This window comes from Acidobacteriota bacterium, from assembly GCA_026707545.1.
Taxonomy (GTDB): Bacteria; Acidobacteriota; Thermoanaerobaculia; order Multivoradales; family Multivoraceae; genus Multivorans.
On record JAPOWR010000001.1, the window covers coordinates 2,421,104 to 2,651,789 of the forward strand.

Sequence of the window (230,686 nt, forward strand, 5' to 3'; positions counted from 1 at the left end):
CTCCTCACCCACCACACAATCGAGCCACTCCAGGGCGTGCGCGATCGTCTCCGGACCCGCCCGCTGGACCGAGCCCAGGTTGGCGCCGGCCATCGCGTCGAGGTCGAAGTCGTCGACGTAGGTGTCGAAGCCGCGGGCGATCCCCCAGCGCGCGTCGAGCACGAAGGCGCTGACGAAACCGCCCGTCCGGTAGCCGGCGTCCCGGAAGCGCTCGGCGATCGTCACGAGTTCGGGCGCCAGCACGTAGCCGACGTTCTCCCGGACCCCGTGGGACGGCGGGTAGAGCCCGGTCATGATCGAGCTGTGGGCCGGCAGGGTGAAAGGCACCGTCGACGACGCGTTGGCGAAGCGGACTCCCTCCGCCGCCAGCCGGTCGATGTGCGGCGTCGCGACGCGGTCCGAGCCGTAGCTCGACAGCCGGTCGGCCCGCAGCGTGTCGATCGTGATCAGGAGGACCGCTGGCTGCCCGGTCGATGCTCCGCTCCGCGGGTGCTCGACGTCCGCCGGCACCGGCGACGGCGCCGCGGCTTCCGGCTCGGGTCCACAGGCGACGAGGCCCAACCCCAGCACGGTCGCCGGCACGAGGACGTGAAGCGCAGCGCTAGAACCAGCGCCGGACGCGCTTCGCATAGTCCCGGTACTCGTCGCCGAACTTCCGCTCCAGGTAGGCCTCCTCCCGCAGGATCACGCCCCAGCGCAGCAGGAGGGCCACCGCCACGGCGAGGGCCACGAACCACCAACTGCTCAGAGCGAGTCCGATGCCCAGGAACGCCAGCACCATGCTCGCATAGATCGGATTGCGGGACCACCGGTAGGGTCCTCTGATCACGAGCTTCGCGGTCGGATGATGCACCGGCAGGGAGGAGCCGCCGCGGACCATCGTCCGAGCCGACCAGGTCAACCAGGCGAAGCTGGCGCCCACGATCACCGCGCCGGCGACCACCAGGGGCCCATTGGTCCCCACCGGCCAGATCCGGAGCGGCAGCAGCCAGGACAGCCCGAAGCCGAGGACCAGGCAGGCCAGCACGAGCACCGGCGGCGTGAAGGCCGTCTGGGCCCGATCCGCTTCGCTGCTCGCTGTCACGGTCGTTCCGGCCTCATCAACCGGTCTCGCGAAGAGCTCCGAGGGCCCGAATGTGCTCCGGCCCCAGGCCGCAGCAGCCGCCGACGATCTGAACGCCCGCGGCCACCCAGCCGCGCGCCTCTTCCAGCAGATCAGCCGGATCGATCACATCGACGAAGTTCCAGTTCGGCATCGTGAAGTAGCCCGACTCCGGGTACACGCCGACAGGTCCGTCCCAGCGCTCCTGAACCATCGCCACCGCCTCGGGAACAGCGGCGATCTCCGAGTGCATCACGTGCACTACGTGTGGCCCGAGCGGAATCAGCGTGTCGAGCAACTCCTCGAAGGACTCGTCCGGCCAGTTGAACGGAGTGATCGCGCCCGTGTCCGGGTCCTTCCGCGCGCTAACCCCCAGCCAGACCGGCAGGCCTGTCTCCTTCGCTGCCTTGAAGGCCAGCGCCGCCCGCTCGCGGTCCTGCATCATCTCGAGCGCGATCACGTCGACCCCCGCCTCGGCCAGCAGTCCGCACTGCTCCCGGTAGGCCGCCATCTGCTCGTCCAGCGGCGCGTAGCCGCCCCGGATGTTGCTCGCCGGCATCGTCGACATCGAGCCGGCCACGAGCACGCCGGGACACCCGGCCCGCTCCCGCGCCTCGAGCGCGGCCTCCACCGCCCGCCGCACGATCACAGCAACCTGGTCGCCAAGGCCCGCCGCCTCGAGCAGGGGCCGGTGTGTCGCGAAGGTGTTCGTGATGATCGCGTCGGCCCCAGTCCGGATGTAGTCCTCATGTAGGTCCCGGATCGCGTCCTGGTGCTCGAGCGCCGCCGTCCCGCACCAGGCAGCCGAGTCCATCGGCACACCCCGGCGCTCCAGTTCTGTCCCGGTACCGCCGTCGAGCAGCAGGATCTCCCCGCGGTCCAGGCACTCGTGCCACTCTTCGACGATCCCCATCTTCTTCCCTTTCGAGGCGCCACTCTGCCACACCACGAAGGCGTCGCGGGCTACACTCGCGGTCCGCCTCGCGCCGAGGTCAACCTGGGAGGCAACGCGATGAGCAGCGACTGGTTCTACAAGTTCGACACCCTTTCCCTGCACGCCGGCCAGCGACCCGATCCGACTACCGGAGCGCGCGCCGTACCGGTGGTCAACTCGACGTCCTACGTGTTCCGCGACACGGACCACGCCGCCGGGCTGTTCAACCTCGAGGAGGCCGGTCACATCTACTCGCGGATCTCGAATCCGACGGTGGCGGTGTTCGAAGAACGGATCGCCGCGCTCGAGGGCGGAGTCGGCGCGGTGGCCACCGCTTCCGGACAGTCGGCCTTCCACTTGGCCGCGGCGACGATCCTCTCCGCCGGGGACCACGTCGTCTCTTCGGCGGCCATCTACGGCGGCACCCACAACCTGCTGAACCACACCCTGCGCCGGTTTGGCGTCGAGACGACCTTCGTCGAACCGACCGATCCGGGGAACTTCCGGCGCGCCGCCCGTCCGAACACAAAGCTGTTCTTCGGCGAGACGATCGGGAACCCGCGGATCGACGTGCTGGACATTTCCGCCGTCGCCGAGCATGCGCACGGGATCGGCGTACCGCTCCTGATCGACAACACGTTCGCCACGCCGTTCCTGTCGAGGCCCATCGACCTCGGCGCGGACATCGTGATGCATTCGGCGACCAAGTTCATCGGCGGCCACGGCGTCACCCTGGGCGGCGTCCTGGTCGACAGCGGCAAGTTCGACTGGGCCGCTTCCGGGCGTTTCCCGATCATGACCGAGCCCTGCCCGGGCTACCACGGCATCGCATTCGCCGAACACTACGGGCCGCCCGCCTTCATTCTGAAGGCACGGCTCGAAGGGCTCCGCGACTTCGGCGCCTGTTTGAATCCCCAGGCTGCCTTCTACCTGCTACAGGGACTCGAAACGCTGCCGCTGCGCGTCGCCCGGCACACGGAGAACGCCGGGGTCGTGGCGAAGTTTCTCGAAGGTCAGGAGGCGGTGGACTGGGTCAGCTACCCCGATCTCCCGAGCCATCCCCAACACGACCTGGCGCGGAAACTGCTCCCGAACGGGAGCGGCGCTCTGCTCACGTTCGGTATCCGCGGCGGCCTCGAGGCCGGCGTCGCCTTCATCGAGGGCCTGCAGCTCTGGTCGCATCTGGCCAACGTCGGCGACGCGAAGAGCCTTGTCATCCACCCCGCGAGCACGACCCACCAGCAGATGACCGCCGAGGAGCTGGCCGAATCGGGCGTCACCCAGGAGATGGTGAGGCTGTCCGTCGGCCTCGAGGATCCGGACGATCTCGTGGCCGATCTCGACCGGGCGCTCAAGCGTTCCCAGAAGCGGTTGCAGCGGCCGCGCGCCGTTGCTTCCTGAGCCGGAGATCCCGGAATGCCGAACTTCGAGATCGACGGCCGCAAGGTCTACTGCGGCGCCGGCGGTGCCCCCTGGGAGCCGGGGCGACCGATGGCGGTGTTGCTCCACGGCGCCGGCTGCGACCACACGGTCTGGGCCCTGCAGGCGCGATCGCTCGCACAGCACGGCTGGAACGTCGCCGCACCCGACCTGCCGGGTCACGGTTCGTCTGATGACGTCGCCGGCATCTCGACGATCGGCGACTACGCAGCCTGGACCGCCGAGTTCGCTACCGCCGCAGCCGAGGAAGCAGACAGCGAGGAACTCGCACTGGTGGGCCACTCGATGGGGGCCTGCATCGCCGTCGACGCCGCCGCCCGGCTGAACGGACCCACCAACCGGGTAGCCCTGTTCGGCGCCGGCGAGACGCTGCGCGTGAACCCCGGCCTGCTCGCCGATACGTTGAAGAGGCCGCTAAACGCCCACCGCTTCATCGCCGCCTTCGGCCACGGCACCGGCGCCCACTTCGGCGGCGCCGAGTCACCGGGACTGTGGATGCTCGGCGCGACCATGGCCCTGCTCGACCGCTGCAAGCCGCAGGTCCTCCACCGCGACTTCGCCGCCTGCAACGAGTGGGAGGGCAAGGCCAGCGCCCCGGGAGTGAACTGCCCCACGCTCGTCGTCTCCGGAGCGAAGGACCGGATGACGCCGCCACGTGCAGGCCGCGCGCTCGCCGACCGAATCGGCGACGGCAACGGCCGCGCCGATTTCGTCACGGTCACCGACGCGGGCCACATGCTGATGGCCGAAGCTCCTGGTGCCGTGACCCGCTGCCTGCGCAAGTTCCTGGGCGCGAACTAACGGACCAGGCTCTCGGCGAGACGCATCAGGGTCACCGCCTCGCGGCGGTAGCCGAAGCGATCGTCGCCTGTGTTCGCATCGGCGAGCGCAATCGCGTCGGCGAAGGTCCAACTGCCGGTGTAGACGCTGCCCCGCAATAGCTGGCCGAATCCGGCGATCGCGGCGGCGAAACCCTGTTCGGAACCGCCGCTCCCTGCGTCGCGGACAATCGGCAGTTCGATCAGGCGGCTCGTCTCCTCTCCCGGCCCCTTGTAGCGCAGGCGAAGGAAGCCGAGTTCCCCGGCGTGCCCCTCACCGGCCGCCGTGGGCGTCTCCGCGACCCGACTGACATAGCGCAGGGCATCGTGAAGTACGGCAGGCGACCCGACCGGCGTCACCTCGTAGATCGCGGTCACCGAGTGCCCGGCCCCGATCTCGCCAGCGTCCACCCGGTCGTTGTTGAAGTCCTCGCGCCGGAGGCCTCTGGTCTCGTAACCGATCAGGCGGTACTCGGCGACCGCGGCGGGGTTGAACTCCACCTGGATCTTCACGTCGTCGGCGATCGGGAACAGCGTGCCGGTGAGCTGGTCGACGAGCACCTTCTGCGCCTCGGAGAGCGTGTCGATATAGGCCGCCTGGCCGTTGCCGTTCTGGGCCAGGGCTTGCATCGTCGCATCGTCGAGGTTGCCCCGACCGAAGCCGAGGACGGACAGGTAGATGCCGCTGTCGCGCTGGCGGGCGATGAAAGCCTCGAGCTGCTCCGGGTTCGAGATGCCGACGTTGAAGTCGCCGTCCGTGGCCAGGATGACGCGCGTGACTTCACCTTCGGCGGCCATTTCTCCGGCGATCCGGTAAGCCAACTGGACTCCCGCCGCCCCAGCCGTTGATCCGCTCGCACGGAGACGGTCGAGTGCCGCCAGGATCGTCCCGCGATCGCTCGACGCCGTGGCGTCCAGCGCCAGGCCGGCGCTACCCGCGTAGGTGACGATCGCCACCTCGTCCGCCGGATCCAACTGGCCGAGCATCAGACGGAAGGACTGCACGAGAAGCGGCAGCTTGTTCGGCTGATCCATCGAGCCCGACGTGTCGATCAGGAAGACCAGGTTGAGCGGCGGTCGATCGACCGTCGCCGGCAGCCGTCCCTGGATGCCGATCTGCATCAGCAGCGTGTCCGGGTTCCACGGCGTCTCCGACACGGTCACCGTCGGCCGGAACGGCGCGCCGCGTTCTTCAGGCGCCGGATACGCGTACGGGAAGTAGTTCACCATCTCCTCGATCCGCACCGACTCCGGAGACGGCAGGTACCCGTTCATCAACGAGGAGCGGACGACCGAGTAACTCGCCGTGTCAACGTCGATCGAGAAGGTCGAGACGGGTTCTTCGCTGGCCACCTTGACGGGGCTGGCCGGCTCGTTGGCGAAGGCCTCCGTACTCGTGGGCCGGGCAATCCTCACGTCCACCGGCGGTAGAACGGCCGCCGGCAGAGGTAGCTCCGCGGCACTGAAGGCGGCTACCCTCATCCGGCTCTCCCTCGCCGCAGATTCGGCGACCACCGGAGGTTCGGCGGCCGCCGGCGGTGCGGCGATCCCCGGTCTGCTGGATAGGGCACTCCACTCGTCTTCAGCCCGCGCCTCGGCCGTGACAGTCACGGGCGACATCCCCGTAACGGTCCCCTCCCTGATCGCTGCCTGCAGGGTGAAGTCGACCGATTCGAGGTCTCCGGCGGCGGCGCGGACCGCGGCATCGGCTTCTCCCATTCCCTCCAGCGCCACTTTCACCGAGTAGTCCCCCGGAGCGACGTCGGGGAAGCGATAGCTACCGCTATTGTCCGTCAGCCCGAATCTCTCGCCGCTGGCACCTGAGAGCGTTACGCTGACACCCGGCACAGGCTCGCCCCCGTCGTCAACCACTCTTCCGCCAACCGTCGATCGCCCGGCCTCGTCTGAGGACTCCGGGGCGGGAGATGTCGCCTCGCGCTCCCCTTCCGGAACGCCTGGAGGCGACGCTACTGGCGCGGGCGCGACGCCAGCATCCGCGACAACCACGCTGGATCGCGGCGTCTCATCCCGCGTGGCGGTTACCAGGAGAACGGTCAGTCCAACCGCGGCCACAACGCCGGCGGTAGCCAGGACAGGTCGGGAAGTCAGTGCGTTCAGCATGTGTCGTACTCCATGTTCGATGCCCGCCCAGGTGATGGTGCGGCCATCGGTACGACGCTGCTCAACCTCAGAGTCTTGGACGCGATCAAAGAGCTCCTGGGCGCGAGCCAGGTTCATCTTCCGCCTTTCGGCGTCCGGCTCAGGCGTAGCGTCCTCGAATGCGCGTTTCAGATCGTCGAGTGGATCGGTCATCGCTCTGTTTCCTCTTGCCACATGGCACGCAGCCGTTTGCGGACCTCCGAGAGCCGCCAGCTCACGGTGCCTTCGGAGATTCCGAGTACCTCGGCGGCTTGCGCGTGAGTCATTTCGCCGTCGATCGTGAGCGCCACCGTCTCGCGAAGGTCGCTCGGCAGCGCACCCATCGACTGCTGAAGCCAATCGAGTCCCGCGGCCGTGTCTCTCACCGTCGCCCGGCGGTTCACTTCCCAGTCCCCCCAACCCTCCGCCGCCTTGGTCCGGCTGGAGTCCCGCCGTCGCCGATCGTGCGCCGCGTTCACCACAATCCGGTACAGCCAGGTCGTCACACGAGCCTGGCCCCGAAAGCTCTTCAGCTTCGCCGGAAGGGCAAGACAGATGTCCTGCGTCAGGTCCTCCGCCTCCTCCCGACTCCCGGTCAGCCGAAAGCTGAACCGGAAGATCCGGTCGTAGTGGAGTTCCAGCAACTCGCTGAAGGCCCGCCGATCACCTGCGGCCGCCGCCTGAAGCAGATCTTCGTCGCCCATGGCCACGCCCGTCACACTAGAGCACCGCCCGACGGACGCCCATCTGGCCTCGACGACATGCTGGACCGCCTCTGCCATCTCAACTCACCGGTATGACGCGTGAGAACGCCGAATCCTTGGCGAAGCTTCCGCCCGCTCGGCACCACCTTCCAGCCCAGTCGGGGCCCGAGGGGTCGGCTGGGCGGGTGCGTCCGACATCGCTCCGCTCCGCTTCGACTCGACCCTGCTATCTTCCCGCGGCAACCCGGAGGTCGATGACGATGCACCTGTCGATGCACAACTGGATGCGCGCGGAACCGCTCGAGAAGACGCTCGCGCGGCTCAGGGAGTTCGGCTACGAGTCGCTTGAGATCAGCGGCGAGCCGGAACTCTACGACACGGCCGAAGTGCGCGAGCTGCTCCGGCGCTACGGCATTCGCTGCTGGGGCTCCGTCACCCTGATGATGGACGGCCGCAGCCTGATCGCGAAGGACGAGGCCGAGCGTGCGAGTTCCATCCAGTACGTCAAGGACTGCATCACGATGGTCAAGGAACTCGACGGCCACGAGATCTCGATCGTGCCGGGCACCGTCGGCAAGGTCGACCCCGACTCGACGCCGGAGAACGAGTGGAACTGGGCGGTCGAGAGCATGCGGGAGATCTACGATCACGGTCAGACCGCGGGCGTTCTGCTCGCGATCGAACCGATCAACCGCTTCGAGACCTACTTCATCAACCGCGGGGCCCAGGCCCTGGCGCTCGCCGAAGCGACCGGGCCGGAGTGCGGCGTCTGCCTCGACGCCTTCCACATGAACATGGAGGACCGCGACCTGCTCGGCTCGATACGCCAGGCCGCGGGTCGCCTCGTCGACTTCCACGTCGCCGACAGCAACCGGATGGCGGCCGGCATGGGCGCCCTCGACTGGGCCGCGATCGTGCGGACGCTACGGGAAGTCGGTTACGACGGCGCGCTGACCGTCGAGTTCGTGGCCTCGATCGACCGTACTCCCGCCAACCGGCACCCCAACGCGGTGGAAACCGAGCCGACCGACATCACGCCGGAGCAGAAGAAGTTCATCGAGGACCACGGCAGCAATCTGCTGAGCGACGAGTTCTACACGATGCTCACGCGGCGCTCGGCAGAGGAGTTGCTGCCGCTAATCCGCTGAGGCTTCCGCCGTCAGGCGGCGACGGGCAATCGTCAGCCGTCCGTTCTGCCGGGACGTGTACGTTTTTCCAGGGAGCGACGACCGCGCAGTACGAATCGCGCAGCTCTCACAGCATTGGCAAAGCGCTCTTGCGGCGAAAGCCGGAGATTCCGCTCGAGCAGCGCGGCGGTCTCGGGATCCGGCTCCCCCAGACCGACGCGAATCTCGTACCCCGTTGCCCGCACGAGCCGCTCGACAAGGTCCGTTGAAGGCGTCCTGGCGCCCGATTCGACTCGGGAAACCGTGGACTGCGCAACCCCGGCGCGCTCTGCCAAGGCTGCCTGAGTCAGCCCTGCGCGCTCTCGGGCCTCGCGCACCAGACTTCGGAGGATCATTGCCTGCAAACGACGTCAGCGGATCACTTCGAGCTCTACGTCAAGACTCAACCGCTGCCAGACCCGGTCGGCTGTCAAGACAGGCTCGCTCCTCACGAGTGCCAAGGCAAGACAGGCACGATCGCCAAGCGAGAGGCCGAACTCCCTCGTCGAGCGGCGGAGTTCGCCCGCCAGGTCGGCCTGCTCCGCCGAAAACTCCTCGAGGCGGAGGCCAAGGGCGCAGAGCTCAAAGCGAAGATCCGAAGGGCCTCCACCGCCGCCATTCGTCGCGTCACCTCGAACCCGTGAGACCACCTCCGCCCAGTTGACCGTGGACATGACCGCATCGCCGAGAGCATCGGCCACAAACTCGGCTCCAGGCTCGGAATGCACAAAGGCCAGGACTGCGGAGGAGTCCAGTACAACGCTCAGGACGTCTCATCCTCCAAGCGAGCTTCCCGACGGCGATCCGCGATGAGCTCGTCCACCACGTTGCGGCCTGGCAGGCCGAACCGTTCCCGTATGCGCCGAACCACCGACTCTCTGCTCTCCACCACCAGCCGACCTTCCTGCACGCGGACGACCAGCGGGTCGCCAGGCTTGAAGCCCAGGGCCTCGCGTAGCGGCGAAGGTACGACCAGTCGGCCCTGTGCACCAAAGCGGACACTGACAGGTGTGGTTCCGTCGGACATGAGGGCTAAAGTATGCCACATGCGCCCATGACTGGCACACCCTGTTCATCGCACCATCTCCAGATCGGTTGTTTCGTCGGCCCGGTCGGCTTCGATAGCCTCGGCCGAAATGGCCAAGGTACTCCAGATCCAACACGCGACGGTCGTCGTTGACGACCTGGAGAAGGCCTGCACCTTCTACGAGCACGAACTCGGACTCGAACCGCTGCCGACGTTCAACCTCGACTTCCCGGCCCAGTTCTTCAAGATCAACGAGGAACAGCAGCTTCACGTCACGGAGTGGGAGGATCAGGCGTCGTTCCGCGGCCACCTTTGCCTGCAGGTGGACGACTTCGACTCGATCTTCTTCCGGATGCGCGAGCTCGGCGCGATCGACACGTCACCCTGGGGCAAGGTGCGGCGCCTGCCGGACGGCGCGATGCAGATGTTCATCCGCGACCCGGCGGGCAACCTGATCGAGATCTCCTGCCCGAGCGAGGTCGCCGTCGACGAGACGATCTTCAGGGACGATCTGGTCGACGCGGAGGGCCGGCTCTACGAGTCGAAGCGGGACGACCCGCGCGGGCTGCACACCGAGGACGCGACGCTCTACCACGGGCGGTAGCGGCGCCGATCGGTCGCTGGGATGGACCAGCGGACTCCTGATGAGCGAATCCGCTAGCTAGAACTCGAGTCCGAAGCGGATCATGACCCGCCGCGGGAAGAGGTAACCACTCGGCACGAACTCTTCGTCCGCGGGTACCTGGAGAGTCTCCCACCAGTCGTAGGTGTCTTCGTTGAAGACGTTCAGCAGCTGGAGATCCAGCTTGAGCTGGACCTGGCCGACGTCGAAGCGGCGGCCGAAGGAAAGATCGAAGTTGTTCTGGTCCGGCAACCGAGTGTCGTCACTGGCCGGCACGGCGATGATCCTCTGGCCACCCTGAGCAAGCGGCGCAGCCGAACCCCGGCCACCGATCACCAGTTGGCGACTGTACGGCTTGCCCGTCATGAAGCTGTAGGTCGCGCTGCCCTGGATCTTCCACGGAAGCTCGAAGCTGCCCTGGAATTGGGCCACGTGCTCTCGGTCGTTCTGCAGGGCCTGGTCGGCATTGATCCAGTTGTTCGGGTCGCGGCCGTCGGTCGAGGTGTAGAAGGGGTTTCCCTGGGATTGCAGCAAGGGGCGCGGAATGAAACCGCTCGAGTCGGACCAGGTGTACGAGGATTGGAAGCTCCAACCGTCGCTGTAGCGCCTGTTGAAGGAGAGGACCACGCCCTCGTACTGCTGGTTGTAGCTCCTTCCTGGCGCCTTGGAGCCAGGGCCCGGCCCATTACCCTTGCGCGTGGTGGGCTGCTCGATGACGCTGAACAACTGCTCCGTTTCGCCACTGAACGGGTTCGTCCACGGCACATTCTCGTAGACACCGTCGTCCAGGATCTCCCAGCCGATCAGGTTCTTCGCTTCCTTGTAGACGCCCTGAATCCCGAAGGTGTAGTTGTCGCCAAAGCGCCGCTCCCAGCCCAGCGTGAACTGATCGGTTTCGGGCGCCTTGATATCGGGATGGAACAGGTTTCCGTGGTACTCGAAGCTGGACGAGTACGACCATGGGCCGTCCAGCGACGGCCCGAACTCGGTGACGTAGACCGGCGGATTCGGTGGCGGTGCGTACCAGTTTCCGGTCACGTCGGCGTCGAAGAACTTGCCGTAGAAGGCGCGGAAGACTTGCCGGTCGCCGATCTGGTACGCCATGCCGATGCGAGGCGAAATCAGTGACCAGTCGATCACGTCCTGGACCCCGGGGATGATCTCGGAGGTGGGGCTCCAGTCCTGGTTCAGGATCGGGTAGTCCGGAATCTCGCCGTTGTGCTGGTCGTACCGCACTCCGACGTTGAGCGTCAGATTCGAGTTCACCTGCCAGGAGTCGTCGACGAAGGCCGAGACCACCGCCGTCTCGGCGCCGTAGTAGAACGGCCGGGCGGTAACCCGGTAGTAGTACGGGTAGCCCGGGTAGTACTCGTAGCGGTAGAAGTAGACGCCATTCGGCCCGCCGCCCGTCCGCGTATCGCCGTGGCCGGTACCGTAGGAGATGCCGAACTTGAAGTCGTGGTCGCCGCCCAGGAGGTCGTCGGCGTGGTGCGAGAGCTTGACGTCCAACTGGTCCCGGCCGAGCAGCCAAATGTAGGTGTAACCGGGACTGCCGCTGGACTGAGGCGGACCGCCGTCGGCCGGCGAGTAGTCCGTATAGGGATCGGCGGTGCTCCCCGTTGCCGAGAGCAGGTTGTCGTCGCTGCTGTAGCCGGTGTACATGACCTCGAGGTAGTCGTTCGGAGTCAGGACCGACTGGAACTGAAGGCCCCACGCCGGATTGTTGCCGTACTCGGTCGCGATCGCGTCCGGCGTCGTATTGGGTGCCGCGAAGACGAAGTCGTAGTCCTCGAAGTGGTACTTCGCCTCCATCAGGTTGCTGTCGTTGAACGCCGCGTTGATCTTGATGTCGGAGCGCACCGTCGGATAGGCAGTCGGGAAGGACGGGTCGACGCCCGGATCGGCGTACGCGTCATCCGTGGTCTGAATGGAGGCAAAGAACCACGCCTTGTCCCGGGCCAACGGACCGCCGAGAGTGCCCGTCAGGTCATCGAACTCCTCCCGATGGAACGGGAGGCCGTCGATCTCGGCGTTCTCTTCCGTGAGACCGTCGTTCATGTGGAACCAGTCGACCGTGCCGGCGAACTCGTTCGTACCGGACTTGGTCACGATGTTGATCGCCGCCCCCGACATGCTGCCGTACTCCGCCGGAGCGCCGATCCCCAGCACCTGCACCTCCTCGATGATCGCCGGGTTCGTCCACCAGAAGGCGCGGCCGGTGTCCGAGGAAGTCGTGTCCAGGCCGTCGATACGCCAGGAGTTCGAGGCCACGCTCGAACCGAAGGCGCTCAACGACGTGCTGCCCTCGGAGGCCTGGCTGATCCCGGGCGACACCGCGACCAGATCCCAGAAGTTCCGGTCGGTCGGCAGATCGTCGATGAAGTCCGCGGTGAAGCTGGTGCCGACGCTGGAGCTCGTCACGTCGAGGATAGGCGACGCGGTGACCGTCACCTCCTCCTCCACGGCCTCCAGTGACAGCGGGATCTCCAGGTTGACCGTCGCGGCGATGCTGACCCGAACGTCCTCGACCCGGTGGTTCCGGAAACCGTCGAGGGCCGCGGTCACAACATAGTCGTCGACCTGGAGCGACGAGATGACGAAGTTCCCGCCGACGCCGGTGATCGTGGTTCGCGACACGCCGCGATCCTCGATCGTCGCCGTCACCATAACGCCCGGCAGGCCGTCGCCGTTGGCGTCGCGGACCTGGCCGCGGATGTCGCCCGTGGTCTGCGCGGCGGCGGAGGCCGCGACGGTCAGGGCGAAGGCAGAGGTCGCAAGGATGCGGAGGGCTCGTTCGTTCGGTGATGCCATGGGATCTCCCGCCGTTCGGTCGAGTTGAAGGGGGCGAAACCGGGATGATAGCCGAGCGCCGCCCGTGCAAGGCCTAGAACGGGAAGATGAGCGGCACCATCCAGACGATCACCGCGAGAAGAACCACCGTTAGCGGCGTGCCGACCCGCAGATAGTCCATGCTGCGATAGCCGCCGGCGCCCATGACCAGCAGGTTCGCCTTGTGGCTGAACGGCGTCATAAACGCCGCCGACGCCGCCAAGGCCACGCCCATCATCAGCGGGTAGGGCGACAGACCGAGGCCCGAGGCAGCCTCCAGGACAACCGGCGTCAGCAACACCACCGCCGGCGCACCATCGAGGCACTGGCTGAGCAGACTCGAAAGAAGGACCAGCGCCGCCAGCACCGCGTACGGCCCGGCCGGACCCGCCAGTTCCATCACACTGCTCGCCAACAGGGCCGCCGTCCCGCTGCTCTCCATCGCCGATCCGACCGGCAGGATCGCCGCCACCAGGAAGATCGCCCGCCACTCGACCGCCCGGTAGGCCTCCTCCATCGTCAGCGCGCCGCAGAGGACGATCAGGCTCGCCGACGCGAACGCGGCGACCTGAATGGGTGCAAGGCCCGTCACCACCAGCCCCACCATCAAGGCGAGGCATCCGACGGCAAACGGCGCTTTGTTCATGCGGCGCGGCTCCTCCGCGACATCCGAGAGAAGGACCAAATCCCGCTCCCGGGACAGCAGACCGAGCCGGCCCCGGCGCCCCTGCAGTAGCAACGCGTCGCCCACCCGTAGCGCGAGCTCCGCCAAGCCGCTGCGGATCGGCCGCCCCTCGCGCCAGATCGCTAGCACCTGAACCCCATAGCGATCGCGGAATTCAATCTCCTCGAGACTCCGCCCCGCGAGACGGGACCGGGGCGCCAGCGTGGCCTCGGCCATGCCCACCTCCTCGGACTCGAACGTGGGCGCCGAAACGCCGGCGGTCAACTCGACGCCGCCCATGCGCAGCAGGGCGCGCAGGCGCCGTTCCCTGCCCTTGACGAACAGCTGGTCTCCGGCCTCGAACCGGATCTGGGGGCCCGGTCCCCAGATCACTTCGCGACCCCGCTCGACCGCCACCACGGTGAGTTCCATCAGCCGGCCCATCCACTCGACACCCGCGCCGCTGGCCAGAAGCGCCGAGTTCTCCGGTACCCGAATGACCAGCAGCGGTTGATCGTCGAGGCGGTGAAGGACGGCGGGGCCGGTCTCCTCGATCTCGAGCACATCGGAGGCGAGCTCAGGCGCGTCGCCGCCAAACAGCCCGTAGAGAAGATCTCCTTTCTCTAGCGGCAGATCGCCAAGCCGGTCGACATGGACCTCGCCGTCGCGTTCCACCGCGATCACGAACACCCGCCAGTGCTCGCGGAACCGAGTCTCGGCCAGCGTGCTCCCGGCCAGCGGAGACACGGCCGGCACCCGCGCCCTGAGCGCGGTCACGCCCGCCTCCGGCGCGCCGATCTCGCCCGTCGTGGCCGTGCCGAGGGTCGTGGCCGTGCCGACATCGACGCCCTGGAGGCGCAGCATCTGCTGCACCTCCTCGGCATCGCCCTGCACAACCAGTTCGTCGCCGGCCAGCAGGCGCATGTCGTCCTTCGGCGCCAGCCGCCAGTCCTCGCCGCGCGCGATGCCGAGAAGCTGCACGCCAAGCGTCGTCCCCAACCGCGTCTCGCGCAGGGTCGCCCCGTCGAGCTGCGAAGCCGCCGGAATCCGGATCGAGAACAGGCCCTCATGGAGGCCGTAGAGATCCGCGAGTTCCGATTCACGCCGACCCACCGCTCCGGTTCTGCGACCCGGCAGCAGCCGGCGCCCCAGGGTCAGCATGAAGGCCACGCCGCCCAACAGCAACACGAGGCCGAACGGCGTGAAGTCGAAGAGGCCGAACGGCTCGAGTCCCCGGTCCCGCAGCATCGAGGCCGCCAGGATGTTCGGCGGCGTCCCGACCATCGTCGCGGTACCACCCAGAATGGCTCCGAACGCCAACGGCAGGAACAGCCGGGACGGCGACAGGTGCGCTCGCCGGCCGAGACTCGCCACCGCCGGCATCAAGACGGCGGTGGCCGCGATGTTGTTCATGAACATCGAAAGCACGCCCGCGACCAGCATCACGGCGACGATCAGGGGCACCTCGCGGCTGCCGACGAACCGATGAATCGCACCGCCCACCAGGTCTGCCACCCCCGTCTGCATCAGCCCGGCGCTGACGATGAAGATCGACAGCATCGTGATGACCGCCGAAGATGCGAAGCCGGTGAACGCCTGGTCAACGGCGACGTAGCCCATGAAGACCAGCAGGGTCAGACCGAGGAACGCGGTCAGGTCGATCGGCAGCTTCTCGGTCAGGAACAGGACGACCATGGCCGCCAGGACGACCAGCAGGAAGGCGATCTCGTAGGTCATCGCGACTGCGATCCGGCGGCGCTAGATAACCGTCCAGCCGCCGTCGACGAGCAACGTCTGGCCGGTGACGTAGCTCGACGCGTCGGAGGCCAGGAACACGACCGGGCCGGCCAGTTCCTCGCCGCGGCCGGGCCGGCCCATCGGCGTCTTGCGTCGGATCCAGCGCAGGGCCTGATCCGACGCGAACATTTCCTCGGTCATCTCGGACTCGAACCAGGCGGGGCCGATCGCGTTCACCCGCACCCCTCGCCGCGCCCACTGGGCCGCGAGTTCGCGCGTCATGTTGACGACGCCGCCCTTGGACGCGGTGTAGGAGGCCTGCGGGATCTGGCCGGCACCCACGACGCCGAGCACCGAGGCGACGTTGACGATCGAGCCCGATCCCTGCTCCAGCATCAGGGCGCCGAAGCGGCGGTTGCTGAGGAAGACGCCGGTCAGGTTCACAGCCACGATCCGTTGCCACACGTCGAGCGGTTCCTGCTCGGCCGGGCGGGGATCGGAGATGCCGGCGTTGGCGACCAGCACGTCCACCCGGCCGAAGTGGTCCAGCGCACTCGTCGCGAGCGCGTCGACCTCCTCCTCCCGAGATACGTCGCACGGCACGGCGAGGGCCTTTGCACCGCTGTCCTCGATCTCCGCGGCGAGTTGCTCCAGCCGATCCAGGCGCCGGGCGGAAACGACGACCGAGGCGCCGGCCGAGGCCAGCGCCTCAGCGAAGACGACACCGAGGCCGGACGACGCGCCGGTAACCACCGCCGTCTTGCCGTCGAGTCGAAACAGGTCGTCGGTGGCAGCCATGGACGGCGCCGAGTCTACTCAGGGCGATGAAGAGGCGCGGGGCTTCAGGCGGGGGGATCGAAGCGACCGTCGATCGCGGTCCAGCCGCCGTCGACGAAGAGCACCGCACCCGTCATGTAGCTCGACGCGTCCGAGACCAGGAACGCCGCCGCGTTGCCGATCTCGTCCGCCCTTCCCCACCGGCCCAGCGCCGTCTTCCCGGCGTAGGCCCGGTTCCAGGCCTCGTTCTGCTGAATCGGCTTCGTCAGGGGCGTGTCGACGACCCCCGGCGCCAGGGCGTTGACCCGCACGCCGGCGTGCCCGAGTTCGGCGGCCGCCGTGCGCGCGAGCTGGACGATGCCCGCCTTGGTCGCCGCGTAGACGCCCTGACCCGGCTCGACGACCTGGGAGCGGATCGACGACAGCAGCACGATGCTGCCGCCGCCGTTCGCGGACAGGAGGCCGCCCGCGACCTGGAGCACCGACATCGCGCCCCGGAGATTGAGCGTCACCACGCGATCGAACTCGTCCGGCTGATAGTCGAGCAGGCGCTTGCGGACGTTGACGCCTGGCGTCGCAACGACGCCGCGCAGGTCGGCCAGAGCGCCGAGCGCAGACGTCATCGCTTCGGCATCGAGGACGTCCAGTTCGGCCGCTTCGGCCCGAGCCCCCGCGGCCACGATCCGTTCAGCGGTCGCCCGCGCGGCGACCAAATTCACGTCGAAGCAGGCGACCCGGGCTCCCTGGCGGGCGCAGGCCTCGGCCGCGCCCTCGCCAATGCCGGAGCCGGCGCCGATCACGGCGACCGTGCGGTCCTCCAGACGGAACGGGTTCGTTGACGCCATCACGAGGAACTCAGGGCAGGTCGCGGACGGCGAGAATGCCGGGAAGCGACTCCGCATTCCGCACACTGTTGAGCACCGCGTCGGCGAGCGCCTCGGCCGCGAGCGCGCCGATGCGGCTGACATCCGCCGGCCCTTCAAGGACGCCGGTGGCGATCGCGAACACCGTGTCGCCGTCGCCCGGCGTATGCGAGGGAACGATCGAGCGGGCGAGACCATCGTGGGCCATCTGCGCCATGCGGGTCGCCTCGGCCTGGTTCAGGGTCGCGTTCGTCGCGACCACGGCGATCGTCGTGTTCTCCCGGTTCTCCGCCTCCCGCCGGCTGGCGCGGCGGTCGCGGCCGAGACCGCTCCGCAGCAGCTTGCGGGCGTCGAGCAACTCATCGTTCGGACCGCGCACCCCCGCCACCACCTGACCGGTAGCCGGGTCGATCACGTCGCCCACCGCGTTGACCGCGACGAGAGCCGCGACCACCAGGCCCGCCAACGGTCCCTGCTCCAGCTTGATCGACGCACTGCCGAGGCCGCCCTTCATCCGCGATCCCCGTCCACCCATCTTGCCCACCGTGGCGCCGGCGCCGGCGCCGACGTTGCCCTGGGCCACCGGACCCGTGCTGGCCGCCGCCGCGGCCGTGTAGCCGCATTCGGCGTCCGGCCGCGGCTTGCTGGCGCCGCCCATGCCGAGATCCATGAGCGACGCGGCGACGACGATCGGCACCACGCCGGCCCCGACCCGGTAGCCGACGTCCTGCTCCTCGAGGTAGCGCATCACCCCTCCCGACGCGTCGAGACCGTAGGCGCTGCCGCCGCTCAGGACCACCGCGTGGAGCTCCTGGATCATGTTGTGGGGACTCAGCAGGGCCGTCTCGCGAGTGGCCGGCGCCCCACCCCGGACGTCGACCGCGCCGATCGCGCCATCCAACGCGAGCACGACGGTGCAGCCGGTGGGCCGCTCCTCGTAGGTGAACTGGCCGACTCGCAGCCCCTCGACCGCGGTCAGGCCGGGGTCTTCAGCCAAGCCCGGAGTCCAGGCGCCGAGGGCCAGCGCTCCGAGAGCCGCGATCCGCAATCCACATCGCGCGAACATAGTAGTCTGGCAAGCGTACTACCGGCCCGTAGAACGCAGCCACTGGCGCAGAACCCCGGTCACCGGAAGGCACCGTCCATGACGTCCGTACAGAGCGATTGCGCCCGAGTGGCGTCGGGTCTCGTCGACCGGGTCCTGTCCGAGGCCGCTGTCTGCGGCGAGGAGGCGGCCCACTTCGCGTCGGAGTTGATCCGCGTGCCGTCGGTCAACCCGCCCGGCGATTGCTACCGGGAGTGCGCGGAACTGCTCGGCGTCCGGCTCGAGGCGGGTGGCTTCGAAACGGAGTACATCCGGGGCCCGGGAAACGACCCGAAACGCCCGAAGATCAACGTGCTTGGTCTGCGCCGCGGCCGGCGCACGCGGCCGGCCCTTCACCTCAACGGGCACCTCGATGTCGTGCCGCCGGGAGACGGCTGGACCGTCGACCCGTTCGGCGGCGAGATCAGGGACGGCTGGCTCTACGGCCGCGGCTCGGCGGACATGAAGGCCGGCATCGCCGCGGCCGTGTTCGCCGCGGAAGCGGTCCGCCGCAGCGGCGTCAATCTGCGCGGAACGATCGAGATCAGCGGCACGGTGGACGAGGAGAGCGGCGGGCTGGCGGGCGTCGCTCACCTCGCGGCGATCGGTCGGGTCACCAGCCGAACGACCGACTACGTCATCATCCCCGAACCCTTCAGTCCGACCCGGATCTGCATAGGCCATCGCGGCGTGCTCTGGTTCCGTATCACAGCACGCGGGCGCATCGCCCACGGCTCGATGCCCTTCCTCGGCGTCTCGGCGATCGACGCGGCAGCCGAGGCGGCCCTTGGCCTCAAGGAGGCGATCGGCGACCTCGTCACTGAACTACCCGTGGTGCCGGAAGGAGCTCGCCGGCCGACGATCAACATGAACTCGATCGCCGGCGGCCAAGTCATCGAGGGGCTCGATGCCTCCGCCGCCCTGGACGGTCACGGCCAGGGCCTGCCGTCTCCCTGCGTCGCCGACCAGTGCGAGCTCGTCGTCGACCGGCGCTACCTGATCGAGGAGGGACCTGACGCCGTGCGCGCCGAGGTCCGGGGAGTCCTCGACGCGGTGGAAGCGCGCCGGCCCGGCATTCAGTTCGAAGTCGAGGAGCTGTTGAGCGTCCTTCCGACACACACGCCGAACGACTGCGCCCTGGTCGAATCGCTCGGTCGCGCCATAGAGACTGCGACCGGCGACGCCGCCGATCTGGTGGCGAGCCCCGGCACCTACGATCACAAGCACTTCCAGCGCATCGGCGGCATCGGCCAGTGCGTCGCCTACGGACCGGGCGAACTGGAACAGGCCCACCAGCCGGACGAACGCTGCCTGCTCTCCGACATCACCCGATCGACCCAGGTGATGGCGCTCACGATCGTCGATCTCTTGAGTTAGGGTTACCTACCACGCCGCCGCGATCACTGCGCGGCCGCAACAGCGAACCACACAGCCGGCCCCAAGAGACGGGCCGCCGAGGAACTGCAACCATGACCGTGGCACTCGACGTCGCGACCCCTTCCCGATCCCGTTCCCTGGAGTTGCCTCCGTGCGATCACCGGCCGAGACCCTACGCGGGCGCCACCCGCGAGGAGATCCTCGCCCTGCGCCGGCAGCACGTGAACCCGGCCCTGTTCACCCTCTACAGCGACCCCGTGATGCTGGTGGAGGGTCACCGGCAGTACGTCTGGGACGAAACCGGCCGTCGCTATCTCGATCTGTTCGCCGGCATCTGCACCGTTGCCTGCGGTCATTCGCACCCCAGGATCGTCGCCGCGGTCCAGGAGCAGATGGCGTTGCTGGCGCACGGATCGACCGCCTTCCTCCACCCGAACATGCCGCGCTTCGCCGAGGCATTGCTGGCCAAGCTGCCTCCGAGTCTGGACCGGATCTACTTCGTGAACAGCGGCAGCGAGGCGAACGATCTGGCGATCCAGATGGCCCGGCTTCACACCGGCCACGCCGACGTCATCGGCATCCGCAACGCCTACCACGGCGGCAGCGCGCCGACCGGGGCGCTGACCGGCATTCACACGTGGAAGTCCGGCGTGCAGCGCGGCGGGCCGGTGCACCACGCGCTCAACCCCGACCCCTACCGCAATCCGTTCTCCGGAACGCCCGAACAGATCGCCAGCCGCTCCGCCGAGGACGTGGCCGAACTCATCCGCTACTCCACCCCGGGCCAGGTCGCCGCCTTCATCTCCGAGCCGATCCAGGGAGCCGGAGGCGTGACGATGGGCGCACCGAACTACCTCCCGGAGGTCTACGACATCGTCCGGGCGCACGGCGGCGTCTGCATCGCCGACGAGGTGCAGACCGGCTTCGGCCGGACCGGCGACAACTTCTGGGGCTTCGAGCGCTCCGGCGTCGTCCCCGAGATCGTCACGATGGCGAAGGGCATCGGCAACGGCCTTCCGCTCGCGGCCGTGGCCACCACGTCGGAGATCGCCGCCGCCCTGGCGCAGAGACTCCACATCAACACGTTCGGCGGCAATCCGCTGGTGTCGGCGGCCGGACTCGCGGTCCTTGAAGTGATCGAGGAGGAGGGCCTCCAGCGGAACGCGCTGGCCCTCGGCAGCCGACTGCTCGCCGGACTGCGGGCGCTGGCGCACGACCACGAAGCGATCGGCGATGTCCGCGGCCAGGGCCTGATGATCGGCGTCGAACTGGTCGCCGACCGGAAAGCCAGGACGCCGGGCACCGCCCTGACCGGCCGTGTCCTCGACGAACTCAAGGACCTCGGCGCCCTCGTCGGCAAGGGCGGCCTCTACGGCAATGTGCTCCGGATCAAGCCGCCTCTGGTGCTGACCGACGCCGATGTCGAGTTCGCGCTGGCGGCGATGGATGAGGCGCTGACGCGGGCTGCGAAGTAGAAACAAACGACCCCGCCGGTTTCCCGGCGGGGTCGTAATGCACTAGCGCTTCGGTCAGGACCTACAGCCCGACGACCGAGACGAAGCTGACGCAGCGGCCAGGGGCGCCGCCGAGGTTGTGGGTCAGCCCCACCTTGGGATCGGCGATCTGCCGCTCACCGGCCTCGCCGCGGAGCTGCAGCCACATCTCGTACATCATCCGCAGGCCGGAGGCGCCGATCGGATGGCCGAAGCTCTTCAGGCCGCCGTCCGGGTTGACCGGCTGGTCGCCGTGGAGGTCGAAGCGGCCGTCCATCGTGTCCTTCCAGGCCTGACCGCGCGGTGAGAACCCGAGGTCCTCCATGAGGACGAGCTCCGTCGGCGTGAAGCAGTCGTGGACCTCGGCCATGCTGATCTGCTCCCGCGGATCCTCGATGCCCGCCTGCTCGTACGCGTCCCTGGCGCTCTCGACGACCTCGGGGAACGTGGTGAAGTCGTAGTCCTGCCGCTTCGCGCCCTCGGCCGGACCGGCCACGAACGACAGCGCCTTGATGAAGATCGGGTTGTCGTTGTACTTGTGCGCGTCCTCGGCGCGGCAGATCACCGCGGCGGCAGCGCCGTCGGAGACACCCGAGCAGTCCATGATGCCGAGCATTCCGGCGATCTTGGGCGAGGAGTTGATCTTCTCGACCGGCACCTCTCGCTGGAACTGCGCCTTCTCGTTGCGGGCGCCGTTGTAGTGGTTCTTGTACGCGATCTTGGTGAGCACGTCGCGCATCGTCTCCAGGTCAACGCCGTACTTCTCGGCGTACGCGGGCGCCAGGAGCGAGAAGTTGGCCGGAGCGGTCATGCCGGACTCGGTGCCGTCGCCCGGAGGGGCGCTGCCCGTGAGGCCGGAGAACCCGGAGTCCTTCAGCTTCTCGACGCCGACGGCCATGACCAGGTCGTAGGCGCCGGACGCGACCGCGTAGGCGGCGTTGCGCATCGCCTCGCTGCCGGTGGCGCACATGTTCTCGAGCCGGGTGACCGGCTTGTACTGGATCTTGAGCGGCTCGGAGAGCGTAAGGCCCGAGATGCCGCTGCCCGTCGTGCCCAGCCAGTACGCGTCGACATTGTCCGGCTCGATCCCGGCGGAGCCGTAGGCCTCCTGCACGGCATCGACCAGCAGGTCGCTGGCGCTGCGGTCCCAGTGTTCGCCGAACTTGGTGCAGCCCATGCCGACGATAGCTACGCGATCACAGATTCCCTTACTGGCCATTCGTGCTCCTTGGTCGTTCTTCGGATGGATCCGTGTTTCCTATCGATGTTCAGCGCCTCGGGCGCGCCTTCCAGAAGTAGTTGTGCACGCCTCCCGCAGTGTACAGGCGGCGAAACGTCATTTCCAACTCGTCGCCGATCGCCACCTTGTCCGGGTCGACGTCGGTGAGCTGGCAGAGCATCCTGCCGCCCTTGTCGAAGTCGACCACCGCGCCGATCACGGGAGGTTGCAGCGAGTAGGCGAGACGATCCAGGGTATAGGTGCTGATCCGGCATTCGCTGTCGGCGTACGGCTCGACCGTCGAGTCGTCGGAGGCCTGGCAGACGACGCACACGCGCTGCGGCGGCAGGTTCGTGTTGCCGCAGCGGTTGCAGCGGGAACCCAGGAATCCGAACTTCCAGCGTTCGGCGCGCTGCATCGGCGGCGCCGCGGGCCGGTCGGGATCGGGGCGTCGCGGCGGCTCGAACGGCAGCACGTCGCGCCACTTCAGGTAGGTCGTGTAGGCGAGATCGTCGCGCTTCGACTCCACCCACGAGGCCACGCTGTGTTTCGGACGGCCATCGTCGATCGCCTCGGTGACCTCGAAGACGGCCACGTCGACGCCATCGGCAACGCAGGCGACGGCAATCCTGTCGCCGGCGGAAGCACCATCGAGCGCGCTCGCCAGCGTCAGGCCGGCGTGGGCGGCTCCCGCACGGCCGACCGTGCCCGCCAGACCGTCGGCGAGCTGGGCGGGAGCGAGGCCCGAGGGGCGCATGAAGCCCCGGAAGACGCGGGCGTTCGTGCCGTCGAGCACGACCTTGGCGAGGTCCGAGGCCGCCACGCCGGCGTCGGCCAGGGCGCGGCCGAAGGTCTCGACGAGCAGCGGCGTGAAGATACTGGCGCCGAAGCGCTCCTCCCACTGCTTGGCGAAGGGCATGCCGGGGCTCTGCCAGACGTCGAGCACTTCCTCGGTGCAGGAAGCGCGGCCGATCAGGCGGGCGATCGGTTCGGCGCCGTTGCCGCTCAGGACGAAGGCTGCCGCCGCGTCGCCGCCGCCCGACTCCCGTGGACCGCTCGGGGCACCGACGACCACGTCGCTGGCGGCCACGAGCACCGTTCGGCCGCCCGAGGCCATGTCGAGGCCCGCAAGAAGGGCCGACAGCCCGGCGCGGCTCGAGCCACCGAAGTCGAGCGCCGTGACCGACTTGGACAGGTTCGTCGCGGCCTGCAGGGTCGCCGCGTTCAGCTTCTCGGTGTACGGGGCGCTGGTCGAAGCGAACACCACGGTGTCCACCGCGGCGCCGTCGGGCAGATCACGAAGCGCCTCACGCGAGGCTTCGACCGCCATCGAAGCCGAGTCTTCATCGTAGCTGGCGGCAGCACGCTCTCCGCGGCCGAAGCCCATGGCCGACCTCTGGATGCGGTTGAAGGGTACGTAGCTGCCGTAGCGGACGATTCCGGACATGGAAGCGGGTCTCCTGGTTTACGGGACGAGTGTCTGCCGACCGGTCGGTAGGTGCAACGGCCGCAGTCTAGCAGCGATCGGGATGGAGGCCGCCTGAAGTGCTAGTTCCGATTGGCCTGCTCGATCTGCCGCATGGTCTCCTGCATCTGCCTCAGGAGCTCCTCCCGGCGCTCCTTCTGGTACTTCTCGAAGTCGACCAGCTTGCCGTCGACCACCTGGTAGATGCGGGTGAACTTCTGCACGTCTCCGGTCTCCCGGAACTGGATGTTGCCGGTCACGCCCTGGAGTTCGCGTACCGCTCTCATGCCCTTCAGGAAGTCGCTGGGCACGGCGATCGCGTCGACCTCGGACAGGGCTTCGATGTAGACCCACAGCGCGTCGTAGCCGAGAGCCGCGTAGTAGCTCGGGACGGTGCCATGCTTCTCCTGATAAGCCGCGACGAAGGACGCGACCGGCTCGTCGAGACTCTCCGTGTCGTAAGGCGGCGCCGTCAGGACGCTGTTGTTCGCGGCGGGGCCTGCCTCCGTCAGCACGGATTCGATGGCGAGCGAGGAACTCGCGGCCAGGTAGTCGTGCGGCTCGTTGAAGCCCCCCAGCCGCAACGCCTGCATTGCCTCGGCCAGGGCGGATCCGGAGGCGGCAACATAGATCGCATCCGCGTCGTAGCCCAGGGCCTCGTCGACCATCGCGTTCTGATCGCTGGCCGCTGTAAACACGACACGGCCGGCGAGCTGGCTTCCCCAAACCGATTCGATCGCGTCGGCGAGCGAGGTACCGAAGGCCGTGTCGTGGGCCACCACGACGAGCCGCGCGACCTGCAGCCGGTCGCGCAGGAAGGTCGCCATCGTCGAGGCTTCGATTTCCGCGCTCGGGTAGAGGCGGTAGAAGAACTCGGAGACGCCGCTCAACGCGGGGCTCGATGCGGACGGCGACAGCAGGACCCGATCCGCTTCGTTGACGACCGGAATCATGGCCAGGGCCTCGTCACTCGTGACCCCGCCGATCGCCGCGAGCGACGACGTAAATGCCGTTTCCAGCAGCGTCGCGGCCTGTGCCGGATCGCCTTCGGAGTCCACGACTTCGAGAACCACGTTGTAACCGATCTCTTCGTCGCCCGCCAACAGCCGCTCATGCCGCAACTGCATGCCGTTCGCGATTTCCTGCCCGTAGACCTGGGCCTCGCCGGTCAACGGCGCGATCGCGGTGATGGTGACGGTAGGAACTTCGGGGCCACAGCCGACGGCCGGCAGCAGACACAAGGCTCCGAGCAGTGCAAGGGTTCGTGTACGCAAGCTCATCACTCCAGGTTCTCCATCAGCCGGCGACGTCTCCAGTGCTCGAATCGCATAGCAGGACCGTCCATTTTAGGAGGCTGCGCCGTAGAACGCAACGAAGTCACGTTGCGTCAAAGAGCGGCTGCGGAGGACGCCACCCGGCGCCGTCTCGCTCAAGGCGGAAGCCGTCCGCGTTCATCGTGTGTGTTGGCCGGTTCTTCCACGTGCCTGCGATCCAGGCCCGCAGCGCCGCCATCACGCCGCCGTGGGAGACCACGATCACCTGCTTCCCAGGGTGACGCTCCGCCAACTCGGACACCACCGGCGCGGCCCGTCTTGCGACGTCGACGAGCGACTCGCCGCCCGGTGCCGGGTGGCGCCAGAGTTCCTCGATCTCGAGAGGGGCCACGACCTCCCGGTACACGGCCCAGGGCTTGCCCCGGAGGTCGCCGAAGTAGCGCTCCTGGATGCCGTCGATCTCCATCACCGGGAGACCGACCTCGGCGGCGATGCCGTCCGCGGTCTGGCGGGCGCGGCGGAAGCGACTGCAGTAAAGGTGCGCGGGCCGGTAATGCTCCGCCAGCCGGCGGCCGGCATCGCGGGCCTGCCGGCGACCGAGTTCGGTCAGCGGCTCATCGTCGTGCCAGGTATAGCGGGCCGCCACGTTGGCCGTGCTCTCGCCATGCCGAACCATCAGCAGGGTGGACATCGGTGGAATCGGACGGGATCAATCACCAACGGCGCGCGTGACGGGCTGGCTACCGACCGGACCGCTCACCCAACCGCCGATCACCGCGGAGAACAGGCCCGCGTTGCCGCCGGCGTGAACGAGTTGCAGCCCGCCGGGACGGAACTTCGGCACCTGGGCGCCGGCCATCCTCTCGGGCAGTCCCTCGTCGCAGGCGCCCGCGCCGCGCACTAGATCGGCGCCCGATCGCACCAGAAGACCATCGAGCTCCCGGCGCAACCGGGCCTTGTCCCAGCCCGCCCGCCGGAACACGTTCCCGTGCTCGTATCCGACGACCAGCATGGCGTCGAAGCCGACGACCAGCTTCTGGTTGGCGACGCTCAACAGCGCCGCGGCCAGCGACCGGCACAGCGATCCCGGATTCCGGGACAACTGGTCCACCACGCCGCGCGGCCCTTCGCCGGCAAACAGGGTGACGGCAGAGCTGCCTTCGGGGGTGCCGCGTTCCACCGCCAGTGACTCCCAGGGCGAGTCGTCCTCACGCTCGGCGAAGCAGAAGCTGAGCTTGCCGGGGTTGCCGAGCGTGGCCCGATCCACTTCCCCGGGCCGGGCGCCGCCGACGTTGCGCAGCACGAGCTGAAGAGCGCGGCCAATGGTCGTGTTCGCCCTGTTGCCCTGTCCCAGGACGTTCATCTTCGAGTTCATGCCGATGGCGGAAGTCACTGGCCCATTCACGACGATGATCGGGCCGGCGAAGTAGGTCGTGGCCGCCAGGCCGTGCCAGTTGAACTCCTCGGTCAGCGCCGCCTCGACCGCGGCCAGCACCACCGGCAGGTACTCGGGCCGGCAACCGGCCATCACCGCGTTGACCGCAACCTTCTCGACCGTGCATTCGCCGTAGTCGGGCGCCACCAGGCCGAGGACCTCGGCGCGGTCGCGGCGGGTGCCCGCGAGCATCCGCTCGACCCGTTCGGGAGTCGGCGGCACGACCGGCAGCCCGTCTGTCCAGCCGCGCGCGAAGCAGGCTTCGATGTCGTCCTCCTGGTCGCCCAGCTCGACCCGACGGGCGCCTCCGGAGGCGAACCGGGCCGCCAGCCGCTCGGCGTGCGGCGGCTCGACGTTCAGGGCGCCGCAGCCAGGCCGGCTCGGTGGCAGCTCCGTCCCCAGTCCATCCAGGCCACTGACCTCCTGCCACTGGTCCCGGTTCCAGCCGATCGCGGTCGCGGTCGTCGAGCCACCGTCCCGGTCCAGCAGGGTGGGCACGATCTCGATCCCCAGCCGGTGCGACAACACGAGATCCGCGTCGTGCACGGGATCTCCCGACGCCGGAAAGGCGGGATCGTCCTGCGTCAGAACGAGCACCGGCCGGTGGCGTCGCACCTCCTCCAGCACGGGTTCCACCAACTGGCAGGTCGGACAGTCCTTCTTGACCACCGCCACCAGGCCCTGATCGAAGCCCGGAGGCGCCGGAGCGGCGACGCTGGAGGATGCGGTCATGGCCGGCGACCCTAGCAGGGAAGAGGCAGCCACGACCGCCTCCGCGGCAGCGTCTCGCTCGTGTATGGTTCGGGACCTACCGAGGAGACAACCCATGGTCCAGACCCTGCTCGATCCGACGAACGAGGCCGCGCCGCCGGCACGCACCGCGGCGCCTCGACTCGAGGCCATCGGCGGCAAGACGATCGCCCTGCTCGACATCTCCAAGGCGCGCGGCGACATCTTCCTCGACCGCGTCGAACAGCGAATCGAAAGCCGCGGCGCGTCCGTGCTGCGCTTCACCAAGCCCACCTTCTCCAAGGTGGCGCCGGCCGACCTGCGCGCCGAGATCGCCCAGCGTTGCGACGCGGTGATCGAAGCGCTGGCCGACTGAGGGTCCTGCACGTCGTGCAGTGTGCACGACACGACCCAGTTGGAAGAGATGGGGCTGCCGTCCGTGTTCGTCGCCTCGTGCGAGTTCCAGGACGCCGCCGAGTCGCAGTCCAAGTCGCTCGGCTCCTCGCCGGAGGTCGTCTACGTGCGGCATCCGATCCAGGACCGCAACGACGAGGAAATGGGAGAGATCGCGGACCAGGCGGTCGACGCGCTCGTCTCCGCGCTGACCAACTGATCCGCCCCGCCTGCGGAGGAGGCCGGGGAGCGGTCTCCTGACCGGGACAATGCGAGCAGGCACCTCGAACGCGAAGAAGCAGCTCGAGTCGCCGCGGCGATTCGTGAGTTCCGCGGGGCGGGTGGTGTACGCCCTGAACCTGGAGGTGTTCCCGAACTTCTTCGGCAACGTCTACGTGATCGACGACGGCGCCCGGCGCGTCCTGGTCGACTGCGGCTCGGGCATGGACTTCTCAAACGACAATCTGGTCCGCGGCATGGCCTCGATCGAGGACCGCTTCGGCGCCCGCATGAGCCTCGCCGACATCGACGTCATCCTGATCACCCACGGCCACATGGATCACTTCGGCGGCCTCCAGTTCGTACGCGGCCACACGGACGCGCCGGTCGGCATCCATGTCCTCGACCGCCGCGTGCTGACCCACTACGAGGAACGGGTCGTGGTCGCCTCGCAGCAGCTCCGCGTGTTCCTCAACCGCGCCGGACTCTCCGCCGGCAAGCGCGACCAGTTGATGATGATGTACACGGCGCCCAAGGCGCGCTACGGCTCGGTGCCGGTCCAGTTCCTGCTGGAGGAGGGGCGGCCGGTCCGGGACGGGAATGGGGAGGACCTCGACCTCGATGTCCTGCACGTGCCCGGCCACTGCCCCGGCCAGGTCTGCCTCCGGGTCGACGACATCCTGCTGACCGCCGATCACGTCCTGGCGCGGATCACGCCCCACCAGTCGCCCGAGTCGCTGACCCTGAACATGGGCCTCGGCCACTACCTCGATGCGCTGGGGAAAGTCGAGACGCTGGACGGCGTCCGCATAGGCCTCGGCGGTCACGAGGAACCGATCGAGGACGTGACCGTGCGAGTCCGGGAGATTCGCGAGTCCCACGACAGACGGCTGGACGTGATCATGGACACCTGCCAGGCGCCTCAGACCACTGCCGACATCAGCCGGCGGCTGTTCGGCGCCGTGCGTGGCTACACCGTGCTGTTGGCCCTGGAAGAGGCCGGAGCACACGTGGAGTACCTCTACCAGCGCGGCGAACTCGTGGCCGAGAACGTCGGCGACCTGGAGTCCGAGAAGGACCCGGTCGTCCGCTACGTACGAGCGTGAGCGTAAATGCACCCAGAACAGCCCTCGCTATGGCTATAGTAGAAACTTCCTGGTAGCCGTCGTGTTGACCATCGCGCCCACCGTCCATCGCGGTTCGCCCCCAGGCCGTCCGCACGGCTGCCGACCTTGAAGATCACAGGGAGCCACACCTTCGCGGTGCCGCGGAGCATCGTTTGGGAGGCGATCCTCGATCCCGAGGTTCTGTCGCGCACGCTGCCCGGCTGCGAGGACATGGCGCCCGTCGGCGAGAACCAGTTCCGCGGCAAGCTGAAGATGAAGGTCGGCCCGGTGCAGGGCGTGTTCGAAGGAGGCGTCGAGCTCCTCGACCTCGACCCGCCGAACGGTTACAACCTCAAGATGGACGGCAAGGGAGCGCCCGGCTTCGTCAACGGCACCGGTGCCCTCCGACTCGAGGACGCCGAGGACGGCGGCACGCTGCTGCACTACGACATCGACGCCCGCGTCGGCGGCCGCATCGCGGCGGTGGGTCAACGGCTCCTGGACAGCTCCGCCAAGGTCTTGACCCGCCAGGGGATCCAGGGTCTCGCGACGCAGCTCGAAGCGCGGGCCGCCGCGGAAGCCGCGGCGGAAGCGCCTGCTGTGGCCGCGTCCAGTGACGACGCGGAGCCCCCGTCCCAAGCCGCCTTTGCCGGTCGCTTCGCAGCCGGTCTGGCCAGGGAACTGTGGCCCTACTTTGCCGGCGGCGCGCTCGTCGTTCTTGCCCTCATCGCCATTTCGCTTCGCACCTGCTCGTAGCTATCCCGCAAAGGAAAGGAGACACTCCAGAAATGACCGTGTCCATACAACTCGAAGTCAACGGCAAGCCGGTCCAGGCCGAGGTCGAGCCGCGGCGCCTGCTGGTTCACTTCCTACGGGAAGATCTGGGCCTGACCGGCGCGAACATCGGCTGCGAAACGAGTCTCTGCGGGGCCTGCACGGTGCTGGTCGACGGCAACGCCGTCAAGTCGTGCACGATGCTCGCGGCGCAGGCGGACGGTTCGGCCGTGACCACGATCGAAGGGCTGGCCCAGAACGGCGAGCTGCACCCGCTCCAGGAGGGCTTCTGGGAGAAGCACGGCCTGCAATGCGGCTACTGCACGCCGGGCATGATCCTGTCGGCGAACTATCTGCTGGCCCAGAATCCGAGCCCGAGCGACGAGGAGATCCGCGAGGGGCTGAAGGGCAACATCTGCCGCTGCACCGGCTACCACAACATCGTGGAGGCCGTGAAGTACGCCGCCGAAAGGATGAGCTGAGATGGCGGGCGTACTCGGCACCTCGATCAAGCGCCGGGAAGACCCGGCCCTCATCACCGGCCGCGGCAAGTACACCGACGACCTGAAGGTCGAAGGCATGGCGCACGCGGCGATCGTGCGCAGTCCCTACGCCCATGCCCGCATCCGCGGCATCGACGCCTCCGCCGCCGAAGCCCTGCCCGGCGTTCTGGCCGTGCTCACGGCGCGCGACGTCGCGGCCGCCGGCATTCCGGGCGTGGTGCCCGTCGGCTGGCTGCTGCCCGACCTCAAGACGCCGGCCCACCCGATGATCGCCGCCGACACGGTGCGCCACGTGGGCGACGCCGTGGCCGTCGTCGTGGCGGAGGACCGCTACATCGCCCGCGACGCCGCCGACCGCGTGGCCGTCGACTACGAACCGCTCGATGCGGTGGCCGACGTCGTCGCCGCACTCGAGGACGGGGCGCCGGCGGTCCACGAGGACGCGCCCGGCAACGTCGCCTTCGACTGGGAGATCGGCGACCGGGAGGCGGTCGACGCGGCCTTCGCACAGGCCGCCCACACGGTCGAGCTCGATCTGCGCAACAACCGCCTGATCCCGCACGCGATCGAACCGCGCGCGGTACTCGCTTCGTACGACTCGTCCACCGGCGAGATGACGATCCACATGACGAGCCAGAATCCCCACGTTCATCGGCTGCTGATGACGCTCGCGTCGCTGGGCATGCCGGAGCACAAGGTGCGGATCGTCGCCCCCGAAGTGGGGGGTGGCTTCGGCAGCAAGATCCACCACTACGCCGACGAGGCGATCGTCGGCCTCTGCTCGTTGAAGCTCGACCGGCCGGTCAAGTGGACAGCCACGCGCACCGAAACGAACCTCACCGACGCACACGGCCGCGACCACTCGACGCACTGCGCGATGGCTTTCGACGCTGACGGCCGCATCACGGGCCTGAAGGTAGACACGGCGGCCGCGATGGGCGCATATCTCTCGACCTTCGCGCCGGCCGTCCCGACCTACCTCTACGGCACGCTGATGTCCGGCCAGTACGACATCCCGGCGATCCACTGCCACGTGACCGGCGTCTTCACCCACACCGCGCCCGTCGACGCCTACCGTGGCGCCGGACGGCCCGAAGCCACCTTCGTCATCGAGCGGCTGATGCACCTCGCCGGCGAGGCAACCGGGCTTGGCCCGATCGAAGTCCGCAAGCGGAACTTCGTGCCTGCGGACGCCTTCCCGTACCAGACCCAGGTCGCCCTCGCGTACGACTCGGGCAACTACGGCCCCGCGATGGACCGGGCGCTCGAGATGATCGGTTACGACGATCTCCGCGGCGAGCAGGCCTCTAGACGCGGCAACGGCGGCCGGCAGATCGGCATCGGCTTCTCGTCCTACATCGAGGCCTGCGGTCTCGCGCCGTCGGCGGTCGTCGGCTCCCTCGGCGCCCAGGCCGGCCAGTGGGAAAGCGCCGACGTCCGCGTCCACCCGACCGCTTCGGTGACGGTCTACACCGGTTCCTCGTCCCACGGACAGGGCCACGAAACGACCTTCTCCCAGATCGTCGCCGACCGGCTTGGCGTCGCCCCGGAGGCGGTCGAGGTGATCCACGGCGACACGGACCTGGTCCAATTCGGCATGGGCACCTACGGCAGCCGCAGCGCCGCCGTCGGCGGTTCGGCGATCGCCAAAAGCGTCGACAAGATCATCGAGAAGGGCAAGAAGATCGCCGCCCACCTGCTCGAAGCCTCGGCCGAGGACATCGAGTTCGAGGACGGCAACTTCCGGGTGGCCGGCTCGCCGGACCGCGCGCTCGGTCTCGGCGACGTGGCGCTCCAGGCCTACCTGGCCCACAACTACCCCGATGACCTGGAGCCGGGGCTCTCCGCCACCAGCTTCTACGATCCGTCGAACTTCACGTACCCGTTCGGCACCCACGTCTGCGTCGTCGAGGTGGACACGGAGACCGGCGACATCGAACTGCTGCGCTACGCGGCGGTCGACGATGTCGGCAACGTGATCAACCCGATGATCGTCGACGGCCAGCTCCACGGCGGTCTGGCCCAGGGCATCGGCCAGGCGCTCTGGGAGAACGCCGTCTACGACGACAGCGGACAGCTCGTGACGGGTTCGTTGATGGACTACGCGCTACCCAAGATCCACAACTTGATCCAATTCGAACTCGACCGTACGACGACGCCCTGCCCGCACAACCCGCTGGGCGTCAAAGGCGTCGGCGAAGCCGGCGCGATCGCCTCACCGCCAGCCGTTGTCAACGCGGTCGTCGACGCACTTGCGCCATTCGGCGTCACGCACATCGACATGCCGCTCACGCCCGAGAAGGTGTGGCGGGCCGTCAACGCCTGAGAGCCTTCATCCGACTAGAATCCCGCAGCCGAACAAAGCTGCCGAATCAGGAGCACCGATATGTACCCAGCCCAATTCGATTACCGCCGTGCCGGATCGGTCGATGAAGCCCTCGGCCTGCTGCAGGAGCACGAAGACGCGAAGCTGATGGCCGGCGGCCACAGCCTGATCCCGATGATGAAGCTGCGCCTCGCCCAGCCCCCGGTCGTCATCGACATCGGCCGGCTCGACGAACTCAAGGGAATCTCCGAGGCGGGCGGCTCGGTCCGCGTCGGCTCCCTGACAACCCACGCCGAGATCGCCGCCTCCGACGTGCTCGCTGCCAACTGCCCGGTGCTCGCCGAAGCCGCCGGCCACATCGGCGACGCGCAGGTCCGCAACCGCGGCACGATCGGCGGCAACATCGCCCACGCCGACCCGGGCTCCGACATACCGCCGGTGCTCGTCCTCCTCGGCGCCTCGGTCCACCTGCAGTCCCCCTCCGGCACCCGCTCCGTCGCCGCGGGCGACTTCTTCCAGGACCTGCTGATGACCGACGTCGGCGAGGACGAGATCCTCACCCACGTCGACGCCCCGGCCCTGGGCGCCGACACAGGCTCCGCCTACCTCAAGTTCGAGCACCCGGCGTCCGGCTACGCCGTCGTCGGCGCCGCGGCTTCCGTCACCGTACAAGACGGCCGCTGCACCGCCGCCGGCCTGGTCGTCGGCGGCGTCGACGCCACTCCAACCGCCGTCGACGTCTCGAGCCTCATCGGCACCGACCTCTCCGACGACGCCATCGCCGCAGCAGCCTCCGGCCTCTCCGCCGAAGACCCCATCGGCGACATCTTCGCCAGCGGCGACTACCGCGTCCACGTCGGCAAGGTCTACGGCAAGCGAGCGCTGGCGGCGGCCCGCGACCGAGCGTAGCTGCTCGGGGCTCAGCCGCCTGCGGAGGGGCCGGGGGAGGGGTCCCAGGTGCCGCTCGCGCTTGTTCGGAAGATGGGAGGGGGTGCGCTCACTGCACTCCGCTCGCTCCGGTAGGCCGTTGTCCTGCGTAGGGTCGTCAACCGTCGCTCGCTCCGAGCCATCTGGTACCCCTCCCCCGGCCCCTCCGCAGGCTGGACGGCGTCGGCATTCCCTCCGGTCACGGCATGAGTGGGTGTTGAATGGCCGCTATCCTCACGGCAGTAATGGGTAACTCCGCCGGACGTGCCCGGGTGGACCGGGCCCGCGATCTCTCGAACATGGCTTGGAGGCTTCGGAGCGAGACACTTACGTCGTTGACCGCAACCCCTGCCGAAGCCGAGGAGACCGCCCGTTTCGTTCGCCGGCAACTCAAGGAGGCTGTGGACCTGTGCCGTGAAGCTGGAGCCGACCGCCAGTTAGCGAACACCCTCCGGAGGCTCGGGCATGCGGAACAGGATGCCGGCCGCGGCGACATCGCGGTCGCCCGGTACAAGGAAGCGGTCGCCGCCGCCCGCCGGACCGGCGATCCGCTTCTGCTGGCTCATACGATCCGTCATCTCGGCGACTCCCATCGCGCCGCACAGCGACTGGCCGCGGCCGAGGCCTGCTACAACGAGGCCCTGGGCCTCTACGCCGAGCACCCCGATCCCCCGGCGCTCGACTACGCGAACGCGATCCGACCGATGGCGATCCTCAAGGAGAAGCTCGGCGAGGCGGATGAAGCCCGGCACCTGTGGCAGCAGGCGAAGGCGCTCTACGCCGCGGTTCCCATCGCCGCCGGCGTAGCGGAATGCGAGGAGAACCTGACGCGACTCCCTCGGTCTCACAGCCGAGGACGCTCCGAAACGGAGCCGGCCTAACGGCCGGCGCTTCTCTGGCCGCCTACGGCGGCAGCGGACCAGAAGGTCCGCGCACCCAGAGAACGGTCGCCGTTGCTCTGAGTTGCTCTACGCAACTGGAGGGGGATCGGCCGGCGTCCGACACCCTCCAGCCTGCGCAGGGCCCGAAGGGGAGGGTCCCAGCGAGGCTGTCGGCAAGCGACGGCCCACGCCCTTCCACTAACCGACACCCAACCGGAGCGCAGCCGACCGCAGCGAGCGCCGACCTTCCATTCATCCGGTCAGCGCGAGCGTCCGCTGGGACCCTCCCCTTCGGGCCCGGAGAAGGCGGGTGCCGCCGACGCCATCGCGCCAGCCGCCGCCGCGGCGGCCCGGCAGCAGGCGAGCCGTCAGTAGCTGCGCGGTAGCCCCAGCACGTGCTGGGCCAGGTACGTGAGCACGAGGTTCGTCGAGATCGGCGCCGTCTGGAAGAGGCGGCACTCGCGCCACTTGCGTTCGATGTCGTACTCGGTGGCGAAGGCGAAGCCGCCGAAGGTCTGGAAGCAGGTGTCGCCGGCCTTCCAGGCGGCTTCGGAGGCGAGGAGCTTGGCGCTGTTGGCTTCGGCGCCGCATTCGCGGCCGGCGTCGTAGAGGGCGGCGGCCTTGCGGACGATCATCTCGGCGGCGTCGGTTTCGGCGTGGGCGCGGGCGATCGGGAACTGGATGCCCTGGTTCTGGCCGATGGGTCTGCCGAAGACCTCGCGGTCGTTGGCGTACTCGACCGCGCGGCGGATGAAGTAGCGGGCGTCGCCGATCGCCTCGGAGGCGAGCAGGATGCGCTCGGCGTTCATGCCGCTCAGGATGTAGCGGAAGCCGTGGCCCTCCTCGCCGATCCGGCTGGAAACCGGGATGCGCAGGTTGTCGAAGAAGACCTGGGTCGTGCCGTGGTTGATCATCGTGTCGATCGGCTGGATCTCCAGACCGTTGCCGCGCGCCTCGCGGAGGTCGACGAGGAACACGGAGAGTCCCCGTGAGCGCTTCTCGACCTGGTCGGCCGGGGTCGTGCGGGCGAGCAGGATCATCAGGTCCGAGTGGAGCGCGCGGCTCGTCCAGATCTTCTGGCCGTTCACAACGTAGGTGTCGCCGTCGCGGACGGCCGTCGTGCGCAACTGCGTCGTATCGGAACCCGTCACCGGCTCGGTGACGCCGAACGCTTGCAGCCGCAGTTCACCGCTGGCGATCTTCGGCAGGTACTGCTGCTTCTGCTCGTCGCTGCCGTGGCGCAGCACCGTGCCCATCGTGTACATCTGGGCATGGCAGGCCGCGGCGTTACAGCCGCTCGAGTGGATCGTCTCGAGCACCACGCTGGCGGCGCGCAGCGGCAGGCCCGAACCGCCGTACTCCTCGGGGATCAGGCAGCCGAGGTACTCGTGCTCCGTCAGTGCCTGGACGAACTCCGTCGGATACTCGGCGGCGGCATCGAGACGTCGCCAGTACTCGCCGGGGAACTGCTCGCAGATGCGGCGGACCGGGTCACGCAGGAAGGCGTAGTCGTTCTCGATCGAGACCTGGAGTTCGCTGTCGATCATGGCGGCCGATCGTAGCGCTACGCCCGTACCCGGTGGATCCGCATCAGGTTCGTCGGCGGCCGGTCCTGGATCGGATCACCCATCAACAGGACGATCGTGTCCCCGGGTAGCGCCAGATTGCCGACCAGGAGTTGCCGGTCGACCATCGCCACGACCTCGTCGTGGTGGTGGACCTCCTGGTCCATCCGCACGGAGTGGACGCCCCAGACGAGTTGCAGCTCGCGCATCGACCGCGGTTCGCGCGTGAACGCGAACACCGGCGTCGACGGCCGGCGGCAGGCAACCTGGCGGGCCGTGAACCCGCCCTGACTGAGGACCACGATGCCCTGCGCGGTCAGGTGGCGCGCCGAGAGGATCGCCGCAGCGGAGACCGTCTCCGGAATCTCCAGAGTGCCCGGGCGGTGCGGCGGTTCGATGTCGTAGGGGCCGACCTCCATCGTATGGAAGCCAACCGGCTGGGACGTGTGCTTGGAGAGGTTGTAACGCTCCGACTCGGTGATGATGCGGTGCATCGTCTGCACCGCCTCCAGGGGATACCGACCGGCAGCGCTCTCGCCGGAGAGCATCATCGCGTCGGCGCCGTCGAACACGGCATTTGCGACGTCCGAGGACTCCGCTCGGGTTGGCCGCGGGTGCTCGATCATCGATTCGAGCATCTGGGTCGCCACGATCACCGGTCGCGCGAGACGCCACCCGGTCTCGATGATCCGCTTCTGCTCCACCGGCACCTGGTGCAGCGGGATCTCGACCCCGAGGTCGCCACGCGCCACCATCACGCCGTCCGACTCGAGCACGATCTCGTCCAGGTTCTCGAGCGCCCGGCGACGTTCCAGCTTGGCGATCACCTGCAGGGAGCGGCCGGCCTCCCGCGCCGCTTCGCGCACGCGCACCACGTCCGTCGAACTGCCGACATAGCTGGCCGCCAGGAAGTCGGCATCCTCCTCCACCGCCATGCGGATATCGCCCAGGTCCTTGTCCGAGATCCGGAAAGGCAGATGGCTGTCCGGCAGGTTGACGCCCTTGCGGCTCGAGACGGCGCCGCCGACGATGACCTCCGCCTCGATCTCCTCCTCACCCTTCGACCGGACCTCCAACTGGACCCGGCCGTCGTCGATCAGGATCTGTTCACCCGGCTGGACGTGGCGGACCATGTCTCGGTCAAGAGCCAGATCCGCGTCGACGCCCGCGCCCAGGGAAACGACGTCACCCTCCTTCAGGACGCGCGCGCCCTCGAAGTGATCGAGCCGGTGACGGGGTCCCATCAGGTCGACCATCACGCCGACCGACCGGCCGACCTCCTCGCTGACTTCCCGCACCAGCCGGATCAGCCGGCGATGCTCATCACGGGTGCCGTGGGACTGGTTCAGCCGAACGACGTTGACGCCGGCGCGGATCAACCGCGCGAGGGTCTTCGGATTCGAACTCGCAGGGCCGATCGTGGCGACGATCTTGGCGCGGCGTTGCACGGCTGCCTCAGATCTCCGGACTCACGATCCAGCCGCCACCGCGGGGACGGTGCCGGGCGCGCCCTGGACTTCCTCGACCGTCGCCCGGGCCAGCTCGGCGACGCGGCCCCAGGCCCGGGCGGCAATGGCTTCAGCCGGCGTAATCCAGGAGACTCCGACCGAAACGACGTTCGGCTCCGCGAGGTAACGCCGGTAGTTGGCCCGGTCGAGGCCGCCCGTCGGGCAGAAGGCGACATCGGGGAACGGACCGCGCACGGCCCGCAGGAAGGTCAGACCGCCGCTGGCCGGCGCCGGGAAGAACTTGCAGGTCAGGAAGCCAAGGTCGACCGCACCCTGGATCTCGGACGGCGTCGCCACTCCGGGAAGGAAGGGCATCTCTACATCGTCCACCGCGAGCGCGATCTCGGGAGTGATCCCCGGACTGACGCCGAAGCGGGCGCCGGCGTCGCGTGCCGCGTAGACGCCATCCGCGTTGCGCAGGGTCCCCGCGCCGACGATGACCTCGGGCAGTTCGTTTGCGATCCGCGCGATCGCCGGCAGCGCGGCCGGCGTGCGAAGCGCCACCTCCTGGAGCACGATGCCGCCGTCGAGCAGGGCGCCGGCCAGGGGCACCGCATCCTCCTCCCGCTCGATCTGAAGCAGCGGCAGGACGGGCGCCGATTCAAGTAGGAAACGTATGTCCATCGCGCGGAACCGTGGCGGGGCGGCCGGACACCCGGACGGGGAGTCCGGGCTCGGGTCAGGACCCGAACTGGGCCAGCCGCTCGATCAGATCCGCGACCCGGTTCGAGTAACCCCACTCGTTGTCATACCACGACACGACGCGGGCGTACACGCCGCCACCCTTCGCCGGGGCAGCCCGGGTCAGGGGCGCGTCGAAGATCGACGAGTGCGGATTGCCGAGAATGTCGCTCGAAACCAGCGGGTCCTCGGAGTACTGGAGGACGCCGGCAAGGTTCGTCGCCGCCGCCGCGGAAGCCGCCGCGTTGACGTCCTCCGCGGCCGGATCGTCGCGCAACCGGCACGTCAGGTCGACGATCGAACCGTCCGCTACGGGCACCCGCATCGCCATGCCGTCGAGCTTGCCGTTCAGGTGCGGAAGCACCTTGCCGACGGCACGCGCAGCGCCGGTCGTCGTCGGGATGATGTTGGCGGTCGCGGAGCGGCTGCGGCGCGGGTCGCTGTGCGGCGAGTCGACAAGGCGCTGGCCGTTGGTGTAGGCGTGGACGGTCGTGATGAACCCTTCTTCGAAACCGAAGGCGTCGTCCAGGGTCTTGGCCAGCGGCGCCAGACAATTCGTGGTGCAGGAGGCGTTCGAGACGACGCGATGTTCGGCACCCAGATCGTCGTCGTTCACGCCGAGCACGATCGTGGCGTCGATCTCGTCCTTGGCCGGCACCGTGAGCACGACGCGCGAGGCGCCGGCTTCGAGGTGCTGTGCAACCTGATCGCGGGTGCGGAACACGCCCGTCGACTCCACCGCGATGTCGACGCCCAGGTCCCGCCACGGAAGCCGGGACGGATTCCGTTCCGCGCTGAGCTGGATGTCCCGGCCACCGACCCGCAGGCCGCTCGCGGTCACCTCGACCTCCTGGCCGAAGACGCCCTGCACCGTGTCGTAGCGCAGCAGGTAGGCCAGACGGTCCGCGTCGAACAGGTCGTTGATGCCGACGACCTCGACGTCCGGACGATCCGCGAGGATGCGGAAGACGCTGCGGCCGATCCGTCCGAAGCCATTGATGCCGACGCGGATCATAAGTCGCCTCCTTGGGAAGCGGTCGCTTGTTCAAGCACAGCCAGCAGCTCCACGAGCCGGTGCAGGTAGCCCCAGCCGTTGTCGAACCAGGCGATCGTCTTCGACACGTGATCGCCCAGCGCCATCGTTGCCTGCGAGTCGAAGATGCAGGTCGCCCTGCTGCCTACGGTGTCGGCGGAGACGATCGCCTCGCGCTCGAAACGCAGCCGACCGTTCCATTCGCCGCCGGCGGCAGCCGCCACCGTCTCGTTGACCGAGGCGACACTCACCGCGTCGCGATGCCAGCAGACCAGATCGACCACCGAACCGTTCGACACCGGCACGTCCATCGCCGAGGCCGAGAGCTTTCCGCCCAACTCGGGCAGTACCGTCGCGAGTTCTTCGGCCGCTCCCGTCGCGGCGGGGATGATGTTCTCGCCCGCGGCGCGGCCCTTTCGCGGCTCCGGCGCCGGCACGTCCGCCAGTCTCGAACCGGCCCCATAGGCGCGGACGGAGCTGATGAACGCCTGCTCGACGCCGAAGGCCCCATCGAGGATGCGGAGCAACGGCCCCACGCAGTGCGCGGTGAAGGAACCGGCGGAAACGATCCGGTCGGACGGCTCGATCCGGTCCTCGTTCAGACCGACCACAACCGTCCGGTCCAGGTCCCCGCCCGGCGGGGCGCAGAGCACGACCCGCTCGGCGCCGGCCTCGAGATGCCCCTCGAGTTCGCTCCGCGTCGGCTGATTGTCCCGGAAGTCGACAACCGTCGTCACGCCAAGATCGCCCCAGGGCGCCTCTCCGGCGCCACTGGCGCGAACCACCGGAGCGCTGAAGCCGTTGACGCTCAGGCTGCCGTCGTCCAGCGCGACCTCGCCGTCGTATCGCCACGGCAGGGACGAGAACTGCAGGAGATAGCGCAGCATCTCCGGGTCGGCGGTCTCGGCTACGGCCCCGATCTCGATCTCGGGCCGGTCCAGGGAAAGGCGAAACAGGCTCCGGCCGAGCAAGCCGAAGCCCATGATGCCGATGCGGCTAGGTGTCGTCATCTAGTGCGCTCCACCGGAGGGGAGCAAGCTCGGCCGGCCGAGCAAGCCACGAGTTGCCCCAGAGCCTGGATTCCAATACGAGTCGTTGTCGTCATCCGGGTCCGAAGGTAGTGGGAGGATAAGAAGAGGCGGTCAACAGGCGGGCGCAGGATAACCGACCCGAAGAGCTCTCAGTTCGCCCCATGTGCGGAGGCCACGATCTCCATCGTGTGGCGCACGGGGACCGCGCTGCCCAGGCGCCGGAGGTGGCTCTCGATCTGGGTGAGACAGCCGATGTTGCCGGTTGCGATCACGTCCGGTTCGCCCTCGAGCAGCGCCTCCGCCTTCTTCTGTCCCAGGCGGGCCGCGAGTGCGGGTTCCTCCAGGTTGTAGATCCCCGCAGAACCGCAGCAGATCTGCCAGTCGCGGGGTTCGACCAGGGTCACACCCCGGACCTGGGCCAGCAATCGACGGGGCGCGGTCCGTTCCCTCTGGGCGTGCGCGAGGTGGCAGGCGTCGTGGTAGACGACTCGCAGCGGTTGCGCCAGCGGGGGCGGCGCCGGCGCATCGAGCGCGGCGAGGAATGTGGACACGTCCTGTACCTTCCCGGCCAAGTCCCGAGCCGCCTCTTCTTCGGGCAGTCCCGCGAACAGCAGGCCGTACTCCTTGAGGCCGGAGCCGCAGCCAGCGGCGTTGGTGAGCACCGCGTCGACGTCCGGAAGTAGTCCCGCGGGCCTCAGTACGCGGAGAAGGGAGCCGGCCGCCGCCCTGGCGCGCGACGCGTCGCCGGCGTGAAAGGCCAGCGAACCGCAGCAACTTTCCTCCTTCGGAACGACGACTTCGACTCCACTGCGGGTCAACACCTCGATCGTCGCCCGATGGATGCGGGGCGCCAGCACCTGCTGAGCGCAGCCGGCGAGGAGAACTACCCGCGCGCGCCGCTCGCCGACGGCCGGAAACGTGCCGGACCCGACTTCGGCGCGGTCCGCCGACCGGGGCAACAGGTCGAGCGGCGCCGCGAACCGCGCCGGAAGCAGTCCGCGCAGCAACCCGCGGAAAGGCGCCGCCAACCGACCAAGCCGCAGCATGCGGCGCAACCGACGCGGACTCGCCAGCGTGTCGAGCATCAGTCCGCGCCAGAAGCGGTCGAGCCAGGAACGGTTGCGGCCGCCCTCGGCGAGTTCGCGGAAGGGCATCAGCAACTCGCCGTACTCGACGCCCGACGGGCACGCGGTCACGCAGGACATGCAACCGAGGCATGGATCGATGTGGTCCAGCGCCTCTTCCAGGTCGAGGCCGCCCTCGAGGACCTCCTTCATCAGCACGATGCGCCCGCGCGGCGAGTCCATCTCCTCGCCGAGCTCGATGTAGGTCGGGCACGCCGGCAGGCAGAAGCCGCAGTGGACGCAGGCCGAAACCGCGTTCGCCATCGGCCCGGCCGCAGCGCCGACTTCCGTTCGCAGCGCGTCCAGCTCGATCGCGTGCTGCATTGCCGCGAGCGTAGCGCAGCGATGGAGCCGGCCTGACGGCCGGCGCGCTTCCTAGCCGCCTTCGGCGGCAGCCGGCGAGGACGCCGGCGCACCCAGTGTGCAGCGATCAGATGTGCTGGTAGGCCTGCAGGGTCAGGAACTCCTGGAACTCGGGGCCGAGCACCAGGTCGTCCAGCAGGGAAGCGGCGAGTCCGAAGCGGCTCACTTCGCGGCCGCCGAGCTGGCGGAGCTCCTCGTCCCGCACCTGCTCGTAGAGCTCCGGCGTGACCAGCGACCCGTTGTCCATCTGCGCGTTGCGGTGGACCCACTGCCAGAGCTGGGCCCGGGCGATCTCGGCGGTCGCCGCGTCCTCCATCAGGTTGTTGATCGCGGCCGCTCCGTTGCCGTTGAGCCAGGAGTTCAGGTACTGGAGACCCACCGACACGTTGTTGCGCAGGCCCTGTTCGGTCAACGTGCCACCCGGGACCGCAAGGTCGATCAGGCTGCCCGGCTCGACGGAGACATCCTCACGCAGGCGCTCCTTCTGGTTCGGGCGGCCCTCCATCTTCGTGCTGAAGACCTCCAGGGCGATCGGCACGAGATCCGGGTGGGCGACCCAACTGCCGTCGAAGCCGTCGCCAGCCTCCCGCTCCTTGTCGGCACGGACCGCGCTGAGCGCCGTCGCGTTGACCTCCGGGTCGCGCCGGCTGGGGATGAAGGCCGCCATGCCGCCGATGGCATGGGCGCCGCGGCTGTGGCAGGTGCGGACCAGGAGCTCGGTGTACGAGCGCATGAACGGGACGGTCATCGTGATCTGGCCGCGATCCGGCAGCACCAGGTCCTCCCGGAACGCGAACTTCTTGATCGCGCTGAAGATGTAGTCCCAGCGCCCGGCGTTCAGCCCGGCCGAGTGGTCGCGCAGCTCGTAGAGGATCTCCTCCATCTCGAAGGCGGCGAGGATCGTTTCGATCAACACCGTGGCGCGGACGCTGCCCTGGGGCACCCCCAGCGCGTCCTGCGCGGCGACGAAGATGTCGTTCCAGAGCCGCGCCTCGTGGCGGTTCTCCAGCTTCGGCAGGTAGAAGTACGGCCCGCTGCCTCGTCCGAGCGCTTCGCTGGCGCTGTGGAAGAAGTACAGGCCGAAGTCGAAGATGCCGGCAGAGACCGGGCTGCCGTCGATCAGCGCGTTCTTCTCGATCAGGTGCCAGCCGCGCGGACGCACCAGCAGGGTGGCGATCTCGTCCTTCAGCCGGTACTCCTTGCCGTTCACCGGATTCGTGAACTCGAGTTGCTTGCGCACCGCGTCGTACAGGTTCTGCTGGCCCTCGATCACGTTGCGCCAGCTCGGGCTGAGCGCGTCCTCGATGTCGGCCATGAACACCTTGGCGCCGGAGTTCAGCGCGTTGATCATCATCTTGCGGTCGACGGGGCCGGTGATCTCGGCCCAGCGACAGTTCAGGTCCGCCGGCGTCGGTGCGACCTTCCAGTCACTGTCCCGCACCTCCTGCGTCTCGGGCGGGAACGTCGGATCGTCACCAGCCTGAATGCGCGCGTGGCGGTCGAGCCGGTCCTGAAGCAGCTCCAGGCGGCGCTCTTCGAACTGCCGGCACAGGTCGCCTGTGAACTCCAGCGCCTCGGGCGTCAGGATGTGTTCTGCCGCTTCGAAATCGCGCGGTCCGGTGATCTCGATCCCACTCATGCTGCCATCTCCCGAAGCCGGTCCGTGACCGGAGTCTCGCCTCGTCGCCTGTTGTCGCCTGGCCTGCCGAAGGTGACTGCCCACCCGGCGAAGCGGCGGCAGCTTACCGGATGCGGCGGCGCGGCCACGAAACCGTGAACGAGCCCGCACGTACATCGATTCGGCGCCGCGGCGAACGTGAGACAATGCCGCGGCGCCGCTCGCCTGCAAGCGCCACCCTTGCGACCGGAGATTGCCCATGATCGTGCACCGTCAAGCCTCGCCCGCCAACCTGCTCGCCGCCGCGCTGAGCGCCGTTCTCTGCACGGCGCCGGCGCTCTCCCAGACCGGCGAACCGACCAGGCTGCTTCGCTTCCCGGACCTCTCCGGCGACCGGATCGCGTTCACATACGCCGGCGACATCTGGCTGGCTTCAACCGATGGCGGGACGGCGACCCGGCTCACGTCCCATCCTGGCCTCGAGCTGTTCGCCAAGTTCTCGCCGGACGGCCAGTGGATCGCCTTCACCGGCCAGTACGACGGCGACGAACAGGTGTACGTCGTACCGACCACCGGCGGCGCGCCGCGACAACTGACCTTCTACCCAGCCGCCGGGCCGCTGGCGCCGCGCTGGGGCTACGACTACCAGGTCTATGGCTGGTCTCCGGACGGCAAGTCCGTGCTGTTCCGGTCACTCCGCGACGGCTGGGATCTGGGCGATACCAAGCTCTTCCTGGTCGACACCGACGGCGGACTGCCCCGGGCCCTGCCGATGCCCGAGTCGGGCGGCGGCGATCTCTCGCCGGACGGAAAGCGCGTCGTCTACTCACCGGTGACCCGGGACTTCCGGCACTGGAAGCGCTACGAGGGCGGCTGGGCGCAGGACCTCTGGATCCTCGACATCGACAGCCTGGAGTCGATCCAGGTCACGGACCACAAGCGCTCCGACCGCGACCCGATGTGGATCGGCGACACGATCTACTTCTCGTCGGACCGCGACGGCACCCTGAACCTCTACGCCTACGACACGGCCTCGGGCGACATCGAGCAACTCACGAACGAAGACCAGTGGGACGTGCGCTGGCCCAGCGCCGACAAGGCGAACCGGCGGATCGTCTACGAGAAGGCCGGTTCGCTGGAGGTTTTCGACGTGGCGTCGGGCAGCGCTCGGCCGGTCCCGGTCCACGTGCCGACGGACCAGCTCGCCCGCCGGCCGAGCCGCGTGTCCGCAGCGAACCGGGTCTCCGGCTACTCGCTCAGCCCGAAGGCGAACCGGGCGGCCTTCTCCGCCCGCGGCGACATCTTCAGCGTGCCCATCGAGCACGGACCGACCCGCAATCTGACCCACTCTTCAGGGGCCAACGACGGCGACCCTGCCTGGTCTCCGGACGGGCGGCGGATCGCCTTCACGTCCGACCGCACGGGGGAGACGGAGATCTGGGTCGTCAGCCAGGACGGCAGCGGCGAACCGGTGCAGCTAACGGAAGGCAGCGTCGGACGCCACTACAACAATCTGCTCTGGTCGCCCGGCAGCGACCGGATCGCCTTCATCGATCAGCAGGGCCGGCTCGGCATCGTCGACGCAACGGACCGCAGCGGCGGGGACGCGGCGACCGGATCGCCGGAGATCATCGAGGTCGCCGACGATTCCCGCCCCTTCGGAACCAGCTACGACTGGTCCCCCAACGGCGACTACCTGGCCGTCGGACTCGGCGATCCGAACGAGTTCGGCTCGATCCACCTGTTCGAGGTCGAGAGCCGGACGCTCACCCGCGTCACGTCGGAGCTCTGGAACGACTTCTTTCCCGTCTTCGATCCCGGCGGCGACTACCTCTACTTCCTCTCCGACCGCCAGTTCCAGCCCCAGATCGGCAGCTTCGAGTACAACTACGCCGCCGATCGCGAGACGTACATCTACGCGCTCGCCCTGCGCGAGGACACGCTTCACCCCTTCCCGCCCCGCAGCGACGAGGTGGAGATCGAGGACGAGGAGGAAGACAGCGACGCGGACGGCACATCCGAAGACGACACGGACGGCGAGGAGCACGAGACGGACGGCGACGGCGAGAGCCACGACGGCAAGGACGAAGACGACGAGGAGCGCGACCGCATCGATCTCGACGGTCTGGCAGGGCGCGTCGCCCGCGTCCCGGTCGACGCGGACAACTACTTCGGCCTGGGCGCGACCGAAGGCAAGCTGCTCTACGTCCGCGGCGGCGCCGGCTACCTGGGCCGGTCCTCCGACGTCCAGACCGAGGTCTTCTCGTACGACCTGAAGGGGCGCGAGAGCAAGAGTCTGGCCAAAGGCATCGGCGGCCTGGTCTTGTCGTCTGACCGCAAGAAGCTGCTGGTCAGCGAGCGCGGCAGCTTCCGGCTCCTCGACGTAGGCGGCGGCGAGGCGAAGACCCTGTCCCTCACCGGCCTGACTGTCGACCGCGTGCCGGAAGAGGAGTGGGCCCAGATCTTCGACGAGGTGTGGCGGCGGTTCCGGGACTTCTTCTACGCCCCGAACATGCACGGCTACGACTGGGAGGCGCTGCGCGAGCAGTACCGCCCACTGCTCGCCCACATCGGCCATCGCAGCGACCTGAACTACCTGATGAGCGAGATGGTCGCCGAACTGAACGTCTCCCACGCCTATGTCAGTGGCGGCGACTACGAGGTCCCCGATCGGCCTCGCGCGGCACTGCTCGGCGCCCGCTTCGAACTCGACCAGGACGCCGGCCGCTACCAGATCGCTCGTATCTTCGAAGGCCAGAACGAGGAGCCCCGTTACCGCTCGCCGCTCACCGAGATCGGCGTCGGCATCGACGAGGGCGACTACGTCTTCGCGATCCAGGGCCGCGAGCTGACGCCGGCGACGAACCCGTTCCAGCTCCTACGCGAGGCCGGGCGCGGACCGCTCGAGCTGACCGTCGGGTCCAGCCCCGACCGAAGTGAGGCGCGCCAAGTCCTCGTCGATCCGATCGCGAGTGAGGATGCGCTGATCTACCTCGCCTGGACCGAACGGAGCCGCCGGATCGTCGAGGAACTCGGCGGTGGCCGGATCGGCTATCTCCACATCCCCGACATGTCGGCTAGCGGCATCCGGGAGTGGATCAAGTGGTACTACGGCCAGGTCCGCAAGGACGCGATGGTCGTCGATGTCCGCTCGAACGGCGGCGGCAACGTGTCGCCGATGATCATCGAGCGGTTGCGGCGCGAGACGCTGATGCTCGACTTCGAGCGCAACCGGGACTCCGTCGACACGTCGCCCGGCGGCGTCTTCCACGGTCACCTCGTGTGCGTGATCGACGAGGACACCGCCTCAGACGGCGACCAGTTCGCGTACCAGTTCCGCCGCGCGGGCTTAGGGCCGATCGTCGGCAAGCGGAGCTGGGGCGGCGTGGTCGGTATCTACGGCCGGGCGCCGCTCATCGACGGTGGCTCCGTCAACGTGCCCGAGGCCGGCTCCGCCGATCCCGAGGGCAACTGGGTGATCGAAGGGTACGGCGTCGACCCGGACATCGAGGTCACGAACCTGCCCCGGGACATTCTCGAAGGCCGGGACCCGCAACTCGCGAAAGCCGTCGAGCTTCTGCTCGAGAAGCTGGCGGAGGATCCGCGGACGCTGCCCGGCCGTCCAGCCGACCCGATCAAGACGCCATAGCGTCAGGAGAATCCCGTGTCGAAGAATCTCTACTATCTCCTCGCCGCAACCCTGGCAGCAGCGCCCGCGATTGCGGCGGAAGCCAACGACTGGCCCGGCTTCCGCGGCGCCGACGGCAGCGGCATCGCCCGCTCTGGCCCCGGCCCGGCGGCCGACCTCGACCTTGACCGTCACCTGCTCTGGAAGGCGAAGATCGAGGGCCGCGGCCACTCGTCGCCCGTGGTCTCGGACGGCAAGGTGTTCCTGACAACGGCGATCGTGGGCGACGTGATCCCCGGGGCCGGCCCGCCCGACCACACGTTCGACGGACGGCCCTTCCGCCATCCACAGTCGGTCGACGGCAATCGCCACCACACGATGAAGGTGATCGCCCTGGACGCCGACCACGGCGACCTGCTCTGGTCTCACACGGCCTACGCCGGCCGCGTCTACGACGACCGCCACTCCTCGTCGTCCTACGCCTCGCCCACGCCGGTCACCGACGGTGAACGGGTCTACGCCTACTTCGGTTCCGAGGGCGTCTACGCGTACACGGTAGGCGGCGAGCCGGTGTGGGAGCGCGACATCGGCGACATCAAGACGGTCGGACTCGGAGTCGGCACCTCGCCGGTGCTCCACGACGGCCTGCTCATCATCCTGGCCGACGAGGACAGCGGCGACGACTCCTTCATCGTCGCACTCGATGCCGCCACAGGCGAGGAGGTCTGGAAACACGACCGGCCGGTGCAGGCGAGCTGGGCCACCCCAGTCCTGGTCGAGCACGAGGGGCAGAAGCAGTTGCTGACCAGCGGCTACGAGTTCGTCATCGCCTACGACCCGGCGGACGGCAGCGAACTCTGGCGGGCCACCGGCCTTCAGAACAACGCGATCCACATCCCGATGACGGTGGACGACCTGGCCGTGTTCACCTCCGGATATCCGGGCAAGATCGCTTTTGCGATCCGGCTCGACAGCCGCGGCGATCTGACGTCGCCTCAAGCTCCTCCGGTAGAGGACCAGGGAAGCGGCGAAGCACTTCTCGACCGTACGGCTGATCGAGACGATGACTCCGGTAGCTTCGACCCGCGAATCTGGACCTACCGCAAGGGCACCGGCTACGTACCCTCGAACCTGCTGTACGACGGCCTCCTCTACCTGACCAACGACGGCGGCGTGATTACCTGCCTCGACGCGCGCACCGGCGAAGTCGTCTACGAGGGCGGACGGCTGCCGATCCGCGGCCGCTACTCGGCCTCCATGGTCGGCGGCGGCGGTCGCATCCTGATGGTCAACACGGACGGCGACGCGGCGCTCTTCCGGGCCGGACGGGAGCACGAGGTGCTCGGCAGCTTCTCGCTCGGCGAGTCGGTCTGGGCGACGCCGGCGATCGTCGGTGACCGGCTCTACATCCGGGGCCGCGAGCACCTGTTCGCGCTCGGTCCGGCCGGCAGCGAGGCCGACTCGACCGGCGGCGGCAACGCACACTGACCCTCCACTGGGTGCGCCGGCCCTCTGGCCGGCATCCGCCGAAGGCGGCTTCCGGCGTAGGGCACGAGCCGCAGTAGCCTGACGCCTCATGAACTCCGCCCGTATCGCCGTCCTTCTCCCCTGCCTCAATGAGGAGGCGACGATCGCCGCTGTCGTGGCAGCGTTCCAGCGCGCACTGCCGGACGCTCACATCCACGTCTGCGACAACGGTTCCGACGACGGCACCGCCGAAGCCGCCAGGGCGGCTGGCGCCACCGTCGTCGCCGAGCCCCGGCGCGGCAAGGGCCGGGCCATCCGGCGCCTGTTCCGCGAGGTGGACGCCGACATCTATCTGATGGCCGACGGCGACGGCACCTACGACGCCAGAAGCGCCGGCCACCTCGTTTCGACTCTCCAGGAACACGATCTCGACATGCTCGTCGCGGCCCGCGAGCGGGCCGACGCGCATGCGTACACGCCGCTGCGCCGTCTCGGCAACCGCCTGTTCACGGCCCTTGCCCGCTGGCGCTGCGGCCCCGGCGTCCACGACCTCCTGTCCGGCTACAGGGCCTTCTCCCGTCGATTCGTCGAACGCTTCCCCGCGCACTCGGACGGTTTCGAGATCGAGACCGAACTGACCCTCTTCGCCGCTTCGTCGGATCTCGCCTGGGACGAGATCGAGTGCCCCTACTTCGCAAGGCCGGAGGGGTCGGCGAGCAAGCTCAAGGCGTTCCGCGACGGGTTTCGGATCCTGCACACGCTCCTGTTCTCGCCTCCGCCCGGCAGCCTGGAAACGTCGACTGTCGGCTCGCACTCCGTACCCGCCACAGCGGGGGCCGCCCGGCCCACCCGGCCGCGCCTCGGCGCCCTCCGCGGCGCCGCCCTCATCGGCGCCGTGACACTCGCCGCCACCATCGTCTTCCTGGCCCTCAACGGGTTGGCCGTTCGCGCCGACCCGGAGCCCGTCGTCGAGGCGTTGCGCGTGTCCTACGAGCACCCGGAGCGCACTCTCGAAGACTCGGCCGAGCGCTTCAACGACTGCCTGCTCAGCCTGATGGCGCTCGACCGCGGCGCTTCGACCTGGGAGCGGACCGTCTCACCGCGGCGCGTGTACCGCTACACGAGACCGCAGCGACCGTGCGACGCGCTTGAGCAGCGGCTCGACCAGGGCGCCGTCGACGACTCGGACTTCCTGACCGTCTTCTACCACCAGTACTGGGCCGGCCAGCGGGTCATGCTGCAGTGGCTTCTGCCGTGGACCGGCGTCAACGGGCTCCGAAGTCTCCTGGAGGCGCTCACATTCGTCCTGCTGGGCATCGGTCTTGCCGGAGCCCTGGTACTGGCGGGAGCGGTGGTCACCGCACCCCATCCCTGGGACCGCGAACCCCGGGACCGGAAACTTCCAGCTCGCGTCCGGCGAGCGCTAGGCCTGCCGACCGCTGAAGACGAAGCGACGAGCCGGCTGCTGAAGCGCCAGACCCTGTTCCAGCCCACCGCCTACGCCGTACTCTTCGTCTGCCTGCTCCTCTTCCTGGACCTCGGCGACCGCGCCGGCAGTTTCACCACCGGGGCGTCGAACGTACTGACCCTGTCTCTGCTCCTCGCGGTGCCGGTCCTGCGGATCGCTTCCTGGAAGCCGGAGCACCAGGTCCTGCTCTTCGGCGGGTTCGGCGCCCTGATCGCCTACCACGAACTGCTCTTCGGCAGCGCCCTGATCGGGCTTGTCGTTCTCTTGCTCGCACTCGCGACCGCTCCGCTACCGTCCACGGTCCACGACGTCCAGCGGAGTCAGCATCTCGGCGATCCCCGGACCTGGCGCCGACGCCTGCTGATCCGCGGCGGCGCCGCCTACGTCGGCTGCCTCTCCGCCGTCTTCCTGCTGCGGGTCGTACTCGCCGAACTCGTCTTCAGCGAACCCGTCCTCTTCAAGTTCTGGGACCAGCTCACCCACCGGCTCTACGGCGCCGCGCGGAGCTCGATCCACCCGGAGATCGACCCCTTCTACGCGGGCCGGCCGACTGTGGAACGGTTCCTCGACCGGCTCGAAAACAACCTCGGCACCGTCGGCCTCGGCTCACAGGTTCTGGCTCTTGTCCTGATCGGCCTCACGGCGGTCACGCTGATCGCAGCCACCCTCTACGTCCTCCGCCACTGGTGGACGCTTGAAGACCCCTGGCGCTGGGCCGGCATCCTCGCCGCCGGCTGGTCCGTCCCGGCGTGGTACGCCATCTTCTTCGCCCACACGATGGCCCACGTCCCGGTGATGATCCGCCTGCTGGCGCTGCCATACGCGGCGGCGACCATCCTGATCGCCGGCACCGCGGTGTTCGGCCGGCGGTCCGTGGCTGCTTGAGATCCCGGAGTGGGGCGGCTGGTTTCTCGGAGTCGACAAAGGAGAAAGCAACCATGAGGGCATATCTCGACTTCGTCAGCGGAACTCTCGTTCTCGGCCTCACGCTGGCAACGACCCTCGTTCTCTTGTTCGCGGTGTTCCCGGCGCTGCCCATCGGAGGCGAAATGCTCGATGTAAAGGCGGGCTACACCCACCCGGAGGTCATCGCCGAGATGGAAAGCTACGGCGACCAGGGGCGGCGAGTGTACGCATGGTCCGCAGCGACGTTGGACTCGTTGCTGCCGCTCGTCTATGCCAGCTTCCTGGCCGGAATCATCTTCCGCTTCCGGCCAACGGAACGGGCCTGGAGGCTGGCCTATCTGCCCCTGGCGGCGGGAGCGCTCGATCTTCTCGAGAACCTCCAGATCATCGTCATGCTGACTCGTTACCCGGACCTGTCCGCGGGGCAGGTGGCAATCGCGTCGCTGTTCACCCGGTCGAAGGGGTCCGCGCTACTGCTTTGCCTCGCGTTGGCCGTGGTGCTGGCGATTGCCGCGGCCGTCCGGCGCGGGCGCCGGGCGGCTGACCGGGCTCCATAGCCGCAGACCAGCGCTGGGCGGCTGCTAACTTGACGTCCATGCACACCAAGACCCGTCTCGCGATCGTCCTGCTGGTCGGCTTGGCCCTGGTCTCGACGACCGGCGCGGTCTTCGCCCAAACACCCGCCCAACCCAACATCATCGTCATCCTCGCCGACGATCTCGGCGTCGAGACGCTGGGCACCTACGGCGGCACGTCCTACGAGACGCCCGAGCTAGACCGCATCGCCGCAGAGGGCGTGCGGTTCGAGAACGGCCACTCGCAGCCGCTGTGCACGCCGACCCGGGTCAAGCTGATGACCGGGCTGCACAACTACCGGAACTACCGGGAGTTCATGTACCTCGACCCGGCCGACGTCACGTTCGCCCATGTGCTGGCGCAGGCGGGCTACCGGACGGTGATCTCGGGCAAGTGGCAGTTGACGAACAACCTCTACGTGGTTCACGAGGGCGCCTCGCCGCAGCAGGCGGGCTTCGACGAGCACCGGCTGTGGCAGCTCCGGCGGGAGGGCCGCGGCTCACGCTACTGGGGGCCGACCCTGGTGACGAACGACCGCAAGGAGACCTGGGGCGACGACGTCTTCGGGCCGGACCTGACGAACGACTTCGTGCTCGACGCGATCGACGAGCACGCGGCGGCGGATCCCGCGACCCGCAAACCGCTCTTCATCTACTACCCGATGGCCTTGCCCCACGACCCGTTCGTGACGACGCCGCACCACCCGGACGCGGGGTCGAACCAGGAACGGTTCGCGGCGATGGTGGCCTACATGGACCACCTGGTGGGCCGGGTACGGGCGAAGCTCGTCGAGCACGAACTGGAACAAGACACACTGCTGCTGTTCATCGGCGACAACGGCACGTCGACCCGGATCACGTCGGTCCGCAAGGGCCAGGAGGTCCCCGGCGGCAAGGGGCGGTCGCTCCAGACCGGAAGCCACGTGCCCTACCTGGCCTGGTGGCCGGGCACGATCCCCGGCGGGCAGGTGAACGAGACCCTGGTCGACGTCGGCGACGTCTTCCCGACCCTGGTCGAAGCGGCCGGCGCCGGTCTGCCGCCGGGCCTCGACGTCGACGGCGAGAGCCTGCTGCCGATGCTCAAGGGCGGCGCGGCGCTTGAACGGGATGCCCTGTTCATCCACTACGAATCCCGCTGGTACGCGGGCCCTCCGGCGCGCTACGCCTTTGACGAACGCTACAAGCGCTATAGCGACGGCCGCCTGTTCGACCTCGTCGCCGACCCGAACGAGCAGTCGCCGCTCGATCCGGCGAACCTCGCGCAGGAGGACACCGCCCGCGTCGAGGCGATTGACTCCCTGCTCGCCTCCAAACCGGGAGCGATCCGCACCGCCGGCGCCTGGCGGCCGCCGACGGCCGGCGTGAACCGCTGGACGCCGCCCGCCCACCGGCCGAACATCCTGCTGTTCATCGCCGACGACATGACGTTCAGCGACGCCGGCGCCCTGGGCAACCCCCAGGTGCACACCCCGAACCTCGATCGTCTGGCCGAGCAGGGGACGACCTTCACCCACATGTACACCGCCACCGCCATGTGCTCACCCACCCGGCACATGCTCTATACCGGCCAGTACCCGGTGCGAAGCGGCGCCTACCCGAACCACGCCAGGGCGAACCCCGGCACGAAGAGCGTCGTCCACTACCTGACCGGCCTCGGCTACCGCGTCGGTCTGGCCGGCAAGTCGCACGTGGCGCCGGAAGAGGTCTATCCGTTCGAGAAGGTCGCGGGGCGCGACCTCGACCCCGGACGGATCGGCGATTTCATCGGCCGCGACGGGGAGCAGCCGTTCGCCCTGATCGTCGCCTCGACCGAGCCCCACCAGCCCTGGAACAAGGGCGACCGGTCCCGCTACGACGCGGCGTCGCTCGAGCTGCCGCCCTACTTCGTCGACACGCCGGAGACCCGCGAGGCGCTCACCCGCTACTACGCCGAGATCACGTTCATGGACGGCCAGCTCGGCCGGGTCCTCGACCTGCTCCGGGAGCACGCCGCGCACGAGAACACGCTGACCATGTTCTACAGCGAGCAGGGCATCAGCGGCCCCCTGGCCAAGTGGACGCTGTACGAAGCCGGTATCCGCACCTCGCTCGTCGCCCGCTGGTCCCGCAGGATTCCGGCCGGCGAGACCTCAGCCGCGCTGCTCCAGATCAACGACCTGTTGCCGACCTGGATCGAGGCCGCCGGCGGCGCCGTACCGACCGAAATCGAAGGCCGGAGCATGCTCGGCCTGCTGCTGGAGCCGGGCCCGAAGCACCGCGACGTCGTCTACGGCATTCAGACCACGACCGGCATCATCGCCAACCTGGAGCCCTACCCCATCCGCTCCATCCGCGACGAGCGCTACAAGCTGATCTGGAACATCGCGCACGAGAACCGCTTCACCAACCTGGTCACGGAGGAGAACCGCGACGGTTTCTACTTCTCGTGGCGGGAGGCCGGTGAAACGGACGCTGCCGCCCGGGCGTTGTACGAGCGCTACCAGCACCGCCCGGAGTTCGAGTTCTTCGATCTCGCCGAGGATCCGCACGAACTGACGAACCAGGCAGAGGCGCCGGAGCACAGGGAGCGGCTCGAGGCGCTGCACACGAAGTTGCAGGCGTGGATGAAGGATCAGGGGGATCTCGGGCTACAGACCGAGATCGAGGCGCCGGACCATCAGTCGCGGCCGCGATAGCGCCACGCTGAACTCATCGCGCCTGCGTTGCCGTCACCCGAACCGTGACCACGTCGGTGTCGTGGTACTGGTGGTGCCGCACGGACGACGCGTAGTGGCGCAGCAGTCGCAGGGAAACCTCTTCCTCCACTGGTCCGCCCGCCGCCGGCTCGCCGAGGACCGCTAGCTGGTCTTCGAGGTTCGTCGCATTGGTCGCGGCGACGAACTCCAGCACTGCCTCCTCCCTGTCCCCGTGACCGATCAGCAGCAGGTCCCGTTCGTCGTCGTCGGTTCGCTGGTCGTCCTGCTGGATCAGCAAGAGAAGCGTCTCCTCGCCGACCGCCCGGACCCGCTCGACCATCTCCTCGGACCATCGACCGCGCTTGCCGACTGTGGTCAGAAAGGCGTCGACCTTCCGATAGGCGTCGGCGTTCAGCGAGACCCTGAGGCGTCGGCGGCGCGGCCCGGTCAGTTCCTCGAAGAGGGTCAGGGCGATCACGATCGCTCCGCCGACCGTCATGCCGTTGCCGAGCAGTTCGCTCCACGACCCCTGGAAGTACTCGGGGAAGATCCAGTCGAGCTGAAACGCGACGCCGAGCCAGAACGCCACGCCCACGATGAGACCCCTGCGGTAGTCGAGGCCTTCGTGCATGAGGATCTTGACGCCAAAGATGAAGAGAAGCGCGACAAGCACCAGGTAGTAGGCGGCCACCACTGGCCCCGGTATCGCGATGAGAGCGGCCATGAACTTCGGGACGAAGGCGAGCCCGACGAAGATGACCCCGACGAAGACGCCGACGGCACGGGCCGCCACGCCCGTGAGCTCGACGATCGCGATGCCCGTCGCGTACGTCGTGTTCGGCACCGTGCCCGCCAGGCCCGACAGCAGGTTGCCGACGCCGTCGGCCGACATCGCGCCCTGAATCGAGCGGAAGTCGATCGCCCGCGGCTTGCGCCAAGACGCCCGTTGAATGGCGATGCTGTCGCCGAGCGTGTCCATGGCCCCGACCAGGGTCAACATCACGAACGCCGGCAGGAGGGCCCAGAACTCGGGTCCGAAACCGAAATCGAACCCGGGATAGGCGAACTGCGGCAAGCCGATCCAGGCCGCTTCGCGCACGCCCGCCGTGTCGTAGATTCCGAAGGCCAGCCCCCCGATCGCGCAGCCGGTCACGATCCCGATGGCAGGCGCCCACAACCGCAACGCACCGGACGAACGGAGCACCATCAGCGTGATGACGAGCAGCGTGCCGCCCGCGACCACCGGCGCGGCCGCCGGCACCGCGCCTTCGGGCACGTCGGCCAGCTTGCGCAGGATGACCGGAGCCAGCGTCACCGGAATCAACATGAGCACGGTGCCGGCCACCGTGGGCGTGAAGATCTTGCGCAACAGGGACAGCTTGGCGGCGAGGACGAACTGGAACAGGGACGAGACGACGACCAGCGTCGCCAGCAGGCTCGGCCCACCCTGCTCCAGAGCCGCGATGCAGATGGCGATGAACGCGCTGCTGCTACCCATGAGCAGCACGTAGCGGGCACCGATGCGCCCAACGCCGACGGCCTGGACGACGGTGGTGATTCCGCTGATGCCCAGCGCCGCTCCAACCGCCCAGGAGAGATAGGCGTCGCTGCCGCCCGCGAGGGTGATCATGATCGTCGGACCCAGCACGATGCTCGGGACGGCCAGCATCGCGAGCTGCAGCCCAAGCCCCAGGCCGAGCGCCCCCGGAGGCTTCTCGTCGGGTTCGAACCGAACGTGCCGCCGCTCTTCCGTCTGTTGGGTGGACGCCATGGGAGGGCTACGCCGCCGTCTCCTGCTGCGCGTACTGCAACTGGTAGAGGCGCCAGTAGACGCCGCGGCGGTCCAGGAGTTCGTCGTGGGTGCCGTGCTCGCAGATGGCGCCGTGGTGGAAGACGTAGATGCGATCGACGTCCTTGATCGTCGACAGGCGGTGGGCAACGACGATCGAGGTCTTGCCCGCCATCAGATGGTGGAGGGCGTCCTGGATCAGCGCCTCGGTCTCGGTGTCGACACTGGAGGTGGCTTCGTCGAGGAGCAGGAGTTGCGGCTCCCGGGCCAGGGCGCGGGCGAAGGAGAGCAACTGCCGCTGGCCGGTCGAGAAGTTGACGCCGCGCTCGCTGACCTTGTGCGCCCAGCCGTTCGGCAGCCGCTCGATCAGGTCGTCGACGTGGGTGGCGCGCGCCGCCTCGTCCACCACGTCGTCGGCGACGTCGCGGCCGAGGACGATGTTGTAGCGCAGGTCGCCGTCGAAGAGGAAGACGTCCTGGAGCACGAAGGCCATCCGCCGCCGCAGTTCGGGCTTCGGGATGTCCCGGATGTCCGTGCCGTCGACCCGGATCGATCCCTCCTGCAGCTCGTAGAGGCGCGCAAGCAGCTTCAGCGTCGTCGTCTTGCCGGATCCGGTATGACCGACGATCGCCACTCTCTCGCCGGCGCCGACGCGGAACGAGACGTCGCGAAGCACCGTCTCGGAACCGTAAGCGAACGTCACGCCGTCGAACTCGACCTCGGAGCCGGCCGGCTCCGCCCCCATCGCGGCCGCCTCGCCCCGCGCGGGCAACTCCACCTTGCCCTCGGGCTCCCGCGGCTCGTCCAGGAGCTGGAACACGCGCTCGGCGCTCGCCATCGACGACTGCATGACCGAGTACTTCGCCGACAGGTCCATCAGCGGCCGGAAGAACCGGCTCATGTAGTCCGAGAACACGTAGATCGTGCCGAGCGTGACGTCGCCCAGGCCCACCAGCTGCGCGCCGTACCAGAAGATGAGCGCCCGGGTCAGGTTCGTCGCCAGGTCGACGGTCGAGAACAGCAGGGCGTCGTACCGGATCGAGCGCAGCCAGGAATCCCGGTGGGAGGCGTTTTCGCGCCTGAAGTCCTCGAAGTTCCGCCGTTCGCGGGCGAACAACTGGACCACCTTCATGCCGGAGATCGTCTCCTGCAGGTGGGCGTTGAGGCGCGCGATCTTGACCCGCACCTCCCGGTAGGCCTGCCGCACCTTGTAGCGGAAGATCACCGCCGCAATTCCCAGGACCGGCACCAGGGCCAGCGCCGCCAGCGCCAGCCGCGGGTCGATTGCGAACAGCATCGCGAGGATGACGACCATGACGAACACGTCGGCCACCATCGCGATGACGCCAGCCGAGAACATCTCCGCCAGGTGCTCCAGGTCGTTCGTGAGCCGCGTCACCAGGCGGCCGACCGGGTAGCGGTCGAAGAAGCGCATCGGCAACCGCTGGACGTGATCGAACAGCGTCCTGCGGACGTCGCGCACCGTGCGCTGGCCGAGCGAAATCATGGTGAAGGCGCGCAGCCAGTCGACGCTCAACGTGACGATCGAGATGAGGAACACCAGCCCGAACATCCAGGCCAGGGGCCCCAGTCCCAGGCGCGGCACGACGAAGGGCGCCATCCACCCGACTTCCGTCGTCGCCACTCCCTCGGTCAGGTAGTTCAACGCCGCACCGACGACCAGCGCCGGCATCAACTCGAGGAGGGCGCGCGGCGGAATCATCGCGAAGTTGAACGCGATCCAGCCGCGGTAGGGCCGCATGAACGGCCACAGCCGCTTGATCAGTTCCGTGTCGTAGACCTTGCCCAGGTCCCGCTCGCGGCCGAGTTCGGCAGCCTCGCTCCGCTCCTCGCTCATGACGGCTTCTCCAGAGGCAACCGCTGCTGCACGGAAGCGGCCGCGGCCCGGACACGGGCGGCGGGTTCCGGCACCGCCGCACCGCCATCGCCGAGCTGAAGCTCTGACAGGAGCTGCTGGCGATGGTGCAGGCGGGCATAGAAGCCGCCCAGCTCGACGAGCTCGCGGTGGGTCCCGCGCTCGGTGATCCGGCCGTTCTCGAGCACGACGATCTGATCGGCGTGCCTCACGGCCGAGATCCGGTGCGCCACGATGAAGCAGGTGCGGCCGCGGCGCCGACCCTCGAGGTCGCCGAGGATCGCCTCCTCGGTGCCGTGGTCGACGCTCGAGAGGGAGTCGTCAAGAATGAGGATGGACGGACGCAGGATCATCGCGCGCGCCAGGGCGACGCGTTGGCGCTGACCGCCCGACAGGGTGACCCCGCGTTCGCCGACGACTGTGTCGAAGCCGTCCTCGAACTCCTCGATCTCCCGTTCGACCTGGGCCCGGGCAGCCGCCCTCCTCACCTCCGCGAGGTGAGCGTCGGGTACGCCGTAGCGGATGTTCTCGGCGACGGAGATGGAGAACAGGAAGCTGTCCTGCGGCACCATGGCGATGCTCGAACGGAGCAGATGAACCGGCATCAGGTTGAGATCCACGCCGTCGATCAGGATCGCGCCGTCGTCGACCTCGAGCAGCCTCGGCACGAGGCTGACCAGGGTCGTCTTGCCGGAACCGACGGGGCCCACGATGCCCACCGTAGTGCCGGCCTCGGCGACGAGATCGACGTCCTTGAGCGCCGGCACGTAGCTCCCCGGATAGGTGAACGTGAGGTTCCTGAACTCGACCCGGCCGGCGATCTCCGCGATGTCAGCCACGTCTTCGTGGTCGCGAATCGACGGCACGATGTCGAGGACGGAGCCCAGCCGCTCCAGCGCCGCGAGGCCGCGCTGGGTGATCGACACGACGAAGCCCAGCATCATCATCGGGAACGTCAGCATCGCGATGAGGCCCCAGAACAGCCACAGGTCCTCGGCGCCGAGTTGCCCGGTCTGTACCCGCTGGCCACCCAGCCACAGGACGACGGCAGCCGAGAGGGACGGCACCAGGCCGACGCTGGCGAACATCGTCGTCTGCATGACCCCGACCTTCATCATCCGCCGGAACAGCTCCTGGTTCTGGTCCTCGAAGCGGTCGCGCTCCAGGTCGGACAGGTCGTAGGCCTTGACCACCAGCGCGCCCGACGCGTTCTCCTGCACGACCGTCGAGACCTTGCCAAGCTGCTCCTGGCCGGCCAGGTTGGCCTGGAACATGTAGCGGCTGTAGTGGCGCGTGATCAGGACGAAGAGCGGGAAGGGCGCCAGCGCCCAAAGCGTCAGCGTGGCGTCCACCGGCAGCAGCACGATCAGGGCGCCCGCGAACAGCACCGGCGTCTGCAGCAGGTTCAGCAGACCCATTCCTAAGAACATCCGGATGCTGTTGATGTCGTTCACGGCCCGCGACATGAGATCGCCCGTGCGGTGAGCGAGGTAGAAAGACTGCGGCAGGCTCTGGAGGTGCGTGAAGTAGTCGTTACGGATGCGGAACTCGATCTGCCGGCCGATGTTGAACATGACGGTGCGTGAGTACAGCCGCGCCAGAGCCAGACACACCGAAGCGACGACCAGCCAGAGGATCGCTCGCCCGACCTCCTCGGGGGCATTTTCGAACGCGGCGACGATGCTCCGGATCGACAGCGGAATGAGCTGAAAGAAGAACGCGTAGAGGAGGGTGAGAACCCCGCCCAGACCGTAGGCGCCGGGCGCCAGGCGCATGTACGCCAGCAGGCGGCGGAGCGGCTTGTCTGCCAGTGCCGAAGCACCCTCCATGGCGCCGGACCATAGCAACGCGGCCACGCTGGTTTCCTCTCTCTTGCGGTAGGCTGCCGCGGCTTTCTCCGCTCCAGGCGCCTATCCCATGAAGCTCCACTGGTTCGTCTTCCTGACCCTGATCGGCATGTGCCTCGCCGTCGGCGCGGCCTTCGTCGCGCCAACGGAAGTGGTCGTGCAGGACGGCGCGACCGAGCAGGTGGTGAGCAGCAGCGGCTTCCAGCATGACCGCTTCGCCACGATGCGCCAGGGCGGCCCGGGCGCCGAACGTCACGCCACGACGCTCTGGATCGGCTGGACCTTCGTGCTCTTCCAGGTCCTGTTCTTCGGCGGCTGCCTGGCGATGGGGATGCAGCGGCGCAAGGACGACGGCGCCTCCCTGGGGCCGGCGAAGCAGCCCCTGATCTTCGGCACTCTGGTCCTGGCGGCGATCTTCACCGCGCTCGTCTTCTCCTACCAGCGCTACGCCACCGAAGAGACCCACACCCTGTTCCTGGGCTTTCCCAGGCCCACGGCCTGGGTGTTCTACGCGGTGTGGCCGTTCCCGGTGTTCTTCATGGTGATCTACATGCGGATCTTCGACCGCTGGTTCTTCACCGAGGAAGACGAGCAGAAGGTCGCGGAACTCGCGGCGGCCCAGCGCCAGAAGGAGCTTGAAGCGGCCAGTGGCGACCCGGCGGAGGCAGTGGCCGACTGATGGAGGAGAGTCGCAACGCGGTCGTCCTGACCTGCCTGGTCATCTACTTCGCGCTATGCATCGGCGTCGGTATCTGGGCGCTCAAGCGCACGAAGTCGACCCAGGACTTCTTCATGGCCGGGCGCGAACTCGGGATCATCGTCACCGCCTTCGCCCTCTTCTCGAGCACGCTCTCCGGTTTCGGCTTCGTCGGCGGCCCTGGTCTCGTCTACAGCCAGGGCATGACGTCCGTGTGGATGATCGTCTGCGGCACGGTCGCGAGCTGCTTCACGTTCTTCCTGGTCGCCAAGCGGCTCCGGATCTTCTCCGAGGTGTACCAGACGGTGTCGCTGCCGGATACGGTGGCGCTTCGCTACCAGAGCGAAACGAGCCGCTTCCTGACCGCCGTGGCGATCATCCTCGGCGTTGTCGGCTACCTGGCGGCACAGATCATGGCGATGGCGGTCGTGCTGCAGGAGATCCTGAACAGCGTCGACTGGGTCCCCCACGTCAGCCTCGGCGTGGCGATGGCGATCTCCGTCGCGGTCCTCGTCTTCTACTGCGTGACCGGCGGCATCATCGCCGGCGTCTACACCGACGTCGTCCAGGGCGCGGTGATGGCGATCGCCGGGGTCCTGGTGCTGATCGCCGCCATCCACGCGGTCGACGGAGGCGTTGCCGGCGGCGCGATGACGGTCGTGAACGACGACCCGGAGGCGATCGGCCCCTGGGGCACCCTCGGCATCATGGGGGCGCTGTCCTACTACCTGCTGTTCGTGGTCGGCGCCTGCGGGCAACCCCACATCGTCACCAAGCTGATGATGAACAAACGGATCCGCCAGTTCAAGCAGATCTTCCTGGTCAGCGCGATCGCCGGCACGCTGGCCGCGCTGCTCTGGATCGCGATCGGCTTCGCGATGCGCGCGCTCGTCGTCGGCGGCGACCACGCCGAGCTCGGCCAGCCCGACGACGCGGCCTACGCGTTCCTCCAGTCCTACGCTCACCCGATCCTCGCCGGCGTCGTCTTCGCCGGGCTATTCGCCGCGATCATGTCGACCGCGGACGGCTTCCTGAACATCGGCGCCGCCGCGATCATCCACGACATTCCCAAGGCGCTCACCGGCAAGCCCATCAAGAGGGAGCTGTTCTGGGCGCGGGTGGCGACGCTCGTCCTGGCCGTCGGCGCGGCACTCTTCGTGAGCCTTTCGAAGGAGGACCTGGTCGCCCTGCTCGGCACCTTCGGCTGGGGCACGTTCGCGGCGGCGCTCGTGCCGACCGTGGCGATCGGCTTCAACTGGAAGCGGGCGACGCCGCTGGCGGCGAACGTGGCGATCGTCTCGGGCCTGCTGGTCAACTTCGTCATCGAGATCGCGAAGATCCAGGTACCCCACGGCATTCACGGCGGCGCCATCTCGCTCCTGCTGTCGCTGACCCTGTTCTTCGGCATCTCCCTGCTGTCGAAACCCAGGCCGCTGCCAGCCGAGATCGACGCGATCATCGACCTGTGACGTCGTCATGACGGTTTCACCCGACTTTCAGCGTTCCGGAGCCGGCACGGACCGGGGCTTCCCCGACGTCGACGCGGTGATCGCGGCACTCCGCGCCGAGGACTACATCGCCGAACGCGACCTCGCAACCGCGATCTACCTGTCGCTTCGCATGGGCAAGCCGATCTTCCTGGAAGGTGAGCCCGGCGTCGGCAAGACGGAGGTCGCCAAGGTCCTCGCCCGCTGCCTGGACTCCGAGTTGATCCGGCTCCAGTGCTACGAAGGGCTCGACGTCTCGACCGCCGTCTACGAGTGGAACTACCGCCGCCAGCTACTTCACCTGCGCGGCCTCGAGGCGGCCGGCGTTGCCGACGCCCGCACCGCCGTCGACGACGTCTTCTCGACCGACTTCCTGCTCGAACGCCCCCTCCTGCGGGCCGTCCGGCAGAGTCGCCAAGGCGAGGCTCCGCCGGTGCTGCTGATCGACGAGCTGGACCGGGCCGACGAGGAGTTCGAGGCCTACCTGCTCGAGATCCTGGCCGACTTCCAGATCACGATCCCGGAGATCGGCACGGTCGCCGCCGAGACGCCGCCGGTCGCGGTCGTCACCTCGAACCGCACCCGCGAGGTCCACGACGCGCTGAAGCGCCGCTGCCTGTACCACTGGATCGACTTCCCGGACTACGAGAAGGAAGTGCAGATCGTGCTCCGCCGCGTCCCCGAGGCGCCCGAGCACTTCGCCGCCGAGATCGTCCGCCTCGTCCAGGCGCTCCGGGAGGAGGACCTGTTCAAGCATCCCGGCGTCGCGGAAACACTGGACTGGACGAACGCGTTGATCGCCCTCGACCAGGAAACGCTCTCCGACGAGATCCTGCGCGACACCCTCGGCGTGCTGCTCAAGTACCAGGACGACCTGGACAAGATCGACGACGAGGCGGTCCGCCGGCTGCTCCGGAAGAGCCGGTCAGCCGGTGACTAGCAGTGCCGGGGTCGTGGCGGCCACCCGCGGCCACCTGCTCCGCAACATCGTCCTCTTCGGACGTCTTCTGAGGGTCGGCAGCCTCGACGTCACGCCGACCCAGCTCCGCGACTGGGTGGCCGCCCTGGAGCTCGTCGACCTCGCCCGCAAGGGAGACGTGAAGGCCGCTGCCCGTGCGGTCCTGGTCAGCCGCCGCCGCGACCTGCCCTGGTTCGACAAGGCCTTCGAACTCTTCTGGCAGGCCCGCGATCCGCGGGAACTCGAGCAACTCGAGCTGGGGCTCCTCGTCCAGCGACAGACCGAGCGGACGAAACGCGCGGCGCTTCAGAAGCTGGCGCTCCGGGACGGTGACGACGGCGACGCCGACCATCCGGACGACCACGACCGAACAGCCCGCACACCGCTCTACAGCGCGCGCGAGGCGTTGCGCAAGAAGGACTTCGCCGAACTCGAGGGCGACGAACTCGACGAGATCAAGCGGCTGATGGCGACGATGCACTGGGAGCTCGAAACCCGGCGCACCCGGCGCCTCCGGCCGAGCCGTGGCGGCCATCGCCTCGACCTGCGCCGGACGCTGCGGCGCAGCCTGGCCCACGGCGGCGAGATGATCCACCTAGTCGGCCGTGACCGCAAGCACCGGCGACGCCCCCTGGTCCTGATCTGCGACATCTCCGGGTCGATGGAGCCCTACTCGCGGCTGCTGCTCCACTTCATCTACGCGGTCTCCCACCCGCGATCGGCCGATCCCGGCGTCTCGAAGGTCGAGTCCTTCGCCTTCGGCACCCGGCTCACCCGGTTGACCCGCGAACTGGCCGAACGCGACGTGGACCGGGCGCTCCAGGCCGCCGCTCACCGCATCGAAGACTGGGGCGGCGGCACCCGCACCGGCGAGGCGCTGCGCGAGTTCAACTTCACCTGGAGCCGGCGCCTCCTCGGCCAGGGCGCCGCGGTGCTGATCATCAGCGACGGCTGGGACCGCGGCGACATCGGTCTCCTCGGCCACGAGATGGAACGCCTCCACCGAAGCTGCCACCGCCTGATCTGGCTCAATCCGCTGCTCGGCTCGGCCGACTACCAGCCGCTGACGCGCGGCATCGTGGCCGCGCTCCCCCACGTCGACGACTTCCTGCCGGTGCACAACCTGGCGAGCCTGGAGCAGTTGGGGGAGTTGTTGGCGGCGATTTAGCGCCCGCCGCCTCGGCGACGCCAGCCAGGCAGACCGGCGCTCCACGCCTGATGCCGGCCGGTACCGGTCCACCCAGTCTTTAGCGATGGAGGTTCTGCTCCAGGAAGCGAAGGACCATCCGCTCGATGAACCCGGCGTCGTCGATCTCCAGGGCCACGGTCGAGGTCGGCTCGGCGCCCGGTTCGAACAGGGTCATGCTCCGTTCGTCGACGGTGACGCGGCCGTGTTCGACGCCGAACAGGTCAGGCCAGAGGATGTAGCCGACCGCCACCGCATCGAACAGGCGCGGCGTGGTCTGGTTCCTTTCCTCGTTCCGCCACAGGGAGTAGAGCGAGGTAACCGCGCTCGTCAGCGGTGTGCCGCGCATGTGGAGATGGAGGCGCCGGTCCGCGTCGAGGCGGACGTGGTCCGTCACGTCGAGGGGGATGTAGACGACGTTCGTGCCTCCGGCCTGCACCGCGGCGTCGAACCGCTTCGAGGACGCCGCATCGGCGAGGACGTTCCACTCGCGCTGCGCGTCGCCGCCGTCGTAGCCGGAGCGGATCGAGCCGTACATCGAGACGACGCGCTTCGCGTTCTTCAGCACGTTCGGGTCGATCTCCAGGGCGTCGCCGATGTTCGTGACCGGGCCGACGGTGAGCAGCGTGATCTCGCCCGGATGGGCCGCGAGGGTCTCGACGATGAACTCCGCTGCCGGCTGCGCTCGCGGCTGCACCTCGTCGAAACCACGACCCCAGTGGAACTGCCGGTTGTACGGCGCCTCGCTGAACTGCTCGTGGGGCGCCCCGTCGCGCAGCGTGACCAGGGGCGTCTCCCGGCCGACGTGCACGGGGATGTGGTCGAGCCCCGTCTCCCAGAGCATCCGGAGCGCCAGGAAGGCCCGGTCGGCGGTGCGCGCGTGTCCGACGGTGACGCCGACAAGTTCGATCTCCGGGCTGGCCAGGAGCAGCGCCATCGCGTAGGCGTCGTCGATATCCGAACCGATGTCGCAGTCGAACAGCACCTTCTCGCGCTCGCCGGCGGCACCGGCCTCCGGCTGTCCCGCAGCCGGCAGGGACACCGCCAGCAAAGCTGGAAGCACAGGCCACAACCTCGTTCTCTTCCCCATCACGATGCTCCTATCCTCGTTTCCGTGACTGCCGGCACCAAGAGCGTAGTATTCCCCGCCATGCCCGACTCCCGACTGCGCAGGTTTCTCCGCGACCCCTTGCTGATCTTCCTGGTCATCGGCGTGGCCGTGTTCGGACTCGATCGCATGGCCGGCGGCGTCTTCGATCCGGAGAGCCGCTCGATCCTCGTCACCCGCGAACAGGTCATCCGGCTCGCGGACCTCTGGAGCGCCCAGATCGGTCGCCTGCCCACCGCCGCCGAGCTGGACTCCCTGGTCGAAGACCACGTCCGCGAGGAGATCCTGGTGCGGGAAGCGGCACGCATGGGGCTCGATCAGGACGACACGATCGTCCGCCGGCGCCTGGCGCAGAAGATGTCCTTCCTGATCGAGGACACGATCGTGGTCGACGAGGTTTCCGACGCCGATCTCGCCGGCTACTTCGAAGAGAACGCGGATCGCTACGGCGACGCGCAGCGGTTCACGCTCCGTCACGTGTACGTCAGCCCGGACCGCCGCGGTAGCGACGAGGAGGCGGCGCGCGTGGCCGAGGAGATCCTCGAGCAGCTTCGGGCAGAGGGAAACACCGCCGCGCCCGAGAACACGCTCTGGCGCCGGCTCGGCGACCCCTTCATGCTGCGCCGCGAATACGGCCGCCGCACCGCTGTCGATCTCGCCGAACTGTTCGGCGGCGCCTTCGTGGACGGCCTGGCAAGCCTGCCGGTCGGAGAATGGGCCGGTCCGGTCGAGTCCGCGTACGGCTTCCACGTCGTCCGCCTCTCCGCCCGCACCGAAGCGAAGCCGGCCGTGTTCGAGGAGGTCCGCCGACGTGTCCTCGAGGACGCCAGACGCGACGCCCGCGACGCGGCGAACCGGGAGGCCCACGAACGCCTGCGTGAGCGCTACCGGGTCGAGATCGAAGCACTCGACTTCATCTCCGAACTCGAAGGCGGCGATTCGGGCGCTGACGGAGACGAGCCCTGAGCCGGCCGTCGAAGCGGACGCCGGCCTCGCGGCCGGTGCGACAACTTGGCCGCCTGCGGCGGCAGCCGGCGTGGACGCCGGCGCACCCAGTCTGCAGCCTCCTGGTCCTGGCGACAGTCTTCTTCGGCCTCTTGACGGCGGTTCCCGCGAACGGCCACGAGGTCCGTCCCGGCTACCTCGAACTGAACGAGGTCGAGGCCGGCCGCTTCGAGGTCGTCTGGAAACAGCCGCGACGCGGCGCGCTCCTGCTGCTGCTCGACCCGGTCCTCCCCGAGTACTGCACGGAGATCGCGAGGCAGCCGCCCGAGAACCTGGCCGGCGCGCTGCTCGAGCGCTGGACCGTCGACTGCGCGGAGGAAGGCGTCGATCCGGACCGCACGTTCCACGGCGACATCTTCGGGATCGCCGGGCTCGAACGCACGCTGACCGATGTCCTGCTCCGCATCAGCTTCGAGAACGGCGACAGCCTGACCCAACTGCTGCGCCCCGAGGCGCCCACGGTCACCGTCGACCGGGAGGCCGCCGGCAACGCCCTGCCCTACTTCCGGCTCGGCGTCGAACACCTGGTCTTCGGCTTCGACCACATCCTGTTCGTCATCGGCCTGCTCTTCTACGTCCGCAGCCCGTGGCGCCTGGTCGGCGTGATCACCTCGTTCACGCTCGCTCACAGCATCACCCTGGCGCTTTCCTCCCTGGATGTCGTGAAGCTCTCCTCCGCGCCGGTCGAGGCGGTGATCGCCCTGTCCATCCTGTTCCTGGCGGTCGAGCTGCTGCGGCCCGAGGAGAAGCGGTCACCGATCACGACGAAGAGTCCGTGGCTGATCGCCTTCGCGTTCGGCCTGCTCCACGGCTTCGGCTTCGCCGGCGCCCTGGCCGAGATCGGTTTGCCGCAGCGGGCGATCGCCCTGGCCCTGTTCCTCTTCAACGTCGGTGTCGAGGTGGGGCAGCTCCTGGTCGTCGCGGTCGTGCTGGCAGCGGTCGCCGTCGTCAAGCGGGTGGGGATCGTCGTGCCGGAGCTCATCCTGCGGACGCCGATCTACGCCACCGGGATCATCGCGGCGTTCTGGTTCGTGGAGCGGGTGGCACGGATCGTCGTGTGAAGCCCGCGCACGCCGCTCCGCGGCAGCGCGAGTCCTTCTCCGCGGGTCAGAAGACCCGCGGCTACAGGCCGGCGCACCCAGTAAGATGACCCTTCCGTCCACAGGGAGCAGCAGGGAGGAACCCGCGTATGGCGAAAGCGAACGGCGAGGGTCGGAAGGCGGACAACGGTAGACCCAAGGGCTTCCTCAACCGGGTTCTGACCGCCATCGAGGTCGTCGGCAACAAGCTGCCGGATCCGGCGATCCTCTTCCTGCTGCTGCTGTTCCTGACCTGGATCGCTTCGGCGGTGCTGGCGCCGGTCCAATTCGCGGACGTCCACCCGGTCACCGGGGAGCCGGTACGTATTCAGAATCAGCTCACCGGCGAGGCGATGGCGACGTTCATGGCGCGCCTGGTCACCACTTTCACCGGGTTCGCTCCGTTGGGTGTGGTGCTCGTCGCGCTGCTCGGTGTCGGCGTGGCCGAGAAGACCGGCTTCATCAACACCGGCCTGCGGTTGATCCTCGGCTTCACGCCAAGGAGCCTGCTCACGCCGATGCTGATTCTGGCGGCGATCGTCAGCCACACCGCCGCGGACGCGGGTTACGTCCTGGTCATCCCGCTCGGCGGCGTCATCTTCTACGCCGCCGGCCGCCATCCCCTGGCCGGCATCTCGGCCGCCTTTGCCGGCGTCTCCGGCGGCTTCTCGGCCAACTTCATCCCCTCCGGAATTGACCCGCTGCTGCAGGGCTTCACCCAGTCCGCGGCGCAGATCCTCGATCCCGAGAAGCTCGTCAATCCGCTCTGCAACCTGGCGTTCACTGCCGTCTCGTCGGTCCTCGTGATCGGCGTCGGCTGGTACCTGACCGACCGGGTGATCGAGCCGCGACTCCGCGGCACCGAGATCGACGGCGATCCGGAAGAGATGCCGAAGATGGAGGAACCGAGTCGGAAGGACCGCCGCGGTTTCCTCGCCGGCATGGGGTCCCTTGTGCTCGGCCTCGTCGTCCTGCTGATCTGGGCGTGGCCCGACACGTCGCCGCTTCGCAGCGAGGCCGGTGAGCTGACCGCGTTCTCGGCGCCGCTGATGCAGATGCTGGTGCCCCTGATCTTCGTCTTCTTCCTGATTCCCGGCGTCGTCCACGGCTACGTCGCCGGCACGGTGAAGACCCACCGGGACATCGTCGACGGCATGAGCGACGCGATGCGCACGATGGCCTACTACCTGGTCATGGCCTTCTTCGCCGCCCAGTTCATCGCCGCGTTCAGCAGCTCGAACGTCGGCCTGCTCATCGCGCTCAAGGGCGCGAACTTCCTCCGCGATCTCGGGCTGCCGGCGCAGGCCACCGTCGTCGGGATCATTCTGCTGTCCGCGGTCGTCAACCTGTTCGTCGGCTCCGCCTCGGCCAAGTGGGCGGTTCTCTCGGTCATCTTCGTGCCGATGCTGATGAACCTGGGCATCTCGCCCGAGCTGACGCAGGCCGCCTACCGTGTCGGCGACAGCGTGACGAACATCGTGACGCCGCTGATGCCCTACTTCCCGCTCGTCGTCGTCTTCTGCCAGCGCTACGTGAAGAAGGCAGGCATCGGCACCGTCCTGTCCCTGATGATCCCGTACGCCGTGACCCTGTTGATCACCTGGACGCTGTTCCTGATCGGCTACTGGCTGCTCGGCATCCCGCTCGGACTCCAGGCCGGTTACACGTATCCCTGATCATGGGTTGGCGCCGCACCGCCCTTCCCGCCATCGTGCTCGTCGCGGCCACGGTCGCCTCGGCGACCTGGGCGCAGCCGACGCGTCCGATCTACCCCGTCTACGAGGGCTATGTGCCGAACGACGACGGCACCGCGGTTCTCGTGTTCGGCTACTTCAACCACAACGCGGTCGCGGTCGAGATCCCGGCTGGCGAAGCGAACGGCTTCGACCCCGGGCCCGCCGACCGCGGCCAACCGACCGTCTTCGAACCCGGCCGGCAGCGCAACGTCTGCCTGATCGTGCTCCCGGCTGACTACAAGGGCAACCTGCAGTGGACGATCACCTCGGGCGAGCACACCGAGAAGACGACGGAGCGCGGGGGAATCGATACCCTCTACCTGATCGAGAACATCTCGATGGCCTACCACCGGGCCAGGCAGATCGACACCGCCGCCGCCGAGCGTGGTGTCTGCGTCCAGCCCGCACCGGCCACCAGTGGGAGCGAACCATGAAGCGTACTCTCGGAGCAACGACGACAGCGGCGATTCCGCTCATCGCCCTTCTTGCGGTTCCTGCGGCATCGCCAGCCGCCGCGGCCGATGCGGACACGCCGACTTTCAGCCGCGACATCGCGCCGATCTTCCAGCGCTCCTGCCAGCGCTGCCACCGGCCCGAGACCGCCGCGCCGATGTCGCTGCTCACCTACGAGCAGATCCGGCCCTGGGCGCGGTCCATCAAGCGCCGCGTCGAGTCCCGACAGATGCCGCCCTGGCACATCGACCGCACGATCGGCGTGTACGAACCTGACCCGAGCCTGAGCGACGAGGAGATCGCCCTGGTCATGGCCTGGGTCGACGGCGGCGCTCCGCGCGGCAATCCGGCCGACCTGCCGGCGCCGATCGAGTGGCCCGAAGGCGACGCCTGGGAGTACGGCGAGCCCGACCTGGTGGTCGAGATGCAGGAGGACATGGTCGTACCCCCCGAAGGGCCCGACCTGTTCGTCAGCTTCATCGCCGACACCGGTCTCACCGAGGACCGCTACATCCGCTGGATCGAGGTCAAACCGAGCAAGGCGGGACGCGCGACCGTCCACCACACGATGGTCTACGCGATCCAGGACGACGCGGAGTACGTCGGCGAAGACTTCTTCGAGCGCGACGACGACCCGAACCGCCGCGACGCCGATGGGAACCCGGTCGGCTCGCTGCTCATCGAGTACGCCGTAGGCAACACGGGCGACGTCTATGCCGAGAACACCGGCAAGCTGCTGATGGCCGGTGCCAAGATCCGCTTCAGCGGCCACTACCACTCGATCGGCGAGGAGATCCGGGACCGCCAGCAGATCGGCTTTGGCTTCTATCCCCGCGGCGTGGTGCCCAAGCACCGGATCGTTTCCACCCGCCTGTTCGCCGGCCTGCCTAGCAACCGCGGGTGGCGCAACAACGAGCTCTCGATTCCACCCGGCGCCGACAACGTGCGGCACGACGGCTACCGCGTGCTCGACCGGCCAATCCAGTTGATCAGCTTCCAGGCCCACATGCACTACCGGGGCAAGGGCATGGAACTCGAAGCGATCCACCCCGACGGCCGCCGCGAACTGCTCACCCGCATCCAGAACTACGACTTCAACTGGCAGGTCGCTTACCCGTACAAGCACCCGCCCGTGTTCCCGGCCGGCACCGTGCTCCACGTGACCTCGTACCACGACAACTCGGAGAACAACCCCTACAACCCGGACCCGACCGCCTGGGTCGGCTGGGGCAACCGGACCGTCGACGACATGGCGATCGGCTGGACGAACTTCGTCTTTCTGTCCGAGGAGGACTACGAAGAGCACGTGACGGTCGCACCGGCCACCGGTGGCGGAGACTAAGGAGCGTGCGCCGTAGCACCGCGCTCGCGGCGGGGATCGTCTGTCTGACGGCCGCCGCGGCCGTCTCCGGCCAGAGTTCCGGGGCCGGCCCGCTGATCGAGCCGGTCACCGACGCCGAACTCGCAGCCACGCCCAACGGCGACTGGCTGAGCTTCCGCGGCAACCTGTCCGCCTGGGCGTACAGCGCCCTCGACGCCGTGAACACCGAAACCGTCGGCCAGCTCGACTTCGCCTGGGCGGCCCCAATGGAGGACGGACCGAACGAGGCGACGCCCCTGGTGCGAGGCGGCATCGTCTACCTGCCGCAGACGGGCGACGTGATCCACGCCCTCGACGCGCGGACCGGCGATCTGATCTGGGAGTACCGCCGGGAGCACAACTACCTGGATCCTGAAGGGGCGGACCCGGAGCGCCGCTTCGGCCAGGGCCTGGGACGGATCACCCGGAACATCGCGATCTGGCAGGACGGCCTGTTCGTCGCCACGATGGACGCGTTCATCATCCGTCTGGACGCGAACACCGGCGAGTTGGTGTGGGAAACTCGGGTCGGCGACAGCCGGATCGCCCACTCGTCCGGCCCGATCATCGCGAACGGCAAGGTGATCAGCGGGCGTTCCTGCAACATGTCCGTCGCGGGCGGCTGCTACCTCACGGCGCACGACGCCGAGGACGGCCGGGAGCTGTGGCGCTTCCACACGATCCCGCGCCCCGGCGAGCCGGGCGACGAGACCTGGGGCGGGCTGCCGCTCGAGCGCCGGTTCCACGTCGGCGCCTGGCATGTCGGTTCCTACGACCCCGAACTCGACCTCGTCTACTGGGGCACGTCCGTGCCGGCGCCCTCTCCCGAGGTGCTGCGCGGCAGCGGGGCTGGGTCCCTCCTCTACTCGAACAGCACACTGGCGCTCAAGCCCGACACCGGCGAGCTGGCGTGGTACTTCCAGCATCTGCCGCGAGACAACTGGGACCTCGACCATCCCTTCGAGCGCATCCTCGTCGATCTGGAGATGGAGCCGGACGAGGAAGCCGTCTGGTCCATCAACCCGGCGCTGGAGCCGGGCGAACGGCGGCGCGTGATGACCGGCTTCCCCGGCAAGACCGCGGTCTTCTGGACCCTCGACCGGGAGACCGGTGAGTTCCTGTGGGCGCGAGAGACGGTCTTCCAGAACGTGATCACCCACATCGACCCGCACACCGGCACGGTCACGGTGAACGAGGAAGTCATCCCGAAGGCCCGAGACGAGGAGTACGGCGTCGTCTGCCCGGCGGCGAGCGGCGGCAAGGACTGGCCGACCGCGGCCTATAGCCCGATGACCGAGGCCGTCTACGCGCCGCTCCAGGACGTCTGCATGTCGCCGACGATCACCGGCACAGGCGTTGGACCGCCCCAGGGCTACGGCATCAGCTTCAACATGCGGCTGGCGCCGAACAAGACGACGGTCGGGCGCCTGGATGCCGTCTCGGCTCGCACCGGCGAGTCCCTCTGGCGGTTCGAGGAACCCGCCGGCATGATGTCGGTGTTGACGACCGGCGGCGGGCTGGTCTTCGCCGGAAACACGAACCGCCGGTTCCGCGCCTTCGACGCCGCGACCGGAGACATCCTCTGGCAGACCGTGCTGGGCGGACCGGTGAGCGGCTTCCCCGTCAGCTTCGCCGTGGACGGCGAGCAGTACGTCGCGGTGACGGCGGGCGGCGGCGACCTGCTGAGCGGGCTCTTCAACCGTCTGGGAAACAAGAACGCGCGCTCCGGCTCCAACCTGCTCTACGCCTTCAAACTGTCCGACACGGCCGGGCGCGGTCCGATCGAGAAGCCGACCGTCACGGCGGCGGCCGCCGAACCGCCGCCCATGGTCATGATCGACGCTCCACTCCTCGAGGCGTCGGCGCCCTGCGCTACGTTCTCAGCGGAGCAGGCCGAGCGCGGCGCCGCCCTCTACCAGGAACAGTGCGCGGAATGCCACGGGCCCACTCTCCGCGGTGGCACCCAAGGGGCCGCGATCGCAGGTCGCAGCTTCGTGAGCTACTGGTCGAACCGGGCCGCCAGCGGGCTCTACCGGACGATCCGCGAGACGATGCCGCAGGGCCGGGAAGGAACGATTGGCCCGGCGGCCTCAGCCGACCTGGTCGCCTTCGTGCTACGAGAGAACGGGGCCGAAGCCTCCGGCGAGTTCGGCACGGACACCGAGTCGCTCGACGGCCAGCGCACCTGCTTCCGGCCGTAGCGCCCCGGCCGCGTGGTCGTCGTGGTCATGCTCGTCATGACCAGCGTCGCCGTCCTCTTCATCGTGCCCGTCGTGATCCTCGTGATCGGCCTCGTCGTCGTGGTCGTGACCGGCCTCCCCATCGTCGGCATGCCCAGCCTCGTCATCGTGGTCGTGAGCAGCCTCGTCGTCCCCGGCATGCTCGTGCTGCTCGTGTACACCGTGATCGTGGCCGTCGTCATGCGAGTGGCCGAGGTGCGAGTGCTGATGCCAGAGGCCCATCACCGCCATCGTCGCGATGCCGATCATCACGAGCGCGAACTTGAGCGCCCGGTCCCGATCCTGTTCGGGCATCGGCACGTCGTCCTCGCCCATCAGGGAACTCCGCACGTAGTGCGCGATCCGGTCCCGCTCCCTCGACATCTCCGCGTCGAGCACGTCCATCACCGCCACGTAGATGAACGTGCCGGCCGCGATCGCATTGAAGCTCCCCTCGAAGATCAGGGCCGTTCTCCCCTCGAACACCTGTCCCGCCACGGTGCCGAAGACGATCCCGAGCGGCGTCATGACCGAGAAGAGCCACAACGTCTGCCACAGCTTCCGGTTGCCCGCGGAGTGGGCGGTGACGATCAGGGCGAAGGCGGCGGAACCCTTGTGGAACAGGATGCCCAGCATGACGACCAGGGCAGCCGCGGCTTCGGGCTGAAGGCCAAGAGCCATCCCCGCGATGATCGAGTGCACGGACAGCACGATCAGCAGGACGAAGGCGTAGAAGGGCGGCCTCGTCCGCTCCTCTTCCTGGCCCAGCATCGAGTTGCGGCCTTCGAGGACGACCCGGTCGATCAACAGCAGCAGACCGACTCCGAGCGCCGCGAGCAGGGGCGCCAGGGGATAGTCGACCACGTTCCGGAGCGCTTCATCGGCTTCGGGCAGCAGGTGGACGAACCCGACGCCGAGGAAGATGCCGCCCGCCAGCGCGTTGCCCAAGGAGAGGTATCGTCGGCTGGCCTGCTGCCTCGCGACGAGGATGGGGATCATTCCGCCGACGATGGCGATCCCGAAGATCGACACGCCGGCGATGATCTTGATGGCAAGCGGGGACATAGGGTGGGACCTCCTCTAGTGCCTGTCCGCTCAGGGCAAGTTGGCCGTCGCTCCCTCGCCGCGTAGAGACGGCGGCAGCAGTTCGGGCCTGGTGAAGAAGTTCGCCTGCACAGCGTGGAGATAGGCGGGGCGCGAGTTCAGACGATCGCGATAAGCAGAAAGCCGCGGACCGATCGGCTCGCCGTAGGCAACCGCCCAGTCCAGGCAACTGCCTAGCAGGATGTCGACACTGGTGAACCGGTCACCGAGCAGGAACTCCCGCCCGTCGGCGAACTCGAGTTCCGCCACCGCCGACTGCTTGGCGAAGCCCTCGCTCGCGGTCTGAATCGCCGCCGGCGCCTCGCCGTAGAGGTACGCGAGGTCGCGGTGCTTGCGGATCACGTAGAGCGTGTGAGCGTCGAGCTCCATCATCACGAAGAACGACCACTGGTCGTAGCGCGCCCGCGCCTCCGTACCGGCGTCTGGAATCAGTCCGTCCGGCTGGCCGTACTCCGCGGCCAGGTAGTTGACGATCGCGGCGCTCTCGGCGAGCACGAGATCGCCATCCTGGAGCAGCGGGATCTTCTGCCGCGGATTGAGCCTGGTGAACTCGTCGGTCTGCGTTTCGCCCGTCCGCGGACCGATCGGCCGGTGCTCGTAGTCCAGTTCCAGCTCAGCGAGCGCCCAGTGAGCGCGGAGCGTCCGCGACGTGCTGCAGCCCCAGAGCACCATCCGTGCATCTCTGGTCTGCTCGACTGTCATCGGCACCCCGAGAGGATGTCACAGAGGCCGTCCTGGCGCGGCGCGTCCTACCGCGATCGGGGCAGCGACACCGCCAGCACGACACCAAGGCAGCCCAGAACGACGATGTAGAAGATGGTCGTCAACACATCGGCGAGGACCGGGAGGTCGACCGGGCCGGCCAGGGACCTCCGCCAGGCCGCGACCGGCAGGCCGACGCCCACCACGGCGAGCGAAATCCACCGCGTCCAGCTGAGTTGACTGCTCTTCTCGGTCATCTTCTTCGTCCGGCTTCCGTGTCGTCGTTCGGCTTCGCTGTTGCCGGGGCGGAGGATGTCACAGATCGGCGACTTTCGCAGCCCGGTAGACTCACGGCACATACACGACATCGCAGTGGGAGGTCCGAATGCAGATCAGACGGCGGAGGTCTTCGTTCTGGAGGGTCTGGGGCACCGCCCTGGTGTCGGTAGGAGCACTCGTGGTGATCGCCGCGGCCGCAGCGCTCATGATGTTCGCGGCATCCGCCGCGGACGCGCAGGAGATCCCGCGGCGGCACGATGGACGCCCAGATCTCTCCGGCACCTACGACATCGCGACCCTGACGCCGGCGCAGCGGCCCGAACGGTTCGGCGATCGGCTCGAACTGACGCCGGAGGAAGCCGCGGCGCTCGCCGAGCACTGGGAGACGAACTTCGACAAGGACCACGCGCCGAGCGACCCGGACCGTGAAGCGCCTCCGGTGGGCGGGACCGGCATCTACGCGCCGGAGTTCACGGGGGCGGCCGGCAAGGTCGGCGGTTACAACGCCTTCTTCGTCGACATCGGCACGGGCGCCTTCCTGCTCGACGGCAAGTACCGCACGTCGATCATCACGGATCCGCCGGACGGCCGCTATCCGCCGCTCAGCGCACTCGGAGAGGAACGAAGCCAGCGAGTGGCACCCTTCCGGCACGAGAACACGGGCACGGCCTGGTGGCTGGACCTTCCCGTGGGCCCCTATGACGATCACGAACTGAGGCCCCTCGCCGAACGCTGCATCCTGACCCGTGGCGCCTCCGGCCCTCCGTCCATGCCGGGCATGTACAACAACCTGAAGACGATCGTGCAGACGGACACCCACGTGATGATCCTGATCGAGTGGATGCACGACGTACGGATCATCCGGCTCGACTCCGAGCACCTGCCGGACACGATCCGGAAGTGGAGCGGCGACTCGATCGGCTGGTGGGAGGGAGACACGCTCGTCGTCGAGACGACGAACTTCCGGGAGATCCCCGGCTCGGTCTCGCGTGGTTCGCGCGACATGCGGGTGACGGAACGGTTCAGCCGCATCGACGCCGAGAACCTGCGCTACGAGTTCACGGTCGAGGATCCCGCCCACGAGACCGCCTGGAGCGGCGAGTACCCGTGGCCGGCGACCCCGAACAAGCTCTACGAGTACGCCTGCCACGAGGGGAACTACTCCTTCGGCAACATCATGCGTGGCGCCAGGCTGCTGGAGCGGGAGGCGATCGGGCAGAGCGCGTCGGGCACCCCGACCGGTTCCGGATCGGGCGACTGAGGCAGGAGGAACGAGCCCATGCCGGACATCAACTTCATCCCCCACCCGCTCGTCGGCACGCCGATGGGCGCCGCGCTCGACCTGTACGTGATCCTGGCGATCCTGTGCTGGCTCACCTCGGTCATCACCCGCGAGTACTCCTGGGTGGACCGCCTCTGGTCGATCTGCCCGCCCGTCTACTGCCTGATCGTGGCCTTCTCCACGGACTTCGAGTTCTCGCGAGTCAACGTGATGACCCTCCTCGTGCTGCTCTGGGGGCTACGCCTCACCTTCAACTTCGCCCGCAAGGGGGGCTACTGGAAGGGCGGCGAGGACTACCGCTGGGCCACCGTCAGGGAGCGCTTCGGCCCCGTCGCCATCCAGGTCATGAACGCGACGATCATCGCGCCCGGCCAGATGCTGCTGATCTGGTGGTTCACGTCGCCGATCCACGCGGCCTGGGAGGCGGGGGACACGCCGCTGGGCGGACTCGACTTCGTCGCCGCCGGGCTGTTCCTTCTCCTCCTGATCGGCGAGACCGTCGCCGACGAGCAGATGTGGGCCTTCCAGCAGGACAAGAAACGCCGGGTCGCGGCCGGCGAGGAAGTCGCTCAACCGTTCATGAATCGCGGCCTCTTCCGAATCTGCCGCCATCCGAACTACCTGTGCGAGATGGGCATGTGGTGTGCTTTCTACCTGTTCGCCGTCGCGGCGTCGGGCGAGTGGCTCCACTGGACCGGTTTCGGCTGTCTGGGACTGATCGGCCTCGTCGTCGGGTCAATACCGCTCGCGGAGTCCATCTCGGCCGCCAGGTATCCGTCGTACCCGGAGTACAAGGCCTCCACTCCCTGCCTCATTCCGGGCTTGCGCCTCGGCAAACCGTAGTACTCTCGCCGACGCTCCGCCCAACCCCGTAAGGAGGAACCACGCGTGATCCGATTGCGTCCTCGGGGGCAGTACGCCCCGCTCGCCACCGCCGCCGCTGCCCTGCTGCTGGCGGTCTTCGTTCTCGCGCCGGCGTACGCCGCCGAGCCGGAACTGCAGCACGCCAAGCCGGCCGACGTCGGCATGGATCCGGCCGGCCTCAAGAAGCTCAACGAGGCGATGCACGGCATGGTCGACGGCGGCAAGCTCGCCGGCGTCGTCACGATGGTCTCGCGCAAGGGCAAGGTGGTCCACTTCGACGCCTACGGCAAGCGGGACATCGAGAACGGCGTTCCCATCGAGAAGGACACGATCTTCCGGATCTACTCGATGACCAAGCCGATCGTCGGGGTCGCAATGATGACCTACTACGACGAGGGCCGCTTCGCGCTCGACGACCCTGTATCGAAGTTGATTCCCGAGTTCAAGGGCCTCAAGGTCGCGAAGGAGGACGGTCCCGACGGCAACCCGATCACGGAAGACGCCGATCATCCGATGACGATGCGGGAACTGATGAACCACACGGCCGGACTGACCTACGGGCTGTTCTCGCGGTCCCAGGTGGACACGCTCTACACGAAGGCGGGCATCATCACGGACCCGAACCAGAACCTGAAGGACATGATCGATAAGCTGGCGAAGATCCCGCTCCGCCAGCAGCCCGGCTCGATGTGGCACTACAGCGTCGCCGTCGACGTCCAGGGCTATGTGCTCGAGGTGCTCGCCGGCAAGCCGCTCGACGAGGTCCTGAACGAGCGGCTCTTCGGGCCCCTGGGCATGAAGGACACCGCTTTCTGGGTGGAGCCGGGCAAGGCGGACCGCTTCTCGCGGATCTACACGCCGAACGCCGAGGGCAAGCTGGTCAGTCCGCCCAATGGCCAGTACCTCCAGAAGCCGAAGTTTCTCTCCGGCGGCGGCGGCCTCGTCGGCACCGCGACCGACTACATGCGCTTCGCCCAGATGCTGGCGAACGGTGGCGAACTGGACGGTGTCCGCATCCTGAAGCCGGAGACGGTAAAGCTGATGCACACCGACCACCTGCCCGAAGGCGTCACCGACATGGGTCCGCTCTACCGCGGCAACCGCTTCGGCCTGGACTTCTCGATCGTCACCGATCCGAACCCGGCGACCGACCATGAGCGCGCCAGGGGCGAGTACTGGTGGTACGGGATCGGCGGCACCTGGTTCGGTATCAACCCGATCCAGGACCTGGTCGTTGTCGGCATGATCCAGAGCCGCGACTTCCAGGCGTCCTCAGCCGCGCGGTGGGCCAGCAAGCGCCTCGCGTACGAAGCGATTGTCGACTGAGCCGCTCCGCCGGCACGCGCCCGGCCAAGAACCCCACGAACCGTCGAGGAGGTAGTCGATGAGTCTGTTTGCCTGGTCGTGGATGTTCCTCATCCTCTACATCGTCGGCATGCTCACGTTCGGCTGGATCGCCAGCCGGCGAATCAGCAACGCGGACGACTTCGCCACCGCCCGCAGCAGCTACGGCCCGTACTTCCTCGCCCTGGCCTTCGCCGCCACGACCGCCAGCGGCGCCACCTTCCTCGGCAGCCCCGGCCTCGGCTACGACTTCGGGATGGCCAGCGTCTGGGGCAAGTTCCTCTATCCGATGGGGGTGTACTTCGGAGTCCTGATCACGATCAGGCTGGTCGCCAACTCCGGCCACAAGTTCGGAAACCGTTCGATCCCGGAGTACCTGGGCGACCGCTACCAGAGCGACGGCGTGCGGCTGCTGGTCTCGGTCTTCTCCCTGGTGCTGTTCTTCTACATCGCCGCACAACTCGTATCGGGGCTGGTCATGTTCGAGACGATGCTCGGGCTCGAGCCGCTGACGGCGCTGATCATCACTTCCGGCGTCCTTCTCGTCTACGTCGTCCTCGGCGGCGCCCACGCCGACATCATCACCGATGGCGTCCAGGGGATGATGATGCTCGGCGTCGCGATCGTGGTGATCGTCATGTTCCTGTTCGCCTCCGGGATGGACGGCGGGCTCGGCGCCCTCGTCAGCAATCTGCGCGAGCAGGATCCGAACCTGGTCGGGCCGCTGAACAGGTCGAACTCCCTGTACGACTCCTGGTGGGCCATTGCCTGCGTCCTGTTCGCCCACATTCCGCTCGGCATGCTGCCCCACATCGGCAACAAGGTGTGGGCGCTCAAGAACGACGGCGACCGGATGCGCTTCGTCAAGCTCGCCTTCGCGGTCGGTCTGACGATGGGCATGCTGGGCCTGGGCGGCATCCTCGCCCGCGGCGTCCTCGGCACCGAACTCATGGAGGCCGGGCGCAACTCGAACGAGGCGCTGCCAGCGCTCTTCATCGAGCTGTTCCCGACCTGGCTGGCGGCCCTGATCGGCGTCGGCATCCTGGCGGCGATCATGTCGACCGCGGACGGCCTCGTCGTCTCGTCATCGCAGATCGTCGCCAACGACATCTACCGGCGCTCGATCGTTCCCAAGTACAGCCCCGACCTGAACGACAAGGAACTCGATCGCCGCGTCCTCGTGATCAGCCGCTGGAGCACGGTCATCGTCCTGGTGCTGTGTACCTGGCTGGCCTGGGCGATGCAGGACATGAACATCGCCCTCCTGGTCTGGGTCGGCACCGGCGGCATGATGGCCGCCTTCGCCGGCCCGCTGGTGGTCGGAGGCCTCTGGCGCGGCGTCACTCTGGCCGGCGCCTACACGGGCCTCGTCAGCGGCATGCTCACCTTCGTTCTGCTGCGTAGCGGCCTGCCGTGGATGATCGTCGACCCCGGCTCGCTCGGTCCGCTGTCGGGCGTAGCAGAGTGGCTCGCGCACTACCAGATCAATCCGTACTCGTGCGCGGTGGTCGGCGAGGTCGTCTCCATCGCCGGGACCTATGTCGTCTCCAAGCTGACGCAGCCACTGCCTGAATCCCACGTCGAGCGGCTGTTCAGCGCGCCGGCCGAGACCGCCGAGGCCGCAGGGGGTTAGGCCCGCAGCGCACCAGGACGGCGCAGTAGACTCGGCGGCAAAGCCGACAGAAGAAGGAGGCACGACATGCGTCGCCACCGAACCACTCGTCTCCGCAACCGGTCGATTCCCGTCCTCGCGGCGCTCGTGTTCCTTGTCGCCACTCCCTCCCTCGTCGCTCAGGAAGCGGCCGGCTGGACCCCGCCGCTCGCAGCCGACGGCAAGCCCGACATTTCGGGGGTCTGGGACTTTCGCACGCTGACACCGCTCCAGCGACCCGAGGACCAGGAAGCGACGATCGACGAGGCCAGGGCCGCGGAGATCGAGACGGCGGCCGTCGAGCGGGCGCGGGCCGCCGATGCGCCAAGCGACCCGGAGAAGCGGAAACTCAAGGCCGGAGACCCGGTGGGCGGCTACAACAACTTCTGGTTCGACCGCGGCGCCAGGGTCGTCGAGGATCTCCGGACGTCGCTGATCATCGACCCGCCGAACGGCCGGCTTCCTGACACTCTCCCCGACGTCAAGCGCCAGACGCGAGGTGATGACAAGCCGATCGACCGCCCGGTCCGGCTCCGCGTAGGTGGTGTCGGACTCGACAGCTACGAGGACCGCGGACTATCCGAGCGCTGCATCCTGGGCTTCAACGCAGGCCCCCCGATCACGCCCGGGGGCTACAACCAGAACATCCAGATCTTTCAGTCCGCGAACCACGTGGCGATCCTGAACGAGATGGTCCACGACAGTCGGATCATTCCCCTCGATGGCCGCGCCCACCTTCCCGACTCGGTGCGGCAGTGGATGGGCGACTCCCGCGGTCGTTGGGAAGGAGACACCCTGATCGTCGAGACGAAGAACTTCTCCGATCTGGTCTCCAGCTTCAGCGGCAGCGTGGCCGGCGCCGTGGGCGACGCCTATGAGATGCACGTCACGGAGAGGTTCCGACGCGTGGACGAGGACACGCTGATGTACGAGTACACGGTGAATGACCCGGCGACCTTCACACGCCCCTTCACCGCCCGTCTGCTGATGAAGAAGGGTGAGGCGCTGTTCGAGTACGCCTGCCACGAGGGCAACTACGGCCTGTTCAACATCCTCTCGGGTGCCCGCGCCAAGGAGGCCGAGGCGGCGGCCGCTACCGGAGGCGAGTAGCGAGCAGGCCGCCCACCGGCTGGAACCGGCGGCGACGACCCGCTGTTCAGTCCCAGTCGGGCAGCGGCTGAGGGCCCGGCACGATGCCGGCGATATCGGGATCCTCCCCGGGCACTGCCTCGGGCGCTTCGAGCGCGGCCTGTTCCTTGTCCAGTTTGCGCTGGGCGCGACGCTCCAGCTTCTCCTGACGCCTCTGACGTTTTCGGATTTCCCGTTGGCGCTTGGCGAACGTCGTTGGTCCGGGTCTAGCCATGGCGATATCCCCTCCCTCCGCGCGGGCTCTCTCTCAGGGCTAGCGGCCGAGTGTAGCAGGGACTTTTGACACCGCAGGACCCTACGGTGAGTAGTAGGTCGGCGACCCGGGACCGACCGGCAAACCCAGGGCGAACACCCAGAGGTAGAACAGCGAGATCCAACCGATCAGGTAGGTGATCGAGTACGGAATCATCGTCGCGATCAGGGTGCCGATTCCGAGTTTCCGGTCGTACCGCATCGCCACCGCCAGGATGAGCCCGAAGTAGCTCATCATCGGCGTGATGATGTTCGTCGTCGAGTCGCCGATCCGGTACGCCGCCTGGATCACCTCCGGGCTGTAGCCGACCGTCATCAGCATGGGAACGAAGATGGGCGCCGTCACCGCCCACTGGGCCGACGCGCTGCCGAGCATCAAGTTGACGAAGCAGCACATCAGGATGAACGGCACGAACACGATCGGCCCGGTCAGGTCGAACCGGGTCAGCAAGTCGGCACCGACGACCGCGGTAATCGTCCCCAGGTTCGTCCAGTTGAAGAAGGAGACGAACTGGGCGGCGAAGAAGACGAGCACCAGGTAGGGGCCGAGAGAACTCATCGAGCGGCCCATGCCGTCGATCACGTCGCGGTCGTTCCTGAGCGAACCGGTGGTGCGGCCGTAGACGATCGAAGGCACGATGAAGAAGACGAAGATCAGGGACACCACGCTGCGCAGCATCGGCCGCAGATCGTCGATCAGGAGCGCGTTCGCCGCCGGATCGCGGAACCAGCCGTTCTCCGGCAGGGCGAGCAGGGCCAGCCCGCCGAGCATGACCAGCACGGTCACCCCCGCCAGTTTCAGCCCCCGCTTCTCCTCCTTCGACAGCGTCTTCAGGCCCTCCTCCGGGTCTTCCAGGTCGTCCGCCGCCCGCCCCGGATCGAAGACGCCCAGCTTGGGCTCGACGATCCGGGTCGTCACCAGGGTGCCGATCGCCGTGATCATGAAGGTGCTGACGAACATGAACAGGTAGTTGGCGGTCGCCGGGATCTCGTTGGCCGCACCGGGCGCGTAGGAGGGATCGATGATGCGCGCCGCTTCGGTCGTGATCCCGGCGAGCAGCGGGTCGACGGTGCCGATCAGCACGTTCGCCGAGTAACCCCCCGAAACGCCGGCGAACGCCGCGGCCAGCCCGGCCAGGGGATGACGGCCGACCGCGCGGAACACGACCGCCGCCAGTGGGATCAACACGACGTAGCCCATCTCGGACGCCGTATTGGAAACGACCGACGCGAACACCACGACCGCGGTCAGCAGGTTTCGCGGAGCGCCCAGGACCAGCGCCCGAAGCAGGGCCCCGAGAAGACCCGACCGCTCGGCCACGCCGACCCCGAGCAGGGCGACCAGAACCGTACCCAGCGGTGCGAAACCCGTGAAGTTCGTCACGAGGTTCATGGCGATCCGCCGCATCCCCTCCGGGTTCATCAGGCTGACCGCGCGGATCATCCCGTCTTCGGAGCGGCCCGAGACACCGGCCGGCCGCGGGTCGGCCACCTTCCAGTCGAGTACTTCCGCCATGCCCGAAACCAGCAGGATGAGCAGCGCCAGCACCGCGAACAGCGTCACCGGGTGCGGCAAGAGGTTGCCGAGGAACTCGACTACGTTCAGGAACCGCGTGAACAGACCGGGGCCGCGTCCTCCCCGCCTGCGGCGCTTTCGATTGGCGGATTCAGACATCCGCGGAACAGTAGCGGACCAACCCGGCTCAGCCTCGCCGGATAGCGGCCGTGTGGTAGGGATCGAGGTCGTCGATCGCCGATTCGGGCTCCCCGGTCTTCCACGCGAAGAGCCGCACGGTGACCTCCGACGGCGTCACGTCGAAGAGCGCGAAACCGTTCTTCTCGAAGGTCTCGCCGCGCACGTCCTGAACCACCGCCGTGGCAGCCATGGGCGGCGTCCCCCGCGCCGCCGACGGCCAGCCCGTCAGTGTGCCCAGCGGACCGGTCAGCACGGCATGAACCGGGTTGGCTGAGAGATCCATGCCGCCGCTCCGCTCGAGGACGGAGTGGCCGATCGCATGCAGGTCGCCCGAGAGCACGATGCCGGCCCGCTGCGGGTGGGACGTCAGCGACTCCAGCAGGCGCTGATGCTGCCTCCACCAGCCCTCCTGCCAGAAGTACTTCTCGCGCTCCGTCGTCAGCCGGAAGTTGCTGCCGGCAAAATCGCCGATGCGCGAGACGGTGGCACCGCCGTCGTCGAGATCGGCGACATCCGGATACCACTCGCGCCACTTCCCGGCCGACCAGCCGAACGGGTGCGACGGAACGTGGAACAACTGCGCGACGGCCTGGTCCCGCGTGCGCTGGTGCAGCCAGTGTTCCGTCTCCGGCGGCACCAGGCCGGCATGGACGCCCTTGAGCGACAGGTAGCGGGCACAGTCGTAGATCAGGACCTCGGCCAGCCGGCCGTACCGGAACGTGCCGAAGGCCTCGGAGATCCCGGGCTCCCGGTCGCCGGCGCCCGTACCGGACATTGCAACCGGCCGTTCCACATCCGGCAGGAACTCCGGCAGGTAGGCGTTGCGGGTGAATCGGGCGAACTCGACCTGGTAGCGGTCGGGCGGCAGAGTGACCATCTGCGGATCGGCATCGTCGTTCTCGTAGTAGTCGTGGTCGTCGCTCACGAAGTAGGAAGGCGTCGATCGCAACATGACGCCGTACAACTCGGCGACCTGCGGCCCGACCGCCGCCTTGAGCGAGGTCTCGTTGCTCGTTCCCAGCGCGGGCAGGCTCAGGTCGAGCCAGCCGATCCGTTCGTAGAGCTCGCGGGAACGCCGGCCCCGCTCCTCGCCCCGGTTGTAGAGCACCGTGCGCTGGTCCCAGTAGATGTGATCGCCGATCGCGATCAGCGCCCTCGGCCGGAACGAGAGGGCCCTGCGCAGGAGTCTCCGGCGAACCGCCAATGGCAGGAAGAAGCCCGACTCGGGGTGGCCGCCGGCGCAGGTGTAGGCGAGGAACCGGACCGACTCGGGCTGGGCCGAGGGCGACGGGAAGGTGCGGAGCGGCCACGGGTCGCACAGCGTCTCCCCGCCGCCAAGAAGCTGCAGGGTGTACTCCGTGTCCGGTTCCAGGCCGGGCGCGTCGAAGGAGAAGAAACGCCTCTCCGTGTCTGTGCTCCGGCCCGCGACCAGGCGGCCGCCGATGCGCAGCTCCGGCACGAAGTCGAGGGACTCGGCGAAGGAGCACTTGAGCGTCACCCGGTCGTGGTTGGCCGCCGGAATCAGATGCTGGAGCGGTCCCGCGCGCCAGCCGTCGTCCGCGATGGCCGGCGAACGATGGAGGCCTGCTCCAGTTGCCGCGGCTGCGGCGCTCGCGATGAAGCGTCTACGGGTCCAGGTCGACGTCATGGTCGGGTCCTCCAAGAAAGTTGCGCAACCGCTCGCGGTCGAGGTCGGTCAGCGGCAGGAATCGCGGTTGGCTGTCGCTCCTCGCCGACGTGTCGCAGGGCTGGCACATCAGCACGCCCGGCTCCCGCAGGTGCTTCAGCCCGAGAACGTGGCCGAGTTCGTGCGCGATCACGTTACGCACGACATTGTCGCGCTCGTCGCCCGCGGGAATGGCGACGAGATAGCGGCCATCGTCGCCGTAGGGCCAGGCCAAGGGCATGAGATTCTGGGCCGAGAGCAGCACGACGACCTCCGCGTCGACCCGGAAGAGCGCTTCCGGCGGCGCCGGACCCGGATCGGACGAGTGCAGGCGCCCGGCCAGCTGCGAGAGCTGGTGGGCGTAGTTCTCGAAGGGCCGCAGTCCTACCGGCGGAGTCTCGTGTCCCGGCTCCGAAAACGGTGCGGCCAGTCCCAGATCCGACACCGCCGCGTTCCAAAACGAGACGGCATCATCCACCATCGCGACCCGCTCGTCATCGACGTCGTCGACCAGCACGGCGACGCGCCTGGGCTCGTCGATCGCCGGCTCCGAAGCGGTCGCAACTGGCAGAATGCCCAGCGCAAGAAGCAGAGGAGCAACACGGCTGCTCGCGCCGGCCAGGAAGGCACCAGGCCGCACCCTCCCGGAGAAAGTCATCATGCGCCACATTCGAACGTTCATCAGGCTGCTGCCGGCTGTTGTCTCCCTCGCCCTGGTCGCTTCCCCGGTCCTCGGCCAGATCCACCGGACGCCGGACCCGGTGCGCCGGGCCGACCTCCACCGCCTGGCTGAAGTCGATCGGATGGTCATGGTACCGATGCGCGACGGCGTCCGCCTCGCCACCGAAATCTACCGGCCGCGCGATGCCCAGGGTCCCGTGCCGGCGATCTTCTGGCGTACGCCCTACAACTTCAGTCCACTGCCGCCGCCCAACCTGGAGCGACCGAGCGCGCTGCTCAAGTTCGGACTCGACGCGGTGGAGCGCGGATACGCCTTCGTCGTCCAGAACGAGCGCGGCAAGTTCTTCTCGGAGGGCGATTGGGAGATCCTCGGCAAGCCTCGTACCGACGGCTACGACGCGCTGACCTGGATCGCCGATCAGCCGTGGTCCAACGGCAAGGTCGCAACGCTCGGATGCTCGTCGACCGCGGAATGGCAGATGGGCCTGGCGGCGATGCGGCATCCCGCCCATGCCGCCGCCGTGCCGATGGGCCAGGGCGCTGGCATCGGCCGCATGGGGCCGTTCTACGAGCAGGGGAACTTCTACCGCGGCGGCGCGCTCCAGCTTCCGATGGCCGTCTGGCTCTTCGGCGAACAAAACACCCAGCGCCCGACCTTCCCGCCGGAAACCAGCCGCGAGGACCTGGAGCGGCTCGCGACCTACTTCGATCTCGCGGCGAAGATGCCCCAGGTCGACTGGAAGCAGGCGCTCTGGCATCTCCCCATCCAGACGATCATGGAGTCCGTCGGCGGGCCGAAGGGGATCTTCGGCGAGTTCGCGGCCCGCACTCCGGACGACGCGGGCTGGTACGAGGGCGGCCTCTACCACGACGACGAACCGTTCGGCGTGCCGGCGCTCTGGGCCAACTCCTGGTACGACCTGTCCGTATCGCCGAACCTGGCGCTCTACGAGCACGTTCGCGCCAACGCCGACGAAGAAGTCCGCCAGCACCAGTACATGGTCATCGCGCCCAGCCTGCACTGCAACATGTACCGCCTGACGAACCCGCTGATCGTCGGCGAACGGAACTTCGGCGACACGGACTTCGGCTTCGACGAGATGCTCTGGAGCTTCCTCGATCGCTTCACGAAGCCGGAGGCGAACGGCTTCGAAGACCGCTACGCCAAGGTCCGTTACTTCCTGATGGGCGAGGACGGCTGGCAGAACGCAGAGGACTGGCCGCCCGCCGAAGTCGAGCCGATGACCCTCTACCTCGGCAGCGCCGGCAACGCGAACAGCGCTGCCGGCGACGGCAGGCTGACGGCGGACACCGGCGGTGACAGGGACGACGCCGACCGGTTCGTCTACGACCCGGGCTCGCCGGTGCCGACCCACGGCGGCGCCTTCTGTTGCATGGGCGAGTACGAGCCCGGCTCGTTCGATCAACGCTCGGTCGAGGCCCGCACCGACGTGCTCGTCTACACCACGGAGCCGTTTGACGAGCCGCTGGCCGTCGTCGGATCGATCGACGTCGTCCTGCACGTCTCGTCCGACGCGCCCGACACCGACTTCACGGTCAAGCTGATCGATGTGCATCCAGACGGCCGCGCCTTCAACCTGGACGACACGATCCTGCGCATGCGCTACCGCGAGGGCTTCGACCGCGACGTCCGCATGGAAGCCGGAGAGGTCTATGAGGTGAGACTCGGGCCGCTCGCCACCGCCAACGTCTTCGGCGCCGGACACCGCCTGCGGATCGAGATCTCGAGCAGCAACTTCCCGCGCTACGACCGCAACCTGAACACGGGCGGCAACAACTACGACGAGAGCGAGTGGCGGGTGGCCCGAAACGCGGTCCACCACTCCGCGGAGCATCCGTCCCGCATCGTGCTCCCGGTGCTCGACCGCTAGGTACGACAGCGCCTACTGGGTGCGCCGGCGTGCCATCCGCCGGCATCCGCCGAAGGCGGAATCCGCCAACGACGCTATGGCTCCAGCGGCGGCACGTTCTGACTGAACTTCACGCCGCTGATGCGGTCCGTGTTGTCAGCGCGTCGCCTCCGACTCGGTGGGAAGTCCTCCGTCTCCTTGATCCAGGCATCGAGGACCCGGCTCAACTGCCGGGCAATCTGCTCCACCTCCGGCCGGCCCGCGAGGTTGACCAGTTCGTGCGGATCCTCCTCCAGATCGTAGATCTCGATCACCGGCCGCGGCGCCTCGAACAGACGGGCCTGACCAGCCGTCAAGGTCCCGGCGGCACGGTGCGCCGTCAGGCTGTACCAGGAGGGGCTGCGCGAGGCGTCGGCCGGTGTGCAGAGCGGCAGTTCCGTGTAGGCGTTGCGAATCAGCTTGTAGCGCACACCCCGCACTGCTCGAATGTGCTCGTCGCAGTTGTGCCAGTTGCGCTCCGCGAACACGTACTCGCGCCCCGGCGCGGTCTGGTCCGTCAAGGCGTCGGCGAAGCTCGAACCGTGGAAGCTCCCAGGTGTCTCCGCCCCGGCCGCCTCGAGCAACGTCGGAGCGAGATCGATCATGCTGGCGAGCCCCGCATAGCGGACGCCCGAGGGCGTCACGCCAGGCCACGAGACGATGAGCGGAGTGCGGATCCCGGCGTCGTACGCGGTCGCCTTGGCGCGCGGAAACGGCGCCCCGTTGTCGCTCAGGAAAACGACCAGCGTGTTCTCGCGGAGCTTGCGCCGGTCCAGTTCGGCCAGCATCCGACCGATCTCGCCATCCATGCGGGCAATCTCGTCGTAGTACAGGGCCAGGTCGGCCCGCGTCGCGGTGTCGTCGACGAGGTACCGCGGCACGACGACTTCCGCCGGATCGTGGGGCGAATCGATGGCGCCGGCCGAGTACGGCCGGTGCGGGTCCCGGAAACCGACCCAGAGGAAGAACGGCCGCCCGGCCGCCTGCTCGAGAAACCCGGGCAGGCCCTCCGAGGTCTCCTCCGAGAACCAGTCGAACTGCCGCTCGCCCGCCGGACCGTAGTGCGTTTTGCGCATGTGGCCCGTGAAGTAGCCCACACGACCCAGCAGGCTCGGTAGCAGCTCGACGTCTTCGGGCAGCGGGCTGTGCAGGTCTTCGGCGCCGGTTGCGTGCGGATAGCGGCCCGACAGGATGCTGATCCGCGACGGGCTGCAGGACGCCGTGGTCAGGAACGCGCTCTCGAACACCACGCCGGAGGCCGCCAAACCGTCCAGGTTCGGCGTCCGCACGGCGCGGTTGCCGTAGGCGCCGAAGTCCGACCAGCCGGCGTCGTCCGCGACGAAGACAACGATGTTCGGAGGCGCATCCACGCCGCGCGCGGGCGGGGCCGTCACCGTGGCCAAAAGGAGCCCCAGGCCCAGGTATCCCGGGACCGAAGGCAACGAGCGGCGCATGGGCTCAGGCGGCCCGGGGTGTCGGACTACTGGCCGCCACCAGCCGCGGCGATCGCGTCAGCCTCCAGCAGCCGGGCGCCGCGCATCACGTTGCCGAGCGCGTAGTTGCCCTCGTGGCAGGCGTACTCGAACACCTTGTTGGGCGTAGACCGCCAAACGTACTCGCCGCTCCAGGCCGTCTCCCAGACGTTCGGGTCCTCGACCGTGAAGCCGTAGAGCAGGTTGCCGTCCGGCAGGCGCTGGAAACGTTCGATCACATGCAGGTCCTTCGTAGCCGAGCCGAGGGCCGGTTCTTCGCCGAAGTTCGTCGTGTCGACGACCAGCGTGTCGCCTTCCCACCAGCCGATCGAGTCGCCCATCCACCGTCTTTCCGCAGCCGGCGCGTGCTCGCCGCCGATCCGCACGACGCGGGCATCGTGGACCATCTCGATCAGGATCATCACGTGGTTCCCGGTCTGCACGATCCGCTTGTGGTTGTTGTAGAGGGCCGGCAGCATCGGTGGACCGCCGGTCGAACTGAACCCGAGCAGGCAACGCTCCGGCAACGGCCGCTGTTCCATGTTGTCGTAGGGGCCGGAACCGTCCTCGTTCTCTTCCAGCCACCATGCGGTGCCGGTGTTCTTGTGACCGAACGCCGCGAACTGCGCCGCCGCCCGCGCCATGCCGGCAGGCGTCATCTCCGGATACTGGCCGTTCGGCGGGTCGGTGATGATCGAGGTCCGCCACTTGCCGTCGATCCTGATCACGTTGTCGCCGGGGTCCATGTAGAAGGCGTTGTAGCCGCCGCTGCCGCCCGATGCGACTTCGAGCCCCGGATCGAAGATCGGCGCCCCGCCGACCGGCGGTGCCTCGCGATTCGGATCGCTGGGCTTGAAGTCCGCCTCGTAGATCTCCGCCTTGCGCTGGGCGATCGCCGCCGCCTCTTCGTCCGTCAGGGTCAGCCGGTCGCCGAACTCCCGCGGCCGAGTCAACGGCGTCAGAGTCGCTACGTTGTAGGCGCCGGAGAGGTCCGGCTTGCCGTCCGGCCGCCGCGGGACGTCGTCCTGGGCGGCAACGGCCACGGGGGCGGCCAAGAGAACCGCCAGGGTCAGGAGAAGAACAAGTTTAGGCTTCATCCGGCACCTCCTCGTACGCAGGTTGGACGTCAACGGTACCACCGGCACAGCGCCCCGGCGCTTGTGCCCGCTAGCCTTCACCCGACTCCCGGTTGTCGTACGGCGCGCCAGTGCCGGACGACCCCGCGAACAGCCTGCGACCGTCCGGCAGCGTCACGTCACGCCCGTTCGCCCGCGGCGCTCCGTCGATCGCCTGGTAGCCCTCGACGAGAACCTCGGTGCCCGGAGCGACCGAGTTCTTCTTCCAGCCGCGCCGCACCAGAGCGCCCGGCGGGCCGCACTCGACCATCCAGGCCGTCACGGTGCCGTCCTCGTCGGTGACGTCGATGTGGATCCACGCGTGCGGGTTCACCCACTCGACCTTCGTCACCTTGCCGCGCAGCCGGACAGGCTTCGTGGCGTCGAACTCGGCCGCGAAGGCGTGGTGCGCCGCGGCTGGCTCCGGCGGTACGAGAAGGACCAGGCTCAGAGCCAATGCAACGCCAAGAACCGACAGGGCGACGCGGGCGACGTACGGCTTCGTTCTCATGCTCACGGTCCTCCCGATGGACACTGCTCTACTGGGCTCCCGAGCCCGTCTCCGCCGCTGCAGCGGCCTCTTCGCGGTCCCGGGCGCGGGCGCCGGAGAGGATGTTCGTCATCCCGTAGTTGCCTTCGTGGCAGGCGTACTCGACGAGTTCGTACTGCTCGTTGTCCAGCTCGAACTCGAAGCGGCCGGTCCACGGACGGGTCCAGACGGTCGGGTCTTCTACGGTGAAGCGGTACTCGAGCCGGCTCGGACCGAGGCGCGTGTAGCGCTCGGTGAGCTTCATGTGTTCGCTGGAGCCCCGGTAGTTCGTGCGGCCGTTGAAACCGGTCGTCTCCACAACCAGGGTGTCACCCTCCCAGCGGCCCTGGGGATCTCCGAGCCACTGCCTGATCCCCGGACCGAGCGGCTCACGCTCGGCCGTGGGCACGACCCGGGTCTCGTGGATCATCTCCTTCTGAATCGCGACGTAGCCGGGGCTCTGGCTGATCTGCAGGCCGTTGTTGTAGATCGAGGGCATCATCATCCCCGGCACGCCCCGGGTGATGCAACGGACGTAGGCGCTCAGGTCTTCGGGGCCCGCCGGCCGGCGCCTGACGTAGTCGCCGAAGGACGCGGCGGCGTTCCGACGGCGCTCCTGCGCCTCCTCGGTCAGGGCCGGCAAGCGACCGTCAGGAGGGTCGACGATCATGGCCACCTGCCGCGACGGCGCGGACTTGACGTAGCCCAGCGTCGTGTCCCGCCACTCGCGCTCGTAGCCCCAGATGCTCCCCAGTGTGCCCCGCTCGCGGCGCGCCGCCGCCTCTTCGGCCGTCAGTTCTTCGACATCGGCCAGTTCCTCCGATCGTTCGAGCGGAATGCCGTGAGCCTTGTTGCCGGACCACATCCCCTGCAGGTCGGGCGTGCCCCAGGGCGTCCTCGGCACGACGTACGGCTCAGCCAAGGCGACCTCGTCTGCATCCGATCCGAAGTCGGCGTCGACGCCCTGCCAGCCCGGTTCGATCACCGCCACGCGCACGTTGTCGGGAGCGGAGACGAAACCGCGCTTCGCATCGGAACGGCCTCCCGCGGGCCGCTCGGGATCCGTCGTGAAGCGGACACCACGGTCGCGCAGGCCGACCGCCGCCGTGTCGAGATCGGCGAGCTCGAAGGCCAGGTGATCGATCGCCCGGCCGGCGCTCGGCGCGGGCTGGCCCTCGGGGTGCTCCGAAGCGAACAGCCAGACCTCGCCGAAGCGAAGGCCGTCTTGCACTCCGAGCAAGCTCTCGGGCACGCCGCCGAAGGTCTCGCGGTACCAGCCAAGGGTCCGTTCCGGATCGCTCGCACTCAGGTGGACGTGGTGGAAGCCCACCGTGTCCGGATCCTCGACGAGTTCGATCCGCGTCCCCCATGGATCGAAGATGCGGCCGACCTTGAACAGACCAGGTTCTTCGCGCAGCGTCGAACCGTCGTCGTAGCGCTGCAGGCGAACGCCGGAGCCCCGAACGCCCACCTTCTCGAGAGTCGCCATCTTCTCCGTCAGATCAGGGAAGGAGAAACCGATGTGGTCGATTCCGGTGCCCTGGCTTGCGCCCATGATGGGGCCCTGGGTGAACTCGATCACCGCGTTGCCGCAGTCGATCGCCTCGGCGCGGCCCTCGATCGGCTCACAATCCAGGTGGCGCGCGTACCACTTCACCGCCTCGCTGCGGGCGGAAGTCGTCAATTGCACGGTCACGTCGCCCGCCGCCGCCGGGACCGCGGTCAGTCCCAGCACGAGCGCGGCGGCAACGGCCGAAACGCTAAGGATCGTCGCCGGTCGGGGTGTCTTCGCGTCGGCGTAGGTGGCCATACAGCAGCTCCTCGGAAAACTCGACACACTTGTACTCCAGCACCCGGACGTTCTCCTCCAGGCGCCTATAGAGAGGCATCCGGATCGTCCAGGGACGGGTGAAGACGTTGGGGTCCTCTAGCGTCGCCTCGTAGGTCATCGCGTTCGGGCCGGTCGGCGTGTAGCGCTCGGTGACGCGCAACGTATCGCTGGCGAAGTTTCCGGCCCGGTCGAACCAGGCCTGGCCGGTGAAGCCAGCGGCCCCGACGACCAGGGTGTCGCCCTCCCAGCGTCCGTGCGAACGGCCCATCCAACTGTCGATCGGCGCCGGCTCCGGGTTTTCCTTGTCCATGTGGATCGTCCGGTTCGCCTCGGCGAAGCCGTAGACGATCATGATGTGGCTCGTGCCCTGGAGGATCTGGAACGGAAACGGCATGTAGGTCGCCCGCGGCACCCCGGGCAGGTAGCACTTCGCCTCGGGGTCTTCGCGCCAGCGGTTCTCGAAGTTCTTCCGCTGCTGCTCGCGAGCCCAGTCCTGGTAGGGGATCTCGCCGCCGACGACGACGCCCTGGCCCGGCGGCATCGTCGTGAGCGTGCCGTACTCCGCCGGCCCACTGGCCGCGTTGTGGTCCTCCAGGTTCCAGTGAGCCGTGTTGATCGCCTGCCAGACGCCGTTGATGTCCGGGTTGCCGTCGTAGTGGCGCGGCACCGCGCCGCCCGTGTCCTGCGCCAGGGCCGGCGCCGACAGGACCAACGTGAAACCGGCGAGCAACAGCGCCCGCCGCCATGGTTTCGAATGGCGTCGTTTCGTCATTTCGTACGGTGCGGAACGGACGGGGAGCATACCAACCGCCGTCGCCGCGCGGGCAGGGGCGCAATACACTCGGCCCTCACCATTCAGCCTTCGGGGGGACACAGCGATGATCGATCTGAACCTGACCGGCCGCCGGGCCGTTGTCACCGGCGCCAGCCTCGGAATTGGCGCCGCCGCCGTCCGCCTGCTCGCGGACCACGGCGCAGAAGTCGCGTTCTGCGCCCGCAGCGAAGACGCCGTCAACGACCTCGACGGCTATCAGCCAACCTCCGGCGACGGCAGCGCCCATGGCCACATCACCGACATGGCCGAACGCGACTCGATCGACGCATTCTTCGGGGCGGTCCTGGCCGGCGGTACGGTGGACATCCTGGTCAACAACGTGGGTGCCGGACCGTCGCGGAACTTCCTGTACATGACCGACGACGACTGGGAGGAACTGTTCCGGCTCAACCTGCTGTCGGCCGTGCGCAGCACGCGCCATTGCCTGCCCGGCATGCGCAAGCAGAAGTGGGGCCGGGTGGTCATGATCGCGAGCGGGGCCGCCAAGTATCCGGGCCCGGCGCTGATCGACTACGGCGCCTCGAAGGCGGCCATGGTCGCTACGGGCAAAGCCCTGTCCAAGAAGTACGGGCGCGACAACGTGCTGTTCAACTCCGTCCTGCCCGGCCTGATCCACACCGCGATGTGGGAGCGGGCGGCGAAGGAGATCGCGAACGCCCGCGGCGGCGACTGGGAGGACGTGATCAGGAACAACGGCAAGAGCGTGCCGGTGGGCCGCTACGGGACCTCCGAGGAGGTGGCCAACATGATCGTCTTCCTGTGTTCCGAGGCCGCCTCCTACGTCAACGGCGCGGTGATCGACGTCGACGGCGGACAGGGGCCCCACACCTGAGACTCGGAGTCCGCGACGGGGTTGGCGGCTCTAGTTACGCAGGATGGCGATGTCGGACACCTCCGCGAGCTGGGCGTCAGCCGTGATCAGCGTCAGGTCCATCACCTTCGCAGTGGCGGCCAGGAAGCGATCCGCCGGATCCTGATGCGGAAGATCGACTGCACGGCTCGCCGATGCGATCTCATGGGTAATGGTGGCTTGCCGGGTGGGCATTCGTCTCATCGCATCTTCGATCCATGCCTCGACGGCCACGTTCAGAACGACACGGCCCCGTTCCGTCAACATTGCGAGTTCCCAGATACTGATCGGCGACAGCCAGAGTTCGTTCTCCGGCGACTCAAGGGCGCTCACCGTTTCGCCGCGCAGGCGTCTCCGGTCCAGTCGGCTCCACAGCCAGATATGAGTGTCGAGAAGGAGTCTCAAGACCGCAGGACCTCCCACTCCTCTTCCGGCACGACCGGCGAAACGATGTCACCGACGATCTTCCCGGTGTGCTTCATGTCACCAAGCACGCGGCGCGGTTGAACGGCCGGCGAGGGCGGAACGATCTCGGCCACCGGTTTGCCGAAGCGGGTGACGAGCACCGGCTCCCCGGTTCGGTTGACCTGCTTCAGCACAGCCAGGCAGGTTGCCTTGAACTTCGAGACGGCGATCTCTTCCATTTGCTCCTCCTCCGATGCCTTGAAGCCACACTTGTACCATCTCCCGTGACCATGGTCAAACGTCATGGTCAACTCTCATCCGCTGCCGGCGAACGAGGGACTTGGGGGTGTGGAACCGGGGAGGAGAACGCCCGAGCTACCGCAACCTCGAGCTCTACTGCTCCTCCGACCCCTCGATCTCGGCGATTCCTGAGGCCGTCTCCTCGAGCAGCGCCTGCGCGCCGCGGCGGATCAGGTTGCCGACGCCGGGCGCCTGGAAGAAGCTGAAGCCCTCGCGGTCACGCCAGGCCAGCGGACCGCCCAGTTTGAGGCCGGCGCCTAGCACCGCGTCACGGATGCGGTCGACCATCGCCTCGTACTCCGGCTCGCCCTGGCGCTTGCCGGAGAAGCTGTAGAGGTCGGTCGAGGCCGCGAACACGACGTCGACGCCGGGCACGGCCGCGATCTCCTCGACCGCCTCGACCCCGGCCGGCGACTCGATCATCGCCACGATCAGGATGTTCTCGTTGGCCGTGGCGCGGTAGTCGCGGCCCCAGAGCGCGCCGTACTGGCCGCCGCCGAGGCTGCGCCGCCCCTCGGGCGGGAACTTGGCGAAGCGCACCGCCCGCTCCATCTTCTCGGCCGTGCGCACCATCGGCACCACGATGCCGAGCGCGCCGAGATCGACCGCTTTCTGGATGTCGCCCTCCGTCGCGTCCGGCACGCGGATGAAGGGGATGGCGGAGGCGTCCCGGCAGGTCCAGAGCATCCGCGCCACGTCCTGGTAGGTCAGCGGGCTGTGCTGCATCTCGATCCAGGTGAAGTCGAAGCCGGCGTTGGCGGCCGCGCAATAGCTGTCGGGATCCGACGAGGAGATGCTGACGCCGACGATCCCCTCGCCGCCCATCAGCTTCTGCTTGGCGGTGTTGTACATCCGCACGTCGCCGCCGTCCTGTGCCGCCACCATCGCGGCCACACTCAGGGACAGCGACAGCGCGAAAGCAGTGCGAAGCGTCTTCATGCGTCCTCCCTCGCTTCCGAAGCGTCGGTCGGATCCACCGGTGTCTGTCCGGCGCGACCACCGCGCTGGCCGCGCAACGCCAGGTCGACGCCGACGAGGCGACGGTTGCCCTCGACCCGGCTGGAACTGCCACGGATCTCCCGTACCACCAGGTAGTCCGCGAAGGCGGCTTCGACGTTCGCGCTGTAGCCCATCGCGTCCTGAGCCTTGTTCACGGCGAGCTTGCCGAGGCGCAGCACCGCGGGATCGTTCTCGGCGATCCGTTCGGCATAGGCCATCGTCTCGCGTTCCAGTTCGTCCTCCGCGTAGACCCGGTTGACCAGACCCAACTCGCGCGCCTCCTCCCCGTCGATGAAACGGCTCTCGAACAGCAACTCCTTCGCCTTGCGGGGATGGATGTCCCAGGGCACGGTGAAGGTCTCGAACAGGCTCGCCAGAAAGCGGGCGCTGGGCGCCGCGAAGATCAGGTCCATCGCCGCCGCGATCATCCAGCCGCCGAAGATGCAGTAGCCGTGCACCATCGCGATCGTCGGCTTGGGCAGGTTGCGCCACTTGACCGTGTTGTCCAGGTTGTACCAGCGGAACGCCTCGTACCAGTCCATGCCGACCCACTGGGTCAGCCCCCGGGCCTCGATGTCCGCCTGTTGCTCCGGCGTACCGAGGTCGTGCCCGGACGAGAAGTGCTTGCCGTCGCCCTTCAGCACGACGACCCGGACGTCCTCGTCGGCCATCGCCCGGTCGAGCTGGCGGTCCAGTTCGTCGAGCAGCTTCCAGCTCTGCGCGTTGTGGTAACGGGCGCGGTCCAGCGTCAGCACCGCGACCGGGCCGCGCCGTTCGTAGCGAACCTCTTCTGCTGCCATATCCTGTCCTCGGCCTTTCTGGAGGGAGCCCGTGTGGGGGGAAGCCGATGAAGCGTAGCGCACCGGTCAGCGCAGTTCTGCTGTGCGCCCTGGGACTCGGCTGCGCCGGCGAGCAATCGCCCGAAGGCGGCGCCGGCGGCGCCGCGGAGCGTCCCAACATCGTCCTCGTCATGACGGACGACCAGGGCTACGGCGATTTCGGCTTCGCCGGCAACCCGGTCGTCCAGACGCCGCATCTCGACGCCCTGGCCGCCGAGAGCGCGCAGGTCGAACGCTTCTACGTCAGCCCGGTCTGCACGCCGACGCGCGCCTCGCTGATGACGGGTCGCTACAACTACCGCACCCGCGCGATCGACACCTACATCGGCCGCGCGATGATGGAGCCCGAGGAAGTGACGATCGCCGAGATGCTCCGGGATGCCGGCTACGCCACCGGCATCTTCGGCAAGTGGCACCTCGGGGACAACTACCCGCTACGTGCCATGGACCAGGGCTTCGAGGAAAGCCTGGTTCACCGGGGCGGCGGCATCGGCCAGCCCTCCGACCCGCCCGGCGGCGAGGGCAAGTACACGGATGCCGTGCTGTTCCGCAACGGGACGCGGGAGGAGACGACCGGCTACTGCACCGACGTCTACTTCGACGCCGCGTTCGACTTCATGGAACTTGCCGCTGCGGAAGGACGGCCCTTCTTCGCCTACGTGCCGACGAACGCCCCCCACGGCCCGTTCCACGACGTGCCGGAGGACTGGCTGGAGCACTACAGGCAGACGGATCTGACCGCGGCGCTCCCCGATCCCGGCCAGGCCAGCGATCAGGTCCTCGACCGGCTGGCCCGGAGCTTCGCGATGATCAGCAACATCGACGACAACGTCGGACGACTGACGGCGAGGCTCGAGGCGCTGGGTCTAGCGGACAACACGCTCCTCGTCTTCCTGGTCGACAACGGACCGGATCGTGACCGCTACAACGCGGGGCTTCGGGGCCGCAAGGGAACCCTCTTCGAGGGCGGCATCCGGTCGCCCCTGCTTGCGCGCTGGCCCGGCCGGTTGCCCACCGGAGGCGAGCCGGCCGACCGGATCGCTGCCCACATCGACATCGCCCCGACCCTGCTCGACGCCGCCGGCGTTGAAGCCCCGGCCGGCCTGCACCTCGACGGCCGCAGTCTGCTCGGTCTGCTGGCCGGCCACGTCGACACCTCGACCTGGCCCGACCGGACCCTCTACCTGCAGTTTCACCGAGGGAACGAACCGATCCCGCTCCACTCCTTCGCCGCGGTCGGCCAGCGCTACAAGCTGGTCCACCCCTCGCCACGCGGCGAAGGGGACTGGAACGGCGAACTGACCCTCGAGCTCTACGACCTCGAGACCGATCCGGGCGAGACCCGCAACCTGATCGCCGAGCAGCCCGACGTGGCCGCAGAGATGCGCGACGCCTACCTGGCGTGGTTCGAGGACGTGAGCTCGACCCGGCCGGACAACTACGCGCCGCCGCGGATCGTCGTCGGCACGGATCACGAGCAGGTCACCGTCCTCACTCGCCAGGACTGGCGGCGGATCACCGACGATCAGGGCTGGCGGCCGACCTCACGCGGCCGCTGGCTGCTGAGCGCCTCGGAGGACGCGACGTTCGATATCGAGGTGCGGCTGGTCGCCGGCTCCGCCGGTCCGGTGCTCCTCGACGTTAGCGACCGGGAACTGAGCCAGGACCTGGCCTCGGACCAGCAGACCGCGACGTTTGAAGAGGTCCCGGTCCCGGCCGGCGACTTCGCGATCAGCGCCGCGGCCGGCGAAGGCGAGGAACGGCGAGGAGCGCACCAGGTCGTCCTGCGGCGGCGCTAACACCTGGGCTGGCTCTGCTAACCTCCGCAGCCAATGCTGCGCCGAGCCGGTTCGCCACTCGCCGTCGTCAACGCACTCGCACTGACGACCGTCACCCTGCTCACTGGAGCCTGGGACGTGGGTGGCCACGGTCACGACGTGATCGCGGCGAACGCCGCCTACTGCGTGGTCGACCACGAGGCGGAGGCCTCCGCCATCGCCGATGGCACCACGCTCGGCCAGGCCGCGGCGCCGCACGACCACTCTTGCGTCGCATGCAAACTGGGCCGCACGAAGACCATCGAGGATCGCAAGGCCTCGATCGCCCGACCGCTCGAACTCTCCTCGACCGCGTCAGGATCCGACTACGGACACGGCCCGAGCCGTGGCGAGCGTTGGCAGCACACCGCGCGCGGGCCGCCGCTGGCCTGAGTCGACACGTCTCCGATCCGCGCTGAGCGCGAAGCGTCGGAGCCGCCCCTCGCCGGGGACCATGGCGGCGACGACGCGATCAGCCCCTAGCTGATCCCACGGAGTCGCCGCATCGCGCCGCCGACCATTTCGGCGCACTGCCACCGCCGCGGAATCCGCAGCCAGCGCTACAACACCCTTCGACTCGGACTGAACGACCCAGGAACTCGAAACCATGCTCGCCAACCACACCAAGGCCATGAACTCCCATCCGCGGCGCCGGCACCACCGGCGTCAGGCGGTTACAGGCGCCATTCTCTGCGCCCTCGCCCTCCTCCTCATTCCAGCGACGGCCGCCGCCCAGGACACTGGTTCCGTCATCGGCTCCGTCGAAACGCACGGCGAGAGAATCGTGCTCGCCGTGGCACGCATCCCCGAGCTTGGCATCAGCACCGCGGGGTCCACCGACGGTGGGTTCCGGCTCGACGAGGGGCCGGCCGGCACCTGGCTCGTGGTCGTCGAGATTCCCGCCTTCGGCACGGCGAGCGAAACCGTCACCGTGGCAGGCGGCGACGAGGTGGATGTCCAGCTCGAAATGCGTCACGGGACGCACTTCGACGAGGTCGTCGTCACCGCGACCGGCGACCAGCGCCGCGCCTCCGAGCTGGCGAATCCCGTCTCCGTGCTGTCCGGCCCGGACCTCCAACTACGTCTTGGCGCCACATTGGGCGAGACGCTGGAAGGCGAACCAGGCGTGCACTCGACGTCGTTCGTCCCCGGCGCCGGCCGGCCGATCATTCGCGGCCTGAGCGGCGCCCGGATCCGCGTCATGGAAAACGGACTCGACACCGGCGACGCCTCCGTCGTCAGCGCCGACCACGCCGTGACCTTCGAACCGGCGCATTCCGAACAGATCGAGGTGCTGCGCGGACCCGCCACGCTCCGTTTCGGTTCCGAGGCAATCGGCGGCGCGGTCAACATGGTCGACGGCCGGATCCCGAGCGAGAAGCCTGTCAGCGCGCTGAGAGGCACGATCGACCTTCGCGGCGGGTCCGTGGCCGACGAGCGAATGGGCGCGATCCATCTCGACGGCGGCGGCGGTGAATGGGCCTGGCACCTGGGCGCCGTGAGCCGGGAAACCGATCCGTATGAGATCCCCGGCTACGCACAGGTCGAGGAGGAGCACGACGATCACGACGACCACGACGACCACGACGAAGACGAAGATCACGACGACGAGGACGAGGACCACGACGACCACGAAGACGAGGATCACGACGAGCACGACCACGAAGAGCACGAAGACGAGAACCCCTTCGGGATCGTTCCGAACACGGATCTGATGACCGAGAGCGGGCGCTTCGGCTTCACCCGCTTCTTCGGCGACCGTGGCTCGATCGGCATCTCGGTCAGTGGTTTCGACACGAACTACGGGCTCCCGCCCGGCGCCCACGCTCATCACGAACACGAGGATGAGCACGACCACGACGACGACCACGACGACGACCACGACGACGACGAGGATCACGACGACGACGAGGATCACGACGAGGACCACGAGGACGAAGACCACGACGACCACGAGGACGAACACGGGCACGAGGAGGAGGAACTCCCGATCCGCGTCGACATGAGGCAGCGCCGCGTGGACCTCCGGGCCGAAGCCCTGCCGATGGCGGGCGCCTTCCAGAAGATCGAGGTCCGGATGACGGGAACCGACTACGAGCACGTCGAGCTCGAGGGCCCCGACGTCGGCACGACATTCTCCAACGACTACCTCGAGACACGGCTCGAGATGTTCCAGCGCGAGCGGGGCCGAAGCCGCGGCTCCGTCGGCCTCCAGTACTCGGACCGCGATCTCGCCGCCATCGGCGAGGAAGCCTTCGTTCCGCCGACACAGTCCCAGGGATGGGCTCTCTTCACCTCGCAGGAGATCGAGGCCGGTCCCGTCCGCTGGCAGTTCGGCGCTCGCTTCGAGCAGCTCGACCACAATCCAGTGAGTTCTCGGGACACCTCGCACGACGGCGTGTCCGCTTCAGCGGGCCTGGTCTGGGACGCCGGCTCCGACTGGACGCTAGGCGTTTCGGTCGCCCGCTCGGCCCGCCTGCCCGCGGCGGAGGAGCTCCATTCCGACGGCCTGCACGTCGCCACCCTGAGCTACGAGGTCGGTGACCCGAACCTGGAGAACGAGGTCGGCACCGGGTTCGACGTGTCGCTGCGCAAGACGGAAGGGCTGCTGACCGGCGAACTGACGCTCTTCAGCCAGAGCTTCAGCGACTTCATCTACCAGCGGTTCACCGGCGAAGAGGAGGACGGGTTCGCCGTCCTCCGCTACACCCAGGCCGACGCCTCCACCGAAGGGGCCGAACTCCGGCTCCGGCTGGAGCTGCTCGACCGGAACGACCATCACCTGCACATCCAGGCGATCGCGGACACGGTCGACGCCGAGCTGGACGCGGGCGGCAACCTGCCACGGATTCCGCCGATGAGCTTCGGCGCCGGCCTCCACTACCACGGCCATCACTGGCGCGCCGCGGTGGAAGGTCGCTGGTTCGACGACCAGAACGACGTCGCTGAACTGGAGACCCCAACCGAGGGCTACACGCTGGTCAACGCCCACGTCGGGCGGCGCTTCATCCTCGGCAACCAGATCCTCGACGTGCTGCTGCGGGGCCGCAACCTGACGGACGAGGAAGCGCGCGTGCACACGTCGTTCCTGAAGAACTTCAGACCGCTGCCCGGCAGGGACGTCACCCTGTCGGCCCGGTTCTGGTTCTAGAGGCGGATTCAAAGCAGGCCCGAGGGCTGTCCGGCATCCCAACCGCCGGACAGCCCTTCGTTCCCGGCAGCGCGCCGCTAGGCCGATGCATCTCTCGTTCGCAACATCAACGCACCCCGCAAGTTCATGAACCGCTCCGCGTCGCACCGGTCCCGCTCGCCTCTCATCATCATCAACGCCCTCGCGCTGACAATCGTCACGCTCGTCACGGGCGCCTGGGACACGGTCTGCCACGACGACGACGCGCCGGTGAGCAACGCCCGGTTCGCGATCGGCAACGAAGCCGAGGCCACCGGGGCCACAAACCACACCAGCCTCGCCAGCGCCTCGGCGCCGCACGAACACTCCTGCGTCGCCTGCCGGATCGGATCCTCGAAGTCGGCCGAGATCGGCAGGAGCTCCGTCTCCAGGCCGCTCGACCTCGCTTCGGCCGCGGCCAGGCCCGAGAACGACGGCAGCGCCCGCCGCGGCGCGACCAGGCAACAGGCCGCTCGCGGTCCGCCCCAAAGCTGAGTCGACAGCGGCTCCGACCCGCGCAGTAGCTCGCAGCCTCGGAGCCTCCGGAAAGCAGACCAGGCGTCACCCGCCCCACGTCGGGGCGATGGCGGCGACGCCATCGCGGTCAGCAGTAGCTGACCCAACGGAATCGCAGCGTCGCGCTGCGGAGAAGTTCGGCGCGCTTGCCACCGATGCGAATCCGCAGCCAGCGCCACACCACCCCTTCGAAACGGAGGGGCTCTCGACTCGGACTGAACTACGCAGGAACTCAACACCATGCTCGCTACCTACACCACGTTCTCGAACTCCCATCTCCGGCGCCGGCCTTGCTGGCGCCGGCCAGTGACGGCCGCCACTTTCTGCGCCCTTGCCCTCCTTCTCAATCCTCCAACAGCCAGCGGTCAGGCGACGGGATCCATCGCCGGAACGGTCAGCAGCCCCGGTGAGGCCGGCATCTCGCTCGCCGTCGCCCGACTCACCGAGTTGTCCCTCAGCGCCTCGGTGGCCGTGGACGGGACGTTTCGCTTCGACGCCGTGCCTCCCGGCACGTATCTCCTGGTCGTCGACATCCCGTCGGTCGGCCTGACCAGCGAGCCGATCACCGTCTCCGCCGGCCGCGAGACGACTGTCGAGCTGGAGTACGATCACTTCACCCACTTCGACGAGATCGTCGTCACCGCCTCCGGCGGTCTCCGCAACGAGTCCGAGCTGCCGAACGCAATCTCCGTGTTGGGCGGCGCCGACCTGCAATTGCGCATGGGGGCGACGCTGGGCGAGACTCTCGCGGGGGCGCCGGGCCTTTCCTCGACCGCGTTCGTGCCGGGGGCGGCGCGACCGATCATCCGCGGCCTGTCGAGCGCCCGTGTTCGGGTTCTCAACGGCGGCATGGGCACCGGTGACGTCTCCGTCGAGAGCCTCGATCACGCGGTCACCTCCGACCCGCTCCTGGCCGAGCAGATCGAGGTGCTGAGAGGTCCGGCCACGCTCCGCTACGGCTCGGGCGCCATCGGCGGCGCCGTGAACGTCGTCGACGGTCGCATTCCAGCCAACCGGGCGGCAAAGACCTTCGGCGGCAGGATCGACCTGGTCGGGGGTTCGGCTGCCGGCGAGAGGACGGGCGCACTCCAGCTGAACGGCGGCGGCGGCGAATGGGCCTGGCACATCGGGGCTGTCAGTCGTCAGACCGATCCGTACGAGATCCCGGGCTACGCCCGCCTCGAGGATGAACACGACGACCATGGCGACGAGGACCATGACGACCACGAGGACGAAGACCACGACGATCACGACGACGAGGATCACGACGATCACGACGACGAGGATCACGACGACCACGAAGAGCACGAGGAAGAGAACAGCTTCGGCATCGTCCCGAACACGGACCTCATGACCGAGAGCGGCCGGTTCGGCTTCACCCGCTTCTTCGGCGACCGCGGTTTCCTGGGTGTCTCATTCAGCGGCTTCCGCACGGACTACGGTATTCCCCCCGGCGCCCACAGCCACGCGCATGATCACGGCGCCCAGGAGGACCATGACGACCACGACGACCATGGCCACGAGGACGAGGACCACGACGATCACGGCCACGAGGACGAGGACCATGACGACCACGACGACCACGGCGAGGAGGAAGAGCACCATGAAGACGGTGACATTCGCCTGGACATGAAGCAGCAGCGCGTCGACCTCAGATCCAGCGTCTACCTGTCCGGGCCCGCCTTGGAGAGGCTCGAAGTGCAGATCTCAGGAACGGACTACGAACACGTCGAGTTCGAGAGCGGCCACACCGGCGTCCAGTACACGAACGACCTGCTGGAGACGCGGGTCGAGTTGTTCCGGCGCGAGCAGGGCGGAAGCCGGGGCAGCTTCGGGTTCCAGCACGTGAACCGCGAACTCGCCGCGGTCGGCGCCGAGGCCTTCATCCCCCCGACCCAATCGAACACCTGGGCCGTCTTCACGTCCCAGGAGATCGAAAGGGGCTCGGTTCGCTGGCAGTTCGGCGCCCGCGTCGAGCAGGCCGAACACATCACGCTGAACGAACCGGAGTCGTCCGACGACGAGGGCGTTTCCGCGTCGGCCGGCATGGTCTGGACGGCCAGCGAGGCGTGGAACCTCGGTTTGTCCGCCACCCGCTCAGTTCGTCTCCCCAGCCCGGGAGAACTGTTCTCGCACGGCGCCCACATACCCACCCGGACCTTCGACATAGGCGATCCCGATCTGGACCAGGAAGTCGGCGCCGGTCTCGACCTCACGCTGCGCAAGGAGGAAGGAGCCATCCAGGGCAAGCTGACGCTGTTCCGGCAGGACTTCCAGGACTTCATCTACCACGCGTTCACCGGCACGGAGCTCGCGGGCTTCCCGGTCACCATCTACAGTCAGGCCGACGCGACGATGAGCGGCGCCGAGCTCCACGCGCGGATCGAGCTGGCGGATTGGAATGGGCATGACCTGCACATGGAGATCCTGGGTGACACGGTCGACGCCGAGTTCGACGAAGGCGGCAACCTCCCGAGAATTCCACCCCTGAGCCTGGGCGCCGGCCTCCACTACCACGGCCACGACTGGCGGGCAGCGGTCGAGTGGCGCTGGGTCGACGACCAGAACGATGTCGCGGAGCAGGAGACGCCAACCGACGGCTACACGATGCTGAACGCCCACGTCGGCCGTCGCTTCACGCTCAAGAACCAGATCTTCGACGTGCTGCTGCGGGGGCGGAACCTGACCGACGAGGAAGCCCGGGTGCATACGTCCCTCCTGAAGACGTTCGCGCCCCTGCCGGGGAGGGACGTCACGCTGTCGGCGCGAATCTGGTTCTGAACCGGGCCCTGGGGCGACGCCTCTGACGGGGCCCGACAGGGGATATACTCCGCGGCTCGACAGCGGTCGGCACCGCAGCCACGGCCCGATTCCGCGTCCCCATCGTCTAGCCAGGTCAGGACTCCAGCCTTTCAAGCTGGCAACACGGGTTCGAATCCCGTTGGGGACACCATCGCGCCAGAGGCGCGAAGGCGGCCCCAACGGGATCTCGGCGGCGCGGCCGCGCCTCTGGCGCGGACGCGTGCGAACGAATCCCGTTCAGCACGAAGCACCAACGCCTCGATGGGCGCGAGGGCGGCCCCAGCGGGATTGGGTCGGCGCTAAGCTGCACGTTTGATCGATCCTCTAGGTGAAGGAGTTGCCGATGCGCGCCAATAGTGCCCGTGACGGCGCCTGCCTGCGGTGGCTGGCGACGTTCGTCCTCGTCTTCCTGCTCGCGGTCGCGACGGCCGGAGCCCAGGTGCCCGCCGGGGCGCCGGAGGACGTGGGGTTGTCCGCGGAACGTCTCGAGCGAATCGGCGAGATGATCCAGCGCGCCATCGACGCGAAGCAGATCTCCGGCGCCGTCACCGTCGTCGCGCGGCGCGGCCGCGTCGCCCACTTCGAGGCGCGAGGCCTCATGGACATCGAGACGAACGCCCCGATGCGCAAGGACGCCATCTTCCCGATCGCCTCGATGACGAAGCCGGTAACCGCCGTCGCCATCCTGATCCTCGTCGAAGAGGGGAAGGTCCGTCTGTCGGATCCGGTGTCCCGCTTCATTCCGGAGTTCAGGGACACGAAGGTCGCGATGCCGCGATCGGACGCCGCAGGCGAGGAAGGCGACATCTACACGGTGCCGGCGAAGCGCGAGGTCACGGTGCACGATCTGATCACCCACACGTCGGGTCTGGGCAGCCGCGGCGCGGCACGCGAGGCGACGGCGCGCATCGCCCCTCGCGATCCGACCGGCACGGTCGCGGACTGGGCGGCTGCGCTCGGAGCGGCCCCCCTCGCCTTCCATCCGGGCACCCGCTGGGCGTACAGCCCGCTGGCGGGGATCGACACGCTGGGGCGCATCGTCGAGGTCGCCTCGGGTCTGACGTTCGACGAGTTCCTGCGGCTGCGGGTCTTCGAGCCCCTGGGAATGAAGGACACCGCCTTCGACGTGCCGGAGGACAAGAAGCGGCGCGTCGTGACGCTGTACATTCGCACCCCCGACGGCCTCGAACTCCGCCCGGAGCTGCCGGAATGGCTGGCCACGACGACGTTGCACGGGGGTGCCGGCGGTCTCTGGTCGACGGCCGAAGACTACCTGCACTTCGCCCAGATGCTGGTCAACGGCGGGGAGCTGAACGGCACGCGGCTGCTGGGCTCCCGGACCGTCGAACTGATGGGGTCGAACCACGTCGGCGACCTGTACGAGAAGGCGAGGAGCCCTGGGATGGGGTTCGGACTGGCCGTGGACGTCGTGCTCGACGGCGTCGCGGCCCGCGGTGACCACCGGTCCACCGGCAGCTTCGGCTGGGGTGGCGCGTTCGGCACCAGCTACTGGGTCGATCCGCAGGAGGACCTGACCGCGGTTCTCATGGTGCAGACGCCGGGCGGTGTGCCCCGGGCCGACTTCCAGAATGCCGTGATGCAGGCGATCGTCGACTGACCCGGTACTTTGGATCGGATGATCTGGTTCAGTTCGAAAGTCGGTGCCTTCGATGTTCGGCCTCGCGCCAGGAGTCTGACCCTGGTCGCGTGCGCCGGCGCGCTGGTGCTCGGGTCGACCCTGGCGGCCCAAGAGGGCGAGTGGCCGTACTTCGGCGGTGACCGCACCTTCAAGCGCTACTCGCCGCTCGACCGGATCGACGCCTCGAACGTCGGCGATCTGCGCATCGTGTGGCGACGGCCGGGTCTGGAACCGGAGCTCAAGGAGGAGTTCCCCGAGCTGCGTCCGGGCAACAACCTGCGGTCGACGCCCATCATGGTCGAAGGTCGCCTCTTTCTGACCAACCTCGTCGGCCTGCTGCGCGCCGTCGACCCGGCGAGCGGCGAGACCCTGTGGTCTCAGGCGCCGTTCGAGCCGACGATCGAGGAGGCACGCGGCTTGAGCCCACGGGGCGTCGACCTCTGGACCGGCGGCGAGAAGGAACGACTGTTCCTCGCACGCGGTAACTACCTGTACTCGGTCGACGCCTCGAGTGGCGAGCTCGACGCGGACTTCGGCGACCAGGGACGCGTCAGCCTCCGCCTCCCGGGACCGCTTGCCGGCGATTTCACCTGGACTGCCGGGCCGATCGTCGTGGGCGATGTCGTCGTGACCGCCGGATTCACCGGCGGCGCCGGCGACGGCGGCAACATGCGGGAAGCGACGCCGGAGGATGTACGCGGCTACGACGTCCGCACGGGCCGCCGGCTGTGGACGTTCCACGTCGTGCCGCGGCCGGGCGAGCCGGGGAACGAGACCTGGGGCGACGGCTCGTGGGAGTACTCGGGTGACCTCGGGTCGTGGTGCTGCCTGTCGGCCGACGAGGAACTGGGCCACGTCTACGTCCAGCTCTCGGCCCCGACCGCGGCGTACTACGGCGGCCACCGGCCCGGCGACAACCTGTACTCCAACTCACTCGTGGCGCTCAACGCCAGGACGGGCGAGCGGGTCTGGCACTTTCAGATGGTCCGCCACGACGTCTGGGAATGGGACACGGTCGGTCCGGCGACCCTCGGCGAGATCACGGTCGACGGGAGGCGAATCGACGCCGTCATGCAGCCCTCGAAAACCGGCTTCCTCTACGTCTTCGATCGCCGTACCGGGGAGCCGGTGTGGCCGATCGAGGAGAGGGCCGTGCCCGGCTCACGAGTCCCCGGGGAACGACTGTCGCCGACCCAGCCGTTTCCGACAAAGCCGCCGCCTTTCGACCGGCAGGGATTCGTCGAGGACGACCTGATCGACTTCACGCCGGAGCTCCGGGCGCGGGCCCTGGAACTCGTCAAGCCCTTCCGTCTCGGTCCGATCTTCACGCCGCCCGGCCTGATGGACGACGAGCAGGGGAAGATCGGCACGCTGACGAATCCGGGTGCGTGGGGAACCGGGAACTGGCACACCGGCGCCTTCGACCCCGAGACCGGCGTGTACTACGCCGTGTCCCACACCTGGCCGAGCGTGTACTCCCTGACAAAACCGGAAGCCGACGACGCGACGCTCGGCTACGTGATCGGCTACGACGCTCCCGATGTACCCACCCTCGACGGCCTCCCGATCGTCAAGCCACCCTATGGTCGGATCACCGCAATCGACATGCATCGCGGCGAGCACGTGTGGATGGCGGCCAACGGCGACGGGCCGCGAGACCATCCCCTGCTCGAGGGCCTCGACGTGCCGCCGCTGGGGGTCGCCGGGCGGCCGGCACCGCTTGTGACGAAAACGCTGCTGTTCATCGGTGAAGGCAGCGATGCCATCCCCGGCATCGAGGGGGAAGAAGGCCGCTACTGGGGCAGGAAGTTCCGCGCCTACGACAAGTCCACGGGCGAAGTGGTGTGGGAAACGGAGCTGCCCTCCGGCACCACGGGCGCGCCGATAACCTACTTGCACGAAGGTCGTCAATTCATCGTCGTCGCGATCGGCGGCAACGAGTCCCCGGCGGAATTCGTGGCATTCGGAGTCCACCCATGAAGAGAAGAGTCCTGATCATCCTCTGTGCGACAGTCCTCGGGGGTTCCATGATGGCTGCAAGCGACGAGACCGTTCGGCCGGCGAAGATCAGCAAGCCGGAGCTCGGCGGCAAGATCTTCGAGCGCCCGGACGTGGTCGAGCAGACCCACGCCGACGGCCATGTGACGCAGACGGCCACATCGCTGGTCTCGAGCGACAGGAGCTTCTCATCAGGCATGTACAAGTCCGGGAAGACACGGATCGAGATCACTCAGCCGTACGGTGTCGACGAGTTCATGTACTTCCTCGAAGGCGGCGTCACCCTGACGTCCTCAGACGGGACGGAGCTCGTGATCAACGCCGGTGAGGCGGTGACGGTGCCGAAAGAGTGGACCGGAGTCTTCGAAACGGACGGCTACACGAAGATCTGGGTCATCTACTCCTCGCGTGAGTAGACAGGGTGCAGCCGCCGCGCTCCTGTTCGCCGCATCGGCGTTGCTGTTGGTTGCCACGCTCGGGTGCTCCGTTCCAGCCCAGGACGGGACGGTGAGTCGATCGGACCCGACCGGGGAGTCGAGACCGGAGCGTCTCGCGCGAGTGATCCGCGAGTACGACGCCCAGGGGATCCACCGAACCGGCACCGAGGTCGACACCACCTCGGCACACTGGCTAGCCGATCTGGTGCGCGAAGCCGGAGTCGAGCCGCAGCTCGAGGCGCTGGACTTCGAACGCACCGACACCGTGAGCGCGTTCGTCGAGATCGCCGAGGAGGACGGCTCAACCAGCCGCTACGAGGGCATCCCGCTCATCGACTCCGCCGAGACGACCGACGAGAGTGGCATCACGGGAATCCTGGGTGCTCCAGGAAGCGACGCGGACATCGTGGCTGCGCGCTGGCCGCCGACGGTTCAGTACCTGCCTCTGTTCCACGAGGTGCGCACGGCGCCGGAGGTCCGCGGTCTGGTGATCGTCACGGGCGGTTCCGAGTTCGATCTGCCGCCTGACGTTCCGCGCCCGCCCCGGTTTCCGGCTGGTTACGCACTGATCAATGCCGACCGCTATCTCGAGCCCTACGGTCACCCGGTGCTGCAACTGCCAAGCGAGGCGGGACCGGGCCTCGTCGCTGCCCGTGAGCGGGCGGCGAAGGCACGGCTGGTGGTCGCGGTGGAACGCGTGCCGACTCGCGTCTACAACGTCACCGCCACGGTACCGGGTCGCGAGGCCGAAGCCGCGCCGATCGTGGTGATGACCCCGCGGAGTGGCTGGTGGCAGGTGGCGTCAGAGAGGGGCGGGGGTCTCGCGCTCTGGGTCGAGCTGCTGCGCGCGCTGCGTGCCGAACCCCCTCGCCGTACCGTGCACTTCGTCGCCTCGACCGGCCACGAGCTCGGTCACGTCGGGCTCGACCACTTCCTGGAGTCCCGCCAGGATCTGATCGGTGGCGCCCACCTCTGGCTCCACCTGGGCGCCAACTTCGCTGCCGCCGTTGGCGGCAACATCCGCCTGCAGGCGTCGAGTGACTCGCTGATGGAGAGGGCGCTGGAGGCGATGAGCAGAGAGGGTGTCGAGCCCGGCGTCCTGACTCCGGTGTCTGATCGCCCCTTCGGCGAGGCGCGTGCGATCTTCGACGGCGGTGGCAGCTACCTGTCGCTGCTCGGCAGCAACGGTCTGTTTCACCATCCCGACGACCGTTGGCCCGGGTCGGTCGACCTGGACACCCTGGAGAAACTGGTCGACGCCTTCGTCGCGCTCACCGTCGAGATCGCGTCCGGGGGGAACGGTTCTTTCTGACACCTCGTGCCACCAGCGCCTCCCAATCGCACACCTAGGGCGAGGCCCTGCGACGCCGGTCTAGATCACAATCCTCCCGGCGAGCGGAGCGCCAGGGCGAGGACCCGGGCCTGGGTTCCCCCGCCGCCGATCATCGGGCGCCCTCCACCCACGCTGACGGCGAGATACTGCCGGCCATCTACCTGGTAGGTAATGAGGTTCGAGTTGGGCGAGTCCGGGAGCTCGATGCCGCCGAGGTAGGCGCCGCTCTTCTTGTCATACACGCTGATCTCGGGCGGTCGATCTGGTGTCCGCGGGCTGCCGCCGGTCGTGTTCTCCGCACTCTGAGTCACGAAGAGCAGGGTCCTGGTGACCAGCGGCGCCGCTCTGCCGGGCCTGCCGAGTCGACCGAGACCGAGCTCCCGGAGCGCGGGGTGGTTGCGCGGCCCCTCGCCGTGCGCCGCCACCCAGGCATGCTCGCCGGTGACGAGATCGATGGCGGTGATGCGGCTGTAGGGCGGTTTCACCAGCGGCAGGCCACGAGGACCCCGGATGCCGTCGAACCAGCGCCTCGGCGTGTAGCGCATGTTCGAGCGATTGGGATCCGGCGTGGTCAGTGACACGGTAACCGGCCGTGTGTGGGACGGTACGTAGATCAGGCCGTTCTCCGGGTCGACGGCGGCGCCGGTCCAGTTGGTCCCCCCGCCGTCGGCCGGGAGCTGAATCGTCGGTTTGCCGTCGCCCTCCAGACGCGGGGGCGTGTAGAGCGGTACCAGCTCGTAGTCGGCCGCGATCTCCAGTGCCTCTCGACGAAGCTCCGGCGAGAAGTCGATGAGATCGTCCTCGGTGATCCCCTGGCGGTCGTAGGCCGCCGGCCTGGTGGGGAACGGCTGGGTCGGTGAAGCGCGATCTCCCGGCGCCGCCTCTGTCGGCACCGGCTTCTCTTCGATCGGCCACAACGGCTCGCCGGTCTCGGCGTCGAAGACGAAGAGGAAGGCCTGTTTCGTCGGCTGCGCCACCGCCTTGACCAGCTTGTCTCCGACCTTCACATCGATCCGCGTGGGCGCCGTCGGCAGATCGTAGTCCCACAAGCCGTGGTGCACCATCTGGAAGTGCCAGCGCTTCTCTCCGGTCTCGCAATCCACAGCCACCAGGCTCTCGGCGAACAGGTTGTCGCCCAGCCGGTGACCGCCATAGAGGTCGTTGGTCGGTGTCGAGATCGGCAGGTAGGCGAGGCCGAGCTCTTCGTCCACCGTGATCATCGACCAGACGTTGGTGCCTCCCGTGTACTCCCACGAACCGTCCTCCCACGTCTCGTGGCCTTCTTCACCCGGCTGGGGGATCGTGTGGAAAACCCAGGCCACCTCGCCACTCTCGACATGGTAGGCGCGCACATGCCCGGGGGGCGCTTCCTTGCGGGTTGGAGCATCGGACACGATCGAGCCGACGATCACGACGTCACGACACACCGAGGGCGGCGAGCTGTGGGTCGTCCTCGACTCGGTGACCTCGCGACCGAGATCCCTGGTCATATCCACCGCGCCGTAACTGCCGAAGTCGGGGTCCGGCTTGCCGGTCATGGCGTCGAGCGAGAGCAGGCGGCGGTCGTGGGTCGGCATCAACACGCGCTTCTTGCCGCCGCGTTGCCAGTAGGCCACGCCCCGATGCTGAAAGCCCATGTTCGCCGGCCGCCCGGCCTCCCAACTCTGGGGATCGTAGCTCCACAGCGGCTCGCCGGAGGCCGCGTCGATGGCCGCAACCTGTCCGAGAGCGGTGCTCACGTACATGCGCCCGTCGATCACGACCGGAACGGCCTTGAAGGGTCCCGGGCGAACCCGCGTGGGCAGTCCGGCCTCCCCGGCAAGAATGACGGCGAACGCGTCCTCCCGATCAGCGGCCTCTTCACCGCCTTTCTGCGCGGCTTCAAGCCGTTCCGTGAGTCGCGCGTCGACCGATTCCCAGGTCCAGACAACTTCGACCTGGTCGAAGTTGTCGGCGTCGATCTGGTCGAGAGGCGAGTACTTGCTGTTGCCGCCATCGTTGCCGAAGCGCGGCCAGTCGACACTCTCGCCGGCGCCGACGGCGGCGAGAAGCAGCGTCGCGGCGACGGCGATGACCGTCACCAATCAGTTCCACCAGGGCTTGTCGTTGTACGCACGCACGTCTAGCTCGAAAGTCCACGTCGATCGATGCTGCCGGACGAGATGGACGTAGGTCTCCGCCACCTGCTCGGGCAGGATGAGGCCGTCGGCCGCTCCCTTCGTGCTTCGGAGGGCTTCGAAGCGCTCGGGCCCAAGCATCTTGCCCAGCGTGTCCGGTGCGTCGACCGTTCCATCCACAAGCACATGAGCCACATGAATGCCCTTTGGGGCGAACTCGGCGTTCAGCGTCTGGCAGAGCATGCGGCGGCCCCCCATCGCGGCCGCGTGCGAGTGCTGCCCGGCGTTGCCGCGGGCCGCGGCCGTGGCGGAGGTGACGATGAGCGTTCCATGGCCACGCTCGACCATCCGCGGGCAGAGCGCGGAGGCCGTGCGGAAGAGCCCGAACGTCGCCATGCGCCAACCGAGTTCGAAGGCCTTGTAGCTGGTATCGGTGAGGTCCCGGTTGCCGATCTGGGCGCCGAGGTTGTAGATCAGCACTTCGATCGGCCCGATCTCCTCCTCCACGTGGACGATCTGATCCTCGATGGCGTTCTCCTTGACAGCGTTCAGGAGAAAGCCGGTCGCCTCGCCTCCCTCCTCGTGAATGCCGGCGACCAGGGCGTTCAGCCCGTCTTCGTCGCTCCGGCGGCAGAGAACCGCGTGGTACCCCTCGCGAGCAAACCTCCTGCCCGCGGTACCGCCGATTCCGGCGCCGGCGCCCATGACAAAGCAAACTGGTTTCATCGTCCTTCCTCCATCGGTGGCCGGCGGATCGTATGCCAGAATGACCGGCATCATGACCGTACAAGCAGCTTTCGAGACGCGCCCCGACGTGGGGCCCGCCGCAGCCCCCATCGGGATCCGACCCCTGACCCCTCACATCGGCGCGGAGATCGAGGGAGTCGACCTGTCCCGGCCGCTCTCACAGTCCCAGCAGGACGAGATCAGACGGGCCTGGCTGGACTGGCAGGTGCTCGTCTTCCGCGACCAGGAACTCACCCGCGAGCAACACAAGGACTTCGGCCGGACCTTCGGCCCGCTGCACGTCCACCCCTTGCACACGAGCGCCGAGTACCAGGGCGGGCACGACCCGGAGATCCTCGTCATCAAGACCACCCAGAAGTCGAAGCACACGTCGGGTGACGGCTGGCACACCGACGTCTCGTGCGACGAGAAACCGCCGATGGCGTCGATGCTCTACATCAAGGAGATTCCCGAGTGCGGCTCAGGCGGCGACACGCTCTTCGCCGACATGTACCGTGCCTACGAGACGCTTTCGGAGCGGATGCAGAACTTCCTCGAGGGCCTAGTGGCGGTTCACGACGGTGCACTGCCCTACATCGGAAAGTACGCCTACGCACCTCCCGAGGGAAAGACGTACCCAAGGACCGAGCACCCGGTGGTGATCCGCCATCCCGAGACGGACCGCAAGGCCCTGTTCGTCAACAGCGGTTTCACCTCGCACATCCGCCACATGCGTCGATGGGAGAGCCGGGGCCTGCTCGACATGCTGTTCAGGCACATCGCCACCACCGTCTCCCTGACCTGTCGCGTGCGCTGGGAGCCCAACACCCTCACCCTCTGGGACAACCGCTGCACCCAGCATCACGCCGTGTGGGACTACTACCCGCAGTCACGCTTCGGCGAGAGGGTCTCGATCGTGGGTGACCGCCCCGTCGCCTAGCGGCTTAGTCCTCGACGACGACTGCCGGGTTACTTCCCGGAACCGGTCTTCTTCAGCAGAAGGTCCTTGAACTCGACGCGCATCCCCGCGTCGTGGATCTGCAGGCCGATGGCGCCCTTGTCCAGGCGTTCTTCCTTCGAGTTGTCGGTGAACTCGGAGGCGAGCTTCCCGTTGATGAAGAACTGGTAGTGCCGTCCCCTGGCGACGACGCGGACCCTGTTCCAGCCACCACGCGTGATGTCGCTCTCCCTCACGGCGTCCTCGATCTCGGTGGTGTGCGTCGTTCCGTCCGGATCGATCACCAGGCTCGTTCCGCGGAAGCACGCGTACTCTTCGCGCGCGACGAAGTGGAAGTCCCACGCGCCGAGAATGTGCGGCCCGATACCCAGGTGGCCGAGATCCGCGTGGTAGCCCACGAACGGCCGCTTGCCGCTCGGGTCCTTCACGGCGTGGATCTGGATTCCGCTGTTGCCGTGGCCGGGAAAGCGGTAGCTTGCCTCCAGCTCGAAGTCCGTCAGCTCGACATCGTCGTAGACGAGATAGACGAGACGGTCCACGCTGCCCTCGCCGACGATCATGCCGTCTTCGACGGACCAGTCGGCGATGGAGTCGGCCGGCACCGCGTGCCAACGGTCCAGCGTTTCGCCGTCGAACATGGGGACGAAGCCCGCGTCCTCCTGCTCTTGCGCCGTCGCGGCCCACGCGGTGGCGGGTAGGAGGACAACCACGGCAATGACAACTCTCAACATCTTCTTCTTCACCTGTGCCAGGAGCTTGCGCGGCAGGAAACTGGGTGCGCCGGCGTCACCGCCGGCATCCGGCGCGAAAGCGCCGGCTTCTGGACCTCCTGCCACGCTAACTCCTCGTTCCCAGCGTCGTGACGTACTTGAAGAGGTCCAGGAGCTGGGCCTGTGACAGCAACGACGTCAGGCCGGTGGGCATCGGGCTTCCCGTCTCACGAACTTCCTCGATCTCTTCCGCCTTGATCGTGACCAGTTCCCCCGTGGCGAGGTCCTGGATCACGAGATCGCCGGTCGTTGAACTCTCCTGCGTCCAGCGCTTGTACCCCTGGTAGATCGCGGAGTCGCGGGTCGTGATCTCCAGTGCGGTGAATCCTTCCTTGATCTCACGATTCGGCCACAGCGTCTCTTCGATGATCCGTTCGGCCGTCAGAGTCGTGCCGACCGCGGTCAGGCTCGGCCCGATAGCGCCTCCCTCCTCGCCGACCTGGTGGCAGGAGTCACAGCCGAAGTCGACGAAGAGCACGGCGCCCCTCTCGGCATCACCCCGCTCCGTCGCGAACTCCGCAAGGCTCTTCACCAGGCCGGCGTCGTAGTCGAGCTCGAGTGAGTCCGCTCCGCTCGCGGCGTTGAGCGCGGCCAGTAGGACACTGTCGTAACGACCGCTCGCATAGAAGGAACGGAGCAGCGACTTCGCGGCGTCGTGCCCGAGGCCACCCGACTCGATCGCCGCGGTCAGCGCCGGCACGCCGCCCTCGCGGTTGAGGAACGCGACGAGAGCCCGGGTGGCGGTGGCGTTGTCCAAGCCAGGTTCCCCGAACAGTCTGACCGCAGACTTCGCCGCCGCTCTCGCGTCGAGGACGACGAGCGCTTCGATCGCCGACACCCGCAGCGTGGGCGCGTGCGGTGCGTCGGCATGGGCCGCGAGCAGTTCTTTCCCGCCCTCGGCCCCGAGGCCTGCCAACGCGCCGAACGCGGCGGCCCGCACGAACGTAGGCAACGAGTCGTCCCTGGCCATCGCGAACAGACTCTCCCGCGTGTCCCCGGCCCGCCAGACCCCGGCCAGGGTAGCGGCATTGGCGCGGAGTTCGAGACTCGGGTGCGCCATCATCTTCGCCAGACCCCAGGGCTGATCGTGCGGCTCGAGACTTCCGGTTCGCGTCGCCCTGACGGCGGCGGCCAGGATCCGTGCATGTGCGTCGGCGTCGTACCTCCCGCCGCTCACATAGCGATCCGGCATGAGGACGAACTCCTCGATCTCTTCCTTTCCACCGACCGCCAGGAGATTCTCGATCGCGCTCAGACGCGTGTCTTCGTCCAGGTGGTAGGACAACGCGATGCTGCGCAGATCCGCGATTCGCTCCCTTCCCCCCGCGCGGTTGAGCACCTCGGCGAGATGGGCCGACTCGGCGAAGTGGAGGTCTCCGCGCTCGTGCGCCGCTTCCCAGTGCGGCTTGAGGTGCTGGATCGCCTGCGAGAAGACGTACTCCATCGAGTCGTCCATCGGGCGGTCCACGGCGCGCGCGACGACGGTGATGGACTCCGGCTGCGGAATCGCGGCAGCCGCGGCAACCGCCTCCATCCGCACCTGCGCGTCGTCGTCTTCCACGCGCCTGACAAGGAGCGCCAGCGGATCCTCCAGGCGATCGTGCCATCGGCCCACGATGCGCGAAGCGAAAGCGCGTCCGCCCGGCTTCTCCGCCTCCAGTAACTTCGCCAGGACCGCCGGCGCGGGGACCTCGATCGTGGCGTAAGCGCCGACCGCCTCGTAGAGGTGGCGCTCGTGGTCCGCGGCTTCCGGATCCAGGCTCGCGACCCACGCTCCGAGAGCCGTCGCGACCTTCTCCGTGTCGCGGCGGGTGAGCTCACGCTTCACCTGATAGCGCGTCCAGCTCTCCGGCGCCTCGAGGGCGGCGACGACCTCGTCCAGCGGCGCGTCGAGCAGCTTCGGAGCCTTCACAAGGGGCGCCGAGGTAGCAGTGATCCGCCAAATCCGGCCATGCGCCTTGTCGCGCGACGGATCACGGTACTCGTCGTCCTGGTGGCAGATGATCGGGTTGTACCAGTCGACCACGTAGACGGCGCCGTCGGGCCCGACCTTCACGTCGATCGGACGGAAGTTCCGGTGGCTCGAGTGGATGAGCGGTTCTTCCCACTTCAGAGTTGCCCCTGAACCGTCGGCCGCGACGGAAAACCGCTTCACGCGATTCGCCTGGTAGTCGCCGATCGCGAACTGGCCCCGGTACTCCGGCGGAAGGTGGCGACCGTCGAGATAGCCGATACCGGCGTAGCCGCCGGGCTCGCCGATCGTGTCGAGGCGGCGCCGGTGAGTGGTCGGGATCTGGCCGAGGGAAAGATGCGTTACGCCGCCCGCGCCGTCGACGCTGAAGATCTGTCCCCATTCACCGAACGCAATGCCCCAGGGATTGCCGGGGCCCATGAAGTCGTACAGAAGAGAGTGCATCTGGAGCAGGCGCGGACGCAGACGGAAGAACCCGGATTGGTACAGATCGGCGGAGCCCCAGGGAGTTTCGACCCGCGACTCGATGCCGTCGCCCTGCCCCATGTACAGCTCACCGCCGGGACTCCAGATGAAGGAGTTGACCGCCTGGTGCGTATCGCCCGTTCCGAATCCGCTGAGCAGGACGCGCCGCGTATCCGCTCTTCCATCGCCATCGGTGTCTTCTAGAAAGAGAATCTCACTACCCTGTCCAACGTAGACGCCGCCGTCGCCCAGTTCAATCGCCGTCGGAATGTTCAGCCCTTCCGCGAAGACCGTCGAGCTCTCCGCGACACCGTCGTGGTCGGCATCCTCCAGCACGATGATCTTGTCGTTCGGGACATCCCCGGGGAAGACATGCGGATACGTCGTCGTGACGGTCACGTACGCGCGGCCGGCCGTGTCCCAGCGAATCGCCAGCGGGTTCGTGAGGCCGTCGGCCTCCGACGCGAAGAGATTGACCTTCATGCCGTCCGGCACGGTGAACGAAGCGAGCTCCGCCTCGATTTCCGCGGCCGGGTGGGCGAAGAGCACTTCCGGTTCGGGCCGCTGATGCCCCGGGTCCTGGCCGCCATTGGCCACGGTCCAGACCCGCTCTTCGGCCTTGTCGATCAGGCCGACAAGCTGCTGCCATTCCTCGCGAAAGGAGAGATAGCCGTGGCTCGACCTGGTGAAGCGCCGCGTCGAGTCGTCGCCGTAGAGCAGCTTCCAGTTGGCGGGACGCCAGTAGTCGAACCACAGGCGCTGCTTCTCGACCACCGCCGCATGAAGCGTGGCCAAACGGTCCCATGACGGGACCTCGAAGCCGAGCTTCTGCGCAATCGTCTCCGAGACGTGCCGTAGCGACTCCTCCGTGAGATGCATGCCGTTTTCCGTCAGGCCCGGCGTTGCATCCGAAAAGAGATCGACGAAGAGGAGGCCGCGCTCCGCAGCGATCTTCTTCGTTGCCCGCACGTACCGCGCGAGAGACCGATTGTGATGCGAAAGATCCGGCAGGAACTCGCTCGCCGGCTTCTCGAAGGGCGTCGGGGACACGAGCACGACCCGGTCGGCATGCTTCAGGAATCCGTCGATCAGCGCGTTGTATGCCGACTTGAACGACTCGAGCCCTTCGACTCCCGTCATCGATTCGGCCTTGCCGTATTGCGCAACGACAACCGACGTGCCGACCCGTTCGAGCTGAGCGTCCCAATCGCCGAAGCCGTCTTCGCGCCAGCGCTCCAGCGCGGAGCCTTGCCGGAAGACGGTGTCCGCCTCCCAGGAGAGGTCACGGAACGTGGGATGAACGTCAGCAAAGGCGTCGGTCAGAATGGTCTCGAGAAAGCCCGCCCGCTGCAGATGCACCATGTCCGTGCCGCCGGCGAGCACGACCACCTCGCCTTCGCCCAAGACCAACGGACGTGGCGCCTGCGTGCAGCTCGCCAGGAACACTCCCGACAGAAGCAAGGCCACGGAGAACGAGGGCTGGGAGGCTCTTCTCATCATGCGAGCCGCTTCGGCTACCCAAGCTCCCCGGTGGCGTACTTGTGAAGGATGCTGGAGATGAGAGTCTGGTACGGAACTCCCTCACGAGCCGCCAACCTCTTGATCTCGACCAGGTCGTGGCTCGGCAACCGGATGTTGATTCGCTTGTCCTTGCGGAGCGTCTCGCGGGCCGCGGACACTAGCCTGTCGGCTTCCCGGGACGAGCCCGAAGCTAGTCGGAGGCGGCCTTCCTCGTAGGCTCTCAAGATCTCGCGCTCTTCAGGATCGAGCGCTGCTGAATCGAGCTTCGTCGTGCGTTCGGCCATTGCTGGTCAACTCTCCCTCAGGTACTTCTTCGTCGCCTTCCGACTCGGGATGATCGTCTTGAGGAAGAAGTCACCCGCTTCCGTCTCGACGTAGGGAACTAGGTAGGCGTACTCACCGATCTCGATAACCGCGATCCGCTGGTGGGACCGCTCCGGATCCGGATGATCGAAGACGTCAACCAACGCACCCGATTCGATCAGGGTCGCCACCTCCTCGAAGCTGACCCCGCGCTCGGCGATCAGGCGTCTGTTCTTCGCAGGATCCCAGAGACAACGGGCCATACCGATCGGCGCCTATTGTCGCCGATTGTGTGCCGATCGTCAACACGAACCGTAGCCTGGCGGGAAGCGGCTCCGACCGATGCCCGGGGCGCGATCCTGCAAGCGGCGCCTCCCGTTACGGGTATACTCCGCGGCTCGACAGCGGTCGGCACCGCAGCCACGGCCCGAATCCGCGTCCCCGTCGTCTAGCCAGGTCAGGACTCCAGCCTTTCAAGCTGGCAACACGGGTTCGAATCCCGTTGGGGACACTACAGAGTCTTCGCGGGACTCGGGCCGCCTCGACGTGTGGTGGCCCTCGGGGGAGAACACGGTCTGCCTGCGCGCCGCCCCGTCGGTGATCACCCGGACCCGGCCGCGACGGGTCTCGAACAGCTGCGGCGCGATGACGTTGGCGACGGCGATCGAGTCGTGCTGGTAGGTGACCGGCCGACCCCGGCTCTGCTGGTAGAACCTGGCGTACTGGCGGTTGATGCGCTCGAGAAACGCGCCGGCCCGGCCCCCGTTCTCGCGCAGACGCTCGAGGTACTCGGCGTCCATCGAGCCTTCCTCGTCGTAGGTCACGTCGAGACCCACCATGGTGACCGGCCAGTCGAAGCGGAACACGCTGTCCAGGGCATGGGGATCGTTCCACGCGTTGGCCTCGCCGACGGTGGTCTTGTTGCCGCGCTCGCCGGCGAAGCCGACCGCGCCACCCATGATCACGACCCGCCCCACCTCTTCCACGATGCTCGGCCGGATCAGCTGGGCGAGCAGCAGGTTGGTCGCCGGTCCGACCGCGACGACGGCGATCTCGCCCGGATGGGCGGCGATCGTCCGCGCCAGGTACTCGGGGGCGGAGAGCGACGCCTCGGTGACCGTCGGCGCGATCGCCTCCTCTACGTCCCCCAGGCCGTCGGCGCCGTGGACGAAGGCCGGGGGCTGGGGCGCCGGGTGATGGAGGGGGGCTGCCGCTCCGCGATAGACCTGTGCCGGAATGTCGAACTTCTGCTTGAGGTAGAGGGCGTTGCGGGTCCCCTGGTCGATGTCGGCGTTGCCGAAGACGGTGGTGATGCCGAGCAGGTCGATGGCGGGGGAGTAGTGGGCCAGCAGCACCGCGAAGGCGTCGTCGATGCCGATGTCGACGTCGAGGATCATCTTGTGGCGGCGGGCGGCGCGAGGAGGGCGGCCCGGGCCAGGAAGGAGCGTCGCGAAGAGCCCCGGCCGGCGGGCGGATCCAGCGAGCTCACTCCGGGGTCGCCTGACGCATCATCAGGTCGGCGTAGAGGTCGTAGAAGCGCTCCAGATCGAGGTCGAACTGCACCCAGGCCTTGCGCAGGTCCGGCGGGTGCTGCTGATCGAGCTCCCAGGCCAGGGTGTAGCCGTAGTTGATGCCGTGGTCGATGTCGACATCGACGTACATCTCGCGCTGCTCGGTGATCAACGTCGGATCGAGTAGCGCCGCGACGCTGATCTCGTCCCACATGAAGATCCACGGCACCCAGTCGGGATCGGCGTCGGGTGGGGAAGTACGATGGAACTCCTTGATGTACTGGGCGATCGGGTTCGGCGACTGCCCGATGCGCGCGACCAGCTCCTCGCTGTGGCGGGTCTTGACCGAGATGTCCACCGGCGTGATGGTGATCTTCTTCCACGGGGCACGCAGCACCATCCGCGCGGCCTCCGGGTCCCACATCCAGTTGAACTCCTTCTGGTACTCCGCCTTGTCGATACCGCCGCCCATCAGGACGAGCTCCTTGGCCTTGGCCGGAAGCTCGGGGTCCAGCATCAGGGCCATGGCGATGTTGGTCAGCGGCCCGCCGCCCCAGATCACCACCTCTCCCGGATGCTCGTTGACCGCCTCGACCATGAAGTTGGCGGCGTGGCCGGTCGCCGGCTCGGTGGTGGGCTCGCCCTCGGGCAGCGGCACCCGCTCGTAGGGGCCCGGCATGCCGTCATTCCAGGCGCCCTTGTAGAGATGCTCCCCGTACATCACCTCCCAGCGCTCGGCCTCCGCCTTGCTGTTGAGGAAGGGAAAGACGGCGCCGCGGTAGACCGGGATGTCGGTGCGTCCCGCGATCTCGAGGGCGCGGAGGGTGTGGAGGGTCTCCTGTTCCATCCACAGATCGCCGCTGACGATGGTGATGCCCAGGACCTCGACGTCGGGGGATTGAACGAACATCAGCACCGACTGCATGTCGGTGCTGCACGGCCCCCTGGCGTCCTGGTCGACGATCACCTTGAGCTTCTCGCCCACCGCTGGTGAGCTACCGGCCATCGCGGCCAGCAAAGCCGACAAGAGTACGACTGCGCTTCGTTTCATACACTACTCCCTTGGCCGCGTCAGAGCTTGGCGGCCTCCTCGGCGATCCGGTCGGTGAGCACCCGAACGTCGCGCTTGATCTGCTCGACGTCCACGGTGAGCATTCGCCGGTCTCGCATCACCTGGCGTCCGTGGATGATCACGGTCCGGACGTCGTGCGAGCTCGCGGCGTAGGCCAGGGCCGCGTAGACGTCGTACATCGGGATCATGTTGACCGAGTCCTTGTCGACGATGACGAGGTCGGCGAGCTTGCCGGCCTCGAGCGAGCCGATCCGGTCGTCCATGTCGATCGCCCGCGCCCCGCCGATCGTCGCCATCATCACGACGTCTCGAGCCGGCATCACCCGCCGGTCCAGCTTGGCCAGCTTGTGGAGCTTGGCGGTGTAGCCCAGCAGACCCATCAGGTCGAGCGTGTTGCCGCTCATCGGGCCGTCGGTGCCGAGACCCACGTCGAGTCCGGCCGCGAGCATCTCGAGCACCGGCGCGATGCCCTTGCCGGCCTTGACGTTCGAGACGATGTTGTGGCTCACCCCTACCCTCCGCTCTCGCAGTAGCTCGATGTCGTCGGCGTCGACGAAGATGCAGTGCGCCGCCACCAGTCGATCGTCGAGGAGTCCGACGGAGTCGAGATACTCGACCGGGCTCATCCCGAACTCCTCGTCGATCTTGTCGATCTCGGCCTGGGTCTCCGAGAGGTGGACGAGAACCGGAACGTCGAGCTCACGCGCGGCTACGGCGACCTCCTCGAGGTGCTCTTTGTCCAGGGTGTAGGGGGCATGCGGCGCCAGCGCCGGCGTCACCAGCTCGTCGTCGGCCCATTCGGCGATAAAGCGCCGCGCGTAGGCGAGACCGCCATAGGCCTCGTCCGCGTCGGGTGCCGGGAAACCGATCACCGTCTCACCCACGACGGCGCGCATGCCGACCGCCTTGGCCGCGCGCGCCACGGCGTCTTCGAAGTAGTACATGTCGACGAAGGTCGTGGCGCCGGAGAGCACCATCTCGACGGCCCCGAGCAGCGCCCCCTTGTAGACGTTGTCGGCGTCGACGACCATCGCTTCGAGCGGAAAGATGAAGCGCCGAAGCCGGTCGGGAATGTCGTCTCCCAGACCGCGGAACATGGTCATCGAGGCGTGGGTGTGGGTGTTCACCATCCCCGGCATGACGATGTCGCCGCCGGCGTCGATCGTCTCCTTCGCGGCATAGCGGGTCGCGACCTCGGCACCGCCGACCGCGGCGATCCGGGAACCCGCGATCGCGATCGCGCCACCCTCGATCACCCGGAAGTCGGCGTCCATGGTCACCACCGTGGCGTTGGTGATCACCAGATCGGCGGACTCGGCGCCGCCGGCCGCGACCGACCGATCGCCGTCGGTGCAACCGAGTGTCGCGGCGGCGAGGATCGCCACCAGGGTTGCCGCTGCTGTTCTGCGTCGCCGCAAAGCTGACCTCCGTCGGGGCGCCTGTCGGTATGCGGGTCGTCGCGCGGCGACCCGATCGGCCGGGCGTCGCGCCGTGGAGAAAGACCCTTGCGAGAGCGGCGGCGATTGTAGCAACGGCGCCGGCGCTCGGGAGGTCTAGCTACCCTCCACCACGGTCAGATAGCGATCGGTGGGCGGGTTCAGCAGGCGCTGGCGCCCGCCGCTCGGCCAGCGAATCTCGAGGCGGTCGGCCGCCGAAGCCGGGCCGAGGCCGAAGAGGATCCGCAGGTCCTGCGCCGAGCAGTAGCTCTTGCCGCCGATGGCCTGGTCGTAGCTGATCCGCGAGCCGGCCGCGAGCTCGAGCCGGGCGCCGGTGCCGTCCCGCACGCTGGCGTCGCCGACCAGCCGGACGCCGAGCCACCCTCCGCCGCCGGCTCCGGAGTTGCGGAACAGCTGACCCCGCTCGCCGTTGTTGTTGACCAGGAAGTCGGCGTATCCGTCGTTGTCGAAGTCGCCGATGGCGAGCCCGCGACCGACCCTCGGGGCGAGGAAGGCCGCTGGCTGGTCGGCGCTGACGTCGGCGAACTTGCCCCGCCCGAGGTTGCGGTAGAGCTTCTTGACCTCGGCGTAGGTCACGCCCGCGTGGTAGATCGCGATGTTGTCCATGATGTGGCCGTTGATCACCAGCAGGTCGCGCCGGCCGTCGTTGTCGGCGTCGAGGAACTGCGCCCCGAAGCTCGAGTTCATGATGTTGGTCGCTCCCAGGCCCGAGACGATCGTGGCGTCGACGAACAGTCGGCCGCCCTCGTTGACGTAGAGGCGGTTGAGCTCGGCGTCGAGATGGCTGACGTAGAGGTCGATGTCGCCGTCGTCGTCGATGTCGGCGGCCCCCGCGCCCATTCCGGCCTCGGTCTTGCCGTCCTCGCTGAAGCCGGCGCCCGAGAAGTAGCTGGCGTCCTCGAAGGTGCCGTCGCCGTTGTTGAAGTAGACGAAGTTGCGCTGGGTATCGTTGGCGATGAAGATGTCGGTCCAGCCGTCGTCGTCGAGGTCGGCGAGCGCCACCGCCAGGCTCTTGCCGTCCGGGTTGACCAGCCCGGCCCGCATTGTGACGTCGGTGAAGGCGCCGTCCCCGTCGTTGCGGAAGAGCCGGGGCGAGATGCCGGGGAAGCTGTCGGGGTGGCAGTAGGCGCGCCGCTCGGGGGTCGGGTCGCCGCAGACGACGTTGCGGTCGATGTCGTACTGGACGTAGCCGGTGGTCAACAGGTCGAGCCGACCGTCGCGGTCGTAGTCGAACCAGCCGGCGGCGGTGGTCCACTCCCTGTCGTTGCCGACCCCGGCCTCGGTCGTGACGTCGGTGAAGGTGCCGTCGCCGTTGTTGTGGTAGAGCAGCGACCCTCGATAGCCCGACACATAGAGGTCGGGATAGCCGTCGTCGTCGTAGTCGCCGGCGGCGACGCCGAAGAAGAAGAAGCCGGGACCGACCCGGAGTCCCGCTCTCTCGGTGAAGTCGGTGAACGTGCCGTCGCCATTGTTGCGGTAGAGCGCCGGCTGGGGCGGCTCCTCGGGCTGGAAGTTGGGAGTGGCGCCGCTGTTGACGAAATAGGCGTCGAGCAGACCGTCGTGGTCGAAATCGATCCAACCCACCCCGGCGCCCATGGTCTCGACGTAGAGCTTCTCCCAGGAGGCGGCACGCTCGTGGTGGAAGCGGATGCCGGCGCGCTCTGTCACCTCCTCGAAGCGGATCTCGAACGGGGCGAGCTCCGGCCCGGTCGTCGCGGGAGCCGCGCGCTGGCAGCCCGTCCCGACGAGCAGGCCGGCGGCGAGGGCGCCGAAGGCGCCGAGACCCCCAGCTAAGCTCCTAGCTCGCCGGGCGCGAGGCCCCACCGGCGGCCGCGCCGGTCGCCCGGGGGCGTCGCTCTCGTTACTCGCCCGCATTCCCGAGGAGGTTCCTATGTCCGCCCGATCCAGGACCGCAGAGCGCTCACGTCGTCAGTTCGGTTCGCGGGTCGCGCGTGGCGCGGTCTTCGCCGCCCTGTTTGCCTTGCTGTGCCCGCCGGGGCCGGCCGCTGTCGCCCAGAACGAGCCGGAGGGCGCGCCGCTCCCGGTCATCATCGATACCGACCCGGGGACCGACGACGCGATGGCCATCCTGCTGGCGCTCGCATCGCCGGAGCTCGACGTCAAGGCCTTCACCGTCGTCCCGGGCAACGTCACCGCGGAGCAGGCGCTGGAGAACACGCTGAACCTCGTCTCGCTCGCCGGCCGCTGCGACATTCCGATCGCCGGCGGAGCCCAACGACCGCTGGCACAGCGCCTGATCACCGCCGAGTTCGTCCATGGAGAAAACGGTCTCGGCGACATCGAGCTGGAGCCTTCGAGCTGCAGCGCCGACGGCCGATTCGCCCCCGATCTCATCATCGAGATGGTACATCGGATGCCGGGAGAGATCACTCTCGTTCCGATCGGCCCGCTGACCAACATCGCGCTGGCCCTGCACAAGGATCCCGGCATCGTGCCGCTGGTCAAGGAGGTCGTGATCATGGGCGGCTCGATCACCGAAGGCAACGTCACTGCGGTGGCGGAGGCCAACATCTACAACGATCCGGAGGCGGCCCACGCCGTCTTTCACGCCGGTTGGAAGGTGACGATGGTGGGGCTCGACGTCACTCACAGGACCAACTTCGGAGCCGAGCATCTCGAGCGGCTGGCGCTGGCGGAGGGTGAGGTCGCCGATTTCGCCAAGCGGGTGATGCGCTTTCTCGTCTACCTGGCCGCCGAGTTCGGGGCCGAGGGCACGCCGATGCACGACCCGCTGGCGATCGGGGTCGCGATCGATCCGTCCTTCGTGACGACCCGCCATATGCGCCTCGACGTCGAGACCCGGGGCGAGTTCACCCGCGGCCAGACCGTGGGCAACCGCTACAACTTCGTGGAGCGCAACGAGCCCGAGGGCGACCGGCTGAAGATGACCGGCATCGATCGGGTCGAGCCCAACGCTCACGTGGCGGTCGAGGTCGAGGCCGAGCGCTTCTTGTCCTTCTTTCTGGAGCGGATCACCGGCTTCTAGGCACCCGATGTAGTAAATCGGCCGAATGGGTGCCTGAGATTTGCTCCGGTCGTCGGGGTTGGTGTAGGGTCGGGCCACCTCAAAAGACTAGCTTGCGCCATTTCTCTGCCGAGAAGGAGGTTGTGATGCGAAAAGCCTTGGGGGTAGCGCCTATCTGCGCGATAACGGCTTTGGTGTGCCTGCCGACGAGCGTCCAAGCACAAACGCTCGACAGCGGTCAGATCCGTGGAGTGATAACCGACCAGACCGGTGGACCGATGCCGGGTGTGACGGTCACGTTGAGGAACGAGGCGACCGCGTTCTCGCGGGTGGTCGTATCCAGCGATAGCGGTGCCTATGTCTTCGCACAGATCCCCGCTGGGGCCTACACCATGTCGGTCGAGCTCCAGGGCTTCACCGGCGAAGTGACCGAGCTGACGCTCAACGTCGGCGCTTCGCTGTCGTTCGACTTCCAGCTCGAGATCGAGACCCAGACCGAGACGATCGTGGTCTTGGCGACCATGGCGCCGATCGACGTCTCGTCGGCCGGTGTCAGCCAGCTGATCAGCGAGGAGGCGATCGAGAACCTGCCGCTGCTGGGTCGGGACTTCCGCGACCTGGCTCGTTTGAGCCCGGCGGCGCAGGTGACGCCCGGTCTGCGCGGCGGGCTGCGCCTCGGCGGCCAGCAGAGCGACTATACCGGGCTGTCGATCGACGGCGCCGACGGTCGCGACAACTTCTTCGGTGAGTTCTTCGGCTCGCTCGAGACCAAGAACTCGGTCATCCCGATCGAGGCGGTCCAGGAGTTCCAGGTCGTCACCAACGGCTTCGCCCCGGAGTTCGGTCGCTCGACCGGCGGCCTGATCAACGTGGTCACCAAGTCGGGAACCAACGAGTTCAAGGGCAGCGCCCACTGGTACCACCGCAACGAGAGCCTGACCAACGACGACTGGCTCGGTGTGCCGCCCAACATCGACGAGCAGAATCAGGTCGGGGCGGCCTACGGAGGCCCGCTGCAGCAGGATCGACACTTCTTCTTCGGCGCCTTCGACATTTCGGAGCGCGAAGGCCCGCTGATCACCAAGTTCGCCCGGGAGGTCAGTGGAATCGGGGCGCCGGAGCTCGGGATCAACGACCTCGGCTCCCTCGAGGGCGCCAACACCCAGTCACAGGACCTCCGTTCCGTTCTCCTCAAGTGGGACTGGCAGGCGAGCGAGAGCCAACGACTGAGCACCCGCTGGTTCCAGACCAACAACGAGACCGTCGGCTTCACCGGCGGCCGCGGCCAGAACCAGATCCAGGCTTCCTTCGGCAACACCGAGGAGTTCCAGAACAACGGCGACAACTACATCACCACCTGGACTGCGGTCACCTCCGGCGGGCGGGGCTCGAACGAGCTCAAGGTCATGTATTCGGACCAGAACCGGCCGCGCAACAACCTCAGCTCGCTGCCTCAGATCGAGATCCTGGATACCGGCACCTTCGGCCAGCGCTTCTTCCTGCCGATTCAGGGCTCCAACGAGAAGATCACCATCCAGGAGAACTTCCAGTACGCCTTCGGCGATCACGATCTGAAGTTCGGCGCCGACTACAACGGCTACTCGATCCGTCAGAACCGGTTCTTCGGCTGGTCGGCGGGGCAGTACAGCTTCTTCTCGCTCGAGGACTTCCAGGCCGGGCAGCCGTTCGGCTTCATCCAGGGCTTCGGGCTCGGCGAGCCCTATGCGGAGGCGGCGCTGCAGCCCGAGCGGGTGCGCCAGACCGCCTTTGGCGCCTACGCCCAGGACAAGTGGCAGGCGTCGCCCAATCTCACGATCAACTACGGTGTGCGCTGGGACAACACCAAGAACCCCAAGCCGCGGTCGCCGATCGCCGGTGTGAACGTCCCGCTCGGAATCGGCGCTGACACCACCTTTGGCGCGCCGCCGCAGCGTCCGCCGGACGACACGGATCAGATCGGACCGCGCCTCGGTGCCTCCTATTCCTTCGACATCGGCGGCAAACCGGCCATCCTGCGCGCCTCGTGGGGCCTCTACTACGCCCAGATCCCGACCATCTTCATGAATCGGGGCGCGGGCAACACGACGGTCCTCTTCTGCTTCTTCAACCCGGCTTGTCTGCCAGCGGGCGGGTATCCGAATCTCTTCCCGGATCAGGTCGATCCGAACAATCCGATCCCGGGTCTGCCGCAGCCGCCGTTCGACACCGGCTACGACGATCCGGGGATGCGCAACCCGCAGGTCGAGAACACCACGCTCAGCCTCGAGTGGCAGCTCAACCAGGACTACACCCTCACCGGCACCTACGCCCAGGGCGATTCGAAGTACCTGCGCACCGGCGGGTTCAGCAGCACGCGATGGAATCGAAACTTCGAGAGCCTCGGCCAGGATGAATTCGGACGGACGATCCTCGGTGGGCCGGTCGACGACACGGTCGCTGGCGCCAACGCCCACGGCAGCTTCAGCCGTGGTGAGTTCCGGCAGTTCGTCATCAACCTGACCCGGCGCTACGCCAACGGGTATCAGTTCTTCATCAACTACTCGCACTCCTCGAACAAGGACAACGCCGCGAGCGAGCGGGACACCGACAGCTTCTTCGGTCCGTCGGACCCGTACAACATCGATCTGGACTGGGGTCGCAACGCGCTCGACATTCCCAACCAGCTGAAGATCTCGGGAAGCGTCGACGTCGGTAAGGGCTTCCTCGTGAGCGGCCTGCTCATCGCCCGCGACGGGATCCCCTTCCCCGCCTGCATCGCCGACGACACCAACGGTGACGGGGTGGTCAACAACGGCTGCTCCAACGACCGTCCGGTGGTCAACGGGCCCAGCGGCAGGTACCTGCTGGAGCGGTACCCGGGACGGCAGCCCGACTTCTTCCAGTTCGACATGCGGGTGAGCAAGGAGTTTCAGCTGGGTGGCGAGAAGACGGTCGAGGTGATCGTCGACATCTTCAACGTGTTCGATACCGCCAACAAGTACGCCAATCCGGCGATTTCCTCGTTGGTCGCAACGGAGCTCGACGCGCCGCCGGTCGAGGGCCGGGACGGCTATCGCATCAACGACCAGATCGCGCCGGGCAGCACGCCGTTCGCGATCCAGCTGGGCGCGAGGTTCCGTTTCTAGGGCCGGAGACGTGAGCATCGCTACGAGACGATCGTTTCTGTCGGCGATGGGGAGCGCCCTGGCGCTTCCCATCGCCTTTTCCAGACCCTCGGCCGGGTCGACGGCCGGCGAGGGTGTGACGGATCCGCGCCGGCCCGCGCCGATCGGCAGCCCGGTCCTGGACAGCCTGTGGCCGGTCATCGCGAGCTCGCGCCACGTCCGCACCGACGAAGCGCGGATCCGCGCGGTGGCGCGGTGGATGGCCTATGAGAAGCTGCCCTTTCCCAGCTTCGGACTCGACTTCGATCCGGCGACCGAGCGTGACCGGGCGATCGACTTCGCCATGGTCTCGAACACCATCAACTCCGCCTTCACCGACTTCGACACCGGCATCAAATTCCAGACCGAGTACCAGGGCCGGAGCTGGTCCGACGCCCAGGCGATGACCGCATGCCTCAAGCGGGCGATGGAGAAGGGCATCCCGATCCTCGACGGCCGCTTCCTGGCCGAGGTGAGCCGCGACGAGCTCGACGAGGTCTTCAGCGGCAACATCGAGATGCCGATGCTCGACGAGAAGCGGGCGGTCCTGAACGAGGTCGGCCAGGCCCTGGCGGAGCGCTACGACGGCTTCTTCCACAACTTCGTGCCCACCTGCTCGCCGCGCCTCTTCGACTCGGGGAAGGGTCTGGTCGACCGGCTCATCAGCGAGTTCCCGCGCTTCAACGACACCTCCCCCTATCGCGGCCACACCGTCCAGTTCCACAAGCTGGCGCAGCTCACCTACTGGGGTCTCTACTCGGGCTTTCGCGGCCACGGCGGCTTTCGCATCGACGACATCGGCTCGATGACCGCTTTTGCCGACTACATCGTGCCGGTGGCGCTGCGAGTCATGGGCATCCTGGTCTATACGCCGGAGCTCGACGACAAGATCGAACAGGGCGTGCTGATCCCCCGCGACTCCGACGAGGAGATCGAGATCCGGGCCCACATGCTCTACGCGACGGCGCTGCTCACCGAGGAGGTCAACGCGCTGCGCCCGCCGGAGCTTGAGGTGATCATTCCGCAGGTCGACGCCCGCCTCTGGTCGAGCTATCACACGACGCACTGGCCGCATCACCTGACGCGCACCATCATGTACTAGGCCCGCGGCGAGGCGCGCCGCCCGGCCCTCGCACGACCGGGCGAAGACGCTTAGCCCGGCTCGCTGGCCGAGGCCAGCGCCCTCGCATAGCGCTCGTCCCCGGGCTCCAGGTCGACGGCCCGACGCAGCGCCTCGACCGCGCTCTCGCGGTCGTCGAGCTCGAGACAGACCTGTGACAGGTGGAAGAAGGCCTCCGAATCCACCGGGTTGATGAGAGTCGCCTGCATCAGCGCTTCGCGAGCCGCTTCCGGGTCCCCCAGCTTGCCGAGGGTGAGTCCGAGGACATAGAGCGCCTCGGCGCTGTAGGGCGCGTGGATCAGGGCCTGCTCGGCCGCCTCGCGCGCGATCTGGAAGCGGCCGGCGGAGTAGAGGATCTTGGCCAGCTGGATGAAGGCCCCCTCGTTGTCCGGATCCTGCTCGATCGCCTGCTGCAGCAGCGCCAGCGCCTCGTTGGGGCGGCCGCCGCGGGCGTTCTCGCCCGCCTCGCGCACCAGATGGTCGGCCTGGACGCCGCTTTCGCGCTCGGTGTGGTCTCGCTTGGCGAGCTCGGCGAAGCGGCGCCGCACCTCGGCCGCCTTCTCGGGCCGTCCGGAGCAGTGGTAGGCTCGGGCCAGGAGGGAGACCGACTCGGTGTCGTCGGGCTTGACCGCGAGGATCCGCTCCAGGTGCTCGGCGCCCTCGGCGCACCGTTTCTCGCGCACCAGGATCGTCGCCAGGAGGAAGCGTCCGCGGGTCTTGTCGGGCTCCAGCTCCACCACCCGCTCGGCGTCGGCGAGGGCCCGGACAGCGTCGTTGCGGTCGGCGTAGATCGAGGCCCGGAAGTAATGGGCGACGGCGTTGTCGGGCTCGAGCCGGATGGCGTGGTTGAGCTCGGCGATCGCCTCTTCGATCTCGTCACGCGACTTGTGGACGACGCCGAAGTGGAGGCGGATGGTGGCGCTGTCGGGATCGATCGCGAGCGCCGCCTGAAGCGCCTCGGCCGCCTCATCGTAGAGCTGCAGATCGATGAAGAGGCGGCCGAGCGCGAACGGTGGCGCCGCGCTCTCGGGGTGCGTCGCGATCGCCTCCTCCAGGACCCGCTTGGCCTGGTTGAAGTTGCTGAGCTGGCGGTAGGACTCGGCCAGCGCCAGCAGTGCGAGCTCGTGGCCGGGCTCGATCTCGAGGGTGCGGCGAAAGGCGGCGATCGCCTCCGCCATCCGGAAGCGCGAGCGGTAGGCCTCGCCCAGCTCGACCCATAGCCGCGTATCGTCCGGCGCGCCCTCGAGCGCCGAGTGGTAGCTCACGATCGCCTCCTCGAAGCGGCCGGCGGCGAGAAGGGCTCGGGCCTCGGCCGAGCTCGCCGCCGGAACGACCGGATCCTGGCCGGTCGCCGGTCGTGACGCGGAGAGGGGGAGCAGGAGGGCCAGGGTGATCGCGGCGGTGAAGGTCGATCGCATCGGCTGACGCGAGATTATACGGAGTGCGGCCCGCAGGGCTCGAGGCGGTGCGTTGGCCAGCCTTTCGGGCCGGCTGTAGACTTGGCGCCGATTCGCACAAAGAGGAGGAGATCTCATGCGTCGCCGTTCGATCGTCGGTTTCGCGCTCGCCCTGACCCTGACCGCCGCCGGCGCACGCGCCGACGAGGCGGAGCTGGTCAAGGTCTTCATCGACCAGGACACCTCGGGCCCGGCGGGGACCGACTCGGTCTCGATCGCCATGCTGCTCCAGGCGCCCAACGTCGACGTCGTCGGCATCGGCGTCGTGGCGGGGGACGCCTGGCTGGATCAGGCGGTGTACCACACGCTCAAGATCGTCGAGCTCACCGGCCAGACCCATGTGCCCGTCGCGGCGGGCTCGGAGGTGCCGCTGCTCAATTCGCAGGCGATGATGGAGCGCCGCGAGGAGCTGTGGGGTGAAAAGGCGGGCGACGGCTGGCACGGCAACTGGGGAGACGAGGTGCCGCCGCCCGACCAGATCTCCTACGAGCCCGGGGGCCCTCCGACCCTCGAGGTGGTGGACCAGACCGCGGCCGAGCTTCTGATCGAGATGGCCCGCAAATACCCCGGCGAGCTGGTGCTCCACACCGCCGGTCCGCTCACCAACGTCGCTCTGGCCGTGCGTCTGGCGCCAGACATCGTGGACAAGATCAAGGCGGTCTACACGATGGGGGGCCACATCCACGTCAACCAGCGCTTCAACTTCTGGTGGGACGCCGAGGCCGCGTTCATCCATATCCGGACGCCTTGGAAAGAGCGCCACCTGACCCCGATCGACGTCTGTCACAAGACCCACATGACGCGCGAGCTGATCGAGGCGATCGCCGACGCGGGGACACCGCTGGCCGAGTACCTGCGCGCCAGCTATCTCGACCTCGACCGCGGCTACAGCTACATGTGGGACGAGCTGGCGGCGGCGGCGATCATCGACCCGGCGATCATCACCGAGACCGAGGAGCTGCGCCTCGACGTCGACTATCTCCCGGGGCCGAGCTACGGCAAGACGGTGTGGACGTCGCCGCGCATCGAGCCGTGGTTCGCCGGCCAGACGTGGACGGTGCAGACGGATATCGACGTCGAGCGCTTCGAGAAGTTGTTTGTGGAGTTGATGCGGCGGGCGCCCTCCGAGTAGAACGGGTAGGCGCACTCGCTCTACTCAGCCACCTCGGACTGGCTGCGTGCGGAATGCGACCGCGCATCCCGAGGCGCGTCGCCGCCTCTACTCGGGCTGGGCGCGCTGGTCGAGAAAGCGGTCGACCGCCTCGGGCATGAAGCTGGCGGTCGAGAAGGCGCCGGGCAGGGCCTCTTCGAAGGTTGTTCGGCGTAGGCGACGGCTGGCGCCGTCGGTCGATTCCTCGATCAGGATGAGGAGCGTCGGCTCGTGCCCGCGCTTCTGATTGAACGAGCTCGCCTCGTAGCCGTACTGGCGGTCGCGGTAGCTGACCCGTGGCGTGTGTCCGGGAGCCGTCGCCACGACGATCGCCGCGACGAAGTAGTCGCTGTGGGCCGCCGCCTGTTGCAGGACAGCCCCCACGGGGTAGCGGTAGTGGAAGGCCGCGTCGTCGGCGCCGGCGGCGCGGTAGACGTTGCCCTGGGTGGTGAGCGCGGCGACACCCAGGTGCTCCGCGGCGGCGGTGAACAACGCGACGCCGCCGGCGCGCGCCTCGAGGGCGGTGGCGACGAGCTCTTCAAGCTGCGCCGCCGGCAGACCGGTGTCCTCGGGGGTGACCTCGGGGAAGTCGGTCTCCGGGACCACCCAAGGCGCGAAACGGCGAACGTGCACGCTGTGGTCCGCGCCCGACCCGCAGACGATGAGCAGGTCCCGCCAGCGCGTCGTGGTCATCAGGTAATCGCGGCAGTCGCCGCACGACCCGCCGGTGCCACAGGCGCGGTCGGTGTAGAAGGCGAGGAAGTCGACTTCTTCGCGGGCGGCCTCGGGTCCGATCAGGTTGATCACGTGGTTGAGCAGGGAGGTCTCGGCGTGGATGGCTTCCGGGTAGCCGGCCCACTCGGTGTTGCCACCGACGACGGTGTGGTCGACGCCGTCGTGGCTCACGACCGTCGCCGCGCGGACGTGGTACTTCGAGATGCTGGGGTCCGTTCCGGCTTTGGCCGCGGCGTCGAGGGCCGTAAAGATCCGGCCCTCGAGCTCGGGCTCGGTGACCTCCTGGCGGGCCTCCTCGGTGAGCGCCCAGGGGCGCTCGGCCTCGCGCTCGGCCGCGGAGCAGCCGAGCGCCAACGCCGGAACGACGGCCGCCGCGAAGAGGAAAGGGTGTCGCCGAGCCTGGATCATCGGTGGCTCATGAGCTGGACGAACAGCTCCTCGAAGCGCGCGATGTCGACCTCCCTCTGGACCGTCGCCGCCCGGAGGTGGGCGGGAGGCTCGAGCAGATCGGCCCACGCTTCCCGGTCCAGGCCCTCGGGGCCGCTGTAGGCCATGAAGAAGGTCGGCACCTCCTCCGGCCGGGTCCAGACCACCGTGTGCCCGTACTTGGGCCCGTGGGTGATGTCGACGTCGAGCCACATCGTCTGGGTCTCGGTGACGATCGAGGGATCGATCAGCGCCGCCACCGCCACCTCGTCCCACATCGCCGACCACTGTGACAGATTGGGCAGAGGCTCGTAGTCGAGGTAGAGCGACTGCACGTGCTCCGTGAACGGGCCGCCGGCGGCGACTACGCGGCGCATGAGCTCGGGATGGGACAGCACCTTGAAGCCGAGCTCGCCGGGAGTGACGACGATCTCCTTCCAGGGCTCGCGCATCACGATGGCGGCCGCCTCCGGGTCCCACCACCAGTTGAGCTCGAAGCCGCCGCCGGTCGAGGCGCCCATTACATAGAGAGCCCTGGTGAGCGGCACGATGCCGGGGTCCATGCGCACGGCCAGAGCGAGATTGGTCAGGGGGCCGGCGAAGTAGAGGACCAGCTCGCCGGGATGAGCGCGGACGGTCTCGATGATGAACTCGGCGGCGCGTCCCGGGTGGGGCTCGGTCTCCGGATATCCACCCGGCGGCTCCCACACCCGCTCGGGCGGAGGAGTTCCCGGGTTGTACGTGCCGCGCCAGTTGGGAAAGGTGCCGTAGAGCGCCTCGCGCAGCTCGAGCTCGCGCCCGGTCCTGAGCAGGGGGCGCTCGGCGCCCTTGACGACCGGCACGTCGGACCGCCCGGCGAGCTCGACGGCGTGCAGCGCGAAGACCGTGGACGGCTCAACCCACTGATCGCCGCTGACGGTGGTGATGCCGAGAAGGTCGACCTGGGGCGCGTTGAGCAGCATCAGGAGCGACAGGAAGTTCGTTCCGTGCGGCCCGGCGCTGTCCTGATCGGCGAGGACCTTGATCCTGCTCTCGGCCGCGGCCGTCGGGGAAGCCGACGGAAGCGGGAGCAGGAGCAGACCGGCCGCGAGGGCGAGCGCCCCGATTCCCCGCCGCCCTCGGGGGAGGGTCACTAGCGGCTCCGCTCGGCCCACGCCGCGTCGAAGGCGGCACGGTCGAGAAAGGACTTCTGGGTGCCGACGCCGGTCGTCGATAGCCCGGCGTAGAGGTTGGCACGGGTAACGGCCTCGATCTCCTCCATTCCCTCGCCGAGAAAGACGGCGAAGCTGCCAATGAAGGCGTCGCCCGCTCCCGTGGTGTCGACCGCCTCGACCGAGAAGGCCGGCACGTGCTGCATGCCGTCGCCGCCGGCGACCAGCGACCCCTGAGATCCCAGGGTGATGATCACACGCTTGATGCCCGCCTCGAGGAGCTTCTCGGCGCAGCGCTTGGCGTCGTCGACGCTGCCGACCGCGATCCCGGTTACCGCCTCGGCCTCGGTCTCGTTGGGCACGAAGTAGTCGAGGTTGGCCACTTTGTCCATCTCGACGGCCTGCCCCGGCGCCGGGTTGAGGATGCAGCGGATCCCGTTCTCGTGGGCGAAGCGGATGGTGTGATAGACGGTCTCGAGCGGGATCTCGAACTGCAGGACGATGCAGTCTGCGCTCTTGAGCATGTCCCCGGCGGCGTCGACGTCGGCCGGCAGCACCTTGTTGTTGGCCCCCGGGATCACCAGGATCCGGTTCTGGCCCGACGCGGTGTCGACGAAGATCGGAGCCACGCCGCTCGAGATCCCCTCGACGATCCGGACGTGCTCGGCGTTGATCCCTTGGGACTTGAAGTTCTCGATCGTCGACGGCCCGAAGAGGTCGTCGCCAACCCGCGCCACCATCGAGACGTCGGCGCCACACAGCTTCGCCGCCACCGCCTGGTTGGCTCCCTTGCCGCCGAAGCCGAGGTCGAAGCTGTCTCCAAAGATCGTCTCGCCGCCGCGCGGCCAGCGGTCGTTGAAGGTGGTCAGGTCGATGTTGGCGCTGCCGACGACGGCGACGTGGGAGGTCTTGGCCATGGCTAGCTCCCTTGCAGGGACGATGGGTTGTCGGTGAGGCTTGGTCTAGCGCAGCGGACCGCCGACCCTCTCGATGAACATACGGATGAACCGCTCCCAGTCGAGGTCGTACTGGACCGTCATCTTCTGGGCACCTTCGGCGCCGGGCCACAGACGGGGTCCGCCCAACGAGGTTCCGTAGCTGATGCCGGGATTGCTGTCGACGTCGACATAGAGCTCGGTGGTGGTGACCAGGGTCGGGTCGATGAGGCTGGCGACGGCGATCTGGTCGTACATGTGGACCACCGCGTCCGGAGGGGCGCCTTCCCAGAGCCGCCCGCCGTCACGGATGAGCTCGGTGAACGGCGTTGGGTTCGCCACCAATTCGTCGAACCACTCAGCGGTGAAGCTGGACTTGCGCGAGACGTTGAGCGGCGAGAGATCGATCGGGATACCAGAGCGCAGGACGATCTTCGCCGCCTCCGGATCGACCCAGAAGTTGAACTCGGCACCCGGGGTGATGTTGCCCGCGCCGTCCGGAAGCGTGGCTACGGCGCCGCCCATGATGACGAGCCTCTTGACCCTGCCGGCGAGGCCGGGACGGTGGCGCAGGGCCATGGCGACGTTGGTCAGCGGCCCGATGGCGAGGATCGTGACCTCGCCGGGCCGTGATTCGATCGTGTCGACGATGTACTCGACCGCGCCGAGCGGCTCGACCTTCTTCTGCGCGAAGCCCCCGGGCGGTGCGGTCGGCGGCTGGTCCGACCACCAGGAGCCGTAGGTGGTTCGGGCGTACTCGGAGGGCTCGTGCATCAGCGGCATGTCGGCGCCGGCGTAGACCGGGATCTCCTCGCGGCCCGCGATCTCGAGCAGCCGCAGGACGTCCGCGGTCCCCTGCTCGAGCGACCAGTTGCCGGCGACGGTGGTGATGCCGAGGATCTCGAGCTCGGGAGATTGGAGCGCCAGCATCAACGCGTAGCAGTCGTCCTGCGGGCACGTCCCGAAGTCGGTGTCGAAGATGACCTGGTGGCGCTCGGCCCGCGCCCCGCCGGCGACCAGCAGGGCCAGTACGGCCGCCGCCGCCGGAGTCCGAAGGTGCCTGGTCATCGCGTCAGGCGGCGGCCTGATAGGCACTGGCGATCGTCGCCAGCGCCGCGATGTAGAAGAGGAACATCAGCGCCAGATAGACCTTGGCGGTCTTGTCGGCGCCAGCGAACTCCTTCCACACGAAGACACCCCACACCGCCGCGACCATCGGGGCGGCCTGGCCGATGGCGTAGGAGATGGCGACACCGACCAGGCTGGCGGCCACGAAGTTGAACACCGTGCCGGTGCCCCAGACGAGCCCGCCGACAACGCCTAGCGCGTGATCGCGTGGCCGGGCGGCGAAGAAACCGGAGAAGTCGACGGGCGTGCCGACGAGCGGCTTCTTCATGAAGTAGATATTGACGACGAAACAGCAGAGGAATGCGCCGAGAGTGAAGAAGACGGCGATGCTGTAGGGGGTCAGGGTGTGGCCGGAGGTGAGCGCCCGGGTGACGAAGGGAGCGAACGATCCCATCAGCAGGCCCGAGACGACGCAGATCACCAGGCTCTTTCGTGACACGCCCTCGCCGTCGGTGGCCAGACGGCCGTAGGCCTTGCCGATCAGGAACACGGCGACGATCGCGAGCAGGACCCCGAGACCGAGGATCATCGGATCACCGCTGGGCTGAATGGCGTAGCTCATCACCACGCCGACGACCAGCGCGATGCCAATGGCGACCGGGAAGGCGACGGCCAGCCCGGCCAGCTCGATGCCAGCCACCAGGAGCAGGTTGGCGATGTTGAAGATGAAACCGCCGATCATCGCCGACACGATGTTGCCGCGATCGGCCGCGGCGATGTTGACGAGAAACCCCTCGCCCTCGCCGCCCGTCGAGCCGAGGGTGAAGGCGAAGATCAGCGACACGAGGAAGATCCCCAGGGCGTAGTCCCAGTAGAAGAGCTCGAATCGGTAGTCCTTTGTCAGCTTGTAGCTGTTGGCCCAAGACCCCCAGCAAACCGTGCTGGTGATCATCATGACCATCGCCAGGGCAAACGTCTCCGGGACAAACATAGTCGCTCCTTCCCCCCAGGAATGAGAGTGTGCCCCTCCGGCGGGCGCGGCTTCGGAATTGGGCGGAGTATAGCCCAGCCCCGGTCGCCGCCTTGCCGCCTGGTCTCGGCTACTAGTGTCGCCTCACGAACGGCGGTGAGGCGCCAGAGAGGAGGACACTTGACATTGCGATCCACAAGGACCCTGGTGATGTTGGCTGCGGTGGCCGTTCTGGCGACCGGCTCGCTGGGTGGGGTCGAGAAGGCCGACCTCATCATCCGCAATGGGCTCGTGTTGACCATCGACGAGACGCGCACCGTCCACCAGCCCGGCGTCGTCGTGGTGCGGGGCGACACGATCGTTGCCGTCGGAGGCGCCGGACTGGCCGAGCGCTATGAAGCCGAAACCGTCATCGACGCCGGCGGCGACATCGTCATGCCCGGCATGATGAATCTCCACAACCACATCTCCATGGTGGCCTTCCGGGGCCTGGGTGAGAATGGCGTCGAGAACCGCCTGTTCCGGTTCTTCTTTCCCCTCGAGAAGGAGATGCTCTCACGGGATCTGATCCGGGTCGCCGCGCGGCATGCGGCGATCGAGATGGCGCTGGCCGGGGTCACGCTGGTGGCCGACATGTACTACCACGAGGACGAGGTGGCCCGAGCCGTGGCCGAGGTCGGGATCCGCGGGGTCCTGGGGAAGACCGTCATCGGTTTTCCGGTGGTGGACGCGCCCGAGCCGTGGGGCGGGCTGGCCTACGCCGAGGGCTTCATCCAGGAGTGGAAGGACCACCCCTTGATCACGCCGGCGGTCGCGCCCCACGCGCCCTACACCGTGCCGCCTGAGTGGCTGTTGAAGTCGAAGGCTCTGGCCGATCGCGAAGGGGTCCCGGTGCTGATCCACATGGCCGAGTTCGCCCATGAGCAGGAGCTGATCCGCGAGCGCGTCGGGGACTTCCCGGAGGGCAAGAGCATTGTCCAGTACCTCGACGATCTCGGGTTCCTGGGCGACAACGTCCTCGGTGCCCACGTCATCTACGTCGATGAGAACGACATGGCGATCCTCGAGCAGCGTGGCGTCGGCGTCAGCCACAACCCGAAGGCCAACTCGCGTGGCAACACCGGGATGTCGCCGGCATGGGAGATGTTCCAGCGCGACCTGGACCTCGGCCTCGGTACCGACGGGCCGATGAGCTCGAACCAGATGGACGTTCTCAACGTCATGCACTGGGCGGCGGGGATCGCCCGCTACCTGGGCCGCGACTCGACTCGGTTCACCCCCTACGAGCTGGTCTACATGGCGACGATGGGCGGCGCCCGGGCGATCGACATGGAGGACCGGCTGGGCTCGATCGAGGTCGGGAAGAAGGCCGATCTCGTCGTCGTCGACGTCCATGCCGCCAACATGCAGCCGGTCTACGATCCCTATGCCGCGCTCGCCTTCGCCGCCTATCCGGAGAACGTCCGCTCGACGGTGGTCAACGGGCGGGTGGTGGTTCGCGACCGGCTTGTGCAGACTGCCGATCTCGAGGCTCACGAGCGCGAATGGCGACCGCTCCAGAAGAGGGTCGCCCAGTTCGCACGAACCCTGGAGTAGGCGACGATCCCGCCGCTCGTTGGCGGCGCAGGGCAGCGCACCCGAGGTCGGGCGGTAGCGCTCGGAGAAAGAGCTACGGCCGCGATTTCAGCTGGACCACGGCCGGCTTCCAGCCCTTGGGATCCGACGCCACCTCGTGCTCGATGCTCATCACCTCCAGCCGATCGGGCTCGAAGCGGATCAGGACGAAGTCGGGACCCCGGTGACCGTCCTCGTAGAAGTCGGCCCACTCGTCCTTCCAGCGGCGGGCCTCCTCGACGGGGTCGCGGATGATCCGCGCCGTTCCCAGCAGCGTGACGTAGCCCAGACCCTCCGGATCGAAGAAGAAAAGGGTGGCGCGCTCGTCCGCGTGCCGCGGCGGTGGCTGAGGTGACGATCAGCGTTCCATGGCCCTGGCGCCTGCGTGCAACTCGCCAGGAGCATCCCCGGCAGGATCACGGCAAACGAGAGCAGGAGGCGGGAGGGTCTTCTCATCACTGGAGCAGCCCGCGACGCTATCAACGCGGCTCGGCCTCGCGAGCGGTGAACGACGCGGCGGCTCGGTAGTCTCTCCTCCCGTCCGCGTCCCGACTGCTCCGTCCCCCTTAGGGAGGAACTCATGTCCGTGTCTCTTCCGTACAGACGACGCTCACCCGCCCTGCCGGCTCTCCTCGCCGCGTCCCTCCTTGCGTTTGCAACCGCCACGGCGATCGCCGCCGAAGACGAGGCGTATCGGGGAGACGTCGAGGACGTCGTCACGATCGACGTGCTCGACCCTGAAGGTCCGTACGACAAGATCTGGGAGCCCTTCATCGCCCGCTGGACCGATAACCACCTGATCGCCGCCTACGGACTGCAGGTTCGCGGCAAGATGGACATGGGCGACATCGTCTGCTCCCTGAGCCTCGACGGCGGCAGAACCTGGAACGAGCGCATCACCGTGTTCGACCACCGGGTGCGCAACGGCAGCGTGCAGTACGCCTACAACAACTCCGTGCTGTTCAGGCCTCCCGATCAGGACGTCGTCTGGCTCTTCGTCATGCGCGCGCCCATGCACTACCGCGACAGCGAGAACGCCGACCTGGTCGCGGCGTACACCGCCGACGGCGGTTACTCCTGGAACCACGTCGAGCTGGCGATGGGCTATCAGGGCTCGCTGATCATCGTCGCGGGCATCGAGACCGTAGAGCGCGACGGAGTCCCTCACTATCTGCTGCCCGCCCACCGCAACTCGCGACGACATGACCCCCATGGCGACCGGCGCCAGTTCGTGCTCGAGAGCAAGAGCCTCCTGCACTGGAAGCTGGCCGGCTACGTTCCGTATCCGGACGACGATCCGGTGTTCCTGCACGAGGGGAAGATCGCTCCCGTCGGCGGCGGCGCACTGGAGATGGTCATGCGGACGGCCACCATGGACCGCGAGCGTCCGCTCGATCCCCCTCTGGCCTACTCGACCCGTAGCGAGGACGGCGGGCGAACGTGGTCGACGGCGCAGCCGGAGCCCGAGCTGCCCAACTACCGGGCCAAGAGCTTCTTCGGCCGGGACTCCTCCGGCCGGCACATCTACGTCTACGGCGACAGCGCGCAGCGGCGCGGCCTCTACTACAAGACGCGGGCGCCCGGCGGTGCCTGGTCGCCACAGCGCACGTTCTACGACGGCGGCAACCTCAACAGCTACCCCACGCTGCTCGAGGAGCCGTCCGCAGACGAATCAGGGAGATGGCTCGCGGTCTGGGACAGCTCCGACAGCCCCGATCGCCGCCGCACCGCGATCCGTTTCGGGCGGCTCTCGGTGGAGTGAGGCCGCACCACGAGGCGTCCGGGCTTGCGGAACTCGTGCCCGTACGGCGGTAGCGAAGAGGCACGGTCGAGCTCGATGCCGGGCCAGCGTTCGAGCAGGGTCCGCAGCGCGGATCGGGTCTCGGCGCGGGCGAGTTGCGCCCCCAGGCAGAAGTGGTTGCCGAGACCGAAGGCCAGGTGCTTTCGGACGTTGGCCCGGCCGGGTTTGAAACGATCGGGATCTTCGAAGACAGCCGGGTCCCGGTTGGCGCCGCCGACCATGCACTGCACGGTCTCGCCAGCAGCGATCTTCGTGCCGCCGATGCGGACCGTCGCCGTCGTGTGCCGTGTGAGCGTCTGCACCGCCGGGTCGTAGCGCAGCGACTCCTCCATCACGTCTTCGACCGCGGCCAGGAAGGCCGCTTCCCCCTCCGTCCGGCAATCGAGCGTAGCCGCCAGCAGGCCGGGCTCGCTCAGCAGGTAGTGGAGAGCGTTGCCGATCATCGACTCCGTCGTCTCGATGCCGCCGAAGAGGACGATCAGCAGGTTCGCCAGCACTTCCGACCGAGCGAGCGTTCCGCCGGGCCCGGTAAGCACTTCGATCAGCGTGCCGCTATCCGCCTCGCCGGCCGGCTGCTGCCCGTCCAGCTTCTCCGCCAGGTATTCGCGCATCGCCGCCGCGGCCTCCTGGCCGGCGCGATGGAGCTCGGCGTCTCCTTCGAAGTTCGCCAGCGACCGGGCGAACATCTCGTACCAGGCGCGCACCCGCGGCAGGTCGCCGGACGGCAGGCCGACGACGATTCCCATCGTCTCCAGGGCGATCGGCGCGGCATAGTCCGCCATCAGGTCGACCCCTGCCGCCCCGGCAGCGGCGGCCCGCTCGGCGGCCTCGAGGAGTTCCCCGCAAAGCCGGTCGACCCGCGGCTGCCAGACCTCCCGCGACGCCTTGCCGGTGAACCGAGCGAGGCACGCCTGCTTGTGGCGCTTCTGTTCCTCGCCCTCGACCGACAGCATCTGGCGGCCGAAGGTGGCCTGGATGAGGGACTTCTGCGAGTCGTTGGTGAACCGTTCCGGGTCGCGCAGCACGGACACCGTGTCGTCGTAGCCGGCGACCACCCACATGCCCAGGTTCGGCGCCCACACCGCTGCGCCCTGGGACCGCAGCTCCGCCAGGCGCGGATAGGGATCGACCGCCAGGTCCTCGAGACGGAGCGAGGCGGCGACGGCGGACCCCGGCCCTCGGCTCTGCCCGGTCACCGTTGCGGAAAGCTGTAGTCGTCGGGCGGCTCCGCTCCCAGCAGGTGCTTCACGAAGTAGTCCCAGCGCCGGCGAATGAAGTAGGGCTCCTGGGTGAAGAAGTGATCGCGATTCGGCAGGAGCAGCAGGTCGAAGTCCCGGTTGGCGTCGATCAGCGCGTGGATGAAGGTGACCGTCGAGGCGGGCAGGCTGTTCTCGTCGTGCTCGCCGTAGACGATCAGCAGCTTGCCCTCGAGCTTCGAAGCAAGCGCCGCGTGCGGGGTGAGATTCGCCGGACGCGCGGCCGCGTCCGGCGCGAACCGGCCGCCGTCCTCGTACTCCGGCCAGCCCGTCCACTTGACGAACGGCGGATAGAGGTAGCGGTAGTCGTACGGCCCCGCGGACGACACGGCGACCTTGTAGACGTCCGGGTAGCGGAGCATGGCGAGCGCCGAGGAGTAGCCGCCCCAGGAATGGCCCGTGATGCCGACCCGCTCCATGTCGAGCCACTCGAAGCGCTCGCCGAGCTGCTCGAGCGCGGCGACGTGATCCTCGAGCGTGAACTCGTCGTGCTTCTTCCACATGACGTCGTGGAACGCCTTCGAGCGCCACGGCGTGCCTCTCGCGTCGATCGTGACGACGGCGAACCCGAGGGCGGTGAAGGTCGAGAAGTCGCCCTGCCCTCCGACCCGTTCGACCCCCGCCGCACTGGCGAAGCTGCGGGGGACGACGCTGGTCTGCGGACCGCCGTAGATGTGCTCGATCACGGGGTACTTCCGGCCTTCCTCGAAGTTCTTGGGCCGGTAGACCACGCCGTACAGGTCCGTCTCGCCGTCCGCCGCCTTGACCGAGAAGGGAAGCGGCGGCTCGTAGCCGCGGGCGAAGAGTCCGCCGGCGTCGGCCTCCTCCAGGGTTGCTACGACCGAGCCGTCGCTCCGGCGAAGCCGCGAGACGGGAGGACTGTCTAGGGTCGACGAGTTCGAGACGAAGTAGCGGCCGCTCGGTGCGAAGGTCGAGGCGGCGCCGATCAGGACCGGGGCGGCGACGGTGACCGCGTGATCCGCCGGCTCGGGCGTCAGCAACTCGACCTCCGCATCGCCCTCGAGCGGCGCCCGGTAGACGTGCCGCCAGTACGGGTTCCGTCCCGGCTCGCGCCCGCCGGCCGTGAAGTAGACGAAGCCGCCGCCTTCGCTCTCGTCGACGGCCACGATGTCGTGGACCACCCATTCGCCGCGCGTGAGCTGCCGAATGTCGCGGCCGCCTTCGAGGTCCACCAGGTAGAGATGTCCCCAGCCGTCCCGCTGCGAGAAGGTGATCGCCCGCTTGCCGCCCGCCAGCACGCGGACGTTGGCGCCCATCGAGCGGTAGAGGCTGTGGTTCAGGTCGAGAAAGGAGTCGGCCTCCTCCTCGAAGACGGTCTCGGCGCGCCCCGAGGCGAGGTCGTACCGGACGAGCTCGAAGCGGCTCGCGTCGGGGGCGAGGCAGAGAAAGAAGGCGCGGCGCGAGTCGGGCGTCCAGATCGCCTGCGGCGGCGTGGCGCCCAGCTCTCCGAAACAGTCGTCGGGAAGCGGCACACGGCGGCTCGTACCGCTGGCGACGTCGAAGACGAACATCGGGAACCGCGGGATCTCCCGGTCGCCGATCAGGGCGACCCGTTTCTCCAGCGTCCGCGGCCGGGCGCTGCCGTCGGCCGGCAGCAGGTCCAGGTAGGGGTACGCGCCGACCTTCCTCTCGTCCGTGCGGGAAATGAGCAGCTTCGCCGAGTCGGGCGACCACGAGGCGCCGGTCAACGGTCCTTCGAGGCCCTGCCGCAGAAGCTGGAGCTTCGCGCTCCAGCCCGGCAGTGCGCCGTAACCGAAGTGCTCCTCGCCGTCCTGCGAGAGCTGCCGCTCGGTGCCGTCGTCCAGGTCGCGCAGCCAGACGTCGTGGCTTCGGGCGAAGGCGGCGACGGACCGGTCCGGCGCCGGGAGCTGAAGCGGGTCCGTGACGAAGTCCGGCAGGGCCTCGCAGGTGTAGGTCTCCAGGTCGCAGCGCGCGGCCGAGGTCGCGGTTCGGACCACTGCGCCGCCCGCGTCCCCGTCGAGCGCGAAGTCGAGGGAAACGATGCCGAGATCCAGCGGGTCGTGGGCCGTATCGGTCGCCTCCGACAGCGCCTCGGCCAGGCGCTCCTGGTCGAAAGCCGGACGCTTCCCGCCCGCGGCGGCGTCGACGATCACGATCTCGGTGCCCCGATCCGTGTCGCGCTCGTACCAGAACTCGTCGCGGTCACCGATCCAGTGCGGGACGACTTCTACGTTCCGGACGGTCCCCTGGACGTTCCGGGAGAGCAGGCTCGCGGCCTGGTCGTAGGCGGCCCGGGTTACCTGCTCCGGGGCGTAGGGCTCCTGCGCCGCGGCTTCGGGCGGGCCGGCCAGAAGAGGCAGCGCCCACATCAAGGTCGCCGCTACGCGGCGTGTTGTCCTCCGCGGGTCAGAAGACCCGCGGCCACAAAGCCGGCCAGAAGGCCGGCGCACCCAGTATGTGACGCTCAACCTGCCGGCCACGATCAGCCGCTGCGGCGCAGCGCGAAGACGCCGTTCAGGTAGTGCGTCGCGCGGCCGTTGCCGTCGTCGCCCCAGAACGCCACGTCCCAGCCGCGGTTGCCGCCCATCGCCGGGTCGCGCGGCAGGAACCGGTCGTTTCCGAGCGGGATCAGCTCCGACTCGAGCACGCCGCCGCCCAGCGACCGCGCCATCAGCCGGTCTCCGTCGGCGAAGAACGAGAAGCGACTTCCCACCGCCTCGAACCGCCCGACGTAGCGCTCGAGGTCGACCTCCACCGGCGTCACGGAGTCCGGAGTGGGCGTTTCCGGCTTGTCGATGCCGAAGACCTCCGGGAAGAGGGTGTCGAAGACGCGGTCGGCGAGCGGATACCCCTGGCTCGGCACGTTCGAGATCGTCGCGGCCGCGACGCCCTTGCTCGGACACCAGAGCAGCAGGGACGAGCCGCCGCTGTTCGTGCCGCTGTGGCCGTAGATCACCTCGCCGCCCCAGCGCTTCCAGTACGGACCGGGGCACCACTTCTGGGCGATGACCCTGGCCGGCATGTCGATCTCGGGCGTCTGCATCGCCTCGACGGCCTTCTCGGACAGCACCTGCCGGCCCTCGGCCGACTGGCCGCCGCGCGGGAACAGGGCCGCGAACCGCACCAGGTCGCCGGCGCTGCAGCACAGGGTCGCGCCCGCCGGCGCCATGCTGCGCGGCAGCCCCCAGAACGGCACCCGCCGGCCTTCGGGAGTGGCCGGCGTCTGCGAGTAGCCGAGGGCCACCGGATGGTAGAGCAGGTCCTCCGCGAAGTTCGCGGAGTGTTCGAGCTCGAGCGGCTCGAGGATCCGTTCGGCGAGCAGGGTCTCCCAGTTCTTCCCCATCACCCGCTGGGCCGCGAGCCCGGCGACGCAGGTGCCGGCGTTCGAGTAGCCGTAGGCCGTCCCCGGCTCGAAGATCCCGGGAATCCCGGCCAGTGAAGCGACGTACTGGCCGAGGGCGTCGTCGCCGCGACCGTGATCCGTGTACGGCCCGTTGTCGAGTCCCGACGACATCGAGAGCAGTTGACGCAGCGTCATGTCCACCGGCGGCTCGTCGCTCGTCAGCGGCGCGCCTTCGAGGTAGCTGCCGACGGGTTCGTCGAGGTCGAGCGTTCCCTCGTCGACCAGCGCCATCACCACGGCGGCGTTGAACACCTTGGTCGTCGATCCGACCTGGAACAGGGTGTCGGGCGTGACCGCCAGGTTGCGTTCACGGACCGCGAGGCCGGTCGCGAACTCGTGGACCGCCTCGCCGTCGAAGACCGCGAGCTGGGCGCCGACGATGCCGAGGCCGCGAGCGGACTCGTCGAGGAGCTGCTGGAGGATGGCCGGGTCCACCGCGACTTCCGGCGCGGCCGCGACCAGTCCGAAGCCCCGCGCCTGCGAGACGATCGGCATTGCCGCGGCGGCCGCGCCGGCTTTCAGGAAGGAGCGTCGGTTCATCGATTCCGACCCTATCCGCCCGCACGATACGGTCGTATACGATACGATCGTATACAGGGGCAAACAGACCGATCAAGGAGACACCCATGCGCAAGTTCGATCCCAACCTCGCCTGGCTCGCGGCCGTTCTCGCCGCCACCTTGCTGGCGCCTCCGCTGGTCGCACAGGACGAAGGGGAAGAGGCCGCCGCGGATGAGGTGAGCGAAGTCATCGTGGTCACCGCGCAGAAGCGCGAGCAGGAACTGCAGGAGGTTCCGATCTCCGTCCAGGCCTTCACCGGAGAGGCTCTCCAGGAGGCCAACATGCGGGATCTGAACGAGGTCATCACCCTGGTCCCGGGAGCCTCCGAAGAACTGTCCAACAACGTCGGCCTGCGCCGCTACCAGATCCGCGGAATCGGGCAGGCCCTGGGCGACCCGACCGTCGGCTACTACTTCGACGATGCCGCCTTCTTCGTCTTCGGGCAGAACTTCGCTCCGATGGGCCGTTCGTTCGACCTGGAGCGAATCGAGGTCCTGCGCGGCCCGCAGAGCACGCTCTACGGAAACGGCTCGATGGGCGGCACGGTGCGCATGATCACGCGTTCACCGGACTACAGCGGCTTCGGAGCCAGCCTGCGCGGCGGCTACTCCAGCACTGACGGCGGCGGCAACGGCAACTACATCGACGCCGCGGTCAACGTTCCCATGGGCAGCAAGGCGGGCCTTCGGCTGGTCGCCAGTACCGAAGACACGGCGGGCTACCAATTGCTGGCCGCAACCGGCGACGACCAGTTCGGCGCGGGCGACGTGACCAACTACCGCGCCATCTTCGACACCACGCCGAACGACCGGTTCAACCTGCGGCTGATGTTCGCGGGCAACGAAGCCGATCAGGAAGGAGGCACGCTGCTCTCGGCTCTCGATCCCCCGACGACGACGTCCGCGTCAGCCGGCGACTACACGCTCGGCGAATACGAACTCGCCACCGGGAGCTTCACGATCAGCTTCGGCGGCGCCTCGCTCACCAGCACCACGACGCAGATCGACGCGACCGACGAGGTGCAGGTCGGCCTGCCGTTCCCCTTGTCGCCGAGCGGATTCCTCGACATCTTCGCTCAGACCTCAGGGGATGCCCTGAATCACGAGACCCGGCTCGTCTCGCAGAACGACTCTCCGTTCCAATGGCTGGTCGGCGTCTACTACTCGGAAACGGACGCCCTCGTCCTCTCGTCGATTGATCCGCCGGTGTTCCCGGACAGCACGGCTGACCGCGGTTCGGAGTCCCTGTCCCTCTTCGCTGAAGTCTCGTACGCCTTCCTGGACGACCGGCTCGTCGCGCTGGCGGGGCTCCGTTCCTTCGAGGATGATCGGTCCGTGTACAGCAGCGCGTTCAGCACACAGTTGGAACCGGCGACCTTCGACAGCGTCAACCCCCGCTTCAACCTCGCCCTCGACGCCTCCGAGCAGGCGAACTACTACCTGAACATCGCCAAGGGCTTCCGCAGCGGCAGCTTCAACAGTCCCGACACCTGCGCGCTGCACGAGCTGGGCGGGTTGCCGTGTTCGGTTGCGGTCGACTCCGACGAACTGTGGAGCTACGAGCTGGGGGCGAAGTACACCCTCGCCGGAGGACGTCTCCTGATCGACGTCGCTCCCTACTTCCAGGACTGGAGGGACACCCGCCAGGCCGTGCCGGTCTTCGGGCTCTTCCTGGACTACCAGATCGGCGACTCCGAGCTCTACGGCGTCGATCTGGCACTCGACTACCGTCCGGCCAGCGTTTCGGGGCTGTCGTTCCAGTTCTCCACCAACTGGAACCAGTCCGAGTTCACGAACATCAATCCGACGTTCGCGGCCGCCACAGGGGCAAGCAACGGCGACCGTCTGCCGTTCGTGCCGGCGTGGACCGGAACCCTGTCGGCGAGCTACGCCTGGGCGCTCGGCGACACCTGGGCTGGACAGGCATTCCTCGGGCTGAGCCACATCGACGACCAGTTGGGCCAGTTCGGACCGGGAGCTTCGGCCGACTCACGCGATCTGATGCGCGCCCGGTTCGGCTTCAGCAACGAGAGGTTCGGGATCCACCTGTTCGGCAACAACCTGCTGGGCGAAGACGGCGCGATCTACGCGAACTCCGGAAGGGGCCCCACCATCTACACCCAGGACCATCCGCGGCAGATCGGTGTCGAGCTCTCACTCGACTTCTGAGCCGGTCGCCCCGGCGGACCGACCGATGCCCCAAAACGCAGCGGAGACTGCAACCACAACTCAGTTGAATCGCCGCCAGAGACTCATCCTGGCGGGCCGCCATCTCTTTGCCGCGAAGGGCTACTCGGCTGCGGGGGTACGCGAGATCGCGGCGGAGGCCGGCGTCTCGATCGGCCTGATCCGCACCCACTTCGGCTCCAAGGCCGGCCTGCGGGAAGAGATCGATCGGCAGGTCATTGCCCAGATCGAAGATCTCTGCTCGCGGGCCAGTGAGCACCTGGGCACCGAGGCCCTTGACCTCCTGGTCGAGGACGCTGTCGAATGGGTCGAGCGCGAGCGCGACGCGCTCCTCTACGTGCGCGCGGCCCTCATGGAGAAGACGCCGGGGAGCCAGGCCCTCCTCCGCCAACTGCTGGAGATCATGCGTCGATTCGTCGCGCTGAATCGCGAACGCGGTCTTCTCCAAGACGACGTCGACGAGGAGTGGGCAGCCACCTTCCTCGTCATCGACTTTCTCGGGCCGGCCGTGCTCGAACCGTTCTCGGAGGAGGAGTTCGGCATGTCGATGTACCACCGCGAGATGGTCAAGAGGCGCAGCGCCTTCATGAACCGCGTCGTGACCCGAGGGTTCATGAAGTCCTGACCTAGCCTGACAGGTCAAACTCACAGGATGACAGGCGCCCGGCAACTCGCGCTCACGTTCCTGAGCCGTGATCTCGCCGGTCTGTGGACCGCAGGCGGGGCACTGGCGATCGGGGCGGTCGTGGCGTTTCGAAGCGACGGCTCGGTGCGGATCGCCGCCGTGGCTGTTGCAGGGTTGGGCGTTCTGCTCCTGCTGGGGACACTCCGCCATCTGCTGAGCCTGAGGAAGGCGCGTGTCCTTCACCCACCTCCTGGGGTGCTGGTCAGGGTCGGAGGCCGCCGCATCCACGTGCTGGCGGAAGGGGACGCCGGCGGGCGGCCGCCGGTCGTCTGGATGCCCGGTGGGCACGCGGGCGGTCTGGCGCTCCATCACCTGCACAGCGAGCTGCGCAAGGAAGCGCGTTCGATTCTGATCGACCGGCCCGGGACCGGCTGGAGCGATCCGGGGCCGTTCCCGCGCACCACCCACCGCGAGGCAGATGAAGTGCTCACGGCCCTCGACGCCGCCGGAGAGGAGGGGCCCTTCGTACTCGCCGGCCACTCGTTCGGCGGCCTGCTCTTCGCCGCCGTCGCGAGGCGTAGCCCCCGCAGCGTCGCCGCGCTGCTGCTGATGGACGCCACTCCCCCGGACACGATCGTCTACGGGCCGCCGATTCCCGGCCTGGCGCGAATGAGGTGGCGGCCCGTCCTCGTGGGAGTGCTCCAGCTCTTCGGCCTGGACGAACTCGCCGAGCGCCTGACCCGGGAACCGTCGAACCCTGAGTACGAGCGCCTCGACCGGCTGATCCGCGAACAGTTAGGCGAGGCCTGGCTCATCGCTCGCGCCCTGGAACGCGGCCCGCGGGCGGCCTGCGCCAGCGCTTCCATCTTCGACGAACTCGAGCCCGAGGGCATGGCCTCCATCTCCTGGACGGCCCTCCCCTATGAGGGCGACCTCGACGGCACTCCGGTCCGGCTCGTAGCGCCCGGCGACATGCGGGACTTCGACCAGGTCGCCGAGATGATCGAAGGCGAAGCACCGACACCCGGTCAACTCGACGCGGCGCGGCTGCAGCGCTTTTACACGCGCAGCCGCGAGCGGTACCTCACTCTCTCCAACCTCTCCGAGCGTGTTGTGGCGCCTCCCGGAACGGCGCACAACTTCCTCTACGAGGCGCCGGACTTCGTGATCGAGGTCGTGCGCCAGACGCTCGACCGGCTGAACGCCGGTTCACCCCGGAAGGCACGGCCGTGATCGACGAGTACGGCGACGTCGAGGTCGCGCCGGGCGCGACGATCCGGTTCCGCACCGTGGGGCCGGTGGAGGGAGTGCCGCTGATGCTCGGCCTGCCGCTCATGGCCTCCCACGCCGACATCTTCGGAACCGAGAGCGCGGCCACGATCGACGGCTACCTCGACCGGTTGGCCGACGCTTACCGGGTGCTGCTCGTCGACTACCCGAACATCGGGGGCAGCACCTCGCCGCCGGCGAAGGAGATGACGGCCCGGCGCGTCTGCTCGGATCTGCTGGCGACCGCCGACGCCGCCGGCTTCCGGGACTTCGTCTACTGGGCGTACTCGTGGGGAGCCGCCGCCGGCCTTCAACTGGCCACCCGCAGCGATCGCCTGTCGGCCCTGGTGGTCGGCGGCTGGCCGCCCCTGGGAGGTCAGTACGCCGACATTCTCCGGGCCGCGCGCCGCCAGGTCGGCAATCCACCGCAGTCGGCCCGGGTCGTGCTCCGCGAAGCGGCCCAGTACGCCCAGTGGGTGACGTTCTACGAGAGCGTGCTCGACTGGCCGGAGCAGCGGGCCGTAGCGGGGATCGATTGTCCCCGGCTGGTGTTCTTCGGCGGCAGTGGCGACGTCGACCCCGGCGGTGAGGACATCCGGATCGCGAGCACCCTTCGGGAGCGCCGGGACGAGCTTGAGCGGCTCGGCTGGAGGGTGCACGAGTTCCCGGGGCGCGACCACTCCGTGTGCCTCGATCCGGGAAGGGTTGTACCGCCGGTACGGGCCTTCCTCGACCAAGCGCTCTCGCGGACACCATCCGATGAGCGGTAACGCGGCGCTCGGCCGCGGCGTCCTCGGCGCCTACGGAGCGCCCTCGTTCGCGCAGGCCTTCATCCACGGTCCGGCGATCTCCGTCCTGCAGGGCATCTACGCGAAGTTCTTCGGGCTCAGTCTCCAGGAGATCGCGTTCGTCATCCTGATCTCGCGCATCTTCGACGCGGTCAACGATCCGATCGTCGGTTTTCTCTCCGATCGCTACCGGGCTCGCCACGGCACCCGCAAGCCCTGGCTCCTGGCCGGCTCCCTCATCGCCGTCATCGCATGCTGGTTCCTCTACGTGCCCAGCGGCGAGGTGACGATGTGGTCCTTCCTCTTCTGGTATCTGCTGGCCGACATCGGCTGGACGGTCTCGGAAGTGCCTTACAGCGCCTGGCTGGCGGAGATCTCCGACGACTACGAAGAGCGAGCGCGGATCACCACCTGGCGCACGATGGGTCGCTTTCTCGGTCTGCAGGCCTTCTTCGGACTGCCCCTCGCACTGCAGTCCATCACCGGCTCCACCGACTTCACGCCGGAGACGCTGCGCTGGGCGGCGGCGCTGGCGGCGGTCGCGCTGCTCGGCACCGCCCTCGTCGCCACCCTGGTCGTGCCCAACGGACGCTTGCGCGAGAAGTCGTCGGGCGGCGACGGATCATCCTCCCTCGTCGACGCCGGACGCGCCGTCGCCGGCAACCGGCCGCTCCTGAGCTTCACGGGGATGTTCGCCATCGGCGGACTCGGCGCCGGCATCGCCTCGGGCCTCTCGTTCTTTTACATCGACGGCTACCTGCAGCTCGGCGAGCAGCTCTCCGTGGTGATGATCATCAGCATTCCGATCAGCCTGGTCGCCACTCCGGTCTGGGGCACGCTCTGCCGCCGCTTCGGCAAGCAACAGGCATGGGCGGTGGGCTACGTCGGCGCCGGCGTCGCCTCGCTCAGCTACTACTTCATCGGCCCGGGCGAGAATGCCGCGCTGCTGCTCATCACGGCCCTGATCGTCGTCAACGCCCTGATCGTGGTGGAGGCCGTGGCGGCACCGGCCGTGCTGGCGGACGTCGTCGACTACGGACGCCTGCGGTTTCGCGACGACCATGCCGGCAGCTACTTCGCCTTCTACGCCATGGTGCAGAAGATCAACGTCGGCATCGGCGCCGCGCTGGGCCTCCTGATCGCGGGGACGTTCGGCTTCGACGCCACGGTCACGACCCAGAGCGCGAGCGGCCGGTTCGGCCTGCTGCTCGCGTTCTCGCTGCTGCCAGCGGCGTTCCTCTGCGTTGCCGCGATGTGGATCTGGCGCTTCCCGATCGATCGGCGACGACACGCCGTCATCATCGCGGCGATCGAGCGCAGGGCCGCGCGCGAGATCGAGCCCTGAAGTGGCCGCAGGTACCGAAGCAGCCTCCCTGCTCGAGCCCTGGCCGGACGTGGCCGGCACTGGTGTCGGTCTGCCGCCGTTCGAGCGACTCGAACCACGCAGCCTGGAGGAGGCGCTCGAACTCGCCCTCGGCGAACGGCGCGAAGCCGTCGCCGCGACCGCGGGCGATCCGCGGCCGCCGACGTTCGAGAACACGGTCGAGGCGCTCGAGGTCGGTGCCGTGCCGCTGGCCCGCCTCGAGAATCTGCTGAGGCACCTGGCCAGCACCGGATCGGGCGAGGAGATCCAGGCGCTGCACCAGCGGATGGCGCCGCGGCTTGCGGCGCTGGAGGACGAGATCGCGGGCCAGCGCAACCTGCTGAAGCGAATCGCTGCGGTGCTGGAGCAGAAGTGCCTGAGGGCGGAGCAGCGGCGACTCACCGAAGTGCTTCGGGAGCGTCTTCGCCTCCGCGGTGCGGGTCTCGAACCCGAGGCGCGGACCCGCTGGACGCAGGTGAACGCCCGCCTATCGGAACTCCAGGTGCGGTTCAGGCGCAACCTGACGGCCGAGCAGGACGCGCTCGTTCTCTGGCTCGCCGACGAAGACGATCTCGATGGCCTCCGCGACGAGCAGCGCGCCGCCATGGCGGAGGCCGCCGGCAAGCGCGGCCGGCCCGGACAGTGGGCCCTGCCGATCCAGCGTCCGATGGTGTGGCCCTTTCTCACGAGATCGCGGCGACGCGACCTGCGCGAGCGCGTCTGGAAGCTCTGGATGGGCCGCGGCGCCAACGACGGCGGGCACGACAACCGGCCGGTGATGGCCGAGATCCTCCGTCTGCGCGGGGAGAAGGCGCGGCTGCTCGGCTACCCGTCCTACGCGGATCTGGCGATGGATACCCGAATGGCGGCCAACCCGCAGGCCGCGCTCGACCTGCTGCTGGAAGTCTGGAGCGCCGTGGAAACCACGACGCAACGACAGCTCGCCGAGTTGCAGAAGCTGGCCCAAGCGGACGGACTGGAAGGGGAACTACAGGCCTGGGATCGCCTCTACTACGCGGAGAGGTACCGACAGTCGCACTTCGGTCTCGACGCCGACGCGGTGCGCCCCTACCTTTCCCTCGACGCCGTGAAGTCAGCGCTGTTCTGGAGCGCGGAGCGTCTGTACGGACTTCGCTTTCGCCGCCTCGACGAAGCGCCCGCCTACCATCCCAAGGTCGAAGCGTTCCTCGTCCACCGCGGCGACGATCCGCTCGGCGTGCTCTGGCTCGATCTCCAACAGCGGGAGGGCAAGTCGCCCGGTTCATGGCAGGCGCAACTGCAGGCTCGCTCCTCTCACCCGGTACCGAGCCGCGTCCACACCGTGGTCGTATCCAGCCTGCCCAGGCCGCGGGACGGCGAGCCCGCGCTCCTCGTCTGGGAACTCGCCAATGTGCTCTTCCACGAGTTCGGTCACGCGTTGCACATGCTCCTCTGCCGGGCCGGCTACCCGTCGCTGGGCAGCCTCGCCGTCGAATGGGACTTCATCGAGCTGCCCGCGCTGCTCAACGAGCGCTGGTTACGGGATCGGGAACTGCTCTCCCTGCACGCTCGCCACGTCGAGACCGGCGAACCGATGCCCGAAGAACTCGTCGCCTCGCTCGACGAGGCGCTGCGCTACGACCGGATCTTCAGCCTCACGCTCGAGTACCTGGCAACCGCGATCGTCGACCTCAGGCTCCACCAGCTCGCCGACGGCCGCGCCATCGACGCCATGGCGGTGGAAGAAGAAGTCCTGTCCGAACTCGGCGTACCGGCAGCCGTCGAGCCGCTGCTCCGGGTCCCCCACGCCGTGCACACCTTCTCGGAGGAGGTCTACGCCGCCGGCGTCTACTCCTACCTCTGGTCCGACGTCCTGGCCGCCGAGGCCGGCAACCTGTTCGAACGATCTCCCGGAGGCCTGTGGGAACCGCGGGTCGCCGACCGCTATCGCGCGACGATTCTGGAAGCGGGAAGCACAGCGCCCGCCGCGGAGCTGTTTCGCGCTCTCATCGACAGGGAGCCCTCACCGAGGGCGCTGCTCGACAGGTTCGGCCTTTGATGAAGAAGCGGCCCCTAACCACGGCCCATGAACGGCATCTGGTTCGCCATCACCGTCAGGAAAGGCACGTTCGCGTCGAGCGGAAGCGCCGCCATGTAGCGCACCGCGTCGACGACGGCGCGCACGTCGATGGTGGGTTCCGGCATTGTTCTGCCGTCGGGTTGGGCCACGCCCTCGGACATCCGCGCGGTCATTCGCGTGTAGGCGTTGCCGATGTCGATCTGCCCGCAGGCGATGTTGAACCGGCGGCCGTCCAGCGAAGTCGACCGCGTGAGCCCGGTGATCGCGTGCTTCGTGGCGGTGTACGGCGCCGAGTTGGGGCGCGGCACGTGCGCGGAGATGGAACCGTTGTTGATGATCCGTCCGCCCTGGGGATCCTGTTCCTTCATCAGCCTGACCGCCCGTTGCGTGCAGAGAAAGGCGCCGGTCAGGTTGACCCCGACCACCCGGTTCCACTGTTCGAGGGTCAGGTCCTCGATCGGCACGGGCGGCGCGCCGGTGCCGGCGTTGTTGAACAGCAGGTCCAGCCGGCCGAACGCGCTCGTCAGGCGGTCGAACACCGCCTGAACACCCTCCACGGTGCTGATGTCCGCGGCTACGACCGAGACCTTCCCGGAATCGCGCGCGCCGCTCTTCGTCTCGACCAGCCGATCCTCGCGGCGACCCGCGATGAGCACGTGGTAGCCGTCCTCGACCAATCCGTGCGTCACCGCGCGACCGATCCCGCTGCCGCCGCCGGTGACGATTGCGACCTTGTTTGCCAAGTCCGTTCCCTTCGCCGTGGAATGCTGCGGCGCCGAGTCTACGCCCCGCGGCCGTTCGTCCACGACGTCCTCCAGCCTTCCGGGCCGGAGGAGAGGGTCCCCGGGGGCTGTCGGAAGGCGGCACTCGCGCCTGGACTGTAGGGTGCTTCGATCGTGAGCCTCTGGCGAAGGATCCCGGTCTTCCGCGACCACCCGCCCGGACTGGGCGTCTGCTTCCTGGTCGAGATGTGGGAGCGCTTCTCGTACTACGGGATGCGGGCGCTGCTCATCTTCTACCTGACGCAGCACTTCCTCTTCAGCGACAGCCGGGCCTTCGTGCTCTACGGCGCCTACGCGTCGATGGTCTACCTGCTGCCGGTGCTCGGCGGCGCGGTGGCGGACCGCTGGCTCGGCCCGCGCAAGGGGGTCACCTTCGGCGCTCTGCTGCTCGTCGCCGGTCACTTCCTGATGACGATCGAGGGGCCAGCGGCGACGGAGATCTCATCCGTCGGAGGGTTGGTCGTCGAACGCAGCGAGTTCCACCTGAGCCTGTTCTACCTGGCGCTGGCTCTGATCGCGACCGGCGTGGGATTCCTCAAGACGAACGCCTCCACGATCGTTGGCGCTCTCTACGAGGAAGGCGATCCGCGCCGGGATTCCGGCTTCACCGTCTTCTACATGGGGATCAACCTGGGCGCGGCGGTCGCTCCCCTGCTCTGCGGCTGGCTGGGCCAGACCTACGGCTGGCGCTACGGCTTCGGACTCGCCGGCGTCGGCATGCTGGCCGGACTGCTGCTCTACCTGAGGGGCCAGAAGTACCTCCGCGGCCACGCGGATCCGCCGCGGCCCGAGTCGCTGAAGGAGCGCGTGCTCCCCGGACTCCCGCGCGAAGCCGCCATCTACCTCGCGAGCCTGGGCCTCGTCGGCGGCGTCTGGTGGGTGCTCCAGCACCCGCCGGTCGTCGGCGGCCTGCTGTCGGCCACCGGCGCGGCGCTGGGCCTCTTCGTCCTCTACTACGCGCTGCGACGGTGCGATCGGACGGAGCGCGACCAGCTTCTGGCCTGCGCCGTCCTGGTGGCCTTCACCATCGGCTTCTGGGCCTTCTACGAGCAGATGGGCAGCTCGCTCAACCTCTTCGCCGACCGCATGGTCGACCGCGAGTTCGCAGGCTTCGAGATTCCGGCCTCCACGCTGCAGTCCCTGCCGGCGATCTACGTCATCGCACTGGCGCCGCTGTTCAGTTGGCTGTGGCTCGCGCTCGGCCGGCGCGGCAGGGAGCCTTCGACACCCGTCAAGTTCGTACTCGCGATCGTCCAGATCAGTCTCGCCTTCCTTGTACTGGTGCTAGGCAGCGCCCTGCGGCCGGACGACGGCAAGGTCGCTCTGATCTGGTTCGCCCTCACCTTCCTGCTGATGGTGACCGGCGAGCTCTGCCTGGCGCCGGTCGGCATGTCGATGGTGACCCGGCTCTCGCCGAAGAAGATCGTCTCGACGATGATGGGATCGTTCATGCTCGCCTACGCGGCCTCGAGCTACATCTCGGGGTTGATCGCCCGGCTGACGAGCGCAACGACGGTCGGCGGAGAGGTTGCCGACTTCGAGGCGGCGCTCTCCACGTACGGCAACGTCTACACACGAATCGGGCTCCTGGCTCTGCTCGTCGCAGCGGTGCTCGGCGCACTGACGCCGCTGCTCGTGCGCTGGATGCACGCTTCGGGGTCGCGGTCGGCGTAAGCTCCGAAGACGATGAAGCAAAGAACTCTCCGCGCCCTCTGCCTCGCCGCTTGGTTCGTCCTCGCCACGCCTGCCGCGTTCGCCGGCGCGGCCGACGAGGCGACGGTCGACCTCAGCCCGGCCAACTGGAGCGACCGCGAGGCGCTCGAGGAGCTGAACGCCTTCTTCGAGACGGACAAGCCACTTGCCGAAGGCGAGAACGGCGTGATCAGCGGCACCACCGGACCGGCTGCGGTCAGGGCCGGCCTCGAGGTCCTCCGCCAGGGCGGCACCGCAGCCGACGCCGTGATCGCCACCGCGCTCACCCAGATCTCCCTGGCCGGCGGCGCCTGGGTGAGCTACGCCGGGATCTTCAACCTCGTCTACTACGAGGCGGAGAGCGGCCAAGTGTTCAACATCAACGGCGCCTACGACACCGTCCGCGGCGAGACCGAGCCGATGACGATCCCGACATCGACGACGATCGGCGCCAAGCACCAACCGAGCGGCCGCACCGCCCTCGTGCCCGGTTTCTTCGGCGGCCTCGGCGCCACGCACGATCGTTTCGGAAAGCTGCCGTGGGCCAGCCTCTTCGAACCGGCGATCCACTACGCGGAGAACGGCGTCCTGCTCGGCTCCATCCACACGAGCATGATCGAGATGCGCAAGGAAGCGCTCTCCCGCCTGCCCGCGACCCGCCGCATCTTCACCGACGATGACGGCGCCTTTCTCGGCGAAGGGGACCTGCTCCGGCAGCCGGAACTCGCGGCGACCCTCCGCGCCGTCGCCGATCAGGGGATCGACTACGTCTACCGCGGCCCCTGGGCCGAACGGCTGGTCGAGGCGGTCCAGCGCGACGGCGGCAAGCTTTCGATGGAGGACATGCGGAGCTACGAGGCCCTCGTCGCCGAGCCGGTGCACTCCACCTACAACGGCTTCGACGTCTACGGCCACGGCCTGCCGGCGCAGGGCGGCGTCCACGTGGCCGAAGTGCTCAACCTCTCCGAGGCGGCCGGACTGCGAGACATGGGTCACTACGCGAAGTCGCCGGAGGCCTTCTTCTGGGTCAACCAGATGACCAACCTGATGAGCCTCGTCTTCCTGCCCGAGCCGATGCGCCGCACGCTGTACGGCGATCTCGACTCCACCCTGGCGGGCAGAACCAGCAAGGAGAACGCCGCGGGTCTCTGGGCGAGGATGCAGTCGGGCATCGCTCCCCTGACCAAGGTCCCCGCCCCGGTCGATCCGAAGCACTCGGACGCCATCGTCGCGATCGACGCCTGGGGCAACGTCGCCGCGGTCGTCCACACGATCAACACCTCGGCCTGGGGCGACACGGCGATCTTCGTCGACGGCATCTCGATCCCCGACTCGGCGGCCTTCCAGCAGGCGCTAATCGCCGAGACCGGCCCCGGCAATCGGCTCCCCGACCCGACCGAGCCGATGATCGTCTTGCGGGACGGCAAGCCGGTGGCCGCCCTCGCCTCCATCGGCTCCGGTCTGCACCAGAAGACGATCAGCGTCCTCCTGAACCTGCTCGACTGGGAGATGGACATCAAGGAGGCGATCGACGCTCCGTCCCCGCACCTGCCGGCCTTCGGGCCCCTGGGCTCGCCGACCACACAGGTCATCGAAGGCGACTTCCCTCCCGAACTGCTCGAGGCGGCGCGCGGGCTCGGGCTCCAGATCAAGGTGGTGCCGGCCGGCATCGAGTCGCGGGCGCCGCGCGGCTACGTCGTCGGCGCGACGATCGGTGAGGACGGCAAGCGGCGCGCCGCGGCGACCACCCTGCTCAGCGGTCTGGCGCTGTCGCACTGAGCCGCCACCAATGGCCGGAATCGGGAGAGGACACTGATGGAGATCTCTGAGCGCGCCGCCGCTCTTCACCGCGAATCGATCGTGATCGACGGTCACTGCGACATCCTGATTCCCGTCAGCGACGGCAAGGTGAAGCTTGACCAAGGGGTCGAACTCCCCGACTCAGAGGGCTGGCAGCCGCCGCTCGGATTCGACATCGGCCCCTTCGCCCTGTTCGGGATGTCGGCGCACACCGTCTGGTTCGGCTGCATGGGCCAGTACGACCTGCGGCGCTGGCGGGAAGGCGGCATCACCTCGCAGCTCTGCGCGGTCTACCTCGACGACGAGCAGCTCAACAGCCCGCTCCACCGCGGCCTCGAGATGACCTGGAACCTGCACCACGAGGTCGAGCGGCTCGACGACCTGGTGCTCGCCACCTCGGTGGCCGAGATCCGCCAGGCCAAGAAGGACGGACGCGTCGCGCTCGTCTTCTCCTTCGAGGGCTGCGAGGCGCTGGGCGCGGACCCGCGCTTCCTCGACCTCTACTACAAGCTCGGGCTGCGGGTGGCCAGCCTGACCCACACCCGCCGCAACATCTACGCCGACGGCTGCTGGGCCGCCGACGATCAGGGCGGGCTGACGGCGGCCGGCAAGGCCCTCATCGACCGCATGGCGGAACTGAACATCATCGTCGACCTGGTGCACATCGGCGAACGCGGCTTCTGGGAGATCCTCGACCGGGTCGACCGTCCGGTCATCCTCTCCCACACGACGCCCACCATGTTTCCCAACAGCGACCCGGAGTCCCGCCTCGGCGGAGGCACCCTTCCGCGAACACGCCTGGAGCTACCGCGCGACCGGAAGATGCTGGAGGCACTCGCAGAGAACGGCGGCGTGCTGGGCCTGATCCACATCACCCACCGCAACCTGTCCGAGGTCGTCGACGACATCGAGACCGCGCTCGACGTGATGGGCCCGGACCACATCGGCATGGGCAGCGACCACTACGGCCTCGAACTCGCGCCCGAGGGCCTGGAGCACATAGGCAAGGTCCCCGCCATCACCGAGGAGCTGGTCCGCCGTGGCCACAGCGACGAGACGATTCGCAAGTTCCTCGGCGAGAACTACCTCCGCGTCTTCGAGGAAGTCTGGGGGCAGTAACGCCGCCCTTCAGGGCGGCGCTAGCGAGTAGTCCGCGGGCGGCTCCTTGCCCGCGAGGTGGCGCACGAAGTAGTCCCAACTGCGGCGAATGAAGTACGGGTCGGACATGAAACCGTGGTTGCCGGACGGCAGCACGATCAGGTCGTAGTCCCGGTTCGCCCTGGTCAAGGCCTCGATGACCTGCAACGTCAGCGCCGGCGGCACGTTGTCGTCCAGTGCGCCATAGGCGAGCAGCAGCTTGCCTTCGAGCTGGTGGGCGATCGAGGCGTTGGCCTGCTCCTCGTAGCTCACGCTGGCCGGGTCGCCGTGGTAGGACTCGCCCCAGAGCTGGATGTAGCCCCGCTGGTCGTGGTTGCCGGCCGACGACACCGCCACCTTGTAGAACTCCGGGTAGGCGAAGATGGCGCGCGCCGAGGCGAAACCGCCCCCGGAATGGCCGTAGACGCCGACCCGGCCTAGGTCCATCTGCGGATACCGCACGGCGAGCTGACGGATGGCAGCCAGGTGGTCGGGGAGACCGCCGGCCTCCTGCAGGTTCCCCTCCGAGCGCGCATGAAAGGCCTTGGAGCGCAGCGGCGTACCGAAGCCGTCGACCGTGACCACGATGAAGCCGAGCTGCGCCAGCGCCAGGTCGTAGCTCAGGAACAGCGTCGGGTCGTGCCAGTTCTTGGTCACCCGATGCACCTGCGGCCCGGGATAGATGCCGTCGATCACCGGGTAGCTGGCGCTGGCGTCCTCCGGGTCGAAGCCGGGCGGGAAGAACACGTTGCCGTAGATGTCCGTCTTGCCGTCCCGCGCCTTGACCGTGAAGGGCACCGGCAGGGCGGTGAGCTCGACCAGCGACTCGAAGTCTGCGACTTCGAGCTCCACCGCGACGCGGCCGTCCGGCACCAGGACCCGCGACCGCGGCGGCTGGTCGATCCGCGACCACTGGTCTACGAACGACTTGCCGCCTGGCGAGGCCGTCACCGTGTGGTCGCCTGGTTCGGGCGTGAGGATCTCCGGGCGCGACGTCGTGCGGTCGAGCGAAGCGCGGACGAAAGTGCGCAGGTAGGGATCGACGGCAGGGTCCAGGCCCGCAGCCGTGAGGTAGACGGTGCGCGACGCCTCGTCGACGTGCACCAGGTCGCGCACCACCCAGGCGCCCCGGGTGACCTGGCGGACGAGTTCGCCGTCGTTGCCGTACAGGTAGAGGTGCGCCCAGCCATCGCGCTGCGAGTACCAGAGCACCTCGCCGCTCTCGAGCACCCTGATGTTGGGCGTGCCTGTGCCGATCAGGAGGGTCGGCTCGACGTGGTGCCCGGAGGTCTCCGCCACCAGCGTGCGGGCGGCGCCGGTCGAAGCGTCGATCTCCTCGAGCCGCATCGAGCGCGCGCCGCGCGGCCGGCGCAGCAGGTAGGCCTTCGAACCGTCGTCCTTCCACCAGAGCTGCCTCAGGTCGGCCAGCGCCATGAAGGGCGTGTGGACCCGCTCGGTGTGGACCGGCCTCACCGTGCCGCTTTCGGCGTCGACGAGCAGGAGTTCGCTCCACGGCACGCCGTCGTCACCGGGGATCGGCATGCGGAAGGTGTGCAGGACGGGCCGGGCGCTGTCGCCGAGATCGGTGGTCTGGAGGACGTGCATCTCGCCCACTGCGCGCTGGTCCAGGCGGACGGTGAGAGCTGTCCTGCCGTCGGGCGACCACAGAGCGGAGGGCGGGACGACGACGCCCGCGCGCTTCTCGGTGATCGTCGAGAGCCGCGCCTCGGGACGCGAGGCGTAGTCGTGGAACGGCACGCCGTCGTCGGTCAACCGGCGCTCCTCGCCGCTCCTGGTGGTGACGAGGTAGAGGTCGTGATCCCGTACCAGGAGGCTGTAGGCCCCGTCGGGAGACGGCAGGGGCGGCATCTGCTTCTCGTCCTTCTCTTCCACCGGGGCGGCCGGCGCTTCGACGCGCGAACACTCGGCGCCGTCCACCGTGCACCGGAACGACTCGGGCCCCTTCTCGCCCGGGATCTGGAAGGACACCTCGCCTTCCGTCGACAGGTCGATGCTCTCGAACGGCAGCGCCAGGGGCTCAGCGGGCACGTCGCGAAGCCCGCTCAGCGAGGCCGCCAGTCGGGCGTGATCGAAGGCCAGCCGCCGCCGGTTGTCGCTCGCCAGCGGCTCGACCCGCCAGAATCGGTGGCCGTCGCGGTCGTCGCTCCGGTACCAGAACGCCTCGCCGTCGCCGATCCAGTGCGGCGTCACCGTCTCGTTGAAGATGAGCGACGCGACGCCGAGCATCCTCGCCGCGCGGTCGTAGGCCGAGGCGGACACCTCGTCCTGCGCCGCAGGGGCAACGGCCGGCCCCGCGAGCACGATGACTATCGCCACCCGCAGGACGGCGCTTCGCATCTCCATTCTCCTCATTCCTCCCAGCTCCCCGGAACTCATCCACGGCCGGCTCGCGCTCCGCTCTCCGGCCCGTTCTCGTTTGGTTACAGTCGTATACCAGTTTCGCCGACCCGCGCCGCCGCGGCATCGCGAACGGCGCCTGAACATCAGGAGATCCGATGTCTCGATTGCACTCTTTCCGCCTCTGCCTGCCCGTCTTCCTGGTCGCGTGCACGATCGGCGCCCTGGCGGCCGCACCGGCTACGGCCTCCGAGCGTCTCGAGATCCTGGGCGACGATCCCAACCTGAAGCACCTGGGTGCCGAGATCGAACGCCTCGCCGAAGCCAGCATGGGCACGGTGGGAGTCGCCGCGATCCACCTCGAGTCCGGACGCGGCGTGCTGCTCAACGCCGATGAGCGCTTCCCGATGGCGAGCACCTACAAGGTGCCGATCGCGGTCGAGATCCTCGCGCAGGTTGATGCGGGCAAGCGGTCGCTCGACGACCTCATCACGATGCAGACCAGCGATCACGTCGTCACCTATGGCGCCCTCAGCGACTTCTTCGATACGCCGGGCTCCCGCCTGACCATCCAGAACGTCCTCGGCCTGATGCTGCGGATCAGCGACAACATCGCCACCGACCTGCTGTTTCGCGAGGCCGGCGGCGCCGAAGCCATTACCGCGCGGATGAAGGCGTCCGGCGTCGAGGGAATCCGCGTCGACCGGACGACCCGGGCGCTGATCGCGAACTTCCTGGGTCGGGATGACGCAACCGTCGCCGTGCCAATCCCGCCGGCCGAGTACAACCGTCTGATTCTGGAAGACAACTCGAGTCAACTGGACGAGGCCCAACTGGCCGAACTCAACGAGGCGTTCAACTCCGATCCACGCGACACCGCAACGCCCCGGTCCATGGCCGCCCTTCTGCGGAAGATCTGGAAGCGGGAGATCCTCAGCGAGAAGAGCTCGGCCCTGCTGATCGACATCATGGCCCGCTGCGAGACCGGCGAGAACCGGATCCCGGGAGCGCTGCCGCCGGGCACCCCGGTCGCCCACAAGACCGGCACGATCGGCGAGTCCACCAACGACGTGGGCGTCATCACCCTGCCGGGCGACGCGGGCCACGTGATCTCGGTCGTCTTCGTCAAGGAGTCGAAGCTTCCGTCCAACGCGGCGATGGAACCCGTGATCGCCGAGGTCGCGCGGGCTTCGCACGACTACTTCGTGTTCAACCGCGACTAGGAGCGCGATCGCCGTGCCCCTGATACGCGAGATCGAGGACAACCTCGACTCGCTGCTCGAAGGCCAGTTGTTGTCCGGCGCCGAGAGCGCCGTGGCCCGGATCGAGGCACCCGCAGAAGGCTTCGTTTACGAGCACGCCGTCGGCATCGCGCGCACGGATACCGGCGAAGCGATGACGACGGATCATCGCTTTCACACTGCCAGCGTCAGCAAGTCGATGACCGCGCTGCTCGTTGTGCAACTCGCCGACGAAGGCTCGTTCGGTCCCGAGGGCGTGGACGCGCGCTATGTCGAGTTTGGGGTCTTTCCCGACGCGGTCCAGGAGCGTCTCCTCACTCGTGATGGACAGCACGCCTTTGCCGGGGTCACGCTCCGGCACATGCTGTCGCACACGTCCGGGTTCCGGGACGCCTTCGTCGACGACGGCTCCCAGACCGCGAAGGAACTCGGGCGACCCGCGCCGGGCTCGATCATCGGTAGCGATGCATCCCGCAACTTCACGGCCGCCTGGGCACCCTGGCTGCCGGACGGCGACACCACGGAGGTGCGGGGCGTCGTCAACTTCTACCTGTCTCAGCCAGACATGGCCGAGGCCCTTTCCGAGCCCGGTACCGCCTTCCACTACAGCGACACCGCCTTCGTCCTCCTGGCGCTGCTCGTCGAGCGGGTAACAGGCGAGAGCTACCACGCCAACCTGAGAGACCGGATCTTCACGCCCTGCGATCTGCGGGACAGCTACCTCGCCTACCGGGACGATCCGCCGCTTGGGACCCGCCGCCAGCCCGAGTCCGATGTCCATGCCTTCGGCATACCGATGCTGAGTTCCGGCAAGAACCTCTCCTTCGACTGGGGCGGCGGCGGCCTGGTCACGACCGCCCGCGACCTCGTCCGGTTTCAGCGTGCGCTGGCGGAGCACCGAACCCCGGGCTCAGGTCGAATCCTGAGCGACATGACCGCCTGGACCCGGCCCGCCGGCCTGGCCGAGCCGCGGACCGGCGTCGGGCTCGGCCTGTTCCGCACGCGCTACCCCGGCGGCGAGCTGTGGGGGCACTCCGGCGCCTGGGGGGCGAAGATGGACTGCGACCAGGCCGCCGGCATCTACTTCGCCGGCACGGTCAACCAGGCCGGCGCCCCGGCCGGCTGGCATCACCCGTTGATCGCGCGGGTCGCGGAGCATTTTCGCTAGGGGGACCGATGCGAGACTTCATCCGACGTCATCCCTTCTGGACCTTCTACGCCGCGGCCGTGCTGATCGGCCTGCTGGCCTGGATCTACCTGATGACGGTCGAACCCGTGTTACAGGGGGAACGCGGACCCGACTACAGCGCCTACGGCGAGTTCGTGGGTTACCGGGACGCGACCCGGGCGGCGCACCCGATCCTCCACCACCACGGCGACAGCGTCCTGCTGTACATGCAGGCGGCCGCCAGCAAGATGCCGATCCTGCTGCCCATGTTCTCGTTCCCCTTCGCGCCGACGCTGGCGGCGCTGCTGATCGTTGGGATCGGCTGGAAGCGGCTCGGGCTGCGCGCCCTGGTCGGTCTCTACCGCCCCATCCGGGGCAACGTGAGCCTGCGGGAGGGCGCGCAGCTCTACGCCATCCTGGTCGGCTTCCTGGTGACCTTCGTGAGCAGTCTGCTGATCGTCGAGCAGCTCTTCGGCGACCCCGCCAGGGTGGAGAACGCGGTCGCCCACATCGGGCTCCTGGACTGGCGGACCTTCGTCGTCACCTTGCTCGTCGCGGGCTTCCTCAACCAGGGCGCGCTCCTCGAAGAGCTGGGCTGGCGCGGCTACGCCTTGCCGCTGCTCGTCCGCAAGTGGAACAACCCCCTGGTTGCCTGCGTCGTGCTCGGCGTCCTCTGGGCGCTGTGGCACTTCCCGCGCGAGATCCCGGGGATCCTGTCCGGCCAGCAGACTCTGGCCGCCCTGGTGCAGTGGCACCTGATCTTCTTCCTGTCGACGATCGGCATGACGATCGTCGCCTTCTACTTCGTCAATGCCGCCGGCGGCAGCGTCATCCCGGCGATCCTCATCCACGGCGTCCTGAACCACGTCGGCAACATGTTCGGCGCCGAGCAGCTCGTGGGCCGCTCGTACGGCGGGATGATCGGGCCGGTCGGCTGGGCGGTCGCCGGCCTCGTGGTCATCGCCCTGGTTGGACCGGATCTCGGCTGGCAGCGTAGGGTCAAGGCCCTGGGTAATGACGATCCGAGCCTCATCTGGTCGGGCGCCGGCGGCGAAAGGGAGATGCGCAATGGCTGACTTCGATGGGAAGATCTGCCTCGTCACCGGCGGCGCGTCCGGCATCGGCAGGGCCACCTGCGAGGCGCTTGCGGCCCGGGGCGCGCATGTCGTCGTCACGGACGTCGACGAAGCCGCGGGGCGAGACGTCGCGGACGCCGTCGGCGGCGACTTCGCGCGTCTCGACGTCAGCGACCGGGACGCCTGGACGCGCGTCGTCTCCGAGGTCGTCGAGGTTCACGGTGGCCTCGATCTGGTCCATCTCAACGCCGGCGTGACGACCTATCCGGCGACCGGGGGTGACTTCCCCGCCTTTGACATCGCCGCCATGCCGGCGGACGCCTACCGCCGCGCCATGGGGGCCAACGTCGACGGAGTCGTCTTCGGCGTAAGTGCGACGGTGCCGGCGCTCGAGAACCGGGGCGGCGGGGGGATCGTCGTCACGGCCTCGGTGGCCGGGCTCATCACCTGGGAAGTGGACCCCGTCTACACGCTGACCAAGCACGCCGTGGTCGGCCTGGTGCGCGCGCTCGCACCGTCTCTCGCCGAGCGTCGAATCACGCTCAACGCGATCTGCCCGGCCGCGGTCGCGACGAAGATCTTCGGCCCCGAGGCCGAGCACTTCGTCAGGGAGGCCCGCCTTCGACTCATGCCGCCTTCCCAGGTTGCGGATGCCGTCATCGAGGCAGTGACTGGCGGCGAGACCGGCCAGTGTTGGGTCTGCTACGACGGCAGGGACCCGAAGCTCTACGTGCCGGCCCCGCTTCCAGGGCTGGACGACTAGCCGCCGTCGGAAGCTACTCCTCCGCCTCGCCGCCGGCTCCCGCCGGGAACAACACGCTGGCGGCGCCCGGAAAGCGGGCGCCCAGTTCCCGCATAATCTGTCGGGCTTCCTCCTCGGTCACCCTGCACAGGTCCGATGCCCAGAAGCCGGTGACCGCAGCGTAGCCGAAGCCGGCGCGCCGGATGTCGACGACACCCTGGCGGAACGCTTCCTCGTTCCAGTCCTGGCGCGCCCCGTCGAGCATCCGCGTCGACCTGAGTGCATGGTCGAGGGCGTCCTGGGGCATCTCGCCGGGAACGCCAACGTACATCCTGAACATCGCGGCGTAGACAACGCCGCGGACGTAGGAGACCTTCCACGTCCACTCCTCCGAAGGCGGCGAGACCTCGAAGTCCGGACGCGCGTGCAGCATCCAGTTCTCGATGAACGGCGGAATGAGGGAGACGTCGGGAGCACTGTCGGGAAGGCTCCACTGATTCGACGCGACCACTACGGAGACGTCCAGGTCGGGCCACCCCCAACCGTCGGTACGCCAGCCGAACATGTGACCGCCGGCGTGACTGAAGGACATGGTCGGCTGACCATGGTCGCGCAGCAGCCAGACCAGACCCAGATCGAGCCCCGGTCCCAGCTCGCCGTGCTGGGGAGTCAGCATCTGCCCGACGGTTTCGGCCTCGAGGACCTGGTAGTCGTTGTAACGCCCGCCCGCGAGCATGGCCATGAGCAGGCTCAGGTGGTCGGCCGGCTTCGCCAGCACGCCGCCGGCGGGATAGTGGCTGAAGTAGAGCGGGATCGTGGGAATCAGGGCCCCGCCCATCCGTGCATAGCCGGTGCTCATCTGCTCCCAGATCTCGGGGCGCACGTAGTCCCGGTGCTGCGCGGGCGGATACTGGGACGACTCCATGCCCAGCGGATCCATGACGTGCTTCTGGACGTAGTCCGCGAACGAAAGCCCTTCCGGATTGACCGTCTCCACGATCAGGCCGAGCGTGGCCAGACCCGGGTTTGAGTAGTTGTAGCGCTCGCCGACCCGCGCGACCCAGAACGGGGTCACGCCGCCGCCGACGGGGCTCATATCGGAGTCGAAGCTCTCCCGGAGTGCCTGAGCGAGCGGCATCGGCTTGTGCCAGACACCCATGGCGCCACCGCTAGAGATCCCCGAGCGATGGGTCAGCAGGTCGTGCACGGTGATGTCGCGCTCACCCAGCGGGTTGGACACCTCGAAGGGCAGGTGCTCGTTGATCGCATCGTCGAGCGACAGGATCCCGCGATCCACAAGCTGCATGACGGCAGTGGCGGTGTACGTCTTGCCCAGGGAGCCGGAGTGGTAGACGGTCTCCGGAGTCATCGGCTTCTCGCTTGCGGCGTCCGCGTAACCGAAACCGGCCTCCCAGATGAGCCTTCCCTTGTAGCCCAGGGCGAGATTGAGCCCGGGGCTGCCCTGGGCTCGCACGACGTGCGGCACGAAGTCGCGCAGGGCGTCGATCAACTGCAACTCGAAGGGGCGCTCCGTGTGCACCGTCTCGGTGATCGGGACCGACCGCTCGGGCTGGGCCTCCACGGCCACCGTCAGAATCGCACACAAGAGGGCCGACGCCAGGAAGACCTCACCGGCGCGTGTACCGGCGACGATCCGGATGAAGCGGTGAAGGTCCATTCTCAGGCTCCTTCCCCGGCAGGGAGAATTCGCACGCCGCGATGGCCGGCAACGTCGACGTAGCTCGCCCTGTCCACCCGGCCGTTCAGGTCCTGGCTCGCACAGCCGTGATCGACGTAGTCCATGACATCCCGGCCCTCGCGTGACTCCGGATCGACCGCGCGGACGGCGCCGTCCGGATTCAGCCGGCAGGGCACGAAGCCGAACTCGGAGGGCGCGCCCTCCGCGAGCTTGACGTAGCCCAGAGCCGTCATCCGGGCCTCGGGATGAAGCGGCATCAGCGGCCAGCCCCTGCGCGGCGCCACGCCGTAGTAGTCCGCATCGTCGTCGAGGACCGGCATGGCGGCGACCATCTCCTCCGGCCAGCGGTCGAGCCGCACGTCGAAGACGAAGTGGCCGAGTCCGTAGAACACCGGCCGGTCGCGGTACCACTCCATGCCGCGCAACACGTGCTGGTGATGGCCGACCACGATGTCGACGCCCTGGTCGATGCACAGGCGGGCGGTGCGCAGCTCGTGGTCGGTCAGGTGGTGGGCCTTGAAGTGGTCGCCCCAGTGGAAGCTGGCCACCACGAGATCCGCCTGCTCGCGGGCGGCGGCGATGTCGGCCTCCAGGTTGTCGTGGTCCGTCCTGTCGGGCACGGTCGAGACTCGGGGATTGGCCCCCGGCGTGTAGTAGTCGTCGATCAGGTCCTGGTAGAAGTTGTGCGCCCTGAGCGGCGCCAGCCCGGCCAGGCTCCCCCGCGCCTCGTAGCCGCGGGGAAAGACCGAGGCGTAGGCCAGGTAGGCGACCTTCACGCCGCCGGTTTCGAGGATCGCGGGAGCGCGGGCCTCTTCGAGGCTGCCGCCGGCGCCGCAGGTCCTGACCCCCTGCTCGTGCAGACGCCGCCGGTTCTCGAGCATCGCCTCGCGGCCGCCGTCCAGGATGTGGTTGTTCGCCAGTGACAGCACGTCGAAGCCGACCCGGCTCAGGACGTCGAGATTGCGCGCGGGCGGGACGAGGGCCGCCCCGGCGCTGGGTACCGAGCGGGGATTGTCGGAGTACGGGCCCTCCAGGTTGCCGAACAGCACGTCCGGCGCGGCGAGAAGATCGCGCACCGGCGCGTAGGCCTCGTCCGGATCGTCGCGATCGGTGAGCAGATCGCCGACGAAGCCGAGAAGCACGTCGCCGTCGGCGGCGCGGACTGAAGAGGGGCCGCCGACCAGCGCGACGACGCCGGCAGCGGCGCTTGATCTGAGGAACTGTCGCCGGTTCACGTTCGCACCTCCGAATCAGCGGTCGATCCACGCGCCGCAGATCGCTACCGCCTCGGCGAGCTTGTCGCCCTGACCGAGGTAGTAGTGAGTGGCCCCGGCGATCTCGTGGAACTCCTTGTCGTCGTGGCAGACCGCGGCGTAGAGCCGCCGCGCGTGGCTGGGGGTACACGCCTCGTCGGCGCCGTTGTTGACGACCAGCACCGGAACGCTGATGTCGGCGGCGCACGCGAGCCCGTCGGCGTTCGACTTCTCGAGGCTCCACTGCGATAGCCAGCTCCGCAGCGTCGTGAATCGCGCCAGGCCGGTCGGCCCCGTGTTCACGGTCTCCGGGTCGCCGAGGTAGCACCGACCCGGCGGCCGGTCGTTCGGGTCGACAGCCGGGTCGAGCCAGCGCGGGTCGGCCATCGTCCCCTGGACGACGAAGCAGTGCTCCTTCCGGGCGCCGTCCTCGCGTTTCAGATCCGCCAGCGTCTCGAGCGCCCAGGCCGTGATCCGCGCGTTGCGGGCGACCTGCGCCCGCCGGTAGCGCTCGAGGAACTCGTCCGAGTAGGGCGGCTGATTCGGGTTGTCCGGGTTGTAGAGATCGAGCTCCGGGTCCTTCCGGTGCGGCTCGCGCTCGTCGAGGATCGAGGCGTCCATCCACTCGGTGAGCGTTCCGGCGCGGCTGATGTGCGCGGCCAGCAGCATCACGCCGTCGGCCGGAATCAGCCCGGCCGCGGTCAGGTCGTACGGGTCCCCGGCCGGTGTGTGGGTGACGGTCGGGTTCTCCGCCTGCTGCTGGTAGTAGAGCGACAGCGAGCCGCCGCCGCTCCACCCTCCGAGCAGGACGCGCTCGTAGCCGAGTTCCTCCCTGGCGTGCTGGATCGTGCGGCCGAGGTCGACCACGCACTTCTCCATGATGAGGGCCGTGTCGTTGCCGCGATAGCGCCCGTTGCAGTAGATGACGTGGTGGCCAGCCGCCGCCAGTCCCCGCACCAGCGGCAGCCAGGCGCCGCCGCCGATCGGGTGGTTGAAGATGACGACCGTCTTCGAGGCGCGCTCGCGCGGCCGCAGCAGGTGACCGTCGAAGAAGACGAAGCCGCCCGGCCCGCCGTAGACGTCGCCGAAGTCGGCGGTCTCCCGGAAGAAGACCGGGAAGGGAATGCGATCGTAGGGCTCGATCATGGCGGCTCGACCGGTCAGAACTCGACGCGAGGAAGCGCGGCCTCGATCGCGTCCCGCTGGGGTTCCAGGTGCTTCGGAAGCGAGAGGATCGTCCCCAGCGAGTCGAGGTCCTCGTCCACCGTCCAGCCCGGGTCGAGGTTCGACAGCTCCAGGTTGATGCCTCCCGGCGCAGTGAAGTACGTCGAGTGGAACCAGCCGCGGTCCCGGGCCCCGGTCACGATCAGGCCGGCGCCGGCGAGGATCCGGGTCCACCGTTCCATGTCCTCGACACTGTCGACCGTCAGCGCGATGTGGTGCAGGCCGCCGAGACCGTGCCGTCCCCAGGGCCCGTCGCCTCGCTCGACGACGTCGATCAGCTTGCCGGGCTCGTTGCCGCCTACCGCGAGCCGCGTGCGGCTCCGTTCGGTGGCGACCACCTCGAACCCCAGGACGCCAACGAGGAACTGCAGGGTCAGCTCGGGAATGCGCGGGGCGACGGTGGCGTGGTGGAAGCCGCGAATCTGGTGCTCCCCGGGAAGGTCGGCCAGCTCCGGCACCCGGGGGTCCTCGCAGCCGACGAGCTCCGACGAGATGCCGTCGAAGTCCCGAAAGTGGAGGACGGGGTCGCCGAACCGAGCCGGGCGATCGGTGCAGGTGCAGCCCACCGCGGTCAGTCGCTCGCGCCAGAAGTCCATGCTCCCCGGCGAAACCGAGTAGCTCACGTCGGTGATTGAGCCGCGACCGTCGACGGCCGGCGACAGCGGAATGCCCTCGAGGACGATGTTCGTCATGATCGTTCCCGGGTGGCCCAGGCGGTCGCCGAAGAAGAAGTGCCAGCCGGAGGTCGGGTTCTCCTGGTTGCAGGTCTTCTTCACCAGACGAAGCCCCAGCACGTCGCGGTAGAAGCGGAGGTCGTTGGCCGCGGAGCCGACCAGCCCCGTGATGTGGTGGATGCCCCGGATCGGGCCGCGGGTGGGCCTCCTGAACTCAGTCATGGGATCTCCTCGTCATCCGCTCGATGCCCTAGCCAGCAGATGTTACGTTCGTTGGCCGCATGAACTCCTCCCCCGCGGCGCGGCTGCGCGCCCTGCTCGATGCTCCCGGACTCCGGGTGATGCCCTGCTGCTTCGACGCGCTCTCCGCCCGGCTCATCGAGCAGGCGGGATTCGAGCTGACCTTCATGAGCGGGTTCGCCGTCTCCGCCAGCCGCCTGGGATTGCCCGACACGGGTCTCATCTCCTTCGGCGAGATGCTCGACCAGGGCCGCAACATCTGTGCGGCCACCCGGCTGCCGGTGATCGGCGACGGCGACACCGGCTACGGCAACGCCCTGAACGTCAAGCGCACGGTGACGAGCTACGCGGCCGCCGGCTTCGCGGGCGTGATGATCGAAGACCAGGAGGCGCCCAAGCGCTGCGGGCACACCCGCGGCAAGCGGGTCGTCTCCCGCGCCGAGGCCCTGTCGCGGGTCCGCGCCGCGGCCGACGCGCGCGATGAAGGCGCGGACATTCTGGTCATGGCCCGCACCGACGCTCGCGCCACCGACGGACTGGACGAAGCCATCGCCCGCTGCCGGGCCTTCGCCGACCTCGGCGCGGACATCCTCTTCCTCGAAGGTCCGCGGTCCGAGAGCGAGATGGCCGCGTTCTGCGAAGCGGTCCCCGGCCCGAAGATGGCGAACCTGGTCGAGGGAGGCGACACACCGTTGCTACCGCCCAGGCGGCTCGAGGAGATCGGCTACAGGATCGCTGCTTACCCGCTGACGCTTCTCTCCGCCGCCACCGCGGCCATGCTCCAGGCACTTGAGGCCATGGCGAGCGGAGACCAGCCCGCTAACGCGGTGGACTTCAAGCGTCTGCGCGCCATCATCGGATTCGAGGACTACGACGCCGAGGCAGAGCGCTACGACGCCCGACACTTTCGGAAAAGTCAATAGCGGCGTTTGCGACTTTCCCGCTTGGGCGCAGGCTCTTCCGCCGGGCACGCCACCCCATCCTCCTCCTGATCCTCGAACAACGCCGCGAGTTCGGCGGCCAGTGACTCTCCGTGCTCCCGGATGATCCGGCCGTCCCGGGCCTCATCGATCACCGGTCGAGGGAGCGTAGGCGTCTCTGGCTCCATGCGCTAAGCCTAGTTGAAGACGAAAGGCGGGTAGTGCGGTGCGGGGTTCGTCCTACGGATATGGCGACCACGCGGATCAACGACTCGCGAAGCGCGTTCAACAGCCCGAGGCGCTACCGGGTAGTCCGGCCGGACTACCCGGAAGACCGGTGAGACTACCCAAGAAACAAGGCCGACTACCCAAGAAACTACCCAAGAAACCGTGCGGGACCAGATCCAACGCCGCCCCTCAATCCACCTCCCACCTCCCCGCCTCCTCCATCGCCTTCCGGTACGCCGACAGGCAGTACCAGAACAGGATCGCGCCCGCCGGCTTGAAGATCGCCTGCATCGTGGCGAGCGAGTAGTGGACCTTGCCGTCGTCCTGGAAGAGGAAGTCGGTGAAAGCGGCCAGGGTGCTGGTGCCGAAGGCCATGCCGATGAAGCTGGTCAGGAAGATGTAGAAGGCCGTGGCCTGACCGCGCATCTGGTTGGGCGTGATCGGCTGGAACGCTGCCGCCATCACGCCGAGGTAGGCGCCCGAGAAGATCATCCCGGGGATCAGCACCAGCAAGGTGAGCGTGGCGCTGCCCACGAGCGGGGCCGCAACCGAGGGCGGCGTGGCGATCAGGGTCGTCGCCAGCAGGGTCCGCACGTAGGCGTCCCTGTAGCCGCGCGCCGCGAGGCGGTTGGCGATCCAGGGCGCGACCATGATGCCGACGACCCCGGTGATGATCGAGATCGTCCCGTAGCTCGTTCCGGCGTCGCCGCGGCTCAGGCCGTAGTTGCGGACGAGGAACTCCGGGTACCAGGCGGAGGAGCCGTAGCCGGCCATCGCCAGCATGGATGAGCCGATGAACAGCGGCAGGTAGACGCGCTTGCGCTCCCAGATGAACCTGACGAACTCGCGAACCGGCAAGCGCTCCCTGCCGCTTCGCGAAACAGCCAGCTCCTTGCGTTGCGGCTCGACCATCGTCAGCAGCAGGAGCGCCAGCAGAACCCCGGGCAGGCCGACCGTCACCAGCGTCGCCTGCCAGGGTTGCAGCGTGCCGACGACCGGCAGGTCGATCGGACCGATGCGGGTGTAGTAGTCGATCAGCAGGCCGCCGATCACCAGGGCGAAGCCGCCGCCGACCCGCACGCCCGTCTTGTAGAAGGACATCGCGTAGCCAAAGTGGGCCGGGCGGTAGCTGTCGGTGATGATCGAGTAGGCCGGCGGTGCAAGCCCGGCCTCGCCGGCGCCGACCGCCATCCGCGAAGCGAACAGTTGCGACACGCTGTTGGCGAGGCCGCCCGCCGCCGTCGCCAGGCTCCAGAAGGCGACGCTGGCGGCGACGATGAGCCTGCGCGAGTAGTGGTCGGCGAGCCGGCCCAGGGGAAAGCTGGCGAAGCTGTACACGAGCGCGAACGCGGCGCCGGCGAGCAGGCTGTACTGGAAGTCGGTGATCCCGAACTGCTCCCGGATCGGGCCGACCAGGAGGGAGAGGATGTTGCGGTCGAGAAACGACAGCACGTAGGCGAGGAACAGCAGGACGACGCCGTAGTTGGCGGCGCCGAGCGACGGGTAGCCGGCGGCCGTCTCCGCCGACCCGGCCTCGCCCGCGGTCCTCGTGTCGACGGTCAACGCGCGAAGCGGCCGACGATCGGACGACCGGGGCTGACTCCCTCCACGGTCTCGCCGTCGCGTACGACGAACACGCCGTTCACCATCGTGTGGACGATGCCCTCCGAGAACGAGAGCCCGCCCTCGAAGGTGGCGGTGTCGATCACCGTCTCCGGGTCGAACACGACGATGTCCGCGTCGGCGCCGACCTGGATCCGCCCCTTCCGCCTCATCTGCTCGGACATCGTCGCCACCCGGTCCGCCGGGAGCAGGCTCATCTTCAACAGGGCCGTCATCAGGTCGAGCGTGCCCCGCTCACGCACGTAGCGGCCGAGAATCCGGGAGTAGGTCCCGGCCGTCCGCGGGTGCGCTCCCGGAGCGTAGGGCATGCCGTCGGAGGCGACGATCACCCAGTCGTTGTCCAGGGCCGTCTCGATCCACTCCTCCTTCATGAAGTGGAGAATCACGGTTCCCCCCTCGCGGCGATACCGCTCGAAGGTCTCCTTCGTCAGCCTCTCCCCCGTCTCCTCCCACTGCAGGTCGCCGTAGTCGATCTGCAGGCGGTCCTGCCAGCCCTCGTCGAAGATGGAGGACTCGAGGCTGGTCGAGCCGGCGGTGTAGGGGTACGCCTCCGTCGTCACGTCCAGCCCCAGGCGGGCAGCGCCGTCGATCATGTCGAGGACCGTGTCGATCTCTCCCAGCGCCATGCTGTTGACGTGCACGATGTGCAGCGGCGCCCCGGTCCCGACCGCGTTGGCCAGGACTTCCTGCATCGCGTCGATGCTCATCGAGCGCACATGCGTGTGGATGGTGGCCCGCTTCTCGCCGGCGAACCGGAAGACCTCGAAGATCTCCCTGCGGCTGGCGCCGGGGTAGTACTGGGTCGCCATCCCGATACCCAGGCCGCCCTGCTCGAGCCCGCCCTGCAGATGCTCCAGCATGGCCGGGAAGCGCCCGGGCGGCAGTTCCGAGTAGTACGTCCTTTGCGCGGCATCGCGCATGGAGTCGAGCGGTTCGTCCGCAGCGCCGGCTGCCGCGAAGGCCGCCGCGAGATCCGCCTGTTCCTCCTCCGGGACGATCTCCAGGCCCCTCAGGGCGCCGTGGTTGACCGTGGCGCCGTAGTTCACGAGCGACCTGCCTCGTCTCGACTCCAGGAACGACCCGACATCCGGCACGCCCCATTCGAGCTCCAGCGCCGTGGTCACGCCGTCCCGCGCCTGGTACTCGTGCGCCCGCGGACCCTGGCCGTGGGCGTGGAGGTCGACGAAGCCCGGGGCCAGCACGAGGCCGGCGGCATCGATCAGGACGCCTCCGTCGGCGAGCGAGTCCGCGAGCGACTCTTCGGTGAGGGCGGCGATGACGTCGCCCCGGATGCCCACGTTCCGAACCTCGTCGAGCCTCCTCTCGGGGTCGATGACGCGGGCCCCCTGGAAGACGACGTCGAACTCCTGCGTGTCGGCCTCGCCGCTCCCGTCCGTGGCGGGGTTGCAGCCGAGAAGAAGCGTCGCGAGAAGGGGGACCGTTCTGGCAAACGATGAGGGGGTCATGATCCGGCCGATGGTATACACCCCCTCTGCACCGTAGCCCGCTACATCCGACTCTCTCGACCACGGAGTGGTAGCCATGCCGTCGAAGACCCCCGCGCGTACCCGCCTGTCACGCCGAACGCTGCTCGGGCAAGGCGTCGGGGCGGGCGCTCTCCTCGCCGCGTCGACGGTCGGCGCGCCGTATCTCGCCTTCGGCAGGCACAGGCTGTTCGCCCAGAGCGAGGAGCGGTACTCGACGCGTGCGGTCGACCTGATGGGCGACTCGCTGGTCATCGACATGCTGAGCCCGCTCACACTGGCGTCGTCGACGATGCGGGCCTGGTACGGCAACCCCGAGAACATCCCCGAATCGTTCTGGGACGATCTCGACCGGTCCGGGATCGACGCCGTTCTCGACGCGGTGGGAACCGGCCCCTTCGGCGCCAGGGAATCCGTTCTGGAGCGGGTCGCGGGAGTCAACGGCGTCGTCGCGCACAACGGACACCGGATGCTCCGCGTCTCTCGAGCCGCGGACCTCGACGAGGCGGCGCGAAGCGGCCGCGTCGGCATGATCTTCGGCGTGCAGAACGCCGATCACTTCCACTCGCTGGACGATGTCAAATACTTCTACGGGCTCGGCCAGCGCGTGTCGCAGTTGACCTACAACGCGCGCAACCTGATCGGCACCGGAGCGACCGACCGGATCGACGGCGGCCTGTCGAACTGGGGGGTCGCGATCATCGAGCGGATGAACGACGTCGGGATGGCCGTGGACGTGTCCCACTGCGGCGACCGCACGTCGCTCGACGCCTTCGAGGCCTCGAAGAAGCCCGTCCTGGTCACCCACTCGAACGTCCGGGCGCTCGCGGACGGCCACGTCCGCTGCAAGCCGGACGAGGTCATCGACGCGGTCAAGGAGGCCGGCAGCGTCTTCGGCGTGACGAACATCCGGATGTTCGTCAAGGCCGACGAGCCGACGACCGTCGAGCACTATCTCGACCACTTCGACTACCTGACGAAGCGGATCGGCGCCGAACACGTCGGCATCGGCAGCGACATCGACCTCTACGGCTACGACGACATGCCGAAGGCGGACTACGAGCGGCTCAAGGCCGCCTACCAGCAGGGCAAGTACCGTTTCCGGGACCAGATCGACATCCCGGAAGTGGCCCACCCCCAACGGGTCTTCGACCTCACCGAGGGCCTGATCCGGCGGGGCTACACGGACCCCGACATTCGGGGCATCCTCGGCGGCAACTTCCGCCGGGTTCTGGAGGAGATCTGGGGATGAAAGTCAGACACATCGCTCTGGCGGTTCTCGCCGCCGCGTTCGTCGCCGTCCCGCTGTGGTCCGACACCGTCGACGAGCGGCTCGACGGCTTCGACCCGTGGGTCGAATCGATCATGCAGGAGTGGAAGGTGCCGGGCCTCGGCGTGGCGATCGTCGAGGACGGCAAGACCGTGTTCGCCAGGGGCTACGGCTGGCGCAACGTCGAAGAGAAGCTGCCGGTCACTCCCGACACGCTCTTCGCCATCGGCTCGAACACGAAGTCGTTCACCGCCACCCTGCTGGCGATGCAGGTGGACGACGGCGCCCTCGCCTGGGACGATCCGATCCGGACGGTGCTGCCCGAATTCCGGCTCCACGATCAGGCGGCGACGGACGAGATGACCGCCGTCGACCTGCTGAGCCACCGCTCGGGCCTGCCGCGTCACGACCTGTACTGGTACGCCACGGGCAGGGACCGCTCCGAGCTGCTGGCGGGGCTTCACCACCTGGAGCCCTCCGCCTCCTTCAGGAGCAGGTACCAATACCAGAACCTCATGTTCATGACCGCCGGCATCGTCTCCGAGCGGATCGGCGGCAAGTCATGGGAGGAGCTCGTCCAGGAGCGCGTCCTCACCGCGCTCGGCATCGATCGGGCCACCTTCTCGGTGATCCGGATGCAGGAGGACGACGACTTCTCCTACGGCTACGGCGCGAACGAGGAGATCGAGCGGGTGCCCTTCCGCAACATCGACGCGATCGGACCGGCCGGATCGATCAACATGTCGGCCCGCGACCTCGCCGCCTACGTGCGGTTCCATCTCGCCTACGGCAAGGTCGGCGACAAGCAGCTCCTGAAGGAAGACTCGGCGCGGCTGATGCAGCTACCCCAGATGGTGCTGACCGGCCCGCTCCAGCAGCGCCTGCAGAACGGCCCGGAGATCGGTGACCCCACCTACGGGCTCGGCCTCATGGTGAGCACCTACCGGGGCCGCAAGCACATCAGCCACGGCGGCGGCATCGACGGCTTCATCTCGGCGATGGAGTGGCTGCCCGACGAGAAGATCGGCGTCGTCGCACTCTCCAACACGTCGCACACCGGAACGGTGCCGGCGCTCGTCGTCCGCAACGCGTTCGATCGCATGCTGGGGCTCGAGCCGATCGACTGGGCGGGCCGGGCCCGCAAGCGCGAAGCCGAAGCGAAGGAGAAGGCCGAGGAGGCGAAGAAGAAGGACCTCGCCGCAGCGGTACCGGACACGAGCCCCTCCCACCCGCTCGCCGACCACGCCGGCGAGTACGAGCACGAGGGCTACGGCAACGCCTCCGTGCGGACGGACGGAGACGGCCTGGTCCTCGAGGTCGCGGGCATCGAGTTCCCGCTCCGGCACTACCACTACGACGTGTGGATGGTCCCCTACGACCTGCCGGCCAGTGCGGCCGCGGCCGGACGCGGCGGCGCCAAGGTCCGCTTCGACTACGGCAGCGACGGGAAGATCAACGTCGTGACCGTGCCGCTCGAGCCGTCCGTCTCGCCCATCCGCTTCCAGCGCGCCGGCGACTGACGCGGACGGCGACGGCAATGCCGGGCAGGGCGCCAACCCGCTTTCACACCCTGCTTCTGCCGGCGATCATCGCGCAATCGATGATCATCGGCGGCGGCTACGCCACGGGGCGGGAAGTCGTCCAGTACGCCGGCCGGTTCGGGAACTGGGGCTGGCTGTCGGTCGCGATCATCGCGGTCTGCTTCTCGCTCGTCATGGCGCTGGCCTTCGAGCTGGCGCGGCTGGCCGGGGCGTACGACTACAAGGCCTGGAGCCGGAACCTGGTCGGGCCGTTCTGGTGGCTCGTCGACCTCCTCTTCCTGAGCATGATGCTGCTGGTCATCGCGGTCATGACGGCGGCCATCGGCGAAGTCCTCCAGCAGACCCTGGCGTTCCCGAAGCCGCTCAGCCTGGTCCTGGCCCTGGCGTGCGTCGGCTTCCTCACCTGGCGCGGGTCCGGCTTCATCGAGCGGGCGAAGACCTGGGGCAGCGCGGCCCTGTACCTGGGCTACTGCGCGTTCTCCGTCCTCGTGCTGACCGCTCCGGTTGGGGAGACTCCCGTGCAGCCGCCGCCCGGCTCCGAGGCCGGTGCCGGTGAGGTGGTCATCGCGGCCGTCCTGTACGTCGCCTATAACGTCGCCGTCGTACCGGCCGTCCTCTTCTGCCTGCACCGCCAGACCCGGCGCAGCGAGACCTTCGCGTCCGGGATCCTCTCCGGTCTGGCGATGACGATTCCGTTCGCCCTCACGCTGGCCTGCTTGCTGCGGTTCCCACACCCGTCGGTGATGGAGGCGGAGGTGCCCTGGCTGCGACTGATCGGGACCGCGGCCGACGGCCGCGCCGGCGGCGCGACCCTCTGGATCGCCCTCTTCGGACTGGTCGCCGGCTGGACGCTGATCGAGACCGCGGTCGGCTCGATCCACGCGCTCCTCCACCGCGTCGAGCGCAACCTGGGCGACCTGCCGCGCCGCTGGAGACCTGCCTCCGGCGAACTCACGCCGAGGCAGAAGGCGCTGACCGCAGTACTCGTCCTCGCGGCCGCGGCCGGCCTCTCCACTATCGGCATCATCGACCTCGTCGCGCGGGGCTACGGCACCCTCGCCTGGGGCTTCATCGCCCTGATCGTGTTGCCGCTCTTCGTCGTCGTGCCCTACCGGGCGTTCAAGGCGTCGGCCTGAGCCCCCACACTAAGTGCGCCGAAACCACGGCCGACCCACACTGGATGCGCCAGCGTGTCATCCGTGCGCCCGATAACGGGCGCACGGACTGTGACGCGTGTGGCACGGATTGCGCCACACGGGTTCCCGCCGGCATCCGGCGCGTAGCGCCGGCTTCTGGAGTTCTGCCGCACCTAGCGAATCGACTGAACGAAGACGCTGGTCATTCTCTCGAGCCCCTCCCCGAGGGCGGCAATGACCGCCGCGTAGAGCCCCGCGATACCGAGCCCCGTCCATTTCGACACCCGAGCCGCTACGCCAATGCCCAGCCCGAGCAGAATCAACGTCCAAAGGGAGACGGCGATGCTGGCACCCCCCTCGAGCAGCGCTCCGACGGTCGTGTGAACTGCCGGATTGGAGAAGTCAAGTTCGAACGACGACGACGCCTCGGGCGGTTCAAGCGCCTGACGGCCCTTCGACAGCAAGTAGCTGAATAGGTTGCCCAGACGGCCGACCACGTAGACGTGAACCATCAGCGAGAACAACGCCAGGAAACGAAGTTTGGCTCCGAAGGCCAGCGACAGCCGCCAGACCAGCAGAGCCTCGATCGGCAGCGAGATCAGCACGGCTGCGGCCATGGTCATGCCGGGTCCGTAGAGGTTCACGGCGGACTCTCCGTTTCCCACGATGGCAGCCAGATCCCGCTGCCCGAGCACGGTCCTCAGGGCGAGGATCGCAAGGATCACCGCCAGGGCTGCAACCCATGGCCGGCGCTCGCGGATGATTCTGAAGCTGGTCTGCGGAAAGGCAACGATCCCGACCAGAGCTCTGAACCCCGCAAAGCTACCGGCCGTGGCGCTCGTGCCCGAAGTAGGCGCCTCGTCTACGCCGGTCCCCGCCGAGGTCTCGGCGTTGGCCTGTTCGTGATCCTCAAGCATCGCGAGGCCCCAGACTAGAACAGGTTCGCCCGCGGCGTCTCAGTCCTCCGGTCGACCGGACTCCAGACTCGCCTTCACGAGCGGCGCCTCGACGTTGAACTCCCTGGCGACGTCCAGGCACAGGGACAGGTCCTTGACCGGCATTGCCGGCCAGGTCACGCGCCGCCGGGGCATCGGGAAGTTCTTCGAGACGAAGCTCCGGCCCGTCGACACATTCAGGATCTCCATGAACCGGTCCAGGTCCATGCCGTAGGCGCCGACGACTTCGCGCACCTCCTGGATGAGCGCCCAGGTGCCGAGCGCGATCGCGTTGTTGCCGATCTTCATCGCCTGGCCGGCGCCGATGCCACCGCAGTGCATCGTCGTGCCGAGCACGTCGAAGGCCTCTCTACACCGGTCGATCGTCGCCGCGTCGCCTCCGGCCATCAGGGTGAGCGTGCCCTCCCTGGCGCCGGCCACGAGCCCGCTGACCGGGCAGTCGACCAAGTCCACACGTTGAGATGCCACCTCTTTCGCGAGTGCCTGACAGTAGACCGGCGACATGGTGCTCATGAGCACGACGATCGCGCCCTCGCGCAGAGTGCTCAACGCTCCGTCTTCGCCACACAGCACGCGGTCGGTCTGCTCCTCGTCCCAGACGATCGTCATCAGGATGTCGGCGTGCTCGCCGACTTCCCGCGGCGTCCCAAGCTCTTCGATCCCCTTCGCCGCAAGCCGCTCGATCGCGTCGCGGCTGCGGTTGATCGAGCTGACGACCCGAAAGCCGGCATCGAGCAGGCGGGCCGCCATTGGTTCGCCCATGGCGCCGAGTCCGATGAAGCCGATCGTGGGTCGTGGCATGGTGAAGGCCCTCTCTTTTACTTATTGGACGCTTATCGTCTAAAGTGTACATCGTGCCTCAAGCCGATGCCAGCGACTACGAGACCGCCGCGCAAGTGCTCGCCGAGTTCGCGAGCACGGGTTACGCGAAGACGTCGATGACCTCACTGGCCGAAGCGGCTGGCGTCGCGCGGCAGACGATCTACAACCGTTTCGGGCGCAAGGAGGCAGTGCTCGAATGGGCGATCGGCGCCGTTGTCCGTTCGCTGCGGGCGGACGCGTTTGCGTGTCTGGCCGACCCGGACAGACCGAGGGAGCAGGCCCTGCTCGACGCCTTCTGCTGCTGGCTGGGACCGGTCGTCAGGTTCGTTCGCGACGGTCGGTACGGCGAGGAGATCCTCGGCCTCGGCAACGCCGCGAGGCGACGCGCCGGCTCGTACCCCCTCGACGCCTTCACTTCCGAGGTCACCGGCGCGCTGCTGACGCGAGGAGTCCGCCAGCAACGTCGGGAGGCCGCCGACCTGGCGTTCGTCCTTGTCATGGCGGCCAAGGGGCTTCTCGCCGACAGCGAGACCGAAGCCGACTTCCGAACCGGTATGGCGCGCGCCCTTCGCGGGGCCGGAATCAACAGTTCGTCCGAATGAATCAGCAATCAAACCTCTAAGGGAGATCCAGATAGATGACAGACCGCACCGTACTCATCACCGGCTGCTCGAGCGGCTTCGGCAAGCTGGCAGTCCACACCTTCCGAGCCAACGGCTGGAACGTCGTGGCCACGATGCGATCGCCGGAGAAGGAAGCGGAGCTCACCGGTCTCGAAGGCGTCCTGGTCACCCGGCTCGACGTCAAGGATCCGCGGAGCATCGACGCCGCCTTCGAGCAGGGCAGCGCCGCGTTCGGTTCGATCGACGCAGTCGTCAACAACGCCGGTTACGGCAGCAACGCGCTCTTCGAGCAGTCGCCCGATGCCTCCGTCCGCGACATCTACGAGACGAACGTGTTCGGCCTGATGAACGTGATGCGCCGCGCCCTGCCCGACATGCGGAAACGGGGCTCCGGCTGCATCGTCAACGTGACGTCGATGGGGGGCCTGATGGGCCTGCTCGGCAACTCCGTCTACTCGTCGTCGAAGTTCGCCGCCGAGGGACTCACCGAGGCGCTCGCGCTCGAGTACAAGCCTCTGGGCGTCCGCATCGTCTCGGTGGCGCCGGGCGCCTACCTGACCACCGCGTTCGGCGACAACACGGACAACTACGTCGAAGCCGGCGACCCGCAACTCGTCGAGCACTCGCGGAAGCTCCGTGACCACTTCGCCGCGATCGTCTCGGGCGGCGAACCGCAGGACCCGCGGGAGGTGGCGGACAGAATCTACGAGTGCGTGACCGCGGACGACGTCCCGGTGCACAACCCCGTCGGCGCCGACGCGGAAATGCTCAGCGGCATGATCGACAGCCTGCCGTCACGCCAGGCGTTCGTCGCCGCCATGGAGCAGATGCTGCTGCCGCCTGCCGGCTAGGCGCCGCCGTGGAGCCCGTGGCGCTCAGGTATTCGTACGTCAGACCCGTTTCGCGGTCGCGGCCAGGGGGTTCCTCCACCGCAGACCAGCGAAACGCCCGAAATCGCCGTCGTTCGAGTACACCGTTCCGGCGTGTTCGATGGCGTACGCGGCAATGTGCGCATCCGTCGTCAGGTTGGCGCCGACGTTCGCCGTCCTCAGCAGGTCGGACAGGATCGGCCAGTGACGGGCAGTGGGCGCCAGCAGTGTCGCGTTGGGTTGATCCAACCAGCTCTGCACTCGATCCAACGCGTCCGCTACCGCCAGGGGCGACGCGAACACGCGACGATTCGTCGTCATCCTCACGAACCCAAGGACGCTCGGATAGCAAAGCCCTACGTCCGACTCCGACGAGAGCACGCCGTCCCACCAGCGGCGGGCTCCGGCGTGGAACGGGCTCCCCGAGTCAACCGCGTACACGAGGAGATTGACGTCTGGAACGATCAGCGAACCGGACCTGGCCGTAGGCGCGCCTCGCTTTCCAGACGGCCCTCGACCTCGAGTTCGTCGGCGAGCTGGTTCAAGCGCACGGCATCGAAGCCCGGGCGCAGGCCGAGTTTGTGCGGGCGAGTGCGATACGGCTTCGCCCGGGGCCGGCCCTCCCGGTGAAGCCCGTCGCGCAACAGCAGATTGACCACCTGCTTGAGCGACTGCCCGTCTCGCTTCCGGATCTCCTCGATCCTCGCGGCGATGTCTTCCTCTATGGTCAGCGTCGTACGCATCAACGCACCATACGTGGAGTCCGTTCTGATGTCAAAGATGTCAAGCCACGTCGAACCGGTCCAGGTTCATCACCTTGTTCCAGGCCGCCGACCAGCACCGTCATCTCGGGAGCGGTGAGCGTCAGCATCTGCGCCCGGTCCACGAGCAGCGCCTCCGCGGGTCTCGCATGTTCTTCCCGAGGTAGTTGCGGAATCCGTCCGCGGTCACGGATCCGGAGGCGCTGAAGAGTCCCTTCGGAAGCGGTTCCGGCGCGCCTTCCTCAGCGGCAATAGAATCGCCAAGTTCATCACGATCTCCGGGGAGGAGCCAGAATGACCAGCACGACCGGAACCGCGCCTCGCATCTGGTCGCCCGTGGTCTGTGCCGGCACCGGCGGCGTCGCCATCGGCGCTCTGCTCGCGCTCGCCGCCGCCCTGGGCTACCGCACGGGCCTGCTCGGGCTCGGGATGTCCTTCACCGTTCTCCGGTGGGGCGCTCTCATCTCGGCAGGCGCGGCGGGCATCGCCTTGATCGGGACGGTTTGGGCCACGTTCCGGCGCCTGCACTGGCAGAACGTCGCGGCCGGCCTGGTGGCTGCCGCATTGGGAGCGGTTTGCTACATGGTCCCGGCAGGGCAGCAGGCGCTTGCCCGATCGGTCCCGCCGATCCATGACATCACGACCGACACCGACGATCCGCCGGCCTTCGTCGCGATTCTCCCCCTCCGGGCCGAAGCCCCGAATCCTCCGGAGTACGACCCCGCAGTCGCCGCGCAGCAGCGTGAGGGCTATCCGGATCTCCGTTCGGTGATGCTGGACGCACCGCCCGCCGAAGCGTTCTCCCAGGCGCTGGCCGCAGCCGGGGCAATGGGGTGGGAGCTGGTGGCTGACGACGCCGCAGCGGGACGCATAGAAGCAACCGACACGACCTTCTGGTACGGCTTCAAGGACGACGTCGTCATTCGCGTGCGCGGGGATGGCGCCGGCAGCCGCATTGACGTCCGATCCAAGTCGAGAGTGGGGCGCAGCGATGTCGGCGCGAATGCAGAGCGCATCCGCGAGTACACTGCCCGTCTCGCGGGCAACTGATCTCGGTCATGAACGGGTACGTCCGGGGTGCGCCGGCCCCGTGCACGAGGCCGCCCAGTAGAAGTACGTGATCGCCTGGCGCGGCCGCTCGCTGCGGTTCGCCTCCGACCAGTGCACGGTGCGGGAGTTATGGATCGTTGCGTCGCCCGGCTCGACCTCGACCGCCACCGCCCCCTCGGAATCGGCGCCGAAGCCTTCCAGGCCGACAACGCTCGGCAGGTCCTGCCGGTGGGTGCCCTTCACGTAGAAGAGACAGCCGTTCTCCCGGTCGGCACGGTCCAGGGCGATCCACGCCGTCGCGCCCCTGCGCCCGTTGCCGATGGCATCGATATGGGGCCTGATCCCCGAGCTCTCACCCGGGATCCTCTCGAAGCAGCCGGCGCTGGCCGGCTCCAGCTCGGCCTCCAGTAATGCCGATATCAGCTCGGCCTGCTTGCCGCGCTGGAGCTGATCCTCGAACCACGGATCGATCCCGTTCAGATTCTTCACGACGCCCGGGTACTCCTCGCTTCTCCTGGCTTCGCTGAGACATCCCGCGGCGCGGACACGCAGCTCCTCGAGTTCCTCGGACGACAGGAAACCGCGCAGGACGACGTAGCCGTCCCGGTCGAAGTCCCGTTTGAGCTGCTCCAAGCTCATCCGCCGCCGACTCCCGTCGCTCGCGCCGCGCGCCTCGCCTCGAGCACGGTCAGGATCTCCTCATGCCTGCCGGCGTTCAGGCGGTACATCATCATGAACAGGATGCCGACGCCGTAGATCACGAGGCAGAGCGGTCCGCTCATCACGAGCAGGCCGGTGACCGTCCCCGCCGACACCCCTTCCACCTCCGCGTTCTGCGGGAACCGGATCAGTTCCAGCCCGATGCCTCCGATCAGACCGCCGAAGCCCTCGGTCGCCTTCATCGCGAACTCCCGCACCGAGAAGATGACTCCCTCGGCCCGGTTGCCGGTCCTGTACTCGTGGTCGTCGGTGATGTCGACCAGTTGCGAATCGACCACGATGGCCATCACGCCCACCAGGGCATAGCCGACGAAGAGCGGGCCGAACAGCAGCGGGAGCAGCAACGCGGAGTCGTTGCCCGGAAACAGACCCACCAGGCGCATCACATGCGGCAAGGCGATCAGCACTGCCGTGACCGCGCTGGAGAAGATGACCGTCGGCTTCTTGTCGAAGCGGCGAGTCATGTACTTGGCGAGCGGCAGCGCCACCAGGATCCCGGGGATCTTCGCGAAGGCGAGCGCCGAGAGTCGTTCGGTCGACAGGTCGTAGACCCAGAAGTAGGTGTAGAGGCTGACCATGTCCAGGACGCCCTGGGCCGCGGCGATCGTCAGCCAGGAGACGGTCACCGACACGAAGGAGCGGTTCCCAAGGAGTTGCCGCAGCTCTCCGTAGTGGCCGCGGATGTTGAACCGTTCGCGCGTGGTCGGGTGCAGATGGGGAATCTGGTCGGCCGTACCGAAGGTCGACCCAAGGACGGCCGCCAGAACGACGACGAAGCCGAACCCGGCCAGGATGACGTACCGGCTCGGGTCGAGCATGCCGGGGTCGAACTCCGGCGTGGTCGGGAAGAACACGTTCAGGACCAGCAGGCTCAACCCGACCGCGGCTCCCGAGGCGAAGACGTTGTACCAACCGAAGACGGAGGTCCGCTCGTGGTAGTCGTCGGTGAGTTCCGCACCCAGAGCGTCGCGCGGAATGTTGTGGAAGGACGTCGAGATACGGAGCAGGACCAGGAAGCAGACCTGCCACGCGAAGAGGGTGCCCTCGCTCAGGCCGGAAATGGGTTGATAGAGGAAGTAGAACGAAATCGCGATCGGCAGAGCCGACATCAGCATCAGCGGGTGGCGACGCCCCCACCGGCTCCGGAAGCGATCGGAGATCGCCCCGACCATCGGATCGGAGACCGCATCGACGATGCTCGCGATCAGGTAGGCGACGCCGCACAGCGCCGCCGAGACGCCGAGCACCTGGTTGTAGAAGATCAGGGTAGTAATCCGGCCGGCGACCACCATCCCCTCCTGAAAGGCGCCGGAGGAGAACGCCAGCTTGGTGCGCAGCGGCACTCTTCGCCGACGATCGGGGCGCCCGCGGCCAGGCGAGTCGGCGGCCGTCAGAGGCTGGGTGTCGGCTGTCATCGCGGCGCGTCACAAACTTGGAACAGCGTACCACTTGGAGTAACTTACGACCCATGGAGTTTGGCGCCCAACTCAGCAGCTACCGCGTGCCGTGGTCGGAGACCGAGGCCACGGTCCAGGCGATCGAGAACGGCACCTGGAGCAGCCTGTGGTTCTCGGATCACTTCCTGCCGCCGGCCGCACCCAACGACGAACACCTGTCGGCCCTCGAGGTGTGGACCCTGGTCACGGCGGCGGCGGTCGTGACCGAGCGGGTACGGCTCGGCACGCTCGCCTGCGGCGTCACCTACCGCAATCCGGCCCTGCTCGCGAAGATCTGCGCCAGCGTCGACCACATCAGCGGCGGACGCATGGAGCTGGGGATCGGCGCCGCCTGGTTCGAGCGCGAGCACCAGGCCTACGGCTGGGACTTCCCCAGCCTGCGCGAGCGCTCCGACCGCCTGGAGGAGGCGGCTCAGCTCATCCGCCTCCTGTTCACCGCGGAAGAGGGCGAGAAGGTCAGCTTCGAGGGGAGCCACTACAGCCTGGACGAGGCGCCTCTCGTGCCGGGTTCGACCCGGCCGCGTTCCACCCGGACGGCCCACATCCCCATCCTGATCGGCGGCAACGGCGAGAAGCGGACGCTCCGCACCTGCGCCCGCCACGGCGACATCAGCAACCTGGACTTCTGGCACCCGGCCGGAGTCGATGTCTTCAGGCACAAGCAGAAGGTCCTCGACCGCCACTGCGAGGACGCCGGACGCGATCCGGCGGAGATCAAGCGAACGGTCGGCCTGCCATTCCGGCTCTTCGCGAACGACGAGGAAGCCGCGAAGTCACCCGGACAACCCTGGTACTGCTGGGGCACTGCTTCGCACGTTCAGGACCTGCTGCACCAGTACGTCGAAGCCGGCGCCGAGGAGATCGTCCTCTGCGGCATCGGCAACCGGCCGGAGGCCTGGCAGCAGATCGACGAGGAGATTCTCTCGGCGTTCCGTTGAGGGCTACAATCGCCGCATCCGCGGACTCTCGCCGCCCAAGGAGAACCCCATGAAGTCCCGCCTTCCCTTCCTCGTTACCGGCCTCGCGCTCGTCGCGACCCCCGTCCTCGCCGCGCCCCCAGCCAACAACGCGGTGGACCCCGCGACGGTGACTTGGGCGGACCACATCGCGCCCATCCTCCACGAGAACTGTGCGAGTTGCCACCGGCCCGGCCAGACGGCGCCGATGTCGCTCCTGACCTACGACGAGACGCGTCCCTGGGCGAAGTCGATTCGCCGGGTCACCAGTGAGCGCACGATGCCACCGTGGTTCGCCAACCCGGATCACGGCGAGTTCGTGGAGGACCCGAGCCTCACCGACGCCGAGATCGAGACGCTGAACAACTGGGTCGCCGCGGGCGCGCCGGCCGGCGACCTGTCGCAGGCTCCGGAGCCGCCCACGTTCGATTCCGACTGGAAGCTCGGGGAGCCGGACGTCATCTACACCGCGCCGGAGTTCCACGTCTCAGACGACATCGAGGATCACTACGAGTGGCTCCAGGTGGACAACCCCGTCGACGAAGAGCGCTGGATCCGCGCCATCGAGATCCATCCCGGGTTCGTCGAAGCGGTACATCACCAGTTGACCTACCTGGCGCCGCCCGATGCCACGATCGCGGGCGTGCGGAGCACGACCGGCACCCTGGATCTCACCTTCGTCGGCGGCTGGGGTCCGGGCGTCGCGCCGCTCCAGTTCGCGGAAGGGCACGGAATGCGCATGCCGCCGAACAGCACGCTGTTCTTCCAGATGCACTACCACAAGACCCCGGGCCCGGGTACCGGCGGCACGGACCAGACGACGATGGGCCTCTACTTTCACGACGAGAAGCCCGAAAACGTCGTGGAGACGCTGTGGCTGGTCGATCCGACGCTCAACATCCCGGCGGGCGAGAGCGACTACCACTCCTGGTCGTCGTACACCACCGAACACGAGGCGGTGCTCTTCGACTTCACGCCCCACATGCACCTGCGGGGCAAGTCGATGACGTTCACGGCCGAGTACCCGGACGGCCGCACGGAAGTCCTGCTCGACGTGCCGAACTACGACTTCAACTGGCAGCTCACCTACACGCCGACGGCGCCCAGAGTGATCCCGGCCGGCACGACGATCCGCGTCGACGCGAAGTTCGACAACTCAACCGACAACCTGGCGAACCCCGATCCGACGTCCAACGTGACCTGGGGCGAGGCAACGACCGACGAGATGATGGTCGGCTTCATCCACTACACGTTCAGCGACAAGACGCAGCAGACGAACATGCCCACCTTCATCGTGCCCGAGCAGCTCAGGCAGCAGATGGAGCAGATCCGGGAGTTCCGGCGCAAGCAGCGGGAAGCGGCCAAGGCAGCGGAGACCGGCGGCTGATTCCGGCCACTGGGTGCGCCGGCGTGAAGCGCCGGCCCGGCCTCAGTGCCCCAACACGGCGTACGTCCCGTCCAACACCAGCCGCACCGCCACGTACAGCCCGAACATCGGGACGACGACCCAGATCGTGTTGGGCGCCCACACCCACACGAGCCGGTCGAGCCGGCCGATTGCCCGGTGCCCGCCCGAGACGTAGAAGCTCACCATGTAGAGCGAACTGACGTAGACCCACTGCCAGAACAGCGCGACGCCGAGGATCCCCGCGACCACGGCTGGCAGAAAACCCGTGGTCATCGACAGAAGCAGGATCATCGACGGGATCGGCGTGGCGAAACCGTTGCCGACGTCGCAGTTGAAGCCGAAGGTCCGCCGATCCGTGTAGGCGTCGTCGTACACGGAGTAGGCCGCCCAGACGTCCGCCCATGCCGTCGGCGAAAGGATGCCCGTGAGTGGGATCCCCGAGAACAGGAACAGGATGGCCGGCGGCCGGCCGGTCTCCGCGCCGCGTTCGCGCCAGTACTCCGCCCGCTCCCCGATGTAGTCGCGCCGCAGGTACAGGCAGGCCTCCCAGTAGCAGATCAACAGGTTGATCGACAGGAACAGGCTGAGCACGAAGTAGGCGGGATCGATGCCGCCGTGCAGCCGGTAGCTCGCCAGGTTCCAGGCCAGGGTCTGGAGACCGACGACGATGACAACGAAGGCCGCGACCGGGATCTTCGGCCCCTTCATGCTTCCGGGTCTTCGTCGTCTTCCGACCCCGGAGCCGTCTCCCACTCGTACTCGACCCCCCGAACGTGGCGCTCGAACCAGTCGATCTCCACGTTCACCTTGAACAGCTCGTGGCGCAGTTCCCGCCAGCCGTGGGGCTCCCGCGGCGCGATGTAGAGGTGGGTCTCCACTCCGTTCGTCTTCAGCGCCCGGTAGAGCTCCACCGACTGGGGCGGCGGCACGCGGACGTCGTTCTCGCCGACCAGGACGAGCGTCGGGGTCGTCACCTTGTAGACGTCCTTGAGCGGCGAGTTCTCCCAGTAGACCCCGATCGGGGCGTCCTCCTGCCACGGCGTGCCACCGAACCAGGGCGTGCGGTAGCTCCGCACGTCGCTCTGGCCGTACATGGAGATCCAGTTGACCGCGCCGGCGCCCGACGACGCCGCCTTGAAGCGGTCGGTGTGGGTGATGATCTTGTTCGTCATGTGACCGCCGCCGCTCCAGCCCATCTTGGCCATGCGGTCGCCGTCGACGAGTCCGAGCTCGATCAGGTGGTCGACCCCGGTCATCACGTCCAGGTGGGCCTGGTGGAAGTAGTGGCCGACCATGTCACGCAGGAAGGCATCCCCGTAGCCGGTGCTCCCCCGGTAGTTCGGCTTGAAGACGAAGTAGCCGCGGGCGGCCAGCACCTGGACGTAGTTGGACCAGCGGCCGAACCCGAACTTGTCGGACGCCGCGGGCCCGCCGTGCGTCTGGACGACCAGGGGGTACCGGTTGCCCTCTTCGTATTCGAGCGGGTAGTAGAGGAGACCCTCGACTTCGACGCCGTCCTCCCCCGGCCAGCGGATCGTCTCCTGGCGGGGTAGCAGGAAGGTCTCGTCGATGTAGTCGTAGACCGAGGTCACCTTGGCGGGCGCGCCTCCGCCCGCTGGCATCACGTGGATGTCTCCGGCGTTCTCGCGGCGGTTGATGCCGAAGGCATGCAGGCCCGCGTCCCGGGAGTAGTGCCACGAGCCCAGCGCGTGGTCGCCCTCAGTCAGCGCCGTCGGCGATGAATCGTTGACCGCGGCGTGGAAGAGCTGACTTCGCACCCCAGTGTTCGCGGTGAAGTAGATCGTGCCGTCCCCGGCCCAGCGTGCGCCGTTGACCTCGTGGGGCATCTCCTCGTACAGCAGACGGTGCGGGCCGCCACCGGCCGGGACGACGAAGACGTTCGTGTTGAAGTAGGTCTCCAGGTCGGCGCTGGAGTTCGTCAGAAACATGACCTGCCGCCCGTCGGGGGACAGCTCGGCGCCCGACTCGCCCACCGTGTTGTCGGTGAGCTGCAGGGCGTTGCCGCCGTCCGCGTCCATGATCCACACCTCGCCCTCGTCCCGGTTGTCGAAGAGCGGCGAGGGCGCCCGGTGGTGCGCGATCCGCGTCCCGTCCGCCGAGACGCGGAAGCCGACCACGGAGAAGTCGCCCTCGGTGATCCGCTCGGCGCTGCCCTGGTCGTCCCCGGTCCAGGCGACACGGAACAGGTGGCGCTGCTTGTAGTCCTCGTCGAACGCGAAGACGTCGTCCTTCAGTTCGTCCTTCTTCTTCTCCTCCGGTGTCTCCGGATCGGCGGCGACGAAGAAGATGTGCTCGCCGTCCGGCGAGAACTCGAAGCTCTGGACGGAGCTCTCATGGCTGGTCAACGGAGAGGCTTCGCCACCCCCGTTCGGCAGGAGATAGATCTGGGAGAATTCGTCTTCACCGCGGGACGCGAGAAAGGCCACGTAGTTCCCGTCCGGGGACCAGCGAGGACTACGCTCCCCCTTCTCGCCGTAGGTCAAGCGCACGTCGCCCGTGCCGTCCATCCCGATCCGGCGGATGTGCGTCGTGCGGCCGTTCTTCTTCCAGTCCGTGTCGCTGCGCGTGTAGAGGAGCTGAGCGCCGTCCGGCGAGATGCGCGGACTACCGACGCCGGGCACGTCGATCAGCTCGACGATCGTGATCGGCCGCTTGTCGGAGGCACTCCCGGCAGCGGCGAGCAGCGCGGCAGCCAGGAAGAAGAGCCGCGTCAGGTTGTGCATCATGGAGCGTCATCGTATCGCCCCCAGCGAAGGAAGCGCTGGGCCTCCGGGCAGAACTGACTCCGCCCCCTCGTTCTCCCGACCGTCGGGACCCAGACCGAACCAAGCACTTGACCAAGTCGGGGCTCCGAGCCTACAGTTCAAGCGCGTCGAACCTGATCGGGAACCGGGATCGCCCAGGGAGCCAGGAGACGATGACACGCTACGTGAAGATCGGCGAGGCCAAGACACACCTTTCGGCACTGCTCGTGAAGGTGGAGGCGGGCGAGGACGTGGTCATCTGCCGCGGGTCGAAGCCGATCGCCCGTGTGACCCCCCACGTCGACGGCGAGGAACACGCCGCGCTGTGCGCGACGATGCGGCGGGAACGTGCCAAGCAGCAGAGCGTGACGACCTCGGAAATCCTGTCCTGGCGGCACGAGGGGCACGAACGCTGATGGCGTTCGTGCCTGACGCCTCGGTCGCGGCCACGTGGGTGCTACCGGACGAAGACGCAGCGCTCGCAGACCTCGCCCTGGATCGGCTGGGCGTCGAGGACGCGACCGTCCCGGACGTGTTCTGGCACGAACTGCGGAATCTCCTGCTGTCGGCCGAACGTCGAGGCCGCATCGACGGCCGCCACGCCGACGCCTCCATGTCGCGGCTGCGCAGGCTCCGTATCCGCTGCGCCGCTGAAACGGACGATCGACACGTCATGACGCTGGCGCGCGAACACCGCCTGACCGCTTACGACGCCAGCTACCTGGCCTTGGCGATTCGCGAAGGCTGCGCTCTGGCGAGTCTGGACCGCCGCTTGACCGAAGCGGCCGCCACCGAAGGCGTGGCGATCCTCGCTTAGAGCCGCTCTTCAGCCGATATCGCCGGTGTTGCCCGCCATCAGCCGGATCGCGGCCTTGCGCGGCAGGAGACGCGTCAGCAGCGCGGCGACCAACCGGTTGACGAGTCCAGGTACAAACCGCGGACCCTTGCCGAGAGCATCCAGCGTTCGCCGAGCCACCGTGTCGGGGTTGAGCATGCCCGGCACCCGGCCCTTGCCCGAGCGTTTGTAACCCGGCGTGGGAATGGCGCCGGCGCAGCAGGCCACAACATCGATGCCGCTCTCGCGGAGCTCCTGCCACAGGCCCTCGCCGAGGACGGTGTTGAAGGCCTTGGTGGCGGCGTAGGCCGCAACTCGCGGCGTCCCCTGCAGGCCCGCCAGTGAGGACATCAGGATCACCGCGCCACGGCCGCGCCGCTCGAGACCCGGCAGGAGCGTGTGCAGCATGACGACCGGCGCGCGGACGTTGACGTCGACCGCCCGCTCTAGCGCGTCGACGTCGGCCTCGACGAAGCGCCCAACCGGCACGAAGGCGGCGTTGTAGACGAGCACACCCAGGTCGAGGTCCTCAGTGGCAGCAGCGAGAGCGTCGGCGAGGCCCGGGCTGGCAAGGTCCATCGCCAGCGGCCGCACTTCGACGCCGTACCGCTCGCGAAGCCTGTCCGCGAGGTCATCGAGCAACGGCTCGCGCCGGGCGATCAGCACGAGGTTCATGCCGCGCTCGGCGAGACAATCCGCGAACGAGGCGCCGAGCCCCTCCGAAGCGCCGGCGACGAGCGCCCAGCGCCCGTAGCGGTCGCGGAACGAGGTCACGCCGCCACCGAGTCCGCCAACGCCTCCGCTACGCTGCGGTGCCGACGCTCGCTACTTGACGCACTCACCATGGAGACTCGATCGTGAGGCTAGCAACGTCTCTTGCCGGTGTTCTGCTGTTCGCGCTCGCCGCGACCGCCCTCGCGCAGCCCCCCAACGTCGTCATCGTGATGACGGACGATCAGGGCTACGGCGAACTGTCCGCCCATGGCAACCCGGTGCTCGAGACGCCGCATCTCGACCGCCTGCGCGGCGAAAGCGTGCGCCTGGACGACTTCCACGTGGCACCGATGTGCACGCCGACCCGCGGGCAACTGCTGACCGGCATGGATGCGGCCCGGAATGGCGCGATCAACGTCAGCAGCGGTCGCGCGCTCCTTCGGCCCGAGATCCCCACGATGGCCGACATCTTCGCCGAAGCCGGCTACCGAACGGGCGTATTCGGCAAGTGGCACCTCGGCGACAACTACCCCTTCCGGCCGGAGGACCGCGGATTCCACGAAACCGTGTGGTTCCCCTCCTCCCACATCGGCTCGGTGCCCGACTTCTGGGGCAACGACTACTTCGACGACACCTACATTCGCAACGGTCAACGCAAGGCGTTCAAGGGCTACTGCACCGACATCTTCTTCGACGAGGCGATCGACTTCATGCGGCGCTCCGCGGCGTCCGGAACGCCTTTCCTGACCTACATCGCTCCGAACACGCCGCACGGACCGCTGATCGCCAAGGAGGAGGACGAAGCCGCGCTGGCGGCCGCGCTGGCCCGGCCCGAGTTCGCCGACATGAGCACGTCGCTGAAGGGCCGGCTTAGCAGGTACCTCGGGATGGTCCGCAACATCGACACGAACGTGGGCAAGCTCGCCGAGTTCCTCCAGGAGGAGGGACTTCGGGAGAACACGATCGTGATCTTCATGACGGACAACGGCAGCACGCACGGCCCGCTCTACTTCAACGCCGGCATGCGCGGCATGAAGACCGAGTTGTGGGAAGGCGGCCATCGGGTGCCCTTCTTCATCAGTTGGCCGAACGGCGACCTGGCGGACCCGCGAGACGTGACCGGCCTGACCCAGGTGCAGGACGTCCTGCCGACGCTCCTCGACCTTGCTGGAATCGAAACGCCGGCAGCCGGGGACTTCAACGGCATGAGCCTGGCCCCCGTCTTGCGCGGAGATGCTGCTGTGCCCGAGGACCGCATGCTGATCATCAACTACAGCCGGATGCCGTCCGGGTTCAACTACCCCTCGCCGTACACCCAGTCGATCCTCACGCGCAGTCACGCTGGCGTCCTGTGGAAGCACTGGCGCCTGCTCGAGGACCGCGATCTCTACGACCTGGAGTCCGATCCGTTGCAGACCACCAACGTGATCGAGCAGCACCCCGAAGTGGTCGCCAGGATGCGGAACCATCTGTACGAGTGGTGGGACGAGGTGGCCTCGACCGCCAATGAGCCCCAGCGGATCGTCATCGGCGACGACATCGAGAATCCGATGATGCTGACCGGATGCGAGTGGCTCGACGTCTTCGTCGATCAGCAGGCACAGGTCCGACGCGGCACCCGGAAAACTGGCTACTGGCTGCTCGACGTGGCGGAGGCGGGCGAGTACGAGTTCGCGCTCCGGCGCTGGCCCCGGGAGATCGACGTAGCGCTCGCATCGGCGCCCGAGGGCGGCGGCGTCGCTTTGCCGATCACCTCCGCCCGCCTGTTCATCAGCGACCACCACCATCTGGACATCGGCGACAAGAGGCCCTACGGCTTCGAGGGGCTGACGACGCGGGTCGACTCGGACGACACGGAGGCCACCTTCACGGTGACCCTGCCCGAGGGCACCATCGCCCTGCACACCTGGTTCGAAGAGGGGCGCGAGGTCATCGCGAGCGCCTACTACGTTTATGTGACGAGGAAGTAGAATCCACCGTTCAGCACAGAGTCCTCCAATGATCCGCGCTGCGCCCTTCCTGTTTGCCTGGCTGGCGGCGGTCGGAACGGTCGCCGGCGCGTCGGAGATCGATCCCGCCGACCTCGAGTTCTTCGAATCGAAGATCCGGCCGGTCCTGGTCGAGCGCTGCTACCAGTGTCACGGCGGCGATCCCGCGAAGATCCGCGGAGGCCTGATCCTGCTCGACGCGGAAGGCGTGCGCGCCGGTGGCGACAGCGGCGCCGTGATCGTCCCGGGATCGCCCGAGGACAGCCTGATGATCGAGGCGCTCCGCTACGAGGGCCTCACCCAGATGCCGCCGGACGGCAAGCTGGCGGCGCACGTCATCGCCGACTTCGAGCAGTGGATCCGCCGCGGCGCTCCCGACCCGCGCACGGGCGCCGAGCAGACGGTGGTCGCCACAAGAACCGCCGAGACATTCGATTACGGTCCCGGCCGCGAGCACTGGGCTTTCCGCCGGGTCGAAGATCCCGCCCTGCCCGAGGTCGAGAACAAGGCCTGGGTCAGCCATGACCTCGACCGCTTCATCCTGGCGAGGCTCGAGGAACGCGGCCTCGCGCCGGTCGCTCCGGCCGACAGGCGCACGCTGCTGCGCCGCGCCACCTTCGATCTGATCGGTCTGCCGCCGTCGGAAGCGGAGATCGAGGACTTCCTCGCCGATTCGAGCCCCGACGCCTTCGCCAGGGTCGTCGATCGGCTGCTCGCCTCGCCCCACTACGGCGAGCGCTGGGGCCGCCACTGGCTCGACGTCGCCCGCTACGCCGACTCGAACGGCCTGGACGAGAACATCGCGTTCCCCAACGCCTTCCGCTACCGCGACTACGTCGTCGACTCGCTGAACCGCGACAAGCCCTTCAACCGCTTCGTCCGCGAGCAGATCGCCGGCGACCTGATGCCGGCCGAGACCGACGCGCAGCGCTTCGAGCAGATCACCGCCACGGGCTTTCTCATGCTCGGCCCCAAGGTGCTCGCCGAACAGGATGTCGACAAGATGCTGATCGACATCGTCGACGAGCAGGTCAACACCCTGGGCCGCGCCTTTCTCGCCCTGCCGGTCGGCTGCGCCCGCTGCCACGACCACAAGTTCGACCCGATCCCCACGGCCGACTACTACGCGATGGCCGGCATCCTGCGCTCCACCGAGACGATGAGCGACGCCGCCGGCATGCGCTGGCTGGAGCGGCCACTGGCCCCGGAAAACGAGATCGCCGGGTACGAAGCGGCCCAGAAGCTGGTCGCCGAGGCGCAGGAGAAGGTGGACGAGGTCGTCCGCGAGCAGAACGACGTCCTGCGTGGCCCGCGCCGCGCGGCACTCGCCGACTACCTGCTCGCCGCGGAAGAGGCCTACCCCGCCTGGAGCGACGACGAGGAGAAGCAGGAGGAAGCGCGCGAGACGATCGCCAGAGTCGCTGGGGGCCGAGGGCTGGAGCCGCCGGTCCTCGAGCGCTGGGTCAGGGCCTTCTACCGCTACCGTGAGGGCCCGCCGGTCGAGGGGGACGCGCCGAGCCCGAGCACCGTCTTCGTGATCTGGAACGCCTACGCCGCCGCCTCTCCTGATCGCTACGAGCAGGTGACCGAGGAGCTGCGGGCGATCATCGCTTCAGAGAAGGTGCTGACGGCGCCTCTGACCCGAAGCCTCGTCCGCGGGCCGGCGCCGAAGACGCTCGAGGAAGTCGCCTGGCGCTACGCGAGCCTGTTCGCGACGATCGAGATCGCCTGGGAAGAGCACCTCATGCGACTCGGGCTGAAGGACGAGGACGAACTCTCACCCTCGGACTTCAGACTGCCGCGCGAGCAGGAGGAGCTGCGATGGCTGGTCTACGGCGGCTACTTCTGCATTCTCTGCCTCGACCAGGAGGAGGAAGAGAAGCTCTATCCGCAGGAGGCCCTGGAGCAGCTCGCCGAGCTGCGCGCCGAGGTCGAACGCCTGGAGGAAGCCTCACCCCCGGCGCCGCCCTACGCCATGGCCGTGGACGAGACCGCGACGGTCGACCTGCCGGTGCACATCCGGGGCAGCCACCTGAACCTGGCCGAAGAACCGGAGCGGCGCGGCTACCTGAAGGTCACGGACCACCTGGTGCCGCCGCCGCCAGTCGCCGATGACACGAGCGGCCGGCTCGAGCTGGCGCGCTGGATCACCCACCCCGAGCACCCGCTCACCGCCCGGGTCATCGTCAACCGCGTCTGGCACTGGCACTTCGGCCACGGCATCGTCGACACGCCGAGCAACTTCGGCGCGATCGGCAGCGCTCCCACGCACCCCGAGCTTCTCGACTGGCTGGCGCGCCGCTTCGTCGAGGGCGGCTGGTCGCTCAAGAACCTGCACCGCGACATCATGCTGTCGAGCACCTATCGGTTGTCCACCGACTACGACACCGCCAACGCCGCCGTCGACGAGGAGAACCGCCTCCTCTGGCGCAACAACCGGAGACGCCTCGAGGTCGAGCCAATCCGCGACGCCCTGCTGCAGCTCGCCGGCCGGCTCGACCTGACGATCGGTGGACGGGTGGAGGAGTACAAGGCCCGGGGATACGTCTTCGGCGAGTACGGCCCACTCGACCGGGTCGACATCTACGACGCGCCGCGGCGTTCGATCTACATGCCGGTCGTGCGTACCGCGGTCTATCCGATCTTCGGCGGCTTCGACTTCGGGGACGCCAGCGACTCCGTCGGCGATCGATCCGAGACGGTGGTCCCGCGGCAGGCGCTGCTGATGATGAACAGCCCCTTCGTCGAGGAGGCGGCGCTCGGCTTCGCAAAGCAACTGCTGGAGATCGAGAACGCTGACGCCGCGGATCGCATCGACACCGCCTTCGTCCGCGCCTACGGGCGCCCCGCCGACGACGCCGAGATCGCCGACGGCCTCGCCTTCCTCGACGAGATGCGTGCCGGGGCTTGCGCGGCGGACACTGGGTGCGCCGGCCCTCTGGCCGGCATCCGGCGCGAAGCGCCGCCTTCCGCCACTTCCGCCGCGCCAGAGCCGGCGGAAGAAGCGGAGATCTACGCCTGGACCCGCCTCTCCCATGTCATCCTCGCGGCAAGCGAGTTCATCTACATCAACTGAGACGACCGATCCCTGACGATGCGCTACCCCCACTACCAGCCGCCGCCGCTCACCCGCCGCCAGATGCTGAAGACCTGCGGCTGCGGCTTCGGCGGCCTGGCGCTCTCGTCCCTGCTCCAGCGCGACCTCCTGGCCGCGACCTCCACGAACCCGCTGGCTCCGCGCGTGCCGCATTTCGCGCCGAAGGCCAAGCGGATCATCTTCCTGCACATGCATGGCGGCCCGTCGCAGCACGACCTCTTCGAGTACAAGCCGCTTCTGATTCGCGACGACAACAAGCCGCTGCCCTTCGCCAAACCCCGGGTGCAGTTCGCCGAGACGGGCAACCTGTTCAAGAGCCCCTGGGAGTTCAAGCAGCACGGCCAGTCCGGCGCCTGGGTGAGCGAGCTGCTGCCCAACATCGCCTCCGTGGTCGACGACCTCTGCTTCATCCGCTCGATGTGGGGCACGAACGCCGCCCACGGCGGCGCCATTCTCGCGATGAACACCGGCAGCGACCGCTTCGTGCGGCCGTCGATGGGCTCGTGGATCGCCTACGGCCTCGGCACCGAGAACGAGAACCTGCCCGGCTTCATCACGATCTGCCCGTCGTACCAGCACGGTGGCGTCCAGAACTACTCGTCGGCCTTCCTTCCCGCCGCCTACAACGGCACCGCGATCGGCACGACCCGGATGAAGACCGAGGACGCGACGATCGACTTCCTCGACAACGAGTCCGTGTCGCCGGAGGTGCAGCGGAGCGAACTCGACCTCTTGCAGCGCTGGCAGCGCCGCCAGCTCGAAGCGACCGGCCCCGACCAGGCGCTCGAGGGACGCATCGAGTCCTTCGAACTCGCCTTCCGCATGCAGACGGAGGCGCCCGAGCTGATGAGCATCGAGGGCGAGTCCGAGGCGACCCGTCGGCTCTACGGGCTCGACGACCCGGTGGCCCGCAACTTCGGGCTCCGCTGCCTGCTGGCCCGGCGCTTCTCGGAATCGGGGGTGCGCTTCGTGCAGGCGACCCACGGCCCGGACACGAAGTGGGACCACCACTCGGGCCTGATCACCGGCCTGCCGCAGAGCTGCGCCGAGGTCGACCGCCCGGTGGCCGGCCTGATCAAGGACCTCAAGTCACGTGGACTGCTGGACGAGACCCTGGTGCTCTGGGGGGGCGAGTTCGGGCGCACCCCCGGCGCCGAAGCCGGCGCCCGCAACGGCCGCGACCACAACCCCCACGGCTACACGATGTTCATGGCCGGCGGCGGCGTGAAACCCGGCCACAGCCACGGCCGCACCGACGACTACGGCTACTACGCGATCGAGGACAAGGTCCACATCCACGACTTGCACGCCACGATCCTGCACCTGCTCGGCCTCGACCACGAGCAGTTGACGTACCGCTCGCAGGGGCGCGATTTCCGCCTGACCGACGTCGAGGGGATCGTCGTAGACGACATCATCGTCTGACACTGGGTGCGCCGGCGTTCCCGCCGGCATCCGGCGCGAAGCGCCGGCTTCCGGACCTTCTACCGCGGTCGGCAACTGCCGTAACCTGTTCCCATGACCATCGCGCCCGTCGATCTCTTCATCATCGTCGTCTACCTGCTGGGCATTCTCTTCGTCGGCCTCTGGTCGGTGCGCAGGATCAAGCGGCACACCAGCGAGTCGTACTTCCTGGCAAGCCGCAACCTGAAGTGGCCCGTGGTGGGGGCCGCGCTGTTCGCCTCGAACATCTCGACGATTCACCTGGTCGGGCTCGCGGAGAGCGGCTTCGGCGTCGGCATGGTCGTCGGCAACTACGAGTGGATGGCGTCCTTCACGATCATCCTGCTCAGCCTCGTCTTCGTGCCGATCTACTTCAGGAGCCGGATCACGACGCTGCCCGAGTTCATGGAGCGGCGCTACAGCCCGGCCGCCCGGACCACGCTGTCCTTCATGTTCATCATGTCGGCGATGCTGATCCACATCGGCATCAGCCTCTACGCCGGCGCCGCCGTGTTCGAGCGGTTCTTCGGCATCCCGTCGTTCATGTCGATCGCGATGATCTCGATCATCACGGTGATCTACACCGTGGTCGGGGGCCTGCGGGCGGTCGTCGTCACGGAGACGATCCAGACCGTCATCCTGCTCGGCGGCGCCATCCTCATCACGGTCATCGCGATGACCAGACTCCCCGGCGTGGGGATCGACTCCTACGCCGATCTCCTCGAAGCGACGAAGCCGAACCAGCTCAGCATGATTCACCTCCCCGGGGAAGAGGGATTCGACCCCGGGTCGATCTGGTACGGCTTCCTGCTGGGCTTCCCCATTCTCGGCCTCTGGTACTGGTGCACCGACCAGACGATCGTTCAGAGGGTGCTGGGCGCGGGAACCCTCCGCGATGCGCAGCACGGCGCGCTGTTCGCTTCCCTGCTCAAGTTCCTGCCCCCGCTCTTCATGGTGCTGCCGGGCGTGTTCGCCTACGTGCTCTTCCGGGACATCATCGCCGAGCCGACGGACGCCCTGCCGACGCTGATCACCGAGCTGCTGCCGACCGGGCTCATCGGCATCATGGCGGCGGCGTTGCTCGCGGCCCTGATGAGCACGATCGCGGCCGCGGTGAACAGCACGGGGACGCTCGTCGCCGTCGACATCGCGAAGCACTTCCGGCCCGGCCTGTCGGAAACGTCGCAGGTGCGCATCGGGCGCGTCAGCTCGGTCGTCGTCATGAGCGTCGCGATCGCTTGGTCCACCCAGGGCGAGCGGTTCGGCTCCATCTTCGAGGCGATCAACAAGCTGCCGGCGCAGTTCATTGCGCCTCCCATCGCCACGGTGCTGCTCTGGGGCGTCTTCTGGCGCCGCGGAACGCGTCAGGCGGGGACGTTCACCCTGCTCTTCGGCTTCGTGGCCGGCTTCATCATCTTCCTGTTCGACATGGGCTTCGGCTTCCTCGGCGGCGTCCAGTACGTCTCCGACCCCGTGAACGGCCTGGGGATCCCGTTCCTGCTCCAAGCGTGGTGGTACTTCTGCATCCTGAGCGTCATCTACGTGGCAGTCAGCCTGGCGACCCCGCCACCAAAGCCCGAGCAGATCGACGGCCTGACCTGGGACAAGCCCTACGCGTTCCTGGCCCGGTCGGAGATCACGGGAGTCCGCGACCCGCGGCTGCTGGCGGCGCTGCTGGCCGCTGCTCTGGTCGTGATGTACGTGCTGGTGCGGTAGGGCGAAGCGGACCCCCCCGTCCGAAACTCGGGGCAAGCCAGGCAGTCCAAGAGACGGGCTCAAGATCCGTCCTAGCCCTATGAAGGGCGGGAAAGCGATGCAGAGCACAGCAGTAGAATGGCGGGAAGCACGACGCAAGCTTGAGGAAGTCGGGTTCGACCCGAGTCAGGCTGAGGCGCTGGTCGAGATGGTGAGCAGCCGCGAGCAACAGCTGGCAACAAGGGACGACGTAGCTGTCCTTAGGGGCGATGTCGCCGTACTCAAGCACGACGTCGCTCTGCTCAAGGACGATGTCGCCGATCTGAAGGTCGGAATGGCCTCGATCGAGGGCCGTCTGGATGGCCTCACGGCTGTAGTCGACACCCTAAGACGCGAAGTACGGGACCGCCACGAGAGCCTGAGGAAGGAGCTCAACGCTCGAATCGACGCCCTGGACGTCAGCGTAGGCGCACGTCTGGAAGCGTTCAGCAGCGAGTTGAACGGCCGGATGACGGCGTTGGAAGGTGATGTAGCCGGCCGGATGACCGCGTTGGAAGGTGATGTAACCGGCCGGATGACCGCGTTGGAAGCTGGTGTAACCGGCCGGATGGCCACGTTGGAAGCTGGTGTAACCGGCCGGATGGCCGCGTTGGAAGCTGGTGTAACCGGCCGGATGACCGCGCTGGAAGGCGGCCTGACCGGCAGGATGGACGGCCTCGGCAGTCAACTGACGACGATCAAGTGGTTCCTCGGCGCCATGATCGCCATGATGGCGCCGGCCACGGTGGCGCTCGTTCGCCTGGCTTTCCTGTAGGCGGCGGCTGCCCGCGGACGCCGAAACGATCGGTGGAGCCGAAAGGAGGACGCCTGCCTTTCCCTCTTGCGCGACGCGACTTTCTCCGGGCGTCCCTCATCGGGTTCGGCGCCTGCCTCGGCCTGCCGTCCTGGGCCGCGCAAACGACCGGTGACCGAGACCGCTTCGGAGGCTGGACCGGGCTGAAGTTCGACGCCACGGGCTTCTTTCGCACGGAGCACGATGGCCGGCGCTGGTGGCTGGTCACTCCGGAGGGCCACGCCTTCATCAGTTGGGGCGTCAACCACTACCACGCGAACTGGTGGGCGCAGGACTACAACCGCGATCACTGGCTGCGGCGATTCGGCGCGGAGGACGTGCACGACCGGGCCTGGAACCGGGGGTTCCGCGAGGCCGCCCTGGCCGATCTGCGAAGGCTCGGCCTCAACACTCTGGGCATTCACACGAACGCCACGATGCTCACCCACCCGCCCGGTCGGGCCCAGTTTCCCTTCGTCGCGCCCTACGAACCGCTCGTGCTGTCGCACTACCTCAAGCCCCAGCCGGACGCCTACGCGGACATCTTCGCATCCGAGTTCGAGGCGCTATGCGAGCGCACGGCCCGCCAAGTCGCCGCGCCCTACCGCGACGACCCGATGGTGCTGGGCTACTGCATGGCCGACTGTCCGCCCTTGACCGACAACGAGGCGGCATGGAACGGCAGCACCACGTGGCCCCGCCGGTTACGCAACTTCGCCGCCGAAGCCCCCGGCAAGCAGGCGTATGTCGGCTGCATGCGCGAGCGCTACGGCGACGTGTCCGGTTTCAACGCGACCTACGGCACCCGCTTCGGAACGTGGCCGGATCTGCTCGAGGCAAGAGACTGGCGGCCCGATCAGGCCCCCGCGAATCAGGCGGAGCGCGGCGACAACGCCGCGTTCCTGCTGCTCTGCGTCGAGAGCTACTACTCGGTCGCCAGAGCCGCCCTGCGCCGCGCCGACCCGAACCACCTCTTCCTGGGCGACAAGATCAACGGTGACACGGACGGGCTCCACTCGGTCGCGGCCGTGACGAGCCGGTTCACCGACCTGGTGAACACTCAGCACTACGCCCGCTGGGAGGGTCAGCGCGAGACGATGGATCGGCTGACGGACACTGTGGGGCAGCCTTTCCTGAACGGCGACGCCGCCTACACCACGCCGACCAAGACGATGCCCAATCCCCATGGACAGCACGCGCGCGACATGGCGGAGCGCGCCCTCTGGACACGGGAGTTCATGGAGAACGCCACCGCCCGTCCTGACTTCGTCGGCTGGCACATGTGCGGGATGATCGACACCGCGAACACCATGCCCGGCAAGGAGCAGGCTCAGCACCAGGGTCTGATGACCGTCCGCGGCGAGTTCTATCCCGAGATGGAAGCGACGGTCCGCGACATCTCGGATCGCCTCTACGTCCTCGCCACCGGAACGGGGTGAAAGCCGGTCCGCCGCGGCCTTCGCCGCCTCAGCCGGCTTTCTTCACTTCGAACGGCACCGCGAGCTGCTCCCACTGCAGCGCGACCCACGAGTCCACGATCACGAACTCCATCTCCTCCACGTGCTGCCCGATGGCTTTCGGGGTGGCGGTCACCCGTGCCGCGTCCTGACCGGCGTCGTACCGGAAGGCGCCCCACTGCTTCGCGGCCTTGTTGAAGATGACGGTCCACTCGTTCTCGCCCGGCTCGGTGAAGAGGGCATAGGTGCCGGCGGCCAGCTTCTGACCGCCGATCTCGACGTCGGCGCTGAAGGTGATCGTGGTCGCCTCGTCGGCGCCCGTCCGCCAGACCTGGCCGTAAGGAACCAGGCCGCCCCAGATCGTCCGGCCCTTCACCTTGGGCCGTCCGTACTCCACCGTGATGGAGACGCCGTCGATCTTCCCCTTCACCATCCCGTTCTTGCTCGCCCTGTCGGCATCGTCAGCGCGCTGCGCCATGGCGGGAAGCGCCGTGACCAGCAGGGCCGCGAAGATCAGGGGAATCGTTGCTCGGTACTTGTGCATGTCGTCCTCCAGCTAGAGAGTGTCATTTCGGCTCGCGACCGTAGGATAAACGGAAACCCGTAGTCCGTGTAGAAGCTCACACTGGGTGCGCCGGCGTCCCCGCCGGCATTCGGACAGCGGAAACTCCGGAACATCTTGGAACAACGGCATGGTGCAATCCCTCCGCCCGGTCCTCCCCCTGCTGCTCATCGCGGCTCTGGGCTGCCAACCAGAAGCCGGCGACGATCCGCCCAACGTCGTCCTCCTCATGGCCGACGACATGGGCTGGGCGCAGACCGGCTACTACGGCCATCCCCTGCTGAAGACGCCCCATCTCGACGCGATGGCCGGCGCCGGACTGCGCATGGACCGGTTCTACGCCGGCGCACCGAGCTGCACGCCGACCCGGGCAACCGTCATGACCGGCCGCACGAACGATCGCACCGGAGCGTTCCGCGTCGGCGACTCGATCAACAAGCAGGAGAAGTCGCTCGCCACGGCATTCCGGCAGGCCGGTTACGCGACGGCTCACTTTGGCAAGTGGCACCTGAACCAGGTCCACCCGAGCGGCGACAATCCGCTCCCCGGAGACGACCCCCACAATCCGGGCGAACTCGGCTTCGGCTACTGGCTGAGCCACACGAACCAGTTCAACCTGGACCCCGTCTTCAGTCAGAACGGAGTGCCAAAGCAGTTCGAGGGCGACTCGTCGGAGATCCTGGTCGCCGAAGCGCTGCGCTACATCTCGGAGCAGCGGGAGAACGGGAAGCCGGTGTTCGCGGTGATCTGGTACGCCTCACCGCACCGGCCCTTCGGCGCCTTCCCGGAAGACGAGGAGCCGTTCACGCAACTCGACGACGCCTCCAGGACGCACCACGCCGAGATCGTCGCCATGGACCGCTCGATCGGCACCCTCCGCGAGGGCCTGCGTGAACTCGGCATCGCCGGCAACACCCTGGTCTGGTTCACCAGCGACAACGGCGGGCTACCGGACATCGACTACGGCCCCGAGAATCCCGGCATCCGCCCCGACACCACCGGCCACCTGCGCGGCTTCAAGAAGGACTTCTACGAGGGCGGCCTGCGCGTGCCGACGATCATCGAATGGCCAGACGGCATCGCGCCGAGGATCTCCAACTTCCCCGCCAGCACGATGGACATCTTCCCGACGCTGATCGAGGTCGCAAAGCTCGACCCGGAGTCGATCAACGACGTGCACGACGGCATCTCCATCGCCGGCGTGTTCGAGTCCGAGCCCACCCGCCGCGAGCAGCCCATCGGCTTCCGCGCCAGCGGCGGCCTCGCCTGGCTCGACAACGACGTCAAGCTGGTGCGGAACTACTTCTCCGACCCGACCGATCCCTTCGAGCTCTACAACGTGATCGACGATCCCGGGGAAGAGGACAACCTGATCGAGCAGCAGCCCGAACTCGCCGCCCGCATGCGGGCGGAACTGGATGCCTGGAACCGGTCCGTCGACGCGAGCATCACCGGCGCCGACTACCCGGAGGGCAGGGTGCTGCCTTCGGGACGCACAGAGGCGCGGAGCCACTCGTCCAGCGCGTCTCGATCCAGCGTCCCTGCTTCGAGTCCTCCAACCAAGAACTCGTAGGCCTCCCGAGTTTCGACCTCCAGCTTCCAGCCATTCAGCCGCAGGAAGACGTCGGTCGCGAAGAACGCGATGCGCTTGTTCCCGTCAACGAAGGCATGGTTCATCAGCAACGACTCGAACAGCGCCGCGGCCATCTCCACCACGTCGTGGTAGTAGCCAGACTTAGGGCGGAAGAGCGCACTCTCCGCCAGCCCCAGGTCGCGCACGCCGGCTGAGCCACCAAAGCGCTCGATCAGCCGCTCGTGCAGCGCCAGTAGCTCGTCGAGCGTGAGGAACTGGACTCGGTCCACGGATCAGCGACGATAGACCGGTTACTGCGCGAGGAGCTTCCCCAACTCCTCGTTCTCGCGCATCGAGTCCTCCAGATGCCGCAGTACGTCCGGCCTCACGCGGCGCCGCGCGAGATACTCCTCGACCGCCTCGGAAAGCAGGCCCGAGACGTTCCGTTTCGTCTCCCTTGCCAGGTCACGAAGTTCGTTCCAGGCTGCCTCGTCCACCTTCGAGCTGATCTTGATCGCCGTCATCGAAACGCCTCCGGTCTCATCTACCCGCCACGTCCTGACGTGTCATGATACGTCAAGCTAGACCGCATCAGTGAATCACCCCCCGCAGCCGAGGATCCAGCAGATCCCGCAGGGCGTCCCCCACACAGTTGAACGACAGCACGAGCAGGAAGATCGCCACGCCCGGGACGATCGAGAGCAGCGGCTGCTGCTCGAGCATCGGGAAGGCCTGCTGGAGCATGTTGCCCCAGGTGGGGGTGGGCGGCTGGATGCCGACGCCGACGAAGCCGAGGGCGGCTTCGGTCAACACCGCGTAGCCCATGCTGAGGGTGCTCTGGACGATCACCGGGGCGATGCAGTTGGGCAGGATGTGGCGAACGATGATGCGCGGGTGGCTGAGGCCGAGCGACTCCGCGGCCTTGACGAAGTCCCGCTCACGGATGGAGAGCCCCTGGCTGCGGACGATCCTGGCCATCCAGGGCACGTTGGCGATGCCGATGGCGATGATCACCGTGCGCAGCGAGCCGCCGAGGGCGGCGGCCAGACCGACCGCGATCAGCAGGCTGGGGAACGTGACCAGCGCGTCCATGAGCCGCATCAGCACGTCGTCGACGCGGCCGCGGAAGTAGACGGACAGCAGGCCGAGAGGCACTCCCAGCAACACGCCCAATCCAACGGCGCCGAGGCTGACCAAGAGCGCGATCCGCGCACCGACGATCAACCGCGCCAGCGTGTCGCGGCCCATCTGGTCCGAGCCGAGCCAGTGCGCGGCGCTGGGACCCGAGAGGAGGTTGTCGAAGTCCATCTCCTCGGCGTCGACGGGGACGATCCAGGGCGACAGCACCGCCGCCGCGGCAATCAGCGCCAGCACGACGAGGCCAGCGAGCGCCTGCGGCACGGAGGCGAGCTTCCGCAGCAGCTCGAGGGTCGGGTGGCCCGGGCTGGCGGCGAGGCTAGTCACCGAACTTGATCCTCGGGTCGAGCCAGGCGCAGGCGAGGTCGGTGACCAGGTTGGCGGCGAGCACGGCGACCGCCATCAGCAGCACCGCCGCCTGCACGACCAGGAAGTCGCGGGCGAAGATCGCCTGCACGATGTACTGGCCGGTGCCGGGGATGCCGAAGAGCGTCTCGATGACGATCGCGCCGGCGAAGATGCGGCCGGTCTGCAGACCGAGAATCGTGATGACCGGCAGCAGCGCGTTGCGCAGGGCATGCGACCAGATCACCGTGCGCTCCCTCGAACCCCGGGCGCGCGAGGTGCGCAGGTAGTCCTGGGCGAGCACCTCGAGCATGGCCGAGCGGCTCTGCCGCATGATCAAGGCGCAGCTCGTCACGCCGAGGGCGAAGGCCGGCAGGACCATGTGGCGAAGGCTCTGCAACGGATCGTCGAAGAGGCTCACGTAGCCCTGGCTCGGCAGCCAGCCGAGCCCCACGCCGAAGAGCAGGATCGCCATGATGCCGAGCCAGAAGTTCGGGATGGCGACCCCGCCGATGGAGACCACCGTCGCCGCGTAGTCGATCGGTTTGCCGCGATAGACCGCGGAGGCGATGCCCGCCGGCACGCCGACGAGTACGGCGAGAATCCAGGCCGCCAGGCCGAACTGCAGGGTCACCAGAGCCCGGCCGCCGAGTTCCTCCGCCACCGGGCGCATGTTCTGGGTCGAACGGCCGAAGTCGCCCTGGAGGACGTTGCCGAGCCAGATCAGGTACTGGACGATCACCGGTTCGTCCAGGTGGTGACGTTCGCGGATGAGCTGCAACTGCTCCTCGTCGAGCGCCTCGCCGGGTCCGATGAACGCCCGCGCCGGGTCGCCCGGAATCGCGAGCATCAGCGCGAACACCAGGAACGTGACCAGGAGGAGGACGGGCACCGCCTGCAACAGGCGGCGCGCGAGGTAGCTGCGCAGGTGCTACTCCTCCAGCCAGATCGTCGCGAAGTTCATCTTGCCGTCCCAGCCCATCAACTGGTCGAGGTTGCGCACCCTCCCGGGCGCCGCCGCGAAGGTCACGCCGTAGAGCAGCGGCGTGAACCAGGCCTCGCCGAGCACCGTCCGGTTGAGCTCGATGTAGACCTGCTTGCGGGCGTCGTTGTCGTAGAGCGAGGCGCCCAGTTCCACGAGTTCATCGACGTCCGGCCGCAGCACGTTGCCCGGGTTGTAGTAGCCGTCGCTCTTGTAGGCCAGCGAGGCCATCCAGTCCGGCTCGGGATAGCGGCTCCAGGAGGTGATGAACATCGGGTACTCCTGGCCGTGGTTGAACCTCTCGGTCGCCGGTCCGCTCGACAGCACGTCGATGTCCATGTGGATGCCGATCTTCTTCAGCATCGCCCGCACCACCTCGGCGCTGGAGACGAGGAGGGGATTGTGGTGGGTGACCGCGGTGAACTCCAGGCCGCTCTCAAGCCCGGCCCTTTCGAGGTACTGCCGGGCCTTGTCGACGTCATAGGTCGGCCGTTCGCCGTCCGGCTCGTGGACCCAGGAACCCACCGGCCACATTCCCGCGTCGGCCTCGATCGCGCGGTCGAAGAAGATCGCCCTGTTGATCACGGTCGGGTCGACGGCGTGCGCGATCGCCAGCCGGACGTTCACGTCGTCGAGCGGCGGCTTGTCGACATTGAACACCAGTGTCAGCGCGATGCCGCCGCCCGGCATCGTCTCGATCCGGACCCGCTCGTCGCGCTCGAAGGTCGATACGTCCTTGTAGGGGAGGTAGGTGACGTCGATCTCGCCGGTGCGCAGGGCGGCGGCGCGGACGGTCTCGTCGCGGATCACCCGGATCGTCACCTCGTCGAGATACGGAAGCTGGTTGCCGTGCTCGTCGCGACCCCAGTAGTCCTCGTTCCTCACGAAGTGCACGAGGGTGCCGGTGATCACCTCCTTCACCCTGAACGGCCCGGTTCCCGACGGATTCCAGCCGTAGTCCGGGCCGAGCGCCTCGATCGCGGCCGGCGAGCTCATCACACCGCCGCGGTCGGCCAGCATGCCGAAACCCGCGCCCCACGGCCGCGCCAGATCGAAGCGCACGGTGTACTCGTCGATCACCTGGACCCCCTCGATCACCGCCAGCGAAGCGCGCGGCGTGGCGACCGTCTCGGGGTCCAGAATCCGCTCGATGTTGGTCTTCACCGCATGGGCATTGAAGGGTGTGCCGTCATGGAAGACGACGCCCTCCCGCAGGTGGAACGTGATCGAGTCGGGATCCGTCGCGATCTCCCAGGAGGTGGCGAGCGAGGTCTCCGGCCGCGGATTGAGCTGCGGATCCGCGTCGACCAGTTGATCGAAGATCTGCCGCCAGAAGTAGGCGTCAGCGCCCGACCGGCCCAGGATCGCGTCGAGGGACGTGGGTTCGAGTGAATGGCCCACCCGCAGATGGCCGCCGTAGCGCGGACCGCCGACGGCGGGGGGTCGGGGCGCCAGAGCGGCGGGCTCCAGCCGGTCGGCGCGGCTCTCGGGCGCGCAGCCGACGACGAACGTCAGTAGCCCCGCAAGCAGAAGCAGCAACGCGGATACGCTCGCCCTCAACGGCGACGGCAGTGGAACGACAGACATCTCAGGAACGTGCAACTCTATTGACTCACGGGACGCATACGATGAGAAAGCAAGCCGCACTCCTGATCCTCGGCGCGCTGCTCGCCGTGCCCTCCACCGCACAGCCCGGCGACCGGTCGGACCAGTTGCTGCTGGCGGCCGCGGCGCCGAATCGGCAGACGGGCCTTGAAGAGCGCCCGAACGTCCTGTTCATCGTCGCCGACGACCTGAACGTCGCGCTCGGCGCCTACCTCGACTCGGCGCCTTCTCCGCAGTATGCCGGCGCCAAGACCCCGAACCTGGACCGGCTGGCCGCCGAGGGCATCCGCTTCGACCGCGCCTACGTGCAGAACCCGCTCTGCAACCCCTCGCGGACCTCATTCCTGAGCGGACTGCGGCCGTCCACGACGGACATCCACAACGGGCAGACCCCTCCCCGCACGAAGATCGGCGACGACTTGCGCATGCTGCCGGAGCACTTCCACGACCACGGCTACTTCACGGCCCGGGTCGGGAAGATCGCGCACAACATCTTCGAGCACGCGGTGTCCTGGGACGTGTCGAACTTCGCCCTGTCGCGAGAGCCCGAAATGCGCCTTCACCTGCCGGGCTACCTGCCCGGCGTCGACCTGTCCGTCGAACGCGACAACACCTGGGTGGACGGTTCCGAGGACGGCATGTCACGCGCCGATGTCCTCGCACCCCTCGGCCGGCAAGGAGGTCTGCCCCTGTCATGGCGCGCGACGCACGAATCGCCGCGCATGACGCCGGACGGAACCACGGCGACGCGGATCGTCCAGTTGCTGGCCGAGAACCGGGACAAGCCCTTCTTCATCGCCGCCGGTTTCCACAAACCCCATCAACCGTGGGTCGGCCCCGTGGAGTTCTTCGACCAGCACCCGGTCGACGAGATTCAACTGCCGCAGACGCCGCCGGACGACACCGCCGACCTGCCCGCCGCGGCGTTCCGAATCCTGCCGGACGACGCCGCCCACACGGAGAGGCAGCGCAAGCAGGCGATCGCCGCGTACCACGCGATGGTCACGATGACCGACTTCTACGTCGGCCAGTTGCTGGACGCCCTGGAGCTGCTCGATCTCGCCGACTCCACGATCGTCGTGTTCACCAGCGACCACGGCTTTCAACTGAACGAGCACGGCGGACTGTGGCGCAAGACGGTCCAGTTCGAGGAGTCGACCCGCGTGCCGCTCCTCGTCCGGCTTCCGGACGGCCGGCAGGCCGGTGAGGTCGCCGGCGGACTCGTGGAACTGGTCGACCTGTACCCAACGCTCGTCGAATTGGCCAACCTGCCGGCCCCGGTGCATGAACTCGAAGGCACGAGCTTCAGGCCGCTGCTCGACGATCCGGCCCGCCCGTGGAAATCGGCGGCCTTCTCGGAATCGATCCGCCAGGGCTTCCACGGCCGCACCCTGCGAACGCAGCGCTACCGTTACACGGAATGGACGCCGCTGAGAGCGGCCGGCGCTGAGACGGAGCGCGAGCTCTACGACCTCGAGGAAGATCCCTTCGAGTACGAGAACCTGGCTTCCGACCCGGGTCGCCGCGAACAGATCAAGGAACTGTCCCGCCGCCTCCGCGCGGGTTGGCGTGCGGCGCTACCGGAGTCGATCTGACGCAGCCGGCGGCCGCCCCGCGACTCCCGGGCCGCCGCCAAACGTGGCGGGCAAGGCTCCGGGAGCGAGAGCAAGCGCTCGACCGTTCGGCGAGCACGCTCGACACCCGGACCGACATCCCGTTCCGCGAAGTCCTGCGCATCTTCGGACGGGCCCTCTCCTACATGCGCCTGTTCAAGGCCCGGGTGGCCACGAAGTTCGGGTTCTTGACCGCGGAGATGGCGTTCCGGCTGCTCGTCGCGCCCTGGCCGGGCAAGGTCGTCGTCGACCACGTCATCCTCGGCATGCCCATCGTCGACGCGGCCGGCTTCCCCTCATACCTAAGCCCTTTCGTGCTGTTCCTGGCCGGCAAGGGCCCGCTGGAGATCATGGCGTGGGTACTCGTCCTCGGCGTCTTCATGGTGACCGTGTTCGGGTTCACGACGAACCGGGGCACCGTCAGGTCCGCGACCGGGATGCCCACCGGAGCATCCGCGGCGTCGTCGGGCGGCGCCACCGTCCTCCTCCAGCAGGGGCACGGCACCCTGGCCCAGGGGCACGACACGGCCACCCGGACCGAGAACGAGGCCAACCGGGGCTCCGGCCTGATGGGAGGCATTCTCGGACTCCTCGACTTCCGGGTGCACCTGCGCCTGACCCAGTCGATGAATCACCTGCTCAGGACGAAACTCGCCGAGCGGATCAAGCGCCTGCCGATGACGACCCTGGACGACCAGCGGATCGGCGACAGCATCTACCGCGTCCTCTACGACACGACGAGCGTCAGCCGCGTTCTCTACGAGGTGGGTCTCGAGTTCTACTCCCACGCGCTCGGCATCACGATCAGCGCGATGATGATGTACACGTACTTCGGCGACGCTCCAGAGGTCATCCTGCTGGCCGCCCTGTCGCTGCCGATCATGCTCATCTTCGTCGGTCCATTCGCGCGGATGGCACGGCGCAGAAGCCAGGCCAGCCGCGCCTCGGGCGCCGCGACGACGGCGAACATCGAAGAGGGCATGAGCAATGTGCTCGCCGTGCAGAGCCTCGGTGGAAACGAGCGGGAAGGCCAGCGATTCAGGAAGGCCAGCGAGGAGTCCTTCAGGCGCTTTCGCATCGAGTCGCTGCTCAAGCTGACCTACCAGCAATTCGGCAGCCTGGCCTTCCTGCTGAGCCAGGTCCTGTTCTTCGTCGTTATCGCCGGACGCGTGATCGACGGCACGTTCACGGCCGGCGACTACTTCGTCCTCAACTACTACTTCTTCGTCCTGAGCGCGACGTTCAGCGGGATGGGCTTCATCTACCCGGTTCTGCAGGACAACATCGCCGGACTGCGCCGGGTGTTCTTCCTGATGGACCTGCCATCGGAGAAGACGGGCGAAGGCGTCGAGCTGCCCCGGATCAGCCGCGGCGTCGAGATGAAGGGCGTCGGGCTGACGTATCCCGACGGTCGCCGGGCGTTGCGCGGCATCAACCTGGATGCCCGCCTGGGCGAGATCGTCGCATTCGTCGGCCCGACCGGCGCGGGCAAGACGAGCCTCGCCTACCTGGTGCCGGCCTTCGTTCAGCCAACCGAAGGCACGGTGGCGATCGACGGCGTCGACCTGAAGGACGTATCGGTCGACAGCCTCCGCGATCAGGTCTCCTACGTCTTCCAGGAGACGCAACTGTTCTCCGACTCGATCTTCGAGAACATCCGCTACGGGAACACGGACGCGACCGAGGCGCAAGTCGAGCGTGCCGCGCGCGTCGCCGGTGCCCACGACTTCATTGCCGCCCTGCCCGACGGCTACCGGACCAACCTCGGCACCGTGACCAGCAAGCTCTCGGTCGGCCAGAAGCAGCGCATCGCGATTGCCCGCGGGCTACTGCGGGACGCGCGCATCCTGATCCTCGACGAACCGACTTCCGCGCTCGACCCGGAGACCGAGGCCTACCTGGTCGACGCGCTGCACGAAGCGGCGAAGCACAAACTGGTCATCATCATCGCCCACCGCCTGTCGACGATCGCCAACGCGGACCGGATCTACTTCCTGGAGGAAGGAGAGATCCGGGAACAGGGAACTCACGAGGAGCTGATGGCCGTGCCCGACGGGCACTACCGGCGCTACGCCACGCTACAGGCCGGGGCGCACTGAGATCGCTGCGAACGCTCCTAGAAGCGGACTCCGACCACCATTCGGAGCTCCCTCGGCACCTGGTAGGAGACGCGTCCCGGGAACGGTCTGCCGTTGAACGGATTGACGATGATCTGCTCCTGCTCGTCCGTTGCGTTCGCCAACTCGGCTCGCAACTGCCCTTCCACTCGTCCGCCCAGCGGGAAGTCCCAGGTCGCGGTCAGGTGGATGTTCATCGTGTTCTCCAGTTCGTTGGAGCCGCGCGGCGCGAGGTACCTCTCCGTGATGATCCTCTGCCCGCTCGCCGGATGAGCGACCGTGGCCCGGCCGATCCGGGTCCAGGGGCGCCCCGAGCGGAACCAGCCGGTCGCACCGAGGCCCAGTCGGTGGCTCCCCAGCTCCCAGTACTTGAGCGCCATCACGTTCAGGTTGTGGGTGCGATCGGACGAGATGGGACCGAAACGGTTGACCTCGGTGGAGTCCGTCGCGCCAGTCACCACGTCGACCCCTCCCCTACCCTCGAGGAAGGTGTCGTTGTCCGTCGTGTCGTTGTTCGTGATGTTCCCGGCGGCGTTGCCCTCGGCACTTGACAGCGTGTAGTTGGTCCTGAGAGTCCAGTTGCCGCGGTAACGCCGGTTGAACTCGAACTGCAGCCCCTGGTAGTCCCGCTTGCCCTCGCCATAGTTGGCGATCGCGTCGAAGGGGATGCCGTTCGCGTCGAACTGTTCGTTGCCCCAGTACATGTCTCCGAGCTCCCACAGGATGGCGCGCACCTCGAAGGCCCAGAGATCGCCGATCTGCCGCTCGACCGCAAAGGTGACCTCGTCCTTGTAGTAGGGGTCGAATGGCTGAATCGGCGTCCGGTTGTCCGGGATCGCGGTGAACTGGAAACGGTCGTAGAGCTGAGTCGCCGGGTTGTAGCCGTACTGGTGAAAGGCATTCGCGCCGTTCGGCAAACGCGACATGTAGCCGTTGACGATGTGCGTCCCGATGAGTTGATAGGTACGTCCGAGGGTGCCCTTGAGCAGGGTCCTGCCATCGCCCCGGATGTCGTAGATCGCCGCCAGACGCGGCGCGATGTCGGTCGGTGAAGTGGCTTCCTCGCCGACGTCGTTTGCGTGATTCTGCGCGTCCATGCGAAGCCCGACGTTGAACGTCCAGTTTTCGCCGGCCGTGATCCGATCCTGGGCAAAGACCGCCAGGTTGTCGCTGGTCGTGACCACCGGCTCGTCGGGTCTAATGAAGACCCGCTTGCGCACCGGCACCCTGAAACCGCCCGGGAGGTTCTCGTCGTAGCCCTGACCCTGGTAGCGGGTCGGTGGGGTGTTGAAGCTCTCGAACTCGACATCCTGGTAATCGACGCCTAGTTTGAACTCATGGTCGCCGCGGAACAGGCTCAGCGCGACGTTGCCCTGCGTCCGCGGGAAGGAGTTGTAGCCGGTGCCGCCGCCGAGGTACACCGCGTTGTATCTGAGGCCGTTCGCCAGATCCCAGTAAGCGGCGCCGCTTCCCGCCGGACTGTCCGGGTTCGCGCTGGAATCGACGGGACGCTCATTGAGCTGGCCGCGGATGATCTCCGACGTGTAGTCGGCCACCTTGACCTCAAGGAAGGCGTTCGAGGAGACAGCGAAGTTCCAGGCTCCCTGGGTGAGGACCTCGGTGAGATCGAAGACGCCTGGAGTCCAGAGGTCGGCGGCTCTGGCTTCCCAGAACACCTTGGACACGCTGCCGTCGGCATAGAGGAGAGAGAACTGGTGGTCCTGGCTCGGCTGGAAGTTGAACTTGCCGACCAGCGGCTCGCCCCGCAGGCTGTTGTCCAGTACGCCGCCGCCGCGGAAGGCGTCGATCTCGTTCGAGTTCGTCTCGCCGCCGGCGAGAAAGAACCAGGCCCTGTCGCGAGCGAATGGACCGCCGAACGCGAGTTCGAAGCTGCTCGTGTTGTCGCTCGAGCGCGGCAGTGGAACGGCGTCCAACTGCGAGCGCCAGCTCTGACGCTGGAGGATGTAGAGCAAATCGCCGTGGAACGTATTCGTGCCGGTCTTGACGACAGCGTTCGTGACGCCGCCGATCACCCGCCCGTACTCGGCCGGAGCTCCGGCCGACTCCAGGCGAACCGAGGACAACGCCGTGGTCGGCAGGAACAGGCGGGAACTGCCGCCGCGGCGGTTGAAGGACGTATCCACGCCGTCGACGAAGCCCGCGGTCTCACTCCACAGGCCGCCGTTGACGGTCGGCGTGTGATCGCCGAGGGCCTGTGACCGTGCATCACTGGTCACGCCGGGCAGCAGCATGACCGCCGATTGATAGTTCCGCTTCCCGAAGGTCACGTTCTCCGCCACCTCGGCTTCGAGGGTCGAGGCCGCCCCTACTTCGTACTTGTCGACCAGCGGCGCCTCGGAGATCACGGTAATGGTGTCCTCCGTGATTGCGGCGAGCTCGAGGTTCCTGACCAGGCGCGTACCGGCTTCGAGAGGCGCCGCGGCGGGCTGCGACTGCATGCCCTCCATGGAAGCCCGAACCGTGTAGTCGCCGGGCACCAGCAGGCCAAACCGATAGGTGCCCTCCGCGTCGGTGATCGCCGTCTTCGTACCGCGTTCGCTCTCGAGAGCGACGGCCACTCCGGGGATCGGCGAGCCCGATGCATCGGTGACGACGCCTTCGACCGTGCCGGTCTGCGGCGCGTCGCCGAAGGTGCTCGCGGCGATCAACGCCCCCAGGACCATGCAGATGACGATCGGACCATGGACTCGTCGCATCTCGAACTCCTTCTCGGACGAAGCCGTGTTGGGCTGCCGAACCCGACCTCCATACAGCTTACCGGACACCGTTTGAACATCAAACACTGTGAGACCACTGGCGTTCGTGGGATAGGTGCGCGACAATCTCCGACTGATGCCCGAATCGGCAAGCACACCCTCGAAACCAGGTACCGAGGCCGACGTGCTGACCGACCTGAGGAAGCACCTGGAGCAGCAGATCAACCGTGGCGGAGACGGCGACAAGCGCTTCGTGCTCGACGATGCCGAGGTTGTCGTTGACGGCGACTTCGCCGCCGTCGATCCGGTCGCGCTCCGGTCGCCCACCGGGGGTGGCTTCTTCGAGTTCAGGATGACGAGGGAAGCAGTTGGCGCCTGGCGTTGCGTGTCCGTCGCCGGGTCCCGGAGGGCGGATCGACTCGCCGAGAACACCCGCGAACTACGCGAACGCATCCTGAGCGACCCGGCACGGCCCGGCTACCACTTCGTGATTCCAGAAGGCGTGGCGATGCCCTTCGATCCGAACGGCGCCATCTACTGGAAGGGCCGCTACCACCTGTTCTACATCTTCCAGGACACGCGACTGGGCAAGCGGTCCGACCACTGGGGCCACATGTCGAGCAGCGATCTGTTCCACTGGCACCACCATCCGACGGGTCTGCTCGAGGGCATGTACAGCGGCAACTGCTTCCTCAACCGGGAGGGCGTGCCGACGATCTGCTACCACCAGCACGGCCTGGGCAACGCGATGGCGGTGGCGCTCGACAACGACCTGAACGAGTGGAAGAAGCTCGACTCGAACCCCATCACGCCGCAAACCCGTGAAGGCGACAAGCACCACGGGAAGTACCGCTCGTGGGACCCCTTCGGATGGCTCGAAGGCGACACCTACTACGCCATCTTCGGCGGCCAGCGGCCGGCCGTCGCGAAGTCACTCGCGCTCGAGGCTGAATGGAAGTACGCGGGAGATCTCTTCGCCCACGGCGTCGAGGGCGTGTCCCTGAACGAAGACGTGTCCTGCCCCGATCTCTTCGAGCTCGGCGGCAAGCACGTGCTCCTCTGCATCAGTCACCGGCTCGGCTGCCGCTACTACGTCGGGGAATGGAGGGACGAGCAGTTTCATCCCGAGTCCCACGCGCGGATGAGCTGGGTCGACAACTCGTTCTTCGCTCCGGAAAGCCTGGTCGACGACCGGGGCCGCCGCATCATGTGGGCCTGGATCCTCGACGAGCCTCTCTTCGGCGCGCGGACGAAGCACGGCTGGTCGGGCACGCTGAGCCTGCCGAGGGTGCTGACGCTCGGGGATGACGGGCTGCTCCGCATGGATGTGCCGGAGGAGATCGAAGCGCTCCGCTACGGCGAGGTGAGGAAGGGGCCGTTCGTCGTGCCGGCCGACGAGGAGCTGCCGATAGCCGGAGTCGACGGCAACAGCCTCGAACTGCAGGTCGAGATGGAGAGCGCCGCCGCCTCAGAGTACGGGCTCAAAGTCTGTTCGTCGCCCGATGGCCAGGAGGGAACATCGATCTCCTACGACGCCGAAGAAGAACGGCTGAAGGTCGACACGCGCAGATCAGGTCCCGAAGACACACCGAAGGCCGTTGAAGCTGCGCCGTTGGAACTGAAGCCCGGCGAGCGACTGAAGTTACGCGTGTTTGTCGACAAGTCGGTGATCGAGGTCTTCGCCAATGGCCGTCAGGCGATCGCACGGCGCATCTATCCGTCGCGCCCGGACAGCATAGGTACGTCTCTGTTCGCAGACGGTGGCGATGCGAGGGTGCACACCCTCGACGCCTGGCACCTCGCGCCCTCGAATCCCTGCTAGCGGCGCCGCTTGAGCAGCCAGGACACCGCCCGCGGCGACGCGGTGGTAATCCGCTTCGGGCTACTGCCCGGACGCAGCTTGCCGTGCTTCTTCGGAGGGTGACGCCACGACCACTCCTCGGTGCGCTTCCTGGAAGTCAGCAGGTCGCCGAAGTAGTCACCGAACAGCAGCAGCAGGAATACAGCCGCAACGACGAAGTAGAAGATGAACAGGACAGTCACGACCGGGTGCCTGCAACTCGCGCGAAGGAACGAAGTCCCAGAAGCCGTAACGAGCCTATCGCGCCGCTTCTGGCGTGGAGCCTCGTCTACCGTGAACCAGCCTGCAGTGACACATACTCGCGGTACCGCCCATCCGGCATCGCCATCAGTTCTTCGTGCGTACCTGACTCCCGCACTTCGCCGTCCTCCAGAAAGCAGATCCGGTCGGCGTTGGCGATCGTCGACAGGCGATGGGCGATGATGATGACCAGTTTGTCCTTCGCCGCTTCGTGCAGGGCATCGACCAGGTAGGCCTCGGTTTCGGGGTCGAGCGCCGAGGTCGGCTCGTCGAGGATCAGGATTCGGGCTTCCCGGAGGAGCCCCCGGGCGATGGCGATGCGCTGCTTCTGCCCGACCGACAGCTTGCTGGTCACGGTGCCGAGGTTGGTCCGGTAGCCGTCCGGCAGCGCGCCGATGAAGTCGTGCGCCCCGGCGACGCGCGCGGCGCGCTCGACCTGCGCCTCGGTCGCGGCCGGGTTGCCGTAGCGGATGTTCTCGAGGATCGAATCGGAGAAGAGTTGCGTCTCCTGGAAGACGTAGGACGCCTGCTTCCTGAGGCTCTCCACCGCCACGTCCTTCAGATCGACGCCGTCGACCTTTACCGTGCCCTCGGTCGCCTGAACGAAGGCCGGCACCATGTACGCGAGGCTCGTCTTGCCGGCCCCGGTCGGGCCGACGAACGCCACGATCTCGCCGACCCTCGCCTCGAGGTTCACGTCGCGGAGCGCGCGGCGGCCGTCCGGGTAGGTCAGGCCGACGCCCTTCATCTCGACGCCGCGCTTGATCCTGTCCAGTTCGACGCCGTCCCGCGTCTTCTCTTCCGGCAGGTCCATCAGGAAGAAGACACGGCGCATGCCCGCGATGTCGCGCTGCCACTCCGTGTACATGAAACCCCAGGCGCCGAACGTCGCGCTGAGGACGAAGAAGTAGTACGTGAGGACGAAGTAGTCGCCGGCGGTGAACGTGCCGTCGATGACGCGGCCCGCCATCACGATGAAGAAAAGCACCTGGCTCAGCAGCAGGGCCAGGCTGAAGGCCTGCCGGTACGTGAGCACGAGGAACCACTCCGTGCGGAAACGCTTGAACGACTCCGCGCTCGCCCGCCGGAATCGCCGAGCTTCCCGCTCGTTACCGCCAAGACTCTGAACGGCGAGTACGTTGCTCATCCCCTCCTCGATGTTGCTCGTCGTGCTCGAGCCGGAAGCGCGGCTGGCCTGACCCCGGCGCCGCGCCATGCGGGCGAAGGGCAACTCGATCAGGAACACGATCGGAAGGGCCAGCATGCCCAGCACGATGACCTCGGGTGCGGCGCCGAAGTACGTGAACATGATGTAGAGGGTGATGACGACACCGAGCAAGCCGGAGTAGAGCCCCAGCGCAATGCCGTGCAGCAGCATGTTGGCGCTGGTGGAGTCGTACAGGACGCGGTAGACGCTGTCGCCGATTCGCAGGTCGTCCAGGGTCGTCATCGGCAGCGACCGCAGCTTCCCGGCTACCCGGGTTCGGAGGAAGTGGTTCATCGACTGCGAGAGGCGAAGATGCACCCGGAAGTCGATGAACCCGAGGATGCCCGCCATCAGGCCAGAACCGAGGTTCGCCTGGTTCTCCGTCTGCGTGGCGATGTCGTGGCCCTGGGCCAGGGTGCCGAGGCCCTGCGGCGTGAGAGCCGTGGCGCCCCCGGAAGAGCCCGCCGAGGCCCCTGTGGGCGCTCCGCTGGGAGACCTGCCCGCGCCCCGGCTCGTGGTGAACCCGAAGACCGTCACCATGAACACCCCGAGCAGGAACACCCAGAGCATCATCTCCACCGGCCTCATACCGTCCAGCAACAACACGGCCGGAGCCAGGAAGGCAGGAAAGCCCGACGCGTCGCCGATCGGCATGCCCAGGATGACGTGGTCGACGACGACCTTGCCCGGCCAGGGCGCGACCATCAGTCGAAACACCAGCTCCACCGTGATGAAGCCGAGCTTCGTCGCGATCCGCGCCTTGAACAGCCGGAAAGTCGAGACGACCCGCGCGAAGATGCGCAGGACCTCCCGGAACGAAATGTCCGTGCCCAGGTCGAGAACGCTGGCGACACGGTCGAGCTGCTTCTCGTGCTCCCGCAGCGACGGTCGCGACGCCCGGGCTGCTTCCGCCATCAACCGGCCTCGCCGGCCCGTCTCGACAGTCTTGCCTCGGTCTCCACGAATGACCGGTAGCGCCCGCCGTCCACCGCCATCAGCTCGTCATGGGACCCGTTCTCGACGATCCGGCCGCCGTCGAGATAGAGGATCCGATGCGCCTGCTGAATCGTCGAGATCCGGTGCGTGATCAGGAAGATGGCACGGCCCTCGCCCCACGCCGACAGGCGCTCGAGCACCCGGTGTTCGGTATAGGCGTCGAGTGCGGCCGTCGGCTCGTCGAGAATCAGGATCGGCGCGTCCTTGACGATCGCCCGGGCGATCGAGAGGCGCTGGCGCTGCCCAGTCGACAGCTTGCCGCCGCGGTCGCTCAGGACCGTGTCCAGGCCTTCCGGTAGCCCGGCGACGTACTCGTCCACGCAGGCGACGCGGGCCGCCTCCAGCACCCGCTCATCTCCCGCGTCGGGGACGACGTAGCGGATGTTGTCGCGCACGGACATGCCGAACAGGACGTTCTCCTGCAGGGCGACGGAAACATTGCCGCGCAGGCTGTCCACGTCCAGCGCGCGGAGGTCCACGCCGTCGATCGAGACCGTGCCGGCGTCGGGATCGAACAGCCGGAGCAGCAGACTGACCAGCGTGCTCTTGCCCGAGCCGGTGGGCCCCACGATCGCCGTGATCGTCCCGGGTTCGACGGCGAAACTGACGCCCCGAAGGACGGGCCGGTCCGGCTCGTAGGCGAAGTCGACGTCGTCGAAGCGGATCTGGCGGCGGAAGGCCCCCATCGGCACAGCGCCGGGAGCGTTCTTCACGTCGGGCTCGATGTCGAGGATGTCGAAGGACCGGTCGAGCCCCATCGCCATGTCCTGCGCCTGCGACCACAGGGTCACGACGTTCCGCACAGAGACGCTCGACGCGCCGATCTGTTCCTGGGCCCAGTTGTACGCGGCGAGGTTCCAGGTCACGAAACTGAGACCGACGAGGGCGACGAGCGCCGTCGCAAACGTCTCCCGTTCGCCGTTCGCCCAGACCGCCATCAGGAACTGCGCGCTCAGGAGTGCCGCGGCGGCGATCGAGAAGGTGACGATGCCGACGACGGCCATCAGCGACCGGACCCGGAAGGACGCGTTGAACGCCCTCACGGAGTCCCGTTCGAGCCTCTCCTGCTCCCTGTCTGTGGCGCCGTAGGCCTTGATCACCCGGATCGCGGCGAACGTCTCCTGGACGCGCGACGTGAAGTCCGAGTTGGCCTCCCGGGCAGCGAGAGACCGCTCGCGCATCCGCGGCGAGAACCAGCGCCCCCACAGGACGGCGAGCAGGACGATGCTGAGCGCCATGCCGCCGAGGATCGGGTCGAGCGCGGCCAGGAAGACGACGCCGATCGCGTACGTGCTCAGCATCTGCATCGACTGCGTCACATTGCCGATGACGGCCGTGACCTGGGCGCTGTCCTGGTAGATGCGGTAGACCGAATCGCCCACGCGGTGGTCGCTGTGGTAGCGGAGAGACAGCCCGAGCCAGCGCTCGACCAGCGCCATTCGCAGGTCCTGGTTCACGCGCTGCATGATGAAGATGTAGTAGTACGGCAGCAGCATCATCACCGGGAGCTGCGCGAACCAGCCGAAGACCATGAAGACCGCGTAGATCCACTTCAGGCTGTGCCGCTGCTCGGCGGTCAGGGGCGCCAGGTCGATGTTCGGTTCGGCGGCGGTGGCGTCGGGCTGCGCGGCGTCAGCGTCGGCTCCGGGCTGCGCCTCGCCGGCGAGTTCCGACCGGCCGATGAAGTCGGCCAGGAACGGGGTCAGCGGCTCGGCCTGCAGGATGGACTGGCTGATCAGGTCCACCGAGAAGAGGGCGATCACCATCGTCAGCAGGGTCGAGGCCCAAACCAGGACGAAGTAGTAGACGAGGTGGCTGCCGAGCCGGATGCGAAAGCGCAGCCTGCCGCCGTCGAACCGGTACTGCAGCACCCAGATGCAGACGCATCCCGCCGCCACGAGCCCGACGTAGAGGCTGTCGGCGAGGCCCTCCACGCCGAACAGCGCGAACAGGAACGCCGCCGTGCCGACGAGCACGAGCGCGAAGGACGCCCAGAGATAGGCGCGTCCCCGGACGAAGAGGAGCGCCCACACGAGGCCGGTCATCAGGACCGTGCCGGCCAGCAACAGGTCATGACGCCAGTCCGTCCCCAGGGGCGCCAGCCACAGGAGCGGGCCGAGCGCCGTGAGCACGGTGACCAGCGGCGGAACGTGACGGAAGCTCCACACCCCGTCCGCGGCCGCGTCGCCGGCGTCGCCCTCGGCGGCCTTCCCCCGCGGCAGCTCCCGCCAGCGGCCGACGATCTGGGGCCACAGATACGGCCACGTCCGAACGAAGATGCGAAAGACGGCGACGAAACCCTGCTCCTCCGGGGCCTTGCTCGGGGACTCCGGAGGGGTGTCCCCCTCGCCCCAGAAGGGGAGGGCGCGTGCCTGCTTCAGATCATCCACGCCTGCGGGGAGCTTATGCCGCCTCTGGCGGCGCTAGGGATCCGCCGTTCTCCTGCGGCCCTCTACCGCGTAGTCGCCCTCGGGGGGCACATCGAGGCTCAGGGCGCCGCGGAAGGTGTCTCCCCGGACCTGCAGCCAGGCGCTCAGCCTGCCGACCGATCCCTTGCCCCAGTTGACCTGGGATCCGGACGCGACGTACTCGTAGCTCAGGATGCCGTCCTCGAACCGGACCGCCGTGATCTCCATCTCGCCGTCCACTTCGTCGTGAAGGGTCACGGCAAGAGCGCCGTCCTGCTCGGTCACGGTCAGCACACTGCGGCGAAACTCGCCCAGGACCTTCGTCAGAACGTCCCACTCACCGACCACCGCAGCGGGATCGGCCGGCTCTCCGGCGCCCACGACGCGGGGATAGTCGCGCCATAGCCAGCGCAGCGTGTCCGGGAAGATGGCGCCGCCGTGCCTCAGATCGTGCCCGCCCGTGCCCATCTCGAAGCGGTAGTCGTAGCGGGCGAACATGAGCGCAGACGCCATCTGAAGATTGGCCAGCGCCCAGTTTCCCTCCGCGAGGTTGATGTCGTTCTCACCGTCCTGGAGGAAGACGCGGATCGGCTTCGGGTTGCCGCGGGTCTGCCGAATCAGGTACGGGTAGCGGGAACCGCCCTCGAGCCTCGTGTAGCTGCCGACGTGGCTGACGACCTTGCTGAAGGCGTCGGGGCGCCCCCAGGCGACGGTGAAGGAAGCTAGGCCGCCATCGCTCATGCCGGCGATCGCGCGGCCGGCCGCCTCTGCCGTCAGGTTGTAGTCCTTGGCGACCTCCGGGAGGATCTCCTCCAGCAGGAAGCGCGCGTAGGTGTCGTCCAGGGGCACGTACTGTGCGTCACGCTGATCCCAGGGGATCTCCTTCATGCCGGGGTTGATGAAGACCCCGATCGTCACCGGCATCTCCCCCTTGTGGATCAGGTTGTCGAAGACCGTCGGCGCCCTGACCGGGCCATCGGGTTCGACGTAGAACTGACCGTCCTGGAAAACCATGACGGCCGCGGGCTCGGCATCCGTGTACTGGGCCGGCACGTAGACCCAGTACTCGTGGGTCGTGCCCGGGTAAGTGCGGCTGGCGTCCCAGGTGCGCTTCTCCACCGTACCCGTGGGGACGCCTTCCTGCGGCATTGAGTCAGGGCCCAGCACGTACTCCGAACCGCCGGCGGTCGCCGGGAGCATCAGGGACACGACCAGAAAAGCAAAGGGGGATCGGGACAACGCTCCGATCCCCCTTCCCTTGCCCTAGGCCGTTGCGGGCGCTAGTTGAACGGCCTGAGCCGGAGCTGCACGCCGGCCTCGCGGGGCGGCGTCACGAAGCCCAGGGCCGGGACGCCTCCGTTTCCCGAGATCGGCAGGTACTCGAGGACCGCGACCTCGTCCAGGATGTTCTTGACGAACAGCGAGACCGACCACATATCGCTCGGCGAACTCCAGGTGCCGCCCACGTCCAGCCGGTCGAACGACGGCAGCTCCCAGATATCGATGTTGCCGATGCTCGGATAAGCAGGGTCGGTGAAGGCGTAGGTCGACTGGAGCGAGAGGTGGCCTGCGGAGGCAAGCGACTTGAACCAGGTCGCCGTCAGCGCCAGCTTGTTCGCCGGCGCCTTCGGCAACCGGTTCCCGGTCTGATCCGTCGGCAGGTCATACTGGCTGGTGGCTGGCTCCCCGGTGTCGAAGTTGATGTAGTTCCACGTTGCCGTCTGGCCATAGGGATGGCCATCGATCACCGAGGAGTGCCGACCGATCTCCGAGTCCTGCCAGGCATAGAAGCCTCGCAGCCCGAAGGAGCCGATCCGGTAGCTGAACTCGAGGTCCACGCCCTGAATCGTCGTGTCGGGAATGTTGGCCGTGTACTCGACGAGCGGTGTGTCGGAGTAGATCGACACGGGGATTTCCACGCCCGGTGGCGGCGCCTGAAGGGCGGCGAGCTGGTAGTCGTTGAACTGGTTGTACCAGAGGCCGGCCGAGAGCTGCAGACGCGAGTCGAGGAAGAAGCCCTTCGCCCCCAGTTCGTAGTTCACCAGCGTCTCTTCCTTGATGTACGGCGGCACCTGGCCCGGCAAGCCGATGTTGAAGCCGCCGGAACGGAAGCCCGTCGAGATCCGGCCGTACATCAGGTGGCCGGCGTCCGTCGTGCGCTCCAGAGCGAGGTGGCCGATCGGCCGGGCCCAGGTCTGAGGGAACGGGTTGCCCTCGCCCGCGAGCGCGATCGTGACCGGGGCGCCTCCCAGAGCCAGCGTGAAGAACCCGCCCTGGTCCACGGGCCTCTGCGCCTTCTCGTCTTCGGTGTAGCGAACGCCGCCCGAGAGCGCCCAACTGTCGTTGAACCGATAGTCGGCACTGAAGAACGCCGCCTCGGTCCAGTTTCTGCCAAAGTTGAAGAAGCTGAGCAGGTGGCTGAGATCGTTGCCCTCAGGGCAGTACCAGTAGAGCCCTTCCTCGTCGCCATCCGGATCGGTCGTGCCGATCCCGAATCCCTCGACGATCTTGGTCAGGACATCCTGGCAACTGCTGACCGGAACACCCCAGACCGCTCCGAGCCTCTGGGCCTGTTCATCGGCCGTCCCGAAGCGGTACGGGATCTGCAGGTCATGGCGATGGATCGTCCCGGACCTCGTGTTCTTGTACCTGAACACCCCGCCGATGAAGTTGAAATCGCCGGCGTAGCTCGACCTGAACAGGAGTTCCTGCGAGTCTTCCTCGTACTCGAACGGAAGGTCATAGAACGAGTTCGAGAACTGCACCGTTCCGTCGGGACAAAGGCCATCCCAGCGCCCCACCGTGCAGGTCGTCAGCGTGTGATCCAGCGAGTTGGGGTCGCCGCCTATTCCCGGATCGCCCGGCGGCGTGCCGATCGGCACCCGACTCGTGTAGTCGGCGTCGCGGAGCGCGCGTTGCACCGTTTCGCCGCTGCTCGCGTTGAAGCTGATGCCGAGGGACCTCGAGACCTGCCAGTCGGCCCGGAGCACACCGAAGTCGCTTTCGCTCTCATTGGTTCCGGGGTAGTTGAACGCCACCCTGTTCTGGATGTCGCCGGGGCAGTTCCATGCGGGGAGATCGAAGCCACAGCTCGGATCGAGGGCCGGATTGGGCGTCTCCCAGAGGTAGTAGCGGTCCCTCGAGTAGCCGGCAATCGTCCGGTCGACGTTCGAAAGCTGCACGAAGCCCCGCGGCGTCCCGCGGTCCTCCACATGGGCCCAGCGCGCCCTCACGTTGAACCGCTCGGTTTCGGCGCGAAGCTGTGGCGCGTAGAAGAGCTGGTCGGGCGCGTCGTGGTCGCCGCCCGGCCCGACGTTCTCCTGCCTGCCGTCGCCCGTGTGGTTGCCGCCCGTCAGGCGGAAGCTGAAGGGACCGTCGCCGAGAGGGCCACCGATCGCCGCGTTCAGGCGCTGCTGCGAGATGTCGGTGACCTCCCCCATCAACTCGGCATCCCAGTGATCCGTCGGTCCCTTGGTGACCACGTTGATCGCGCCCGCGATCGAGTTGCGGCCGTTCAGGGTCCCCTGGGGTCCACGTGCCACCTCGACGCGTTCGAGATCGAAGCCGCCGCCGGGGGTCGTGCCGTAAACGCCCAGCGTGTAGGCGCCGTCGACGTAGGTGGCGACCGCATAGTCGGCCTGGTCGTACTGGGCGTTCCGGGTGCCGATGCCGCGGATGACCGTTCCCTGGCCCTGCTGCTCGATCTCGTCGCCGAACTGGAGACCCGGAACCAGGTTCTGCAGATCCGTCCTCTCCTGGATCACGAGGTCCTCGAGCAGGCTTGAATCGAACGCCGAGATCGTCATCGGCACGTCCATCACGTTCTCCTCAACCCTCTCCGCGGTGACCATGACCGTGTCGTGGTAGGCGGGACGAATCTCGAAGGACGCCGTGGCGCCGCTCGCCGTCACGTTGACCGGCAGGCTCGCGGACTGGAACCCGTCGAGGCTGACACTGGCCGTGTACGCGCCGGCCGCGACTCCCGTGATCGAGAACGCGCCGTCGGCGTCGCTCATGGCGGACCCCGCCTCGCTGCCGTCTGCACCCTCCAGACTGACCATGGCGCCGGGGACGGGGTCTCCGTTCGTGTCACTGACCGTTCCGGAGACGGTGCCGCTCTGAGCCCACGCGGGCAAGGTCAGAAGCGACAGGGCGAGAAGAAGGACGAAGACCTTGGCGGTCCTGGGTACGGCTCGGGGTCTGCTCTCCATATCGGTTCTCCCTCCGATTGTCCCGCCGGCACCGGTGCGCCGGCGGGCTAGCTGTTGGTGCGCTGAACATGATACACCGTTCAAGGTTCGATGTCGTAACTCGGCAGCGCAGATCCAACCTGATGAATTTGCCTCTACCCCCCGACTACGCGGAACGCGTTTACGCCGGCGTCCTCGGCAAGGTCATCGGCGTCTACGTCGGCCGGCCGTTCGAGGGCTGGCCCTACGAGTGGATCCGCAAACGGCTGGGCGACATCGAGTACTACGTCCACGACCGGCTCGACGTTCCCCTGATCGTCACCGACGACGACATCACGGGGACCTTCACCTTTCTGCGGGCGCTCGAAGACCACGGCTCCGGCGCCGAGCTCAGCTCGCGGGAGATCGGCCAGACCTGGCTCAACTACCTGATCCGGGAGCGCACGGTGCTGTGGTGGGGCGGCCTCGGCAACTCCACCGAACACACCGCCTACCTTCGTCTCAAGAGCGGGATCGAAGCGCCCGAGAGCGGCTCGATGGCGTTGAACGGCAAGGTCGTGGCTGAGCAGATCGGCGCCCAGATCTTCATCGACGGCTGGGCGATGGTCGCTCCCGGCGATCCGGACCTGGCGGTCCGCCTCGCGACCGCGGCCGCGCGGGTGAGTCACGACGGCGAGGCCGTGTACGGCGCTCGCGTCCTTGCCGCGATGGAGTCGATGGCGTTCGTCGAACGGAACACCAGCAAGCTCCTCGACGCCGCCCTCGGCTACATCCCGCCGGACTCCGTGATCGCCCGGATGATCGGCGACCTGCGCCGCTGGCACGCCGGCGACAGCGACTGGCGCGCGAACCGGGCCCGGCTCGCCGAGCGCTACGGCTACGACAAGTACGGCGGCAACTGCCACATGGTCCCCAACCATGGCCTGATCATCCTCGCGCTGCTTCACGGCGAGGACGACTTCGCCGAGACGCTGAAGATCGTCAACACCTGCGGCTGGGACACGGACTGCAACTCGGGCAACGTCGGCTGCCTCCTGGGAATCAAGGAAGGCCTGGCCGGCATCGAGAGGGGTCTGGAGAGAGGCCTCGACTGGCGCGGTCCGGTGGCCGACCGCATCTACCTGCCCACCGCCGACGGCGGCCGGGCGATCAGCGACTGCGGCCACGAAGCGCTCCAGATCGTCAACATGGGGCGCAGCCTCACCGGCGAGAAGCCACTTGCGCCGAAGGACGGCGCGCAGTTCCACTTCGCCTTTCCCGGCTCGGTTCAGGGCTTCCAGGTCGCGGAGGGCGAAGCCGAGGTCCGGAACGTCGTCCTGCCTTCCGGCGAACGCGCCCTGCGCATTGACGCCCCGGACGAGGCCCGGGTCGGTTCTCCCGTCTTCATCCCCTCGCTGGAGACGGCGAAGTGGTTCGAGGGCCGCGTCTATCCGTTGATGGCCTCGCCGCGGGTTTTCCCCGGCCAGACAATCGAGGCGACGCTCAGCGCCGGGGTGGACGGCGTCCGAGCGAACGTCTATCTCGGCTACTACGGCGAGAATGACGAGACCGCCACCTTCGACGACGACACCGTCGAACTCGAGCCCGGCAAGGGCGCCCGGGTGTCGTTCACGGTCCCGGCACTACCCGGCCCCATCTTCTCCGCCGGCGTCCACGTTCAAGGCCCGGCCGGACCGGTCTTCCTCGAGTCGCTGAAATGGTCCGGCGCACCGACGTTCCGGATCGAGCGCTCGACCCACCGCGGCACGATGTGGCGACGCGCGTGGGTCAACGGCGTCGACCTGCTGACCAAGGGCACCGAGATGTTCCGGCTGGTCCAGAACGCCGGCATGGGCCTCCTGATGCAGGGAACCCGGGAGTGGCGCGATTACTCGGTGACCGCCGAGCTGACGCCGCACCTCGTCGAGAGAGCCGGCGTCGCCGCCCGGGTCCAGGGCCTCACCCGCTTCTACGGGCTGCTCCTGGCTTCCGGGAACCGCGTGCAGCTCGTGCGCATGCTGCACACCGAAGAAGTGCTGGCCGAAGCCGACCTCGAGTGGCGGCTCGGCGATAGCTACGAGCTGACCCTCGAGGCCCGCGGCGACCGGCTCGTTGGCAGGATCGACGGTGCGACCCTCCTTGAAGCGACCGACGACGCCCTGGATTGCGGCGCCGTCGGCCTGGTCATCGAGGAAGGACGGCTGGGTGTCGACCGGGTCGAGGTCTGCCCTATCGCATAAACTGAGTCAGCGCTCACGATACGATCAGGCTCGACCGCGAGTACGCCAAACAAGCAAGCAGAGGCCCCCATGAATCAAAGAGCACTCCGCACCCCGACCGCGACCCTCTTCCTGGCGGCCGCCCTTGCCATCGCCCTCGTCGCGACAGCCCCGGCCGCCGCTGCCGACGAGCCGACCTACGCGCGCGACATAGCACCCATCTTCTTCAAGAACTGCGTGCAGTGCCACCGGACCGGCGAGGTCGCCCCGATGTCGCTGATGACCTACCGGGAGGCGCGGCCCTGGGCCCGCTCGATCGCCCGCGCCGTCGAGAACCGCGACAT

At 67.9% G+C, this 230,686-nt stretch carries 182 protein-coding genes, 2 tRNA genes and 1 pseudogene (2 of these 185 cut by a window edge); 92 read left to right on the forward strand and 93 right to left on the reverse strand.

All coding sequences use genetic code 11. The features are described from left to right. The 3 genes in view from OXG83_09545 to OXG83_09555 are tightly spaced (at most 19 nt apart) and all read right to left on the reverse strand, a layout consistent with a single transcriptional unit that may run on beyond the window. A protein-coding gene (locus OXG83_09545; protein MCY3965273.1) for a sulfatase-like hydrolase/transferase crosses the window boundary here: on the reverse strand, window positions 1-582 show its start. It extends 1,743 nt beyond the left edge of the window; the window shows 582 of its 2,325 coding nt (coding positions 1-582); the start codon lies at window positions 580-582; its stop codon lies beyond the left edge, outside the window. 19 nt (window positions 583-601) lie between these two features. Continuing rightward, window positions 602-1,084 (reverse strand): isoprenylcysteine carboxylmethyltransferase family protein, encoded by a 483-nt coding sequence (locus tag OXG83_09550; GenBank protein ID MCY3965274.1) that lies wholly within the window; start codon window positions 1,082-1,084, stop codon window positions 602-604. A gap of 16 nt (window positions 1,085-1,100) precedes the next feature. After that, window positions 1,101-2,015 carry a homocysteine S-methyltransferase family protein gene (locus OXG83_09555; protein ID MCY3965275.1) on the reverse strand — a complete coding sequence of 305 codons (915 nt, stop codon included), beginning with the start codon at window positions 2,013-2,015 and terminating at the stop codon, window positions 1,101-1,103. A 99-nt stretch (window positions 2,016-2,114) separates the two neighbouring features. On the opposite strand from OXG83_09555, the gene OXG83_09560 reads away from it, so the two are divergent. After that, window positions 2,115-3,437: an O-acetylhomoserine aminocarboxypropyltransferase gene (locus OXG83_09560; protein ID MCY3965276.1), complete on the forward strand. Its 1,323-nt coding sequence runs from the start codon at window positions 2,115-2,117 to the stop codon at window positions 3,435-3,437. A gap of 15 nt (window positions 3,438-3,452) precedes the next feature. Continuing rightward, window positions 3,453-4,277, forward strand: coding sequence for an alpha/beta hydrolase (locus OXG83_09565; GenBank protein ID MCY3965277.1), 825 nt, complete (start codon window positions 3,453-3,455; stop codon window positions 4,275-4,277). Here OXG83_09565 and OXG83_09570 read toward each other — a convergent pair. Both OXG83_09570 and OXG83_09575 read right to left on the reverse strand, forming a co-directional pair. Continuing rightward, window positions 4,274-6,415: a von Willebrand factor type A domain-containing protein gene (locus tag OXG83_09570; GenBank protein ID MCY3965278.1), complete on the reverse strand. Its 2,142-nt coding sequence runs from the start codon at window positions 6,413-6,415 to the stop codon at window positions 4,274-4,276. The genes OXG83_09565 and OXG83_09570 overlap by 4 nt on opposite strands. A 188-nt stretch (window positions 6,416-6,603) precedes the next feature. After that, the gene (locus OXG83_09575) at window positions 6,604-7,143 is read right to left on the reverse strand and encodes an RNA polymerase sigma factor (GenBank protein MCY3965279.1); all 540 of its coding nucleotides are present in this window, start codon (window positions 7,141-7,143) and stop codon (window positions 6,604-6,606) included. A 254-nt stretch (window positions 7,144-7,397) separates the two neighbouring features. On the opposite strand from OXG83_09575, the gene OXG83_09580 reads away from it, so the two are divergent. Continuing rightward, on the forward strand, window positions 7,398-8,285 hold the full coding sequence (locus OXG83_09580; protein ID MCY3965280.1) for a sugar phosphate isomerase/epimerase: 888 nt from the start codon (window positions 7,398-7,400) through the stop codon (window positions 8,283-8,285). Between the two features lie 32 nt (window positions 8,286-8,317). Here the strand turns inward: OXG83_09580 and OXG83_09585 are convergent, their stop codons facing one another. From OXG83_09585 to OXG83_09595, 3 genes are read right to left on the reverse strand one after another with little or no spacing between them, the layout of a single operon-like run. After that, the gene (locus OXG83_09585) at window positions 8,318-8,659 is read right to left on the reverse strand and encodes a helix-turn-helix transcriptional regulator (protein ID MCY3965281.1); all 342 of its coding nucleotides are present in this window, start codon (window positions 8,657-8,659) and stop codon (window positions 8,318-8,320) included. Window positions 8,660-8,674: 15 nt separating this feature from the next. Then, a complete protein-coding gene (locus OXG83_09590; protein ID MCY3965282.1) occupies window positions 8,675-9,070 on the reverse strand; it encodes a type II toxin-antitoxin system VapC family toxin in 396 nt (131 codons plus the stop codon). Continuing rightward, window positions 9,067-9,330, reverse strand: a complete 264-nt coding sequence (locus OXG83_09595; GenBank protein MCY3965283.1) for an AbrB/MazE/SpoVT family DNA-binding domain-containing protein — start codon at window positions 9,328-9,330, stop codon at window positions 9,067-9,069. The genes OXG83_09590 and OXG83_09595 overlap by 4 nt, the downstream gene beginning before the upstream one ends. Window positions 9,331-9,439: 109 nt before the next feature. On the opposite strand from OXG83_09595, the gene OXG83_09600 reads away from it, so the two are divergent. Further along, window positions 9,440-9,934 (forward strand): VOC family protein, encoded by a 495-nt coding sequence (locus OXG83_09600; GenBank protein MCY3965284.1) that lies wholly within the window; start codon window positions 9,440-9,442, stop codon window positions 9,932-9,934. A 57-nt stretch (window positions 9,935-9,991) separates the two neighbouring features. Here OXG83_09600 and OXG83_09605 read toward each other — a convergent pair whose 3' ends face one another. The 5 genes from OXG83_09605 to OXG83_09625 form a co-directional block, all read right to left on the reverse strand. After that, a complete protein-coding gene (locus OXG83_09605) occupies window positions 9,992-12,763 on the reverse strand; it encodes a TonB-dependent receptor (protein MCY3965285.1) in 2,772 nt (923 codons plus the stop codon). A gap of 73 nt (window positions 12,764-12,836) precedes the next feature. Further along, window positions 12,837-15,182 carry an SLC13 family permease gene (locus OXG83_09610; protein ID MCY3965286.1) on the reverse strand — a complete coding sequence of 782 codons (2,346 nt, stop codon included), beginning with the start codon at window positions 15,180-15,182 and terminating at the stop codon, window positions 12,837-12,839. A 21-nt stretch (window positions 15,183-15,203) separates the two neighbouring features. Further along, window positions 15,204-15,980, reverse strand: coding sequence for a glucose 1-dehydrogenase (locus tag OXG83_09615; GenBank protein MCY3965287.1), 777 nt, complete (start codon window positions 15,978-15,980; stop codon window positions 15,204-15,206). 44 nt (window positions 15,981-16,024) lie between these two features. Further along, complete coding sequence (locus OXG83_09620) at window positions 16,025-16,804, reverse strand: SDR family NAD(P)-dependent oxidoreductase (GenBank protein ID MCY3965288.1); 780 nt, start codon at window positions 16,802-16,804, stop codon at window positions 16,025-16,027. A 10-nt stretch (window positions 16,805-16,814) separates the two neighbouring features. Continuing rightward, window positions 16,815-17,819 carry a P1 family peptidase gene (locus OXG83_09625; protein ID MCY3965289.1) on the reverse strand — a complete coding sequence of 335 codons (1,005 nt, stop codon included), beginning with the start codon at window positions 17,817-17,819 and terminating at the stop codon, window positions 16,815-16,817. Between the two features lie 147 nt (window positions 17,820-17,966). Here OXG83_09625 and OXG83_09630 point away from each other — a divergent pair, with 147 nt between their 5' ends. Together OXG83_09630 and OXG83_09635 are read left to right on the forward strand one after the other, a co-directional pair. Next, the gene (locus OXG83_09630) at window positions 17,967-19,283 is read left to right on the forward strand and encodes an acetylornithine deacetylase/succinyl-diaminopimelate desuccinylase family protein (GenBank protein MCY3965290.1); all 1,317 of its coding nucleotides are present in this window, start codon (window positions 17,967-17,969) and stop codon (window positions 19,281-19,283) included. A gap of 92 nt (window positions 19,284-19,375) precedes the next feature. Then, entirely contained in the window at window positions 19,376-20,758 is a 1,383-nt protein-coding gene (locus OXG83_09635) for an aspartate aminotransferase family protein (GenBank protein MCY3965291.1), read from the forward strand. Window positions 20,759-20,819: 61 nt separating this feature from the next. On the opposite strand, the gene OXG83_09640 is transcribed toward OXG83_09635, so the two are convergent. The 5 genes from OXG83_09640 to OXG83_09660 form a co-directional block, all read right to left on the reverse strand. Further along, entirely contained in the window at window positions 20,820-21,995 is a 1,176-nt protein-coding gene (locus OXG83_09640) for an acetyl-CoA acetyltransferase (protein ID MCY3965292.1), read from the reverse strand. 49 nt (window positions 21,996-22,044) lie between these two features. After that, complete coding sequence (locus OXG83_09645) at window positions 22,045-23,442, reverse strand: OB-fold domain-containing protein (GenBank protein ID MCY3965293.1); 1,398 nt, start codon at window positions 23,440-23,442, stop codon at window positions 22,045-22,047. Between the two features lie 101 nt (window positions 23,443-23,543). Further along, entirely contained in the window at window positions 23,544-24,740 is a 1,197-nt protein-coding gene (locus OXG83_09650; GenBank protein MCY3965294.1) for an ABC transporter substrate-binding protein, read from the reverse strand. Window positions 24,741-24,837: 97 nt separating this feature from the next. Beyond that, window positions 24,838-25,425 (reverse strand): histidine phosphatase family protein, encoded by a 588-nt coding sequence (locus OXG83_09655; protein ID MCY3965295.1) that lies wholly within the window; start codon window positions 25,423-25,425, stop codon window positions 24,838-24,840. Window positions 25,426-25,443: 18 nt separating this feature from the next. Next, a complete protein-coding gene (locus tag OXG83_09660) occupies window positions 25,444-26,901 on the reverse strand; it encodes a thioredoxin (GenBank protein ID MCY3965296.1) in 1,458 nt (485 codons plus the stop codon). A 94-nt stretch (window positions 26,902-26,995) separates the two neighbouring features. Here OXG83_09660 and OXG83_09665 point away from each other — a divergent pair, with 94 nt between their 5' ends. The 8 genes from OXG83_09665 to OXG83_09700 all read left to right on the forward strand — a co-directional run bounded on the left by OXG83_09665 (window position 26,996) and on the right by OXG83_09700 (window position 34,027). Beyond that, window positions 26,996-27,274 carry a hypothetical protein gene (locus OXG83_09665; protein MCY3965297.1) on the forward strand — a complete coding sequence of 93 codons (279 nt, stop codon included), beginning with the start codon at window positions 26,996-26,998 and terminating at the stop codon, window positions 27,272-27,274. A gap of 21 nt (window positions 27,275-27,295) precedes the next feature. Continuing rightward, window positions 27,296-27,511 (forward strand): hypothetical protein, encoded by a 216-nt coding sequence (locus OXG83_09670; GenBank protein MCY3965298.1) that lies wholly within the window; start codon window positions 27,296-27,298, stop codon window positions 27,509-27,511. 49 nt (window positions 27,512-27,560) lie between these two features. Continuing rightward, window positions 27,561-28,616 carry an MBL fold metallo-hydrolase gene (locus OXG83_09675; GenBank protein MCY3965299.1) on the forward strand — a complete coding sequence of 352 codons (1,056 nt, stop codon included), beginning with the start codon at window positions 27,561-27,563 and terminating at the stop codon, window positions 28,614-28,616. Window positions 28,617-28,742: 126 nt separating this feature from the next. After that, on the forward strand, window positions 28,743-29,372 hold the full coding sequence (locus OXG83_09680; protein ID MCY3965300.1) for a carbon monoxide dehydrogenase subunit G: 630 nt from the start codon (window positions 28,743-28,745) through the stop codon (window positions 29,370-29,372). A 32-nt stretch (window positions 29,373-29,404) separates the two neighbouring features. Then, on the forward strand, window positions 29,405-29,872 hold the full coding sequence (locus OXG83_09685; GenBank protein ID MCY3965301.1) for a (2Fe-2S)-binding protein: 468 nt from the start codon (window positions 29,405-29,407) through the stop codon (window positions 29,870-29,872). A 1-nt stretch (window position 29,873) separates the two neighbouring features. Beyond that, window positions 29,874-32,219 carry a molybdopterin-dependent oxidoreductase gene (locus tag OXG83_09690; protein ID MCY3965302.1) on the forward strand — a complete coding sequence of 782 codons (2,346 nt, stop codon included), beginning with the start codon at window positions 29,874-29,876 and terminating at the stop codon, window positions 32,217-32,219. A 60-nt stretch (window positions 32,220-32,279) separates the two neighbouring features. Further along, window positions 32,280-33,128: a xanthine dehydrogenase family protein subunit M gene (locus tag OXG83_09695; protein ID MCY3965303.1), complete on the forward strand. Its 849-nt coding sequence runs from the start codon at window positions 32,280-32,282 to the stop codon at window positions 33,126-33,128. 353 nt (window positions 33,129-33,481) lie between these two features. Next, window positions 33,482-34,027 carry a tetratricopeptide repeat protein gene (locus tag OXG83_09700; protein MCY3965304.1) on the forward strand — a complete coding sequence of 182 codons (546 nt, stop codon included), beginning with the start codon at window positions 33,482-33,484 and terminating at the stop codon, window positions 34,025-34,027. A 368-nt stretch (window positions 34,028-34,395) separates the two neighbouring features. On the opposite strand, the gene OXG83_09705 is transcribed toward OXG83_09700, so the two are convergent. The 7 genes from OXG83_09705 to aceB all read right to left on the reverse strand — a co-directional run bounded on the left by OXG83_09705 (window position 34,396) and on the right by aceB (window position 42,971). Then, window positions 34,396-35,574, reverse strand: coding sequence for an acyl-CoA/acyl-ACP dehydrogenase (locus OXG83_09705; protein ID MCY3965305.1), 1,179 nt, complete (start codon window positions 35,572-35,574; stop codon window positions 34,396-34,398). A gap of 17 nt (window positions 35,575-35,591) precedes the next feature. After that, complete coding sequence (gene pyk, locus OXG83_09710; GenBank protein ID MCY3965306.1) at window positions 35,592-37,040, reverse strand: pyruvate kinase; 1,449 nt, start codon at window positions 37,038-37,040, stop codon at window positions 35,592-35,594. 21 nt (window positions 37,041-37,061) lie between these two features. Beyond that, a complete protein-coding gene (eda, locus tag OXG83_09715; GenBank protein MCY3965307.1) occupies window positions 37,062-37,724 on the reverse strand; it encodes a bifunctional 4-hydroxy-2-oxoglutarate aldolase/2-dehydro-3-deoxy-phosphogluconate aldolase in 663 nt (220 codons plus the stop codon). Window positions 37,725-37,779: 55 nt separating this feature from the next. Next, on the reverse strand, window positions 37,780-38,796 hold the full coding sequence (gap, locus tag OXG83_09720; protein ID MCY3965308.1) for a type I glyceraldehyde-3-phosphate dehydrogenase: 1,017 nt from the start codon (window positions 38,794-38,796) through the stop codon (window positions 37,780-37,782). Next, window positions 38,793-39,824: a type I glyceraldehyde-3-phosphate dehydrogenase gene (locus tag OXG83_09725; protein MCY3965309.1), complete on the reverse strand. Its 1,032-nt coding sequence runs from the start codon at window positions 39,822-39,824 to the stop codon at window positions 38,793-38,795. The genes gap and OXG83_09725 overlap by 4 nt, the downstream gene beginning before the upstream one ends. Before the next feature lie 170 nt (window positions 39,825-39,994). Continuing rightward, on the reverse strand, window positions 39,995-41,293 hold the full coding sequence (locus OXG83_09730; GenBank protein MCY3965310.1) for a heterodisulfide reductase-related iron-sulfur binding cluster: 1,299 nt from the start codon (window positions 41,291-41,293) through the stop codon (window positions 39,995-39,997). 106 nt (window positions 41,294-41,399) lie between these two features. Then, a complete protein-coding gene (aceB, locus tag OXG83_09735) occupies window positions 41,400-42,971 on the reverse strand; it encodes a malate synthase A (GenBank protein ID MCY3965311.1) in 1,572 nt (523 codons plus the stop codon). A gap of 238 nt (window positions 42,972-43,209) precedes the next feature. Here aceB and OXG83_09740 point away from each other — a divergent pair, with 238 nt between their 5' ends. The 5 genes from OXG83_09740 (at window position 43,210) to OXG83_09760 (ending at window position 53,669) form a co-directional block, all read left to right on the forward strand. Further along, on the forward strand, window positions 43,210-46,599 hold the full coding sequence (locus OXG83_09740; GenBank protein ID MCY3965312.1) for a S41 family peptidase: 3,390 nt from the start codon (window positions 43,210-43,212) through the stop codon (window positions 46,597-46,599). A gap of 15 nt (window positions 46,600-46,614) precedes the next feature. After that, entirely contained in the window at window positions 46,615-48,066 is a 1,452-nt protein-coding gene (locus tag OXG83_09745; protein ID MCY3965313.1) for a PQQ-binding-like beta-propeller repeat protein, read from the forward strand. An 88-nt stretch (window positions 48,067-48,154) separates the two neighbouring features. Next, a complete protein-coding gene (locus OXG83_09750) occupies window positions 48,155-50,398 on the forward strand; it encodes a glycosyltransferase (protein MCY3965314.1) in 2,244 nt (747 codons plus the stop codon). A gap of 53 nt (window positions 50,399-50,451) precedes the next feature. Continuing rightward, window positions 50,452-50,976, forward strand: coding sequence for a hypothetical protein (locus tag OXG83_09755; protein MCY3965315.1), 525 nt, complete (start codon window positions 50,452-50,454; stop codon window positions 50,974-50,976). 38 nt (window positions 50,977-51,014) lie between these two features. Beyond that, the gene (locus OXG83_09760; GenBank protein MCY3965316.1) at window positions 51,015-53,669 is read left to right on the forward strand and encodes a sulfatase-like hydrolase/transferase; all 2,655 of its coding nucleotides are present in this window, start codon (window positions 51,015-51,017) and stop codon (window positions 53,667-53,669) included. A gap of 13 nt (window positions 53,670-53,682) precedes the next feature. On the opposite strand, the gene OXG83_09765 is transcribed toward OXG83_09760, so the two are convergent. The 3 genes from OXG83_09765 to OXG83_09775 are packed head-to-tail and all read right to left on the reverse strand — an operon-like array spanning window position 53,683 to window position 59,190. Continuing rightward, on the reverse strand, window positions 53,683-55,440 hold the full coding sequence (locus OXG83_09765) for a purine/pyrimidine permease (protein ID MCY3965317.1): 1,758 nt from the start codon (window positions 55,438-55,440) through the stop codon (window positions 53,683-53,685). A gap of 7 nt (window positions 55,441-55,447) precedes the next feature. Next, window positions 55,448-57,316 (reverse strand): ABC transporter ATP-binding protein, encoded by a 1,869-nt coding sequence (locus OXG83_09770; GenBank protein ID MCY3965318.1) that lies wholly within the window; start codon window positions 57,314-57,316, stop codon window positions 55,448-55,450. Then, complete coding sequence (locus tag OXG83_09775; protein ID MCY3965319.1) at window positions 57,313-59,190, reverse strand: ABC transporter ATP-binding protein; 1,878 nt, start codon at window positions 59,188-59,190, stop codon at window positions 57,313-57,315. Before OXG83_09775 ends, OXG83_09770 begins: the two co-directional genes overlap by 4 nt. A 61-nt stretch (window positions 59,191-59,251) precedes the next feature. On the opposite strand from OXG83_09775, the gene OXG83_09780 reads away from it, so the two are divergent. The 4 genes from OXG83_09780 to OXG83_09795 are packed head-to-tail and all read left to right on the forward strand — an operon-like array spanning window position 59,252 to window position 63,491. Continuing rightward, window positions 59,252-59,860 carry a hypothetical protein gene (locus OXG83_09780; GenBank protein MCY3965320.1) on the forward strand — a complete coding sequence of 203 codons (609 nt, stop codon included), beginning with the start codon at window positions 59,252-59,254 and terminating at the stop codon, window positions 59,858-59,860. After that, entirely contained in the window at window positions 59,860-61,347 is a 1,488-nt protein-coding gene (locus OXG83_09785; protein MCY3965321.1) for a hypothetical protein, read from the forward strand. The genes OXG83_09780 and OXG83_09785 overlap by 1 nt, the downstream gene beginning before the upstream one ends. 7 nt (window positions 61,348-61,354) lie before the next feature. After that, entirely contained in the window at window positions 61,355-62,305 is a 951-nt protein-coding gene (locus OXG83_09790; GenBank protein ID MCY3965322.1) for a MoxR family ATPase, read from the forward strand. Continuing rightward, window positions 62,298-63,491: a VWA domain-containing protein gene (locus OXG83_09795; protein ID MCY3965323.1), complete on the forward strand. Its 1,194-nt coding sequence runs from the start codon at window positions 62,298-62,300 to the stop codon at window positions 63,489-63,491. Before OXG83_09790 ends, OXG83_09795 begins: the two co-directional genes overlap by 8 nt. A gap of 79 nt (window positions 63,492-63,570) precedes the next feature. Here the strand turns inward: OXG83_09795 and OXG83_09800 are convergent, their stop codons facing one another. Further along, a complete protein-coding gene (locus OXG83_09800) occupies window positions 63,571-64,572 on the reverse strand; it encodes a nucleoside hydrolase (protein MCY3965324.1) in 1,002 nt (333 codons plus the stop codon). Window positions 64,573-64,659: 87 nt separating this feature from the next. Here OXG83_09800 and OXG83_09805 point away from each other — a divergent pair, with 87 nt between their 5' ends. The 6 genes from OXG83_09805 to OXG83_09830 all read left to right on the forward strand — a co-directional run bounded on the left by OXG83_09805 (window position 64,660) and on the right by OXG83_09830 (window position 72,451). Beyond that, window positions 64,660-65,583, forward strand: coding sequence for a peptidylprolyl isomerase (locus OXG83_09805; GenBank protein MCY3965325.1), 924 nt, complete (start codon window positions 64,660-64,662; stop codon window positions 65,581-65,583). Between the two features lie 131 nt (window positions 65,584-65,714). Beyond that, window positions 65,715-66,683 (forward strand): HupE/UreJ family protein, encoded by a 969-nt coding sequence (locus tag OXG83_09810; GenBank protein ID MCY3965326.1) that lies wholly within the window; start codon window positions 65,715-65,717, stop codon window positions 66,681-66,683. Between the two features lie 128 nt (window positions 66,684-66,811). Next, complete coding sequence (locus tag OXG83_09815; GenBank protein ID MCY3965327.1) at window positions 66,812-68,377, forward strand: AbgT family transporter; 1,566 nt, start codon at window positions 66,812-66,814, stop codon at window positions 68,375-68,377. Window positions 68,378-68,379: 2 nt separating this feature from the next. Continuing rightward, window positions 68,380-68,871 (forward strand): hypothetical protein, encoded by a 492-nt coding sequence (locus OXG83_09820; GenBank protein MCY3965328.1) that lies wholly within the window; start codon window positions 68,380-68,382, stop codon window positions 68,869-68,871. Next, on the forward strand, window positions 68,868-70,232 hold the full coding sequence (locus OXG83_09825; GenBank protein ID MCY3965329.1) for a hypothetical protein: 1,365 nt from the start codon (window positions 68,868-68,870) through the stop codon (window positions 70,230-70,232). The genes OXG83_09820 and OXG83_09825 overlap by 4 nt, the downstream gene beginning before the upstream one ends. 5 nt (window positions 70,233-70,237) lie before the next feature. Next, window positions 70,238-72,451: a PQQ-binding-like beta-propeller repeat protein gene (locus OXG83_09830; GenBank protein MCY3965330.1), complete on the forward strand. Its 2,214-nt coding sequence runs from the start codon at window positions 70,238-70,240 to the stop codon at window positions 72,449-72,451. Here OXG83_09830 and OXG83_09835 read toward each other — a convergent pair. Genes OXG83_09835 through OXG83_09845 form a run of 3 tightly spaced genes read right to left on the reverse strand, consistent with a single transcriptional unit; the run spans window position 72,365 to window position 74,532 of the window. After that, window positions 72,365-73,534: a ZIP family metal transporter gene (locus OXG83_09835; GenBank protein ID MCY3965331.1), complete on the reverse strand. Its 1,170-nt coding sequence runs from the start codon at window positions 73,532-73,534 to the stop codon at window positions 72,365-72,367. The genes OXG83_09830 and OXG83_09835 overlap by 87 nt on opposite strands. Before the next feature lie 30 nt (window positions 73,535-73,564). Continuing rightward, window positions 73,565-74,275: a glutathione S-transferase family protein gene (locus OXG83_09840; GenBank protein ID MCY3965332.1), complete on the reverse strand. Its 711-nt coding sequence runs from the start codon at window positions 74,273-74,275 to the stop codon at window positions 73,565-73,567. 47 nt (window positions 74,276-74,322) lie between these two features. Then, window positions 74,323-74,532 (reverse strand): hypothetical protein, encoded by a 210-nt coding sequence (locus tag OXG83_09845; GenBank protein MCY3965333.1) that lies wholly within the window; start codon window positions 74,530-74,532, stop codon window positions 74,323-74,325. Window positions 74,533-74,660: 128 nt separating this feature from the next. On the opposite strand from OXG83_09845, the gene OXG83_09850 reads away from it, so the two are divergent. From OXG83_09850 to OXG83_09870, 5 genes are all read left to right on the forward strand, one after another. Further along, complete coding sequence (locus OXG83_09850) at window positions 74,661-75,815, forward strand: hypothetical protein (protein ID MCY3965334.1); 1,155 nt, start codon at window positions 74,661-74,663, stop codon at window positions 75,813-75,815. Window positions 75,816-75,833: 18 nt separating this feature from the next. After that, window positions 75,834-76,679 carry a DUF1295 domain-containing protein gene (locus OXG83_09855; protein MCY3965335.1) on the forward strand — a complete coding sequence of 282 codons (846 nt, stop codon included), beginning with the start codon at window positions 75,834-75,836 and terminating at the stop codon, window positions 76,677-76,679. A 45-nt stretch (window positions 76,680-76,724) separates the two neighbouring features. Further along, on the forward strand, window positions 76,725-78,026 hold the full coding sequence (locus OXG83_09860) for a serine hydrolase (GenBank protein MCY3965336.1): 1,302 nt from the start codon (window positions 76,725-76,727) through the stop codon (window positions 78,024-78,026). 58 nt (window positions 78,027-78,084) lie between these two features. Further along, window positions 78,085-79,677: a sodium:solute symporter family protein gene (locus OXG83_09865; GenBank protein ID MCY3965337.1), complete on the forward strand. Its 1,593-nt coding sequence runs from the start codon at window positions 78,085-78,087 to the stop codon at window positions 79,675-79,677. Between the two features lie 66 nt (window positions 79,678-79,743). Then, complete coding sequence (locus tag OXG83_09870) at window positions 79,744-80,805, forward strand: hypothetical protein (protein MCY3965338.1); 1,062 nt, start codon at window positions 79,744-79,746, stop codon at window positions 80,803-80,805. Window positions 80,806-80,851: 46 nt separating this feature from the next. On the opposite strand, the gene OXG83_09875 is transcribed toward OXG83_09870, so the two are convergent. The 4 genes from OXG83_09875 to OXG83_09890 all read right to left on the reverse strand — a co-directional run bounded on the left by OXG83_09875 (window position 80,852) and on the right by OXG83_09890 (window position 85,140). Continuing rightward, window positions 80,852-81,058 (reverse strand): hypothetical protein, encoded by a 207-nt coding sequence (locus tag OXG83_09875; protein ID MCY3965339.1) that lies wholly within the window; start codon window positions 81,056-81,058, stop codon window positions 80,852-80,854. Between the two features lie 81 nt (window positions 81,059-81,139). Continuing rightward, window positions 81,140-82,771: an AbgT family transporter gene (locus tag OXG83_09880; GenBank protein ID MCY3965340.1), complete on the reverse strand. Its 1,632-nt coding sequence runs from the start codon at window positions 82,769-82,771 to the stop codon at window positions 81,140-81,142. A gap of 28 nt (window positions 82,772-82,799) precedes the next feature. Then, a complete protein-coding gene (locus tag OXG83_09885) occupies window positions 82,800-84,440 on the reverse strand; it encodes a hypothetical protein (protein ID MCY3965341.1) in 1,641 nt (546 codons plus the stop codon). Then, entirely contained in the window at window positions 84,418-85,140 is a 723-nt protein-coding gene (locus tag OXG83_09890; protein MCY3965342.1) for a matrixin family metalloprotease, read from the reverse strand. The genes OXG83_09885 and OXG83_09890 overlap by 23 nt, the downstream gene beginning before the upstream one ends. Here OXG83_09890 and OXG83_09895 point away from each other — a divergent pair. Next, entirely contained in the window at window positions 85,118-87,031 is a 1,914-nt protein-coding gene (locus OXG83_09895) for a CocE/NonD family hydrolase (GenBank protein MCY3965343.1), read from the forward strand. The genes OXG83_09890 and OXG83_09895 overlap by 23 nt on opposite strands. Before the next feature lie 74 nt (window positions 87,032-87,105). Here OXG83_09895 and OXG83_09900 read toward each other — a convergent pair whose 3' ends face one another. From OXG83_09900 to OXG83_09920, 5 genes are all read right to left on the reverse strand, one after another. Then, on the reverse strand, window positions 87,106-88,443 hold the full coding sequence (locus OXG83_09900) for a sulfatase (GenBank protein MCY3965344.1): 1,338 nt from the start codon (window positions 88,441-88,443) through the stop codon (window positions 87,106-87,108). 86 nt (window positions 88,444-88,529) lie between these two features. Further along, window positions 88,530-89,618 carry a hypothetical protein gene (locus OXG83_09905; GenBank protein ID MCY3965345.1) on the reverse strand — a complete coding sequence of 363 codons (1,089 nt, stop codon included), beginning with the start codon at window positions 89,616-89,618 and terminating at the stop codon, window positions 88,530-88,532. A gap of 70 nt (window positions 89,619-89,688) precedes the next feature. Continuing rightward, window positions 89,689-90,147: a DUF6152 family protein gene (locus tag OXG83_09910; GenBank protein ID MCY3965346.1), complete on the reverse strand. Its 459-nt coding sequence runs from the start codon at window positions 90,145-90,147 to the stop codon at window positions 89,689-89,691. A 28-nt stretch (window positions 90,148-90,175) separates the two neighbouring features. Further along, window positions 90,176-91,975, reverse strand: coding sequence for a VOC family protein (locus OXG83_09915; protein ID MCY3965347.1), 1,800 nt, complete (start codon window positions 91,973-91,975; stop codon window positions 90,176-90,178). Beyond that, on the reverse strand, window positions 91,926-92,768 hold the full coding sequence (locus OXG83_09920) for a hypothetical protein (GenBank protein ID MCY3965348.1): 843 nt from the start codon (window positions 92,766-92,768) through the stop codon (window positions 91,926-91,928). The genes OXG83_09915 and OXG83_09920 overlap by 50 nt, the downstream gene beginning before the upstream one ends. A 106-nt stretch (window positions 92,769-92,874) precedes the next feature. Here OXG83_09920 and OXG83_09925 point away from each other — a divergent pair, with 106 nt between their 5' ends. After that, on the forward strand, window positions 92,875-93,663 hold the full coding sequence (locus OXG83_09925; GenBank protein ID MCY3965349.1) for an SDR family oxidoreductase: 789 nt from the start codon (window positions 92,875-92,877) through the stop codon (window positions 93,661-93,663). A gap of 30 nt (window positions 93,664-93,693) precedes the next feature. Here OXG83_09925 and OXG83_09930 read toward each other — a convergent pair whose 3' ends face one another. From OXG83_09930 to OXG83_09945, 4 genes are all read right to left on the reverse strand, one after another. Continuing rightward, window positions 93,694-94,086 (reverse strand): type II toxin-antitoxin system VapC family toxin, encoded by a 393-nt coding sequence (locus OXG83_09930; GenBank protein ID MCY3965350.1) that lies wholly within the window; start codon window positions 94,084-94,086, stop codon window positions 93,694-93,696. Further along, entirely contained in the window at window positions 94,083-94,391 is a 309-nt protein-coding gene (locus OXG83_09935; GenBank protein MCY3965351.1) for a type II toxin-antitoxin system Phd/YefM family antitoxin, read from the reverse strand. The genes OXG83_09930 and OXG83_09935 overlap by 4 nt, the downstream gene beginning before the upstream one ends. Window positions 94,392-94,479: 88 nt before the next feature. Then, window positions 94,480-95,325 carry an aldolase/citrate lyase family protein gene (locus OXG83_09940; protein ID MCY3965352.1) on the reverse strand — a complete coding sequence of 282 codons (846 nt, stop codon included), beginning with the start codon at window positions 95,323-95,325 and terminating at the stop codon, window positions 94,480-94,482. After that, window positions 95,322-96,185, reverse strand: a complete 864-nt coding sequence (locus tag OXG83_09945; GenBank protein MCY3965353.1) for an enoyl-CoA hydratase-related protein — start codon at window positions 96,183-96,185, stop codon at window positions 95,322-95,324. Before OXG83_09945 ends, OXG83_09940 begins: the two co-directional genes overlap by 4 nt. Before the next feature lie 47 nt (window positions 96,186-96,232). Between OXG83_09945 and OXG83_09950 the strand changes: the two genes are divergently transcribed. The 10 genes from OXG83_09950 to OXG83_09995 all read left to right on the forward strand — a co-directional run bounded on the left by OXG83_09950 (window position 96,233) and on the right by OXG83_09995 (window position 109,914). Further along, window positions 96,233-98,023, forward strand: coding sequence for an arylsulfatase (locus OXG83_09950; protein ID MCY3965354.1), 1,791 nt, complete (start codon window positions 96,233-96,235; stop codon window positions 98,021-98,023). A gap of 33 nt (window positions 98,024-98,056) precedes the next feature. Continuing rightward, complete coding sequence (locus OXG83_09955; protein ID MCY3965355.1) at window positions 98,057-98,434, forward strand: hypothetical protein; 378 nt, start codon at window positions 98,057-98,059, stop codon at window positions 98,432-98,434. A 214-nt stretch (window positions 98,435-98,648) separates the two neighbouring features. Beyond that, complete coding sequence (locus tag OXG83_09960) at window positions 98,649-101,192, forward strand: TonB-dependent receptor (protein MCY3965356.1); 2,544 nt, start codon at window positions 98,649-98,651, stop codon at window positions 101,190-101,192. 126 nt (window positions 101,193-101,318) lie between these two features. Further along, window positions 101,319-101,705: a hypothetical protein gene (locus tag OXG83_09965; protein MCY3965357.1), complete on the forward strand. Its 387-nt coding sequence runs from the start codon at window positions 101,319-101,321 to the stop codon at window positions 101,703-101,705. 327 nt (window positions 101,706-102,032) lie between these two features. After that, entirely contained in the window at window positions 102,033-104,507 is a 2,475-nt protein-coding gene (locus OXG83_09970) for a TonB-dependent receptor (protein MCY3965358.1), read from the forward strand. A 95-nt stretch (window positions 104,508-104,602) separates the two neighbouring features. Then, a tRNA-Glu gene (locus tag OXG83_09975) sits at window positions 104,603-104,679 on the forward strand. A gap of 192 nt (window positions 104,680-104,871) precedes the next feature. After that, complete coding sequence (locus OXG83_09980; protein ID MCY3965359.1) at window positions 104,872-106,146, forward strand: serine hydrolase; 1,275 nt, start codon at window positions 104,872-104,874, stop codon at window positions 106,144-106,146. 18 nt (window positions 106,147-106,164) lie between these two features. Then, entirely contained in the window at window positions 106,165-108,147 is a 1,983-nt protein-coding gene (locus tag OXG83_09985) for a PQQ-binding-like beta-propeller repeat protein (protein ID MCY3965360.1), read from the forward strand. Next, entirely contained in the window at window positions 108,144-108,581 is a 438-nt protein-coding gene (locus OXG83_09990) for a cupin domain-containing protein (protein MCY3965361.1), read from the forward strand. Before OXG83_09985 ends, OXG83_09990 begins: the two co-directional genes overlap by 4 nt. Window positions 108,582-108,672: 91 nt before the next feature. After that, window positions 108,673-109,914, forward strand: a complete 1,242-nt coding sequence (locus tag OXG83_09995) for a hypothetical protein (GenBank protein ID MCY3965362.1) — start codon at window positions 108,673-108,675, stop codon at window positions 109,912-109,914. 65 nt (window positions 109,915-109,979) lie between these two features. Here OXG83_09995 and OXG83_10000 read toward each other — a convergent pair whose 3' ends face one another. Together OXG83_10000 and OXG83_10005 are read right to left on the reverse strand one after the other, a co-directional pair. Continuing rightward, the gene (locus tag OXG83_10000; GenBank protein ID MCY3965363.1) at window positions 109,980-112,016 is read right to left on the reverse strand and encodes a PQQ-binding-like beta-propeller repeat protein; all 2,037 of its coding nucleotides are present in this window, start codon (window positions 112,014-112,016) and stop codon (window positions 109,980-109,982) included. Between the two features lie 3 nt (window positions 112,017-112,019). Continuing rightward, window positions 112,020-112,778 carry an SDR family NAD(P)-dependent oxidoreductase gene (locus OXG83_10005; protein MCY3965364.1) on the reverse strand — a complete coding sequence of 253 codons (759 nt, stop codon included), beginning with the start codon at window positions 112,776-112,778 and terminating at the stop codon, window positions 112,020-112,022. A gap of 52 nt (window positions 112,779-112,830) precedes the next feature. Here OXG83_10005 and OXG83_10010 point away from each other — a divergent pair, with 52 nt between their 5' ends. Then, complete coding sequence (locus tag OXG83_10010) at window positions 112,831-113,718, forward strand: TauD/TfdA family dioxygenase (protein MCY3965365.1); 888 nt, start codon at window positions 112,831-112,833, stop codon at window positions 113,716-113,718. 29 nt (window positions 113,719-113,747) lie between these two features. On the opposite strand, the gene OXG83_10015 is transcribed toward OXG83_10010, so the two are convergent. From OXG83_10015 to OXG83_10030, 4 genes are read right to left on the reverse strand one after another with little or no spacing between them, the layout of a single operon-like run. Continuing rightward, window positions 113,748-114,572 carry a DUF1080 domain-containing protein gene (locus OXG83_10015; GenBank protein ID MCY3965366.1) on the reverse strand — a complete coding sequence of 275 codons (825 nt, stop codon included), beginning with the start codon at window positions 114,570-114,572 and terminating at the stop codon, window positions 113,748-113,750. Window position 114,573: 1 nt separating this feature from the next. Next, a complete protein-coding gene (locus OXG83_10020; GenBank protein MCY3965367.1) occupies window positions 114,574-118,443 on the reverse strand; it encodes a HEAT repeat domain-containing protein in 3,870 nt (1,289 codons plus the stop codon). A gap of 14 nt (window positions 118,444-118,457) precedes the next feature. Continuing rightward, window positions 118,458-118,748 carry a CopG family antitoxin gene (locus OXG83_10025; GenBank protein ID MCY3965368.1) on the reverse strand — a complete coding sequence of 97 codons (291 nt, stop codon included), beginning with the start codon at window positions 118,746-118,748 and terminating at the stop codon, window positions 118,458-118,460. A 6-nt stretch (window positions 118,749-118,754) separates the two neighbouring features. Further along, on the reverse strand, window positions 118,755-119,030 hold the full coding sequence (locus OXG83_10030) for a BrnT family toxin (GenBank protein ID MCY3965369.1): 276 nt from the start codon (window positions 119,028-119,030) through the stop codon (window positions 118,755-118,757). A 174-nt stretch (window positions 119,031-119,204) separates the two neighbouring features. On the opposite strand from OXG83_10030, the gene OXG83_10035 reads away from it, so the two are divergent. Together OXG83_10035 and OXG83_10040 are read left to right on the forward strand one after the other, a co-directional pair. Beyond that, window positions 119,205-119,278 (forward strand) — tRNA-Glu (locus OXG83_10035). 446 nt (window positions 119,279-119,724) lie between these two features. After that, window positions 119,725-119,964 carry a hypothetical protein gene (locus OXG83_10040; GenBank protein MCY3965370.1) on the forward strand — a complete coding sequence of 80 codons (240 nt, stop codon included), beginning with the start codon at window positions 119,725-119,727 and terminating at the stop codon, window positions 119,962-119,964. Window positions 119,965-120,252: 288 nt separating this feature from the next. Here OXG83_10040 and OXG83_10045 read toward each other — a convergent pair whose 3' ends face one another. The 3 genes from OXG83_10045 to OXG83_10055 form a co-directional block, all read right to left on the reverse strand. Then, entirely contained in the window at window positions 120,253-121,329 is a 1,077-nt protein-coding gene (locus OXG83_10045; protein MCY3965371.1) for a nucleoside hydrolase, read from the reverse strand. Window positions 121,330-121,349: 20 nt separating this feature from the next. Beyond that, window positions 121,350-122,768 (reverse strand): amidohydrolase, encoded by a 1,419-nt coding sequence (locus OXG83_10050; GenBank protein ID MCY3965372.1) that lies wholly within the window; start codon window positions 122,766-122,768, stop codon window positions 121,350-121,352. Window positions 122,769-122,903: 135 nt separating this feature from the next. Continuing rightward, on the reverse strand, window positions 122,904-124,682 hold the full coding sequence (locus tag OXG83_10055; protein MCY3965373.1) for a CRTAC1 family protein: 1,779 nt from the start codon (window positions 124,680-124,682) through the stop codon (window positions 122,904-122,906). Between the two features lie 16 nt (window positions 124,683-124,698). On the opposite strand from OXG83_10055, the gene OXG83_10060 reads away from it, so the two are divergent. The 3 genes from OXG83_10060 to OXG83_10070 all read left to right on the forward strand — a co-directional run bounded on the left by OXG83_10060 (window position 124,699) and on the right by OXG83_10070 (window position 130,038). Beyond that, window positions 124,699-125,814, forward strand: coding sequence for a nucleoside hydrolase (locus OXG83_10060; GenBank protein MCY3965374.1), 1,116 nt, complete (start codon window positions 124,699-124,701; stop codon window positions 125,812-125,814). A 230-nt stretch (window positions 125,815-126,044) separates the two neighbouring features. Beyond that, window positions 126,045-128,918 carry a TonB-dependent receptor gene (locus OXG83_10065; protein MCY3965375.1) on the forward strand — a complete coding sequence of 958 codons (2,874 nt, stop codon included), beginning with the start codon at window positions 126,045-126,047 and terminating at the stop codon, window positions 128,916-128,918. A 10-nt stretch (window positions 128,919-128,928) separates the two neighbouring features. Beyond that, window positions 128,929-130,038 (forward strand): hypothetical protein, encoded by a 1,110-nt coding sequence (locus OXG83_10070; protein MCY3965376.1) that lies wholly within the window; start codon window positions 128,929-128,931, stop codon window positions 130,036-130,038. Between the two features lie 50 nt (window positions 130,039-130,088). Here the strand turns inward: OXG83_10070 and OXG83_10075 are convergent, their stop codons facing one another. Next, window positions 130,089-131,474, reverse strand: a complete 1,386-nt coding sequence (locus OXG83_10075) for a tetratricopeptide repeat protein (GenBank protein ID MCY3965377.1) — start codon at window positions 131,472-131,474, stop codon at window positions 130,089-130,091. Between the two features lie 115 nt (window positions 131,475-131,589). On the opposite strand from OXG83_10075, the gene OXG83_10080 reads away from it, so the two are divergent. Beyond that, window positions 131,590-132,645, forward strand: coding sequence for a nucleoside hydrolase (locus OXG83_10080; protein ID MCY3965378.1), 1,056 nt, complete (start codon window positions 131,590-131,592; stop codon window positions 132,643-132,645). Window positions 132,646-132,732: 87 nt separating this feature from the next. Here OXG83_10080 and OXG83_10085 read toward each other — a convergent pair whose 3' ends face one another. From OXG83_10085 to OXG83_10105, 5 genes are read right to left on the reverse strand one after another with little or no spacing between them, the layout of a single operon-like run. After that, window positions 132,733-133,806 (reverse strand): hypothetical protein, encoded by a 1,074-nt coding sequence (locus OXG83_10085; protein MCY3965379.1) that lies wholly within the window; start codon window positions 133,804-133,806, stop codon window positions 132,733-132,735. Next, window positions 133,803-134,957 (reverse strand): nucleoside hydrolase, encoded by a 1,155-nt coding sequence (locus OXG83_10090; GenBank protein MCY3965380.1) that lies wholly within the window; start codon window positions 134,955-134,957, stop codon window positions 133,803-133,805. Before OXG83_10090 ends, OXG83_10085 begins: the two co-directional genes overlap by 4 nt. Next, window positions 134,957-135,892 (reverse strand): ribokinase, encoded by a 936-nt coding sequence (gene rbsK / locus OXG83_10095; protein ID MCY3965381.1) that lies wholly within the window; start codon window positions 135,890-135,892, stop codon window positions 134,957-134,959. Before rbsK ends, OXG83_10090 begins: the two co-directional genes overlap by 1 nt. Window positions 135,893-135,937: 45 nt before the next feature. Then, window positions 135,938-136,978: a nucleoside hydrolase gene (locus OXG83_10100; protein ID MCY3965382.1), complete on the reverse strand. Its 1,041-nt coding sequence runs from the start codon at window positions 136,976-136,978 to the stop codon at window positions 135,938-135,940. Between the two features lie 4 nt (window positions 136,979-136,982). Continuing rightward, window positions 136,983-137,969 (reverse strand): GRP family sugar transporter, encoded by a 987-nt coding sequence (locus tag OXG83_10105; protein ID MCY3965383.1) that lies wholly within the window; start codon window positions 137,967-137,969, stop codon window positions 136,983-136,985. A gap of 165 nt (window positions 137,970-138,134) precedes the next feature. Here OXG83_10105 and OXG83_10110 point away from each other — a divergent pair, with 165 nt between their 5' ends. From OXG83_10110 to OXG83_10120, 3 genes are all read left to right on the forward strand, one after another. Continuing rightward, window positions 138,135-139,544, forward strand: a complete 1,410-nt coding sequence (locus OXG83_10110; GenBank protein MCY3965384.1) for an amidohydrolase — start codon at window positions 138,135-138,137, stop codon at window positions 139,542-139,544. Window positions 139,545-139,680: 136 nt separating this feature from the next. Next, window positions 139,681-139,917, forward strand: a complete 237-nt coding sequence (locus tag OXG83_10115; GenBank protein ID MCY3965385.1) for a hypothetical protein — start codon at window positions 139,681-139,683, stop codon at window positions 139,915-139,917. Window positions 139,918-140,142: 225 nt separating this feature from the next. After that, on the forward strand, window positions 140,143-141,324 hold the full coding sequence (locus tag OXG83_10120) for a sialidase family protein (protein ID MCY3965386.1): 1,182 nt from the start codon (window positions 140,143-140,145) through the stop codon (window positions 141,322-141,324). 98 nt (window positions 141,325-141,422) lie between these two features. On the opposite strand, the pseudogene OXG83_10125 reads toward OXG83_10120, so the two are convergent. From OXG83_10125 to OXG83_10135, 3 genes and pseudogenes are all read right to left on the reverse strand, one after another. Next, window positions 141,423-142,049 (reverse strand): annotated as a pseudogene (locus tag OXG83_10125) (cytochrome P450). 506 nt (window positions 142,050-142,555) lie between these two features. Next, window positions 142,556-144,970, reverse strand: a complete 2,415-nt coding sequence (locus OXG83_10130) for a DPP IV N-terminal domain-containing protein (GenBank protein MCY3965387.1) — start codon at window positions 144,968-144,970, stop codon at window positions 142,556-142,558. Window positions 144,971-145,083: 113 nt separating this feature from the next. After that, window positions 145,084-146,607 carry a serine hydrolase gene (locus tag OXG83_10135; protein MCY3965388.1) on the reverse strand — a complete coding sequence of 508 codons (1,524 nt, stop codon included), beginning with the start codon at window positions 146,605-146,607 and terminating at the stop codon, window positions 145,084-145,086. Between the two features lie 23 nt (window positions 146,608-146,630). On the opposite strand from OXG83_10135, the gene OXG83_10140 reads away from it, so the two are divergent. From OXG83_10140 to OXG83_10165, 6 genes are all read left to right on the forward strand, one after another. Continuing rightward, complete coding sequence (locus tag OXG83_10140) at window positions 146,631-148,733, forward strand: TonB-dependent receptor (protein ID MCY3965389.1); 2,103 nt, start codon at window positions 146,631-146,633, stop codon at window positions 148,731-148,733. 64 nt (window positions 148,734-148,797) lie between these two features. Continuing rightward, window positions 148,798-149,376: a helix-turn-helix domain containing protein gene (locus OXG83_10145; protein ID MCY3965390.1), complete on the forward strand. Its 579-nt coding sequence runs from the start codon at window positions 148,798-148,800 to the stop codon at window positions 149,374-149,376. 27 nt (window positions 149,377-149,403) lie between these two features. Then, complete coding sequence (locus tag OXG83_10150; protein MCY3965391.1) at window positions 149,404-150,609, forward strand: alpha/beta fold hydrolase; 1,206 nt, start codon at window positions 149,404-149,406, stop codon at window positions 150,607-150,609. Continuing rightward, entirely contained in the window at window positions 150,606-151,415 is an 810-nt protein-coding gene (locus OXG83_10155) for an alpha/beta hydrolase (protein ID MCY3965392.1), read from the forward strand. Before OXG83_10150 ends, OXG83_10155 begins: the two co-directional genes overlap by 4 nt. After that, window positions 151,405-152,778 carry an MFS transporter gene (locus OXG83_10160; protein MCY3965393.1) on the forward strand — a complete coding sequence of 458 codons (1,374 nt, stop codon included), beginning with the start codon at window positions 151,405-151,407 and terminating at the stop codon, window positions 152,776-152,778. Before OXG83_10155 ends, OXG83_10160 begins: the two co-directional genes overlap by 11 nt. Window position 152,779: 1 nt before the next feature. After that, complete coding sequence (locus tag OXG83_10165) at window positions 152,780-154,834, forward strand: M3 family metallopeptidase (protein MCY3965394.1); 2,055 nt, start codon at window positions 152,780-152,782, stop codon at window positions 154,832-154,834. A gap of 14 nt (window positions 154,835-154,848) precedes the next feature. Here OXG83_10165 and OXG83_10170 read toward each other — a convergent pair whose 3' ends face one another. Further along, the gene (locus OXG83_10170; protein ID MCY3965395.1) at window positions 154,849-155,598 is read right to left on the reverse strand and encodes an SDR family NAD(P)-dependent oxidoreductase; all 750 of its coding nucleotides are present in this window, start codon (window positions 155,596-155,598) and stop codon (window positions 154,849-154,851) included. A 153-nt stretch (window positions 155,599-155,751) separates the two neighbouring features. Between OXG83_10170 and OXG83_10175 the strand changes: the two genes are divergently transcribed. Genes OXG83_10175 through OXG83_10185 form a run of 3 tightly spaced genes read left to right on the forward strand, consistent with a single transcriptional unit; the run spans window position 155,752 to window position 160,248 of the window. After that, on the forward strand, window positions 155,752-157,311 hold the full coding sequence (locus OXG83_10175) for a peptide MFS transporter (protein ID MCY3965396.1): 1,560 nt from the start codon (window positions 155,752-155,754) through the stop codon (window positions 157,309-157,311). A gap of 12 nt (window positions 157,312-157,323) precedes the next feature. After that, complete coding sequence (locus OXG83_10180; GenBank protein MCY3965397.1) at window positions 157,324-159,108, forward strand: gamma-glutamyltransferase; 1,785 nt, start codon at window positions 157,324-157,326, stop codon at window positions 159,106-159,108. A 36-nt stretch (window positions 159,109-159,144) separates the two neighbouring features. Next, entirely contained in the window at window positions 159,145-160,248 is a 1,104-nt protein-coding gene (locus OXG83_10185; protein MCY3965398.1) for a membrane dipeptidase, read from the forward strand. Between the two features lie 9 nt (window positions 160,249-160,257). Here the strand turns inward: OXG83_10185 and OXG83_10190 are convergent, their stop codons facing one another. After that, complete coding sequence (locus tag OXG83_10190; protein MCY3965399.1) at window positions 160,258-162,624, reverse strand: DPP IV N-terminal domain-containing protein; 2,367 nt, start codon at window positions 162,622-162,624, stop codon at window positions 160,258-160,260. A 158-nt stretch (window positions 162,625-162,782) separates the two neighbouring features. Here OXG83_10190 and bla point away from each other — a divergent pair, with 158 nt between their 5' ends. Genes bla through OXG83_10210 form a run of 4 tightly spaced genes read left to right on the forward strand, consistent with a single transcriptional unit; the run spans window position 162,783 to window position 166,872 of the window. Next, window positions 162,783-163,847 carry a class A beta-lactamase gene (gene bla, locus OXG83_10195; GenBank protein ID MCY3965400.1) on the forward strand — a complete coding sequence of 355 codons (1,065 nt, stop codon included), beginning with the start codon at window positions 162,783-162,785 and terminating at the stop codon, window positions 163,845-163,847. A gap of 13 nt (window positions 163,848-163,860) precedes the next feature. After that, window positions 163,861-165,033: a serine hydrolase gene (locus tag OXG83_10200; GenBank protein ID MCY3965401.1), complete on the forward strand. Its 1,173-nt coding sequence runs from the start codon at window positions 163,861-163,863 to the stop codon at window positions 165,031-165,033. A gap of 8 nt (window positions 165,034-165,041) precedes the next feature. Then, window positions 165,042-166,109: a type II CAAX endopeptidase family protein gene (locus OXG83_10205; GenBank protein MCY3965402.1), complete on the forward strand. Its 1,068-nt coding sequence runs from the start codon at window positions 165,042-165,044 to the stop codon at window positions 166,107-166,109. Beyond that, window positions 166,102-166,872: an SDR family NAD(P)-dependent oxidoreductase gene (locus tag OXG83_10210; protein ID MCY3965403.1), complete on the forward strand. Its 771-nt coding sequence runs from the start codon at window positions 166,102-166,104 to the stop codon at window positions 166,870-166,872. The genes OXG83_10205 and OXG83_10210 overlap by 8 nt, the downstream gene beginning before the upstream one ends. A gap of 13 nt (window positions 166,873-166,885) precedes the next feature. Here the strand turns inward: OXG83_10210 and OXG83_10215 are convergent, their stop codons facing one another. Genes OXG83_10215 through OXG83_10230 form a run of 4 tightly spaced genes read right to left on the reverse strand, consistent with a single transcriptional unit; the run spans window position 166,886 to window position 171,923 of the window. Beyond that, on the reverse strand, window positions 166,886-168,529 hold the full coding sequence (locus OXG83_10215) for a serine hydrolase (GenBank protein ID MCY3965404.1): 1,644 nt from the start codon (window positions 168,527-168,529) through the stop codon (window positions 166,886-166,888). A 2-nt stretch (window positions 168,530-168,531) separates the two neighbouring features. Further along, window positions 168,532-169,785 (reverse strand): CapA family protein, encoded by a 1,254-nt coding sequence (locus OXG83_10220; protein MCY3965405.1) that lies wholly within the window; start codon window positions 169,783-169,785, stop codon window positions 168,532-168,534. Between the two features lie 15 nt (window positions 169,786-169,800). After that, window positions 169,801-170,949, reverse strand: coding sequence for an alpha/beta hydrolase (locus tag OXG83_10225; protein MCY3965406.1), 1,149 nt, complete (start codon window positions 170,947-170,949; stop codon window positions 169,801-169,803). A 14-nt stretch (window positions 170,950-170,963) separates the two neighbouring features. Next, window positions 170,964-171,923, reverse strand: coding sequence for a VOC family protein (locus OXG83_10230; GenBank protein ID MCY3965407.1), 960 nt, complete (start codon window positions 171,921-171,923; stop codon window positions 170,964-170,966). Between the two features lie 59 nt (window positions 171,924-171,982). Between OXG83_10230 and OXG83_10235 the strand changes: the two genes are divergently transcribed. Next, on the forward strand, window positions 171,983-172,864 hold the full coding sequence (locus OXG83_10235) for an isocitrate lyase/PEP mutase family protein (GenBank protein ID MCY3965408.1): 882 nt from the start codon (window positions 171,983-171,985) through the stop codon (window positions 172,862-172,864). Here the strand turns inward: OXG83_10235 and OXG83_10240 are convergent. From OXG83_10240 to OXG83_10250, 3 genes are all read right to left on the reverse strand, one after another. Continuing rightward, a complete protein-coding gene (locus OXG83_10240) occupies window positions 172,858-173,016 on the reverse strand; it encodes a hypothetical protein (protein ID MCY3965409.1) in 159 nt (52 codons plus the stop codon). The genes OXG83_10235 and OXG83_10240 overlap by 7 nt on opposite strands. Before the next feature lie 262 nt (window positions 173,017-173,278). Beyond that, complete coding sequence (locus OXG83_10245; protein ID MCY3965410.1) at window positions 173,279-174,652, reverse strand: MFS transporter; 1,374 nt, start codon at window positions 174,650-174,652, stop codon at window positions 173,279-173,281. Continuing rightward, the gene (locus OXG83_10250; GenBank protein ID MCY3965411.1) at window positions 174,649-176,178 is read right to left on the reverse strand and encodes an amidohydrolase family protein; all 1,530 of its coding nucleotides are present in this window, start codon (window positions 176,176-176,178) and stop codon (window positions 174,649-174,651) included. Before OXG83_10250 ends, OXG83_10245 begins: the two co-directional genes overlap by 4 nt. Before the next feature lie 76 nt (window positions 176,179-176,254). On the opposite strand from OXG83_10250, the gene OXG83_10255 reads away from it, so the two are divergent. Genes OXG83_10255 through OXG83_10265 form a run of 3 tightly spaced genes read left to right on the forward strand, consistent with a single transcriptional unit; the run spans window position 176,255 to window position 180,143 of the window. Further along, window positions 176,255-177,448 (forward strand): membrane dipeptidase, encoded by a 1,194-nt coding sequence (locus OXG83_10255; GenBank protein ID MCY3965412.1) that lies wholly within the window; start codon window positions 176,255-176,257, stop codon window positions 177,446-177,448. Beyond that, window positions 177,445-178,986 (forward strand): serine hydrolase, encoded by a 1,542-nt coding sequence (locus OXG83_10260; protein ID MCY3965413.1) that lies wholly within the window; start codon window positions 177,445-177,447, stop codon window positions 178,984-178,986. Before OXG83_10255 ends, OXG83_10260 begins: the two co-directional genes overlap by 4 nt. A gap of 17 nt (window positions 178,987-179,003) precedes the next feature. After that, the gene (locus OXG83_10265; protein MCY3965414.1) at window positions 179,004-180,143 is read left to right on the forward strand and encodes a hypothetical protein; all 1,140 of its coding nucleotides are present in this window, start codon (window positions 179,004-179,006) and stop codon (window positions 180,141-180,143) included. A 173-nt stretch (window positions 180,144-180,316) separates the two neighbouring features. On the opposite strand, the gene OXG83_10270 is transcribed toward OXG83_10265, so the two are convergent. Both OXG83_10270 and OXG83_10275 read right to left on the reverse strand, forming a co-directional pair. Next, window positions 180,317-181,060, reverse strand: a complete 744-nt coding sequence (locus OXG83_10270) for a hypothetical protein (protein ID MCY3965415.1) — start codon at window positions 181,058-181,060, stop codon at window positions 180,317-180,319. A 39-nt stretch (window positions 181,061-181,099) separates the two neighbouring features. Beyond that, the gene (locus tag OXG83_10275; protein MCY3965416.1) at window positions 181,100-181,900 is read right to left on the reverse strand and encodes an NAD(P)-dependent oxidoreductase; all 801 of its coding nucleotides are present in this window, start codon (window positions 181,898-181,900) and stop codon (window positions 181,100-181,102) included. 53 nt (window positions 181,901-181,953) lie between these two features. Here OXG83_10275 and OXG83_10280 point away from each other — a divergent pair, with 53 nt between their 5' ends. Both OXG83_10280 and OXG83_10285 read left to right on the forward strand, forming a co-directional pair. Beyond that, on the forward strand, window positions 181,954-182,523 hold the full coding sequence (locus tag OXG83_10280) for a TetR/AcrR family transcriptional regulator (protein ID MCY3965417.1): 570 nt from the start codon (window positions 181,954-181,956) through the stop codon (window positions 182,521-182,523). A 35-nt stretch (window positions 182,524-182,558) separates the two neighbouring features. Beyond that, entirely contained in the window at window positions 182,559-183,395 is an 837-nt protein-coding gene (locus tag OXG83_10285; protein ID MCY3965418.1) for an SDR family oxidoreductase, read from the forward strand. A 39-nt stretch (window positions 183,396-183,434) separates the two neighbouring features. Here the strand turns inward: OXG83_10285 and OXG83_10290 are convergent, their stop codons facing one another. Together OXG83_10290 and OXG83_10295 are read right to left on the reverse strand one after the other, a co-directional pair. Continuing rightward, on the reverse strand, window positions 183,435-183,878 hold the full coding sequence (locus OXG83_10290; GenBank protein MCY3965419.1) for a type II toxin-antitoxin system VapC family toxin: 444 nt from the start codon (window positions 183,876-183,878) through the stop codon (window positions 183,435-183,437). Continuing rightward, window positions 183,878-184,156 (reverse strand): hypothetical protein, encoded by a 279-nt coding sequence (locus tag OXG83_10295; GenBank protein MCY3965420.1) that lies wholly within the window; start codon window positions 184,154-184,156, stop codon window positions 183,878-183,880. Before OXG83_10295 ends, OXG83_10290 begins: the two co-directional genes overlap by 1 nt. A 312-nt stretch (window positions 184,157-184,468) precedes the next feature. Here OXG83_10295 and OXG83_10300 point away from each other — a divergent pair, with 312 nt between their 5' ends. Further along, window positions 184,469-185,224 (forward strand): DUF1499 domain-containing protein, encoded by a 756-nt coding sequence (locus tag OXG83_10300; GenBank protein MCY3965421.1) that lies wholly within the window; start codon window positions 184,469-184,471, stop codon window positions 185,222-185,224. A 6-nt stretch (window positions 185,225-185,230) separates the two neighbouring features. Here OXG83_10300 and OXG83_10305 read toward each other — a convergent pair whose 3' ends face one another. Beyond that, window positions 185,231-185,863, reverse strand: coding sequence for a phytanoyl-CoA dioxygenase family protein (locus OXG83_10305; GenBank protein MCY3965422.1), 633 nt, complete (start codon window positions 185,861-185,863; stop codon window positions 185,231-185,233). Beyond that, window positions 185,860-187,287, reverse strand: a complete 1,428-nt coding sequence (locus OXG83_10310) for an MFS transporter (protein ID MCY3965423.1) — start codon at window positions 187,285-187,287, stop codon at window positions 185,860-185,862. The genes OXG83_10305 and OXG83_10310 overlap by 4 nt, the downstream gene beginning before the upstream one ends. Before the next feature lie 125 nt (window positions 187,288-187,412). Between OXG83_10310 and OXG83_10315 the strand changes: the two genes are divergently transcribed. Beyond that, entirely contained in the window at window positions 187,413-188,339 is a 927-nt protein-coding gene (locus OXG83_10315; GenBank protein MCY3965424.1) for an LLM class flavin-dependent oxidoreductase, read from the forward strand. A 49-nt stretch (window positions 188,340-188,388) separates the two neighbouring features. Then, the gene (locus tag OXG83_10320) at window positions 188,389-189,744 is read left to right on the forward strand and encodes an alkyl hydroperoxide reductase (protein ID MCY3965425.1); all 1,356 of its coding nucleotides are present in this window, start codon (window positions 188,389-188,391) and stop codon (window positions 189,742-189,744) included. Window positions 189,745-189,786: 42 nt separating this feature from the next. Here the strand turns inward: OXG83_10320 and OXG83_10325 are convergent, their stop codons facing one another. Then, complete coding sequence (locus OXG83_10325; protein MCY3965426.1) at window positions 189,787-190,473, reverse strand: hypothetical protein; 687 nt, start codon at window positions 190,471-190,473, stop codon at window positions 189,787-189,789. After that, the gene (locus OXG83_10330; protein MCY3965427.1) at window positions 190,470-192,512 is read right to left on the reverse strand and encodes a S9 family peptidase; all 2,043 of its coding nucleotides are present in this window, start codon (window positions 192,510-192,512) and stop codon (window positions 190,470-190,472) included. The genes OXG83_10325 and OXG83_10330 overlap by 4 nt, the downstream gene beginning before the upstream one ends. Before the next feature lie 191 nt (window positions 192,513-192,703). On the opposite strand from OXG83_10330, the gene OXG83_10335 reads away from it, so the two are divergent. Continuing rightward, window positions 192,704-192,946 carry a type II toxin-antitoxin system prevent-host-death family antitoxin gene (locus OXG83_10335; protein MCY3965428.1) on the forward strand — a complete coding sequence of 81 codons (243 nt, stop codon included), beginning with the start codon at window positions 192,704-192,706 and terminating at the stop codon, window positions 192,944-192,946. After that, on the forward strand, window positions 192,946-193,347 hold the full coding sequence (locus OXG83_10340) for a type II toxin-antitoxin system VapC family toxin (GenBank protein MCY3965429.1): 402 nt from the start codon (window positions 192,946-192,948) through the stop codon (window positions 193,345-193,347). The genes OXG83_10335 and OXG83_10340 overlap by 1 nt, the downstream gene beginning before the upstream one ends. 9 nt (window positions 193,348-193,356) lie before the next feature. On the opposite strand, the gene OXG83_10345 is transcribed toward OXG83_10340, so the two are convergent. Further along, on the reverse strand, window positions 193,357-194,139 hold the full coding sequence (locus OXG83_10345) for an SDR family NAD(P)-dependent oxidoreductase (GenBank protein ID MCY3965430.1): 783 nt from the start codon (window positions 194,137-194,139) through the stop codon (window positions 193,357-193,359). Window positions 194,140-194,222: 83 nt separating this feature from the next. Between OXG83_10345 and OXG83_10350 the strand changes: the two genes are divergently transcribed. From OXG83_10350 to OXG83_10375, 6 genes are all read left to right on the forward strand, one after another. Further along, window positions 194,223-196,049, forward strand: a complete 1,827-nt coding sequence (locus OXG83_10350) for an arylsulfatase (protein MCY3965431.1) — start codon at window positions 194,223-194,225, stop codon at window positions 196,047-196,049. 28 nt (window positions 196,050-196,077) lie between these two features. After that, on the forward strand, window positions 196,078-199,143 hold the full coding sequence (locus OXG83_10355) for a PSD1 and planctomycete cytochrome C domain-containing protein (protein MCY3965432.1): 3,066 nt from the start codon (window positions 196,078-196,080) through the stop codon (window positions 199,141-199,143). Window positions 199,144-199,161: 18 nt separating this feature from the next. Next, on the forward strand, window positions 199,162-200,589 hold the full coding sequence (locus OXG83_10360; protein ID MCY3965433.1) for a DUF1501 domain-containing protein: 1,428 nt from the start codon (window positions 199,162-199,164) through the stop codon (window positions 200,587-200,589). A gap of 93 nt (window positions 200,590-200,682) precedes the next feature. After that, window positions 200,683-202,323, forward strand: coding sequence for a sodium/solute symporter (locus tag OXG83_10365; GenBank protein MCY3965434.1), 1,641 nt, complete (start codon window positions 200,683-200,685; stop codon window positions 202,321-202,323). 97 nt (window positions 202,324-202,420) lie between these two features. Next, window positions 202,421-203,116 carry a hypothetical protein gene (locus OXG83_10370; protein ID MCY3965435.1) on the forward strand — a complete coding sequence of 232 codons (696 nt, stop codon included), beginning with the start codon at window positions 202,421-202,423 and terminating at the stop codon, window positions 203,114-203,116. Between the two features lie 32 nt (window positions 203,117-203,148). Continuing rightward, window positions 203,149-204,573: a hypothetical protein gene (locus OXG83_10375; protein MCY3965436.1), complete on the forward strand. Its 1,425-nt coding sequence runs from the start codon at window positions 203,149-203,151 to the stop codon at window positions 204,571-204,573. 28 nt (window positions 204,574-204,601) lie between these two features. On the opposite strand, the gene OXG83_10380 is transcribed toward OXG83_10375, so the two are convergent. Further along, entirely contained in the window at window positions 204,602-205,135 is a 534-nt protein-coding gene (locus tag OXG83_10380; protein ID MCY3965437.1) for a DUF2911 domain-containing protein, read from the reverse strand. Between the two features lie 148 nt (window positions 205,136-205,283). Between OXG83_10380 and OXG83_10385 the strand changes: the two genes are divergently transcribed. Further along, window positions 205,284-206,726, forward strand: a complete 1,443-nt coding sequence (locus OXG83_10385; GenBank protein MCY3965438.1) for a sulfatase-like hydrolase/transferase — start codon at window positions 205,284-205,286, stop codon at window positions 206,724-206,726. Here the strand turns inward: OXG83_10385 and OXG83_10390 are convergent. From OXG83_10390 to OXG83_10410, 5 genes are all read right to left on the reverse strand, one after another. Beyond that, entirely contained in the window at window positions 206,615-207,016 is a 402-nt protein-coding gene (locus tag OXG83_10390) for a type II toxin-antitoxin system death-on-curing family toxin (protein ID MCY3965439.1), read from the reverse strand. The two genes, OXG83_10385 and OXG83_10390, sit on opposite strands and share 112 nt — an antisense overlap. Before the next feature lie 21 nt (window positions 207,017-207,037). Further along, the gene (locus OXG83_10395; protein MCY3965440.1) at window positions 207,038-207,250 is read right to left on the reverse strand and encodes a ribbon-helix-helix domain-containing protein; all 213 of its coding nucleotides are present in this window, start codon (window positions 207,248-207,250) and stop codon (window positions 207,038-207,040) included. Window positions 207,251-207,317: 67 nt separating this feature from the next. Next, the gene (locus tag OXG83_10400; GenBank protein ID MCY3965441.1) at window positions 207,318-208,190 is read right to left on the reverse strand and encodes an ABC transporter permease; all 873 of its coding nucleotides are present in this window, start codon (window positions 208,188-208,190) and stop codon (window positions 207,318-207,320) included. Beyond that, window positions 208,183-209,136, reverse strand: a complete 954-nt coding sequence (locus tag OXG83_10405; protein MCY3965442.1) for an ABC transporter permease — start codon at window positions 209,134-209,136, stop codon at window positions 208,183-208,185. The genes OXG83_10400 and OXG83_10405 overlap by 8 nt, the downstream gene beginning before the upstream one ends. Window positions 209,137-209,139: 3 nt before the next feature. Then, a complete protein-coding gene (locus tag OXG83_10410) occupies window positions 209,140-210,729 on the reverse strand; it encodes an ABC transporter substrate-binding protein (GenBank protein ID MCY3965443.1) in 1,590 nt (529 codons plus the stop codon). Window positions 210,730-210,818: 89 nt separating this feature from the next. Between OXG83_10410 and OXG83_10415 the strand changes: the two genes are divergently transcribed. Then, entirely contained in the window at window positions 210,819-212,390 is a 1,572-nt protein-coding gene (locus OXG83_10415) for a sulfatase (protein MCY3965444.1), read from the forward strand. Beyond that, a complete protein-coding gene (locus OXG83_10420; protein MCY3965445.1) occupies window positions 212,360-214,507 on the forward strand; it encodes an ABC transporter ATP-binding protein in 2,148 nt (715 codons plus the stop codon). The genes OXG83_10415 and OXG83_10420 overlap by 31 nt, the downstream gene beginning before the upstream one ends. A gap of 17 nt (window positions 214,508-214,524) precedes the next feature. Here the strand turns inward: OXG83_10420 and OXG83_10425 are convergent, their stop codons facing one another. Further along, window positions 214,525-217,242, reverse strand: a complete 2,718-nt coding sequence (locus OXG83_10425) for a TonB-dependent receptor (protein ID MCY3965446.1) — start codon at window positions 217,240-217,242, stop codon at window positions 214,525-214,527. Between the two features lie 136 nt (window positions 217,243-217,378). Here OXG83_10425 and OXG83_10430 point away from each other — a divergent pair, with 136 nt between their 5' ends. Further along, entirely contained in the window at window positions 217,379-219,064 is a 1,686-nt protein-coding gene (locus tag OXG83_10430; GenBank protein MCY3965447.1) for a glycoside hydrolase family 32 protein, read from the forward strand. Here OXG83_10430 and OXG83_10435 read toward each other — a convergent pair. The 5 genes from OXG83_10435 to OXG83_10455 form a co-directional block, all read right to left on the reverse strand. Continuing rightward, on the reverse strand, window positions 219,061-219,285 hold the full coding sequence (locus OXG83_10435) for a hypothetical protein (protein MCY3965448.1): 225 nt from the start codon (window positions 219,283-219,285) through the stop codon (window positions 219,061-219,063). The genes OXG83_10430 and OXG83_10435 overlap by 4 nt on opposite strands. Window positions 219,286-219,371: 86 nt before the next feature. Then, window positions 219,372-221,465: an ABC transporter ATP-binding protein gene (locus tag OXG83_10440; GenBank protein ID MCY3965449.1), complete on the reverse strand. Its 2,094-nt coding sequence runs from the start codon at window positions 221,463-221,465 to the stop codon at window positions 219,372-219,374. Beyond that, window positions 221,465-223,936, reverse strand: coding sequence for an ABC transporter ATP-binding protein (locus OXG83_10445; protein ID MCY3965450.1), 2,472 nt, complete (start codon window positions 223,934-223,936; stop codon window positions 221,465-221,467). The genes OXG83_10440 and OXG83_10445 overlap by 1 nt, the downstream gene beginning before the upstream one ends. 33 nt (window positions 223,937-223,969) lie before the next feature. Beyond that, window positions 223,970-225,193: an alpha/beta hydrolase-fold protein gene (locus OXG83_10450; protein ID MCY3965451.1), complete on the reverse strand. Its 1,224-nt coding sequence runs from the start codon at window positions 225,191-225,193 to the stop codon at window positions 223,970-223,972. Between the two features lie 41 nt (window positions 225,194-225,234). Next, complete coding sequence (locus tag OXG83_10455; protein MCY3965452.1) at window positions 225,235-228,165, reverse strand: TonB-dependent receptor; 2,931 nt, start codon at window positions 228,163-228,165, stop codon at window positions 225,235-225,237. Between the two features lie 122 nt (window positions 228,166-228,287). Here OXG83_10455 and OXG83_10460 point away from each other — a divergent pair, with 122 nt between their 5' ends. Both OXG83_10460 and OXG83_10465 read left to right on the forward strand, forming a co-directional pair. Next, complete coding sequence (locus OXG83_10460) at window positions 228,288-230,363, forward strand: ADP-ribosylglycohydrolase family protein (protein MCY3965453.1); 2,076 nt, start codon at window positions 228,288-228,290, stop codon at window positions 230,361-230,363. 69 nt (window positions 230,364-230,432) lie between these two features. Further along, window positions 230,433-230,686 carry the 5' portion of a cytochrome c gene (locus OXG83_10465; GenBank protein MCY3965454.1) on the forward strand. It continues 1,327 nt past the right edge of the window, so 254 of the gene's 1,581 nt are visible here — the first part of the coding sequence; its start codon is at window positions 230,433-230,435; the stop codon falls past the right edge of the window.

What these genes read in the sequence shown, in the direction of transcription:
- OXG83_09555 (MCY3965275.1), bottom strand. Translation starts at nt 2,015, where the DNA reads ATGGGGATCGTCGAAGAGTGGCACGAGTGCCTGGACCGCGGGGAGATC.
- OXG83_09560 (MCY3965276.1), top strand. Translation starts at nt 2,115, where the DNA reads ATGAGCAGCGACTGGTTCTACAAGTTCGACACCCTTTCCCTGCACGCC.
- OXG83_09565 (MCY3965277.1), top strand. Translation starts at nt 3,453, where the DNA reads ATGCCGAACTTCGAGATCGACGGCCGCAAGGTCTACTGCGGCGCCGGC.
- OXG83_09570 (MCY3965278.1), bottom strand. Translation starts at nt 6,415, where the DNA reads ATGCTGAACGCACTGACTTCCCGACCTGTCCTGGCTACCGCCGGCGTT.
- OXG83_09580 (MCY3965280.1), top strand. Translation starts at nt 7,398, where the DNA reads ATGCACCTGTCGATGCACAACTGGATGCGCGCGGAACCGCTCGAGAAG.
- OXG83_09585 (MCY3965281.1), bottom strand. Translation starts at nt 8,659, where the DNA reads ATGATCCTCCGAAGTCTGGTGCGCGAGGCCCGAGAGCGCGCAGGGCTG.
- OXG83_09595 (MCY3965283.1), bottom strand. Translation starts at nt 9,330, where the DNA reads ATGTCCGACGGAACCACACCTGTCAGTGTCCGCTTTGGTGCACAGGGC.
- OXG83_09600 (MCY3965284.1), top strand. Translation starts at nt 9,440, where the DNA reads ATGGCCAAGGTACTCCAGATCCAACACGCGACGGTCGTCGTTGACGAC.
- OXG83_09605 (MCY3965285.1), bottom strand. Translation starts at nt 12,763, where the DNA reads ATGGCATCACCGAACGAACGAGCCCTCCGCATCCTTGCGACCTCTGCC.
- OXG83_09610 (MCY3965286.1), bottom strand. Translation starts at nt 15,182, where the DNA reads ATGACCTACGAGATCGCCTTCCTGCTGGTCGTCCTGGCGGCCATGGTC.
- OXG83_09615 (MCY3965287.1), bottom strand. Translation starts at nt 15,980, where the DNA reads ATGGCTGCCACCGACGACCTGTTTCGACTCGACGGCAAGACGGCGGTG.
- OXG83_09620 (MCY3965288.1), bottom strand. Translation starts at nt 16,804, where the DNA reads ATGGCGTCAACGAACCCGTTCCGTCTGGAGGACCGCACGGTCGCCGTG.
- OXG83_09630 (MCY3965290.1), top strand. Translation starts at nt 17,967, where the DNA reads ATGACGTCCGTACAGAGCGATTGCGCCCGAGTGGCGTCGGGTCTCGTC.
- OXG83_09635 (MCY3965291.1), top strand. Translation starts at nt 19,376, where the DNA reads ATGACCGTGGCACTCGACGTCGCGACCCCTTCCCGATCCCGTTCCCTG.
- OXG83_09640 (MCY3965292.1), bottom strand. Translation starts at nt 21,995, where the DNA reads ATGGCCAGTAAGGGAATCTGTGATCGCGTAGCTATCGTCGGCATGGGC.
- OXG83_09645 (MCY3965293.1), bottom strand. Translation starts at nt 23,442, where the DNA reads ATGTCCGGAATCGTCCGCTACGGCAGCTACGTACCCTTCAACCGCATC.
- OXG83_09650 (MCY3965294.1), bottom strand. Translation starts at nt 24,740, where the DNA reads ATGAGCTTGCGTACACGAACCCTTGCACTGCTCGGAGCCTTGTGTCTG.
- OXG83_09655 (MCY3965295.1), bottom strand. Translation starts at nt 25,425, where the DNA reads ATGTCCACCCTGCTGATGGTTCGGCATGGCGAGAGCACGGCCAACGTG.
- OXG83_09660 (MCY3965296.1), bottom strand. Translation starts at nt 26,901, where the DNA reads ATGACCGCATCCTCCAGCGTCGCCGCTCCGGCGCCTCCGGGCTTCGAT.
- OXG83_09665 (MCY3965297.1), top strand. Translation starts at nt 26,996, where the DNA reads ATGGTCCAGACCCTGCTCGATCCGACGAACGAGGCCGCGCCGCCGGCA.
- OXG83_09675 (MCY3965299.1), top strand. Translation starts at nt 27,561, where the DNA reads ATGCGAGCAGGCACCTCGAACGCGAAGAAGCAGCTCGAGTCGCCGCGG.
- OXG83_09685 (MCY3965301.1), top strand. Translation starts at nt 29,405, where the DNA reads ATGACCGTGTCCATACAACTCGAAGTCAACGGCAAGCCGGTCCAGGCC.
- OXG83_09690 (MCY3965302.1), top strand. Translation starts at nt 29,874, where the DNA reads ATGGCGGGCGTACTCGGCACCTCGATCAAGCGCCGGGAAGACCCGGCC.
- OXG83_09695 (MCY3965303.1), top strand. Translation starts at nt 32,280, where the DNA reads ATGTACCCAGCCCAATTCGATTACCGCCGTGCCGGATCGGTCGATGAA.
- OXG83_09705 (MCY3965305.1), bottom strand. Translation starts at nt 35,574, where the DNA reads ATGATCGACAGCGAACTCCAGGTCTCGATCGAGAACGACTACGCCTTC.
- eda (MCY3965307.1), bottom strand. Translation starts at nt 37,724, where the DNA reads ATGGACATACGTTTCCTACTTGAATCGGCGCCCGTCCTGCCGCTGCTT.
- gap (MCY3965308.1), bottom strand. Translation starts at nt 38,796, where the DNA reads ATGATCCGCGTCGGCATCAATGGCTTCGGACGGATCGGCCGCAGCGTC.
- OXG83_09725 (MCY3965309.1), bottom strand. Translation starts at nt 39,824, where the DNA reads ATGACGACACCTAGCCGCATCGGCATCATGGGCTTCGGCTTGCTCGGC.
- OXG83_09730 (MCY3965310.1), bottom strand. Translation starts at nt 41,293, where the DNA reads ATGCAGCACGCGATCGAGCTGGACGCGCTGCGAACGGAAGTCGGCGCT.
- aceB (MCY3965311.1), bottom strand. Translation starts at nt 42,971, where the DNA reads ATGAGTGGGATCGAGATCACCGGACCGCGCGATTTCGAAGCGGCAGAA.
- OXG83_09740 (MCY3965312.1), top strand. Translation starts at nt 43,210, where the DNA reads ATGATCGTGCACCGTCAAGCCTCGCCCGCCAACCTGCTCGCCGCCGCG.
- OXG83_09750 (MCY3965314.1), top strand. Translation starts at nt 48,155, where the DNA reads ATGAACTCCGCCCGTATCGCCGTCCTTCTCCCCTGCCTCAATGAGGAG.
- OXG83_09755 (MCY3965315.1), top strand. Translation starts at nt 50,452, where the DNA reads ATGAGGGCATATCTCGACTTCGTCAGCGGAACTCTCGTTCTCGGCCTC.
- OXG83_09760 (MCY3965316.1), top strand. Translation starts at nt 51,015, where the DNA reads ATGCACACCAAGACCCGTCTCGCGATCGTCCTGCTGGTCGGCTTGGCC.
- OXG83_09765 (MCY3965317.1), bottom strand. Translation starts at nt 55,440, where the DNA reads ATGGCGTCCACCCAACAGACGGAAGAGCGGCGGCACGTTCGGTTCGAA.
- OXG83_09770 (MCY3965318.1), bottom strand. Translation starts at nt 57,316, where the DNA reads ATGAGCGAGGAGCGGAGCGAGGCTGCCGAACTCGGCCGCGAGCGGGAC.
- OXG83_09780 (MCY3965320.1), top strand. Translation starts at nt 59,252, where the DNA reads ATGAAGCTCCACTGGTTCGTCTTCCTGACCCTGATCGGCATGTGCCTC.
- OXG83_09785 (MCY3965321.1), top strand. Translation starts at nt 59,860, where the DNA reads ATGGAGGAGAGTCGCAACGCGGTCGTCCTGACCTGCCTGGTCATCTAC.
- OXG83_09790 (MCY3965322.1), top strand. Translation starts at nt 61,355, where the DNA reads ATGACGGTTTCACCCGACTTTCAGCGTTCCGGAGCCGGCACGGACCGG.
- OXG83_09805 (MCY3965325.1), top strand. Translation starts at nt 64,660, where the DNA reads ATGCCCGACTCCCGACTGCGCAGGTTTCTCCGCGACCCCTTGCTGATC.
- OXG83_09815 (MCY3965327.1), top strand. Translation starts at nt 66,812, where the DNA reads ATGGCGAAAGCGAACGGCGAGGGTCGGAAGGCGGACAACGGTAGACCC.
- OXG83_09820 (MCY3965328.1), top strand. Translation starts at nt 68,380, where the DNA reads ATGGGTTGGCGCCGCACCGCCCTTCCCGCCATCGTGCTCGTCGCGGCC.
- OXG83_09825 (MCY3965329.1), top strand. Translation starts at nt 68,868, where the DNA reads ATGAAGCGTACTCTCGGAGCAACGACGACAGCGGCGATTCCGCTCATC.
- OXG83_09835 (MCY3965331.1), bottom strand. Translation starts at nt 73,534, where the DNA reads ATGTCCCCGCTTGCCATCAAGATCATCGCCGGCGTGTCGATCTTCGGG.
- OXG83_09840 (MCY3965332.1), bottom strand. Translation starts at nt 74,275, where the DNA reads ATGACAGTCGAGCAGACCAGAGATGCACGGATGGTGCTCTGGGGCTGC.
- OXG83_09845 (MCY3965333.1), bottom strand. Translation starts at nt 74,532, where the DNA reads ATGACCGAGAAGAGCAGTCAACTCAGCTGGACGCGGTGGATTTCGCTC.
- OXG83_09850 (MCY3965334.1), top strand. Translation starts at nt 74,661, where the DNA reads ATGCAGATCAGACGGCGGAGGTCTTCGTTCTGGAGGGTCTGGGGCACC.
- OXG83_09855 (MCY3965335.1), top strand. Translation starts at nt 75,834, where the DNA reads ATGCCGGACATCAACTTCATCCCCCACCCGCTCGTCGGCACGCCGATG.
- OXG83_09865 (MCY3965337.1), top strand. Translation starts at nt 78,085, where the DNA reads ATGAGTCTGTTTGCCTGGTCGTGGATGTTCCTCATCCTCTACATCGTC.
- OXG83_09870 (MCY3965338.1), top strand. Translation starts at nt 79,744, where the DNA reads ATGCGTCGCCACCGAACCACTCGTCTCCGCAACCGGTCGATTCCCGTC.
- OXG83_09875 (MCY3965339.1), bottom strand. Translation starts at nt 81,058, where the DNA reads ATGGCTAGACCCGGACCAACGACGTTCGCCAAGCGCCAACGGGAAATC.
- OXG83_09880 (MCY3965340.1), bottom strand. Translation starts at nt 82,771, where the DNA reads ATGTCTGAATCCGCCAATCGAAAGCGCCGCAGGCGGGGAGGACGCGGC.
- OXG83_09885 (MCY3965341.1), bottom strand. Translation starts at nt 84,440, where the DNA reads ATGACGTCGACCTGGACCCGTAGACGCTTCATCGCGAGCGCCGCAGCC.
- OXG83_09895 (MCY3965343.1), top strand. Translation starts at nt 85,118, where the DNA reads ATGCGCCACATTCGAACGTTCATCAGGCTGCTGCCGGCTGTTGTCTCC.
- OXG83_09890 (MCY3965342.1), bottom strand. Translation starts at nt 85,140, where the DNA reads ATGAACGTTCGAATGTGGCGCATGATGACTTTCTCCGGGAGGGTGCGG.
- OXG83_09905 (MCY3965345.1), bottom strand. Translation starts at nt 89,618, where the DNA reads ATGAAGCCTAAACTTGTTCTTCTCCTGACCCTGGCGGTTCTCTTGGCC.
- OXG83_09910 (MCY3965346.1), bottom strand. Translation starts at nt 90,147, where the DNA reads ATGAGAACGAAGCCGTACGTCGCCCGCGTCGCCCTGTCGGTTCTTGGC.
- OXG83_09915 (MCY3965347.1), bottom strand. Translation starts at nt 91,975, where the DNA reads ATGGCCACCTACGCCGACGCGAAGACACCCCGACCGGCGACGATCCTT.
- OXG83_09920 (MCY3965348.1), bottom strand. Translation starts at nt 92,768, where the DNA reads ATGACGAAACGACGCCATTCGAAACCATGGCGGCGGGCGCTGTTGCTC.
- OXG83_09925 (MCY3965349.1), top strand. Translation starts at nt 92,875, where the DNA reads ATGATCGATCTGAACCTGACCGGCCGCCGGGCCGTTGTCACCGGCGCC.
- OXG83_09935 (MCY3965351.1), bottom strand. Translation starts at nt 94,391, where the DNA reads ATGACGTTTGACCATGGTCACGGGAGATGGTACAAGTGTGGCTTCAAG.
- OXG83_09940 (MCY3965352.1), bottom strand. Translation starts at nt 95,325, where the DNA reads ATGAAGACGCTTCGCACTGCTTTCGCGCTGTCGCTGTCCCTGAGTGTG.
- OXG83_09945 (MCY3965353.1), bottom strand. Translation starts at nt 96,185, where the DNA reads ATGGCAGCAGAAGAGGTTCGCTACGAACGGCGCGGCCCGGTCGCGGTG.
- OXG83_09950 (MCY3965354.1), top strand. Translation starts at nt 96,233, where the DNA reads ATGAAGCGTAGCGCACCGGTCAGCGCAGTTCTGCTGTGCGCCCTGGGA.
- OXG83_09955 (MCY3965355.1), top strand. Translation starts at nt 98,057, where the DNA reads ATGCTGCGCCGAGCCGGTTCGCCACTCGCCGTCGTCAACGCACTCGCA.
- OXG83_09960 (MCY3965356.1), top strand. Translation starts at nt 98,649, where the DNA reads ATGCTCGCCAACCACACCAAGGCCATGAACTCCCATCCGCGGCGCCGG.
- OXG83_09965 (MCY3965357.1), top strand. Translation starts at nt 101,319, where the DNA reads ATGAACCGCTCCGCGTCGCACCGGTCCCGCTCGCCTCTCATCATCATC.
- OXG83_09980 (MCY3965359.1), top strand. Translation starts at nt 104,872, where the DNA reads ATGCGCGCCAATAGTGCCCGTGACGGCGCCTGCCTGCGGTGGCTGGCG.
- OXG83_09985 (MCY3965360.1), top strand. Translation starts at nt 106,165, where the DNA reads ATGATCTGGTTCAGTTCGAAAGTCGGTGCCTTCGATGTTCGGCCTCGC.
- OXG83_09990 (MCY3965361.1), top strand. Translation starts at nt 108,144, where the DNA reads ATGAAGAGAAGAGTCCTGATCATCCTCTGTGCGACAGTCCTCGGGGGT.
- OXG83_10005 (MCY3965364.1), bottom strand. Translation starts at nt 112,778, where the DNA reads ATGAAACCAGTTTGCTTTGTCATGGGCGCCGGCGCCGGAATCGGCGGT.
- OXG83_10010 (MCY3965365.1), top strand. Translation starts at nt 112,831, where the DNA reads ATGACCGTACAAGCAGCTTTCGAGACGCGCCCCGACGTGGGGCCCGCC.
- OXG83_10020 (MCY3965367.1), bottom strand. Translation starts at nt 118,443, where the DNA reads ATGATGAGAAGAGCCTCCCAGCCCTCGTTCTCCGTGGCCTTGCTTCTG.
- OXG83_10025 (MCY3965368.1), bottom strand. Translation starts at nt 118,748, where the DNA reads ATGGCCGAACGCACGACGAAGCTCGATTCAGCAGCGCTCGATCCTGAA.
- OXG83_10030 (MCY3965369.1), bottom strand. Translation starts at nt 119,030, where the DNA reads ATGGCCCGTTGTCTCTGGGATCCTGCGAAGAACAGACGCCTGATCGCC.
- OXG83_10040 (MCY3965370.1), top strand. Translation starts at nt 119,725, where the DNA reads ATGATCACGACCCGCCCCACCTCTTCCACGATGCTCGGCCGGATCAGC.
- OXG83_10045 (MCY3965371.1), bottom strand. Translation starts at nt 121,329, where the DNA reads ATGAAACGAAGCGCAGTCGTACTCTTGTCGGCTTTGCTGGCCGCGATG.
- OXG83_10055 (MCY3965373.1), bottom strand. Translation starts at nt 124,682, where the DNA reads ATGCGGGCGAGTAACGAGAGCGACGCCCCCGGGCGACCGGCGCGGCCG.
- OXG83_10060 (MCY3965374.1), top strand. Translation starts at nt 124,699, where the DNA reads ATGTCCGCCCGATCCAGGACCGCAGAGCGCTCACGTCGTCAGTTCGGT.
- OXG83_10075 (MCY3965377.1), bottom strand. Translation starts at nt 131,474, where the DNA reads ATGCGATCGACCTTCACCGCCGCGATCACCCTGGCCCTCCTGCTCCCC.
- OXG83_10080 (MCY3965378.1), top strand. Translation starts at nt 131,590, where the DNA reads ATGCGTCGCCGTTCGATCGTCGGTTTCGCGCTCGCCCTGACCCTGACC.
- OXG83_10085 (MCY3965379.1), bottom strand. Translation starts at nt 133,806, where the DNA reads ATGATCCAGGCTCGGCGACACCCTTTCCTCTTCGCGGCGGCCGTCGTT.
- rbsK (MCY3965381.1), bottom strand. Translation starts at nt 135,892, where the DNA reads ATGGCCAAGACCTCCCACGTCGCCGTCGTCGGCAGCGCCAACATCGAC.
- OXG83_10100 (MCY3965382.1), bottom strand. Translation starts at nt 136,978, where the DNA reads ATGACCAGGCACCTTCGGACTCCGGCGGCGGCGGCCGTACTGGCCCTG.
- OXG83_10105 (MCY3965383.1), bottom strand. Translation starts at nt 137,969, where the DNA reads ATGTTTGTCCCGGAGACGTTTGCCCTGGCGATGGTCATGATGATCACC.
- OXG83_10120 (MCY3965386.1), top strand. Translation starts at nt 140,143, where the DNA reads ATGTCCGTGTCTCTTCCGTACAGACGACGCTCACCCGCCCTGCCGGCT.
- OXG83_10130 (MCY3965387.1), bottom strand. Translation starts at nt 144,970, where the DNA reads ATGTGGGCGCTGCCTCTTCTGGCCGGCCCGCCCGAAGCCGCGGCGCAG.
- OXG83_10140 (MCY3965389.1), top strand. Translation starts at nt 146,631, where the DNA reads ATGCGCAAGTTCGATCCCAACCTCGCCTGGCTCGCGGCCGTTCTCGCC.
- OXG83_10150 (MCY3965391.1), top strand. Translation starts at nt 149,404, where the DNA reads ATGACAGGCGCCCGGCAACTCGCGCTCACGTTCCTGAGCCGTGATCTC.
- OXG83_10160 (MCY3965393.1), top strand. Translation starts at nt 151,405, where the DNA reads ATGAGCGGTAACGCGGCGCTCGGCCGCGGCGTCCTCGGCGCCTACGGA.
- OXG83_10180 (MCY3965397.1), top strand. Translation starts at nt 157,324, where the DNA reads ATGAAGCAAAGAACTCTCCGCGCCCTCTGCCTCGCCGCTTGGTTCGTC.
- OXG83_10185 (MCY3965398.1), top strand. Translation starts at nt 159,145, where the DNA reads ATGGAGATCTCTGAGCGCGCCGCCGCTCTTCACCGCGAATCGATCGTG.
- OXG83_10190 (MCY3965399.1), bottom strand. Translation starts at nt 162,624, where the DNA reads ATGCGAAGCGCCGTCCTGCGGGTGGCGATAGTCATCGTGCTCGCGGGG.
- bla (MCY3965400.1), top strand. Translation starts at nt 162,783, where the DNA reads ATGTCTCGATTGCACTCTTTCCGCCTCTGCCTGCCCGTCTTCCTGGTC.
- OXG83_10205 (MCY3965402.1), top strand. Translation starts at nt 165,042, where the DNA reads ATGCGAGACTTCATCCGACGTCATCCCTTCTGGACCTTCTACGCCGCG.
- OXG83_10210 (MCY3965403.1), top strand. Translation starts at nt 166,102, where the DNA reads ATGGCTGACTTCGATGGGAAGATCTGCCTCGTCACCGGCGGCGCGTCC.
- OXG83_10215 (MCY3965404.1), bottom strand. Translation starts at nt 168,529, where the DNA reads ATGGACCTTCACCGCTTCATCCGGATCGTCGCCGGTACACGCGCCGGT.
- OXG83_10225 (MCY3965406.1), bottom strand. Translation starts at nt 170,949, where the DNA reads ATGATCGAGCCCTACGATCGCATTCCCTTCCCGGTCTTCTTCCGGGAG.
- OXG83_10230 (MCY3965407.1), bottom strand. Translation starts at nt 171,923, where the DNA reads ATGACTGAGTTCAGGAGGCCCACCCGCGGCCCGATCCGGGGCATCCAC.
- OXG83_10235 (MCY3965408.1), top strand. Translation starts at nt 171,983, where the DNA reads ATGAACTCCTCCCCCGCGGCGCGGCTGCGCGCCCTGCTCGATGCTCCC.
- OXG83_10250 (MCY3965411.1), bottom strand. Translation starts at nt 176,178, where the DNA reads ATGACCCCCTCATCGTTTGCCAGAACGGTCCCCCTTCTCGCGACGCTT.
- OXG83_10255 (MCY3965412.1), top strand. Translation starts at nt 176,255, where the DNA reads ATGCCGTCGAAGACCCCCGCGCGTACCCGCCTGTCACGCCGAACGCTG.
- OXG83_10260 (MCY3965413.1), top strand. Translation starts at nt 177,445, where the DNA reads ATGAAAGTCAGACACATCGCTCTGGCGGTTCTCGCCGCCGCGTTCGTC.
- OXG83_10265 (MCY3965414.1), top strand. Translation starts at nt 179,004, where the DNA reads ATGCCGGGCAGGGCGCCAACCCGCTTTCACACCCTGCTTCTGCCGGCG.
- OXG83_10270 (MCY3965415.1), bottom strand. Translation starts at nt 181,060, where the DNA reads ATGCTTGAGGATCACGAACAGGCCAACGCCGAGACCTCGGCGGGGACC.
- OXG83_10275 (MCY3965416.1), bottom strand. Translation starts at nt 181,900, where the DNA reads ATGCCACGACCCACGATCGGCTTCATCGGACTCGGCGCCATGGGCGAA.
- OXG83_10285 (MCY3965418.1), top strand. Translation starts at nt 182,559, where the DNA reads ATGACAGACCGCACCGTACTCATCACCGGCTGCTCGAGCGGCTTCGGC.
- OXG83_10295 (MCY3965420.1), bottom strand. Translation starts at nt 184,156, where the DNA reads ATGCGTACGACGCTGACCATAGAGGAAGACATCGCCGCGAGGATCGAG.
- OXG83_10300 (MCY3965421.1), top strand. Translation starts at nt 184,469, where the DNA reads ATGACCAGCACGACCGGAACCGCGCCTCGCATCTGGTCGCCCGTGGTC.
- OXG83_10305 (MCY3965422.1), bottom strand. Translation starts at nt 185,863, where the DNA reads ATGAGCTTGGAGCAGCTCAAACGGGACTTCGACCGGGACGGCTACGTC.
- OXG83_10315 (MCY3965424.1), top strand. Translation starts at nt 187,413, where the DNA reads ATGGAGTTTGGCGCCCAACTCAGCAGCTACCGCGTGCCGTGGTCGGAG.
- OXG83_10320 (MCY3965425.1), top strand. Translation starts at nt 188,389, where the DNA reads ATGAAGTCCCGCCTTCCCTTCCTCGTTACCGGCCTCGCGCTCGTCGCG.
- OXG83_10325 (MCY3965426.1), bottom strand. Translation starts at nt 190,473, where the DNA reads ATGAAGGGGCCGAAGATCCCGGTCGCGGCCTTCGTTGTCATCGTCGTC.
- OXG83_10330 (MCY3965427.1), bottom strand. Translation starts at nt 192,512, where the DNA reads ATGATGCACAACCTGACGCGGCTCTTCTTCCTGGCTGCCGCGCTGCTC.
- OXG83_10335 (MCY3965428.1), top strand. Translation starts at nt 192,704, where the DNA reads ATGACACGCTACGTGAAGATCGGCGAGGCCAAGACACACCTTTCGGCA.
- OXG83_10340 (MCY3965429.1), top strand. Translation starts at nt 192,946, where the DNA reads ATGGCGTTCGTGCCTGACGCCTCGGTCGCGGCCACGTGGGTGCTACCG.
- OXG83_10355 (MCY3965432.1), top strand. Translation starts at nt 196,078, where the DNA reads ATGATCCGCGCTGCGCCCTTCCTGTTTGCCTGGCTGGCGGCGGTCGGA.
- OXG83_10360 (MCY3965433.1), top strand. Translation starts at nt 199,162, where the DNA reads ATGCGCTACCCCCACTACCAGCCGCCGCCGCTCACCCGCCGCCAGATG.
- OXG83_10365 (MCY3965434.1), top strand. Translation starts at nt 200,683, where the DNA reads ATGACCATCGCGCCCGTCGATCTCTTCATCATCGTCGTCTACCTGCTG.
- OXG83_10370 (MCY3965435.1), top strand. Translation starts at nt 202,421, where the DNA reads ATGCAGAGCACAGCAGTAGAATGGCGGGAAGCACGACGCAAGCTTGAG.
- OXG83_10380 (MCY3965437.1), bottom strand. Translation starts at nt 205,135, where the DNA reads ATGCACAAGTACCGAGCAACGATTCCCCTGATCTTCGCGGCCCTGCTG.
- OXG83_10385 (MCY3965438.1), top strand. Translation starts at nt 205,284, where the DNA reads ATGGTGCAATCCCTCCGCCCGGTCCTCCCCCTGCTGCTCATCGCGGCT.
- OXG83_10395 (MCY3965440.1), bottom strand. Translation starts at nt 207,250, where the DNA reads ATGACGGCGATCAAGATCAGCTCGAAGGTGGACGAGGCAGCCTGGAAC.
- OXG83_10415 (MCY3965444.1), top strand. Translation starts at nt 210,819, where the DNA reads ATGAGAAAGCAAGCCGCACTCCTGATCCTCGGCGCGCTGCTCGCCGTG.
- OXG83_10425 (MCY3965446.1), bottom strand. Translation starts at nt 217,242, where the DNA reads ATGCGACGAGTCCATGGTCCGATCGTCATCTGCATGGTCCTGGGGGCG.
- OXG83_10430 (MCY3965447.1), top strand. Translation starts at nt 217,379, where the DNA reads ATGCCCGAATCGGCAAGCACACCCTCGAAACCAGGTACCGAGGCCGAC.
- OXG83_10440 (MCY3965449.1), bottom strand. Translation starts at nt 221,465, where the DNA reads ATGGCGGAAGCAGCCCGGGCGTCGCGACCGTCGCTGCGGGAGCACGAG.
- OXG83_10455 (MCY3965452.1), bottom strand. Translation starts at nt 228,165, where the DNA reads ATGGAGAGCAGACCCCGAGCCGTACCCAGGACCGCCAAGGTCTTCGTC.
- OXG83_10460 (MCY3965453.1), top strand. Translation starts at nt 228,288, where the DNA reads ATGAATTTGCCTCTACCCCCCGACTACGCGGAACGCGTTTACGCCGGC.